Below are 230686 nucleotides of genomic sequence, written 5' to 3'. Positions count from 1 at the left end.
AAAGCTGATGCTGTCACCACACCATTATCATTAATGCCCGTTGCATTCACCAAAGTGTATGGTGAGTTACATTGAATTAAATCGTTCATGTTAACGAACTCTGATGTATTCGTATCATAACGAAATGCGTTGCTTCTACGTGCTGATACACCCGTTTCCACCTCACCTCGACCCACAACAATACCTGAGTTATTAATTGCGGTAGCAAAGCTTGAGGAGCCTAAGAAGAAGTCTTCTGGAAAAATGGTTTCATCGGTGTTGATATCATGCACAAAAAATTTACTGCGTGATATACCATTCACTTGCTTAACACCGGAGCCAACCACTAAACCATTATTGTTGATGTCTGTGGCCGTGCTTGAGGTAAAATCTTCATCATCAGTAATACCTTTAACGGTATCACCTTCAAAAACCGCGGCAAATGTTCGTATAAAACCGCTGTCCCGATACTCATCCTGGGATTCACCGACTGCTACTCCATTGTCGTTAATAGCCAAAGCCTTACTTTCATAACTATTAGTGTCATCTTCCTCTGGGGTATACAACAAACCAAGCTCTTTGGTGCTGATGATTTGACCTTGATTATCTAACTGCCAAATAGTAGCGCGGCGCTGAAAGCTGAACTCTAATGCTTTCTCACCATTTGTTGAGGTAGCTAGGTTGATACGCCTTAGGCACACTTCAACCGGCTCATCAGCACGTATGTCATCATCGTTGCAGTTGTCCACAGACGTTTGCAAAGAGGTCGAATTTAACAACGAAGTGCTATAACCTGCGACTTGGTTATTGTTATTTACATCATAAGCAACACTCAACCCCCCAGCGGTATCGTCAATTGGCGGTAGTTCAACAGTGGTGTTGTTTACTGTGGCATATGCTCTGGTATAGAAATCATTAACAACATAAGTTAACTCGGTGCCATCTTCTAATGTGTAATCAAGGGGGTAAAAAACATCAAAACTACTGCCGACTGTTGTGCCTACATCATTTAAACCACGCACTGTTATATCATTACTGAAGGTATATTCGTTGCTATCTGTATCTAGGACATCAAAGCCAGGAATAAACATATCACTACCATCAGATTCTAGATAAGCATGTCGACTAGCAATTTGTTGCGTCGTCAACCCTTCACGGTTATCGGTAATCAAGGCATATAAAAGTATGTAATCTGCGTCGTTATAGTTACCCACTTTAGCCGCTTCGATATCGGTTAGGTTATCAATCAGCAATTGAGAATCAAAATCAATCAACGTTTCATCAATCGGCGGATTATAAGGTGTAGAAACATTGACAGCGATTTGCCCGCTGGCGTTTATATCCGTTGGGAAGACATTCACACCTTTATCATTCGCTTCTAGCTCAACCACTGTATATTGAGCAGCGTTTGCCATGGACATCGTCAATGCAGAAAGTGTGAATACTGCCAGTCTTGTTTTATTCATTTAAAATCCTGATTTCTTTTATATTTAGTTTTATTCAGTTAATGCTTCAAGTTCGTCCCATCTAGCGTATGCCTCACTGAGGCTACTTTCAGCATCAGCAAGTTGTGCCAATGTTTTAGATGTAGAATCGTTATCTTGCTTGAAAAAATCTCCATCGCTAATGAGCGACTGTAACTGCGTTATCTCTCGCTCTAGTTTATCGATAGAAACCGGTAATTTTTCGAGTTCTAATTGCTGCTTATACGATAGCTTTTTACTAGGAACGGTTTTGGGCTTGGTTTTAGGACTCTCACTTTGCTTAGAAGTTTCAGCCTTATTTCCTTTTTTAGCGACCGCATTGGCGGCATACCATTGATAAATATCGGCATAACCACCAACAAACTCTTTGATCTTGCCCTCACCTTCGAAAAACAAACTAGAGGTCACTACATTGTCAACGAACTCTCTATCGTGGCTCACCAAAATAAGCGTGCCTTTGTAGTTGCCTAAGATGTCTTCAAGTAACTCCAGTGTTTCCACGTCCAAGTCATTGGTGGGTTCATCGAGTATCAATAGGTTGTTCGGCTTTAACATGAGCTTAGCGAGTAACAAGCGGTTTTTTTCTCCCCCAGATAAAGAACTGACGGGTACATTAACTCTTTCAGGTGTAAACAAGTAATCTTGCAAATAGCTAATAACATGCTTGCTGTTACCGTTTATATCAACTTCACGCTTACCATCAGCAATGGCATCAATCACTTTTAGTGATACGTCTAGCTGTGAACGATGCTGATCGAAATAAGCCAAATCTATTTTAGTGCCACAGCGGACTGTGCCTGACGAAGGTTCTAGTTGCTCAAGCAGCAATTTTATAAGCGTACTTTTACCGCAACCATTGGGGCCAATAAGTGCAATTTTGTCACCACGAAACACGGTAAAATCTAGATGGTCGACAATATTCTTATCCTCAATTTTATAACTGAGGTTCTCTGCTTCGAATATAATTTTGCCTGAATTTTGCCCTTGTCCTAAGGTAACAACCGCTCTGCCTTGAACATCTCGCCTCTCGCTACGCTCATTGCGCAGAGCCTTCAGTGCACGAACGCGCCCTTCATTGCGAGTACGGCGTGCTTTCACACCTTGGCGGATCCATGCTTCTTCTTGGCTTAACTTCTTATCGAATAATGCATTCTGGGTTTCTTCGACTTCCAAATCGTGGGCTTTTTTATCTAAGTATTCTTGATAATTACCTGGATAACTGACCAACTGACCACGGTCTAAATCAACAATACGGGTGGCAACATTGCGAATAAACGCTCTGTCATGGCTGACAAACACAACCGCACCTTGGTAATCCAGTACGGTGTTCTCTAACCACTTGATCATACTAATATCAAGGTGGTTGGTTGGTTCATCCAATAATAAAATGTCGGGTTGATTCGCTAAGGCACGAGCAAGTGCAGCCTTACGACGCCAGCCACCAGATAATGAAGATAACTGCTGATCAGGGTCTAGCTTTAACTGGGTTAACACCTGCATGATTTTTTGTTCAAACTGCCAGGCGTTGTGATGGTCTAATTGCTGCTGAAGCTTTTCCAACTTGTCCATTTGCGCTTCACTGTAATCTGTTGCAATAACATGCGTCTGATGGAAGTAGGCTTTAAGTAGCTCCCCTACCTCAGCCATGCCTTCAGCGACATAATCAAATAAGCTGCACTCTACACTTTGCGGTGGATCTTGCGGTAAACGCGAAATTTTAACTTGATTGCCAACTAAGCGCTGGCCATCATCAAGTTTTAGCTCACCGGCAATAATTTTAAGCAAAGTAGACTTACCGCAACCATTACGGCCTACTAAACAGACTCTTTCACCAGGTTGAATGACAAGTTCGACACCACTTAATAAAGGTGGGTGACCGAAGATAATACTGGCATTTTTAAGTTGTAATAAACTCAAGACAAAAACTCTCTTAATTGTTGTTCGTCGAAAGGCCAACCGAGCTCTTGCTCTGAATCTTGGCGTTTCAGTACTGGGATCCGTGCGCCATATAAATGGTACAGCTCGGTAGATTCTCTGACGTCAAGTTTGACGCAATCCACATCTGGCGCAACTCGATTTAATATCAATTGTGCGTCATCACACAGGCAACAATTCTTGCCTGTGTAAAAATATATATCGGGCCTACGCATTAAGTGTTAATACCCAGCAGCCATGAATTTTAGGGTTACGTTTAAAATCTTCCGGCAGTGTTTTTTGGGTTATATCTTGAATCGTTAAGCCTAATTGACTTACGCCCTCTTCATCTAACTTGAACTGGCGCAGGTTATTTGAAAACATGATCTCTCCACCTGGGCGCAAGCATTTAACCGCGTTACGTAAAAGCGCGACGTGGTCACGTTGTACATCCCACGTCGTATCCATACGCTTTGAGTTAGAAAACGACGGTGGATCTATAAAGATAAAATCATATTGATTGTTGTGGCGCTCAAGCCAGGTTAAACAGTCAGCTTGAATAAATTCATAAGGGCCTTTTAGCTTATTTAAAGCAAAGTTTTCTTTCGCCCAATCCACATAGGTATTTGACATATCTACCGTGGTAACTGACTTTGCCTTACCCAACGCTGCATGCACGGAAACGCTGCCTGTGTAGGCAAACAAATTTAGAACGTCCTTGTCTTTAACCCGTTGCTGCACAAGTTGACGTGTTACTCGGTGATCTAAAAACAAACCGGTATCAAGGTAATCGGTCAGATTCAGCTTGAATTTGGCACCATTTTCAAACACTTCCAGCATTTTTTGTTTTTGCGATACCTTTTCGTACTGACTCTTACCTTTTTGCTGCGCTCTTACCTTCATGACAATTTGTTCAGCTGGTACATCAACGACTTGCGGCAATGCCACAATCACTTCATGCAACCGGCGTTTCGCCTTGGCTTCAGGTACGTTTTTTGGTGCAGCATACTCTTGTACGACCAACCAATCACCATAGCGGTCAATAGCGACGTTGTATTCTGGCAAATCAGCATCATAAATACGGTAACAATTTGTATTCTCACTTTTGAGCCATTTGCTCAAACGTTTGATGTTCTTATTCAAACGATTCGCGAAATCATTATTGCTCAGACTCGTTTCACGGGTAATACAGTTTTTTTCATCCAAAGCGAAATTGACTAACTGACATTCAAGTTTGCCATTCATTAACTTGTATTCTTTGTGAGCAAACATCTTCATGCTGCGTAACAAATCTCGATTAGACGTTAATAGAGATAAGTTCCAACCTTTAAAATGCTCTTTAAGACTTGTTCCCCACGCCTGAAATAATGGTAACAGTGCTGTTATTTCGCTCAAGCGCTCGCCATAAGGAGGGTTACTCACAATGTAACCCGTGGTGTGTCCTTTAGGTGGAATGACTTTGCAGGCATCTATGGTGTTAAATTTTATCCCAGAGAAAACCCCTGCTGCATCCGCATTTTCTTTCGCTATCGACACAACACCATGGTCAATGTCACTGGCGTTAATCACACAGTTAGGGGTAATAATTTGAGCGTTTGCGTCGTCTAATAATGACTGCCACAACGTCGCATCATGCTGTAACCAACGGGTAAAACCCCATCGTTCACGCTTAAGTGCAGGGGCAATATTGGCTGCCATTAACGCTGCTTCAATAGCAATAGTGCCCGCACCGCACATAGGGTCAACTAATGGCGCTTGCTGATCATTGGCCCATCCGCTGCGAACCAACATAGCGCACGCGATATGCTCTTTAACAGGGGCCAAACCAGTTTTGGTACGGTAATGGCGTTGGTGTAAACTTGAACCTGACAAGTCTAAATACACAGTCAACTTGTCGCTCCACATGCGCCCTTGAATACGAATATCGGGCTCTATTTTGCTCACTGAGGGCCGCGACTCAAATAATTCATTAAATTGGTCTACCACCGCATCTTTAATTTTCAACGCCCCGAACTGGCTATTGTTAATGCAATGACTCGCGCCGACGAAATCAACGACAAATGTACTATTCACGCTGAAGTGCGATGTCCAGTTTACGCTGCTAGTAATTTGATATACATCATCCGCGCTGTCTACATGGCCATCGGCTAATTTCAACATCACCCTGTTCGCAAGGCGTGACCACAAGCAAATTTTATATGCTTGTTCGATCTCACCGGTGAACAGCACTTGGCCAGGTTTGGTTTTTACAGACAGTTGTGGACACAACTTCGTTATTTCTTGGGCAAGCAGCTCATCGAGCCCTTTGGACGTGGTGACTAAAAATTCAAACATATACCAACTCAGTTAATTCTTCGGGCGCGATTATACGGCAAATAAATGCATGTCGCATGGCTAAATACGTAAAAATCAATTTGTTCTTGAAGAGATGAAACAGAAGCGTTGTGAGGGATTTACAGTGATATGAGGCTAAGCGCGTTTGTATACAGGAATATCCACTAAGCAAGGGATAAGACGGTCATTCATTACCTTAATCATTTCAAACTTAGAGAACTTTTTGCTGCTATTTACTGCAAATTCGTTTGATATCAACATACACGTGGCACAGGCACCATCTTGCTCAATCACAATGACTTGGCCTAACTCAGGGTATGCAGTATCAGTAGGCTCAAGCAAGGCCAATTGATAATGTACACCACTGGTGCTTTGTGTTTTATACAACCAGCTTTTCATCCCTATAGGTTTATGAAACTTAAGGGCTGCAGTCGCATTCAATAGTATTTGAACCAACTCACCGTCTGATAACTCGAGTCCACTATTGTCTAGGCTTTCAGCTAGTGCCACGTAATGCTCAGTGTCTTCTAAACTGAACAATTGTTTATCGCTGGGAAGATTGACTAAGTTTTTTAATGCAAAGGGCGCAACAAAGGTCAGTGTGTCACCTAAGTCAAGACGCAATTCATTTTCATGTGTATACCAAAACCAATTCGTGTTCGGAAGTAACATGATCCCCTAGCCTATTATTATTAAATCCTAATAAGAAACTAGCATAAATGACTTAGAAATCATGCACTTTCGTCATATCTATTTGTGATAAAGAAAGGCGATCACACCTTGATCATTATAACGAGTCCACGATCTCTTTTATTAATTTTGGCCCCTGGTAGATCAGCGCAGAATACACTTGAATTAAAGGTGATCCCGCTTCGATCCGCGCCTTGGCTGCATGTGGTGAATCAATTCCCCCAACGCCTATCACAGGCACGTTACCAGCGAGCTTGGTGCATAACGAGCTAACGATCTGCTGACTTTTGTCAGTAAGTACTGACCCACTTAGACCACCAGCTTCCTCGGCGTGTTCTTGACCCTTTACCCTATCTCGATCGAGCGTAGTGTTCGTTGCGATCACGCCATCGATCCCGACGGTTAAAAATGAATCAACCATAGAATCTAATTCAGAATCCTCTAGATCGGGAGCGATCTTAATAAGGATAGGCACACGCTTATTGTGTTTTACTTCTAGCTTGGCCTGCTCTTCTTTTAAACCTTCCAATAATTGGGTTAAAGCGTCCCCGTATTGCAAGTTTCGTAAGCCTGGTGTGTTCGGAGATGAGATGTTAACGGTGACGTAACTCGCATGGGCGTACACTTTGCGTAAGCAGATCAAATAATCATTTAGCGCTTCATCTTCAGGCGTGGTTTTGTTTTTGCCTATATTGATCCCAAGGACACCCTTGTATTTAGCTTGCTTCACTTGCTCAACTAAATAATCAACCCCTTTGTTGTTAAAACCCATACGATTAATGATCGCCTGCCCTGCTGGCAATCTAAACATTCTTGGCTTGTCATTACCTGCTTGCGCCTTTGGCGTGACCGTGCCTACTTCTATAAAACCAAATCCCATTGCGGCAAATGCATCAATGCACTCTGCGTTTTTATCTAGCCCTGCAGCTAAACCAACTGGGTTCTTGAACGTTATGCCAAGAAATTCCACAGGCTTGTCAGCAATATGTTGTTTGTAAGCCACGTTCAAAAAATTATGTTGAGTCCGCTTGAGCCAGTTGATCGTGAAATCATGGCTCCACTCAGCGTCTTGGGTGAAAAGAAATTTCTGTAAAATGGCATACATGGTGTGTGTTTTCCTTAGACAAAAAAAAGCCCCGGTTATCACCAGGGCATTATAGACCGTACGTTTAATATTAAGCGTTAGCGTTAATGCTAAGCAACATTAATTCACGTAATGCGACCGAAAATTTCGCAAATTCATGAGTACTACTGGTTTTGAATTCCGACATCATACTATACCAGCGCTCTAATAGAGCCTGATTATGTTCCATCCATGTACCTAAAATAATTTCTGCATCATCACATTCAAGTGCACCATTTAGCAAAACTGTTGCCAACGCACGTTGTTGCCAGTCAAGTTCTTCACGATAAGATGCTCTAGCCAATGCTTGCCAATGATTCGACACTGTTTGATGGTTTATCTGTTCCAAGAACCAATGCAATTCTAAACGCGAACCTAATTTGAAATATAAATTGGCCACCAATTTAATACTGCGACCTTCTGCTTTAGCAATTTGTGCCAAATCTAAACATGGGAACAAATTACTTAAGCTTGATACTTTGTAAGCGATATCTTTAGGTACACCTTCCTTGGTCAATCGTGTACAGTTCTCTTCAAGTTCACTGTATTCGTCTTCAACCAAATAGTCTTTTAGATTTTTAAACAAGTCAGCAAACGTCGACTTGTAACTGTCGATGGCATCTTGAATACTCATGGATTTCACGCCGTGGCGTAAATACCAACGAGATGCTCTGCGCAAAGTACGGCGCATACTTTCAAGCATCGACAGCTGAGTATTGGCACTAATTTTATTATCTAACGCTTCCACGTCTTCCCATAAAGATTCCATGCCAAAGATGCCTTTAACAACACAATAGGCATTGGCAATTTCATCTATCGTGGCGCCCGTTTCTTCTTGCATACGAAAAACGAAATTCATTCCCATGTCATTGATCAAGTTATTGGTCAACTTGGTGGCGATAATTTCTCTACGCAATGGATGTTGTTCCATTTGAGCCGCATAACGTTTTTGCAAGACTTCAGGAAAGGCGCCTATCAACAATTTTTGATGATAAGGGTTCTCAGTGATCTCAGGTATGTTGAATCGTTCTTTCAACATCATTTTTCCATAGGCAATCAATACTGAAAGCTCAGGACGGGTCAAACCTTGAGATGCGGCTAAGCGATCGGATATTTCATCATCAGTGGGAATGAATTCAATCTCACGATTTAGATTGCCTTCTTTTTCTAAGTTATGGATAAAGCGAAGTTGCTCTTTTAACTGACTACCGCCGCTTAGTTGAGTAATGGAAATAGACTCAGTTTGACGATAGCAATCTTGGATCACCAATTCGCCCACGTCGTCTGTCATTTCAAACAACAAGTTATTGCGTTGTTTCAGGGTTAGGTCCCCTGCACTAACCAGAGCATTGAGTAAGATCTTGATATTAACTTCGTTATCAGAACAATCTACACCGCCTACGTTATCAATGAAGTCAGTATTAACGCGACCACCGTTACGGGCAAATTCAATTCGCCCAAGTTGGGTCAAACCAAGATTACCGCCTTCCCCTATGATTTTCGCTCTCACCTGAGCGCCGTTAACGCGGGTATCATCATTGGCTCTATCGCCAACTTGTGAGTGACTCTCTTTGCTGCTTTTTACGTATGTACCAATGCCGCCGTTCCACAGCAAGTCGACTTCCATCTGCAATACGTTATGAATAAGCTCGTTAGGGGTCATGGTTTGTTGTTTGGTCCCTAACCATTTTTTCATTTCAGCTGTTAGCTTGATAGATTTAGATGCGCGGCTAAATACATCGCCACCTGTCGAGATCAGCGATTTATCATAATCATCCCATCCCAGGGATGGGTTTTCGAACAAACGCTTACGCTCTGCATAACTGGTTTTAATATCAGGGTCGGGGTCAAAGAAGATGTGTAAATGGTTGAATGCACATATTAATTTAGTGTGCTCTGACAACAACATGCCATTACCAAATACATCACCCGCCATATCACCAACGGCGACACAGGTGAAATCTGTGGTTTGACAATCAATATCCATTTCACGGAAATGACGTTTAACAGACTCCCACCCTCCGCGCGCGGTGATGCCCATTTTCTTATGGTCGTAGCCGATACTGCCACCGGATGCAAACGCATCACCCAACCAAAAATTAAATTCTTCTGAGATCCCGTTGGCAATATCTGAGAATGTCGCGGTCCCTTTATCTGCAGCAACAACCAAATAGGCATCGTCTTCATCTAAGCGCACAACTTCTTTAGGATGAACAATATTACCATCGACGATGTTATCGGTTATATCTAACAAGCTACGGATGAAAATTTTGTAACAGGCTTGGCCTTCTTTTTGAAACGCTTCGCGACCTTGATTTAGCGGCAGATTTTTACATACAAAACCCCCTTTAGCGCCCACAGGAACAATCACGGTATTTTTAACTTGCTGCGCTTTAACTAAACCTAATATTTCAGTACGGAAATCTTCTTGTCTATCAGACCAACGCAACCCACCACGCGCGACTTTTCCGCCACGAAGGTGTACACCTTCTATACGCGGTGAATATACAAATATCTCAAATTTCGGACGAGGGAGCGGCATATCAGGGATGAGCTCAGGCAACATTTTAAATGAGGCGTAAGATTTTTCATTGCCTTGGTCATCACTTTGATAAAAGTTGGTGCGTGTTGTGGCCAAGATCAAATCCAAGTAACGACGAATAATCCGATCATCATCCAGATTCGAAACATTATCTAAGTGCTTTTTCACCTCGTTCAGTAAAGTTTCTTCGCGTTTATTAGAACGACGCACTTTGGGATTATAACGTTGGTTAAACAAAGACACCAAAATTTTGGCAATATCTGGGTAATGGGCCAAGGTGTTAGCGATATAGTCTTTACTAAATGAACTGCCAATTTGACGCATGTATTTGGCATACGCACGCAGAATAGTCACGTTTCTACCAGGCAAGCCAGCCCCTAACACTAAGCGGTTAAACGCGTCATCTTCTAATTCATTCGACCAAACCTTAGCAAAGGCATTTTGGAAAAGTGTTTGAGCACGCTCTAAGTCCATGCGATTACTGGTGCTGTGCAACATGGAAAATTCCATGATCCAGTTTACTTCCCCGTCACTGGATTTTACCCGATAAGGACTTTCATCAATTACTCGCAGGCCAAAGTTTTCCAGCATGGGTAATACAGCGGATAAATGTATTGGTTCATTCTTGTGAAATAGCTTTAACTTGACGACTTCGCTGTCGTTTGTCTCTTCTTGTGGACGATAGAACAACATGTCCAAGGTGTGCTCAGCACTGAGTAACTCGATTTTTTCTAAATCAACTAACGCGGCACTAGGAACATTATGCTCTTTATAACTTGGGGGAAACGCATCGTCGTACTTTTGTTCAAGCACTTTGCCTGCGGCTTCACCGTAGGTAGAACGAATGGTGGCGGTTAACTTATCGTTCCAACTTTTTGTGAGCTCAATGATGTTCTTTTCAATTTCCTTCACATTATATTCCGAATTGTTGTCTTTCACTCTAACGATATATTGCGTTCTGGCATACACAGATTCTGAGAAGTAAGTGGTAAACTCCACTTCTTCTTGGCTGTTAAATGACTTTTGCAGCAAAACTTGGGTGTCTTTTCGCAATTGGGTGTTGTAACGCTCTCTTGGCACATAAACCATACAAGAAATAAAACGCCCGAACACATCTTTACGCACAAACAAACGCGAAATCCCCCTTTCCTGCATTTGGAAAATACCCAAGGCTATTTGTGCTAACTCATCTTCGCTGCCCTGCAATAGCTCATCTCGGGGATAGGTTTCAATAATGTTTAAGAATGCTTTATGACCATGAGAGTCTTTTTCAAAACCGGACTTTTGACAGATGTTATCAATTTTATTTTGTAGTACAGGTACTTGCGTAGCGCTACTGTTATAAAATGAAGCGGAATAAAGGCCAATGAAGCGGTCTTCTCCTACCACATTTCCTTGAGCATCGAAGCGTTTTATACCGATGTAATCCATATACGCTGGGCGATGCACACGGGAGCGACTGTTCGTTTTAGTCAACAGTAACGGGTGATTACTTAACGCTTCTTCTCGAGCTGAAGCTGGAATATTAGATAACACTCGCTCGCGCTCACTGGCTGAGTTTTTCATCAACCCTAAACTCGATTCGTTATCGGCTAACCAACGGTAGTCTCCTTTAACCGCTTTCGCACTGTATGAGCGATATCCCATGATGGTGAAATTATGATCATTTAACCATGTTAGAAATTTTATGGTTTGCTCTTTCTGTTCTTCTGATGCCGGCGACGGGCTAGTCGGAAACGCTTCAATAATCGCATTGAGCTTATCACTCATTGCATTCCAATCTTGCACCGCCAAGAAGACTTCATTCACCACAGACATTAACTCTGTAGCGAGGGCGTCTAGAGCTTTCTTGGTTGTCTGACGGTCTACCTCAATTAAGAAAATTGTTTCCTTTTTTGCATCTTTTACTGTCTTTTTGCCATCAACGAAACCACTAAACTTATGCTCCTCATCACGTTGTAATGTGATTGGGCTGTGCAACAACAAATGAGCGGTAACACCCATTCTGTTAAGCGCCATACGCACTGAGTCTACTAAAAACGGCATGTCCTGAACCAGAATTTCAACGATAGTATGGGTGGACTGCCATCCATGCTTACCAACTTCAGGGTTGAAGACACGAATAATTTGCTTACTGGCATCAAAGTTTAAAAACTTATTCCACAGACTCAATGTTGCACCGTAAAGATCGCTGTCATTGCGATTATCAAGATCTTCTGGGGAAATATTGTTGAACAAAATACGCGAGAAATTTTTTACAAGGTCAACTTGGGATTTATCGACTTTCTTCTCAATGAGTTTGACTACGTTTTCTAACAAAACTGAATGCTGGTGTGTTGCAACCGTCATGAATTTACCTATTCCTTACTTTTATGGAAGTAACAGTGGTATTTAATCGATGCATTAACAAATTGTTACAGTGTTAGTTCTATCGACGACAATTAATGAGACTAGACAATAGACTGAGATATATACAGTTTTTAGCCTTTATAACGCTATTCTCGCTAAAATTTTCGGCCTTGAAAAGCCCTAAATTTACGCCGTATTTACAACTAATATAGTTATTTGAATTTCGAACATAAAAAAAGGCCTTACGGCCTTTTTTATGCAAATTTTTAAATAATTATGCGGAATTATTTTTGTTTGCGCCAAAACACACTGGCTAATGCGGGTAATACAATAATTGCCCCCATCATATTCACGATAAACATGAACGTGAGTAAAATTCCCATATCCATTTGGAATTTAAGTGATGAGAATACCCAAGTACTTACGCCAACGGCCAAGGTTGCACCAGTAAACAATACGGCACTGCCCCGCTCTTTAAGTGCTTCAAAGTACGCTTGACGCACAGCCATACCCGCTTTTAATTTCGCATTCATAGTCGATAAGATATAAATACCATAATCAACACCGATACCCACGCCTAGCGCAATAACCGGCAATGTAGAAACCGTTAAACCAATCTGCAAATACGTCATTAACGCCTGGGCTAAAACCGATACCACATACAAAGGAATAACCACCGCAAGTGTTGCACGTAAAGACTTAAAGCTCAGCAAGCATAATAGAATAACGGCCCCGAACACGTATAACATCATAGGATCTTGAGATGCTTCAACCGCTTCATTTTGAGCGGCCATAACCCCAATTGGCCCAGAGGCTAATTTAAATTGCAATTCAGGTGTCTCAAAATCAACACGATAAGCTTTTACCGCATCAACCACACGATTAATGGTTTCTGCTTTGTGATCTTCCATAAACAGAATAATCGGCATCACAGAACAATCACCATTTAACAAACCAGATGAGGTATCAACCCGCGCGATATCCTGAACTAAAGTTTGTTGATTGCGCGGAATTACACGCCATTTCGCGTTTCCTTCGTTGTAGCCCGCATTAATAATTTTAGCCACCGAGGCTAAGCTAACTGCAGATTGCACACCCTCGATATTGCTCATGCGCCATTGTAGTTCGTCAATTGAATTCATCACGTCATATGAAGTACAAGCATCTTTGGTCGCTTCGACCAGAATCGACATGTAATCAGTGCTGATTTCATATTTGTCAGTAATCAAAAACGTGTCTTGATTGTAACGAGACGATGCATGAAGCGCAGGCGCACCAGCGTGCAAATCACCAATTTTCATTTTTTGGGCTTGCATCCAACCGAAACCAAATAAGACTGCGGTGACAACGAGTATAACAATCGCCACTTTCGGGCTAGAGCATGCTGCTATCCCATCCCAAAACTTATCTGCGCGATTTTCCTTACCTGCAAATTTTTGCTTATATTTTTCGCTAAATTTAACGAAAGACATCAGCACAGGCAGCAACAATAAGTTCGTTAAAATGATTACCGCCACCCCCATACTTGCCGTGATAGCAAGCTCGCGAATGATACCAATATCAATAACCAATAATGTCATAAAGCCAATCGTGTCGGACAGTAGCGCCACGCCACCAGGTATTAACAAGGTGGTAAAGGCCAGCTTAGCAGCGTCAAACGAGGAACTGCCTTTAGTGACCTCTTTGCCGACAGAATTGATCATTTGTACACCATGACTAATCCCAATCGCAAAAACGAGGAAAGGCACTAATATCGACATGGGGTCAAGACCAAAACCCAGTAACGTGAGCAACCCCATCTGCCAAATCACCGCAATGATTGAACACAGCAGTGGTAATACGGTCAACATCAGCGATTTACAGAAGAAATAAACGAGCACTGCGGTAATCGCAATAGCGATGGCAAAAAACACCAATACGTCTTTAGCACCATTGGCCACATCACCAATCATCTTTGCAAAGCCAATAATATGTATAGAGATATCGTCGGTTTCAAACTGACCACGAAGCTGAGTTTCGAGCTCATCCGCTAAGGCCAGAGTGTCAAGCTTCTCACCCGTTTCTGGATCCAAATCCAATAATTTTGCGTTGACCATGGCACACTGATAATCATCAGACACCAAACTGCCGACAATACCTGCTTTTTCAATGTTGGATGACACTTTATCTAAGCCACGTTGCTCAGAAGAATTGAAATCAGCAGGGATAACCGGACCACCTGCAAAACCACCCTCTACAATCTCAGTAAATCGTGTTGAGGATGAAAAGAGTGATTTCACCAAAGAGCGGTCAACACCATTAATGAAAAATAACTGATCGTGTACGTCTTTCAACGTATCAAAAAAGTTTTGATTAAAGATGTCACCGTCTTTGTCACAAACAGAGACCAAAATACTATTCGCACCACCAAAATCATTGACATGCTTCATGTAGTTTTGCATGTACTCATGATTAAGGGGGATATTCTTGGTAAAGCCTGCATCTAGACGGAGTTGTGACGATTGGTATCCGAGAAAAATAGTCGCTACCAAAAAGAGCAACAGAACGGCGATACGGTTTTTGAAAATCAAGGATTCTAAAAATTTTATAATATTACTCATGAACGACTACCGTGCTTGCTGCAAATGTTTAATGCCGTCGACCGACACTGCGATAATTTGATTGTTGAACAACACACCATTGATAAGCGCTTGGCCATCGCTTTGTTGCTTATAGTCAACATCGTCGCCCTGCATAGTCACCACGGCGCCATTATTGCCAAGCAATACCGTACGAGACTCGTCCACAGAAACAATACCGTTCATGGATGCCTTGCTACCTGAGTCAACAGCTTGCCACTTTTGCAATTCACTGTTGTAACTAAATACATTTCCGCGAAGACCTGTGGCAATCAGATCGCCAGACTCGGTTTTGGCGATGTTAAAAAAGGAGCCATGATAGTCAATATCCATTCTTTTCCACGTTTGGCCTTTGTCTGAACTCATCGCTAGCAGGCCTGCTTCCCCAGCTAAATAAACTTCATTGCCAGAAACAGAAACACTGTTTAAGTGAGGTAAAATGGCGGCGAGTTCTTCCTGGTAAAACGCTTCATCTTCAAGGCGTAATTCATTTAGATACTCTTGGTCAGCTTGATTCACAAATTCGGCGTGTAATTCATTACGCCATGATTTACCGCCATCTTCAGTGCGCAAAAACGCGCCATAGGCGCCAATCGCAATGCCCTCATTTTCATTGAAAAAGACAACGTCCAACAATGGGCGTTCTTGTTCTGGAGCGAAATGTTGTATTTCCCAATCGAGGCCATTGTTTTGAGTATGTAAAATGATGAAGTCATGACCGACTGCCCAGCCTTGTTGGCCAACAAAATAAACGCCAGTCAAAGTCGATGTTGACGGTACATCCATCTGTTGCCATGCCTGACCATCAGTTGAACGAATAATGTGTCCGCGTTCACCTACGGCAATAAGTTGGTCACCGCTGTGGGCGATATCAAGTAATAAAGACTGGTCAACGAGAGGGGCTTGAAAACTACTCTGAGCGGCTTGGATAGACGCTAAAGGCGCAAGTAAAACGGCAATCACTGCACTTGCAAGGGATAATTTCATAGTAATTGGGTTCCATAAAAATGAAAACGGTTGGCAATGGCCAACCGTTCTTTCTCGATTAGCGTCTACCGGCTCGGCGCATGGCCTCAGGGGTAAATTCGCGATCTTTTAAATCTACATTAAATTCATACATTTTCTCTTCATTATCTAATCCTAAAGCGAGATAACGACGAGAGTTCAAGTCATGATAAACATCTAATGTCGACCACTGAGTAGGAACTTCATAATAGTTAATACCATGAGATATGCCTACACGATACAACTCGTTACGATTATCGTACATGTCCGCAACTTGGATCTGCCAGCTGTCTTCATCAATAAAGAACACGCGTTTTTGATAAATATGACGAAACTCAGGTTTAAGAGTTGCTTCCACAACCCAGACGCGATGTTTCTCAAAGCGTGTTAAATCTGGATTGATATGACCTGGTTTAAGAATGTCTTCGTACTTCACTTTATCGCTGTGTAGGTGGTAATTATTATAAGCAACGTACAATTCTTGCTTACCTTTTAACTCCCAGTTGTAACGATCTGGGGCACCATTGAACATATCAAAGTCATCGGATGTTCTTAAGCCATCTGACGCCGTACCTGGGGCATCATATGCAACGTTAGGAGCACGACGAACACGGCGTTGACCTGTGTTGTATGTCCATGCTTGACGCGGTTCACGAATTTGGTCCATGGTTTCATGTACCAATAAAGCAGTACCGGCTAAACGCGCAGGAGACGTAACACTTTGCTTAAATTTCGAAATGACGTTTTCTTCGAGCAGTTTCTCACGTGTCGCGTCTTTTGCCGAGTATTTTTGAATCAACTCTTCGTCAAAACCGATCACGTTGTAATCGCCAGATGCAGTCGGCGCAGCCTGACCACCAAAGCGTTTTACCGTTTCACCGCGATAGCGCAAAATATGGTTCCATATTGCTTCTACCCCATTTTGCGGAATAGGAAATGGAATACCAATTGCTGCATTTTTGACGCCGTTGCCACCTTGGATTAATTCGGCCATGACCGCATTTTTAGCTGTTTCATCATACACAAACTGAGGCAATGACGCTGAACGACGGCTTTCATAAACCGGCATCTTATAAGTGTCAGGATATGCCTTAAAGAGTTCTTTTTGACCATCACTTAAAAACGCTGAGTATTCTTGGTAATTTTTAGCGGTAATAGTAAACAACACTTTATCATCAGCATATGGGTCAGGGTGAAAATCACCTTCTTTATAACCCGCTGGAACTTCGGTAATACCACCGGTCCACGCAGGAATACTGCCGTCAGCGTTGCCCGCTACAACAGCACCAACTGGCGACAATTCAGCGCCTAGTTTAGCGGCTTCAGTTTCAGATACCTTGGCTTGAATCAAGCCAGAATTAAATGTTAACGCCATTGCAGACGCTACGAGAGCAAATTTTCTAATCATAATATAGCTCCTAGATAGAATACTTGATGTTAAAAGAGACATAATCACGATCCGACAGCTGGTTGGTGGTGCCTTGACCGCCCCAGAACGTGTTATAAGAAGCCGTTGCTGACCATTTGCTTAAATAATCAAACGTTAATGACGCGCTAGCTGATTTTCTATCTTCGATAAATAAGAATAATGGATCAGGTGTAATACCATTTACATCATGTGCAAAGGTGCCACGTGCTTGCAGATTAATACCAGCGAAAACGTTGTTAAATGACGCATTAGCCAGTAAGCGGTAGCCCCAAGCACTCGACGTTGGGAATGGGTTTGTTTCTGGGCCATCAGACAGACCAATATGCAAACCTTCTCGCGTGTTACCATCCGCGGTTGGCTCAAGCGAAGGCGTACGCACAGAACCAGGACCATTTAGTCGAATAACATTTGGATCCGGGAAGTCTTGAATGCTGACATACCCAACTTCGCCCAACACCACTAAATTATCCGTGCCCAAAGCAGGGCCAAAAATATGCGTTGCTGTGACTTGCATTTGCAATGTGTCAGACTCAATGTAGCCCGTTGCCGTTTCCCCAGGCCCCGTTGTAAATCCTTGATATCCATCTAGCTGAGAAATACCCGCTAAATCAGGACGTAAACCTGCAATTGCTAATTGCTGTGGCATCGCAGCATACAGCAATTCAACGTCATCAAGTTGCAAAGGTTCATCTACACGATAAGCTATTTCCCCCGCAAGAGCTGTTGTACCTACATTGGTGTTAAAACTAAAGCCATACAGTTTCAAGTCTTCAGGATAAACAAACCCTGTTTTCGTGAAAGCTTTAAGGTCTGTTACATTGTCTTTAGTGATTTCAGTTGTGGCCAACATACCAAGATCAGCGGCAATACTTGCAGAAGTAAAATCAGACGTTAACCCAGAGATTAATGGGCGTTGGCTGTGGTAGTTAAGCATATAGAAATTGAACTCAGTTTCGTTCAAGTCTTCTGCATAGTAACCAATTTTTATCCCGTACTGACCTTGGTCGTCTGCATCTTCATGAGCAGAATCACTATAACCACGCACAGCCACTTTAGTTGGATAAGCTAAATAGGCCTGACCTATTTGAGCTGCATCAGCACCACTTCGTAGTAAATCTCCAAGCCCGTTCAAACTTGATAACAAGAAATCCAAATCAATATCAGGGTTACCACTAAAACCTAACTGGATATTCTGCGCTTGACCGCCTTCGCCAGCAAAATCATTGGTTGCGAAGTAACTACCTGCTTGTGGTAATCGGCTACGCTCCCACTGGTACTGGTAGTACATAGACAAGCTTAAATTTTCGGTCAAACCAAACTGAGCGAATACCATCCCCACTGGAATAAAGACTTCTTTCAGCTCAGCACCTGGTGCTTGAGCACGAGAGACATCCACAGGGTTGGTTGAGTTAATACCATGCTGAATGAACGTACTTTCACCCCAGCTCACCACTTGGTCACCCACTCGGAATGTGACCGGCATATCGCCGATATAGAAATCAGAGTAGAAGTAGGCGTCTAACAAACGTACATCTGAACATAGTTCATCATTAGCGGTAGACGAAGCACAAGGGTCTTGTGTTTTACCTGTAATCGGATTCTGCCAATCCCGCGAACTATCTTTCATTTCAAAGTCGTAGAAATACATTCCACGCATGAAAACGCCCATGTTTTTGTATTGGATATCAAGTTCATGCACGCCTTTGAACAGCGTCGAAAATGGGTTTCCTTTTTCGTAGTTCAGGGTGCTTAAGTCACCATTTGTCGAGTAACCACCTGTACCTAATGCCCACACGTCAGCTGAGCTGTAAATAGGATTGGTAGCAGGGTTATAACCTGTCCAATCAAACTGTACACCGTTACTATTACCCACGCGTGAGAAATCGCGCTCTTCAACACGAATGCTGGTACCCAAAGAAAAGTTCGAGTCAAAGGTAACTGACCAATCGCCATCACTCCAACTGGCGGCTTGCGCTGGCATCATTGCTGCGCCCATAAGCCCCATAACACCTAACGCTATAGGCGACTTTTTAAACCCGAAGAATTCACGACTCATCCATACCTCCCTATTAGTTAGCACTAGGTACTAACATGACATTCAATTAAACCACTCAAATTTAACAAAATGATTACACCAAATAGCCTCGATAGCAAGTACTAATCGTACCAGTATTTAGTCGTATATCCTGTTTATTTTCAATGTGTTGCAGTATTCATTGTATAAAAAACAAACCGATTAGACTATTTTTTCTAAGCTACTTATCTTATTAGTGTCAGTGATAATTAAGCGAAATCGGCCGTGAATGCCATTATGTTGTATGAAAGGACGTAAATTTTTAGCCGGTAATTGCACTCTTTTACCATTGTCGGCAAGCACAATTACGTTTTGTGTACTGGTTAAATACAGGGGTTCACAGCGCTCATAACTGAGCGCTAGTCGAAAGTATAGAGTTTGCATTAGTCTGTTGTGTAGTTAAGGCTCTTGCTGACTTTTTCGATTAAATCTTTACTCAGCTCTTTGCAATCTGCGATCCGAGCTAATTGATAACGCATTAACTCTTGTCGTTTAGGATCAAATTTTTGCCATTGAGTTAATGGCGTAATGATGCGCGCAGCAACTTGCGGATTTACGCTATTAAGCTTCAATAGATAATCCGCTAGAAACTTGTAACCGCTGCCGTCGATAGCATGGAAACCCAGCACATTATAAAAAGCAAAACTCCCCAATACCGAACGCACTCTGTTGGGGTTGTCTAAGCTGAACTTTTCGTGGCTGAGCAATAAGGGTAAACGCGCGAGTATATCGCTACGTTCCATATTGGCATGCAACGCAAACCATTTATCAAGCACAAGGGGATCATGACGCCAGCGCTCTTCAAACTTAACCATTAACTGATCAAACTGTTCAAGATTGCCATATTGAGCTGCTTTCAGTGCCCCTAGGCTATCCGTCATGTTGTCCGCCTGAGTAAATTGCGCGTGAAGCAATTCACTTGCATTAGGGGCATCACCCTGTACTAGATAACTCAAACTCACATTACGAAGACGCCGCTTATCGACATCGTCCGCTTTATACTGGTACGCGCCAACAGCCTGTTTATTATACAAGGCAAGCCATTTGTCAGATAACGCGGTCGCAATTAAATGGCGAACGCTGCGCTGGGCATGATATAGAGCTTCCACTTGAATTTCGTCCACTTGCTGGCTCAGAGTTTCAAAGCTCGGGATACTCATCATCGCTGCAGCCAAAGCTGGTTTAGCATCAGCTAATGCAAATACGCCGCCGATGGATTCAAGCATACTGTCGAATAACGCATTATCGGGGCTGTCGGGTGCAGTGGCTAAATTGTGGATGCAACGACTGTACAAGCTTTGACTCGCATCCCAACGGGCAAATTCATCACCCGAATACAAAATTATATTGCTTAGTTGCTGATGGGTGTACGCATAATCCACTTTCACTGGCGCACTAAAATTATGCAACAAAGACGGTGTCGGCTTGGCTTTCAAACCATTAACCGAGACTGAATGCACATCTTGTGTCAATTGAACCATCTTAGCTTTTAGTTCAGGTACGGAGTCATCGCTGATGACACCCCCCTGCTCGTCCAATAACTCGAACCGAAATGGAATGTGCAGCGCTTGCTTGGTTTTTTGATCTGCCGTAGGCGGCGTCGTTTGACTAAAGGTTATCGTATAACGACCTGTTTTATCGTCAAACTCATCGCTCACTATCACCTTAGGGGTGCCAGATTGACTGTACCAAAGCGTAAACTGACTTAAATTAACGCCCGTTGCATCTTGCATGGCCTGAACAAAATCATCGCAAGTGACCGCTTGACCATCAAAACGAGCAAAGTAAAGATCCATGCCTTTTCTGAAGCCATCCGCCCCGAGAAGGGTGTGCATCATGCGGATCACTTCAGCGCCCTTGTCGTACACCGTTACCGTATAGAAGTTGTTCATTTCGATAACTTCTTCTGGACGTATAGGATGGGCCATAGCACTGGCATCTTCTGCAAACTGATGTTCACGAATTATCTGTACATTCTTAATGCGGTTGAACACGGGTGACGACATATCAGCACTGAACTGCTGATCACGAAATACCGTTAAGCCTTCTTTTAGACTTAACTGGAACCAATCTCGACAAGTAACGCGGTTGCCTGTCCAGTTATGAAAATACTCATGCCCGATGACGGCTTCAATATTGAAAAAATCATCATCAGTAGCGGACTCTGCATCAGCCAGCACAAATTTGCTGTTGAACACGTTCAGGCCTTTGTTTTCCATAGCCCCCATGTTGAAGAAGTCCACGGCGACCACCATGTAGATATCCAGATCGTATTCTAAGCCAAACACCTGCTCATCCCACGCCATGGCTTTTTTTAGAGATGCTAATGCGTGGTGACCTTTATTCAGTGCGCCTTTATCGACGTACAACTCTAACGCAACATTACGCCCGCTTTGGGTTATAAAATTGTCGGTCAGCAAGTCGAAATCACCCGCGACCAAGGCAAATAAATAACTGGGTTTATTGAAAGGGTCTTGCCATTTTACCCAATGGCGACCGTCTTCAAGTTGGCCTTGATCAATTTGATTACCGTTTGAAAGCAAATGAGGGTAACGCGCCTTATCGGCATAAATGGTGACATCATATTTTGCCAACACATCTGGGCGGTCTAGAAAATAGGTTATTTTTCGAAAACCTTCAGCCTCACACTGAGTGCAATATGCTCCGGCAGAAAAATACAGCCCTTCCAGGGTTTTATTTTCCTCAGGGTTAATGGCGGTTTCCACACACAAGGTGAATTCATCTTCCGTAGTGGGGATTGTCAGCTGTTCACTATTCACGTCGTAGTCGCTAACTAGGCTGTCGTTAAGGACGACTTTAATCAGAGTGATGCTTTCACCGTCTAACACTAACGGGCGATTGTGCTTGCCATTTCGGCTGAATTGGCAGGTAGTAATTACCCGTGTTTTTTGAATGTCGAGGTGAAAAACCATATCGACGTGGCGAATCAAAAAATCGGGCTGTTGATAATCACTGCGTTTTTTAGCAATAGGAGATGAAACCGTCATAGTATCCTCTTAATATGAGCTAGGAGCCTAATATACCGTTTGATGCTTGAGCACAAAGCTTTTGCCCCACCCTACCAAACGGCATCACTTAGTCTGCTATTAGATTTTTGTCTGGGTAGCTTGATGCACGGGCACTTGTTCGTCGCCAACTTCAACCGCTACTTCAGGAATGGGAATACGCAATATTTTCACCCCAAGATAGGCGTAAACAACTGCCAATACTGGGTTAATCAAATTAAAGAACGTATACATGAAATAATCAAAAGGATGCACAAGCAACACGCCTTGCATATAGGCACCACAGGTATTCCAAGGTATGAGTGGCGAGGTAATTGTGCCGCCATCCTCCAGACTGCGAGATAAATTTAACTGATGTAAACCACGTTTAGCATATTCTTCTTTATACATACGACCTGGCATCACAATAGAAATATACTGATCAGCAGTGATTACATTGGTGCCGATACAGGTCAAAATAGTACGACTAATCATACTGCCAGCAGATTTGGCACCACGTAAAAACAGCGCAACAACCGCTTTTAATAATCCAGTACGCTCGAGCACCGCACCAAAACTCATAGCGCAGATAATTAGCCAAATGGTATTTAGCATGCTTGACATACCACCGCGACTAAGTAGCGCATTTAGATTTTCATCGGCCGTGGTAAATGCAACGCCATCGAATAACGAAGTCCACACCACAGACGCTACACCCAAAACGCCCTGTTGGCTTTCATCTAACATGCTCTGTATTACATCAGGTTGAAATATCACTGCCCACAAACCGCCCAACAGAGCACCAATGGCGACCGCTGGAAAAGCTGGCATTTTTTTAATGGCTAAGGTCAATAGAACGACTAAAGGCACTAGCATCACCCAGCTAATATTAAACTCTTGAGCAAGCAAGGTTTGCATTTGTTCGATGTTGCTCGATGTGTCTGACTCTGCGCCAGAAAATCCAATTATCGTAAACAGAATCAAGGCTATTACAAAACTCGGGACAGTCGTCCACAGCATGTAGCGAATATGCTCGAATAGTTCAGTTCCAGCGACAGCTGGCGCAAGGTTGGTGGTCTCCGACAACGGCGATATCTTATCCCCAAAATAGGCACCCGATATAACCGCACCTGCGGTTACCGCATCAGACATCCCCATTCCTGACGCTACGCCCATCAGAGCAACACCAACGGTTGCAGCTGTTGTCCAAGAACTGCCGATACTCATGGCGACAATGGCACATATCAAGCAAGTTGCGGCATAAAAGAATGAAGGATTTAACAGTTCTAAACCAAAATAAATAAGTGTAGGTACTGTGCCTGACAACATCCACGTCCCAATGAGTGCCCCCACGGCTAATAGGATCAGTATCGCCCCAAGGGACAATGAAATCCCTTTTACGATGCCTTGCTCAATTTCCGTCCAGGTGTAGCCGTTTTTTAAACCGATAACAGCTGCGACACCCATAGAAAAAAGTAAGGCAATCTGATTCGGGCCAAACGATGAGTTATCAGAAAACAAAAATACCGATGTACTCAATAATGTCACTAGAACCACTAATGGAATAAGGGCATCTAATAAACTAGGCTCTTTCTTTTGTTTTATTGTTGTATTTTCCATCATTAGAAATCCAAAATATTAAGTGAACGGATGAACATAAAAAGGATGATAACCGGACACACGAACTTCAGATACCAAGGCCAAATTTTCCAGAAAAAGCTATGCTCAGCTTGTTCATTACCATGCTTTATTTCGGCTAGGATCTGATCTCGCTTCCATACCCAGCCAACAAAAATACTCAGCGCTAATCCAAGCAGTGGCTGGCTATACTCAGTGGTAACAGATATCACCAGCCCAAATAGCGCACCAAAATTGAAAATAATTGTACTGCTCATAATGAAAATAATGGTGCCAAGTAGCCAAACCGCTTTTTTACGGGCGAGTCCTTTACTTTCAACGACATATGCAACGGGCACTTCGAGCATCGAAATAGACGACGTTAATGCAGCTATGACCATTAATGCAAAAAAAGCGAAAGCGACAAAGTAACCTACCACGCCCATTGTATTAAAGAGTGCTGGCAACACGGTGAAAATAAGACTATCTCCGGCGATAAGCTCGCCATTTTCAGCAAATATTTGTACGCCATTATTCAGGGCTACGTACATTGCAGGGATAATCAACATGCCAGCCAAAATCGCAACACCAATATCGACTAACGCGACGGATGCACCAAGCACAGGTAAGTTTTCATTTTTACTCACATAAGAGCCGTAAACTAGCATGGTGCCCACACCCAGAGACATAGAAAAGAATGCTTGCCCCATGGCACTAATAAGCAATTCAGCATTTAAAATGGCACTAAAATCTGGCACTAAATAGGCCTTCCAGCCATCCATCGCCCCGTCCAAGGTGGCTACATAGCCGATTAACAGTAAGATAATCAAAATCAAAGTGGGCATTAATCTTACTGACCAGCGCTCGATACCATCGCTCACACCGCCGACGACAATAGAAGCGGTTAACGCAATAAACAAACCACAAAAAATTAAACTGCGGGCAGTAGATGAGCCAGTAAGCCATTGAGACGCTTCGTCTAGGCCAATAATTTGCGTGAAGGACTCGAAGAAATAACTGATCATCCAACCAGCAACAATGGCATAAAAGGCGAGGATCATAGAAACCGTAACAAAGCCCCATACTCCCGTTGCACGGCCAATATTGCTGTTTGATATTTTGCCTAGAGCGTCCACCATATTGGCGCGCGTTGCACGACCAATAATAAGCTCGGCCATCAAGACCGGATAAGCCAACACAAACGCCAGTAAAATGTATACGAGTACAAACGCTGCACCGCCGTTACTGGCAACTTGAGTCGGAAACCCCCAAATATTACCTAAACCAACAGCTGACCCTGCCGCTGCTAGAACAAAACCTATACGAGACGAAAATTCTCCGCGTGCACTCATCAATCACCTTTATCATTATTGTAGTTTTTATGAGGTTTATTATTTCTATCAGAAGTGGCAAATCAGAACATCTACCTACCAAGCTGATATTGTTATTTTATTTGCCGTTAGTTTATCGGTTTGGTTGGTACCATGCTATTAGAAAAGCAACACAAACAAAAAAGGGGCTAGATATACTAGCCCCTCGATATCGTTTTACACTTATTGTGCGTGAATGGCGTACTTGCCTGTGCCCAGCAAATCATAAGTAATGTTTGCCGCTTCATCTAAGAAAGGGTCAATCTCAGGTTGGTCCTCAGGTAAATCATCTAAACTTTTTACCGGCTCTAAACCTTGACGAACAAGACGCTCATTGGCGCGTTTTAGACGTTTTGCGTCACGCTCTTCACGCTCTTTGATACGCTCTGACTCTACCAAAGAAAGGGTTTTATCATCTTCTTTGCTTTTATACTGAGCGATATCTTCGAAAATATAAGCAAACTCAGGATCCGCTTTCACGCGTTTTTCATGCAATTCACTCAGTTGTTTAGCCGCTTGCGATGTATCGCCAAACGTAGAGTATGTTGCGCGTTTAATGCTGTCCCATGGTAATGCGTTTTCTTCTTGGCTTTCACCCCAATCTTTAGGATCAATCGCCGAGGGAAATAATACGTCGGGCACCACACCTTGATGCTGCGTACTACCGCCATCAATGCGGTAAAACTTTGCAATGGTAAATTGCACACTGCCTAAGGGGTTTTCATATAAATCATAAATACGCCCTAAACCACGATGCTGTTGCACGGTGCCTTTACCGAACGTTTGTTCACCTAAAATCAAAGCGCGGCTGTAGTCTTGCATCGCCGCTGCGAAAATTTCAGAGGCAGACGCACTGTACCTATCAACCAATACGGTGAGCGGACCATCATAATAGGTTTTACCATCAACATCTTGTTCAACACGTATGCGCCCTGCACCGTCACGAATTTGCACCACAGGTCCTTTGTCGATAAACAAACCGGTCAACAACGTAGCCTCAGTTAAGGAGCCTCCGCCATTACCGCGCAAATCAACAATCACGCCTTCGACGTTCTGCTCTTTTAAGCTTTCAAGTTCTTTACGAACATCAACGCTCAGTTTGTTGTAGAAAGAGGGAATGGTGATAACACCGAGTTTTTCGCCTTTATGCGGGCCTGTTTCAGGCACATACACTTCAGACTTAGCGGCTCTGTCTTCTAGCTTAATTTTATCTCTGGTTAAACTCACCACTTCAGGAACCGTGCTTTCTGAATCGCCTTTCTCTATTTGAAGACGAACCACACTTCCCTTTGGCCCTTTGATCAGTTCAACTACTTCATCTAAGCGCCAACCGATAACATCAACAAAGTCTTCGTCATCTTGAGCGACGCCGACAATTTTATCTTCTGGCTTAATTTTTTTCGATAGATCTGCTGGACCACCAGGCACAACACTGCGGATAACGGTGAAATCGTCTTCACTTAGCAATACGGCACCAATGCCTTCAAATGACAAATTCATTTCCATTTGGAAACGCTCTGCATTACGCGGTGACAAATAACTGGTATGCGCTTCGATGCTGCGCGCAAACGAATTCATCAAGGTTTGAAACACATCTTCACTGGTCGTTTGCTTTAAGCGTTTAATAGCCCGCTCATAACGCTTAGTTAACAACTCTTGGATCTTTGGCCATTCTTTATCGGCTAACTTTAAGTTCAAGGCGTCATACTTCACGCGCTCGCGCCACAGCTCATCTAATTCAGCGGTGTTTTTTGGCCAAGCAGCTTCTTCTCTATCGAAAGTGAAGGTGTCACCCTTCTTTTCAAAATCGAATTCTTTATCAAGTAAGGTCAATGCATACTCATATCGTTCAATACGGCGCTGCATATTCAGTTGATAAATTTGATAGGCGATATCTAAGTCGCCCATCTCAATGGCTTCATCAAAATGATCTTGCTCTGCTTTGAATTTTTCAACATCAGCATTCAAAAACACGTTACGGTTGATATCAAGAGAACGCATGTAGCGATCGAATACTTTCTCTGACAGGGCATCATCTAATGTGATCGGCTTGTAGTGCGAACGCAAAAAATTAGATGAAATGCGTTTAACCGACACTGCATGTTGCGATTCCTGCTTAAGAACAGGAATTTCGTCGACACTTTCTGCGTGCGTGACCGCAAGGGCCACCGAGCTAAATGCAAAAAGTGCTGATACAGCGGTAACGCGAATTGAATTGATCATTAAACTACCTCTTAGAACGGGCCAACCTCAAGTTATCTACTTGAACCTTTACCACCATACCTGTATCAAGCTGTACTTGAACACCATCTTTACTGACATCAGTAATTGTAGCAGGCATAGGCGATTTACCTATTTTTACGGTAACGGAAGTTCCCGCGACTAATTGCTCAGCTGATAGCTTCTCTGGGGGTGGTAACTTAGCTTTTGGCTTCACATTATCCTGATTAGTTCCCTTGGGCGAGGATTTAAATGCAGGAACTGTCTTGGATTTGTAACTTTTCTTTGCACCAGGCTTGGCAGCATTCTGCGCTTTGCGCTTTTCTGCTACTTTCGCTTTGCTTTCTTCAAGCTGTGCTTGGGCGTGGTCTGCATGCTCTTTTTCAATAGGAGCAGCCTGCTGACCGTCAAGGTCAACGCGAAAAGCACCTTCTTTCACACTATGCAAATAACGCCAGCTATTTGTATAGTGTCTAAGAGAGGAGCGAAGCAATGTCTTACTTACACGCTCTTCTTCTTCAAGGCGCTGAGCTAAATCTTGGAAAATGCCAATTTTTAGCGGTTTCGCATCCCCTGTCACGCTAAAGCATGCAGGAAACGACTCACTTAAAAAATTGATGACTTCTTTACTGTTTGAAAACTTTTGAGGATTATCCATTAAATATTCTAGTTGTGTGTAGTTAGCGGGGTTCTTGATGCTCATCATCCCAAGTTGACAATAGTTGGTCAACCCAATCAAATAAATCATCATCGTCTATGTCAAGTAAATGACTGTCGTTACGCCAGTTTTCCCAAATATATTGGATCATATTTTCTAAACTGACGGTCTCTATATCTTCATCTGCATTGTCGTACAGCATGTGCAACAACGAATTGAAACGGTCCATCGCTTCTTCGGCATTATCCTCCCAAAACTCCATATCGTCTAGGGTGGCGAGTGCCACATGAATATCGATAGAATTTTTCATGCAATTGCATCCTGCAATATGTTGACCAAGTTTTGTAAACCGGTCATGTCATCTTGGTCGAATCGCCCCGTGTGAGGGCTATCAAGATCCATCACGCCAAGCAATTGTCCCTTTTGATATACAGGCAGCACCGCTTCTGCGTTAGAGTCAGCGTCACATGCTATATGCCCGTCAAAAGCATGCACATCATGAATGCACTGAGATAACCCCGTTTCAGCAGCTTTACCGCACACACCGCGTCCCATTGGTATGCGGATGCAGGCAGGCTTACCTTGAAACGGACCTAACACCAATTCATTGTCTTTGAGTAAATAAAAACCGGCCCAATTAAGCTCAGGTAAACGCATATACATCAGCGCGCTCAAATTAGCCAAATTCGCAATTAAATCTTTTTCACCAGCCATCAAAGCCTGCGCTTGCTGAGCGACCTCTTGGTAAAGGTCTGTTTTGCTTAATGTCACGTGTTATGCACCAATAAATAATGAAAATAATACCTAAGGGCTCGATATGGCGCTCAAGTTAACTGGATCAAGTTCAAATATAAAGAAAATTAGGGATATTTTTAGGATTAACGGTATATTTATCAAAATTGTTCAATTAACTGCCTATTGTAAAGGGGTAACTCAAGGCAAAAGACCCAAAACTGTTACTATATCGCTACCTTTTGCGCTCCTAAAAATTAACTCGTACACAACAGAAAAGGCGCCGCAGCGCCTTCTAGTCAGAATACATCTTTATTTTATTCAGCTTTGTAGCTGTCGTGACATCCTTTACAACTCTTTAACACACTGCCGATAGCCGCTTTATATGCACTCTCATCGCCCTTCATGGCAGCCGTTTTTAGGCCTTGAGAAGCGTCAGTTAATGCGTCTACCTTAGTAGCAAAATCTGCGCGGTCTTGCCAAATTTTCGGTAACGCTTCTGTTTCAATATCAAAACTAGACGTATCTAAGGCAAAATAGTCGTCCATCATCAAAGACAATTGCTCTAAGCGGGTGGCGTTCGTCTCTATAGTTTGCGTATCCATAGGGATAGCGCCCTTCGCCATAGCGCCTAAAGCACCTACATTACTGCGCACGAGCTGCAACAATGCTTGGCGAAATTGGGCCGCACTTTTGGCTTGTTTTTCAGAGCTGGCTTCTTGCGCTGACGCTCCAGCGGTTAGTAACATGGTACTGGCTATTGCACTTACTAATAATTTTTTCATAGTCCCTCGCCTGTTTGGTGTTTTGGTTTATTCATTCCCTATAGATATATTGATTATCTATAAAACTAAAGCTACGTCTTTCAATTCAGTAGAAGCAATAAACCTGCCTGATACAACAATATGTGAATAACTGTTTTTACTCTGCATCATTTTCGTATCCTAGGTCATTGAAATACTGAAAATTAATGCAAAGTGCCAACTCACTTAGGCTACCAAAAACCAAAGCTGAATACATGCAAATTTACAGTCATTAGTGTTTATCGCGTTCACACATTGGGCAAGCAGGTATAAAAAAGCCGCTTTACAGCGGCTTTCAACAATGACTAGCGGTTTAAACTGCAGTATGGCTACTGTGGCTAGTTAGTTAAGTCATCAAAGAATTTTTTAACACCGTCAAAGAAGCCACTCTCTTTCGGGCGGTTCTTAGCGGTTTCTTTACCTTTACCCATAGATTCTTCGAGCTCTTCAAGCAATTCTTTCTGACGGCTATTTAAGTTTACCGGGGTTTCGATAACCACTTTACAGATCAAATCACCGACGCTGCCACTGCGTACAGATTTCACACCCTTGTTACGCAAACGGAACATTTTACCGGTTTGTGTTTCTGGCGTGACCTTCAATTTAACTTTGCCTTCAAGGGTTGGGACTTCAATTTCCCCACCGATAGCAGCGCGAGTGAAACTAAGCGGTACTTCACAGTACAGGTTGTTACCGTCACGCTCGAAGATCTTATGCTGCTTAACATGGACTTGAACGTATAAGTCGCCTGCTGGAGCACCGTTTTCACCCGCTTCACCTTCATTAGAAAGACGTATACGGTCGCCGGTATCTACCCCTGCTGGCACTTTTACAGACAAGGTTTTGGTTTTCTCAACTCGTCCTTGGCCGTGACATACATCACACGGATCAGTGATGATTTTACCTTTACCACCACAGGTTGGGCACGCTTGCTGTACAGCAAAAAAGCCTTGGCGCATTTGCACTTGGCCTTGTCCATGACACGTGGTACACGTCTTCGCACTTGAACCTTTTTTGGCACCAGAACCATCACAAGTATCGCATTCAGCCAAAGTAGGTACGCGAATTTCAACACTTTTCCCGCGAACAGCTTCTTCTAGGCTCAGCTCAAGGTTGTATCGTAAATCGGAACCACGAGCAGCGCGCGACTGACGACCGCCACCGCGACCACCACCGAATATATCGCCAAATACATCGCCGAAAATGTCGCCAAAATCACCTGCACCATGACCGCCACCATGTCCACGATTCGGATCAACGCCCGCATGACCATATTGGTCGTACGCCGCACGTTTCTGCGAGTCGGTGAGAATTTCATAAGCCTCTTGCACTTCTTTGAATTTCTCTTCCATGGCTTTGTCACCCTGAGTTCTATCCGGGTGGTATTTCATCGCAAGGCGCTTGTAAGCCTTTTTTATATCGCGCTCGGAAGCCGACTTCTCGACACCCAGCACTTCATAATAATCTCGCTTCGACATATAGCTTGTTTATCCTGATATTTGTAGCCCACAACGCTGACTACCTATTCTTCTATTGCAATTTCATACCTTGTCGCGAGTTTGGTGATAGCCAAAACACATGAGGTTATGAAACAAACGCGGGCGCTATGAATTAACTCCATGCGCCCGAGCTTGCCCTAACGTCGTTAAGACGCTCGGACTGATGTAGTCAACAAAATTACTTTTTGTCGTCTTTTACTTCTTCGAACTCGGCATCAACAACGTCGTCGTCTTGCTTAGCAGAAGCGTCTTCAGGTTGGCCTTCAGCACCGGCAGCTGCCTGCTGTGCTTGCGCCACTTCCATCAACTTCGCAGAAGCTTGAATCAACTCTTGAGTTTTAGACTCAATAGCTTCTTTCTCACCTGCTTTTACTGCTTCTTCAAGAGCAACAACTGCAGCTTCGATTTCTGCTTTATCTTCATCAGACAAAGCATCACCAGCTTCTTCCACTTGCTTACGCGTACCGTGAATTAGGCCGTCAGCTTGATTACGTGCTTGAACCATTTCTTCGAACTGCTTGTCCGCTTCTTTGTTCGCTTCCGCGTCCTGTACCATTTTTTCGACTTCGTCATCACTCAAGCCAGAAGAAGCCTTGATAGTGATTTTCTGCTCTTTGTTGGTGTCTTTATCTTTGGCAGATACGTGCAAGATACCATCAGCATCGATGTCGAAGGTAACTTCAATTTGTGGCGCGCCGCGCTGTGCTGGGCGAATGCCTTCAAGGTTGAATTGACCAAGAGATTTGTTGCCAGCAGCTTGCTTACGCTCACCTTGAAGTACATGTACTGTAACCGCTGACTGGTTGTCTTCAGCTGTAGAGAAGGTTTGAGACTTCTTAGTCGGTACAGTTGTGTTCTTCTCGATCAAGGCTGTCATTACACCGCCCATTGTTTCGATACCCAGTGATAAAGGTGTTACGTCAAGTAACAATACGTCTTTAACATCACCAGACAATACGCCGCCTTGAATGGCTGCACCTACCGCAACTGCTTCGTCAGGGTTAACGTCTTTTCTTGGTTCTTTACCAAAGAATTCAGTTACGTATTTCTGTACTAAAGGCATACGCGTTTGACCACCGACCAAAATGATATCGTTGATATCACCTACTGATAAGTCAGCATCCGCAAGCGCTTGTTTTAGTGGCTCAAGGGTTGCTTTAACCATTTTTTCAACAAGTGACTCAAGTTTTGCACGAGTAAGCTTGATGGTTAAATGCTTAGGACCAGACGCATCAGCAGTAATGTACGGCAAGTTCACTTCAGTTTGTTGTGCAGAAGACAATTCAATCTTCGCTTTCTCGCCGGCTTCTTTAAGACGTTGCATCGCTAATGGATCTTTACGTAAATCCATACCTGAATCTTTCTTGAACTCTTCTACCAAGTAGTTGATAACTTGGTTATCGAAATCTTCACCACCTAAGTGTGTATCACCATTGGTGGCAAGTACTTCAAAAGTATGCTCGCCGTCAGCTTCATCGATTTCAATGATAGAGATATCGAATGTACCACCACCTAAATCGTATACCGCAACAACGCTGTCGCCTTTTTTCTTGTCCATGCCGTATGCAAGTGCAGCGGCTGTTGGCTCGTTAATAATACGTTTTACTTCAAGACCAGCGATACGGCCTGCATCTTTAGTTGCCTGACGCTGTGAATCGTTGAAGTATGCAGGAACGGTGATAACCGCTGCTGTTACTTCTTCACCTAGGTAATCTTCAGCTGTCTTTTTCATTTTTTTCAAAACTTCAGCAGAGATTTGCGGTGGTGCTAATTTCTCGTCTTTTGCTTGAACCCAAGCATCACCATTATCTGCTTTGATGATATCGAAAGGCATGATGTCAATATCACGCTGTACTTCTTTATCTTCAAAACGGCGACCGATAAGACGCTTAATCGCGAATAAGGTATTTTTAGGGTTGGTGATAGCCTGACGTTTTGCAGGTTGACCCACCAATGTTTCACCGTCTTGGCTGTAAGCGATGATTGAGGGAGTTGTGCGATCGCCTTCAGCGTTTTCGATTACTTTTGCTTTTTCACCATCAAGTACAGCAACACAAGAGTTAGTTGTACCTAAGTCGATTCCAATGATTCTACCCATTAGTTTTTCTCCAAATTTGTTTAATAATGCCTGTACACTTTGTGGGGTTATTTCGTCAGTTTTCAATTAGCTAATTGAAAAAATTCCCCATTTTTGTGAATATTTTTCGTATTTTTTCGTCAAAGCCCACGAATTAAACTTGGGTATCAACGCCGCCTTCAGGGGCACGGGATACCATCACCATTGCTGGACGTAAAAGACGACCATTTAATTCGTAACCTTTTTGCATCACTGCCATCACTGTATTAGCAGGCAATTCTGCGTTTTCTTGCATCGACATAGCCTGATGCTGTTCTGGATTAAAAGTTTCTCCCTGTGGATCGATAACTTTCATTCCGAATTTTTCGATGCTGCTCACAAATGATTTAAGGGTAATGTCCACACCTTCAATCACAGGTTTAATCGCTTCGTTTTCTTTATCTGCCACTTGCAGTGCACGCTCTAAGTTGTCTGCAACGGGTAAAAGCTCTGATGCGAACTTTTCAAGGGCAAATTTACGTGCTTTATCGACTTCGCCTTCAGCACGTTTACGTACGTTGTCGGCATCGGCAATGGCACGCATAACTGAGTCCTTTTGTGCAGCTAACGTGGCTTCCGATGCAGCTAATGCTGCTTCAAGCTCAAGAATACGTGCTTGCTCAGCGCTTAACTCTTCAACCTCTGCATCTGCTTGTTCCGCAGTGGCGTCGATAGCGGCTTCATTGACCGGCTGGGCGTCATCTTTTTGAGCTTGCTCTTCGTTACTCATTTTTCACTCCGTTCTTAAATATCACATTAAAGCTAAATTCGATTGCAGCTATTAATGGGGTTGCTTTAAGGCTCTTCAAGGGTCTTTTTTCGATGTTTTAAAAAAATTGTGTCTAAAGATTGCGCCTGATCAATAAAAATACGCTCTTTTACATCAACGATGTTCGAGATAGAGTATTGATATAATAATAAATGCGAATCCCTATGTTTAGTGTCTTGTCCTTGATGGCCATCGTGGTTGGCTACTTACTGATATTGTTTCTATTGGCCTTCTGGGGCGATAAACGTGCAAAAGCCCATCAGCAACATCCGTATATCTATAGCCTGGCGCTTGGGGTTCATTGTACGTCTTGGGCATTTTTCGGTACCACCACACAAGCCGCGCATTATGGCTGGGCTTTTATTCCTACTTATATGGGGGTGATTTGTGTTTTCCTATTTGCTCACCCTATCCTTCGACGTGTGGCCAATGTATGTCACCAGCATAATATAAGCTCCCTCGCTGATTTTCTTAGTTTGCGTTACGACAAGTCTCACTTCTTGGCGGCTCTTGTCACGCTTCTGTGTTTTATTGGGGTTGTACCTTATATCGCGTTGCAATTAGACGCCGTAACCGGTGGTATTCGCGTGGTAACAGGAGCGGATAATCTCTGGCCTGACGGCGTAGGTTTCTATGTAGCAGTATTAATGGCAATTTTCGCAGTATTGTTCGGAACACGCTCCCTCAATCTCACCGATAAACATCCAGGTTTGATGTTTACAGTGGCGTTCGAATCTGTTGTGAAACTGGCAGGTTTAGTGATTGTAGGTCTGTTCGTTTGTTACAGTTTATATGACGGTGTATTTGACTTGTTAGGAAAAGCACAGTTACACCAACGCGCGAGCGAAACCATCAACGCAGATTCAGGAGTTTGGGTCTACGCCAGTCAAATGCTGCTTGGGGTTTGTTCGATGTTCTGCTTGCCCCGGCAATTTCATATCAATTTTATCGAAAACAACGGTGACAAAGAAATCACCACTGCCCGTTGGCTGTTCCCTTTGTATTTATTAGGGATGACATTATTCGTGCTACCCATTGCCCTAGCTGGGCACATGCTCTTTCCTGAAGGCAGTGTCAGCACAGACACTTACGCTCTTGCCTTACCGGTGGCGTCAGGAAATTCATGGGTCACCATTATTGCCTTCATTGGTGGGCTCGCAGCAGCGACCAGCATGATCATAGTGGCCACCCTTGCGATGGGTGTCATGATATCCAATAACATCGCCACCCCATTGTGGTTAACCTTGCAGTTACGCACCCAACAGCGACACCGCTTAAAACCCAGTAGTATCTTACTCATTCGACGCGCCACTGTGCTAGTCGTATTAGGAGTGGCTTATTTTTATCACGTCAATATCAGTCAATCGGCATCGTTGGTGCAAAGTGGAGTTATCGCGATAGCGCTGTTGTCGCAAACATTTCCTATCCTATTACTCGGTTTATACTGGAAACGGGGCACCAGATTAGCCGCGCAGTTGGCTCTAGCCAGTGGCTTCCTTTGCTGGGCGTATTGGTTACTGTGGCCCAGTATTACCGCAAGCTATTATTTCAACGATGCTCCCTCAGACATTCAACTTGCACAAGGATTTGTATTCAGTTTAGGGGTCAATATTGTGTGTTTTTTCTTGGTGTCTTTTATCCAAGGTATGCGCAGCCAGAACATGGTACACGATGCCATTACTCACAATACCCAACCTTTTGGTCACGCGGTAAAAGTATCAAACTTATTAACCATTACAGAGAGAGTATGGGGGGCTGAGCGTCACCAAGCATTACTGGATAAACTTACTCCAGTTCAACTTGCGGGCTACGCTAGCCCCAAGCTGTTATCTGCGATTGAAAGCGAACTTGCGGGGCAAGTAGGCAGTGCCAGTGCGCGTATTTTGCTTTCTGCCATCGGTGAGAAGCGGGATGTCGAGCTGTCAGAGCTCGTAGAGTTGGTTGAAGAGGCTAGCCAAACCTTTCAGTTTAACCATGAATTACTCCAATCGTCAGTGGAAAATATTCAACAAGGCATAGTCGTACTTGACCGGGAACTGAATTTGCTCGCATGGAATCAGCGCTATGTTGAACTGTTTAACTACCCCAGAGGTTTTGTACAAGTGGGTATGTCCATTTATCAATTGCTAGAATTTAATGCCAAAAGAGGACTATTTGGTCATAACGCCGACACGGGGCAAAGCAATATAGAAATGGAGATTAAAAAGCGCGTTGCCTTTATGCAATCAGGCAGCGCCTATAAATATGTTCGTCATCAAGAGAATGGTCAGGTCATTGAATTAAATGGTCGCCCGTTACCCGGCGGAGGCTTTGTTACCACCTACAGTGACATTACAGAATACATCAATATTCAGCAGCAACTTGAGCAGGCTAAAACGAGCTTAGAATCCAGGGTCCAAGAACGCACCGAGCAGCTACAAATTGCCAATATTGATCTTGAGAAAGCACGCCGTGATGCGGAAGGTGCTAACGAGAGCAAAACCAAGTTCTTAGCCGCTGCGGGTCATGATCTCATGCAGCCCTTCAATGCGGCTTCCTTGTTTGCCGCCATGCTTAAACAAAAATCGCCCCCAGGAGAAATGGCGGAGATGAGCTCTAATCTCGTCGATTCACTGAGTAATGCTGAGTCTTTACTGTCAATGCTACTCGACATGACGCGTCTAGAATCAGGGGCGTTGACGCCACATGTACAAACCTTTCCGTTAGACAGTATTTTACGCCCCATGCTCAATGAATTTTCAGTGCTTGCGGAACAAAAGAAGTTACGCGTAACTTATGTACGCACTAATTTATGGGTAATGTCTGACCCTAAATTGCTAAGAAGAATAATACAAAACCTATTATCAAATGCTATCCGATATACCGATTCTGGGCGTATATTACTGGGCGTAAAAAGGCAAAATGGTCAGGCTAGAATATGTGTTATGGACACCGGTGCCGGGATTGCCGAAGACAAACAGCAAGAAATATTTCTGGAGTTTCATCAGTTAGACAGCAACCCTAGTGCTCAAGGTTTAGGCTTAGGTTTAACCATAGTCGAGCGTATCAGTGCCCTACTTGATCACCCTGTAACGTTACACTCAACGCTGGGCAAAGGTACGTCATTTGATATCGCCGTACCAATAGGGAATAAACAAAATAACTCTCCAAAAACAGCAGCCCGTGGAAGCAATGATGTTAACCTGCCGCTACATAACAAACGTGTACTGATTGTTGATAACGAGCCTCAGATCCTAGACGCGCTACAACGGTTATTAGTTGATTGGGGCGCAACCGTGATTGCAGCCAAAGATACTAAAACTGCGCTGCAATTACTCAATCAGCCGATAGACTTAATGATACTCGACTACCAACTCGACCATGGTGAAACCGGTATAGATGTGGCCCACGCTATCAGGCAATTGTTTATTGGCGAAAATGGCTTGCACATTCCCAGCATTCTTAACTCTGCGCGCCAAGATGAGCAAATTAGACAACAAGCGATAGATGAGCAAATGCATTATTTACCAAAACCGCTTAAACCTCTCGCTTTGAAAAGACTGATTAAACAACTGCTGGCTAAAAAATAGTGGTTTATGCTTTAGCGATTTAGGAGCACAGTAGCTAACGTTAACCACCGAGTTCGAAAAACACTTCTGCTACGCAGCAGGTGCGGAGCAAATGATGAATGCATTTAAGCGCCACACTCATCATCAACGATTGCCGGGAATGACCAAAGCGAAAGCATTGTTAAAGCGTGCTTAAATCAATTTCGAGCATTACATATCATGCATATCTTGTAGCCTACTCCTTTGCCCGAAAATTGACCTTGCGCGCAGTTTCCTTCCTATAGACGCAATATTCCAGAAAAATTCTTAATCACTAAACCCAAAAGTACTTTGATGCTCATTGAGGGGGAATTCCCCACTCTGAGCAGGTGTGCTTTTTAATACGATTCTAAAGATGGGTGTCTATGTAATTGCCTTAGTCGGTGTGGCTCCCATGAATCGCGAAAGTGGGCGCTATAAAGGGTTACGGAAAATCCAAGGTGGCAGACATCAAGTCAGAACCGTTTTGTACATGCGATGATGTCAGCGATACAAAGTAACCCCGTATTTAAGGTAACATATCAACGATTAGTCGCAGCAGGAAAACCTAAGGAAGTGGCTATTATTGTGTGCATTAGAAAGATGGTTGTTATCTTAAATTCAATGCTCAGAAAGGAGTCATGTGGGAAGAGCCAAAGGCTACAAATTAGCTATTGACGCCATAGTCTCTTGTTATACGTTGCCTACTCCGCGAGCTATTAGAGTTGCTAATAAAGGTAAAACCACTAATAAACAAAGCTCTACGCGAATAATTTTAACTATATACCTTGGTATTGTTATTGACTCGAATGTTGCCTTTCTGTTACGAAGAAAGAAAACCGTTGGTAATATTGATAACAGCCCGATTAATAAGAATAAAATTAGTTTAATATGAAAAATGACGTTTGAAGAATAAAATGCAGCTGGCTTACCAACTACAAACCATAATAAACCACCTCCAACTAATGTTGCGATTGCACCTAAACCATAAATAGCATCGACAATAATTAATTTTTTAAAGGACTTTAGATCCATTTCTTTAGAAATTAATAAATGCTCACCAAGTAACGCAGAGGCTAAAGTAATAATTCCTAAAAAGTGTAGATACCTAACGAATACTTCTTCCATAATTGATCACAATCTCCGTGATATGACTAAACGTATAACAATATTAATATCTTGCAAAATGAGGTGATTGCATCCGCGTATTAAACACGGCATTTTGTCGCATATATACATCATCATTTTTAACATTTTTCCTATGTCATTGTATAGGTTAGCTATCTTTCCGGTTTCTTAAAACACTTTTGTTGATATGCGACATTTTGCTAAGAACTTGCTGTTATAGGAGATAGCGGCTATAACTGTATAAATACACATGTAAATTACAGTGCTGTTTATGCCAAACTTACAGACCATTAAATGAGCAATGTAAGGACTTAATCATTAGGATGGTAGTGCTGCAAAACCGAACATGTCACATCGGCACATGACTAATTTAACGCTAGCACTGATTCAAACAATCAAAGGTATTATTGCTTTTAGCGAGTGACCTGTGGTCTGATCTAAGTAATTATGTTTATTCGTTCTACAAGGATCTCACGTGAGCGACCCAATCATTCCTCTAGTGGCGGTAGGCCTTATTTCTATCGCTTGTCAGTATTTTGCTTATCGGATTAAATTACCTGCCATTTTGCCCTTGTTAGTCGTGGGGATTTTAGTCGGTCCTGTGTATGGCGTAATCAACGCCGATGCGCTATTCGGTGATTTACTCTTTCCTATTGTGTCCTTGTCTGTGGCCATCATTCTATTTGAGGGCTCGTTAACACTGCGCTTTGGTGATTTGGCGGGTCATGGCTCTATGGTGCGTAACCTTTGTACCGTAGGCACGTTAGTCACCTGGCTTGTTACTGCCCCTGTTGCGCATTATGCGTTAGGCGTTTCATGGCAGTTAGCCTTTTTGTTTGGCGCGATTGTAACCGTAACCGGTCCAACGGTGATTGTCCCTATGCTGCGTACCGTGCGCCCAAGCAGTAAGGTCGCCAACATCTTACGCTGGGAAGGCATTGTCATCGACCCTATCGGTGCGTTATTGGCCGTGCTTGTGTTCGAATATATTATCTCTACCCAAGACGCGCTGAGTCACACCTTGTACGCATTTGGGTTAACGTTAGGCGTCGGCTTAGGTATTGGCGCTGCAACTGGATATTTACTCGGCTTGGCCCTGCGTAATAGCTGGATCCCCCACTACTTGCAAAACACCGCTGTACTGACGTTGATGTTAGGCGCGTTTGCCGGCTCGAATGTTATCGCGCACGAATCAGGTTTGTTGACCGTAACCATTATCGGTATGTGGCTGGCTAATATGAAAAATGTCGATGTGGAAGACATTTTAGAATTTAAAGAAACCTTGAGCGTACTGCTCATTTCGGGCCTGTTTATTTTGCTCGCTTCGCGTATTGATTTGCACTCTGTGTTAAGTGTTGGTTGGGGCTCCATTTTAGTGCTTGTTGCTATCATGTTTGTCGCACGTCCCGTGGGTGTCATTCTGTCTTCGTTAGGGACTGGTTTAAACTGGCGAGAAATCGCGCTACTTAGCTGGATAGCACCGCGAGGCATCGTTGCAGCAGCGGTATCTGCTTTGTTTTCATTAAAGCTAGAAGTCTTAGAGTACGAACAGGCTGAATTACTGGTACCTATGGTGTTTTTGGTGATCATCACCACGGTTGTGCTACAGAGTCTTACCTCAGTCACAGTGGCGAAAAAGCTCAATATGCGCGCCCCTGCCCCGCACGGGTTTTTAATCTTCGGGGGTGGTTTGTTTAGCCGTTTATTCGCTAAAGAATTGATGAGCCATGATGTACAAGTACGCATCACGGATACCAACTGGAATAATATGCGTTTAGCTCGTATGGAGAACATCCCCACCTACTTTGGTAACCCAATGTCAGAACATGCCGCGCGTACCCTAGATTTGTCGATGTTTGGCAAAGTATTGGTGATGTCACCCTATCGCCAATTAAACCCTATGGTGACCTACCATTTTGAGCACGAAATGGGCAAAGGCACAGTACTTGGTTTGAACAATAACGAACAGCAGCAGCGCCCGAGTCATCAGGTGTCGGAGTCCTACGTCAAGAAGCTTGGTTTATTCAGTGATGATGCGACGTATGGCAAGCTGGCTGGCTTGGTAGCAAAAGGGTCGTTAATTAAAACGACCCGCTTAACGGATTCTTTTACCTATGAAGACTACAAAGAGCAGTACAACGAGCGAGCCATTAAATTGTGTGCCTTAGATACACATAATCATGTGCATATGTTCACCACATCAAACAACGTTAAGCCTAAATCAGATTGGAAGATTGTCAGTTTAGTGAACCCAGAAAAGCCGATAGAAAAAGCGATTGCTAAAGCAGAAATCACTGCTGAGAACAGCAATGATGAGTCTAAGCTACCAGGTTAAAGCCAAACAATGGCATGCCACATTATGTGCAGAAAGCCGGTAACATTACCGGCTTTTTTACGCTACCGCTTTAGCTTATTCGACCTGTAGCATTTGTTTGAATAGCACGCCTGCTTGGGTACGGTTATTAAAGCCAAGCTTATGCAACACCGCAGACACATGCTGCTTAATAGTCGATTCACTGACACCCAATTCATAGGCGATTTGCTTATTCAAAAGGCCATCAGCCATAAGCTGTAAGACTTTTAGTTGATGAGGAGTCAATTGAGCAAGTTTGCCCGCGAAAGCCTGTTCTTGGCTGTCTTCTATTTTTTGAACCTGCTCTACTAATTCATTAGGTAACCATTGCTCGCCTTCTAACAACTCACGCACAGCATCTGCTATTACCGGTAACGGTGTTGATTTAGGGATATACCCACAGGCGCCAAAATCCATGGCTTTTCGGATCATACTCGGGCTTTCATCACCGGATACAATCGCCACCAACACATCTGGGAAATGACTTCGGATCATAGTCAAGCCTGTTAGACCGTCATTGCCCGGCATGTTCAAATCCAAAAAAATCAGCTCTACGTCACTGTGTAGCTTTAATAAGTCGATAGTTTGTTGATAGGAAGCAGACTCAAGAATATCGTTCCCCAATACACCTTGAATGGCCTGTTTCATGGCGCTACGAAACAAGGGATGGTCGTCAGCAACGATGGCTTTAGCGTGCATTATAGGTACTCGGTTATCAATAAGGTGGCTTATTTGTCACTGGGTAGGATAACGTCTGGACGCTAGCTACCTGATTTTTAATAAATTTATCACTTGTCCTTATTAATTACATCAAATTTACAGTTAAAAAGTGGGTTTGTAGTGGTTTGCTAAGCAGTACTGTAAATTGCCTAAACGAAAAAAGGCAGTTTTCACTGCCAAACGTCATTACCATTTCACGCCTTATGCTTATTTTTATCGTGCGCGTGTCTATTTGAAATCAGGCGCGGTGAAAATGAACGTTCACCCGCGCCCTTTTTGGTTTTGCGACTAAAAGCGATAGCCAACCGTTAAGCTGACCGTGCGTGGGTCGCCGTAATAACCAATTAACGTATTATCACCACCTGTGCCGGCTGTATAACCTGTAGGATCATCAGGGTTTTCTACCACAAACTGATAGCCACCCACTACGTATTCCTCATCGGTCAGGTTTTTAGCATGAATGCCGCCATACCAGTTGCCGTCCTCGCTTTGCCACGACACGCTTAAGTTGACTAAACCGTATCCGTCTTGGGTGATCAAACTGTTTGACGTTTCCGTAATCGTATAGTCATCACGGTAGTAGTAGTTAGCATTAAAAACAAAATCGCCCATGTTTGTGCTAAGTAGGTAGTTAGCAGCGAAATTGGCTGTGTACTCAGGAGTGTTCGAGATAGCAAAGGTATCGGCTACATCAACTCGCCCTTCCAGTGTCTCTTGGAATACCTCTTCAAATTCAGCATCGATATACCCTAGTGAGACATCAAAGGTTAGCTCATCGGTAGCGGCATAAGTGATTTCAGCTTCAACCCCTTTGGCTTTAGATTTACCCACATTACCCAAGATTTGTTGTAAGTCTTCAGGTGACGTAACGGGCAACACTGAGATGTACTGACGGTCGTTATGCTCTAAGGCGAATAAGGTAACATTTGCCCGTAAATTATCGTTCCAGTCGCTTTTCATGCCAAGCTCAAACGAATCTACTACTTCTGGGTCGACCGCTGGCTCATTGATGGTCGCTCTGGGATTGTAAGTACCAGATTTAAAGCCTTGTGAATAACTGGCAAAAAACATCAAATCATTATCCACTTGATATTCAACGCCTACGCGGGGTGTAAAGCGTGACCAGCTTTCTTTTGCTGGAGCATCCAAAATACCGTCACCGTCAGAATCGCTGCCCAAAACTTGTGGCACTATTTCACCTTCTGGGCGCACGTAACCTGGGATCCAGTTCGACTCTGGGTATACGTTGTCGAAAATTAGACCATTGCGAACGGTGGCTTGCTTTTCTTCATCGGTATAACGTGCGCCAAGGGTCAATGACAGTTGCTCGGTCACATCAATAGATGACTGCACGTACGCGGCAATACTTTCGCTGTTGTTACAGCCAGACACTTCGCGGGTTAAACCAGGCACGCCGAATGCGGCGCGACCAAGAAAGCCCAGTATGGCTTCAAATTGACCACACGATTCACCGTCATAATAATAAATACCGCCCACGGCGTTAAACCCATCACCGGCGTATGCTAATTGCAGTTCGTGAGTGTCGTTTTCATCTTCATAAATGGCGGGTACATCAAAAATATCTATGGCTGTGTTATCAAAATCAATATTGGTTGGCGAGTAACTTTCACGATGTGCGCCTATGTATTTTAAGCTTATATCGTCGTTTACATCCCAATTGGCCGTCAAGCTATACCCTTCGAGCTCAACATTGTTTTCAGTGGGTAAACTGGTGTAAGAATCAAATACGCTATTGGGTACGGGGGCATCAGTCAAACGACTTGGCAATAAGCGATAACCGCCTTTAGCATTAGAGTCATCTTCGGTTTTATCCCAAGCGAAGCGAAAAAATAAATCATCTGATGGAGTAAATTCCACCGTCACCCGAGCCGCGGTTAAGTCTTTGTTATAGTTTTCTAAGTCTTGCCCTTCAAGAGCCGATTCAAGGTATTCACCATACCCGTCGCGAGTTAAATCTGCGATCCCAAAACCTACATAAAGCTTGTCTTCGATGACGGGAAACTGCCCAGTAAGCTTGATATCCCGCTGTGAATAGCTGCCTACGGTGCCTTGAATGTTCAAGGTGGGGTCGCCGCTCATGGGCTTCGTCACGTATTTTATCGCGCCGCCTATGGTATTTTTACCATATAGCGTGCCTTGTGGGCCGCGGAGTACTTCAATACGTTCAACATCGAGTAAATCTAATACAGCGCCTTGAGGCCTCGCCACGTAAACATCATCAATGTAGATACCCACGCCTGGTTCGTAACCCCAAAGTGGATCTTGTTGGCCCACACCACGAATAAACGCAGTCAGCGTCGAATTGGTGCCGCGGCTATTTTGCAAAGTGGTATTGGGTGAGAATTGCTGGATTTCAGTGATAACCGAAATTCCCTTTTCATCTAACTCAACGGCACCAAGAGATGTAACAGAAATAGGCACTTCTTGCAGGCTTTCTACGGTTTTACGCGCTGTGACTTCAATACGCTCTAGCCCTTTTTTCTCAGCCTGAGTGGCGTTATCTGCTTCTTGAGCCATTAACGCTGGTTGGTAACACAACACTGATGCAACAGCGCCAGCGATAAGGGATTGGGTGAATCGTTGTTTATTCATAGTGTGTCCTTGATTGCAGTATTTCGTTTTTTTCATTGTCTGCTTGCTGCGGTCGTAAATACCTTAATCGAGTTTTGCCAGGCCGTCCTTAGTACCATAGTACTATGGGCAATTTCATTGGGCTAAGACACACTTGCACCATCACTTTACGTGTTTGCTTGCGGTCACAAGTATTCATTTAAAGGAAGATAATATGCTCAGTTTAATTGGTTTGATAGGCGGGTTGTTGCTGCTAATAGTGCTCACTATTCGTGGCATGAACTTGTTTATCGCCGCCCCCTTGTGCGCACTTATTGTCGCGCTTACCAGTGGTATCCCGATTTTTATCGGCGATGTTAATTTTGTCAGTAGCTATATGCAGGGTTTCTCTGGATTTATTGCTTCTTGGTTTTTCATGTTTTTGCTTGGCTCCTTGTTTGGTAAATTCATGGAAGACACGGGCGCTGCCGACGCAGTAGCACGCTTCATCATAGCAAGATTGGGCCGCAGCCAAGCGGTTGCGGCGGTAGTACTCGCCTGCGCTATTTTGACCTACGGCGGGGTTAGCCTCTTTGTTGTGGCGTTTTCGGTTTATCCTATGGCGTTGAGCTTATTCAAAGATGCCAACTTGCCCAGACGCTTTATTCCCGCTGCATTGGCATTTGGTTCAGTCACCTTTACCATGACATCCGCTGGCTCCCCAGAAATTCAAAATTGGATCCCCATTAAATACTTGGGTACCTCACCTTTTGCCGCGTGGGAAGTAAGCTTAGTAGTGGCGGTTTTCATGGCGGTGTTTGGTTTCTGGTGGATGCGCCGGATGATCAACAAAGCGTTAGCGAACGGCGAAAAATTCGAACACTGGGAACAAGATCCTCATATCACAGACCGGGCGCTTCCTAGCCCCATAACTGGGTTAATTCCACTGTTAGTGGTGCTCGTACTTTCCTTTTTGCTCCACGATAGCCTAGGTCATTTAGCCTTGATCATTGCGCTGGGTGGCGGTGTGCTCACCCTGATGATCATCAACTACCGTTATTTTATGAATATGCAAAATGCCATCACCGCTGGCACTACAGGTGCTTTGGTCGCCATTGGTAACACCGCAGCGGTGGTGGGGTTTGGCAGTATCGCTAAAGCTACCGAGGCGTTTCAGGTCGCCGTAGAAGTCATGACCCATATACCGGGAAATGAGCTGATTGGCGCAGCAATTGCCATCAGTGTTATAGCCGGTTTAACAGGCTCGGCCTCAGGCGGGCAAGTTATCGCCCTGCCCTTACTCGCGCCGCATTACATCGACCAAGGTGTGAACCCTGAAGAGCTACATCGGGTTGTATCAATTTCATCGGGTGCGCTAGATTCTCTGCCACACAATGGTTATGTGGTGACATTAATCCGGGCAATTTGTAATGAGACTCACCAGCGGTCATATTGGTCAGTCGGCGCACTAACGGTTGTGGTGCCATTATGTGGTCTTGTGTTGGCTATCGCCTTGTTTAACCTATTTTAGTGTGCAAATTATTTACGAGAGAGTGCATTTTATGTTCTTAACCCAGGTGTTTAAAAAAGGGCTTTTGGCCACTTTAAGCCTAATCATGTGCGCCCAGGCGTGTGCAGCATCGGTCGAATTAGTCGAGAAAAAGCGCTTTGAAATAGAAAGGTTCGAAACCTTCGGCGGTAAAACCATCAAGCAGGTACACGTCGGTTGGGAAAGCTACGGTACATTAAATCAAGCAAAAGACAATGTGGTGCTGATCACCCATTACTTTAGTGCGACTTCACATGCCGCAGGTAAATATCATCCGGATGACGCAACGCCGGGATATTGGAACGCCATAATAGGCCCAGGCAAAGCAATTGATACCGACAAATACTTTGTTTTAAGTGTTGATACACTCGCAAACTTAAATGCTTACGACCCCAATGTGATTACCACTGGGCCTGCGTCTATTAACCCAGATAGTGGAAAACGCTATGGGCTAACGTTTCCTGTGGTGACTATTCGTGACTTCGTAAACGTGCAAAAATCATTGCTTGAATCGTTAGGCGTAACCAAGCTACATGCGGTGGTTGGTGGTTCAATGGGGTCTATGCAAGCGTTAGATTGGGCGACGGCTTATCCTGAATGGGTGCCTAGAATGATCTCAGTGATAGGCTCAGGTCAAAGTGATGCATGGACCACCGCCTTGCTAGAAAAATGGGCAATCCCCATTCAACTGGACGCCAACTGGAAAAACGGTGATTACTACGATAGTACACCGCCAACCCAAGGGTTAATTGCTGCGTTAATGTTCATTACCCAAGACGCACTTACACCGACTTTTTTTAATCAAACAGGTAAAGGCATAGGTTACTTTGCCCTTGAAGAAGCGCCGTTAAACGACATTCGCCAGCAGCATAGTATTGTTAAGTGGTTAAAAGAACGAGCTCAAAGCCGAGCTAAATTGATGGATGCTAACCATCTATTGTATTTAGTGCGGGCCTCACAGCTTTATATGGCAGGCCATTCAGGTGACATGAAACAAGCGCTATCCTCAGTCAAAGCAAAAACGTTCTTTCTGCCATCATTCAATGACTTGTTGTTGATGCCCTATTTAGCCAAAGACGCGGCAAATTCCTTAGAGCAACTCCATAAAAATACCACTTACCGTGAGTTAACTGGCGACCTAGGCCATCTCAATGGTGTAGTAGGTATCGAACAAGCGGCGTCAGACATCAGCGCATTCTTAGCTGACAAACAATAGATTTGTAAGAACAAAAAAGGATTATTATGACTTTCTCATTATCGGAATTTACCCAGTTAAGTAAACGCAGTTCTCGCTGTTGTTCCCTTACAAAGGCCGTTAGCGCCACTTTAACCCTGTCACTTAGTGGAATATTAAGTGCCTCAGCCATCGCGCTACCTGAACAAAACGCGCAACCAGAAGCTGCTACAAAAGACGAGAAACGCTTCAATTTAGATCTAAATAAAATCACTTTATCTGGATTATCAAGTGGAGGCTTTATGGCTACCCAGTTCGAACTCGCTCATTCAGACTGGGTCTCTGGTGTGGGTATCATCGCCGCTGGGCCATACTATTGTGCTCAAAACAGCATACAAACTGCCCTTAGTCAGTGCGTTAATCAAATCAAAACTCCGCTGGACTTAGCTGCCCTCAATGCCCAAACGCAAAAATGGCATGAGCAAGGCAAACTGCCCGACTTAAGCCATTTACAGCAACACAAGGTTTGGTTATTAAGCGGTACGCTTGATACCAAGGTACTTGGGCAAGTAAACGATGCGCTTTTTGAACAGTATCAGCAGTGGGTGACGCCTGAAAACATTCACTATGTCAATGACAAACCCTTTGCGCATTTATTCCCTACGCTTAATTCAGGCACAACATGCGATGTATCAAGCGCCCCCTTCATCGGCAACTGCGATTTCGATGCAGCGGGCGAAATGCTTAATTTTATGTCCCCTGAACTGAGCCCTCGCAGTGCGCATCCTCAAGGTAAGTTGATGCAAATAGACCAACATTTACTTGGCGGTGAAACCGCTTCAACGCTTGCTGATACGGGGTATGTGTACGTTCCACAAGCGTGCGAACAAGGCGAAGCCTGCACCGTACATGTGAGCTTTCATGGTTGTAACCAAAATACAACTGCCGTAGGTGACGACTACGCGACGCAAACTGGCCTCAATAACTGGGCAGATACCAATCATATGTTGGTGCTTTACCCGCAAACTAAAAGCTCCATGATGATGCCGTTAAATCCCCAAGGTTGCTGGGATTGGTGGGGATACACGGGAGACGATTATGCCAATAACCAAGGTCAACAAATAAAAGCCGTTAAAAACATGATTCATGCATTAGCCAAACAAGAGACAACAAAATGAACAACTCACACCCTATAAAACACAGGACTATTTTGATCACTGGCGGCGCTAGCGGGATTGGTTTAGGGATAGCCCAACAATTGGGCAGCAACGGCCATAAAATCGTTATCGCAGACATGAATATGGATGCGGCTGAAAATGCCGTCGCAGAACTAGGGGCACAGGGGATCAGCGCACGCGCTCTTTTACTTGACGTCACAAATCAAGAGCATATCAATAACCTTAGCGCTAACCTTGCTCCTGACACGGTAGATGTTTTGATTAACAACGCAGGTATTCAACATGTTGCCAAACTGGAAGAATTCCCTGGGGACAAATGGCAGCAATTAATCAATATCATGCTGGTGGCGCCCGCCATGTTGACGCAAGCGTTACTGCCCACCATGCGCAGTAAAAACTACGGCCGAATTATTAATATTGGCTCTGTACATTCCCTTATTGCCTCCCCTTATAAATCGGCGTATGTAGCGGCAAAGCATGGGTTGCTTGGCTTTTCGAAAACACTGGCACTGGAAACGGGTGATTGTGATGTCACAATCAACACACTTTGCCCCGCTTATGTCAAAACACCTTTAGTGGAGAAACAAATAGCAGCCCAAGCCAAAGAACATGGTATGAGCGAAGAAGATGTTATCAATAAAGTCATGCTCGAACCCATGCCGAAAAAGTCCTTCATTGATATTGATGAGCTCGCCAGCAGCGCCGCTTTTTTAATGAACGACAGCGCGCGTAATATTACTGGGCAGACCATCGTTATAGACGGCGGCTGGACGGCGCGTTAAGCCTTTATTTATATTTCTCAGGACGGGACAGGTCAAATAAAAAAGGCCAGATAATATACATCTGGCCTTCTTACTTGTAATGACTTCTAAAGATTATCCAATCGAGCGAATACTTACCTAGTTACTGTAAATCAAAGCGATCTAAGGTCATGACTTTAGTCCACGCGTTAACAAAATCATCCACAAATTGCTGGTGAGCATCATCGGATGCATACACCTCTGCGACCGCTCTTAGCTCTGAATTAGAGCCAAATATCAAGTCCACTGAGGAGGCGGACCAACGTTGTTTGTTGCTTTTGCGATCTATTCCGAGATAGAGATCCTGTTGGTCTTTCGCCTTTTCCCAGCGCGTTGACATATCGAGTAAATTAACAAAAAAGTCGTTGTTTAAGGTTCCAGGATTATCTGTCAGTACGCCCCTATCACTGCCATCGGCATTGGTATTCATCACTCTCAAACCTGCCACTAACACACTCATTTCGGGAACGGATAAATCTAGAGTATTCGCTTTGTCCACTAACATCTCAACCGGTGATAAGGTATTTCCCTGAGCGTAGTAGTTTCTAAACCCATCCGCTTTTGGCTCTAGTACCGCGAAAGATTCCACTTCTGTTTGAGCCTGGGTTGCATCGCTGCGCCCCGGGATAAAGGGTACTTCAACGTCGAAGTCATTTTTACTCGCGGCGTGTTCAATGGCCGCTGCGCCGCCAAGCACAATTAAATCCGCTAACGATACTTGTTTATTACCGCTTTGCCCGTCATTGAAGTCTTTTTTCACCTTATTAAGGAACGTTAAAACCGTGTTCAATTCGTCCGGATTGTTCACTTCCCAGTTTTTTTGTGGCGCGAGTTGAATACGAGCGCCGTTCACACCACCGCGCATATCTGTCGCTCTGAAACTGGCTGCTGCCGCCCATGCCGTTTTGACTAATTGAGCAGGCGTAACATCGCCATCAAGTAATTTCGTCTTTAGGTGTTGGATGTCACGTTTATTAATTAGCGAATAGTCCACGCTAGGAATAGGGTCTTGCCATAAGAAGTCGTCCGTTGGCGACTCATCACCTACGTAACGCGCGCGAGGGCCCATATCTCGATGGGTTAATTTAAACCATGCTTTTGAAAACGCTAACTCAAATTCCTTCGGATCGGCATGAAAGCGTTCAGCGATTTTTCTGTACTGAGGATCCTCTTTCAGCGCTAAATCGGTCGTAAACATAATGGGCGCATGGCGCTTGGATTTGACATGTGCATCAGGCACCAAATTCGCACCCGCATTATCTTTAGGGATCCACTGAGTCGCTCCCGCGGGGCTTTGGGTTTTAACCCATTCAAATCCAAATAAATTGTCTAAATATTGCATGGTCCATTGAGTTGGGCTGACAGACCAAGCCCCTTCCAAGCCGCTAGTAATGGTGTCTTCTGCATTGCCTTTTCCGCAATTGTTTTTCCAGCCTAAACCTTGCTCTTCAATCGTTGCTCCGGCTGGAGCAGGATCTAAGCATTCATCTGGTTTGTGCGCACCGTGAGCTTTCCCAAACGTGTGGCCCCCAGCGATGAGTGCCACCGTTTCTTCGTCATTCATGGCCATACGTGCAAACACATCACGAATATCGGCAGCCGCTGAAATAGGGTCGTGATTACCATTTGGCCCCTCAGGATTAACGTAAATTAGACCCATTTGCACCGCTGCCAGAGGCTCCTCTAATTTTCGCTCACCAGAATAACGCTCATTCCCCCCTAACCATTCTTTTTCCGGCCCCCAGTAAACCAAATCTGGTTCGAAGTCGTCTTCTCGACCGCCGGCGAATCCATAAATAGTAAAGCCCATAGACTCCATCGCTACATTTCCGGTAAGCACCATCAAATCAGCCCAGGACAAACTGCGACCGTATTTTTGCTTAATTGGCCACAGCAAACGCCTTGCTTTATCAAGACTCACATTGTCCGGCCAGCTGTTGAGCGGCTCGAACCGCTGCTGGCCACCTGCCCCGCCCCCGCGTCCATCTGACATGCGATAGGTACCAGTACTGTGCCACGCCATTCGCACAAAGAACGGTCCGTAATGGCCATAGTCTGCTGGCCACCAATCTTGGGATGAGGTTAACAGTGCTTTAATATCGCTTTTCACATTCGCTAAATTTAACGTTTTAAATGCGTCTGCATAATTAAAGTCTCCGCCCAAGGGGTTCGATTTCGCATCATTCTGCCTAAGCGGCTGCAAGTTCAGTTGCTCTGGCCACCAAAATGTATTGGTCTTAGGCATACCATCGGCTAAGGCACTCTGGCTGATGCACAATGAGGCTATTGCCAAAGATACGGCGCTAATAAGGCGATTTGAGGTTTTTTTAGCAATGCAGTTTGAACGTTTGTTTACTCTAGGTAACATGCTGATGTCCTTTAGATTAGTCACTTTGCTTAATGACTATAGGAGTCAACGTAAATTTATTGCAGACGGAAAAACAGATTGTATTAATCGATAATGTTAATCAATTGTGAATTTAATGTATGTTGCACGACACAAAGTTAGCGGCCAAAGACAGTCTCAAAATCTCAGATTGCGTTACTCTTGCAGATACGCAATCATATCGACCATTCATATAAAAAGAGTTAAAAAATGTCTGCCGTTACCCTTAACTTCACCCTAGAAAAAGAAACTAAAAACAGCGTTCGTTATAAAGAAGTGCCAGAAGAAGGCAAAGCCCCAGTGTTAGGCTCAGTCTATGTACAAAAATGGTACGCAGGCTCATCGAAGAACATTACCATCACGGTAGAGAAAAAAGACTAATCCACCTATCAGGGGAGCGACAAACGCTAGCCCACTTTCAAACTTTGGATGTCTTCTATAAAGTGCTCTAATGCTCGAGCTTCAATTTGCTTGATTTTCTTTTGTTGTGGCTCGCTTAACATGTGGTACATGCTCGCGGCGCCGAAATCACCGAATATGATATTTCCCTCATCATCAAATAAGGTGTTATGGGCGTATAAATCGCCGTGGCAAACTTGGTTTATATGCAAATGCTCATACACATCTTGCATCTGAGAAATGATTTTCTCAATGTGCTGAGACGACAATGTAAACCCTTCAGGGAAGGTATCTCGAGTGCAACTGTCTAACGATGGGGGCAAGCCTAAATTACGGAAATGCTCTGGGATTAACGCCATCACCAACGCCAAGTAGTCAGGCTCTGTCACCTGTGCCAGCGGTTTGACTATATTGCGATGTTGACCCACTTTCAGGCAGACCTGTAGCTCATCTTTCGGGTAGCCATCACTGGTGACTTGGCCTTTGAACACTTTAACCGCCACCTCTGCGGGCAAGTCAGGTTGTGCTTTACGCCAAGTCGCTTTTGAGATTACGCCAGATGCTCCTTGCCCTAGCACATCATGCAATTGGTAGTTCGTAGAGGGTACATGAGGCACTGTTTCAATATGCAAATCTGCTGCGGAAAATGGATTACCCGCAAAAGCAAACCAAGCCAATCTGGGCAAATCTAATAGCTGGTCTGGGCATTGCGTTAAATCATTCGCCGAAATTCGCAACAACTCAAGATTGTGCAATTGGCTCATATTCTCAGGCAATGATGTGAGTTTATTGCCCGCAAGGGCTAGTTTTTGCATTCTAGGTCGCTCACCTAACGAGTTTGGCAGTCTCTGTATCTGATTATCGGTTAAAATCAGCCAGCGTAACTTTATGGGTAAAGCATTCTCAGGCACACGCTTAATTTTGTTGGCTTTAAAACCGACCATTTCAAGGTTTTCACACTGTCCCAGTACGTCTGGTAGTACTTCAAACTGGTTGTTAGAGGCAAATAGAATTTTAAGGTTTTTTAATTGGGCAAACTCATAGGGTAGATGGCGCAATTTATTATTCGATAAATCAAGTACTTCTAAGGTATCAGCGAGTGTTAAAATCTCTAAAGGAAATTCCGTGAGGTTGTCAGATAGAGTGAGTTTTGATGTGCCAATAAGTTGGCCGGTTTTAAGCTGATTCAGTGTGTGCAAAATGAGAAACCTGATAAAGAGATGATAAAGAGATAAAGTAATGGGAAGCGGTACTGCAAAAAAGCGACGTTAGCCTACTGAAAATCATCTAAAAAAGATAGTTTAGTGACAATAGTCCCTCTGAGGACAATAGTTGCAAGGGTGAAATAGCTATTACTTATTATCACGTACATGCCCATCATCTCAAAGGAGTCTTTTTCTACGATAAGGGTCTGGCATGAGTGGCATCTTAAGCCGAATTAACAACCTGAAGTCGTGTATTCTATGCTAGGGGTTTCCCCCAAGTTTTCTGCACGGTAATAGATCAAATAACAGTTGGTGGCAACTATCGGTACTTGGTTTACATAGGCACCTGACGTGTGGGTGAGCGACGCAAAAGTAAGGTATAATTTAGTCCGTCGATAATCTGTTGACCATATCCAATCTTTCTCAAAATTGCTGCTCATTGCCGCAGAAATTCCGCTATTTCGAGAGCCACTTGGGTATCCGTATCGTGTTTCGATGTCCGAAGAACCGTCACCGTCAATATCAATATTGCTAAGCTGCAAACTATTCTGCCCTCGAATCGCTGATTTAGCATATACCAACTTGCTAGCAGACAACATTGCACCCCCTACAGATTCAAGCACAGCAATTTTCGCATCACCGTTTAAATCGAGAAACTTTGGTGCAGCTGTGACGGCTAATGTCCCCAAGATAACGATGACGATGATTAGCTCAATCAAAGTAAATCCACTTTGCGCACTTGGCTTAGTCGAGTTGGGCAAATTCATTTGATTAACGGATGTTCCTTGAGTAGTTACGCGGCGATTAGCCTCATGATTGAAGCCCTCACACAGTAAACTTGTATTATATCTACATTTTGGCGATATTTTTATCTAGGAAAATATACATAGGTATACTATTAACCGGTGCTAAGAATCGAAATGATGCTCTGATTTCAACCAGGGACGGCAGAAACAGTGCGCAGTAGTTGCAGTAGTTGCAGTAGTTGCAATAACGACAGCTACCAACACCTAAACTGTGACGTTAAAATGATTAGAGAGGGTGAAACCCAAAAATATGATTATAAACGATACTTGCCTTAAAGCGCGCGCAGCCAAGGAGCCGCGCGCTCTTTAAAGGGTTATTGGTTAGATGTAAAACGACGTTCGTACATGCCTTTGTGTAGGTCTTTGGCAGCATTGACCATAGGCGCGTAAGGGGTGTCTGTCACGTTAACAAAGCCTACGTTGTAGTTTTCGCCGTCAAAGGCTCTACCAGTAATTGGCGAGTCCATGTATTGGAACCAATGCGCACCAATAAAGTACGGATTATCAATAATCGTTCTCATATAATCTTGGTACATATCAGCTCTGTCTTGCTGATTAGCAGCATGTACTAAGCCTGGGTGAAACAAACCGCTGTCAGTAGCTCCGATGTGGAACTCGCCCACAATTGATGGCATGTCAAACTCTTCTAGAAATCCCCAGCCCTTTGGATGTAAGCCTTCTTTGTATACGTTGTAACTCATCACATCCACGTACTGAGTGGCCGCTTTTGCCACCTCCATAGGCATGCCCCAATCCGCGAAACGAGACCCTAAATAGAGATGATTAGGCAAATAGGTTTGCATAGCAGCATCAACTGTTGAAAAGTATTTTTCGGCATAGGCATACAGCATATCGCTGTAATCAGCTAATTGCTGTTCGGCGTGCGTTTCATCAGTCGCTAGCACTGAATCAATGCCTTTATTAAACTCAGACCAAGAGGAAATGTTTTTACCCCAAGCGGCATTTAATGCCTCGATGCTGGCATATTTATCTTTAAGCATTGTCGTAAACGCCGCCTTAGTCGGCACTTCACTACCATCACGTTTTAGGGTATTGAACACGATGCCGTAGCGCGACTGAGGCGTTTCACTACGGCCAAAACTTTTCTCGTTATCGATAAATACACCCACGCACCAAGGGGTGTTTTTCACTTCTTGTGCGATGACGCTGACTGTATGCAACGCACGCTCTTTGAATGTAGGGTCGAACACATCCGGCATGTTGCCCCAGAAGTCATCGCCACTAGAGACGGTTTTATAGTCACCGATGATCCAGCCGTTAGCAAAAAACGGTACTTGCTGGTTGTCGTAAAATGCAGGATCTGTCCAATTACCTAAGGATGTGAACCCCCAATTACGCATTCTATCAAGGGTCACATCGTGCCACTTTTGCATGTAATCAGGTGTCATTACACTGTATTTACGATCTAAATTGGCTGCATAAAAACTATAGGTTTCGCCTTGTTTTAGTGGCCCTGAATGAACCCCAGTACGATAACCATAGTGCTGCCCCATAGGTTCCTCGTAACTTGGCAACCAAGTGAACAGATCTTTTCTGAGTTCAGATGCTACAAAACGTGATGGCACTGCACTTTCAGCAACGCGATTAAGGCCCTGAGAATCAGATGGCGTCACATCAGCGTTATCTGCTTTAACTAACACCTCCGGCGGAAAATCATAACCGGTCATTGTAGACGAGTTAGCCAAGCGAATGATATCGACACCAGTGGCAAAATACAGGTAACCGTCGGGGTCAACTAAGCTCCATTTGCCTTGATATTTAGCTGTTCGAAAGTTGCCCGTGCCTTCCAGCTTAGGTCCGTTCAACCAACCGCCCCACTTTGAGCGCGGCGCATTCCATTTTCCGTCTAAGGTTTTCAACTCTTTATCTCTTGCGCTGTATAACTCTTCTAACGAGTGCACTTTCCCGTCGAATTCGCGCTTTGCATTTTGCCCGAATTGATCAACCACACCCGTAAGGTAGAGCCTATCCATAGGCGGATTTTGGCGTAATCGAATATCGTTTATAGTGATTTGTTTATCGAATAAATTGTTTTGTACGCTTAACGAAATCTTGCTTATGCCACTGAGTTTAAGATTTTTTTTACCCCACAAAGAGATAAACTGCTTGTCATCTGAATACCACGTGTCTGGGTTAGAGCGTAAGCCCGAGGTAAAATTAAATTCGTTCTTATCGTCACTGATTGATTTGGCGAGGTCGTGCCCCGCCATTTTTGCATAATAAGTACTTTGTGGCCCAACAGGCACACTGACTGAACGGGTATACGTATCGCCATTGGTATCAGATATATTTAGGAATAACTGAACTGAGTGCTCACCTTCATTACCGATGTCAAAAGCGATATTAAAATCGTCTAAGTCGCTCCAATCCCAAGCAACATCAGGGATAAACTCAACAGCACTGTTGATATTTTCTTTCCCATGAAAGACTACTTTGAGAGAATTGCCTGCTGTACCAACCACGGTGCCGCTGGCATTTGTGTATTTAACCTGCTTGAGGGAGTCACTATCTTTGGCAGTAAACAATGTTTTAAGTGTTTTTACCTGTTGCTCAATGTGATCAGCTGGTTGCACCTCTGCGACTGAGGAGTGACTGACCTCGTCACTCGTTTCACTCGCACTGCATCCAGTTAGCGCTGTTACAATCGCAACAAACAAAAGCTTTTTACTGGCGTTCATAATTATCCCTCTTGAGAAGTATTAACAAAATTTACATTTTGGGATTATACACAGCACGCTCGACATGTAAATTGTTAACAATTAATTAAATAGTGCGAGTAAATGACATTAATGCGAGTCGTGCGAAACACCATATTTGACTATTGTGTTGAGGTTAAAATCTAAAGTAACGTATGATGTCTCTGTCAATTTTATCAATATGCACTCTCGTCTTTGAAAAATTTAATAGCCTTAAATCAAAGGCTAAGCCTACTAATATTATTATTATTAGAATCAAACGCTTTTACGTATTGTGTTATTAAATAACTAAATTGTAAAAGTATGTTGACTTACCTGAGACATTACAGCGATAATTAATTGTTAACAATTATCAATATATGCGTTAGCATAATTCATCGACGATTTACGTAACTTTGTTAACAAAGGTCCCCCTAAGTTAATAGACGTCATCCAAGCTAAATAGGAACACCAATGAATAATCAAGTTAGGCATGTATTCTTTTGCGCAATCGTAGTGGCATTCGGAGGATTCATTTTTGGTTTAGATGCCGCGCTTATCTCAGGCACTGTGCGCTTTATTTCCGCCGAGTTTGCCCTCTCTGACTTGCAAATTGGGGCTGTGGTCAGTGCACCTGGTTTCGGTGTTTTATTTGCGTTACTCATTACAGGCTATATTTGTGACAAATATGGTCGCCGCCAAGCCCTGCTCATTATTTCTGTTTTATACATATTGTCTGCGGTAGCGTCTGTTGGAGCTATTTCCTTTGAGATGTTGGTTACGGCTCGATTTGTTGGCGGGCTTGCGTTTACATCGCTGTCAGTAGCGGCTATGTATATTGGCGAAATTGCACCGCCAAAACTACGCGGTAAATTGGTGGCCATGATCCAGATAAATATCGTTATCGGTCTCTCAGCCGCTTATTTTGCCAATTACATGATATTAAAGGTGTCGCAATTAGAGGCCGACTGGGTCATGTCTCTTGGTATCAATACCCATACTTGGCGGTGGATGCTCGGCATTGAGATTATCCCAGCCATCGTATGGCTATTCCTACTTATTACGATCCCAAGAAGCCCTCGTTGGTTGGTCATGAACAATCGTTTGGATGAAGCAAAGCGTGTACTACATCAGTTTTTGAATAACGAAGAGGTCGAAAAAGAACTGGTTCAAATTCAGCACAGCGTCGATTTAGGCGATAAACACGCTTTATCCACCGCTGAAGCCATAAAAGCCATGTTTGGCAGCAAAATGCGTAAAGCCGCATTAATCGGTTTAACCATGGGGGTGGTGCAACAAATTACCGGAATTAACGCGATCATGTTTTATGCCCCAACGGTCTTTGAGCAAGTCGGTTTGGGCACCAATGCTGCCTTTTTCCAAGCACTTATCGTCGGTTTGGTCAGTGTGTTGTTCACCATAGCAGCAGTGTTGTTAGTCGATAGATTAGGCCGCCGTCCACTAGTGATCTATGGCCTTGCAGCGGGCACTATTAGCCTATTTATGTGTCACTACGCTTTCAGTCAGGCCACTTATATCCTTACCCCTGAGCAGATTAACGCTTTTGCCACTGAGCATGGCTTAGCCAGCATGCAGAATATGGTGTCCACTGCGTTTTCATCTGATATTGAATTTAAGAATATGCTGCAGTCGGTTATTGGTATCGAAGAATTTAGACGCCATGAAGGCCAGCTGATGCAAATGGCGACTAATGTAAACGCAAACATGATCTTACTTGGCGTCATGGGTTATATAGCGGCTTTTCATTTCTCAATTGGGCCGGTGATGTGGGTGCTTTTTTCAGAGATATTCCCAATCGCTATTCGTGGAACCGCCATTCCCATGTTTGCATTGCTTGCTAGTATTGTGAGTTATTTAGTACAGCAGTTTTTCCCATGGCAGTTAAGCCATATGGGGGCTAGTGATATCTTCTTATTTTACGCTATCAGTGGTGCTATAGGTTTCATGATCTTGTTTAAGATCATGCCTGAAACCAAGAATAAGACGATTGAAGAAATTGAACTCGATTTAGACAGCACAAAAGATAAAGTGAGCGTGGCCTAAGATGCGCAACCCTACATTTATTGCGATCGGCGAATGCATGGTCGAGCTGAGTTTTACCGCTCAAAATAAACTACAACATTCTTTTGCCGGTGATACCTATAACTCTTTGGTTTATGCCAAGCGTTGGCACAACGAGTTAGACTGTTACTTTCTATCAGGCATCGGCCAAGACAGCTTTAGCACCTTGATGACAGCGCACTGGCAACAGCACGGTATCAGTGATGAGTTTGCTCTTACCTCTGATGATCATAACGTGGGTATATACGCGATTAAGAACGACGACAGTGGAGAGCGCCACTTCGATTATTGGCGCAAGGAGTCAGCGGCCACCCAACTCATGTCCCTCATTGAACAAAGCGACTGTGAGTCCCACTGGCCACATTTTGATTTGGTTTATTTCAGTGGAATATCCCTAGGCATTTTATCCGATGAAGATAAAGACAAGTTAATCAACTTAATCACCCGTCTTAAAGCTAAAGGCAGTAAAGTGGCCTTTGACCCCAACTACCGTCCAAAGATGTGGGCGAACAAAGCACATGCTATCCGATGGCTTGAAGCGGCATACACAGTCAGTGACATAGTACTACCAGGCACCGAGGATCATCATGACCTATTAGGACATGCATCTGTCTCTGAGATTGTGGATTACTGTAAGAAGTACGATGTTCAGGAACTGGTCGTCAAAGCAGGCAAAGAGGGTGTTTTCGCTTTCGATTGTGGCCAAGCCGTTTGCCATGTGCCTTTTACCCCTGCGGATAGGCAGCTGGATACCACCGCAGCCGGAGACTCTTTTGCAGGTGTATATTTGGCTTGCCGCATGGCCTACAAACCTATGAAATTATCTATTGAACACGCATCCGCAGCAGCGGGGCTAGTGGTGCAACACCAGGGCGCCATAGTTGAGCACACTATTTTCGATGCATTTCGTCAACGTTTAGCCAATCACACCGTTGCGTGAATTGGTATCGCATCTAACAGATATAAAGAGGAAATAACATGACTCAGGCTAAGCAAAAACAAAGCCTTGCCACCAAGCGCGCTATCGAGCGAGGCTATGACAGTAAAAATGCTGACTGGATGATCGAATTTGAAACCAGCCCATTAAAGGGTGACTTTGCATTTGAAGAAGGGGTAATTCGCCGCGACCCCACATCGGTCATTTCAGTCGATGATGTTTATCATTGTTGGTACACCAAAGGCACTGGCGAAACCGTGGGCTTTGGTAGTACTAACCCAGAAGATAAAGTGTTTCCATGGGATTTAACCGAAGTTTGGCACGCCACCTCAAGTGACGGCGAAACGTGGCAAGAGCAAGGCCCTGCTATCACCCGTGGTGCACCTGGTGCGTTTGATGATCGTGCCGTATTTACCCCCGAAGTACTCGCCCATAATGGTAAATACTATTTGGTCTATCAAACCGTGCAATATCCTTATACTAATCGACAAATAGAGCAAATCGCCATTGCCCATGCCGACTCCCCTTTTGGCCCTTGGACAAAATCCACCGCACCGATTTTGAGTCCTTCCTTGGACGGCGAATGGCGCGGTGATGAAGACAACCGTTTCCACGTGCATTCAAAAGGCAGCTTTGATAGCCATAAAGTGCATGACCCATGTTTACTGGTGTTTAATGGCAAGTTCCATCTGTATTACAAAGGCGAGACCATGGGCGAAGAAATGAACTTTGGTGGGCGCGAAATCAAGCATGGGGTCGCCATCGCGGACGACATTTTAGGGCCTTATCACAAATCAGAATACAACCCGATCAGCAACAGCGGCCATGAAGTGGTGGTGTGGAATTACCAAGGTGGCGTTGCAAGCTTATTGACCACTGACGGTCCCGAGAAAAACACCATTCAGTTTGCCCCTGACGGTATTAATTTTGATATCAAAGCCCATATCAAAGGGGCGCCAGAAGCGATTGGTTTATACCGGCCAAGCAACATAGAAGACACTCCTCCCCCGGGCTTGTATTGGGGTTTATGCCATAAATACGATAGCAGTTGGAATTGGAATTACATTTGTCGTTATCGTCTAAAGAAACAAGTATTGGACGCTGGCACGTTTCAAAACAGTAACTAATAAACTGAGATATAGCAGTAAACCCGAGCACCCATTAGGTATTAAATTGAAAATGGGTACTCGCAGATAGATACCCACATAAGGGTTTAATAACGACAGTAGAAGGAAGACACCATGTATAAAAGCATGCAGCTAATCGATATGTTACGGCACAAATATAGGCTTCGCTCTGATAACACTGTGGCTAAAAAACTCGGTGTGTCTCGGTCTGCGGTAAGTCGTTATCGTAATCAAACGGGCTCAATCGATGACAAACTTGCTGTAGAGATAGCCGAGATGCTTTCCCTTGACCCGTTTGAAGTCATTGCATCTATGCGTTGTGAGCGTGCAGCCCGCAACAATTGCCCAAAGGACATCAGTTTTTGGCGTAAGTACGCCGCTTAAAAGACGCGTTTGAACGATAGAATAAAGACTGGAAGCTAGTTTCCCTGTACTGCTCGTTATTAAGTGTTTTACAAAGTAAGCTTGAAGGGCTTTTTTTAAATTACCCATTTCGACGTGGGTATTGAGCCCTTGAATTGGGTGCATGGCATCGCGCTATCACCACGCCCTTTTTATTAACCAAGGTTCTTAGGTTTGCCGCGCTCCTAAAGGCTCATTCACTGTCTGAATATCGCTCGCCATAGCAGCTCCTCACAACCGCAAATCACACAAATGATTCGTCGGGCTAAACGGGACGTTTAAAATCTAGTCTGTACTGCTTGCATATGCTGTTTTTTTGGCGGGAAAATACTTAAGTAGCCTGATGATACAGCGATGATGATACAACGAGTACCAGGCTAGCGCTTTTGTGCTGTGCGTTTGACCTGATATATCTATTCTTTTAACTAGTATGGTGTGAACGCCTCGTGTTTAATTCAAACATGAATGTTGACTGATTTTTAACAAAAATTTATTTCTACTCTTCCGACATCTGCGTGTAACATTTTGCACTGGCAGGCGTTAATTTTTTGGCATAAATGACTATTTAAAGTAACTAGTCAGTTATAAAAGAACCATTAAAATTTCAATGCATCTCGTTTTGTTAAACTCCCCCCTCTAAAAATATACGCTTTTAATAACGCGTAAGCCATTGATTATCTTGATTTAAATGCACTCATACAATCATTATGAATAACCACCTCCCCACAGTTAATTGTTAACAAAAAACCTTTGACAACAACCAAACCAAATGTTTACATATGCTTTACATTTTAAGTGTAATAAAATGTTCATATGAAATTAGACATAAGCACTTGAAGTAAGTCTGGTTGGTTTAGTGATGCACGCTAACCAAGCCATGGCGATTAACGACATTTATAATTACCGGGAACAATTAACTATGTCTAAAGCATTCACCACCCCCTTTAAATTAAGCGCTATCTCAATTGCGCTTTTTATGGCATCTAACGCATTTGGCCAAACGCAGGAAGAACAAAACGCGCAGAATTCACCTGAAGCGAAATCTAGCGAAACAAGCGACATTGAAGTGATTGAAATTACAGGTTTGAAGAGTAGCCTCAAAAAATCAATCAATGATAAGCGCTTCTCTCAGAACTTAGTCGACACAATTAATGCCGAAGACATTGGTAAGTCGACCGACCAAAACGTAGCAGATGCATTAAGCCGCGTAACGGGCGTTTCATTGGTTACGCGTGATGGCGAAGGTACTCAAGTCACCGTGCGTGGTGCCACTGCTAACCAAAATAATATTACTATTAATGGTCAGCAACTCACCTCAACAGACTTCAGTCAAGCGGTTGATTTAAGCTCCTTCTCTGCAGACATATTGTCAAAGCTTGAAGTGGTGAAAACATCAAGTGCCGACCAAGACGAAGGATCTCTGGGGGCCAATATTAACCTCATAACACTCAAGCCTCTTGATCAAAAGAAAGGCGTGCGTTCCTTCACTGCACAGGGCAGATACAATGATTTCTCTGAAGAGAACGATCATAAAGTACAGTTTACCCTCACTGAAAAATTTTTCGATGATACCTTTGGTGTTGCCTTTTCAGCCTATGATCAAACTTCAAGTATTCGGCGCGACCAATACCGAATAGACAGATTCGCAGCTTCTACCATTATCGCATCAGCAAGCGACATGGACGGAAATGCCATCTCTGGCGTCAAGGCGATACGCCCTACGGCCACGCGTTACGAACTGCATCAAAATAGCACCGAACGTCAGGGCATAACCTTAGGGCTGCAATTTCTACCAGACGATGTTTCTGAATTGAATCTTGATATTACTTACTCACAGCAAGAATATGCAACACGTCAAGATGCCGTAATCAGTCGAGCTACGGGCAATCAAAATTTTGTCGAAGGCATTGAGCCGCTAGGCAGTCAACGTCCTGCTGCGCCCTTCACCGATCCACAAACAGATTGGTATGTAGTCGATACACAGAACAATACCATGCTACGAGAATTGAATCGTTTCGGTGCAGGTGACTTACAATCCTCACAAGGCGGTAATGATCAAAAAAATGGCAGCATCTCATTAACGTACAAACGTGAATTAACCGACTCTCTTCGTGTCTCAAGCCAATTTGGTTATTCTAAAAGTGAATCAGAAAGTTTACCCAGTGCATTTGCAGCGATGCAAAATTTCCCCCAGGTGCCCGCGATTAAACTCTATGATGCAGGCCGAGATATCGAACCTGTTGGTTATGACTGCACTAGCGGAACGTGTCGCATGGTATTTGGCAGTTCATTTGCTGATCTTGGCGAGCAAATTGTCAGTCAAACAGATCCGGAAACTGGCTTATTTGTCCCCGGATATGAAGATAATACTGTATTCACGGGCTACAACCCCGCAGATATTAACGCACAGCATTTGAGCTTCTTAAGTGAAAATGACGTAACAGTGAGCGATGAGTTGGCAAATGGCCAAGTCGATTTTGAATATGACTTTGATGATTATGGCATTACCTCGTTCGAGTTTGGCGCTAAAGTTACCAAACGTACGAAAGACGTGGATAATCAAAAATACCAATTTAACTCAGTCACAGCCACAGAGGTCGTCGAGGACGAATTTGGTAACCCCGTTGCTATTCCAGGCGGCGCGTTATTAGACATTCGCGCTAATTTGATAGCACGTGACGGTGTCGTACCCAGCGACTTCATGCAGTCATTGGGTTACGACCGCAATGAAGCCACAACCGGTTGGACGCCAGTAGACCCAGCCTACGCCGTTAGCTTGCTGTTAGACGATGAAAACACCGTAAGAACGCCCAATGACTCCGAATCACGGATCACAGATATCGATACGCAAGCCTATTACTTTAAAACCAATTTTGAATTATTTGATGGTCGGTTGACCGGTAATATCGGTATGCGTTACGTGAAAACTGACATCGCAGCAGAGGGCTATTCAGGCGCTGACTTCTGGCAGTTTACTGAGACACTTGAGCGAGAATACGACCGCGTTATGTTGCGTGACTTGCGAGACACAAGTCTGCCTGAGTGCCGTTCACCTGTTTTCGCAGATCCGAATCAACCGCTAGGTTATGAGCAAAAATACCAACGGGTGGATGGTCAAGGTTGGGATACCAGCAGTGGTCCTGATCCCTCTGGTTGGACTCGCATTGCGGATCAGGGCCCTTGTCATGACCCTCTATTTGCCCAGTGGTCTGCATTTCAGCAGGACCCAAGCTTACCCGAGCCAGCAGACCCGATCACTTGGTTAAATATGTGGCGCTACGCTGACGTATCGACCACCCGCAATAATGGCTGGGATGGCACCATTGCGTACGATGGGACGACCCCAATTCCAACCGTAAATGCCAATCAATTTTCGTCGTCATCGATTCGAAACAGAGAGCTTCAATCATTTCGCTCTAGCGACAGCCACACCTATACAAATTGGTTGCCAAGTCTAAATTTAAACTACGCTATTTCTGATGAAATGGTCGGCCGTTTCTCGGTTTCTAAAACGATGACCCGTCCTGAAATAGACCAGCTACGCCCAGGTTTTCAATTAAACGAAAACGGTTATTGGGGCTCAGGTAATCCGAACACCGGTAGTAAAGTTTCATTGTTCAACACCCAGCTTGAACCGTTAGAGTCCAACAATTTAGACGTATCATTTGAGTGGTACTTTAACGAAAGCTCTATGCTCAGTGTGGCAGTATTCCATAAGGATATGTCAAATTTTACCACGGTTGAAAATGCAGTTACTTATCTAAAAGATGTACGTAACGTTGACACCCCAGTTAGCGGCAGCGAAATCATTTTGCTCGCCGAAGACGATGGAACAGATGATAATGGATTAACCGGTTGTATGCCGCTTCGCGCAACAGCTGATTACGGTTGGTGGCCTTCGGACCCTACCCGCTTCAGTAACGATTTGCGTGATCTGTGTGCTCAATACAGCGTCAGCAAAATCATCAACGGTAAAGGTGCTCAAATTACCGGTGTGGAATTAGGCTATGTGCAAACCTACGACTTTTTACCTGGCTTTTTATCTGGCTTAGGGGTGTCTGCTAACTATACCTATCAAGACAGTCAGTATGATCCAGACCGTTCCAGCATTGACCCAAGCAAAACCTTACCGTCATTCCCTGTGGCCGATACACCTGAGCACAGCTACAACGCGACCCTATTCTGGGAGCAAGACGGCCACCAGATCCGCTTAGCGTACCGAGGTACCAGTGACTCACTTGTGGGTACTGATTACAACACGGGTTTACAAGGGCGTACATGGAACCAAGGCTCTATTTGGAACGAAGGTCGCGGTAACCTCGACTTGTCAGCATCTTACAAACTAAACGATAACGTTACCTTTTCATTGCAAGCCATCAACTTGCTCGATGATGAATTTAGAACCTACTACACCAGCCGAGAATTAGAAGTAGACCGCATTTTCGCTGACAACGATGTGGGCTATCAATTCGTTGCCTTTGAAGAAGGTAACCCGTTAGACGGAGACGCGACACGTTCGCGCACATACACACGTTATAAAGTCGGCACGACTTATCGCTTAGGTGTGAACGTTACGTTTTAAAATGACTTATTAAGATTGGCATAAGTGAGGTGTGTGACGAAGCGCACCTTACTCACAGCAACGGTATAAAATTATGAAATCAACTCAAGCATCTAAATTTTTGTTAGCTAGCGTCGCCTGCTCGGTCATTACGGCCTGCGGTGGTAGCAGTGGCGGTAGTTCAGCGCCCACAGTTTCAAGTAACTCACCTTCCCATGGCGGCGATATTTCACTGACCTACTCAGAGAAAGATCCGTTCAAACGTCTTTTTCTGCTAGGTACACCTGCCGGTGAAAATAGTGGTACGGGTGTGGCCACCGACATGGACGGCGATATCCTGCGCATCACAAACATCAGCTCAAACCTAACGGACATGACAGGCTTTGAGATAGACGGCTTGTATTTAGGCATACGCCCAGAAGCTGTCGCACCCACATTAGACACGGGTGAGTCTTTAACAATGACACTCACCTACGACATTACTGATGGCAGTAATACCACCGCTCGTTCAGCCACTATTACTATTACCGGCGAAGATGTAGCGCCAGTGGCAGAAGGTGATCTTGCAGGTAACTTTACGCGTGATACAGATACGGCGGTCGTAGATTTGCTCAAAGATGTTGTGGATGGCGATGAAGAACCATTAACCGCATTTGATGTCATCGCAGATCCCAATAATCCATACAGCATCCCGTTTACTATCAATGAAGATAGCCAGTTAGAGCTTGATGTAAGTGCGGTTGAATCACAAATACCAGATGGTGAAAAAGTTACGTTCAGTTATACCTATAAAGTCAAAGATCACCGCTTTGAGATTGATCGCAATTTAATGATTAATATATTGGGTGTACAAGACATTCCTGGCGCTCCACTTATCTTAAATTACTTTTTAGAAGCGAGTGCCAATGAAACGGATGCCGTTCAAATATATGATTTAACTCAAGAAACATTAGAACGCGAGGGCGATGAAATTGTCATAACTGACCTAACCCTGGATGGCGAAGCAGAGTTACCCTACGGCGTTGAGCTTGACGGAAATATGCTTCACGTTGATCCTCACGCCCACTTTAATGATGTCGCTAACGGCCAAAGCATCGCCCTCTCATTCCTATTTAAGGTAGCAGATGATGCCGGTAATACCGCTGATGGAGAGAGAAGTTTAGTCGTTACTATAAATGGAGAAGAAACAAACCTAGTAGCGGCATCTGGGTTTAACGCCGATTTTGAAGATCCTACATTTGTAGGACCACTCGATAAATCGGTCAACCCAGCAGGCTTCGTATGGGGATTCGCCAACTGGGGCTGTCCTGTTAAAGAGATCCGCAGTGATGCGGCGAAAACCGGTGACTATGGGCTGTTCATGCAAGGTAGTTTTTGCCATTTTGAAGTACATAACATCGTCACTTCTTTAGAAGACAATCAAAAATACGCTATGTCGTATTGGCTAAACAATGAAGCCTCTAACGGAGCGAATGGCAACCCATATGTACCACTATTTACGACACCAAACGAAGGGTCTGATCTGAATAATAGATTCTGGATGGGTAGCCGATATTTCGATCAATCTCTAAATGTTTGGATGGAACATGTGCAGTTAATTAATACTGGCGAACATGGTAACTGGGACGGTTATGAAACGCTTCCCGTGCACTTTGGTTTGCTCAAGTACGATGACTCTTACGCCGGTGGTAAACACAATATTGACGATCTTAATATGGTCAAATATGGACATTTTGATACTGCTGTGCATGACATGTTGACCGATGATGTCGGTCTGTTTGAAAACGCTGAAACCATTATCAGCGACGGCGGGACCGTTGAAATACGCGACGTCGAGGGCATGCAAAAATTATTCGTTGATACCACTGGTACCACAGATGGCGTGACGATTAGCCTACCCATCAAAGCTGGAGCAATTAACGCTGGTGGCCGTTACGCCGTGGTATTGGATGCGCAGCTAATAAACCACGACACCCTATATACTGCGGGCGAGAGTACGGTTGTTCTGTACCAAATCAACCTGTCTAATGGCACAGAAACTATCGCCGCCAATGGTAGCGGTACAACTGAGGGAGCCGACAGTAAAACCTCAGACATCATCATTACTGAAGAATTTGGCCGCAGCGCAGCGATTGATTGGTCACAAGAAACCATGACATTGAACGTGATGCTCACGGAAACAAACGCCCAGTACTATATTGATAACGTACGTTTAATCGCTATTCCTTAACGCCGAATAAATGACTTTAGTACGCTCTATTAAAGCCCTATGAATATTTTTCATGGGGCTTTTTATTTACTGCCAGTGATTGGAAATAATGAGCCGATATTCGGCGATTTAATGCTAAGCAAACAAACGTTCAAAAGGCGAAAATGAGTGCAACAGAGTAACCTGATAAAACATGTTGTGATTGTTGGCGGTGGCACTGCAGGTTGGCTTACTGCGGGTTTACTCGCTGCCCGTTTGTCTTCGCGAATTAACAACGATGAACTGACTATCACCTTATGTGAATCCCCCGACATGCCAACCATAGGTGTAGGTGAAGGCAGTTGGCCCACGCTTCGCAGCACGTTACACACAATAGGCATATCGGAAACGGATTTTATTCGCCAGTGCAATGTGTCATTTAAACAGGGCTCGCGTTTTATGCATTGGGAGAATGAAATCGCTAGCCAGTACGATCACCCTTTTGATGTGCCAGAGCAGGCAAACCAAGGGGCGCAAGCCCAGCATTGGTTGTACACCACCAAGCACGTTCCCTTTAGTCACGCTTATTGCCTGCAAAGTGCACTGGCAAATCAGCATTTAGCGCCAAAGTTGATCACAACCGCTGAATACAGCGGATTTGCCAATTACGGTTACCATTTAGACGCAGGTCTATTCGCCACATTATTACGTGAGCATTGCGTTAATCATTTGCAGGTTAAGCACATATTCGCCAAGGTCAAACATGTCATTCAAGAAAGCAATGGCGACATTTCGGGCCTGCAGGTGGTTGAGGTAGAAGCAGAGCCAGAAACAATACCGACAAATAATGGCGCCTTGTCACATCTCACTGGTGATTTATTTATCGACTGCACAGGGTTCAGTGCCCTGCTGTTAGGGCAAACTTTAGGCGTACAAAATACGTCTGTTGAAGATGTACTATTTGCCAACAATGCCATCGCAACGCACGTGCCTTACGCGACTGACCAAGACCCAATTGAATCATTTACCTTATCAACCGCCCAAGACAACGGCTGGATATGGGATATAGGTTTACCTAATCGTCGTGGTGTTGGTTATGTCTACAGTGACCGTTACACCAACGATGAAAGCGCCAAAGACACGTTATTGCAGTACATACGGCGGCGACATAAGGATACCGACTCACTTACCTTCAAACATATCCGCTTCACCCCAGGTTATAAACAGCAGTTTTGGAAGAATAACTGCGTGGCCATTGGTTTATCTGCAGGTTTTATTGAGCCTCTGGAGGCGTCAGCTATTGTACTGGTTGAGATGTCAGCCAATATGTTAGCCGAACAATTACCTGTGACGCGCCAGAGTATGGATATAGTAGCCGAGCGGTTTAATCAAACGTTCACCTATCGCTGGCAACGTATCATCGATTTTTTAAAACTACATTATGTGCTGAGCAAGCGTACCTCCGCTTTTTGGCAAGATAACAGAGCCGAGCGCTCAATTCCGGCCTCACTCAAAAAGCTATTGCTCATGTGGCGTCACAAAGTGCCGGATTTTGCCGATTTTCCGGCCAGGGATGAAGTGTTTCAAGCAGCCAGTTATCAGTTTGTTCTGTACGGAGCGGGTTTCAAAACGAAGCTTATTTGTACACCAGACCCACGAATACTTGAGGCCAGCGAACAACTCTTGTCATCGATTAAAGGTTTTACCGCTCAGCTATCAAACAAAGCGATAAGCAATCGCCTGTTGATCAACAAGATACACCAGTTCGGCTTGCAAAAATTCTAATTTATATAATGCATCAGTCAGTTTAATCGATAACCAAAGAGACGAAAACGATGGCACAACTACAACTTCTTACCTCTGAAGCACACGGCAAACTTAACGTTATTCGTGGTGAATACCTCGACCCAAGCTTCGCGGTTAACCTAAGCACGGTGATGGTGTCTGAGTTAGCATTTCTCGTACACGAATATCCACTGTTTTTTTATAAATCTGCACGCAGTGGCGAGTTTCAATTAGCGGCATTACTCGGGTTTGAATCTGGCCAAAACCTGTTTTTAGACGGTGGCAAGTGGGTGTCTCGCTATGTGCCATTAGACGTTCAGCGCCGCCCTTTTCAGTTACATGTACCAGCTCCCCAAAGCAGCGCAGCTCACAATGTCGGGGGACAGGGCAATAAGCCTACCTCTGGGCACTTAGCCATAGACCCAAGCAGTGCGCAGTTCTCTGCGACTAAGGGCGAGCCACTCTATAACGGCGATGGCTCGCCAACAGCGACGTTATTGCATTATCAAACGCTATTTTCTCATTTGCTCAGTGCCAGCGAACAGACCCGAAGTGTCATAGCCACGCTAGTGACTCACGAGTTACTCGAAGCAGTTGAACTAAACGTAACGCTCAAAAATGGTGACATTACGCTTAACGACTTGTACGCGGTAAATGTAAAAAAACTCAATGGATTAACCGGCGAAGCTTTGCAAGCCTGCCACAACACAGGCGTGTTGCAAGTATGCCATTTAGTCATGAGTTCAGGGGCTCACTTAGAAACGATGATAGAGCGCGCCAACACGTAACGTAATCCCTGTTGATGTAACAATATCGCGGAAACAGGAGTAGAGCTTAAGGCAGGACAAACAACCTAAGATCACAAGGTGGCAATCTGTGTTAATACCTGAGCATCTTGAGCTATTACCCTGCCCCAAGCAGCACTCGATGGCATTAGCCCACTGAGGTTGATAGCCCAAAAGCTACATTTTCGCTTAAAACATCAAACCCGCAAGAGCGGGTCTTTCATGGTAAATCGATTAGCTTGGTTTAAGCACCAGCCACATGTTTACAGACGCTCTAGCTTCATGGGGTAACTCTGATTCGCATTCCATTGGCCCACGTAAAGGTTGCTGTCATCATCCACGCATAAGCCGTGACAATGGTTAAACACATCCCAGGTGGTTTGCATCGGCTGTAACACATCGTTGATATACTCAGGTGCAGTGCCGCCAATATTCGCTACCACACGATTGTCTTTATCAAACACGCTGATAAAGCCCGAATCGTCTTGGTTTTTACCATCAATATGTGACCAACATACCGGCGCATAGAAATGCTCGCCCTTAAATATGGGGCCGCCAATATAGGCACCATTCGCATCAATAGTGCCTAAATACTCACCACTTAGGGTAAAGCGTTTTAAGCATTGTGCCCCTCTGGAGCTAACAATCAACTCAGGTGTGTTTGTACGCTTGTCTATGCCTATACCATGGGTATTCGATAGATTGTAGTTTGCATCGATATTATCGTGGCCGCCCCAACGGCGAATAAAACGCCCTTGGTTATCGTACTGAAGTAAGTAATCAGAGCCATAGCCATCAGTAACGTATAAATCGCCATTATCACTAATAGCAATATCCGTCGGCCTAAAAGGTTGGTCGGGTCGATAAACGCCGTAGGTTTGAGGATGACCAATACTGAATATGAGTCGCCCAGCCATATCCAATTTCGCGATAAAACCAGATTGGGCAACAACGCGATTATACGGCGAATCCCATGCTTCAGTAGAATGGCCATCCCATAAGCGATTTTTCACCCAGCCGCTATCAATGAGATACATAAAGTCCTCACCATTCTCATTGACTATTTTGATGCTGTGGCCGCCTGGCATGTGTGTGCTGAAGGTATCGAGCAGTTTGCCATCGCGATTGTAAATCACGATATTATTGCGCGGGTCGTCAGTTATCATCACCACTCGCCCTTTAGCATCGATATCAAGAGCGTGGCAGTTCTCAACCGGTGTTTGGCTATTATCAAGTCGCCCCCAATAGGCATTAACTCGATACTTAAACTGCCCTTGCCCCACTATCATTCCATGTGGGTCACGCTTAGATTTAGGCAACACCCAACCTGATTGCAACTTATCCCCTTGGGGGCTTTTGTGATTAAATTTCTGAGAATCTATAACCGGCATTTAAGAGGCCTTAGCTTCTTCAGTTTCTTGCCAATTGATAATAGCGTCATCAGCGACAGGGCTAAACGGATAGAATTTAGCTTCATTTTCTGCAAAAGATTGGTTACTGATGGCGTTATAAGCGCAGATCATCGACCAACGAGGCTCCGCTGCACGGTTCTGATTTGACTTGTGCAACAAATTACAATGGAAAAACAATACATCACCAGGTTCAAGCTCTACATTCACTAACTCGTGAAATTTCATTGCTTCCTCAACAAAGTCGAGGGCAGCCCCTTTTTGGTCGCCGGTTTTATTGTGATCTAAACGGCCTAAATGGTGTGAGCCTTTTAATACTTGTAAGCAGCCGTTTTCAACCGTTGCGCGGTTAATCGCCACCATGCAGCTGATCGCTTTTGGGTAAAGCATATAGTTGTCACGGTGCCAATAACCAAAATCTTGATGCCATTCCCACGCTCCACCTACAAAGGGCTCTTTCATCATGATCTTAGTGCTGGTGTGATAAATCGGCTCACCGATAAGGGTTTCACACACATCAGATAAACGGCGACTACGTGAAAACATACTGTATAAGTCGTTACCGGTTTCTTGCCACAAGCACACTTTGCTTACCGCGCCGCCCGCGTCTTTCTTGTGCCATGCTCGATCATTTAACGAATCATCGTTAAATGCTTTTTCTTGTAAACGACCTATTTCCTCAGGGCTGTAGTAGCCGCGAGCAATAACGTAACCATCGCGATGAAAGTCAGCAATTTGTTGCTCAGTTAAAGTGATGTTACTCATAATGTTGTCCTCTTGTTATTCAGCTCAACCGTAAATTGTTAACAATATTGAAATAGATACAGCATAAACGCAAGTTAAAATTCATATAAAAATATAATATTTAAATATGAATGTTAATTTATTGTTGTGTATCAATATCATGCTAGGCTTTGCGCCTATCGATAGGTAAAATCAGACCTGAAAAATCACGGAGCAATATTCATTGAGTGACAAGCCCACGACCAAATACGCGGTACCTGCCCTAGATAAGGGCTTAGACATACTGGAATATTTAGCCAGCCAAGAATTACCCCGCTCCCAAAGCGAAATAGCCCATGGCTTAGGGCGCAGCCCAAATGAAATATTTCGTGTGTTGGTGGGCTTAGAGGCCAGAGGTTATTTATTGCGAGATGATATATCAGGGCGATATCGAATCTCATTCAAACTGTATAATTTATCTCGCAGTATTTCGCCGATTGACCAAATGCGTCAATGCGCCCTGCCTTACATGGAAGATCTTGCGGTTAAAATTGGCCAGTCATGTTATCTATGTATGCTGTATCAAAGCCAAACCATGGTGATTATCCAAGCGCGCAGCCACAGCCCTGTGTTTCTGAATATTACCGAAGGATCATTATTCTCAACTCTTACTTCTACAGCGGGTAAGGTACTGCTGGCTAACAGTAACCCCTCAGTAAGAAAAATGTTACTCGAACACGACCCTGATTTTGCTAGCTTAAGCAAAAAACAACAGCAGGACTTACAAGTAGAACTAGCACGCATCGAAGCAGATGGTGTTTATGTGCAATCAAACATCTTGATTGACGGGGTAACCGATGTCGCAACCTTAATAGGCCAGCCCCAAGGAAAAGTTATCGCATCATTAGCCGTCTCTTCACTACACAGCAAACTAGGTAAACAACTTGAACAAGACCGTTTAATCAACCACCTAACCGACACCGCAAACATCATTACCGAACAGTTGGGTTGTTAACAGACAGACTAAGGGTCAGCGGCCAGTCTTAATCACAGTCAACTCATAAAACCGGCTTAGGTAATTACCGCAATACGCTACGTACAATGCCGAATAGCGTATGACGGTGTGCTATCCCATGATTAAAGTAGGTTAAAACTTTTGATTAAAAGGGAGCTGACTATGAGCGCGAACAAACGGTTAAGCGAGTTACAAGAGAGCTATCACGCGATGGTGGATAGTGTAGAGGAATTTGTGGTCAAAGAAGGTAAAACGTTGCAGCAGGCTTTTCACGCAGCAGAGGAAAAGCTAGGCGAGACAGCACAAATCAGCAAAGAAAAAATTCAACTGGCCAGTAAAGAATTAAAAGATCATTTGCGATTATGGGGTGACGTTGTTGAGGGCGTAAGTGAGGCTTACAAGGACCAAATCAAGTTCGATCTCGCTTATGTAAATAGCTCAGCTTGGAGCAAATTACAGAGTATTGCTAATGCGAGTACCACAGAGTTATTGGAATTCACCACGACCCTAAAAAATACAGCACAAGATGCCGTAACAGAAAACCATAAAGCGGCTCATCAAGAACACAATTTATGGGCTTCCGAGCATGCTTTATGGTTAGATGAAGTCGCATTCTGGAAAAAAGAACATGAGCAAGCAATAACCAAACTTAAAGATATTGAGAGAGTTCTTGAACAACAGTCAAGCACACTGTCTCAACATGTGAATGCGATTCAAGAACATGCAAAAAGTGATGATAAACACGAAAAAATCATGAAAGCAGCGGAGCAAGACTCAAGCAGTAACGTATTTGAAGAGGCTGATCGTAAAGAAATATCAGTGCATCAACATGAACGGCAATTACATGCAAAAACCGCCGAAGCGCATCATGCGCTAAAAACTCATCATTTTAAGACCATGGCAATGATCAATATGCTTTATAAAGAAACTCATAAGGTAGAGTAACCAATGTGCCTGAGGTAGCGTTATATTTCATGGTAATTCGATTCATCTGAACGCAAAATATAGGCTTAGCCGCAGTCGCTCATTCTATTCGCGCTATATCACGGTAGATGACGGCAGTGACCAACACCATGTGTTCACTGCCTATTTGATATTCACAGTGCGTTTTACGCTAAGTTGCAACACAAAAAATGGCTTCCCCTAGTGCAAGTCAATCCTCATTCAAAACTTGCCAAGTTCATTTCCCATGACTATTGCGCAGATACAGCAAAAATTATTTCGCCTTGCTCCTTATTAATCACCGCAACCTCTTGCAGTACCCATTTATCTGCCACGTCGGTGGCATAAACATAGACCTCGGCTGCGGATTTATCACCGCTAATGGTGTAATTCAAATTTGCTTTACCACCTTCACCTGAATAGGTGATTTCACCCAACACAAAAAAACCAGGCTCAGGGTTTTCACCCACCAAGGCGATAACCCCAGGGTGCGTTTTGACGGCTTGTACCGACAAATAGTACGCCTCCCCTTTCATCATGCTCATCACCGCGACAAACATTAGCGGGAAGACAACAAACACCAGCGTAAGACCCGCATTACGCCACTTTTTTTGGACGGATTTGAAATGTGCTACATCACGCCAAGTGCGGTTCTGCCAAGCCCACTCATTTCCTTTAGCCCCTAAAACAAACATCATCACAACATTCACCAGTGGCACAAACATCAGCAAAGCAATGAAGGTACTATTCCCAATACCCCATATCCAATTCAGTAAAAAGGCGCCCCAATTCCACCCTTTGATACCTTCTGGTACCACTGACGCTTTGCCCATACCGGAAATGTACTTTTGTTCCGTGTGCTTTTGCTCCATATGTCATCGTGCTCCCTTTTTTACTTAGTGTTAACAGCTGCTTACGTATGCTTGCTCATAGGCCCTTTTATCAAGACACCCATGGTAGTGGCCATGGTAGTGATAATAGACTTCTTATAAGTACATAAAATGACTTGATTTAAAACTTCTGGTCCCAGTTTATTTACTACAAGTACCTTTGTTATTTATTGGGGCTAAACAAAATAACGGGTTTCTAGCTAGAAACCATTTCTATAGATAAAACCGAATACGTGCTTCAGTATTTTTTTATGTATTGCCTTGCGATCAACCCCGTCTCGGTCTTCACACAATGGAACCCCTTTTACTTTCCTGTCATAGTCACATTGATCAAGGTACACAAAATGACCTGCCCCCTGTTCAAGGCCGATTAAATTTGCATCTTCAATATGCTCTGCATAATATTTTGAATGTATTGCATAAGGCAAAAAGTCATTTTCAACAGAACCTATTATCAAGGTAGGCACCTTTATGTTATGTAGGCTTTGCTCACTAACCGCGTGCCCCATGGCCGGATCTAACGCAATAACACCTGCAACACGCTTATCTAACATCTGCTTTTGTAGCAAGCCAATTTCATTTAACATTTCTCTACTAACCGGTTTATGCTCAGTCTGCTGAGCATAATTACAGCCTTTATCTTCTCTAGCGATTTCTGATCCACAATAGGCCTCCGACTTGCCTGCTTTGAGATGAGCACCAGCCAATGCTAATGACGTAAACCCGCCAGAAGAATGGCCAAACATAATGACTTTATCTGTTTTTATAAAAGCATCAAATAGTCCCTTATGAGATAAACTATCGATTGCAAAGCTCACGTCTTGCGGGCGTTGCCAGAATCGCATGGCTGAACTCGGGTCTATGTTCTCAGGCCCGTAAACCCAAGACTCGCCGAAATGCGCTACCCCAGCAACAAGCCACCCTCGGGAGGCTAATGCATAGCCAAGCCAGTTCATTTCACGAGGAGAGCCAAAGGCACCATGGGAGATAACTGCAACCCGCTGAGGGTTTTGCTTTGGTGATAAGCAAATTGTTGCCTCACACAGTTTTGCACCACCTTGATACCAAAACTTGATTTTAGTGGGTCTATTGACTTTCTCGTTTATAAAGTCGACTTCTGCGGTCTTTAGTTCAATTGAAGTCTCCGATAAAACGTGACCACTATTAAAAAGAGCAAGCAAGGTAATTGCGGTAAAGCAAAGCTTCGTTATTCTAAGTTTCATCATTCTTGGTGTATTTCCCTTTAGTATTCTATTGCGCCAAGATACATCCGCTGTTGAGACCGAGCTGTGCAGAAAGTGCGTTTTGTACAAGATACGCCATTTTAGGTAGAACGTTGGCTTTATTCTTTCATCGCCATGTCCTCGATTGCTAAATCTTCTACCGCAAAATATAACGCTGTTTTGAGTGCTTCAGGCTTGGTTTTCAAAGGGTTGTTAAGATAGCACTGGACAATTTGCTGGTCTTTTAGCTTGATACTATTAGGTAGCACCCACTGTGCGTAAATTTGAGAAATAGTTTGCCACATACAATCATGTGGGCCGATATGCGTGAAACAGGCCCATAGACCAGCCTGCCATTTAAAAACGTCCAGTTTTTCTTGGCAATGGGAAAGACCTTCTACAAAGCCAGCAAAAAAACGGCTTTGCGTTTGTTCACCCGCCCACGGGTTATCAACCGACACTCCAATAGGCTGCAACTCGGCATAATTTAATGGCTCGGCAATAGCGGCTAATCGACCGTATAATGTTGTAGCGATCGTCGAGAAAGACTGCCCAGTAAAACCTTTGCCGTAGAAACCGTAAACCGTCTTCTCAGGTAACGTTTTCCAAACAGGTTCTATTTTGTTCCCAGTGAGTCGCTTTTTAGGTATTAAGCTGCCAGCGCGAGCATTGATCGGAAGATTTCCCTGAACGACATCACTCGGCGTAACAGAAAAATTTTTCTTAAATGCCCTAGAGAAAGATGAAGGAGATTCATAACCAACGCTAAGAGCGACATCAATAATATTGTGGTTTCCCTGTTTGATTATGTGCAACGCTTTTTCCAGTTTGTGTCGCTGAATAAACTCACCTAACTGGTAACCCGTTGCCGCAAAAAATATTCGGTTGAAATGGTACTTTGAAAAGCCTGTATACTGGGCCAAATCTGCCAAGCTGATAGTTTGGTCGCTATGGTCATAAATATATTGCCCAACCTGACTAATGATTTTTGTATTATTATTCTTTGGGTTATTTACCATGAGTTTCTATCCAACGTCCACGATGTACTATTTTATCATCTTTCGTATTGCTTGCCTGAACTCAAAACACTTTGTATATGGCAGCCCCATGAGCGCTTTGCCTGCTAGCAAACTCATGAATTCAAGTATTTTTACACGTATCTTTCATAAACACCGATGTAAATGATCTAAGTTGAAACTTGTCGTCTCATTGTATTCATCATGCGTGAAACTCTATATGGTCGCATTTTGAGTATGGGTTCATTTAGAACGTTTAGCATCCTCATTGATTCATTGTAAAAGTTTAAATTTCTCTGCTGTGATAATTCACGTTGGTAAGAATTCCGCTTCATTCCAGCATCTAAATCCTTACAAAAAGCGTCAGCTCAACAGGCTATTAAAATAGCAAAAACACCATCACTATATCGCTAATAAAAGTGTGCTTTGTATCAAGTGGAACTTTACAAAATCAAAAACTATCTACCGATAGATACACCATGCAAAGACTGCTATAGTAACGATATTCAAGTATCAGAGGTTTGCGTGTGGAACAGACAAAAGTCATTATTATTGGCGGCGGTTTAGCGGGCTTATATTCAGCGGCAAGGCTTGAGGCTCTGCACATTCCCTATGTTTTACTTGAAGCTAAAAGCCTACTCGGTGGGCGCATTACCTCTGTACCGGCACCATATACTACGCGCAAACTCGCTGAGTTTACTGCTCACGTTGCCGATAAACTTGAAAATAGTCACGATATGGGCCCGACGTGGATTTTCCCTCATCAGCAAAAAATGCAGTCCCTAGCCGCAAAGTTGGATGTTAAGTTGTTTGAGCAGTACACCGCGGGTGACGTGCTTTATCAAGCACCTAATACAACGAAGGCCAGACAAATTAGCGGTGCGGGAGCGATGCAGTTGTTTCGAGTTGAAGGCGGTATGTCTCAGTTGATCCAAAAACTACATGCGAGCATTGACCCGAAGAGCTCGAAAGATAAAACAGCTCGGGCGAATTCTCAGGACAAAATCAAACTAGAGCACTGTGTTAGCAATATAATGCGGGACGAAGAAAACGGACTTTGGACCATTTCAGGCCACGTTGCTGGCACCAACCACGCCCCCAAAGATAGCACTCTAGCGCATGCATCTCTCAAAATCCAAGCTAGCGAACATTCATCCCAAGCACTTCAACGTTTTGATTACAGTGCAGAGCATCTGGTGCTCGCGTTACCTCCGCGTATTATACAGCGTGATTTGGCATCAAACGTGTGGGGCTCGCCTCTACTAAACCAACGTTTAAGCACGGTGCAAACATGGATGGGTGCACAGGCTAAATTTGTGGCCACCTACCCTAAGCCGTTTTGGCGTGACAAAGGCCTTTCTGGCCAAGCATTTAGCCAAGTTGGCCCTATGGTTGAAATGCACGATGCCAGCGCCAGTGAAAATAATAGTTTCGGAATATTCGGATTTATTGGTATTCCCGTATCGCAGCGAAATCAGCTGACTGAAAATCAGTTAAAACAAGCCTGCCTCGATCAACTCGCGTTTTTTTATGGCGATGACGCGTATAGCGCTACTGATTGCTACGTGAAAGATTGGGCGGTTGATCCGTTTTGCGCCACAGAGCGAGACCTTAATGAGCCATCGAAACACCCAGATTTCAATCATCGAGGATTAGAAGACGAACTAAAAACGCTTAAATTGCATCTCGCTGGTAGCGAGTTTGCCCAGCAGGATGCGGGCTATTTAGAAGGCGCGTTATACGCAGCCGACAAAGCAGTTTCAGGGATTAACCAAGCACTAGGTAATTCCCTTGATTAGCTCTGCTAGCGCAATGGATTTTTCGTTTTGTACCTTTGCTATATAAAGCAGTTTTCGAGTCTGGGTGTCTAAGCGGTATTGTAAAGCTATCTATCGGAGCCTTGCTTTGATGCCCTTTTTAGAAGCAAGGGCCAAGCAAATCGTTCATTGGTAAACTCTGCCTTTGTGCTTTAACCAACCCGGTACGTGACGATTCTGAGGGTCGTGGTGAGTCCAGTGCACTACGCCGCCCTTACTGCTCCATTCATATTCACCATAAAACTGTACTGTATCGCCTTTGGCGATACCAACAATTCGCGGCGCTAGGTCGATGTTATGGGCTATCAAGATGGTTTGCCCTGAGACCAGCTTTAAAATGAATTTTTGATGACGTGAACCCTTATTATCGTCTCTCAAAACTCTGGTCACAGTCCCCATGCTCTTGACTTGCACATCACTTTTTTGACTGGCGAACGCTTGTTCTGCGGTAACTGCTTGCACAGCATTGGCTGTAAACAAGAGTAAGATTGAAAGGCATAAGGCCAGGATAGTGCTGTGCATAGAAACGTTCCTTGTTTTGGTAGAACCCCATTAACTGGCACAAAGCGAGCAGTTGAATGAACTAAATATTGGATGGTGTAACATACAAGCTTGTAAAAGCCGTTATTCGGTTTGCTCCTGCTCTTCGGCTTGTGCAGCGGCTTCGAGTTTTGCGCGCTCGGCCTTAGACACATAGCCTGATTTCTTTTTACCACTATTTTTGGCAGCAACGGCCTTCACACGTTTTTTGTGGATTTGAGTGAGCTTTTTCTTTCTATTCATGTTTCATTTTTCTATATGTCTAAGTGTTATGTCTATTGATTACGATTTTCTGTTTAACGGCCAAATGACGTCGTCAAACATCAAACTAAAGGGGGCAATTGACACGTGAAAAGCGCCAAGTGAATGTATTATACCCGATCAGGTATGGGCTGTTACGATTCTTTCGTGACTGTCGTTTTTCTTTATGTGATTGATTGCCTAGTTTTCTTTCTATATTTTTTCTTTGTTTCAATAAAGCGGCGCAAAAGCTGTTAGTATGCGCGCGTTAACGGCGTAACCAACGTTTAGCCTTCACGTTTTACATGCGTGAGCAAATGTTAGCGCCATTTATTTCGCACATATTTTACAGGTATACCATGACAGAGAAAACAACGAGAAACAGACGTATTCGTAAGAAACTTCATTTAGACGAATGGGCCATTCTTGGCTTTGAATTTAGCTGTAATTTGGCTGAAGTATCAGAAGACGAATACGAAGCGTTCTTCAACACATTTGCTGATGTTGTTATTGCGCAAAACCTTTACATTACGCTGAATGATGAAAGCGAAACATTGGAAGGGTTCGTTACCTCTGCTGATCGTTACGGGAATGCTACCGAAGAAGATAAAACCGCCATCGAAGCGTTTTTAAACGGCCAAAACATCGCTAGTGATGTAAAAGTTGGCCCGTTGGTTGACGCAATTTACGGTATCTAACAACGATATTGAACAACGGCATCTCATAAAGATGACCGTGCGTTGCTCGTGTGTTTTCTATGCACAGCAACGCAATGTTCTTCTATTTCCTGCGACACATATTATCATATCCCAAATGATCGCTTAGTCTCACTTTGATTGCTTTGTGCAAAGCCTGACAATAACGCCTGTTGTGCTTCATGCTCGGCGATTCGTTCACTTGCTTGCTCCAGTAAGTCTTGCATGAGCTGTGTTAACGCATCAATACGCTCATTTATCACTTCAAGCCTTTGTTGTTGCGCTTCGTTCAGTGATTCTTTTTCTATCAGGTTGTCGCGCTCTGACGCTAAAGCTTCAAGCTCTGCCTTAAGCTCATCAAGGGTACGTTTATCTACTCCCAGCCTGTTCGCTAACAGATACTCAAAAGCTTCATCGCCAAACGTTGGTTCGCCCTGCTGTGGTTCATTTACGTGATTAGATTCTGTGATGCTATCTCGCTGCTTTGATTGCTGATGTGATTGTTGATGTGATTGTTGATGTGATTGTTGAACTGTCAATTCAGCGGCAAATGCTTGCCCACTGCCGGAAGCCGTTTGCTGATTGGCATTATCACCGCGAGTTGCTTTATCCACATCATTTGCTCTTGCAGCATATTCGTTTTGCCATTTTTCGTACTCGAAACTCGTCACTATCATGGTTCTGTACTCCTTCGGCCAATGTATTCACGCCTAACGTGTTTACACATAAACTACGTTCGCTTGAAGCAGTAGCACATTCAGCGCCAACATGAGAGCTAATATCAGCGCTAAAACCACTACCCTGAAAAGTAGCTGAACACGCGCCTACATTGAGACGTTCTTTAAAGCTTACGCCCCATCAATAATGGGTTACATCGCGATAAAGACAGAGAATGAGCAAGAGCGAAGCTTTCGACATAAAATACAGATAACACGAGGAATGACCTTTGAAGAAATGCCCAAAGGTATCGCTTACTCACTCAAAGACTATTGTGAATTGGTAGACACGACAGGCCGATGCATTCGAGATGATAAGGCCGGTCATATTGATAACACTCACAGCCCTATTCTACAAAGATTGGGATTAGACTCTGCTCAGTGGTTAACATTAACCACGGAGTTCGAAAAACACTTCTGCTACGCAGCAGGTACGGAGCAAATGATGAATGCGTTCAACCGCCACACCCATCATCAACGGCTGCGTGGCATGACCAAAGCGAAAGCGTTGTTAAGGCGCGCTTAAATCAATTTCGAACACTACATATCATGCATATCTTGTAGCCTACTCCCTTGCCCGAAAATTGACCTTGCGCGCAGTTTCCTTCCTCTACGCTCACTTTTCCAGTAATAATCCCCAACCATTTAGATCAAAAGTACCTTGACGCCTGTTGCGGGGCATTTCCCCACTCTGAGCAGGTGTGCTTTTTAATACGATTCTAAAGATGGGTGTCTATGTAAGTATCTTTCTATGTAAGTATCTTTTGTCCGTTTAATTGCCTTGTTATGTTTCGAGGGTTATACTAAGACCTAAATAAAGACCATTTTAAAGTACTGAGAAGCGTATGACTACTAGAATATTAACTGAAGCCGCAGCAAGCATTAGTGAATTAAAAGCTAACCCAATGAAAGTTGCTATGAGCGCAGACGGTGAAGCAATTGCTGTTTTAAATAGAAATGAGCCTGCTTTTTATTGCATACCAGCAGATACTTATGAATTTATGATGGATCACATGGAAGATCTTGAGCTATTGAGTATTGCTGAATCTAGAAAAAGTGAAGAGAGCATAAAGGTTAGTATAAATGACCTATGAGTTAGAATTTAAAAAAACAGCCCTGAAGGAATGGAAGAAGCTTGGTTCAACCGTACAGCAGCAGTTTAAAAAGAAACTAGGTGAAGTTTTAGAAAAACCACATATCCAAAGTGCTAAATTATCAGGTGCCAATGAACTTTATAAAATTAAATTGAGACAAGCTGGTTATCGCCTAGTTTACGAAGTAAATGACTCTATCATTACCGTCACTGTGATTTCAGTAGGAAAGCGCGACAAAGGAAAAGTCTACAAAGTTGCAATGAAACGCACAAGCTAGAGAACGCCCTGTTAATTGGCAAAATTATGTTGGCTAAAATGTGAAGCGGAGCGAAACCAAGCCAACGTAATTTTGTCCACTTTAAACAGTTTGTTAGGGTTACACTTAGTTAATTGCTTACAAAGAATATTGATGTCACAAAGACAATAAAAAGTGAGATACGTAACCGACGACACCATTTAAACTTTGACCGCTCATTTTCAAGAATGTGCTTAGTGTAACTATTTCCTTTTGTGAATGCCTCGTGTGCTTCAGTTAAACGAAAATTTGCAATACCGATTTCCTTTTTATCTCTAGCTAATCGTGCAGCGAAGCCCATGTAAAAATAAGACTCAATAAATCCTACAACTAAAGCACAAATGATAATCCCTATCTGGAGCAGCATACCCGAGTAACCCTAACGCCTAAAGCAGCGGCGAGCGCAGCGAGTCCAGCCTCGAAGGAGCGAGGCTGGCTTTACTTGTTAGCTTTAATTTCTTCGCGAACATCGGGAAGACCTAATGCTCCAAGTCTATATTTGGCCGACTCTTCAAGGTAATCATCCAACTCATCATCAACTTGTATTGAATTAATGCGCCAATCTTTGTCTTGCTTGTATAGGACGAGCTTCACAATAGCGGGCTCAACGTCGAATTTGACCACATAGTATTTCAACACCAATACATCTGGAATATCAGAGTGGAGATACTCAAAGTACCCACTAGATTTCCCCAAGGCTTTGAAACTATTTTCAAATTGATTGTCGTACTGGGCTATATCTGAGTCGGAGAAGTATCTTCTGCTTGGACTTCCTTCAGGAAATGCCATTGAAAATATATTACTTACCTCTCCCTCGTGGATCGAATCCATAATAGGTAACGTAAGCTTGTCTATCTCTTTGTCTGCGTACGCATTGATTGATGCCATACACAAGAAAATACCTAGTATTCTTGAAAATTTCATTCTTACCTCATTTTTAAAGCTAACGCCTCGTTCTAATGAATCCCCTCATAATTATGAGCAGAAACAATAATATAGACACGCATAGCGCCATTTGATCTAATAAATTTCGCCAAAAACCAACCAGATAACAACACCATGCGTGATATTCATATCTTACACGATTTGCTTAAAAAGCAATGCCCTAATCTACATGCAAAACGCCTTTCCTCTTTGATGGTTGCCACCCAATCTTTGCTAGATGGCCAGCAACTGTCGTTGACCGAATTAGGACGCAATATCTCAGGCTCCGTGGCCCCGAAACACAACATTAAACGCATCGACAGACTGCTTGGTAATAGCAACCTACATATTGAACGGCTCGACATCTATCGTTGGCACGCAAAGCTACTTTGCGGTGCTAACCCCATGCCGGTTGTTCTTGTGGATTGGTCTGATGTGCGTGAGCAGCTCAGGCATTTAACCTTACGTGCATCGGTCAGTGTTCAGGGGCGCTCTGTCACGCTTTATGAGCGCGTATTTTCATTCGGTGAATACAATTCACCTGTTAGTCATAATCCGTTTTTACGGGAGTTGGCGAGTATCCTGCCGTCGGGTTGTTGCCCGTTGATTGTGACCGATGCAGGCTATCGTAACCCTTGGTTTCGTGAAGTCGAAAAGCATGGATGGTTCTGGCTAGGCCGAGTGCGCGGTGATGTGGGATTTAAGCGTGATGGGCAAGCATCATGGCAAAGTAATAAGTCGTTTTATCCCAGTGCAAATTCTCGGGCCAAATACCTTGGGTGTGGGCAATTAGGGCGTAACAGCCCGCTTCATGCACACCTGCATTTGTACAAAGCAAAGGCCAAACATCGAAAGGATAAACGCTCGTCAAAGGCAGGGCGAAATCACACCGCCCAGCAAAGCTATCGTGCGGGTAGCAAAGAGCCTTGGCTACTCGCCACTAATCTTCCCGAGAACGATAAACTTAACTCAAAACAGCTGGTTTCCCTGTACGCAAGACGGATGCAAATAGAAGAAACCTTCCGTGATATTAAAAGCCCTCAATACGGCATGGGACTGCGTCACAGCAACAGTCGCTGTACCAAACGATTCGACATATTACTGCTGATAGCGATGCTCGCAGAATGGCTATTACGGCTACTCGGTATCATCGCCGTGAAGCAAAACTGGGAAAGAGCATTTCAAGCTAACACCATCCGTCATCGGCGCGTGTTATCTATCATTAGACTAGGCAGAGAAGTCAGGAAAAGGGCAAAAGATTACAGGATGAACTCAGCTCAAATGACATGGGCTATCGCCCAATATATTACCTGGGTTCACAAAGAAGGAAGACCAATTCTATGAGGGGATCCCCCAGCGCCGCACTAAGCGGACTAAAATAGTGGGTTAAAATGTGTAGCGAAGCGAAACCTAACCCACTGTTTTAGTTCCGTTTAAGTGCTTTGTTAGCTTTCTTGTGCGCCATCATCTACAAAACCGTACTTTTCCATCTCTTGATGAACATCTAGTAATTCCCCATTTAATTGCTCAAGGTATTCTCTTGCCACATGATAAAAAAGGTCTTTATCTGCATCTTTTAAACTGATTGAAAACACTCCCTTTTTCAAGCGCTCAATTAAACAGTTAAATGCAGACTTTACAGCATTAGGATCATCATTTGATATAGGGATTGATATTTGGGATTCTTCTAGGATATTAATAAAGTAATCACCATCAATCGTAACCAACTCTGCTTCAATTGTTTCCATATATTTTTCCTCTCTCACCAAAAGCATTCTGTCCACCTTCAAGGGTTTTCATGCTGATTTGTTTCCAATCTAAAGTTTTTTCTGTATTTTCTAAACATATCAAGCTATTTGAAAATGGATTTCCTGTATATGTGCCGTATCCATCTTTATCATGACATCTATAAATAGAGTTATAAGGCAATGTTCTGACAGCAACATTCGCATCATGAGTGGATATAAAGACCATTTTACCTTGTATTGCTTTGTCATTTATTAGTGGAATAATTACATCATTAATATATTCATTACCAAGACTTCTTTCTGGTTCATCTAGTAGGTAAATTTCTTTATCTTCAGCTAACTCACTATGTAAGTTGAGCATTGAACATTCACCATTCGAAGGAGAGTAATTCTCACCAGATAAGGTGAATCGTCTCCAGAAAAGTAACAAATCAGAAAGACTTAATATTTTATCAATATCAACAATTGCATTTAATTCAGTAACTGAATCAAATAAGTCATCAGATGTTGCTTTATCATTTATTGAGCCCATAATTCGAACAAATTCCTTTTGGTCTTGTTTTCGCATACTTTTCATTGATAAGTATTTAGCCTCATGAATACCGCCATTCTGGAACTGAAAGCTAGTTGCACATTTTAGGAAGCCCTTATCTGGGCCAAGAACACCAACGTTTTCTATTTTGTCTTGAATACTTTTATTGATATTTTCAATGACTTTTTTTGAATCCCGACCGATATTTAACCTATTTGTAGCGAATGTTTTAAAGCCTGTATCACTTGGCTTACTTCTTTCTCCAGTTTTACGGGTAACTTCGTCTCTAAAACATTGAGATGCACTGTCAGTTAATTTTGCACTCTTCCATTCAGCAAAAAGTTCCCAAGAGCCATTTTTAAGTTTCGATGAAAGCACATTTAAATCAGATATTAGGCTAGCTCGCTCTTCATCTGTCGTCACTTCATCCACAGATGAATTAGTTTTAAGAAAATTCACCATATCCTGTACTTTACTATGTGCTTCTTTGTATTCATTAAACTTACTGTCAGAGTTTTCTGATAGAAGCGTAGGAAGATCTTTTATCTTCATTTTTTTAGCATTTTTGTTTTCTGAATTGAAGAATTCACGATATTTATAAAGGCTTGTAATGTCTGATTCTTTAGCTTTTCTAATCCGACTAATTTCTTCGTGACAGCAATCTACACCTTGTAAATCTATAGATTCTTCAATGTTTTTTCCTTTAATATCAAATCTATCTGCTAACTTATCTGGTGCTGACTCAAATACAGAAGCCATTATTCCACGATTAGAATAATGCTTGGCGATCGCTTCAAGAATTTTAGTTTTACCAGTCCCCTTAGGGCCAAAGATAATATTAATATCATTAAACGCGCGGATTTTAACCTTTGTTTCATCTTCAAAAGGTTGAAGCGTTAAAATTTCAGAATGCTTACGTTCTATAGCCGTGTCTATGGCGGGTACATCTTTTTCAAGTAAAAGACAGAAATGCTCGAAGCTATCTACAGACAATCTCAACTCTGGTAGCTCTTCTACATTTTCTGTATATTTATCCCAATCTTGCACATCAGAGCCGTACATTGATTTGTGCCCATGGGCAATAAATATTCCCGCAGAGATGGAGTTTGTTGCCTCTTTAATCACACGATTAGAGTTTATTCCCATGGCCAATAACTTAAAAATACTAGCTTCGCTCATATCAGGCTTCTTACCCAAATAATGAGCTACATATAATGGGCCAAGCTTTTCAAAAGACTCGACTGTATCTTCAAGTGAAATGGTAAACTCGTCTGCGGATTTTCCCTCGGTAAGTTGGTTAATTACCTGATTAAATTCATCCCGTTTGTCAGGAGAAACAATAACTATCAAGTGAGACCTTTTTCCGTCATCGATTACATCTAACTCTATACCAGGCCAAATTTGAACCGCACCATCTAAACCAACTTCCATTTGATTGAATTGTTGTAAATCGAAAACATTATGGTTTGTAATAGCTAAGATTTTCACGTCAGTTGATAATACTATTTTAGAGAACTTTTCAGGTGTGACTTCTCTAGTAGGAGCGTCTCCTTGCTTAGTTTTTCTAGTATGAACATGTATATCTATCTTCACGACATCCCTTATCTATGATTGAAAGCTAACGCCCCACTCAGAGGCTAAAAATTGATGGCTAAAATAGCGAGGCACGAGCAATAGCCAGCTGTTTTTAGTCCTTTGCAGTGACTTGTTATGTTGCTTTACACTTGAGTAACCTACCATACAAAAATAGGAATAACACACCTTGGGTTAAACTATTTAAGAGTATAATTAACCACTGAAAAACAACATTTAACTCGTTAAAGTAATGAAATAATATCCAGTTAAAACCTGATAAGATTTTCATACCATTTAATGAGACAAATTTATAAATCTCATCAAACAAAGTAAGTTCATCTTTGAAGCCAAGTCCTATAGTTGCGCCTAAACTCAAGAGCCAGAAAATAGCTAGAGTTATAAAATGCAGAACTGTGGCAATAGCAATATGCTTAATTTTCATTGTGCAACATAACGCTTAACATATGGGGATTTTAGGAGCGCTTTTTCAGCGAGTAAAATTCCCACCATGATGTTTTTGTTATATGCCATTTGCAAGCACGTAATTATTAATAAAATGAAATGCACCATATGGATACAAGATAATTTGAACCCAAAACATACCCCAAGTAACTTTACCTAAATGTGCTGCTAAAAATTGGTTACAAGCATTTGGCGACCTTATTTTTAAAGCTGTATACCTAAAATCTAAGAGCCTGGTAACAGTAGCAATACAACCAGCACTAGCACTAATCGCCCAAATTATTAATACACATTCAAGTACCGTATTACCCTTTGCGGTAGTAAGTATTAGATTAATTACGTAAGCGAGAGATGCAACAGCAAATCCCAAAAACAAGTTGATGGAAAAAGATAGCTGACTTACTCGATGATTTTGCCAGCGGGCATATCGTTCTCTTTGTTCAGATGTCACGTTGATTCCATTATCATTGGCATATAACGCCTTGCTCTAACGAATCCCCTCATAATTATGAGCAGAAACAATAATATAGACACGCATAGCGCCATTTGATCTAATAAATTTCGCCAAAAACCAACTAGATAACAACACCATGCGTGATATTCATATCTTACACGATTTGCTTAAAAAACAATGCCCTAATCTACATGCCAAACGTCTTTCCTCTTTGATGGTTGCCACCCAATCTTTGCTAGATGGTCAGCAACTGTCGTTGACCGAATTAGGACGCAATATCTCAGGCTCCGTGGCCCCGAAACACAACATTAAACGCATCGACAGGCTGCTTGGTAATAACAACCTACATAATGAACGGCTCGACATCTATCGTTGGCACGCAAAGCTACTTTGCGGCGCTAACCCCATGCCGGTTGTTCTTGTGGATTGGTCTGATGTGCGTGAGCAGCTCAGGCATTTAACCTTACGTGCATCGGTCAGTGTTCAGGGGCGCTCTGTCACGCTTTATGAGCGCGTATTTTCATTCGGTGAATACAATTCACCTGTTAGTCATAATCCGTTTTTACGGGAGTTGGCGAGTATCCTGCCGTCGGGTTGTTGCCCGTTGATTGTGACCGATGCAGGCTATCGTAACCCTTGGTTTCGAGAAGTCGAAAAGCATGGATGGTTCTGGCTAGGCCGAGTGCGCGGAGATGTGGGATTTAAGCGTGATGGGCAAGCATCATGGCAAAGTAATAAGTCGTTTTACCCCAGTGCAAATTCTCGCGCCAAATACCTTGGCTGCGGTGAGTTGGGGCGTAAAAGCCCGCTTCATGCACACCTGCATTTGTACAAAGCAAAGGCCAAACATCGAAAGGATAAACGCTCTTCAAAGGCAGGTCGAAACCACACCGCCCAGCAAAGCTATCGTGCGGGTAGCAAAGAGCCTTGGCTACTCGCCACTAATCTTCCCGAGAACGATAAACTTAACTCAAAACAGCTGGTTTCCCTTTATGCAAGACGGATGCAAATAGAAGAAACCTTCCGTGATATTAAAAGCCCTCAATACGGAATGGGTCTTCGTCACAGCAACAGTCGCTGTACCAAACGATTCGACATATTACTGCTGATTGCGATGCTCGCAGAATGGCTATTACGGTTACTCGGTATCATCGCCGTGAAGCAAAACTGGGAAAGAGAGTTTCAAGCTAACACGACTCGACATCGGCGCGTGTTATCTATCATTAGACTAGGCAGAGAAGTCAGGAAAAGGGCAAAAGATTACAGGATGAACTCAGCCCAAATGACATGGGCTATCGCCCAATACATTACCTGGGTTCACAAAGAAGGAAGACCAATTCTATGAGGGGATCCCCCAGCGCCTTGCTAACAGGCGTAAAAAGCTTGGCTAAAATTTGCGACGAAGGAGCGTAGCCAAGCGTGATACGTCCTGTTAAGCAATTTGTTATGACAAACGTGAATTAACACCAACATTAACCAAAACAACCAATTAAAACTAATAACTCCGCGCCACTAAAACCACGACATTCAAACTTGAGCCAAACCAACAAAAGTTAAACAAGAAAATGGCGACGACATTATCTAACCGTAAAAACTCGAAATGCGAAATGCCTATTTTTGATGAGTAATCTCAACCTGGCGAAAGCCCATTCTTTTGATTTACCACTAATCCATCATTGAAATGCAAGTTTGAACAACAATTACATCTTGTTTAGTGGCGAAATCATAACGCCCAATTAACAGGCAAAAAATGGTTGGCTAAAATAAGTGAACGTAGTGAACAAAAAGCCAACTGTTTTTTGTCCTTGTTGAATTTCTTGTTATATTTCAATCCCACCGGACTCTAACTTTGATATATTTTCCTGTGATTGTTCGGTATAAAAATCGTCTAAACATTTAGACCATTTTTTAAAATGCTCTAAATCACCTAAAGCGGCATCTATCATGAAAAGCATATGATAAAAAGGCCCTTTAGGAGAAAAGCACCAAGAGTGATCATTAGCTAGAGCTTCTTGTGCTGCCTCTAATGTTGTGAACTTTTCAAAAAATGGAAAAGCGATTTCTTCTATAGCCTTTTTAATTATTACAGCCAAATTTTGAGGTGGTTCTTCAATATTTACTTCCCATATACCATCACCCGAATACTCAAGCCCATTCATAGCATTAACGTTGGGAGAATATTGTTGTATTTGATAAGGCATTGGATATGAATCAAGCACCTTCTCAACTTTACGAGCAAGATCATAATTTCGACCAAAATAAAATGAAACGTCTATTAATGGAGACCATTTATTTGAACCGGATAAAACTATAACATCAAAGCCTTTTTCTCTTTTTCTTCGCAATTCAAGTTTTGATTTATAAAACTTAAACTCTCCCAAAAAAAGAGCTTTAAGCTCCATGCCTAATTCCTTTTTAAATTTATCTGCGGCTGACACCGACTCTCCTTGAAATATAACGCTTCAATAATACGTGTAGCTAGTTTGGCGGTTTTATTGTGTTGTTTGCAATAGAAAATGACAAACAAGTGGAATCGTATTTATTGACTTGTTCTCTGGCAGACAGACCTTAGTCGTTTTGGCTGCGAAGATTGGGAAATTCGCAAAAATGGTACTTGAGAGGGAGTTCATTACCTTAAGCTTAGTTAGAGGTCTGTATGGAAATTAACGCGTATTTCAACAGCCTCATAACTAAGCTTAAGGGTTGAAGAACAGTATAGTCCCGTCAAGTCTCCTTGCTAGATTTTATTGTCCTTAAAACAGCGTTAAATATACTGTTTATTTATACAGTAAAATGTTCTATATGGACTATAATATCTAGGTTTACCTCTTCCCAATTCCAAGAGAACAATTTAATATAGCGCGATTTGCGCGTTTTTCTGCCGACGCATCGCTCACTTTTATACTTCAGCTATTAATACCAAACTAACTATCATATTGCTACATAAAGGAAAACTGGCGATCTAGATAAAATGATAAGAACAAAAACGAGCGACTGGGTCGTTTTCCTGAATATATGGGAAAGCTCTTTAACTTGTATATCCAAACAGGGGTTTTCGCCTAAATAATCAAAAATATTTTAGTCAGCTATTTTACTGAATGCAGAAGGTTAGAATCAGTCGAGTGACTCCTGATTGCTCATTGACGTCAGTCAATTTTTCTAGTGCCAACTTCCGCTTTACGTACTTTGCTGCCGTTGCTCTAATAAATACTGTTAATACCAACGCCATGGAACAATTATCACTCTGCCTAAAAACAAAAAACGCGATAATAAATATCGCGTTTTGAGTTTGCTAGTGCTTTATTGCATGGCTTGCATGCAACAGTCAGCCTACAACTGCGTCACCGTGACCTTAGGCGCAGATGGGTCAGGCCCGACAACGCTAAAACGATAAGTAGCCGTAGTGGGTATATCAATCATCAAATTAGCACCGGCGTAAGTCAATTGCTTAGCCTGGCCAACAATGACTTGGGTGTCATCCCCTACCCCGCCCAAATCTATCGTTGACCAATCGCCCGTGGCAATTTTGAATTCGTAACTGCCGGCGTCAATTACAATATCAACGATGTAGCTACCGTCAGCTTTAAATACCAGTGCATCAACTTCCCCCCAGCCATTCATCCCACCGCGAATAAAGACCGTATTTTCACCAAACATCTCGGCGTCAAATATGCTTAGCGTCGGTGCGGCTTTGTCACTGGCATCGAATACAAAGGTGTATTGACCATCATAGTCGAAGGTTACTGTCATGTTTGAGCCGCCTGGCGCGAGCGCCTTGCTTTGGCCTACCGCCAGATTCACATCAGCATCTGCTGAGCCGAAGTCCACCGTTGACCAGTCTGCAGAAGCCACTTTAAACTCGTACGAACCTGCTGTTACTTCAATGGTTCTGCTGTACTGCCCGCCAATCGCATAGTCCATCGGGTCATCTTCACCCCAGCCATTGAGTGAGCCGCGCACAAACACGGTCGTGCCAAAAAACGGCTCTTCGTTATCCACCGTTAATACCGGTGCTGATTTATCACTGGCATCTAAGGTAAATTTAAGCACGCGTGCTTGGCTTAGCGATAACTGTAAATTTGTGCCGCCAGCGGTTAAGGTATTATCAGCACTAAGCGCCACAGATTCATCGCCGTTATTGGCGCCAAAATCCACGGTAGACCAATCAGCTGAAGCCACTTTGAACTCATAATCACCAGGCTCAATGGATATTGCTGCGCCGTAAACACCATCGCCTTGATAAACCATTTCATCTACTTCACCCCAGCCATTCATCGCACCGCGCACAAACACAGATGTGCTGCCATACGGGACAACATCTGGTGCACCTGATGTCGCATAAGCCGATAAGCCCACACCTTGCGCGCCCATTTGTGGTTTAACGAATACGGCTGTGGTCAATGCAGGAACAGTGAACATGCCTTTGCCTTCGTTATCCCCTTCACCTTGAGCAAAGCTTGCACCTCGTACTTGGCTATCAACTGAGTTCATTAACACTGAATGTAACTCGAAACCCTGTGCGGTTGGCACGCCATGGGTTTGCTGTTCGCTGCTACTGTTGACGATCACCACTAACGCATCAGCCATTGGGTCAATGTCAGCTCGTTGTATTTGGTTTTCACCTGCCTCGGCGTTGTCAGCCGCTATGCCATCATCAATGCTCATCACAATCAAACCTTGGGTTTGACGGGCGCCGATGTTATGAAAGCCAATACGGTCGATAATATCTCCAGCTGTGGTTAAGCGGAATAACGCTGATGAGCTACGTATTTTAAGCAACTCATTAAACACATTAGATGCAAACTCGATTTCGGTCATGCTGGCGGCGCGCTCAGGGCTGTAGATGAAATTAGCCATTTCTGCCCAGCGACCTTCGTTATCTTGAGCTAACGCTAGCCCCACCAGCCAGTTATTACTGTTCATAGTGAAATCTACATAGTTAAACCAATCGCCGGCATCATAGGTGTTGCGATCCATCGATTTAGAGCGCAAGAAATCACCGCCTAATTGAAAGAACGGAATACCTTGAGACATCAAAGGAAGGGTCGCCGCAATATTCTGCGCCCGTACCCGCTCGGCCAAGGTCATATCGTTGGGTAAGGTGTACTGCAATTGATCCCACAAGGTTTCATTATCATGCTTTGACACGTAGTTGATGATGTCAGCTGGGTCAGTTGCGTAGCCACCTATATTACTGGTGGCTGACGCTGCGCCTTTGTAATCTTCCAAAATATAGTCAGTTAACGTACCTGCTAGGCTCATTTTAACTTTATCTTGGGCGGCTAATGCGCTATCGCTTGGCTCGGTACTGAATATTTGGCCTTGGCGCACAGCTTCGCGAATGCGGTCGTTGTAGGTGCCAATTTGTGTGCCTGCCATATTAATCTGCGTAGCTTGCTCGTAGCCTCGGTCTTCTTTTATCCAACCTTCACCATAGAAATAGTTGTCTTCATCCACCGCTTTAACAGCGGATTCTAAGCGCAGCATGGTGTCTTTGGTGGCTTGACTCATAATGTCAAAACGGAATGAGTCGAACTTGTACTGCGTGGCCCACATCACCAACGAGTCTTGCATGAACTTTTCCATCATGCGATTGCGTGGCTCGGTGTCGTCACAGCACGTTTCGCGGACGATGCCACCGGTAATGGTGTCATATCTGTGATAATAGCCCGGCACGACTTTATCCAATACCGACTTGCCATTTAAGCCAGACGCATTGGTATGGTTGTACACCACATCTAGCGCTACTCGCATGCCCATTTCATGTAATGATTGATTCATCGCACGCATCTCTTTTATGCGTGTTACACCATCCGCGTCAGTGGCATAGCTCCCTTCTGGCACGTTGAAGTGATAAGGATCGTAGCCCCAGTTAAACCTATCATCGCCGCGCATTTGCTCGGTGAGAGCTTGGGCTTTTTGTGGCTCAGCGATAGCATCATAACTATCAAACACAGATTGCAGAGTCGCGTCTGCGTTTTCTTCATCGCACACGGCCGCTTGGCGATTTAGGCGGCATAAATCCGCTACAGTACTGGTCAAGTCAACACTTTGGCTTTCATCTTCTTCAACCGTTGCCATATCGTTTGCTGGCAACACATGAAAATGAGTCAAACCGTTTTCAACTAATTTCGCTAAATGCTGATTGGGCACACTGCCCTGTTCGGTGAACGCCAAATATTTACCGCGATGTTGTGCACTGGTGCTTTCATCACGCACGCTGAAATCCCGAATATGCCCTTCGTAGATCACGGCATCTTCAGGGTTGGAAATGGTAGGGATCTCGTGGGTCTCCCACCCCTCAGGCTTGAGGTCTTCGTCATTTAAATTTACAAACTGCGAGAAGCGGCTATTGGTGGATAAGCTTAACGAATAAGGGTCCGTTGTGAGCATGGTTTCAAGCAACATAGTCACTGGATGATAGGCTGTTACTTCGAAACGATACAATTGACGGTCAAGCTCTACACCGCCCTCATAGCGCCATATACCGCTATTGCTATCAAGCGCCATGGGGTAGCTGGCCGTTTCTGCTTTTGCATCATTAAACAGTTTCAAACTCACTGACTGAGCAGTCGGTGCCCATAGGTTAACTTGAATCCCCCCGTCGCTATAAACCGCCCCCAAGCGGGCTTCATCAGCATCATTTTCGCCCTGGGTGTACAGCGCATCTATGGCGTTAGCTAACTGAATTTGGGTCGCGCCATTAAGCACGCTTTCGGCATCATACGAGGCCAACACCGCTTGGGTTTTAAGCACCTCTTTTGCCTCATCCGTGCTCCAGTCGCCTGCAAATGCCTGCATATTGGCCAAATGAGGTACACGGGCTTTTTGCGCGTCGGTGAGTTCGATTTCTTCAAGCTCGATTGCCGTGCCGCTTAAACCTGTGTCCACGTCAACGCTTAAGTCTGCATTGGCTGAATAATGTAATTTCACTTGGCTAACAGCGGTAGGGTCTATATCCCACAGTAACGTGTTGCCATCTATCCAATGGGCAGCCGCACCATCAATTTTCACCGGTTGAGGCCCTAACGACACAATCGGGAATTCGAAAATAGAAGCCACGTCAGTGAAGGTAAAGTTCATTCGGGCAAACTCGGGATCGTCTTGTGATAAAGGCATTGTAAAGTCACCGCCACCAAGCTCTTTGCCAGCGTCATCAGTGCCTACGTGAATAATGAAATTACCGCACGCACCCAGTGAGCCAGCGTAATCCGGTTTTAATTCAAGGACCCAGTACGCGCCATAATTGGGGTCGATGCCTGTGTGTTCGCGGCCATTCGCCCAATCGGTGTCAGCATCGGCGTAGGCGTCACACGTATCGTTATTCCAAGTATGTAAACGATAGCCAGTGTAGGTTTCATCATTTTGGCTGTTGTCAGCGCCTTTAGCGGCTAAGTTAAAATACAATACGGCTTGGTCCATCGCGGGGCTTGCCATAGGTGCAGGTGCTGTAGGGTCAGCCCCTACCACGCAAGACTCGTTTAAAGCGTCAGGCACGGTGGGTGGCGCACAGCTAATCGGCTCTGGCGCCACACAACTGGTGCCAGACGCGTCCGGTACATTAGGAATGCTACAGGTTAATAATGTGGTGCCGGGCTCGGAGCCTGAACCACCACAGCCATTGAGGCTAAGTAAACTAATTGAAATTGCCAATAAAGGCAGACTATCGGTGCGAGTAAACATACGTTTATACTCCATAAAATTTTTATCAAATAACAATCATCACGCAACGCTGGCGCAATGAATTTAGTCATGTATAAATGAAAATGCGTTAGCAATTAAAGCGAGTACGTTACGCCCAGAAATATCTGGCGACCAAAGTACTGAATGGTCCCCGTTTGCACTTCACTGCCGAAATAACTTTTGGTTGGCTCGTCGGTCAGGTTATTCACTTGAAACAACATGCCGAGATTCTCGTTGATGTTGTATGACGCCTGATAATCAATCACGGTTTCTGAATCGAAATTAACCACTTGTTCATTCACCGCCACCTGCTTTGACACAAACGCATCACGCCAACGCACACTTAATCGAGTTTCGAAATCTTCGTATTCCCAGAACACCGTGGCCGCGACGACGTTTTCAGATAAACCCGGCAAGGTTTGCTCTACCGATGCACCGCCTAATGTGGTTTGGGTTTGAATTTCACTTTCTGTGTAGGAATAGCTGGCACTCATGCCCAAGCCCGACCACATGTCAGGAAGAAACGAATAGATTTGCGTATATGACAACTCAGCGCCGCGAATATAGCCGCCTTTGTCGTTATTCACGGCGGTTTCATAGCCACCATTTTCAGTGGGTACTTGCACCGATAAGCGTGAACCATCGTCATTAAATAACGGCTCGCCCTCTTCATCTGTCACCAGTACGGTGATGTCTGCCGGGATGGTGAATCCGTTACCGGTGAAATCAAACGGGTCTTCTTTAAAGGTATTGATGAACGACTTAATGTCTTTGTAAAATAACGCCGCGATGAAGGCACCATCAGTATCTTCAAAGTACTTCTCGTAAGAGATATCGTATTGATCGGCATAGAACGGGCGAAGATACGGGCTGTTCGTGGCACTGCCAGAGATAACTGCCGTCGGTTTAGATAAAACAATCTCGCCTGTATCTTGATCGCGAAAGGCTTGTACGTCTTCCACCCGCACGGTGGCGTTGGCAAACAAACGATTAATCGGCGCTCGGCCAAGCACTTTCGCCGCAGCAAAGCGCAGCTGTTCACTGTCAGTCAGCTTGAAGTTCAGGTTGATTGAAGGTAGGTAATCTCGGTATTTATCAGTCAGCAGTGCTGGGCGATAAAAGTCATTCACCAAGCCCGCATCATCCGTAATAAATTGAGCACCGTTGGCTGGGTTACCTCGGTTATCAATGACTTCACCTGTATCTGGGTCAATGATGTCTTCAGACACATCTTGCAGTACTGTAGATGATTGCTCGGTTTCCACCATACGCACACCCACGTTTCCGGTAACGGGCAAGCCAAACAGCTCAGTATCTATGTTTGCCATGATGTATGCAGCGGTGACCTTTTCAAACACTTTACCGCTTTCAAGCATGGTCCAGCTGGTGTTAGGCCCCTCGCCCGGTCCGTTTATCACCCCTGGGCTACCTGCCCCCCACGTTTTAACTGGCTGCGGTATGCCAGAGGGGAACCACGCATTGAGCGCTGAGTTTAAGTCGATAGAAAGATAGCTAGGCAAATAACCAAAGTCACCTTCCCAATCGACCACATCCACCATGTCGTCCGTTAAGCGCAGCGGCGGTTGACTGGCTGAAAAGCTAGAGTCGCTGCCATATTCGAACACTGAACGATCGTTGCTGTATTCACGATCAGAGTAACGCGCACCAAATTCAACTGAAGAGAAAAAAGCGTTGTCGTCTATTTCGTAGGTCAAATCAAAGCGATAAGCGTTCAGCTCATCTTCGTTTTCGTAAGGGTAAATACCGTATTTTGTGACCATTACCCTATCTAAATCAGTGAAGGCCTCGGCTTGGCTAAAGCCGACATCGGGTAAATCTAAACCGTGCAACAGGTAACTAATGGAGATGTCGTTATCGAAAACGGGTAGCTCAGCATTGGCATCTTCCCCCACTAGGGCCCATAACAAACCATTTCTAAAGTCACTCTTAGCAACTGACTGTGACACATCAAATGCCAAAGTTAAGTTGTCTGTTGCTTGCCAATCGGCGTTAATGCCATAGCTGGACACTTGGTCATAGTCTTGGTTGTCATCGTTAACCAACTCCACACGGGTAAAGCTTTGTGATGTGCGATTAAACGTACCCCCTATTACAGCGTTACCATTTAGCACAGGGTTGGCTACGGCAGCAGATGCACCGCCTAGCTTGACCCGAAACCCACGGGCGAATTCTTCAGAGTCAAATTTTGAGAAAAACGCATCCGCCTTTAGGGTAAAGGTATCAACAGGCGTCCACTCAATCGCGCCCATATAACCGTCGCGGGTTTCTTCGCCGCCTTTATGTTGTAACTCAAAGCCCTCGCCTAGAAACTCTTCGTCACCATCATTATCCACGTCTTTAGTGGCGTTATAGGCAAGGCCAACGAATTGGGTTGACACACTTGGCTGAAATAAGCGTGCGTAGCCAAGGGCTACCCCTAAGGTATCGTCTAAATACTTACCTTGATAAGACAAACTTAAACGATGGCCAAACTCTTCTGCATCAGACACTTCGCCTGCTCTGTCGTTAAACATACCTCGAGCGTTAACATTAAACGTGTGTTGTTGATCGTTACTTAACGGGCTAGCTGTTTGCAGCTCCACGCTACCGGCCACACCGCCTTCAATCAGCGATGCTTTAGGGGATTTATACACAGCTGCCGATGAAATTAGCTCTGAAGGGTATTGATCAAATTCTATAGAGCGCGAGCCACTAGTAGACACTTGCTCCCGGCCGTTGAGGGTCGAGAATACAAAGTCCCCCGACATACCACGAATGTTGATCTCTGCTGCTTGGCCGCCAGTTCTTACGGCTGAAATACCGGGTAATCGAGTCAATGCATCTGCCATGGACACATCGGGCAAGCCGCCTAGGTCATCTGCTGAAATTTGCTCGGATACCGTATCACTAAAACGTTTTTGGTTAAGTGACTGGATCAAACTGGTGGCAAAGCCTCTGACCTCTATGCGCTCGAGTTCCTGGCCTTGTTTTTCTTCGTCATTTTCACTGACGGATCCTGCTGTGATTGGTTCATCTACCGATTGCTGTGCTACTGCTGAACTTGCGATAAACGCAGTGCCACTTGCCAGCAACGCCGCGGTAACCAAATTCGGTGTAAATCTTTTCATGCGTGTGTCCCATTACGTATGGCGAACGTCCGTTTCACACCTTCTTGGTCATTTATCAACGCAAGATAAGTGTTAACTTTTGAAACGAAGTACACCTTGTTGTTCCCAGCTAAAGATGTTAACGCTGAGTTAATAAGCAACACAACGCACTGCATACGTATTCAACAATTTATTAACATCAAAGATTTGGATGCACAACGGAAATGAAACGTCAGCGGTACATTTTCTGTAAGATAGGTATGATATCCCGAATTTTAGATGCTATTTACTCGCAAAAGGCGACAGAGGGGTATTTAACGTAGAGAGCAATGATAAGACCGAAAAACGGCTACAAGCACAATATTTTGTAAACAAAAATATGGTGACGATGTGAAGATGTGCCGATGTGTCGATGTGCCAAAGGGCAATTTAAACAGCCTTTGAAATACAATGGGTGTTATTGGCAGTCCATGTCAACCGCACATGAACAAAGACTGTTTTTGATTGAAAGACCGAAGCGGTGAGAGCAAAAACTAAAACAACTGATCAGCGTGACTGGTGAAGTTTAATGCGCACCCTTGTAGGAACGTTTCGATGTGTTGTTCTTTGTACAAATCGCCTGTGCCAGGCTGTTTTGCGGCCAGTGCCGGAAATGCGCCATAACCTGCTAACAAGCAATTCCATGATACGGCGTTAAAGTGCGTCGAGAGGTCTTGGCGCGTGATCTCTGCTTCTAAATCCCCACGTTTATACCAAACGTCCAATATCTGCAACAGTGATTCAGACAGGTGCATATTATTGCGGTTCGCTCGCCAGTACTCACTGTCGTTGCGGGTATTGAGCTTGTAGTGCGCCACAATATAATCCCGAGTGCGCTCCGTTCTAAATTGCATTTTGGCGTTGTACTGCCCTTGCAAACGATTAGAAAAGTCGCCCTCTTCGAATTCTAATATGAATTGCTCGATGGATATCTGCGTAAGGTGTAAAGCGGTTGCTTCAAGGGGCTCGATAAAGCCTGCTGACAGCCCAATACCTAGACAGTTGTTGTGCCATTGTTTCTCCAAGGCCCCCACCTTCATGGATAAATGGCGACATTCGGTATTTTCATTTAGTTGCAGATGGTTCTTCAACTCTCTTTCAGCGTCGTGTTTACTGACAAAATCCGAACTATAAACATAACCGTTACCGAATCGGTTCGTGAGGGGGATCTTCCAGCACCAGCCTGCTGATAAGGCCGTGGATGTCGTCTCAACCGGAATATCTTCGCTTATAGGCGTTGGCACCACAACCGCAGAGTCGTTAAATAGATTGTCTTTGTAACTGTTAAATTTGACGCCTAAAGTCTTTTGCATCAGTACGCTGGAAAAGCCGCTGCAATCTACAAATAAATCACCGCTTATCTCAATGCCTTCTTTACAGTGCAGCGCCGCAATATCACCATTAGGATGCTGCTTGATGCTTTCTACATTTGCTTGAACGTGATCCACGCCTAGACCGATAGCATGTTGCTGTAGAAAGGCACCTAACAAGTGGGAATCAAAGTGATAACCGTATTCTATGCTAAACGGAAAATTAGCCGGTGTGTGTGGGCCTTTGTTCTGCTTAGCGAGTACGCCATTTAATAAAAAATCGCCAGGGTTTGTGTGCGTATCAAGCCCGAGGCGACGAGTGCGGGCGTTCACCATAAATGCCCGTTGGGTGAAGGTGTCTATTTGCGATATAAACGGATGGCTGTATCGCGTGTTAGCCGATGCAGGGCTGAAATTCTCAAAGGCGATATTCATTTTGTACGTGGCGTTGCACTGAGGCATCCAGTCGCTATCCCCAATACCAAGCATGCTAAAAAAACGTTTCAGTGTGGGGGTTGAACCCTCACCAACCCCGACAATACCGATATCTGGTGATTCAACCAAGGTTATTGTTAAGGACTTATCTACCAACTTTTCAGCCCACTTGTGAGCAAATAAATTAGCCGCCATCCAACCTGCTGAGCCGCCGCCAAGGATAACAATATTAAATGGTTGAGACATATTACGCCTTACTAAATTAAACAGGGAACTTGTAACCTAAGACCTGACTCACACATAAGTCACTGATCATGAATTACATCATACCTACATTCTTTACCTTGTTGAACGTCGCAAAAAGTTGAACGTCGCAAAAACCAAAAAGGCCCTTTAGCGTTGTCGCTAAGGGGCCTTGCACTTATTAACTCATTAGAGGTTAGTAAAACGAATAATTAAAGTTCATCATATATGAAGGGCCAAATTGACGACGAGTTGTCACGATACCATCGCTGTCCAGCGTCTCCTCATCGACGTCGGTCAAATTCGTTCCTTGTAACGAAACGCGTAAACCTTGCAAATAATCAATGTCTGAATCTTCAAAGTCGTAACTGATTTGTGCATCTAACAAAGTAACGCCGTTACGTGTTGCCGTTTCAACCTTGTTCGAGCCACCACGTTGATATGTGCTGAATTCAGAACGGTCGGTGCCAGCAAGGCGAATCTCAAAGCCACCCATTGCGTAATAAGCGGTCAATGAATAAGTGCGATCCGATTGCCCTGGAATGGCAGTACCGTCCTCTAGCTGTGCATCAATTAACGTAGCTGAAGCAGCAATACCAAAGCCTTCAAGTGCGTCAGCAAGCATATTTAATGGCACGTTCGCTGTTAACTCTAGCCCTTTAACATCACCCGTTAAGCCATCTTCAAAGTAGGAAAAGGTGCCAAAGTCAGGGGGTGTAATGACATCTCCTGCTGAATAAGGCGTGTTTGCTGGCCCGTATAGACCATCTTCAACAGCGACGCGGTCGTGGAACCCTGGGATGAAGTAATCGGCACCGTCGTTAGTTACATCATTTCTGAAATTGATGTCTAGGTTGCCGTCTCTTGTCCAATTGACTAAATCTTTATAGAAGACCGCGGCTGAAACATAGCCTTCATCTTCAAAATAGTTTTCAAATGACAAGTCAAAATTATTCGCTTCCAACGGTTTCAGCAATGGATTACCGGCAAATTTAGACCAAGGTGAGCCATATTCGTCCACTGCAGCTTGCGTGTTCGGTATAGACAACAAATCGATGTTTTGGTCGAACTTCACAAAACCAGAGGCCTTCATCTGGTCAATTCGTGCACGGCTGATCGTCTTATTCGCAGCGAAACGCACAAACTTGTTGTCTGCCACTTCTACACTGACGTTCAGACTTGGCAAAACATGGCTATAGTCTGAGCTAACAGATGTTCGGCAGTCGTCATCTATTTGCTGATCGTTATTTGCATCACACACGGCAAAATTTGACCCAACCACACCTGTAAAACCAGAAGAGGATTGATCTGTTTGTACATATTGAACACCGATGTTACCCATAACAGGAAAATCACCCAGTTCAGTATTGAAATCGACTTTTGCATACAAAGTGGTGACTTCTTCTTCTACTACATAGGTATCGCCTAAACGATCCGGCTCTAATAGGCCCGCATCATTTAAGGTATATTCGCCATCGTTGTATGGTGCAAAACCGTCATATGCAACAACATATCCCATGCCCGCCCAGGTTAAATCGGCTAAACCATTATATAAATACGCTTGAGGAATAGCAGTAGAGGCTGGGTATGATGACGATGTAGCAAAGAAACCTTTATTTTCTTTGTCTTTATATCTGTCACTGTAATTAACACCCGCTGTTACTTGAGTGAAGATATCACCATCCAACAAACCCACCACTTCAAACTTATAGGTGGTCAACTCTTCGCTGAAATCAGCATAATTCAAAAACCCGTCCTGGGCATTCAAGTAACTATAAGGAGCTCCATTGGCGGTTAATTCAGTGCTAGTAAACTGATCCGCTAAATTAGCTAAACCACCACCCCACTCTTGAGGGCCTGTCAGTTGCAAAGCACTTGGATCAGAGAATGCATCTAAACCAGAAGAGTCAGTAAAGGTGATCCCATCTTGACTCATCACAAAATCACGCGTGCCTAACCCTGAAGAATCTAGTGCGCCAGAGCGAGCTAAGCCTGCGTATGACTCTCCGCGCAAATCACGCTTCGTAGACTCACTATTCGCTACGTCAACTTCTACTGACCAACTGTCATTCAAATGGTATTGAACATTTAAACCAAATACCTGTAAATCACCGTCCTTCTGAGATGGATCAGTTCGTAGGACCGGGTTAACACCAACTTGAGTACCTGTAGTCTCGGTACCTGTGCCTGAAATACTGCCAGCAGAGAAAGGTTCAATAAAGCCGCGGATAACACCAGAATCTGAGTAGCTTATATCAAGTGCATCAATCACTATGTCTAGGTTTTCTGTCGGCTGGAATTGCAACACAGCAGAGATAGTGTCTCGCTCAAGAACGGTGCTGATAGCTTGGCTATCTAGGCCAGATGGCGTTACTTGACCTTCATCATTGGTGTTATATCCCCACACACCATATTTACGCTGATTGTTTGGCGATTCTGTGCTGGCGAGTGCAACGGCCAAGCCAATGGTGTCATCGGCAAACTTTTCAACAAATGACAAAGATAAACGATGGCCAGTGTTGTCAAACTCGGGGTTGTCAGAGTCTCGACCCGATAATTCATAGTTACCATTAATGGTTAAGGTTTCTTGAGCCTGTAATGGGCGAACAGTTTGTAAATCAACCGTACCCCCAATGCCTTGCACCATAAGGCCGGCCTCTGCGGTCTTATAAATTGTGGCTCCGGTCATGATTTCTGAAGGGTATAAATCGTATTCTACACCTCGGTTATCACCAATGCCGATTAACTCGCGACCATTAAGTGAGGTACCAGTAAAGTCTTCTTTAAATCCACGAACAGAGATACCTGAAGTACGACCGCCTACCCTTTCACCTGACATACCAGGCAAACGCGCTAACGACTCAGCGATAGACGAGTCTGGTAATTTACCAATATCCTCAGCTGAAATGGCTTCAACAATCGAGGTGTTTTCCATTTTTACTGCTTGGGCACGGATAAGAGACCCACGAATACCCGTGACTTGAATAACTTCTGTGTCATCCCCTGGGGCATCTGCAGCTGCTTCTTGAGCAAATGCTGCGGGTGTTATACCAAACGCAAAACCGCTAGTGATTAGCGCGGCTTTGATTAAATTAGGCTTAAAATTTTTCATGTGTGTGTATCCCGGTTCGAGACTCAAATGGAAACCTAGGTATCGGTTAACAACTTGTAGTCAAATGTTACAGCTTTGTTCTAGTTGCCGCGATATTACAGTTACACATGGTGAATGCTCAATGTCTTGCATACGTATTCAGTAAAAATATACAACATAATTTTAACAGTACACTTTTGATACGATACGGCAAAAACTACGTAACCCAATGTTTTAATTGACGTTAAAACCAAGAAGCTATTAGGGCATGAAAAGTTTATGTTAACTATCCACACTGACTAGATTTGTTCTGCTACCTAATCTTGTACAATTTTTAATGTCAGCCTTATGCGTTCATAGGCCAACAAAAATTGGCTCTCGCCTTCAACGTTACGCAAAACAGCCATACCATTTTAAGAGCCCTACCCAATCTCGTGTAAACGAGCGTAGTGCCAGGGAAAGCAGTGCCAGGGAAAGCAGTGCCAACGAAAATTTATTGCAAATGTTTAAGGCACACAACAACAGGGCGTTGAGCACAAAAAGTATTGCGAGAATGCGAACAAAGAGGCTGCTATTGATAGAGAGTGTATGCGCAAAATTCAAGCATGGATGATGCGCTCGTTTAGCTGGCGTTGCTACTATCGCCCCTCTCTTGCCAAACACATACTAAGAACTGTCTGTATCGGAGGTAGCTTTGCTGAGTTGAGACCCAAGCGGAATGCAAAGTGTACGTCCAAGGGCGTGTATTAAACGTTAAGCACTAGAAAAGCGTACAAGAGCATTATAAGCCAATGAAAAAGCGCAGCCTTTAGCATGCGCCGGTAACAACGAGTTGCTGTTGAGCGTTACTGCTGAGAATGCAGGCCAAACATATTGCCTTCGGTGTCGGTTACTAAGGCGCAGAACCCATGCTCCCCTAACGACATTTTTGCCCGTTCAACCTTGCCACCTGCAGCCTCGACTCGGCTCTCTTGGATGGCGCAGTCTTCACACGCAAAATACACAAGCGTGCCGTTACCGCCAGCGCTAAAGCCGTCCATTTTCACCAACGCCCCAGAGGCACCGTAATTCTCCATGTCTGACGGGAACACTAACATCTGCGCATTGCCGTCTGCAGGATCGCTTAACGATTCCAGTTCAACCGCTAATACCGTTTGATAAAATGCTTGTGCTCGTGGCATGTCATCTACATATATCTCAAACCATCCTACTGGATTGCTCATTGTGTAACCTCTTTTTGCTGATGTGGGTGAGTCATGAGTTTTGTCGCTGTGTCCTTATTTAGCAAGGCGGTAAAGAGATTGAGTACCACGTTGCTAAGCCAAAAATGCTGACTGCAAGTGTCATGCAATACTGTCACTGCTTCAAACTGAACAACATTTAAAACCATTTCACGAATTGAGAGTGACTAAGTAACTCGCCTAAACCGCCCTTTAAGCTATACACCCGCCCATACCCCTTCGCTTGAAGACGTAAGGCCGCTTCGTAGCTGCGTTTGCCTGACTGGCAATAGAGTAAAATAGGCTGGGTTTTATGTGAGAGTTTTGCGCCAACCCGATCAGCAAAGTCAGCACTCAAGGGCAGGCATTGGCCACCGATATTAAAGCCTCGGTGCTCGTCTGTGCTTCGCACATCAATTAAACCGATGTTTATCACCTTACTTTTACGAGCACTGTTAAGGCAACTTTCAGGAGCGCCCTCTAGGCGCCCGAGCTGTTTAACAAATTGCTCGGGGCTCAGTTCAATTTGCGACCGAATTTGCGACTGAGTGTCATCAGTGATGTGTAGCCCAGGTTCTTGCTCAAGCTCTTTAGATTCAATCGGGTCAGCAGTTTTAAGAGGTTGGCGACGTTGTACCTGTGACGGACTCGCGCAAGTACACAGCTTATTCTGCTGCAATGCAATACTGCGAACCTGATTACTGTTACCTGAAAAGAAATGTAACTTGCCCTGGCTTTCATCCTGTAAATCTAAAAGATAGCCCAAGCAGGTATTGGCTTGCAGCAGCCCCACTGCACCGACCACGCTACCCAATACACCCGCTGAATTGCAATCTGCGACGTCAGCCGGGATATCGGGAAAGATACACCTGAAGCAAGCGCAGCTAGGTGTGAACAAGGCTACTTGCCCTTCTAGCCCAAGTACACTGGCATAAACCCAAGGTTTATCATGCGCTCGGCAGGTATCGTTGATCTGTAAGCGTGTCGCAAAGTTGTCGGTACAATCAAGCACAATATCTGCTTGCGCTACCAAGATATCAATATTCGACTCGCTAAGCTGCTCATCCAGCGCTGTCACAGTGATAAAAGGGTTATTCTCACGAATACGGATTGCAGCAACATGCACTTTAGGTTTACCCACGTCTGTGTAGGCAAACAAAACTTGGCGATGCAAATTCGTTTGAGAAATGCTGTCACCGTCAATGATGGTGATATTCCCGACCCCTGCAGCACCTAAGTACATCGCCACGGGGCACCCTAGTCCGCCAGCACCAACAACCAGCACTTTGGCATTTTTAAGGCGAAATTGCCCATCAACCCCCACCGCATCTAGTTGTATATGGCGTTGGTATTGCTGCCACTCACCCGCGCTAAACAAGCTCATAATGCCAGCGCTCTCAATAACGATTTTGTCACTTTAATAGGGTTCTCGGCTTGAGTAATATAGCTAATCATAGCAATACCCGATACACCAAGCCCGTGGATCGCGTTTGCTCGCTCAAGATCAATCCCCCCAATGGCAACCACAGGGTAATCTAATAATTTTTGCCAGTACGCTAACCCTGCTAACCCTTGCGGGACCCACGGCATGTCTTTGCTTTGTGTGGCGAAAACCGGTCCATATGCAATATAAGAAGGTTTCAGCGCATGGGCGCGTGCAACTTCATAATGACAATGGGTACTAATGCCTAAACGCAGTCCCGCTTCTGACAATTGCTTAATTGGGTTCGACTCATTTTGAGCGGCAGCGACTAAATCCTCTTGGCCTAAGTGCACGCCGAAGGCCCCGTGCTTAATAGCCAGCTGCCAATAATCATTGATAAACAAACGACACTGGAAGCGCTTTGCTATTTCAACCGCGCGTTTGATTTCCTCTTCAAGTGACTGCCCAGCTAAATCTTTTATTCTAAGTTGAATGGTAGTCACCCCAAGTGGCAACAAGGTATCCAGCCAGTGTGCGCGATCAACAACGGGATATAAGCCCAGTGATTCGTCGCCAATACTGGGAAATGAGTTCCCTTGTTTCTGTAATACCAGAGAGCTAAGTTCGCTCGTCGCCATCAACGACTCAATATACAGACCGGGTAAACTGCGCTGAGTGGCAGGAAAACAACGGATTTCGACGCCACCTTTGTTATGGGTATTTTGATAATTTTGATAATTCAGCTGGCTCTGTTGCTGTCGAAGACTCTGCTCACTTGTTAACTCAGGCGTGTCGAAAGAAGCGAGTTCCTTAATCTGCTTATCATGGGTGTCTTGATAACGTTGTTTATCATGGGTGTCTTGATAACGCACGCTTTTGGCGAGTAGGCCTTTTGCATCCTGTAGGCCCTGGGTAATGGCCATTTTCCCTATGACAATAGCGTCTTTTAAGCAGTAACCTAGGGCGATCGCGCTGGCTATTGCTGAGGCGAGCGCACAGCCGGTGCCCCGTGTATGAGGTGTGTCTACCGGTTCATTTTGCAGCCAAAACTGCTCTTCTGGGCTGTAAAAAAAATCTAGACCCTTATGATCAGCATACTGCCAGTGCCCGCCTTTGATTAGCACCGCCTTAGCCCCAATTTCAACCAAAGCTTTAGCAGCCCTTCTTAAATCCTTGGCAGTTTCGATATCAAACCCAACAAGCGATTGTGCCTCAGGAATATTAGGGGTGAGCAAACTACAGTGAGCAAGTAGCAGCCTGTTTATATTTCTATGGCTGTCGTTGTTTCGCTTACCGTGTAATTCAGCGCCACTTGTTGCGGCGCCAACGGGGTCACAAATTAACGGGATTTTTAGCCTCTGACGAACCGCAATGATTTGTTGCGCTTGTGCTTCGCTGGCAACGAATCCTGTTTTAATTGCCTTAGGACGAAATAGTGATACGGCCTCAATTTGTGCGCGAAACATAGCGCTATCGACAGCGTTAACCGCAAAAACCTGTTGGTTATTTTGTGCTGTCACGGCTGTTAACACGCTGGTGCAGTGTACAGCTAATGCATGCTGGACTTTTACATCCATTTGCATGCCGGCTAGCCCTGCGCTGTCGCTGCCAGAAAAGGTCAAAACCGACGGCTTTATACCGTTATTTAACGACTGGGGATCGCTGACTATCGCATCATGGCTTATCATGCTCAGCCACCTCGCTCATTTTTGTCTTGGTGCCAAAATGGGGTACCTAGCACGGGCGTACTGGGTTTCGCTAAGTCCCGTTGTTGAATAACACCTGCCTCAAAACCACTTCGCCCTGCGACAATACCATCTCGAAAAGCTTGGGCCATTAAAATAGGATTCTGCGCCTCAGCCACGGCCGTGTTGAGTAATACTCCGTCAAAACCTAACTCCATTGCTTGCACAGCATGAGAAGGTGCACCAAGTCCTGCATCAATAATCAAGGTGGTATCAGGTAAACGCGCTCTGAGGGTTTTGAGTGCATACGGGTTCATCAATCCTCGTCCCGTGCCAATTGGCGCTCCCCACGGCATCACTATATTGCAGCCAGCACCGACCAATCGTTCGGCTAAAACCAAATCATCAGTGGCATAGGGAAAAACTTCAAAGCCCTGCGCGATAAGCTCTTTAGTAGCTTCAAGCAATGCGAATGGGTCGGGTTGTAAGTTATATTCATCACCCAACACTTCAAGTTTTATCCAGTGAGTGTTAAACACCTCTCGCGCCATATTGGCAGTGTGAACAGCGTCTTTTGCGCTATAGCAACCAGCCGTGTTGGGCAGTATATGGCAATTCAAGCTTTTTATATGTTGCCAAAAGCTCTCGCCGCCTTTCTGACTAGGAGACTGGCGACGCAATGAAACGGTGATCACTTGAGCGCCCGACGCTTGAATAGCGCGCTGCATAATGTGTGGGGATGGGTATAAAGAAGAGCCAACTAAAAAGCGACTGCTGAGTACTTCACCCGCAAGTTGCCAACTCATGCTAGCCGCCCTGCATAGGTGTGAACGCATCAAGAGCATCCTGCTCTTGCAGTATCACAGTCTCATGCTCATTTTTAGGCACAAACTGTCCATTAACCGCGACCGCACACATAGCAGGTGCATTGAGTTCTCGAAGGACGTCAGGCAATGACTGTTGCGTTACCTTGAACGGCTCGCCGTTAAAATAAATAGTTAACATGCTACTTCCTGAATTAAGTTCTCAAATGTTGATTTAAAATCGCTATTGAACAACCTGTCGCACGCTTGCTCAGCGAGTATGGGCGCTAACAAGTAACCGTGACGAAATAGACCATTGATGCGTATAACCCGCTGATTAAAATGTATTTTAGGTAGGTTATCTGGGTATGCTGGGCGACAATTCGTCGCAGTTTGTACAATCTTTGCTTCACCAAAACCCACGTCAATGGAATACGCTGCAGACAGCAGTTCAAGCGTCGAGCGCACTGTGATTGGGCCAGTATCTTCGCTTTCGATTTGACTCGCACCAATCACAAAATGATGGTTGTGCCGCGGTGCAATATACAACTTGTATCTTGGATGCATCAGTCGCACTGCGTGCTTAAGCTCTACCTCTGGCGCATATAAGGTAATGACTTCACCGCGCACCCCGCGTAACTCAGGTATTTGCTGCCCGAACGTTTTCTGTTCAGTGGCGTTGTAGTTGAACTTAGTCCGCCTTTGGGTATCAGCAAGTGGGACTTGCTTTGCGCCAAGTCCGCGGCAGTCAATCACATAATCAAATACCTGTTTTCCCTCAGGCAAGACTACCGCTGCGCTATTGCCATTATTGCTTCGCTGTTCGTTATCAACCCTGAGCACGTGCGAGTTTGACTTCCACGTCACAGCCGATTGCTCAAGATAGGATGCAAGACCTGTCATCACCTCAGCGGTATTAACCCATGCTTCGTTCGGAAGATAAAGTCCGCCCTCAAAGTGTTTTGCTAATTGCGGAGCATAATGATGAAGCGCTGTTTGGGTTAATAACCGCATGTGTGAAAACTCTTTATCTTGCGCGAAATCTGGCAACTTACCCATCAACTGGCGGGAAAACTGCTGAAAATCGGCTTTATCTTCGCGGTGCGCCACCACTAACGTGCCCTGAGCGAACAACGTGAGTGGTTTAGCCAAGTGCAAATTTAGGCTGTTAATAACATCCGGCCAGCGCGTTAAAGACGCCATCCCCATAGAAAACACAGCAAGCTCTGCACTTTCAAGCTCGCTATACGGTGCTAACATACCTGCTGCTGTATACGCAGCAGCACTGCCACTTTCGATGGGATCTTTATCAAATATGGTGAGCGAAATATCCGCTTGGCGTTGTAATAATTGCCACGCCATCATTCGCCCCATAATGCCTGCACCAACAATGGCAATGCGCATTTTGTGTTCACTTTGCACAGCCACAGCGTTACTCCGTCTGAGCGACGTATATCTGTGCACCTGCGGCGGTAAACTCAGCGGATTTTTGCGCCATACCGGCTTCAATGTCAGTGTTTTTCAAATCCGCTGAATATTCGCGCACCTCTTGAGAGATTTTCATAGAGCAGAATTTAGGCCCACACATGGAGCAAAAATGGGCGACCTTCGCTGCGTCTTTAGGCAAGGTTTCGTCATGAAATGCGCGAGCAGTATCAGGGTCTAGGCCTAAATTAAACTGATCGACCCAACGAAACTCAAAACGCGCCTTAGACAGTAAATCGTCGCGGTAGCGAGCGCCTGGGTGACCTTTAGCAATATCCGCTGCGTGAGCGGCAATTTTATACGCCATGATCCCTTGCTTAACATCATCTTTGTTCGGCAAGCCTAAATGCTCTTTGGGGGTTACGTAGCACAGCATTGCACAACCATACCAACCAATGATCGCAGCCCCTATTCCACTCGTAATATGATCGTAACCAGGGGCGATGTCGGTAGTCAGCGGGCCAAGCGTATAAAATGGTGCTTCATGACAATGTTCAAGTTGCATATCCATATTTTCTTTAATCATATGCATAGGCACATGACCTGGGCCTTCGATCATAGTTTGTACATCGTGTTTCCAGGCAATTTTAGTCAGCTCACCAAGCGTAATCAGCTCGGCAAATTGAGCTTCATCGTTAGCATCCGCTAATGAGCCTGGACGCAAGCCATCACCGAGGGAAAAGCTCACGTCATATGCTTTCATGATGTGGCAAATGTCTTCAAAATGGGTGTATAAAAAGTTTTCTTGATGGTGAGCAATGCACCATTTTGCCATGATAGAACCACCACGGGAGACGATGCCTGTAACGCGGTCCACCGTCATAGGAATATGATGCAACCGCACCCCAGCATGAATGGTGAAATAATCTACGCCCTGCTCGGCTTGCTCAATCAAGGTATCGCGAAACACTTCCCAGGTCAGGTCTTCAGCAACACCCTTGACCTTTTCTAACGCTTGGTAAATAGGCACTGTGCCCACGGGAACGGGAGAGTTTCTAACGATATAGTCGCGAGTAGAGTGAATATTCTTGCCCGTTGACAAGTCCATAATGGTGTCGCCGCCCCAACGAATTGACCACACCAGCTTTTCAACTTCTTCTTCAATGGAAGAACGCAGTGCTGAGTTACCAATGTTGCCATTGATTTTAACCAAAAAGTTGCGCCCAATTATCATGGGTTCGAGTTCTGTATGGTTAATATTGGCTGGGATTATCGCTCTGCCTTCAGCCACTTCTTTGCGCACAAACTCTGGTGTAATGGGCTGCAAATTGGCTCCCAAAGAATTTCCTTTTAGTCGCTTATTACGCTCATCCGTAGTGAACTCATTGCTTAGGGCTTCCCGAGCTTGGTTTTCGCGAACGGCAATGTACTCCATTTCTTTGGTGATAATACCTTTGCGGGCATAATGCATTTGGCTGACATTTTTACCAGGTAAGGCACGTCTTGGCGTGCGCTGCAAAGCATCATTGTAATATTGAAACGCGCGTTCTTGATCGAAGTGTCCGTTGTCTTGGGGTTGTACCTCACGACCTTGATATTGTTCAGTGTCGTTTCGAGACAATACCCACTCACTTCGCACATCAGCCATGCCTTTGTTGACGTCTATGTCTACGGTTTCATCGGTATAGGGACCTGAGGTATCGTACAAAGTGACGGCGGTTCCGTCGGTTAAACTGATTTCGCGCATGGGCACACGAACGCTAGGATCGTTAGGCGATGCAACATACACTTTTTTACTGGCTGGAAGGGGGGTGCGTGTAATTTTTTGACTTTCAGAGGAGGTACTAGCCGGTGCGTTAGCAACCGCTTCACTGGAAGAAAGGACAGTGTTCATTTTGTTTTCCTTAAAAAAATACAGGCGCGCGGAAAACGAAAACAAACATCCCTTGTGAGGATGTGCTGCTCATTCCTACGCCGATACTAGTCGGATCAGGTTCTACGGGTCTGTATTACTACATCTCAGCCAAAAAAGGCGCCCCGAGAGCGAGTGCGGATAATAGGACAACAAATTTAGAATTACTAGCCCCACGCCAAAGGAATTTATTTTACCCAAAAATACATTTATTGCTGACTTAAATAAAAGCACGATTGACACATTTAAGCTAAAAACGCCTTAATTATAAAAACCTGTAAATTCACCAAAAATACTGAATATTGTTAATATAATTCCATAAAAACCACTTTAACCACTTAACTTTGTTAAATTTATAAGTGCTTAAAATTTAACGTTAACCGCTTTTAGCGACACGTTAACGAGAGCGATAGGAAACAATTCGGACGAGCATTACCAAGGGTAGAGGTCCAAAAATATTTTATCCTAGAACAAAAAAAGTGAAGTCTTTTTCAATGACCTCACGCAAATTCGGAGTGAAGCTAGATAACAAGGATGTAAAAAACCACACCAAGGATCAACAGCCACTAGCATTAACCCGTATTGATACACAGCAAACGCTGTTATCATTAGCCCATTATTTTTTATAAGGGCGTTACCATGAAATTATTGATCCGCAATTTAGACCGAGCCACCACGCAAGACGAGCTTCGCACCCTCTTTGAAGGTTATGGTGTTGTTCAGTCATGCACTATTGTGATTGATCCCGCAACGCAAAGCTCAAAAGGCTTTGGCTTTGTTGAAATGCCAAAAGCAGGCGATGCGAAAGCCGCTACTATTAATCTGAACGGCCATACCTTAGGTGCAAATAAAATACGCGTGAAGAAAGCGGAAGAAAAGGCAACAGATAAACCAGAAGACACTGAGTAACGAATATTTACAGCAATTGCGAAAATATTATTAAAACCCGCTTCTAAGCGGGTTTTTCTTTGTGCGTTTATCTATCTTCTTACAATATTTATTTATCTTCTTACAGATTAGAGGCGCAACAGACTGAAAATAGTAAAGCTCGGTTAGCGTCTTACTACCCGCTCTATTATCAAGGATCCCTTAAGTTGATCAAACCAGGACGATAGCTGATACAGCTGAACTTGCCTTGACGACAATAATTACGACAACCGATTGCGACTCCGGCGATAGACCAATTGGTTGCATTGCTTAACGACTTTCTATGATGCACTTTGGTTAAGTGCTCTATTTAGCTGGAAAAGCTCTCGAGACCCAGCTAAGCACAATAGTTACGCCCAAACCCGCCGTCAATACTTATAATTATTCCACTGAATCTACTCGACTCAATATCGCTATCACTTTAAAAGTGAAACCAACTATTCAGATTCAAGTACGGATGCGCATCAAGGTTTAACTATATTCCCCAAATAATTAGCATTCCTTGAGTACTGCGCAATTATCACTGTCAAATTGAAGAGCAGTTAATAATAAAAAACCCATGGTAGTCCACTTATATCGAGACTGGCTTATGGGTGTTTTATTTTAAATTGACAGTGTCAATATAAAATATATTATGGGCGTCAAACACCCAAATAGTAAACCCAAGTGTATGCAAAAGATGTATGTGCCAGAAGCGCTAAAGAGCCTCAATGCCTAAAGTGTTAACGGATGAAGAGATACAGTGTTTTCGCAATAGAATGTGCGATCACGCCTTGGTTTCATTTGCCAAAAGTGGCGTAGAGGGTATTTCATTGCGCGGATTAGCCGCTGATTTACGTTGCAGTCGCACTACGCCCTATCGTTATTTTAAAAACAAGGCTGATATCCTTGCAGCGCTGCGCCAGCGTGAATTTGCACGGATTGCCGACACCCTCGAACATGCTTTAGCCCAAGAGCCAACCCAAGATAAGCAGCTGAGCGCACTTTGTCATGCCTATTTTGATTTTGCATTGCAATTTCCAGATTCCTATCGCGTCATGTATAGCGTAGCTCAGCCTGACTTAAGCAAATATGCAGCTCTTGAACGTGAGATTTTACGTAGTAGCGCGCCAATGCGCCAAGTGGTGAAGTCAGCGGTAAGCGCTGGGATCTTAAAAGGTGACCCAACAGATATATGTTATGTAGTTTGGGCCGGAGTCCACGGCTTGATATCGTTGCACTTATCGCACATGTTGGGTGAACAACGAGATATAGCGCAGCTTGCAACAGTCATGATTGAGTCCCTGGTGCGCTCAGTTAGCGTTGCACCCGCTTTATCAGTTTCAATTTAGGGATTCGAATGAAAGTTTCAAATTAGAGTTTCGAATTAGAGTTTCAAATTAGACAAAACTAACGAAAATAAACATTATCAAGGACAACACTATGAGTAACAAAGTAGACGCATTATTCGCCCCCTTTACCCACAAAGGCTTATCGCTAGATAACCGCGTAGTAATGGCCCCAATGACCCGTGAGTTTTCTCCTGGTGGAGTACCTACTTCAGACGTCGCCGATTATTATCGCCGCCGCGCACAAGGTGGAACAGGCTTAATTATCACCGAAGGCACGACCATAAACGATCCTGTGGCAACCATGAGTGATCGTATTCCTCAGTTTCATGGGGATGCTGCTCTTGCAGGATGGAAAAAGACCGTTGATGCAGTACACGGTGCCGGGGGTAAAATCATGCCTCAATTGTGGCACGTAGGCATGGCGCGCGTAGCGCAAAAAGCGCCGTTTCCTGAATTACCTAGCGTCGGCCCTTCTGGACTGTTCAAGCCAGGTAAACAAGGTGCTGAGCCAATGACCCAAGCACAAATTGAAACGGTTATTAACGGCTTTGCGACTGCAGCTGCGGATGCTCAGCGAATTGGTTTTGATGGCATTGAAATTCACGGTGCTCACGGATATTTGATTGATCAATTCTTCTGGGAAGGCACTAACCAACGTACTGACGAATGGGGTGGTAGCATGGCTAATCGCTCTCGTTTAGCGGTAGAAATTGTCAAAGCAATACGCGCAGCTACCTCACCTGACTTCCCCATCGTATTACGTTACTCACAATGGAAACAACAAGATTACAGCGCAAGGCTGGCTGAAACGCCGCAGTTACTTGAAGAGTTCTTAGCGCCCTTAAGTGATGCAGGTGTGGATATATTCCACTGCTCTCAGCGCCGTTACTGGGAAAATGAATTTGAAGGCAGTGATTTGAACCTTGCTGGCTGGACTAAAAAGCTCACCGGTAAACCCACTATATCCGTTGGCTCTGTGGGCTTGAATGAAGACTTTTTCAGTGCCTTTGCAGGTCAAGGTTCGAATACACGCTCTATCGATGATTTGATCGAGCGTATGGACAAGGGCGAGTTTGATTTAATTGCCGTGGGTCGTGCGTTACTGCAAGACGCAAACTGGACCAATAAAATTCGCAGCGGAAAACTTGAAGAACTAGAACAGTATTCAGGTGAAGCGCTAACGACCTTAATGTAAGTTAGCGACTTTGTCGTAATATTATCAGCGCTTTACATTTTCCAATTTGTAAAGCGCTTTAAATACAGTGTTCAAATTATCCTTTTATGACCCAAACAAACAATGATCAAGCCAGTGATGTAAACCATCCACGTGCAGCGAATGCGTTAGCCAAACGCACCTTATTGTTAGCTGCAGGCGCCATGGGATTTGCCCAAACCGTGCTGTTTGCCATACTCGCCCCCCTTGGGCGTGAAATCGGTTTAGTGGAAGTGCAAATCGGAGCCATTATATCTTGTTCTTCGTTAACCATATTTTTGGTCAGTCCTTTGTGGGGACGTGCCAGTGACATGTGGGGCAGAAGGAAAGTCCTGCTGATTGGTTTGTTTGGCTATTCAGCAGGTACCATTTTATTCGCGGGTGTATTTCAAGCCGCCCTGCTGGGTTACCTGATCCCCCTTATTGCCCTCGCGCTTTTGATCACAACACGAGTAGCCAATGCGGTGGTGATGGCAGCAGTTTCTCCCTCTGCTAACGCTTACATGGCAGACATAACGACAGTACAAGATCGTATCAAAGGCATGGGAGCCATAGGCGCCGCAACCAATATTGGATCAATATTAGGCCCCGCCATAGGTGGTTTGTTGGCAAGTATCAGCTTGATTACTCCTTTGTATTTCTCAGTATTATTAACGCTGGCAGCCGCCATATTGGCCGTTTACGCCCTACCCATTTTGCCTAGACCAGAGCATGTTAGAAAGCCACAGAAATTAAAATACACTGACCCGCGCATATTTCCCCTCGTGATAGCTGGGGTTATGTTGTTCATGGGCTTTGCCATAGTGCAACAAACTATCGCCTTTCGTTTTCAAGATGTACTTGGACTTGATGGCACACAAACCGCAAAAATCGTGGGGATAAGCCTCATGTTATCAGCCGCTGCTGCGCTAATTGTCCAATTACTGGTTATCCCTCGATTATCTGTACGCCCTTTCGTGCTGCTGCGCATATCCATGCCTATGATGATGATTGCATTTGCGATTATGGCGACAACAGACACCCAAAGCATGTATATGTTAGCCATGTGTATTCTTGGCTTAGGCATGGGCCTAGCTGGGCCTGGGTTTATGGCGGGAGCATCAGTTGCGGTATCATCTGACGAGCAAGGAGCCGTTGCTGGCGTAGCAGGTGCCTGTCCACCTTTAGGATTTACTGTAGGGCCGTTATTAGGCACGTACTTGTACTCAATTGATGGTGCTTTACCTTACTGGTTCGCGTTTGGTTGCTACTTTTTGTTGTTTTTCTTCACCATGAAATTTAAAGACCGAAAGTAGGTAGCCACCGTTAGAAATGAACCGGCGATGCCAGCGCTAGGACACGTTTCCTGACCACTTCGTCAATCAAATTGTCGCGCATGTCCTTGGGCTTTACATAGCTGTCCATTATGCCGTTAATTTCCTTCAAAAGAGGCATCAAACGTTCCTTGTCTTTGGCTTTTACATCGTATTGATTGAGTGCCCGTAACAAGCTGATTGACGCATTATTTAAGCTATTATTCTGCCTAGGCGTTGGGTTGTCATGTGCGGTTGCCAAGCCCAACAGCTGACTGACTTGCTGAACCACATCATCGTTATATTCAAAGGCCGACACACTGTTTTGTCCGAAAATCGTTTTGCACTCATTTACAAATCCTCGGTAATCAAGATGTTGCGAAAACCACTTAACGTCTAACATTTCAGCGAATGATAAATTTTTACCATAACAAGGGTTACTGGCCACCTGAGGATTACGAATACATTGCTTGTAATAACTTTCGATAAATGCGACAGGCTCGCGAAACCATACCCACACCTGCACATCAAATAGCGTGGCAAGCTCCCCTAATAACGTTTTTGAAGCATCTGGGAAATCCCACCAGTAGTTATAGATCCCCTCTGATGACAGAATAATGGTATGGGTATCATCTTTTATTTGTGAGATGACATTGCTCATGTTGGCCACAAAATTTTCCACATGCGTGGTCACTAGGTTCTTCTCAAACCATTGATGAGCAGGTGCACCGGGATTATTTGATGCCGCTAAGTTATGCGGGTACAAAATTCCATTACCTCTTAATTTACGCTGTTTCTTACTTAGGTAGGTTTGAATACTCGTAGTGCCTGTTTTTGGCGTGCCAGCATGAATGATGAGTTTGATTTTATCGACATCAGGCCCTTGTGCGTGATTTTTCGATGTTGCGGGACTGCGTAAGTCCAATTGGGCGACTAAGTCTCGGGTAAAACGCATTATGGGGTCGTCCATTCTATGGCTAAGCCTTATATTAATTCAACGGTGCACCAGCTAATGGCACCAGAGTCTTTTGCTGATTGCTTAAAAGTTAATGGATCTGCTGAATACCGCGATACTTCATAAATCTAGATGCCCAAAATGTACCAAAGAGCGCACCAAATGAGAGGGTAAACATGATGATAACGGGCAAAAATGGTATAAGCTCGTTCATCCATTGATTTACGCCCAGCCAATGAACACCTAATGCGCTAACAAAAGCAATGAGACTAAGCTTATTGGCAGTGAAAAAAAGTGGGATATCATACCATGCGAGTTCGTTGCACCTTTTGAATCGTGCGAATCCCCAATAGACGTAAGAAACAAAGCATAGAATAGCCATTAGGCACACTAAGGCAATATCTCTAAAACTAGTTAAATCATCTAAAAGCACATAACCGATATTCAATACAAACATAGTGATAGCTAACCAGAATATCACCAATGGCCCTAGAATCAGTCCCACTTCTCCCCCTTAAGTTTGCTCTGCATACTTGATATGTTTGAGCTTAGTTCTATTTGATTTTATCTGACCTAATCAAAACACGCTTCATTTAATCAAAATTTTGTAATGGTGGCGTTATCCCGTATTTTTCGAAATAACGGTTTATTTTACCGCTTTTTCGGTATTCCAACATGGTCCTTGCCACATCATCATAAATGGCATTGGCTTTGGCGTTTTTAGCAATGCTTATGTAATAAACATTCTCGAAGCTATCCACTAAGGTCGCCTTTTTAAAACGACCTTCAAATAGGCCTTCCCATTGAGTCTCGGAGGTAACCACTACATCTACTCTGCCACGTTCCAACATGGCTAATAATTGCTCACTCTGACCAACCAAGGTCATAGCAAGTGGGTCAAGGTTAGAAAAGTGTGGCGAATAGTATGCCCCTCTAACGGCTCCCACATTAAGCTTGGCTAAATCGGCATAAGAGGTGATGTCAGCAGATAAGTTAGGCGACATATAAAACGCTAAATTTCTAATATTATATCCATAGGGAATAGCACGTAGAAAAGGCTCTCTGGAGGGATTCATAGAATGCCGAATCAATATATCGACGGTGCCTTTTTTAGCCTCTCGGTATGAGCGCCCCCACGGTGCTTCTAACCACGTTATTTCATGACCGAGCTCGCCAAATATATCGTCTACTAGTTCAGGGATGACGCCGAGGCATTTACCATCATCAAAAAATAGTTCCGGGGGATGATTGCGACAGTGAGACGTATAGGACTCGGCCACCAAGTTTAGTGGTAAAAACATCAATAAAAAAAACAACCACACTTGCTTACTCTTTTTCATATCGACTATTTAGCGGCATCGGATCCTTTCATTTAACGCTAGTATAATATCAACTCCAGCAAATACTTAACCGCTTAGCAAAAATTAACAGGGCTTAATCAAGGTGCTTGAATGACAGACCTCCATAAAAACCACATAACAGTCTTTTGCATTTGGGCTACGCAGAGTGAATTTATTTACGCCCACTCTGCATAGGTGTTCAAAATAAGATAACCCCATTTTGTACTCAATAAAAGCGATTTACCCTTGGGCAAATACGCTGTTGATTTTCGCTAACAGCACAGGGCGATAAGCGTCGGTGGCGTCGGCAGCAAACGTTAATAACATGCCGCAAATCATCTGCTTGCGGTATTCTGCAAGGTCAATATAGCCATGCATCCAGTCGTAACGAGCGATACGTTGGTTGGCGAATAAACGATCGGCGAGTAAGTCAGTATCCACCTCACCGTTTAAAAAGCCGTGCTCTTTGGCGTCCACGCATACGTGATAAGCCAGTTTTAAGGATTTCTTGAAAATACCTGCCGCATGCCCATGTTCAAATAATGACTCTTGCTCACCGACCATAAAGGCAGCTTTATAAAAGGCTTCATCATCTCGATAAAGTGACATCAAGTTATCGGTAAACGACTCAACCGTAGAAATCGGATCTTTAAACGTATCTGAAAACAGCACAAGTTCGGTGCGCTCTACCATATCCACCACAAGGTGTTTCAGTACTTCAGCCTTGTTACCAATCAAATTATGAATGGTCGGCACAGTCACATTGGCAGAGCTGGCCAACTCTGCCAATGTAAAAGAAGAAAACCCACCACTGGCGATAATACTGCGTGCGGTATCCAGAATTGTCTGCTTGCGTTTCAGTTTATTGGCTGTGCGTGTTGCCACCCCACCCTGTGTCCTAGCTGCCTTCATATAATTTGCTCGTATTGCTTCAACCAGTAAACTTTAACACGCATTAAATTTTATGTTGAATAAAATTTACAAAAGATTAAGAATGATTGCGTTAACGAAATATTTACAAAAGAGGAACACGGTATGATGAAAGATATCAGCGCGTCTATCGACGCCTGCGCGACTCACTATGGCGACAATGCTGACGCAATGCGACAATACCTACTAGACGGACAAGCCAAAGCGGTTGCACTGCCGAATCGCGGACCTTTGCTATTTAATCAACAGGGCCAGTTAGACAAGAAGATTTTAGAGGCGTACGACACATATGGGTTTTATATCTTTGAAAATGTGTTAAATGCGCGTGAGCTTGCAGATATAGAGCAAGATTTGGCTCAGTTGAAGCAACGATTTGCTACTGAAAATGGTGCAACGGTGAATGCAAAAGGTGAGCCCGCACTAGGTGTAGATTGCAAAGCCCCTAATCTCCTTTGGGCTAAACCACTGGGGGATCCTTTAGGGGGAACTCCCATCGCAAACGGCCGTCATCAAGTGAAATTGTTCGAGCCGACTGCAGCCAGTGACGCCCCAAAAGAATCACCGTTTGTATTGCTAGGATCATTGCAGTTCTCCCCTGCTTGCTTGCGCGTGTATGCTCACCCTGAATTATTAAAAGTAGCGGAAGCGATTAACGGGCGAGACTTTGCGCCGTTTCATGAATGTTTATTTATCAAGGAGCCAGGCTTAGGGGCAGCGGTCTCTTGGCATCAAGATGGGGATACCCATTGGGACAACCCAGAGTTTGATTCACAAATTCATGGTTTTAATTTCATGGCACAAGCTTACGGCAGCACAGCGGTCAATGGTGTGTGGGTGGTCCCTGGCTCACACAAAGAAGGTAGAAAAGACATAAAGCAGTTGGTCAAAGAGGCCGGCAGCGAACGCATTCCAGATGCACTACCGATTATTTGTAACCCAGGCGATGTGGTTATCTGTAATCGTCAACTGGTTCACGGCTCATTTGCTAATACTGGGTTCGAACCACGTATTACTATCAACTTTGGCTTTCATAAGCGCTCGTCTGTGCTGGATGTAAAAGGCGCGGGTATTCACAGTGAAGCCGTGGTGTATGACGAAAAACTAATTGAGCAGCGCTCCCATGCTCTGGGCTACGCCATTGAGGCGCGAAAAGCACGATACCCAGATGAAACCGCTTACCAGTATCAGCCACTTGCCCACAGCAAAATAGATTTCAGTTGGCAAACCAATACCTTAGATAAGCTCAAAGATTACAACCTACTTGATTTAAGTATCTAATTCGCCTGATGTAACAGTGACATTGCTGTAATTCAGAAGACAAGCATAAACAACGTTATGCTTGTCGCTTGTCATCGTCGTTCATTTCTCATAAGCCCTTCTTTTCAACATTCGTCATACACGCTAATTGATGCGTTCGCATCTTAGCGATTCATTCTGCACGTATTAGCCAAAGGTATTAAACCTAATACCAAAGTATCAACTTGTAGATTTTTTAATCAGATTAGATCGGGTTAAATCACTCCATCGAAACGAGATACCAAATACATAAACACCGAGGAACTGACCATGTTGAAAATTGTTAAAGCTTCTATCGCTATTGCTACTACTTCTATTATCTTCGCTGCGCCTGCTCAAGCTGACGTTGCAGAAGCATTGCAAAATATCTGCACTATCGTTAAAGCAGATGATAAAGGCGAACTGCGTAAAAAAATGAAACGCGTTCAGTCTGACTACCGTCTTAAATTACAAGATTACTATTCAGGCATCAGCTGCGGCGGTAACAGCTTAATACGCACAGCTATGCTAAATGATGCCGTAGAGACTGGCACACTGATGGTAAAAAAGATGCCAAAGAGCGATTTAAGTTCACCAGAGCAAGACGGTAAAACAGTGGTGGCTTGGGCCACAGAAAACGGTTTAACAGGGTCGCCTATTGTTGCGGTATTGAACGACCGTATCTAATCACTACACTTATAAAAGTTTCAACATGGTAAGTCAGGTAGCGCTACCTGACTCCCTTAAAACCGGCCTCTTATGAGGCCGTTTTTTTATATCCCTGAAAAGTCCTCACATCAATACCAATAAACTAATTCTCCCTAACCGATAATTTACGCAAGTTGGTGATAATTAACTTTAATCAATTGATAACTTGCCCATTAGTGATAATGTTAAACACAATATCGAGTAGACTACCCGCGTCTCTTTAGGAACGTGTATTCGCCTATCGGTCGGAACACCAACATTTTTTACTTTCATTTACCCTAGCCTGTAGTGGAAGTGTTGTGCGAGATACAAAATGACGGATCAGTTAGTACAGAATTATAAGTACCGCAGAGATATCATGGTCGTGTTGCTTATAGTGACCTTTCTCGGTGGCGTTATCTTCTCGATAATCAATTTTTATCGAGGTTTATGGTCTCTTGCGTCTATTGAATTATCCTACGGGGTATTTTCACTTTGGCTTTGGTTTAGGATCCAGAACACCAAGCACTTTCAGCGCTGGGTTACCATTTATGTGGTGCCGTTTTTTATCATTATGATTTATGGGCTGTCACTGCCCCAATCATCTGAATCTATTTTCGTATGGATATTAACCATCCCCGTTATTTCATACCTTTTGATGGGTCGAGTCAGAGGGTTCTGGTTTTCAACGACTTTCATTATTTGTGGTATTTTTGCCTATCACTGGCGCTTTATTCGCGAAGACCACCTGTTGTCACTCAATGTCGCTATATCCACCAACGTGATATTGAGTTCTCTTTTAATGATGGCATTCGCCCATGTCTATGAACGGACAAGAGAAGAGAACGAAGGGCGTCTTTTATCGCTTGCCGGCACAGATCCACTCACCGGCCTCGCGAACCGCATGAAGCTCAATGAAGGGTTTCAACAACTTAGCGCCCTAGCCACTCGCCACAATACGCCTCTAACCGTTGTGTTGTTTGATTTGGATTTATTTAAAACCATTAATGATGTCCACGGACATTCAGTAGGTGATGATGCGCTTCGCCATGTGGCGTCATTTTTACGCAAAAATACCCGTAAAACTGACCTATTAGCCAGGTTCGGTGGCGAAGAGTTCGCCCTAATAATGGTAGCGACCCCCATAGAAAAAGGTTTTACACAAGTTGATGAATTGCGTAAAAAGCTAATGAGTACGCCTTTCTCAACCACTAAATGTGACATTAAAATTACCCTAAGTGCTGGATTGTCTACTTACGGTGCTGACGGGGAGGATTTAAACCAACTGCTAAATAAAGCAGATAGACGTTTATATTATGCCAAAGAAAATGGCCGTAACCAGGTCATCGCTTCTGATGATGGAGCCAAGTAATAATATGGCCCGCGCGAGCTATTTTTTACGATAGCTAACGCATTAAAAATACCGCGCCAAACTTTCCCCCTTAAGATAAGTTCGTGTCGGATATCATCAAGCTTTCTACGCTGTAAGAAAGCGCTTAATCGCAGAGTTTACCTCGTCAGGTTTCTCATGATGTAGCCAGTGAGTTGCATCGCTAAAACGCACAATTTCACAATCCGGTACGTAGGCCTCAATTCCTTGTAAAACGTCTGTGACAAACGCTTCATCTTGCTCCCCCCACAAAATCAATGTCGGCATCTCAATTCGAATATTGGGGATCTTGAACCCGTTGGGCTCGCTTTCAGACGTCTGTTTTACGTCATTAATAACTGTCTCTGCAGCTTCTACCGGAGGTAATTGAGGCATGGCGCGATAATACTGCAGCATTCCGTTAACGGCGCCAGGTTGCTTCCACGCACGTATGTACTCTGCTTTTTGACGCTCACTAAACTGAGTCTCATGCATTCCCTCAAACAACATACTTCTTAACATCGAAAAATCGTCACTCTTCACAAACTCGACACCATTGTCAGCGACAAGCTGATGAATATAAGCGCTTTTTTGTCTCTGTTGTGGGTTGCTCGCCATTTCTCGGGTAAACGTGCTTGGGTGCGCCGCATTTAAAATAATCAACTTATTGAAAAGTTGCGGGTGAAACGCGGCCAATGGCCATGCTATAGCCCCGCCCCAATCATGGGCGACCAAGTGCATTGGATTATCTTGGCTTACTTTTTCCACAAATTTGGCGTACAAAGCAATAAGGTTCGGCACCGTATAGGCAGCTAATTGACTTGGTTTATCGCTTAAGTTGTAGCCCATCAAGTCAGGCACAATGACGTGATATTGCTCACGAAAATACTCGATTTGTGCCTGCCACGTGCCCCAGTATTCAGGGAACCCATGCAGGAAAACAATGGTTTCGGGATTGGGGTTATCGCTGTGACACGCCGCTTCGACGTAATGCAATGACACGCCGTTTATATCCGCGTAATGATGACTAATAGGCATCGTCTGTCCCTTTAATAAAAAAGGCGAACGCTTTCACATGAAAAGGTTCGCCTTTGCTTATTCTAATGAATAAGTGAAGTGTTATGCACCTAGATCGAATTGATCAACTGGCATGCTCATTAAGCTGTCAGATCCGGTTTCGATTGCTGACACAAGCGAGCGCGTACGGGTTAACAAACGGTCGAAGTAAAACTTAGCCGTATGTAACTTCGCTTGGTAAAAATCAGCGTTATCTGCACCTGCATCAAGTTTTTCTTGGGCTAATACGGCCATTTTCAGCCAGAAATAACCTACCGTCACGTAACCAGAATACATTAGGTAATCAACTGAAGCAGCGCCTAGTTCATCAGGGTTTTGTGCTGCACGTTTAGTAATATCGACCGTGATTTGCTTCCACTCATCAAGGTGTACTTCAATTGCATTTGACCATGCATTGAATTGACCTTTGTCACGGATGCTGACACAGAAATCACGTACTTCTTGAGTGAACACTTCAAGCAATTTACCGTTTGAGCCAACCACTTTACGCGCCAGCAAATCGATCGCTTGAATACCCGTAGTGCCTTCATACATAGTACAAATACGCGTATCACGGGCCAACTGCTCCATGCCCCACTCTTTGATGAAACCGTGTCCACCGAAAACTTGCATACCGTAACTAGTTGATTCTTGTGCCGTTTCAGTTAAGAAGGCTTTCACAATCGGCGTTAAGAAAGCGAGTTTAGCTTCGCTTACTTGTTTAGCGGCTTCATCTTTACTGTATAGGGTAATATCAACCAACTTCATGGCATAAATCGCCAGTGCACGGTTGCCTTCAGCAAAGGCTTTTTGGGTTAATAACATACGGCGTACATCAGGGTGCACTATGATTGGATCTGCAGGCCCATCTGGGTTCTGCACACCTTTCATTGAACGAAACTGCAAACGGTCTTTCGCGTATGCTAAGGCACCTTGAAACGCCGTTTCGCTAGATGCCAAACCTTCAAGGCCGGTGCCGATGCGTGCCGAGTTCATGAAGGTAAACATGCAGTTCAAACCGCGGTTTTCTGTGCCCACTAAATAGCCTTTTGCGCCATCAAAGTTAATCACGCAGGTGGCAGAACCTTTGATACCCATTTTGTGCTCAATTGAACCACACGTAACGGCGTTACGATCTACGTTTTCACCGTCTGGGCTCACATTGAATTTAGGTACAACGAACAAAGAAATCCCTTTCGTGCCTTCTGGCGCATCAGGTAAGCGTGCGATAACAATATGCACAATATTTTCAGACATATCATGCTCACCGGCTGAGATAAAAATCTTAGTGCCGGTTAAGTTGTAGCTACCATCATCGTTTTTGACGGCCTTCGTTTTAAGCATGCCAAGGTCAGAGCCACAATGAGGTTCGGTCAAACACATAGTGCCCGTCCATGTACCTGCGACTAATTTGTGCAAAAACATCTTCTGTTGCTCTGGCGTACCGTGTGCTTCAAGTGTCGCCATACAACCTTGGCTTAAACCTGGGTACATGGCCCATGAATGGTTTGCACCAGAGAGCCACTCGCCTAACGCAGATGAAAGTGAATACGGCAATTCTTGACCACCAAATTCAGCAGGGTGTGTCATTGATGGCCAACCGCCCTCAACATATTGCTGGTAAGCTTCTTTAAAACCTGTAGGCGTGGTCACCACTGAGTTTTCCCAGGTACAGCCTTCGTCATCACCTACCGCATTGAGCGGAGCCAATACGTTTTCGCTGAACTTCGCAGCTTCAGAGAAAATCGCTTCAACCATATCGGGTGATGCATCTTCAAAGCCAAGATCTGCATAGTGCTTTTCAAAGCCAAGTAGTTCGTTCATCACGAACAACGCATCTTTCTGCGGCGCTTTATAACCTTCCATTTTTGTAACCTCTTTTGCATTTTGGCGCCCCTAAGGGCGCCTAAAATTTAATAAACTTCGAACAAACCTGCCGCACCCATGCCGCCGCCGATACACATGGTACATACCACGTATTTCGCTCCACGGCGCTTACCTTCGATAAGCGCGTGACCCACCATACGTGCACCACTCATACCGTAAGGGTGACCGATTGAAATGGCGCCACCGTTAACGTTAAGCAATTCATCAGGAATACCCAACTTGTCACGGCAGTACATTACTTGAACAGCGAACGCTTCGTTAAGCTCCCATAAACCAATATCGTTCATCGTTAGGCCATGTTGCTTAAGCAACTTTGGAATAGCGAATACTGGACCAATGCCCATTTCATCTGGTTCACAACCGGCTACTGCGATACCGCGATAAGCACCTAATGGCGTTAAGTTTTGTTGCTCGGCTAACTTAGAATCCATTAGTACACTGGCTGATGCACCGTCAGACAACTGACTTGCATTACCCGCCGTGATCACGCCGCCTTCAATAACCGGCTTAAGGCTTTTGAGACCTTCAAGCGTGGTCTCTGCGCGATTACCTTCATCTTTACTTAACGTTACTTCTTGAAAACTTTCTTCTTTTGTCTCGCGGTCAACAATCACTTTAGTGGCTGTCACTGGCACGATTTCATCGTCAAATTTACCAGCGGCTTGACCTGCTGCGGTGCGCATCTGGCTTTGTAGTGCATACTCATCCATTGCATCGCGGTCGATACCGTAACGTGCAGCAACCACTTCAGCGGTCTGTAGCATAGGCATGTAAATGTTTTTATGCATTTTAGCCAACGCTGGATCAACCATGCGATGAGTATTCATGTATTTGTTTTGAACCAAACTAATTTGGTCAAGACCACCAGCTACCATCACAGGTACGTTGTCCGTGATGATGTGCTTAGCGGCAGTCGCGATAGCGTACATGCCCGAGCTACATTGACGGTCCAGGGTCATACCTGATACCGATGTAGGTAATCCACCAGCAAGACCGGCTAAACGACCAATGTTCATGCCGCCGCTACCTTGAGTTAATGCACTACCCATGATCACATCATCTACTGAGGCAGGGTCGATACCGGATTTCTTCACTGCTTCGCGAATAGCGTGACCGCCCATGCTTGGCGCTTCAAGATTATTAAACGCACCTTTATAAGCACGGCCAATTGGAGTTCTTGCGGTTGATACTATGACTGCTTCTTTCATCATTTTTCTCTCTATTTAATCGGTTAAGTAGGTGTTACTGTTTGAAATCTGCAAAGCGTTTGCCTTGCTCAGCCAGTTGTTTCAACAACGGAGCTGGTTCAAACCAGTGGCCGCCGTACTCACCTAATTCATCGCGATATTTACACATCGCGTCATAAACTTTTTTCAAGCCAATTTCATCTGCGTATTGCATAGGACCGCCGCGGTAAACCGGGAAGCCGTAACCATAAACATAAATAACATCGATATCGCTTGATTTAGCGGCAATACCTTCTTCCAAAATCAATGCACCTTCGTTAATCAAAGGGAAGATAATGCGCTCTAGAATTTCTTGGTCTGAGATGTCACGTTGGGCAATGCCTAAACGTGCGGCCTCTTCTTTTGCCATTTCAACCACTTCAGGGTCAGGGATCGGCATTCTGTTACCCGGCTCATACATATAAGCACCGCGACCAGATTTAAGACCCACACGACCTTGTTTTACCAAGCGGTCAGATACAACACAGTAACTCGGATCATGGGCAATAAACTCACGTCGTGATTCGCGTACGTAAAAACCGATGTCTAAGCCTGCCATGTCTCCCATGGTGAATGGGCCCATAGGCAAACCAAAGTCGTAAATCACTTTGTCGATTTGCTGCGGTGTAGCCCCTTCAAGCATTAAGCGAGCGGCTTCACGGCCGTACGGTTCGATCATGCGGTTACCCACAAAGCCGAAACAAACACCAACCAGCACAGCGACTTTATTGATTTTCTTTGCCATCTGCATACAGGTTTTGATTACGTCTGCAGAGGTTTTTTCTGCTTTGACGACTTCAAGCAGTTTCATCACGTTAGCTGGGCTAAAGAAGTGCAAACCAATCACATCTTCAGGACGTGATGTAGACGCCGCAATTTCGTTGACATCTAAAGTAGAGGTGTTTGAAGCGAGTATGGCGCCTTTCTTACATACTTTATCCAGTGCACCGAATACTTCTTTTTTGACTGACATCTTTTCGAACACGGCTTCAATAACTAAATCTACGTCGCTTAGTGCTTCGTATTCAGTTGAGCCTTGCAATAACGCCATGCGCTCTTCAACAGCTTGTTGGGTAAGCTTGCCTTTCTTAGCGGAGTTTTCGTAGTTCTTACGAATAAGCGCAAGGCCCTTGTCCAATGCCTCTTGCTTAAGTTCAAGCATGATGACCGGTATACCAGCATTGGCGAAGTTCATAGCGATACCGCCGCCCATGGTGCCTGCGCCAATAATGCCGACCTTTTTGATATCACGGGTAGGTGTGGATTTGTCGTAATCGCTCACGTGAGCAGCCGCGCGCTCTGCAAAGAAAAAGTGCTGCTGTGCGCGAGCTTCTTTTGAGCCCATGCATTCCATGAACAATTCACTTTCACGCACCAAGCCTTGTTCAAATGGCAACGAAACAGATGCTTCAACAGCTTGGATACAACGCTCAGGGGCAAAAAATCCGCGAGCTTGCTTTTTAAGGCCTTGACGATATTGAGCAAATAGCTCATCAGGCGCGCTAGCTTTATCAATAGCCACATCAGAGGTTTTGCGCACCTTCGCACCCTCAGCAACCACCTTTTGGACAAATGCCATTGCTTCACTGAGTAAGTTTGTTGGGTCTTCAACTATTAAGTCAAATACACCTGCTAACTTGCTGGCTTTTTCTGGGCGTCCCGACACTATCATATCGAGTGCTTTTGCCACGCCTGCTAAACGAGGAAGGCGCTGAGTACCGCCCGCGCCAGGTAATATACCTAAATTCACTTCTGGCAAGCCAACCTTGTTACTGGCAAACGTAACGCGATAATGACATGAAAGCGCCACTTCTAGACCACCACCAAAAGCAGGGCCATTGAGTACGGCAATAACTGGCTTACTTGCATTTTCGATAACATCTAAAACGGTAGGTAGATGCGGCTCTAAATTACCGCCAGAAAATTCACTGATATCAGCACCGCCAGAAAACAATGCTAACTTAGATGAGATTACAATCGCTTCGACCTGATCGTTGTCCAGCGCTTGGTTAATGTTTTCAATTAAGCCAACACGAACTGACTTAGATAACGCATTAACCGGTGGGCTCTGCATATACAAAACCGCGACATTTCCTTGTACTTCAGCTATCACTGCTTGACTCATAAACACCTCTTACCAGATAAATTAGTAAACGAATACTAGGTCAGGGAGTTGAATCATCCAAATTTATTGGTTTTATATTGATTAATAATTAGAGGTAATAACGTAGAAAAATTCAACTGCCACATATTATTCATTAAATTCATACTTCTGCATTAATTTAGGCGAGTTGACTTTTGATGAGCCAAATGATTTTCTAATACTCCGTTTACAAAATTAACAAAGCACTTACACACCGTTATTTGCACAACGTTAGGAAGTCATTAATGCAATATTTACGCACCTCAGACGACTGTTTCGAAGGTTTGTCGGGTTACTCGTTCGCGCCTCATTATATAGAAGTAGACGATTTTGAAGGCGGCAACTTACGCATGCACTACCTAGATGAAGGTAGCAAAGAAGGTGAAGTGGTCTTAATGCTTCATGGTGAACCATCGTGGAGTTATTTATACAGAGATATGATCAAACCCATTGCCGATAAAGGCTATCGGGTCATTGCTCCTGACTTAATTGGTTTTGGACGTTCTGATAAACCCACCCAGCGCTGCGACTATACCTACCAGCGGCATCTCGATTGGATCCGTAACATTCTTACACAACTTAATTTAAAGCAAGTCACATTAGTCTGCCAAGATTGGGGCGGCTTGCTCGGGTTGCGTTTAGTGGCTGAGCACCCAGAGTTGTTTGCACGTGTATTAGCAGCAAACACTATGCTACCCACCGGCGATCATCCCCCAGGTGAAGCCTTTATGAAGTGGCGCGCTTTTTCTCAAGAAGTACCTGAATTTCCGGTTGCAGGGATTATAAAAGGCGCCACAGTGACAGCGTTAACCACTGACGTACTAAACGCTTACGATGCGCCCTTTCCTACTGAAGAGCACAAAGCAGGCGTGCGCCAATTCCCTTTATTGGTGCCTGCGACAACAGACGACCCACAAACGCAGAACAATCGCAAAGCGTGGCAAGTTCTACAGCAATTTAACAAGCCTTTTATCACGGCGTTCAGCGATAGCGACCCGGTTACCGCTGGCGGCGATAAAATAATGCAAAAACTGATCCCTGGCACTCAAGGTCAGTCTCACACCACGATCACGCAGGGCGGGCATTTTTTGCAAGAAGATCAACCACAGCAGTTAGCGAAAGTATTACTGCAATTTATTAACGACAACCCCATTTCAACAGATTAAAAGCGAGTATCAACATGGATTCATTATTAGATTTTAGCGGTCAAGTGGCATTAATTACGGGTGCAGGCAGTGGCTTCGGTCGTTTATTGTCAAAAGGGTTAGCTGAGCGTGGTTGTAAGTTGGTGATCAGCGATATCGACCCAAAAGGTTTAGCCGAAACAGTTGAAGGCCTGAGTGAATTTGCAGATAGCATTGTCGCGCAGCATTGCGATGTATCAAAAGAAGCTGATTGCAAAGCCATGGTTGACAGCGCGATGGACAAATTTGGTCGAGTGGACATTGGCGTCAACAACGCAGGCATCGCTCACAGCATGGCACCTATGCACACCCTTGATGAAGCGACCATGGACAAACAAATGGACGTGAACGTCAAAGGCGTTATGTTCGGCATGAAGTACCAAATTGAAGTCATGCTTAAACAAGGTAGCGGTCATATTCTAAACGTGAGTTCACTTGCTGGTCTGGGTGGTGCACCGAAAGGCGCTGCTTACTCAGCAGCAAAACACGCGGTTATCGGGTTAACCAAAACGGCGGCGATTGAATATGCACGCAAAGGTATCCGCGCAAACTCAATATGTCCTTTCTATACTCCAACCAATATATTGAATATTGACGGTGAAATATCGCAAGAAGGCATTAATCAATTAGCAGTAGGTTGCCCGATGAAGCGCCTTGCTACGCCCCAAGAAATTGTTAACGCCATGCTATTAGTGCTTTCACCCGGCAACACCTACATGACAGGTCAATCTATCGCCCTTGATGGTGGTGTGACTGCTTGGTAGTAACGAAAAACTAGCTATTAACTAATGTATTAAAAGGGGCAATCTAATTGCCCTTTGATGTGAATAAGGAACCGTAAATGCAAGCTCTAATGATGAACTCACAGTTGATGATTTCAAACATTTTAAAACACGCTGAGAGGAACTATCCAAAGCGTGAAATCGTCTCTGTTACCTCTGACAATCCGCGCCACCGTTATACCTACAAAGATTTAGCGACGCGTACCCGTAAGTTAGCCAACGCGCTTGCGTCATTGGGTGCTAAGTTTGGAGATCGCATCGGCACGCTAGCATGGAACGACTACCGCCACTTGGAGCTTTATTACGCCGTGTCAGGCAGTGGTATGGTGTGCCACACCATCAACCCTAAATTGTTTCCAGAGCAGGTTAACTACATCATTAATCACGCAGAAGACAGATTCATTTTTGTTGACGTATTGGTCATGCCATTAGTCGAGGCCCTTGCCCCTCATCTGCCCAAAGTAGAAGCGTTTATCGTGTTGACCAGTAAAGCCAATATGCCTGATACCACGCTTGAAAATGTGTTTTGCTATGAAGAACTCATTGCTGACCAGTCTAGTGATTTTACATGGCCTGAGTTTGATGAAAACACCGCCAGCGGGATGTGTTACACATCAGGCACCACAGGTAACCCTAAAGGCGTGGTGTACAGCCATCGTTCAACATTACTGCACGCTTATGCCGGGGCGCTACCTGATGTAACTAATGCATCAGGTCGAGAAACCGTGTTACCAGTGGTCCCCATGTTTCACGTCAATGCCTGGGGTTTACCCTACGCTACCATTATGACTGGTGCTAAATTGGTGATGCCTGGTCCTAAAATGGGTGATGGCGAGACACTCCACGACCTGATTGAAACTGAGAAAGTCACGTTTAGTTCTGGTGTACCCACTATATGGTTGGCTCTACTGACCTATTTAGATAAAAGTGGTAAAAAAATACCTTCTCTTAGCCGAGTAACGGTAGGCGGCGCGGCTTGTCCTCGCGCCATCATTGAGCGTTTCAAAGACAACCATGACACTATGGTGTATCAGGGTTGGGGTATGACAGAGACAAGCCCTCTGGGAACATTCTTTGGTTTACAACCCGGTATGGAAGACTACACAGATGAGCAAATCACTGACTTACAAACCCTGCAGGGCCGCGGTGTATTTGGTATCGAAATGCGTATCGTCGATGAAGACAACAACGAATTACCTTGGGATGGTGTCGCGTTTGGCGCCTTAAAAGTTCGAGGCCCATGGGTGATAAGTGGCTATTACGGCATGTCGCAAACACCGGGCGAAGAAGGCTGCCCGGTAGATGATAAAGGCTGGTTTGATACCGGTGACGTAGCAACAATTAATGCCGATGGGTATATGCAAATTACCGATCGCACCAAAGACGTGATTAAATCTGGCGGCGAATGGGTAAGCTCTATCGATATTGAAAATGCAGCCGTTGGCCATCCAGCTATCGCAGAAGCTGCGGCCATTGGTCGTTATCATCCTAAGTGGACAGAACGCCCGTTATTGATTGCAGTACGTAACCCAGATTCACAGGCCACAAGTGCTGAAATATTGAGTTTCCTAACCGACAAATTGCATAAATGGTCTTTGCCTGATGATGTGGTATTTGTAGATGAACTGCCCCACACTGCCACAGGTAAATTGAACAAGCTGGCACTGCGTAAATCCTTCGAAGATTATGAGTTTCCTGAAGCGGGTTAATTTTTGAATCTATTTTAGAAATTCAATGTCACCATCACGTAAAAAGGCTCAGCAATGAGCCTTTTTGCTTTCCTCATCTGTTCTCATCGTCTTATTCTTCGAAACAAGTATTAACTTTTTGTTAGTTGCATTTTTGCCGTTTTCACCTAATCTGCGCGTCAAACAAATGCAGTCAAAGCGCTTAACACACTAAGCCATTGCATTTAGTTAAAAACAATTAATAACAGGGATTTACTATGAGTTTGATGCAACGATGCCTAGCCGCCTTTAGCATGTTTTTAATGACACAGGCGTTTGCCAGCGAAGGGCACGACGATAAAGAGGCCTATCGCCTAGGCAATAACGTAACACCTAGCTTTCAACAAATTATGTTGAAGATCGATCCAAACCAAGCGACCTTTAGCGGTGAAACCACCATCACAGTGACAATAGAGAAGGCCACCGATGAAGTGCGCTTTTATCAACGTGATTTAGACGTGCATAAAGCCGAGATAATTGACGGCGCGCGGCATATCCCGTTGTCGATCGAAAGCCAAGCCTATGATATACAGCTCGGTAAGGCGCCAGACGTATTGCCCGCCAAAACCTATCAGTTGCATATGCAATTTACCGGCAAGGTAAATACCACCTCAGACGGTATGTATTTATCCGCGTTTGAGGGCAAAAACTACATTTTCACCCAGTTTGAAGACATGCACGCTCGCCGCGCATTTCCGGGGTTTGACGAGCCAAGTTATAAAATTCCGTACAAAATGACAATCACTTCGCCTGTGGTCAACACGGTGATTTCCAATACCCCAGTGGAATCAAGAACCCAAGCTGACGGGTGGCAAACCGTCGTATTTAAAAAGACCAAACCCATGCCGAGCTATTTGGTCGCCTTTGCCGTAGGCGAAATGGATTCAGCTGAAATCACGGGATTATCCGTGCCCGGCAGGATTTACACCCCCAAAGGCCAAGCCCACCGTACAAAATTCGCGGTGGCGCAAACCCCGAAAATTCTGAACGCCTTAGAAGATTACTTCGGCACGCCCTACCCCTACGAAAAACTCGACTTTATCGCCGTGCCTAACTTTACCCACGGTGCAATGGAAAACGCCGGCTTAGTCACCTATCGCAGTAGCTTGTTATTACTTGATGATGAGCCACGTTTAACGGAGCAAAGCGGGCCGACCCAAACGATCGCCCATGAGCTCGCGCACATGTGGTACGGCAATTTGGTCACCATGGCGTGGTGGGACGATTTATGGTTAAACGAAGCGTTTGCATCTTGGATGGAAAGCAAGATAACCATGGCGCTTTACCCTGAGCAAAACACCCAAGCGCAACTGGTGCAAGAAGGTGCATTTGCAGCTGATGCTAGCCAGACGACACGTGCAGTAAAAAAAGAGGTACGCAGCCAAACCGATGTCATGGACGGCCTAGGCCTAAATTACAGCAAGGGCGAGTCGGTTCTACAAATGATCGAAGCGTTAGTGGGCGAAGCCCCGTTTCAAAAAGGTGTGCAAAGTTACATGAAAAAACATGCCTGGGGTAACGCCCAAGCAGATGACTTGTGGGAAGTACTCTCGACTGTCGCAGATTTTGATGTGCCTGCGTTGATGAAAACGTATTTAGAACAACCAGCTTACCCTCTTGTTAGCTTTGCTAAAAACGGCGATATCAGCCAAAGCCGTTACCATTTAGCCGGTGCCGAGGTGACCCCACAGACCTGGATAGTGCCCCTTACGATCACGTACAAGAAAAACGACAAAATCATTCGCACACGCTTGTTTTTAGATAAAGCCAACACGAATCTACCTGAGTTGGCCGCAGCCCAGTGGATTTACCCTAACGATAATGCCATGGGTTATATGCGTTGGCAGATCCCTGCATCGCAATTGCATGCGCTACTTGAAGACACGCAAGCGCTAAATGCCAGAGAGAAAAAATCACTGCTGTATAATTCAGATGCTTTGCTCAACGCTGACAAAATCACTTTAGACCAACATATGGCAGTACTTGATGCCCTAGCAACAGACAAAGATCCTGTTGTTGCACGCTCTGTGGTAGCGTCATTGAACGACCTCACCTATTTAGTCGATAACAACAACAAAACCCTGTTTGCTAATTTCTTAAACAGTAAATTGGGCCATTGGTTTGCGCGTTTAGGCACCGTTGAGGGCAAAAATGATAGCAACGATCAGAGTCGACTGCGTAATGCTGTGTTTGGCCTTCTTAGCCGCTACACTCAAAATGACAACGTCATTGCACAGAGCAAACGCATCACCGAAAAATTTCTGCATGACAGCACCAGTACAGGCCGAGCGATTGCCGCAAATGCTATGCGCAGCCTCGCGATTAATGGCGACAAGCGCTGGTTTGACAAGTATCAAGCGGCGTATTTAGCGACTAATGATGCTAACACCCAGAGCGCAATCCGCTTCGGCATGTTATTCCCTGAGGCAATGACTGTGCGTAAAGTACTTGATATGGCACTAAATGATGCCGTTAGCCCTGCCAATGTACTCGGGTTTATTGCAACGGCCAGTCAAGCCAGAGAAGATCAGGATGTATTGTATCAATGGTTAGATGAAAACATGGAACAAGTGACTGCGAAAATGCCGGCCTATCATGTGGCGCGTATGCCTGAATATGTGTCATCTAGTTGTAGCGACCACAACATTGATTTAGCCCAGCGCTTTTATCAAAAGCACATGGATAAATACGATGGCATGGCCCGTAGCTATGACGTAGCGCAAGATGAGTCAAAGCAGTGTGCCAAGCTGAAACAAGCCAATCAGGGCGCGTTCAATCAGTATCTGCAAGGAGCGACTGCTTACTTTTAAGGCGGCTCGCGCTTGGGTACATACCCTATTGGCGAGCAGAGACTAAAAAGGCAGCCAGAATAATCTGGCTGCCTTTTTATATTGCGCTTCTTAAACCCTTTAAATTCCTTCTATCATCCCTTTAAATCCCTTTGTCATCAGTGAGTGCATATCAACATCGTTTTGATTGTCATACGCTCTCATCGAAAAAGCGGTTTATTGTGTCACCATGATGGCTTTAACATTGACAAATTCTTTGATGCCAAAACCACCGTGTTCACGACCGTACCCGCTGTCTTTTACCCCGCCAAATGGCAGATTTGGGTGCGCTAAGCCGTAACCATTGATATTGATCATGCCCGTATCGAACACATCACGGGCGAGCTGAATGGCTTTGTCTTCGTCTTGGCTAAAGATACCGCCCCCCAAACCATAGCGCGAGTCATTCGCGATACGCATAGCGTCTTCATCGTCTTTGGCTTTGATCAATGATGCGACCGGTCCGAACAACTCATCATCATAGGCGGGTGAGCCTGGCTCAACGTTTTCAAGCACAGTGGCTGGGTAGAAATAACCTTTACGATCTGGTACTTCACCGCCGGTTAAACACGTCGCGCCCGCTTTGATTGATTCTGTCACTTGATCATGTAACTTGTCACGCAAGTCTTTCCGTGCCATGGGGCCAATGTCAGTGCCTTCAAGGTTAGGGTCATCCATTTTGATGTTTTTCATAGCATCAACAAATGCTTCTTTAAACGCGTCGTAGTTTTTCTGTGTCACAATAAAACGTTTAGCCGATACACACGTTTCACCGTTATTGATAACACGGCCCATTGCACACGCTTCAACGGCTACTTTGATATCTGCATCATCTAACACCACATAGGCGTCATTACTGCCAAGTTCCAGTACCGAAATCTTCACGTTTTCAGCAGCAGACGCGCCAACCTTTTTACCGACGCCGTCACTGCCAGTGAAAGACACACCACGTACTTTCGGGTGTTTGATCAACTCGCTTGCTGCTTCGCCATCAATTAACAAGGATTGGTAAACATCTTTGGGGAAACCGGCTTCTTCGTACATCTCTTGTATTTTGACTGCCATGCCAAATACGTTAGCAGCATGCTTCAGTACAGTGACGTTACCTGCCATCAAATTAGATGCGCTGTAGCGGATGACTTGATATAACGGGAAATTCCATGGCTGAATGCCTAGCACCACCCCGATTGGGCGATAACTAACAATCGCCTTGCCTTGCTCGTACTCGCGCTCTTCATCGGCGAGTATTTCCGGCCCTTGTTCTGCGCTATAGCGGCAAATTGAGGCGCACAATTCGACCTCTTGATAGCCCTGCTCTTTTACTTTACCCATTTCATCTATCATCAGGGTAACAAGCTCGTCTTTATTGGCATCAATCACATCAGCCATTTTGTTTAGCAGTGTTGCACGTTCTTCGCTGCTGGTGAGCTTCCACTGTTGGAATGCCTCATCCGCATTATCGACAGCTTTAATCGCTTCGTCGGTAGATAACAGCGTGTATTCTTTTAGCTGCTCTTCGGTAGTTGGGTTAATCGTTTTAACTGTGTTTGACATAATCTCTCTCCTAAAATGAATGGATGTGGAGTCGAGGACCAAGGGAGCAAATGCAACGCCAAGAAGGATTTTGCACGAGTGTGTAACTTAATAGAAGGCCGCGAGGCTGCGCCATTAATGCGCTAGAGCAAACGTAATAAAATGTGTATTGATAAAATCTGAATAGCCAGTGCACAGCAATAACGGCGTAAAACGAATGATGGCAGTAAATGTTACAAGGCCTCACTGTAAAGTCTTTAGGCCCAGCCTTGCTGGCGTGCCCCTTCCCAGCTTTGTATTAAAAGTGTGGCAGTACTCTATTTCGCCCGCAACCTAAACCGACAAGCGCGCAGCATGCACTGGCTAATGCGCACATCCATAAACTGCCAGACCAATTGCCCAAAGACGAATAAAGATAGCCAGCCAACATCGGCCCAACAGCGGCTAAGCAGTAACCAAAAGCCTGAGCCATGCCAGATAATGATGCGGCCTGAAGCGCGTTCTGGCTGCGAAAGCTAATAAATGACAGCCCCAAAATGAAACATCCCCCCGAGCTAAAGCCCACAAGCACGGTCCACAAAAATGCAAACTGGGGAGCATACAACAAGCCTAGCAAGCTAATTGCCCCTAACAGGGATATGACTACAGCCGGTACACGCTGGTCTTTCAATCGCGCCAAAATAGGTATGAGTACAAAACCGGGAACAGCCGATGCAAACTGCAACCAACCGTGAAGCACGCCCGCGTAGACCTGAGAATACCCCGCTTCAACCAATATATTGGGTAGCCAACCAATCAATACGTAGGTCATAAAGGAATTAAGACCAAGGTAAATCGTCACCTGCCACGCCAGCGAAAAATGCCATACTCTACTTGGTTTTGCTGTATGAGGCGGCACTCTATTGGCCGCAGCGCTATTGGCCGTAGCGCCATTAGCCTGTTCGCTGTCAGCCGAGTCAATGCCAGCAGAGCCAGCGTTAGTTTGCTCAGTCGGGTTCGTTAAAGCAGCATCCGGCATAGTTTTCGTTTTCAACCTAGGCAGCCACAGCACAATGCTGACCAAAGTAACGAGGCCGAATACCCCTAACGCACCTTGCCACTGAAGCCATTTCATACTGGCAAGGGGGGTCACTAGGGCGGAAAAACCACCAGAGAAAATGCCCATTGCCAATACGTAGCAAGAGGTCATCATGGCGACCATTGCTGGGAAGTCACGCTTAATTAAACTTGGTAATAGCACATTGCCTATGGCGATCCCTACGCCTATCACCGCTGTGGCAATATAAAGCATCCATACCGAATCGATTAACCTCAAGGCTATACCTGCGGCTATAAAAATAAGTGCGATGAATACAGCGCTTTCAATGCCTATTTTTCGGGCGAGTGACGCAGCCATTGGCGAGGCGACCGCGAATGCAATGAGCGGCAAAGTGGTTAACATTCCGGCTTGTGTGCTACTCAATGTGAAAGTGTGAATGATCTGCTCAAGAATGGGAGCGATACCAGTAATGGGCGCGCGCAAGTTTGCCGCTACCAAAAGAATGCCTACGATCAACACAACAGAAGATGCCGCGATTTTATTGGGGATTAACCGCCCTAACCCGCTTATAGATCCCACTTTTGCTCTCTTTGATTTATTGCGCTCTTGCCAAGCGTTGAATGAGTGAAACAGGCGCGGCTTACACCAACGTCAATCTAATTTGCATCGATAGTCGTCACATTCCCAGCCGCTATCTTCATCGCCTATTTTCAACTAAGGCGCAAAGCTGGCATGGCGTTGTACTACTGTGGGTATTATAAAAGGTCGCCAGCGCTTATAATTTACAAATAGAGACAACATATAGCTAAATACTGACAAATGAGTTTATTGAATTTTTTACAATGGGATGATTTGCAGCAATTTGAGGTGATGCCTCAGCCTGTGGTCGCGCGTATTGAGAAGGTGAGTAGCAGTCATGAATTGCCGCTGCACACCCATTCGAAGGGGCAACTAATACTCGCGCTGCACGGGCATGTCACCTGTGAAGTACAGGGGAAAATGTGGATGGTACCAACCCAGAGCGCAATTTGGATACCCCCTCACACTCTTCACAGTAATCGCGCATCTGATCATGCTGAGCTGTGCCACGTATTTATTCAACCTAGCGAACTGCGCATGCCTGACAAAACCTGTACATTCGCGTTAAGCGTATTGGCAAAAGAACTGATTTGTCATTTTGCCAAACAAGATCAGCATTACCCACACTTTAGCCCGACAAACAGATTAGCTCAGGTTCTGATAGACGTCGTCAGTGAATCCCCCCAACAACCTATGAATTTACCTTTACCCAGTCACCCCACGGTGGCTAAGCTCGCCCAGCAGCTTTTGTCTTGTCCCGATGACAGAAAAACGCTTCCCCAATGGGCGAGCTACTTCGCTATGTCTGAACGCACGCTAGCACGACTAATAAAGCGCGAAACAGGCATGACCTTCGGCCACTGGCGAGCTCAAATGCACGTGATCATTGCCGTGCAAAAACTGATGACCAACATGACCGTACAAAGAGTATCTGAATACTTAGGTTACAGCTCAGTCAGTGCCTTTATTACTATGTTCAAAAATATTCTAGGGGAATCGCCAAAGCGATATATAAAGCAGCGAGTTGATTAGTCATGATAAATCGGTTAAATATTTCAGCAAACCGTTAGCATGTGCTTTATCTAGTCAAAGCGGTTTGCTCTAGTCGCCCAGTGTCATGCCGAAAAATGGAACTTGAACTCGAATTTTTGGGCACTAATGGTCATCGTTATCTGTTATCCAACTTATCATTGTGGGGTAAAAACCTATGATTTTACTGTTCTTATTACAACCCCTAACCTGCTAGTCGCTTTAACGGAGTGTCGATACCAGTTGGCGAATTTCATCTGCCTCTAACGGTCTAACAAGTCGAGCCACTTCGTTACCAGAGCGCAGCAGTATCAGAGTCGGCCACAGTTTAACCTTGAATTTACGGCCCAGAGGTTTCCCCTTTCCGTCATAAATTTTTATATGCCGCAGTCCAGCGTGTTCTGAAACGACTTCTTCTATGGCTGGCCTTGCGGCCTGACAATGGCCGCACCAAGGCGCACCAAAATCCAGTAAAGTATCACCGTTCAGCTCGTTTATTTCATCAAAGGTAAACGCCTCTTCTGCGTATTCAGAGTTGAATCCAATATCTTTAACATTCATATCGTTTACTCCCTACTATGAATTTATCCATCACTAAGTGAAGCACTGCTGATGTCTGTAAACAGCGGCTATTAGTGCGTTCGTTATGAGGAAGGTTAGCGTAAATCCGGTACTCACAGATACTAAAATGTGGATGGCCAGCATATGGCCCAACAAAAATGCGCATCAGGTACACAGCAAATGATGAATGTGTTCAAGCACCGGAGCAATCATCGGCATCTAGGCAGATGAATTAAAGCGGATGCGTTATTTATACTTTGTTGAGAGCGGTCAATCAGACGACTCTATTAAAATTGTGTATGAAGAGACAAATCCTAAAAAATTTGTGTTTGCTGAAACAGACACAATAACCCACCCCTCTTTTTCCATTTCACTAATCTGGGTATTTAACAACGCTAAATCAGGGCTTTCATGCCACCATTTTTTGGTCTTAGAAAACATAACGACTTTTCTCATTCAGTATTTTCTTATGCGCGAAATCCAGTGTGCGTTTAATTCAGCGCTAAACTGGGTGAATTAACTTAGAATAAGCTTAGGATAAGTGCATATAGCATGATGGGAGTAACGCTTTCACAATGCGACTTTGTAAGCTTGAGGAAAGACTAGCAATGATAGATTACTAGCGCTGTCGTTAAAACCATTATCGCCTAAGCGAAAGCTGAACCTGCAACAACTTCAATTCTATTTGCAGTTTGCTCCCCTTTCCTATCGAAACAATTGATCGTTTTCTCGTCATTTTGAGGGCATCGAAGTCACTTTAATACACGGCGCGAACATAACGTTGAGGTGCACCACTGACTCAATTAAGCAGCGCTGGCTAATTAATTAAAACATCGATTGGCTGTGCTCACTTCTCTTTCTAAAAGCAGGATCCTTGCACGAACCAAAGCAGCTAACTTGCGTGCTGAAGGCACAATAAACGACTGTTTTGTCTTATTAAGCTAGTTATCAAAATTCACTCAAATTCCGCTCGGTTACGATCACCAACGGCAAGGCCCATTGCGATTTCCTTAATCTCGAAGGTTAAATTCCTGATAGGAAAGTTACGGATATTCGCTAAGATAATAACAGTCAACTTGTCATCTGTATAACGGTGTAAATTTGTTAAAAAGCCATCCATCGACCCGCCATGTCTTGTTAAGGTACCATTATTTTTGCCAGCGGCTCTTTGATATTGCTGCACCCTAAACCCATAGCCATAATCTCCAAAATCATTGTTCTCACCGGCAAACAACAACCTTTGGCTCTTTTCTGATAAAAGTTGGTTGTTGTATAGTGATTGTTCCCAAGTGAGTAAATCATCCACTGTAGAATAAATATCCCCAGAGCCCAACGCATAAGACACAATGTTTTCCTCCCTGTTGGTACCCAAAAACCCTTTGCGGTATCCATTTGCTCTATTAACGGGGACATTATTCAAACGTTCAACGCCTGAGCTGCCCATTTTCAAGGGAGAAAAAATCTCATCTTGAAGAACTTGAGCATACGTCTTGCCCGTCACGTTCTCTATTGCAATGGCGGCTAGGTGATAATTTAAATTTGAATATTGATATTGTGTTCCAGGCACAAAGGCCAAACTCGCAGTATTGATAATGGCCAATATCTCGTCTGAAGAAACATCTTTATCTTCAAAACTCGCTAGTCTTTCTAAATGCTGAGGAAGACCTGACTGATGCTTTAGTAACAGGTGTAACGTTAAGTCTTGGCCAATATTTTTACGTAAATTCGGTATGTAGGTAGATATCGGGGCGGTTAAATTCAATTTACCTTTATCAACTAATTTCATCACGGTAACAGCGGTAAATGATTTTGTTAATGAACCTATCAAGAACTTGTGATCCACTGTGTTGGGTATACTATTATTTTCATCAGCATTTCCATATGCAGATTTAAAGATCACCTTCCCTTCTTTAGCAACTAATACGACCCCTTTAAAATCTTCTTCCTCAACATATTTCCCAATATGCTTATCAATTTTTTGTGATACAAAACTTGTTTGTTCTGCAAAACAAAAATGGCTAATACACACGAGAATAAGAAACTGACCTAGTAATTTTATGAGCATGAAAATCCTTTTTTAAATACAAGCTCGTTATAATGACACCCATGATAAAAATGGTCAATTTTCAGGGCTAAACTAGACTAGATTTGCGTCTCATTTTTGTCAGGTAGATGGATAATGCCTCAACCTCGAAAAAGCCAAATTAGTTTAATCGACACGCCCTATTTTATTCACAACATCCATGTCGTTCACTTCTTCGAAGCCAGCTAAAGCTGCTCAAATTTTTCCCGATAAATTTGTCATTGTGTTTCTCGCTGCGTTCGCCAGTCATATTTATCCGGCATTAATAAATATTCTGGTCAAAGTCACGAGCATCGCCGTGGTTGGGTAGAAGAGCGTATGTTGTTTTTATCAACGGTGTTTACCATCGATAGCGCGGCTACCGTATTTGTGCCTGTGCGGTTATGAATAATCAGTAAAAATGTCAGGAGCATTTTACAACAGCTTTAGCTGGCCCTAAGGGTGTATGGCAGGATGTTTGAAGCAGACTCTTGTGGCACTTTGTGTTGATAATGCGTTGGCAGTTAACTGAGCCGTTAACGAAGTGTTGAAGTGTTGAAGTGTTATGACAAATTACGCAAGGATACCTTGTTGACTCAAAAATTTATAAGAGGCAAAGCATTGAGCCATGAGGAACTCATTATTGTGCATGGGGTATATGTATATTTTCACACTCTCTTTCACAATTCATTACATGATAAAGCACATTTTATAATCCACTCGAAGCGGTCTAGACATAGGCATTAGCTCAATGAGCAACAAACTATAAATCTAGACCAAATGTGTTGTGTCAGGTTCGCGTCCTTTGATTTTTTAAAGTGATCGCGTAATCTCGTCACTACTGTTAACAACCTGCAAAGCTGCGCTTGTTACAAATCCGCCGGCATCATCAAAGTTGATACGTATCCAATTGCTGCCTTGTAGTAGATCATGTGACACAGGTATTTCAATGACGCCAAAGAAACTTGCGCGTCCGTTGCGAGTTTTACCTTGTTTCTGGTCATACCCTCTGAAGTCAGTAGGCACTTCAACTGGTACGTTATTCACGTTTACTGTCGGTGTGAGCGATTTACCGTGTTCTCGACCAATACCTAAACGTAAAACGGCTTCGCCTTGTGCTCCTACCTCCACATCTTTGATATTAAAATACATATCCACGTTCGCTTTTATAGGCTGCTTATAGGTAGTGGCATAATATTTGTTCTGTTGGTTCACCTTATCAATGTTAATTTTATTGTGGTAAGTAATTGTCATGATTTGGGTACTTTCTTTCGGCAAAGAAACGGTTTTAGGTACCGATGACATTGTTTTAGTAGCCAATTTTGCATGGTTGTTATTATCATAAGACAAGGTTTTTACTTGGACTGATTTGATCGTATTTCCATCGATCCCAAGTGCTTTTAATGCAACATCAGTATCTTGAAACTCTAAACTCGTCATTATGATATGTGCTTTATTATTTTGTACATATGCATCGACCATGATATCAAGATCAGATGCCCAACTGTCTACATGTATACCTTTAACTTCAGACCACAATTCGAAGAACTTTACTAAGTCAGTGTAGACCCAATCGGTTCCTGTTTGCCCTGTTTTTTCAAATTGTTGTCTCATTAATCTATTTTCATAAGGGTAGCCGGTGTCGCCATGACGACCCCATTCAGCTTTCACGGGAATAAAAGGAATTGCTTTAGCTATAACGTCAGGACGTTCTAGAAAATGCGTTAATAGTGCATTATAACCGCGTAACTTTTCAGCATCTCTTACCTGTGACCATCGTTTGTTTCGCAAAGCATGTACAGATGCACCATATTCTGAAATTAATAATGGTTTAGTACGACCGAATTTAATATTTGAATATTGCTCTAGCATATCGAGTGTTGCTTCGACATTACTGCCTCGTCGATATTCCTCTCCTCGAGGGTGAGTTGGAAAGTCATACAGATGAATAGAAAATACGTCCATATCGGCACCTGCCGTATCAATGAAAAATTTGTCATTGCTTTCCCAGCGTTCAAAATTATCCCAATCATAGTTAGGAAAGGCAACGGTATAGCCTGCAACCTTAATATTTTTGTTTAATGCTTGATTATTACTTTTACGAATTTCTTGCGCGACACTTTTATGGTATTTGAAGATATCAGCTATAGGTGCCTTATCTCGTCCGTCTTTAGGTGCAATATTTAGATCATACAAAGGTTCATTTACAACTTCTAAATAAGCAGGTTTAGGCGCACCTGCAGCTGTGTTCGTTTGCGCAAAATATTTTTGTAGAAACTGCCCCATGTAATGGCCTGTAGCGGTACCAATAGGCTCTTGGTCAGTGTTTTTTTGTGAGAATGCCCAATTACTATTACCAATATTAGTGCCGTCAGGATAATAAGGATGTACTTGCCCACCAACAACCATATCTTTAGATCTATTTTTAAAGCGTCTGGCGTTAACAAACCGAGTAGCGTTACTGTTTTCAAATGAGTTAATTGCGGCATTGCCCTTCGTAGTTAAAACAGATTCATCAATAAAGCCTAAACGATTACCATCTTGCTTTTGAGCAAATAATTGATTTTTCATGTATCCCGTATCACGGCCAAAATACACATCATAACCATTAATAAAGCTACCAATTAGATCTGATTTGGCGTTGTTACCTTTGTTATCATGATCCCATTCATTTTCTGTTGGGGCCGAATGCAATGAGATGAATTTTTCACGGTTAAAGCGCTCAATATTACCTATACGATGTTTAGTGTCTAAATTAACATCAACAGAAACTTTATTTTCCGCTGCATGAACAATGTTAAAACTGTTGGAAGTCGTTGTAAGCAAAAGCGTTACAGCGACTTTTTGTAGAGACCATTTATTATTGTATTTTTTTATCATTATAAATTTTACCTTACCATTTCTTATTTCAATAACTTACCAGATGTCGCGTTTATCATTTTGCGTTGTAGCAACGTAAATATAGCGTTTAGTACTCAACAAAAATCAACACTGAGTAAGAAGGCTTAAATGTTGTGTCGTAATAAAATATCCATGTTGCCATTATTTTTTCATAGTAATTCGAACAAGCTATTACCAATGGCCACAGACTAGCGATACATTACCCATTCATTAACCCGTTATTTTTGGGTTAATAAATGGGTTAATTTTTTTCACGTTAGCGATGATATATTTATTAACAATAAATTGTCAACAATGCACAAATTTCATATACATTTAACAATTAGTGATAATGCTCATCTTAAAACTGAGTGATTTACGGGGCTCAAATACACTTGATTTTTATGGGTCGATGAATATTCTGAAAAACTTACGCGCATCCCCGAGGCTCGGTAGAAGAGCGTTTATTGTTTTTATCTACGGTATTCGCCATAGATAGCGCGGCTACCGTATTTATGCCAATGCGGTCATGAATAATCAGTAAAAATGTCGGGAACATGTTACAACAGCTTTAGCTGGCCCGAAGGGCGTAAGACAGGATGCCTGAAGTAGACTCATGTGGTGCTATGTGTGGATAAAGCCTTGGCTGATAATTGGGATAACGATGAAGTGTTGAGGCGTTATCACAAGCTGCACAGAGGTACATTGCTGACTCAGAAATTTATGAATGGCGATGCGCTAAGCCAAGGAGAGCTAATCACTTTTGATGAGACCGTTGAAACCTACCGAAAACGCCTTTACGACATGAGTTGGTTTATGCGTGATTTGAATGAGTATGTTGCTCGTGAAGCTAACAAAGAGGATGGTTGCACCGGTCGTTTTTATTCGCCGCCATCCTTGGCGCTCTCCCTGCGGGCCAGCTAAAGCTGTTCTAATTTACTCCTGATAAATTAGTGGGAGGGGCGATTTAAATCACAAGCCCTGTTAGATGAAAGTGCTGTACTGGCGTGCATGGCCTATGTAGATTTAAACCCCATTCGCGCAAAAATAGCAAAAACACCCGAAACGTCAAAGCACACCAGTATCAAAAAACGTGCTCAGGCGGTTAAAAATAAATGAGAGCAACCGAGTGCTTTAATGCCGTTTGTAGGAAATCCTCGTGAAAATATGCCTCGAGGTATCGCTTACTCACTCAAAGGCTATTGTGAATTGGTAGACACGACAGGCCGATGCATTCGAGGTGATAAGGCCGATCATATTGATAATACTCACAGTCCTATTCTACAAAGATTAGGATTAGACGCTGCGCAATGGCTAACATTAACAACTGAGTTTGAAAAACACTTCTGCTACGCAGCAGGTTCGGAGCAAATGATGAATGCGTTTAAGCGCCATACCCATCATCAACGGCTGCGAGGAATGACCAAAGCGAAAGCGTTGTTAAAGCGTGCTTGAAACAACCCTAAAGGAGACATTCCCTACGTATATTGTAGCTTAGCCCCTTGCCTAAAAATTGACCTTAAGCACAATTTCCTTCCTCAACGCTCACTTTTCCAGTAAAAATCCCCAATCATTCAAATGAAAAGTACTTTAATGCTTGTTGAGGGGTATTCCCCCCTTCTAAGCAGAAGAGTTTTTGATACGATTCTAAAGATGGGTGTCTATGTAATTGCTCATAAATGTAGTCGAGAGTTTCTGGATTGAAGTACCAGCACACACGAAATTTATCGGGTCATTCTGCTCTTGTTGCTCTTTTAAATTGATGAATAAAAGTGATTTGCAGATCACGCTGACTTGTTTTGTTGCTCATAGTTAAGTCCTGTTTAGTAAAGCTCAGGAATAACTAGTTTCAAGCCGAGACAAATTTATCACTTTAAATTCGATAACAATCCAATTAAGACCCAGAGTAACGATGTCATTTTGGTCAACAAAATATGCAACTGAAATCCAAGATACAAGAACTGTATATTGTGACAATTATGGGGCGATTATAGGACGCTAATTTAGAGAGGCATTCAATGAATGGGGTAAATCATTGAAAAATAAGAGATAGATTGGTCGGTGTGATAGGATTTACTCCGCACATCCTGTGCTTCGCCCTGCGCACGTTCAAAATTGTTCCCGACAACTTTGTGAACACGACTGTGATCGCTTCGCGCTCATGTCATAAGTTCAGAGATATTTGATAGAGTAGGAATTCTTGGTATAGGAATTTGAGGGCAGTTGAATTGGTCGGTGTGATAGGATTTGAACCTACGACCCCTGACACCCCATGACAGTGCGCTACCAAGCTGCGCTACACACCGACCGAAGACGCGCATAATACGGAAATCTGGCGTTTTTGCAATGAGAAATATGCTTTACCTTGTTCGTTCGCTTATTTGTTGTTCAAACTGCAGCTTATTCGATCGGTTTGACCGTTTTTCTGTCACGTTCTTCACTCTTTTTATCCGTCACTTTCGCTTGCCATTGTGCATATTCTGGCGTTCTACCAGCTCGAACGTCTCTGGCGCCTGACGTTGCGCGCGGTGCGTCTCGATTAATCACTTGCCCAAGCCTTAGCACCCTATCCGTCTTCGTATCGCACATTATAAAACTGATTTCCAACGATACTTTATTCACTCAACAGTGTGCGGCTTTAAGGTCAATCAAAGTGAATGAATACCAATGTCGCTCCGGTCTGATGTGACACTACCCGACAAAGTAACGAACAAACCCCAACGTGTGGGGTTATGTTTTTGTGCTGCGCTTACTCATTCACTCATTGGCAGTAAAGACGCACTAGCCATGCTTTGCGAACCATGCTTTACGAACCATGGCATAGCGAATGAGTGCGCCGCTAGTAAGGGCATCCTTAGCGAGAGTCCATACTAGTCGATAAGATTAAAGCTCGTTACTCGGCGTGAACTCAATGCTTGGCCATTGTTCGTTGGCTTCACCCAAATGCTTAGGAATGTCTTCTTTCCACGCTTTGTACACGTCAGGGTTTTTGTTTACATACAAGGTGCCATCAACGATTTCAAAAGCTTTGCCGTCGATGTCGAATTTTTTACCGAAGGTAGCACCAAAGGCACAGAAACCGCCATATGCAGGAGCATATTTATCTGGGTTGCCATTAAATGCATCTCGGTTCGCAGCACTGCTAAAACGATAAATGGCATCATTATGCACAGCAGTATATTCCGCTTTACCTAGCACAGGTTTGTTTTGCGTAAAGTAAGCAACGGCGTCATGACCGGCTAAAATAACGTCGTTGCTATCGGTTTGGGTATCAACGCCGGCGAAACTGAAGCTTGATACCGTAATGGCAACAGCAGTAAAGAGTGATTTAAGGGTAAATAGTTTTTTCATTTTTATGTCCTCGGTTTAGATGTTCAAAAATTGAAGCAGTCAACGAGGAATAGTGTAAACAGTGGTGAGTATTGCCACTATGTCTATAAAACCAGAGGTTATGTCACAACGTCTATGGATGTATTAAATCAGTTATTCGCGACCTTTAAAGTCTCTGCAAACGTCTTCCACAACGGGCAATACTGTGGCAGTTGGGCCATCAATACCTCGGGCACACATTACATGAACTTTCATGTTGTCAGCCACGGCACGTGTTTTTTGACCTTGCCTAGCGTTAAACGTGAGAGTGAACATGTAGGTGATAAACACAGCGAATGCGACCAAAAGCAAAACACCGTTATCGAATTGGTACAGGGCGATGTCGTGTTGTTCCCCCGCGATAGCGAGCACGTCATCAGTGGCGATTTAGGATCGTCGGCAGTGGTCAATACCGCGGCTTCTCAGAACTATGCAAGTGGCATCCATCCCAGTGCTACCGGGTTAGTCTGTGGTTATTTCAGCCATCACCATCCGCTTGTCGCTAGTGTAACAAAGCATTTACCCAGCGTTATCATCATAAAACACCAAACAGTCAGCACCAGTGCGTCGGGGTTAAACTATTTACTTGATGCCCTGCTAGATGAATCAAAGCAGCCTAATAAAGGCTCTGCACTGATTATGGGCCGTATCGCCGAGGCGATTCTAGCCATCATTTTTCGGGAACATTTGCCAGCGGACAATGGCGTGCTTGCGGCCACGGCTCACCCAAAACTGGGAGCCGCTATGGCAGCTATTCACAGGGAGCCTGACAAAAAATGGACCGTGGAAATGCTCGCCCAGCAGTGCTTTATGTCGCGAGCGGGTTTTAACGAATTATTCAAGTCTGTGCTGCACCAATCCCCGATGGAATATGTTACGCAGTGGCGTTTAGGCCTAGCCTACAGGATGTTAGCCGATGAAAACGTGACGACCTTGCATGCGGCGCTTGCCAGTGGCTACGAAAATGAGTCGTCATTTTCAAAAGCGTTCAAGCGGGTACTTGGTGTTAGCCCCGGTGCGGTACGGGCTTTAAGTGAACAGCAGTAACATAAAATGGAAGCAAAACGGTTGGCGTGTCATTCCCAACCGTTTTAATAGGCGCGTGCAATTTAATAGGCACATGCAATGTTAAATAACAAAGCCTTTACTGAGTGCTTGTTTTGTCATCGCCACTAATGCGGCTGGCAATAGCGCCTTCTTGGTTTTTGTATTTGGCATCAACACGCGCGTTGTAGGGCTTTTCTGCAAAATCTGACATCACTTCAAAGCTCAGCGCACCTATTTTCATGCCTGGCTTTAACGCAAGTGGCAATTTACCGCTGTTGAAAAACTCTAGCACTATGTTGCCTGACCAACCGGGATCAATGCGATGCGCAGTAACATGCACCATCAGCCCCAACCGCGCCAGTGACGAGCGACCATCTAACCAACCAACAATATTGCCAGGCAAGGTCACTGACTCAAGGGTCACTGCGAGCGCTAACTCTCCTGGGTGTAAATAGAATGACTTGTCCTGCTCAACGCTGATTTCATCACTCATCACAGTGTTTAGTGCTTCTTGAACCTGCGCCTTAGGGCCGCTTAAATCAATGTATGGCGCTTGGTGTTCAGTGAACACACGAAATTTGTTGCCTAATCGAATGTCGACGGTTACGCCACTGATCTCAGCATAATCAGGCTCAGGGGTAATCGATATCTTGCCTTCTTGAAGATGGGTCAGAATGTCTTTGTCGCACAAACGCATAATGTTTAACTCAGTAAATAGGTTTTGGGTATTTGGCGAATCATAAAAGATGACAGCCGCTTAGCCGCGCAATTATGCGTAGCTAAGAGGCTATGTTCAACGTTTTTAAATATTTTGTATGCGCAAGTCCATCAAACCATTCATATAAAGCTGTTTTGAAACAGCTGCTGCACATTTTAGGTAGGTGTGGCTTAGGGGGTCGTTTGGCTCTGCCACCAACAAAGGCGTACCTTCATCGGTATGTTGACGAATTTTAATGTTTAATGGTAATTGACCGAGTAATGGCACCTTATTACGCTTGGCCAATTCCACTCCGCCGTCTTGAGCAAAGATATGCTCTTGATGACCGCACTTGGGGCAAATGTACAAGCTCATGTTTTCAATTAGGCCCAGCACCGGCACATCGACCTTATTAAACATCGCAATGCCTTTACTGGCATCTGCTACCGCTAAATCTTGTGGGGTGGTCACGATCACCGCAGCACTGACTGGCATTTGTTGAGCGAGCGTTAATTGAATGTCCCCCGTGCCCGGCGGCATATCAACAATTAAGTAATCTAGCTCTGGCCAGTCGGTTTCACGCAATAATTGTTCAAGGGCTTTACTGGCCATCGGCCCTCGCCACACTGTCGCGTTCTCAGCTGGCACAAAATAACCAATAGAACTTGCAACCAAGCCGTGGGCCGCAAAGGGTATTATGGTTTTATCATCTCGAGAGGCAGGCGTTGAATCGGTATTTCCCAACATGATTGGGATTGAAGGGCCATAAATGTCAGCATCTAATAACCCCACTTTTGCTCCTTGTGCCATCAATGCATAGGCGATGTTCACACTGGTGGTCGACTTACCCACCCCGCCTTTACCTGAAGCAACGGCAATGATGTTTTTAATGTTAGGGACTTTAGCGACTTTCGTGGGCGATGCTTGAATGTCTGTTTCGATGACTATGTTCTGTATAGGTAGCTTTTGCTCGTCCGCTACTTTTTTAATACGCGCTACTAGCACATCGTGAACGGCTGCGGCTGCAAAAGGTAAAGTGATGAGAACATCTTCACCGGAGACCGTCACCCATGTACCGACGTGCTTATCAGTGAGTTCGAATTGCGCCGCGAGTTGCTTTGAAACCAATGACTGACGTTTTTGCTCTGGTGTTGACCGGCTAAATAACATGACACTCCTACTTAATAACGATGATTTTGGCCCTAGGTAGCTATTAGCTAATGCAATGGCGGCTTATTTTCGATACCATTTGCGGCCTTTTTAATTAAACGAAGAAACCGAAATAAACATGTCGTCACAACCACGTAAAATTCTTGTTACCAGCGCCCTTCCCTATGCAAATGGCTCCATTCACTTGGGTCACCTTTTAGAGCATATCCAAACGGATATCTGGACGCGTTTTCAACGAATGTGTGGCCACGAAATATACAGTGTATGTGCCGACGATGCACATGGTACGCCCGTTATGCTCAAAGCCCAAGAGCTAGGTATTACGCCAGAGGAAATGGTGGCGCGTACCCGTGAAGAGCATCATCAAGATTTGCTCGACTTCTTCGTAGAATATGACAACTACCACGTTACCCACAGTGACGAAAACAAAGAGCTGTCTGAACTGATTTACAACCGCTTAAACGATGCGGGATATATTTCAAAGCGCACTATCAGCCAGTTGTTTGACCCTGAAAAGAACATGTTTTTGCCGGATCGCTTTGTAAAAGGCACTTGCCCTAGCTGTGGTGCTGAAGATCAAAACGGCGATAGCTGTGATAACTGCGGTGCGACTTACGACCCCACAGAGATGAAGAACCCACGATCAGTGGTTTCAGGCGCGACCCCGATTTTAAAAGACTCAGAGCATTTCTTCTTCGACTTACCGCAATTTTCAGACATGCTGCAAAACTGGCTGAAAAGCGATGCCTTGCAAAGCGAAATCAGCAACAAGCTTGAAGAATGGTTTGAAAAAGGCCTACAACAGTGGGATATCAGTCGCGACGCACCTTACTTCGGGTTTGAAATTCCCGGTGCACCCAACAAATTCTTTTATGTATGGGTTGATGCACCCGTCGGTTACATGGCGAGCTTTAAAAACTTGTGTGATCGCAGCGGCATTAACTTCGATGAATACTGGGGCGCTGACTCTGACGCTGAGCTGTACCATTTTATCGGTAAAGACATTACCTATTTTCACTGTCTATTCTGGCCAGCCATGCTTGAAGGCGCCGGTTTCAGAAAACCTACGGGCGTTAACGTGCACGGTTTTGTCACCGTTAACGGTGCCAAAATGTCTAAGTCAAAAGGTACTTTTATTAAGGGCCGGACTTATTTAGAACATTTAAACCCCGAGTATCTGCGTTATTACTTCGCCTCTAAACTGGGCGCGAACGTGACAGACATCGACCTTAACTTTGAAGATTTCGCACAGAAAGTCAATTCAGACTTAGTAGGCAAAGTCGTTAACATCGCCAGTCGTTGTGCCAGCTTTATCACCAAACGTTTCGACGGCAAGCTGTCAGACAACGTGCTTGAGCCTGCGTTAGTAGCTGAATTTCAGCATGCACAAGCGAGCATTGCCCAAGCATTTGAAGAGCGCCAGTATCACAAAGCCATTCGCGAAATTATGGCACTAGCGGACAAAGCTAATCAGTTCATTGATGCCAACGCCCCTTGGGTCACCATCAAAGATGAAAGCAAACAAGCCTTCACTCACGATGTATGTTCATTGGGTATAAACTTGTTCCGCCTGTTAATGGTGTATTTAAAACCCGTTGTGCCCAAATTAGCCGAGCAAGCCGAAGCCTTCTTGAACGATGATTTAAGCTGGAGCAGCGCTCAAAGTGTACTAACTGGCCATGAAATCAATAAATTTAAAGCACTAATGCAACGAGTAGATATGGACAAGGTGAACGCCATGGTAGATGACTCAAAAGAAAACCTAGCACCGACGGTAACGCTAGACCCAAACAGCCCGTTGGCGAAAGATCCTATCAGTGACACGATCGAGTTTGATGACTTCGCTAAAATAGACCTGCGTATTGCTAAAATAGTGGTCGCTGAGCACGTCGAAAAAGCGGACAAGTTATTGCGTTTAGAGCTTGATTTAGGTGGTGAGACCCGCCAAGTATTCGCAGGCATTAAATCTGCTTACCAACCAGAAGATTTGGTGGGTAAGTTAACGGTTATGGTGGCAAACCTAGCGCCGCGTAAAATGCGTTTTGGCATGTCTGAAGGCATGGTGCTAGCAGCAGGTCCTGGCGGCAAAGACTTATGGATCATGGAGCCACACGAAGGCGCACAACCTGGCATGAAAGTGAAGTAACACCTTCCTTCAGCCAATTAACTAAATAGCCAATAAGCCCGCTTAGGCCAACTCCTAAATGGGCTTTTTTATGTGTGCAACACCTGCTCGCTGATGTCAGCTTTGCGGCTTTTCACTGTTGACACTACCTGCACGGATACTCGCCCCTACCGCACTAAATTTTGGTTTAAGCTGCCATTTAGGCTTGATAGGCGACAAAGGCACCGTGCGCTTTTTCGCGACGATAACGTACATGCTAGCCAACTGAGGTAAAAAACGCTTGCACCAACGGGTGATGATATTATTCGGTTTAGTGATAAAAAATTTTGAGTACGGCCGGTAAGTAACTTGAGTCACTTCAAACCCCAATAAATGCAACCAGTCTTTAATACGCGGGACGCTAAAAAAACGCGCTTCTTGCAAAATACTCTGGCGGTTAAACCAGACTAACTTTCTCAAGCCAGTTAAGCTGAGCGGGTTAAAGCCCACAATCACTAAATCGCCATCAGGCATAATGGCTCTGTCTACTTCCCGTAAAATTTGATGAGGGTCTTGGGCAAAGTCCAATTCATGGGCTAATACAAACCCGTCTACACTGCTTTCTTTTAACGCCATGTCGCGAGACAACGAGCGCATGCCAGCCGACTCATGCTCTTTTGCAACCATGTTGACACAATGCTTAATTGAGCACTTACTTAAAGTTAACTCACTGCTTAAATTACCCACCTTAACCAAGTGGTAACCAAAAAACTGTTGAGTGATGATATCGAGTTCGCTTTCTACAATGGCTTTACGCTCTGCACCATTGGGTAGCGTCGACCATGAGCGGGGGTAACGTGGTTTTTTGTCAAGTAACGCTGGCTTCATCAATACAATACAAACCTATTTTTACCGAAAATGTAGCAACATATTACACATTTAGTAGTCAACATATTGCAGACTAGTACATGCACATGGATTTTGAATATGTATAATGTCGGATTACTTTACACCTGTTTCATTATTGTTGTCACTGGAGATTATTATGTCATCCCTGAAAATAAGACCAATTAAAGCATTCGAGGATAATTATATTTGGTGCCTAATCAACGGTGAAACCTGCACGGTGGTTGACCCAGGTGACGCTAAACCCGTCATTAAATTCTGCAGCCGCAACAATTTAACGTTAACAGACATACTGATCACCCATCATCATAGCGACCACACAGGTGGTGTAAATGACTTGCTACAAGCCTTCGAAAACGTCAACGTTTATGGCCCGCAAAACCCACAAATACAATCGATTACTCAGCGCTTACAGGCTGGCGACACCGTTCAACTACCATCACTAGATGTTGAATTTAAGGTACTAGAAGTGCCCGGCCATACGCTTGATCATATTGCGTATGTAGGTTCATGCGGATTATTCTGTGGTGATACGCTCTTTTCTGCTGGTTGTGGCAGACTGTTCGAAGGAACGCCAGAGCAGATGTATCAATCTTTAGGGCAACTAACGGCTTTGACTGACGACACGAAAGTGTACTGTACACACGAATATACCTTAGCCAATATTAAATTTGCTCAAGCTGCTGAACCAAATAATGAAGCACTATTGAACTATAAAGGTTGGGCAGAATCTCAGAGGGTTGATTTAAAACCTACCTTGCCCTCAACAATAGGCCAGCAAAAAGCGATTAATCCGTTTTTGCGCGCGAGTAGCAAGGAAGTCATACAACATGCTGAGCATTACGCCGGTAGAACACTCGCAACACCTGAATCAGTGTTTACTGCGCTTCGTGCATGGAAAGACAATTTTTAAAACAGAATAAACATAAAAGGAACGCCTAGTGCGCTTACATACCCTACTATGCCTATCGCTAGTGTCTATTTTACCGGCCTGTCAGATGATGGAGCCTCATTCAGACATAGCTGAACAGATAGACCAAGAGCACGAAATAGCGCAAGAAATTGCCACAACATGTGAACAATCCGGTGAGTTAGCTGATCAGGCATTCGACTGTGAAGCGGCGGATGAAGGTATTATACCTGTCACCCACCCAGAGGAAGAAGTCGAGGTCACAATTGAATCAGAACCCATCCCGCAAGACGTTGCCGCAGTCGACGTATGGCAATACGTGGGTCAACACCTCGCTTTGGACTTTGAAGACAACAAACGCATTGCTAGTCAGCGCAACTGGTACCTAAAACACCCCAGCTACATGCAACGTGTTGCAAAGCGTGCTAAGCCATTTTTGTACCTGATTGTAGAGCGCCTTGAAAGTGAAAATATGCCTATGGAACTAGCGCTTTTACCCATAGTAGAAAGCGCCTTTGACCCTTTCGCCTATTCACATGGCCGCGCTGCGGGTATGTGGCAATTCGTACCGGCAACGGGCAAACGTTTTGGCATGAAGCAAACATGGTGGTATGACGGACGCCGTGATGTCATGGCGTCAACTGATGGCGCAATCGCTTACTTGAAGTACTTAAACGAAATGTTCGACGGCAACTGGTTACACGCCCTTGCAGCTTACAACAGCGGTGAAGGTCGTGTTATGCGCGCCATTAAAAAGAATAAAAAAGCGGGTAAAAGCACAGAATACTGGGCCCTAGATTTACCCAGAGAGACCCGCGCTTACGTACCCAAATTATTGGCCTTGGCAGACATACTTAGAAACGCAGAAACCTATGCGTTCAAATGGCCTGTTATCGAAAATATCAAAGTGACTGAAGAAGTCGATGTCGGCTCGCAAATTGATTTGGCCCTTGCTGCTGATATGGCAGGTCTTACGGTTGAAGAGCTGCATGCGTTAAACCCAGGTTATAATCGCTGGGCTACCGACCCCGAAGGGCCGTTTAAGCTGCTTGTGCCAGTGGATAAAGCAGATACCTTTAGCGACGCTATTGCGGCAACCGAAACCAAAGAGCGTTTAAACTGGGTTCGCCACAAAATTAAGAGCGGCGACAGTCTGTTGAAACTAGCGCACAAATATCACACCACCACAGACATAATTAGCCAAGTAAATGAGTTAAAAGGCAATGTGATCCGCGCTGGGGAATACTTGGTTATACCTGTGGCATTAAAATCATTGGACTTTTATTCACTCTCTCAAGAGCAGCGCTTAGCGGATTCGCAGTCTAAGCACAAAAGCGGGACGTATCAGGTCAAGCACAGAGTCAAAAATGGCGACACCATGTGGGATATAAGTCGTAAATATAAAGTCAACATGCGCAGCTTAGCCAAGTGGAATGGTATGGCCCCTACGGACATGTTGCGCCCAGGTAAAGAGCTAGTGGTATGGCTAAAAGGCAAGGACAGCAAAAAACACAGCGATGCGGTAATACGCACCCTCACCTACACTGTGCGCGGCGGTGATTCATTGGCCAGAATCGCGCAAAAATTTAAGGTCAATGTGTCAGACTTGGTCGCATGGAATCAAATAAGTACCCAAAAATACCTACAACCCGGCCAGAAGCTTAAAATCAAAGTGGATGTCACTCGCACCTAAGTGCGAGTGCTTTACTTTAGCAAGAGAAGCTAACACTTTTGGTTTCTCTTGACCCGAGTTCTCTTGGGTCAAGGTATTTGCCCCTCTTTTTCATTAGCCAGCCTTTCTTGCTTATCCAATCTTTCCTTTTGCTAAATGCCCCTTTAGCCAAGCCCCTGCAACCCAAAGGACCGTTATCGGATGCCTAGCTAAGAAAGTGCATGGCTAATAAAGGGCTTGGCCAAGAGAGTGCCCGGGCAAAAAAGCGCCCTGCGAACTAGCGCGCTGCCGCTCGATACATAAACTCAATCCGATTGCCGCTAGGCTCATACACCATCATGTGCTTGTTCGGCCCGTTACCCGCTTGCTCAGGTGCAAACTCTATCTTTACCTGCTTGTCCTGCAAGAAGGTGTCATGCAGCGCATTCAAGGTCGCTTCGCTGCTGACTCTAAGTGCCAAGTGATGCAAGCCAACATTATTTTTGCGATCAAATGCCACAGCCGCACTAGGGTCAGTCACGCGCCACAACGTAATAACAACACTGTTATTTGATAGAAACACAGATGGGTACTTTTCATCACGGCTCAGTACATGAAACCCTGCATACTGGGTAAAAAATCGCTCTGATGCCTGCAAGTCACTCACCGCTAGCCCGACGTGATCAACGCCTTGAACGCTTTGTTCTTGCGCTTGTATCTGATTGGGTGCCTGTGCATGCACTAACGTGGTTGCTGAAAACATTACGCCCAGCCCAACCGATAATAAAAATCGCTTCATTAATACTCTTCTCTTCGGATAGTTAATATTCAAATGAACAGAACGGGATGCTCAATACTATCTTTCATCGATACATGACTTCCCCTGACTTAGTTACGCCTTTTATTTTACGCCTAATGCTCCCTAGAAGGGCTCATTACACCCAGCCAGTTCAAAAGTACCATAACGCTTATTTATGATAATTCCGTCATAAAACCAGAGAGAAACAGTGCGGCCTTTTTATTCAGCATGTCCAAGTAAGCTTCATTTTATGAGTGAATGTGTAAGTGTCTTTGCTAAAAAATGGCGAGCGTGCATTTCAAGCCAATCGGACTCAACACCGGCGCGTATTATCAATCATAAGATCAATCAGAAGATTAGGCAGAGAAGTCGGGAAACGAACAAAATGCAACAAGCAACCGATGACAGAATGTAACGCTGGCCCAAATTGCATGGGCCCTACTTTCCTTAACAGCATCACTATTACCTGGGTTCACAAAAAAGGGAGCTCTATTCTGTGAGGGGATCTCCCAGCGCCGCGTTAAGCGGCTAAAAAAACGTAGGCTAAAATGTGAAGCGAAACAGAGCAAACTCTTAGCAGCCCCATTTGAAGTACTTGTTCTATTGCCGTAACGCAAATAGGGAATAGATTATTAACTAGACTTAAAATCCGAGCTTAAAACATCAAGCTCTTTAAGTTTACTCTCAAGTTTGTCCACCTTTTTCATTGTTATGATGGCAAAAGTAAACGCTGACATACCCATTGACATGCCTATGATCCCAAATATAAATCCTAAATCTTCCATAATGTTATTCCTCTATGACATTGCGCATTAATGAAAATGAAACTCTAACCCTCTTTGGCAATATAACGCTTAGTTAAACAGAAAACACGAAGTGCTTTGGCCGAGGGCCAGCGAGTGATTTTCTGATTGAGCTTTTTGTATGAATTAAATTCAAAACTGCCACCACTTTGCATTAGCTTTTCGTTCTTTTTGTATCGCTAAATATCTCGCAAAAAAATATACAGAAAAAAAATATAAAGACACCCATGATAAAAATGGACTCATGTGGTGCTATGAGTGGATAAAACAATGGCTGATAATTGGGATAGCCATGAAGTGTTGAGGCGTTACCACAAGCTGCACAGAGGCACTTTGCTGACTCAGAAGTTTATGAATGGCGATACGCTGAGCCAAGGAGAGCTAATCACCTGTGATGAGACCGTTGATACCTATCGGCAACGTTTGTATGACGTAAGCTGGTTTATGCGTGACTTGAATGAATATATTGCTCGCGAAGCCAATAAAGAGGATGGCTGCACTGGCCGTTTTTATTCGCCGCCATCCTTGGCGCTCTCCCTGCGGGCCAGCTAAAGCTGTTCTAATTTACTCCTGACAAATTAGTGGGAGGGGCGATTTAAATCTCAGGCCTTATTAGATGAAAGTGCCGTACTGGCGTGTATGGCCTATGTAGATTTAAACCCCATTCGTGCAAAAATGGCAAAAACACCTGAAACGTCAGAACACACCAGTATCAAAAAGCGCATTCACGCCATTAAAAACCAACAACCACAACCGGCCGTGTTAATGCCGTTTGTAGGAAACCCTCGTGAAGAAATGCCTCGAGGTATTGCGTATTCACTCAAAGACTATTGTGAATTGGTAGACACGACAAGCCGATGCATTCGTGATGATAAGGCCGGTCATATTGATAATACTCACAGTCCTATTCTACAAAGATTAGGATTAGACGCTGCTCAGTGGTTAACCTTAACAACTGAGTTCGAAAAACACTTCTGCTACGCAGCAGGTGCGGAGCAAATGATGAATGCGTTCAAGCGCCATACCCACCATCAACGGCTGCGGGGAATGACCAAAGCGAGAGAGTTGTTAAGGCGCGCCTAAATCAATTTCGAACACTACATATCATGCATACCCTGTAGCCTACTCCCTTGCCCGAAAATTGACCTTGCGCCCCGCTTCCTTACTCAACGCTCAATATTCCAGTAAAAATCCCTAATCGTTCAGATGAAAAGTACCTAAACGCTTCTTTAGAGGCATTTCCCCCCCTGAACAAGAGTGTTTTTATAAAATTCTAAATATGGGTGTCTATGTAAGTACTAAGCAGGAGAGTTTTTTACACGATTCTTAAGATGGCTGTCTATTTAAGTATTGCCATGAGCGGCGAGTTGAGCCATCCGTTGACCAGCACCAAAAAAGAGATACCAGTCAGGACCGCCTAAAATACAACTAATATGAAGTAATGCAGCCAAGATGCTTAAGCTGCCAGCGATTATTAGTTGATAATTCTTGTGCATTCAAATTCCTTTTGGCACATAACGCCGTTTTCTAACGAATCCCCTCATAATTATGAGCAGAAACAATAATATAGACACGCATAGCGCCATTTGATCTAATAAATTTCGCCAAAAACCAACTAGATAACAACACCATGCGTGATATTCATATCTTACACGATTTGCTTAAAAAACAATGCCCTAATCTACATGCCAAACGTCTTTCCTCTTTGATGGTTGCCACCCAATCTTTGCTAGATGGTCAGCAACTGTCGTTGACCGAATTGGGACTAAATATCTCAGGCTCCGTGGCCCCGAAACACAACATTAAACGCATCGACAGGCTGCTTGGTAATAACAACCTACATAATGAACGGCTCGACATCTACCGTTGGCACGCAAAGCTACTTTGCGGTGCTAACCCCATGCCGGTTGTTCTTGTGGATTGGTCTGATGTGCGTGAGCAGCTCAGGCATTTAACCTTACGAGCATCGGTCAGTGTTCAAGGACGCTCTGTCACGCTTTATGAGCGCGTATTTTCATTCGGTGAATACAATTCACCTGTTAGTCATAATCCGTTTTTACGGGAGTTGGCGAGTATCCTGCCGTCGGGTTGTTGCCCGTTGATTGTGACCGATGCAGGCTATCGTAACCCTTGGTTTCGAGAAGTCGAAAAGCATGGCTGGTTCTGGCTAGGCCGAGTGCGCGGTGATGTGGGATTTAAGCGTGATGGGCAAGCATCATGGCAAAGTAACAAGTCGTTTTATCCCAGTGCAAATTCTCGCGCCAAATACCTTGGGTGTGTGCAATTGGGGCGTAAAAGCCCGCTTCATGCACACCTGCATTTGTACAAAGCAAAGGCCAAACATCGAAAGGATAAACGCTCTTCAAAGGCAGGTCGAAACCACACCGCCCAGCAAAGCTATCGTGCGGGTAGCAAAGAGCCTTGGCTACTCGCCACTAACCTTCCCGAGAACGATAAACTTAACTCAAAACAACTGGTTTCTCTTTACGCAAGACGGATGCAAATAGAAGAAACCTTCCGCGATATTAAAAGCCCTCAATACGGAATGGGACTGCGCCACAGCAACAGTCGCTGTACCAAACGATTCGACATATTACTGCTGATAGCGATGCTCGCAGAATGGCTATTACGGTTACTCGGTATCATTGCTCAAAAACAAAATTGGGAAAGAGCATTTCAAGCTAACACCATCCGTCATCGGCGCGTGTTATCTATCATTAGGCTAGGCAGAGAAGTCAGGAAAAGGGCAAAAGATTACAGGATGAACTCAGCCCAAATGACATGGGCTATCGCCCAATATATTACCTGGGTTCACAAAGAAGGAAGACCAATTCTATGAGGGGATCCCCCAGCGCCGCCATAAAAGGCGAGCAACTTGTTGCGAGTCCAGCCCACGACGTGGGCGATTTTTGATGGCTTTGTTAGGCATAGATTTCCCACCCCACCTCACAAGCCAAATAGTCGGCAATAACGATACGTATTACTACGCCACCAATATCATCAATCGCAAGATAGCGATAACGACCTCCTTGAACATCTACCCAGTCGTTTACTATCACTTGCATTGTTTTATGCTCTCCTGACTCGGATTCTAGACTTACTTCTGCAGCAAACATGCGTTGCATATTTCTAGAACCTATTTCTCCAAGTATCTGTTGAATATGAGCGGCATCAAAGCCTTCTTTAGAATTCTCGGCTAGAGAGCTCAAAGGGCCGCACCAATAGTGATTTGGCTCTTCTTTGCATGGTTGGCTCAGTTCAAAGGCCGCATGCCCCCTAGCAAGTTTTAGCATTACATTTTTAATCCGGCCTTCTTCTGGATTAAATACTATTTGACCATTAAATTCAGATTTTGCGGATTCGATTCTAGCTCTAAGAGCTGGAGCTCTTTTCAGAGCCCGAGCAACAGAGGGGCGCTGTATTTTTTCAGGCTCGGTAGAGCCAACAAGCACGGATTCCAAAAAGCAAACAAGATATTGCTCATCTTTAGAAAAACCCTGATTACAGATCTTACAGGCGCCAACTACTGGTAGGTTTTCGGGGTAAGGAGAATCTAGCAAAATCCTAGATGGCACATGATCCCTTGTGTCTGCCTTAGCTCCGCAAAAGATACAATCGTTGATCAATCTGTCATCTGCTAGTTCTAAGAGCTGATCCATGTGTGATGCCTAACAATATTAATAGCCGGAAAAGTTCCGCATTTAATCACGGAAGTTTTCCGCCTTTCTCAATCTGTCTTTTTTAGCATACACTTTAACTTGTTGTACAGGTTAAAATTTTTCCATCTTTATGTTTTTTAGTAGTGGAAACATGGAAAAATTCCGTGATCCTGCTGTTTACTGGAATAAGCAACCAACTTGTATATAAACACAGCAACTACCTCCTACCCACATTTGTATTTAATGGCATTTTTTATTGAGGCGAGAGGCGCGAGCTTTGGTCTGAACTTTATGATGACTCGTTGGGATATTCTTGTTTTGCATTCTTGTTTTACATTCTTGCGCAGCCACTCGCCAGGAAGAGGCTGACTAAAGCCGTCGCAATAAAAAGGCCAGCTAATCAGCTGGCCTTGAATGTCTCTTTTAAAACCCGAAAAAGACTAACCCTTGCGCCACGTTGTGCCGCTGGGGCCATCTTCAAGAATAATATTGAGGGCATTTAAACCATCTCGCGCGGCATCGGCTGCGGCCCAGTCTTTAGCGGCGCGGGCATCGTTACGCGCTTTGATTAACCCTTCGATTTCTGCCACTTCATCATCATCTTGCTGCTCGCCTTGCAAATATTCACTTGGGCTGCGTTGTAAAATGCCTAGCACCTTGCCTAAATTAATCAGCACGCCGGCCAAATCACTGGCTCGCTCATGCCCTTCTTGCCCTTCAGCTTTGGCTCGGTTGAGCTCTTTGGCTACGTCGAACAACACTGCCATGGCCTCAGGTGTGTTGAAGTCATCATCCATGGCTTTATCAAAGCGAGCGAGGTAATCAGCACTGTGCATATCGACTTGGGTATTTGCCTTTACGTCTCGAAGAGACGTATACAAGCGCTCAAGTGCACTGCGCGCCTGAGTAATATTGCTTTGTGAATAACTCAATTGACTTCGATAGTGAGCTGACATCAAGAAATAACGCAATGTTTCAGCATCATGTTGCTGTAACACATCCCTCAAGGTGAAGAAATTGCCTAACGATTTAGACATTTTCTCACTGTCGACTTGCACCATACCCGCATGCACCCAGTAATTTACATACGGGGTGTCATAAGCGCAGCATGATTGCGCCACTTCATTTTCATGATGAGGGAAAATCAAATCAGAGCCACCGCCGTGAATATCGAAATGCTCACCCAAATGTTTTTGATTCATGGCTGAACACTCAATATGCCAGCCAGGGCGCCCGTCTCCCCATGGGGATTGCCAGCTTGGCTCACCAGGTTTTACGGTTTTCCATAAAACGAAATCCATCGGGTCGTCTTTGTCGCTGTCAACATCAACCCGCGAGCCCATGTTCAGTTGGTCTAGGTCTTGTTTACTTAGTTTGCCGTAATCCACATAGCTGCTCACATCAAACAACACATCTCCTGATTTAGCCTGATAAGCGTGGCCGCGCTGAATGAGGCGCTCGATAATCTCGATAATTTCAGGCATGTGGGTCGTCACGCGGGGTTCAATGTCTGGCTCAAGTAAGCCTATCGCGGCGAAATCTTCATGCATCATGGCGATGGTGCGCTCAGTTAATTCACTGGTCGTTTCGCCATTTTCATTCGCACGTTGAATGATTTTGTCATCAATATCCGTGATGTTTCGCACATAATTCACGTCATAGCCTTTGTGGCGTAAGTAGCGCACCATTAAATCAAAACTCAAGTACGTGCGTGCGTGCCCCATGTGCGACAGGTCATACACTGTGATACCGCACACGTACAACCCCACCTTTGATTCATGTAAAGGTGTAAAGAGCTCTTTTTGTCGAGTCAGGGTATTGTATATGTGTAGCATTAACCGTTTTCCTATAAATAAAAGTTCAGTAACGTAAAAAGGTGAGCAAAGGTGCCCAGAGCGCCGATTCTATCACTGTGTCACTCCCCTCGCATTAATCAATATGAATCAACTGCTTAAAAAGCGCGTCGCTTTACGTTAGAATGGCGAACTTTTATTTTTTATGATTCACCTGAGGGCATTAAAATGGTCACAATTCATACTAACTACGGCGTCATTAACGTAGAGCTTTTCGCAGACAAAGCGCCTGAGACAGTTGCTAACTTTTTGAGTTATGCCAAAGAAGGGTTTTACGACAACACAATCTTTCACCGTGTTATCGATGGTTTCATGGTACAAGGCGGTGGTTTCGAGCCGGGCATGGAGCAAAAAGCAACTAAAGCGACCATTAAAAATGAAGCTAACAATGGCCTTGCCAACGAAGTAGGCACATTGGCTATGGCACGTACGAATGAGCCGCACTCTGCTAGCTCACAGTTTTTCATCAACGTGGCTAACAACAGCTTCTTGAACTTCCGTAGCGAATCTGGCGATGGCTGGGGTTACTGCGTGTTTGCTAAAGTGACTGACGGTATGGACGTGGTCAACAAGATCAAAGACGTTAAAACAGGCAACTCTGGTTACCACCAAGATGTGCCTGTAGAAGATGTGGTTATTCAGAAAGTTGAAGTTAGCGAATAATCTATTTTTCGAGGCCTGTTTATTCTGAACAGGCCTTTTATCGAGTCTCCCCCCATGTCTTTTACCTACTTTATTGCCGATTTACATCTATCTGCTGAGCGCGAAGATATTAGCCACTGTTTATTTCAGTTTCTTGCGCACGACGCACGACAAGCAGATGCACTTTATGTGTTAGGCGATTTGTTCGAAGCCTGGATTGGCGATGACAATCAAACCCCATTCAATCAGCAGGTCGCCAGCGCGTTCAAACAGGTGGCAGAGGCTGGAGTGGAGGTCTTTTTTATTCATGGCAATCGCGATTTCTTGATCCGCGAACGCTTCGCGAAACAAGCTGGCTTTACCTTATTGCCAGAACAAGTAGTGATTGATTTATACGGCACACCCACCTTGATCACCCATGGTGATGAACTGTGCACAAAAGACGTGGCCTATCAAAAATTCCGTAAAAAAGCCCGTGGTTGGTGGTGGCCAAGGTTAGTCTTGTGCTTACCCTTGAAAACACGACAAAAAATTGCTGATAACGGCCGAGCAGCCAGTAAAGAAAACCAAAAGCAGCTCACCAATGACATCATGGATGTGACGGAGCAAGAAGTGATCGACACTATGGCGCGCTATAATGTACAACGCTTAATACATGGGCATACTCATCGCCCAGCCATTCACGAACTGACTGTCAACGGTAAGCCAGCCAAGCGCATCGTCCTAGGCGATTGGTACGATCAAGGCAGTATTTTGAAAGTGACAAAAGACTCGCTCTCGTTAACGGCACATCCCTTCTTTACGCCTAAAGCGTAAGCAGCCCTTAGAGGCCTGATACCGCTTCCAGCTAATATTGCATGTATCCTTTTTAAACAAACAACATTATTCAACGCAAAAAAAACGGTTGCCATTTTGGCAACCGTTTATATGTTTTAGGATCAGTTGTATGAGTGATTAAACCCTACAATACGTACCCTACTCGAACACCATTGATTTGCCTCTACCATGGGACTCAGAGCCGGCTTGTAGCTCTCCACCACGATTGATGATCGTGTGTAAATCACCGAACCGACGAGCTTCCATGGTGTAGCCCATATCTTCTAATGATGTAATCACTTCTGGTGTAATCCCATCATGGTGCCGAATAACATCTTTAGGCAATAATTGGTGATGAAAACGCGGTGCATCCACTGTGTCTTGGGCGCTCATATTAAACTCTAACGCGTTCAAAATAGACGTATAAACCGAGCTAATAATCGTGGTGCCACCGGGTGAGCCCGTCACTACACTCACCTCACCGTCTTTGAGTACGATGGTAGGGGTCATTGAAGAGAGCATGCGCTTTTTAGGATGAATTTCGTTTGCTTCGCCGCCAACTGCACCAAACACATTTGCTACGCCTGGCTTAGCACTGAAGTCATCCATTTCATCGTTTAATAAAAAGCCTGCGCCTTCTACCACCACACCACTGCCAAACCCTAAGTTGATCGTGGTGGTGTTTGACACTGCATTGCCCCATTTATCCACAATCGAAAAATGCGTGGTTTCTTCGCTTTCTTTCAAACCGGGCTTGATTAACTCAGTGACTGAGATGCTGTCCATGCTGATATCAGCGCCGCGCTTAGCAATGTAATCTGGGTCAATTAGCTCAGATACCGGCACTTGAACAAAATCTGGGTCTCCTAAGTACTCAGCTCTATCGGCAAACACGCGTTTACCTGCCTCTGCTAATAAATGTATGTAGGGCGCAGAATTATGCTCGAGCTCGTCTTTGCCCTTGGTGAGCTGGTCATACATGGTTAACCACTGAATTATCGCGATACCACCTGAGCTCGGTGGTGGTGAGGTGAGCACATCGTATTCACGCCATTTTGCACTGATAGGTTGGCGAGCTTTGGCTTCATACTCTGCTAAATCTTGTTCTGTGATCAGGCCTTTATGGTTAGCCATAAAATCAGCGATGATTTTTGCTGTTTTACCCTTATAGAAACCATCACGTCCTTGATCGCGAATAAGCGCTAACGTTGCACCAAGCTCAGCTTGTTTAAACACTTCCCCTGTTTTGGCAGACGCGAAATAATCATCAAAATTGACCTCAAAGCCTTTGTCTTTTAACCGCTTGCTATAACGGCCAATGTAACCAGCGAGTTTTTCGGGCATGACGAAGCCATCCTTCGCTAATTTAACAGCAGGGTCGACTAGGTCTTTCCACGGCAATGTGCCGTACTTTTCATGGGCTAGCCACATGCCCGCCACTGTGCCGGGTACGCCTGATGATAAAATGCCAATCACAGATTGATATGGCACCACATTACCCTGTGCATCAAGGTACATATCACGATGGGCAGCAAGTGGCGCTTGCTCGCGATAGTCGATAAAGTCAGACTCCTTATCTTTGTACACCAGCATGAAACCACCACCGCCAATGTTGCCTGCTTCAGGTAATGTGACCGCAAGCACAAATTGTGCAGCTATTGCGGCATCAACCGCGTTTCCACCTTTTTGCATGATCTGCTTTGCCACGTCCGCACTAAAGGCATCGGGCATAGCAACTGCCGCTTTTTGCTGCTGCGCTGCTGAGGTGTCATGCTGGCTTTGTGTTTTTGCTGCGCGCTGCTCTTGCTGAGCACCACAAGCGCTAAGCATAAAAATTGAAAATAACACGAGTGAAAATTTCATCAGACTTCCTAATAGTGACTGTTTAAAACGTTCAGCACATCACTTTTGTCAGCGTAATTTGTGTGATTAGCAAAAGCACAAAAGTGATGCACGAGCGATAACGCTTATAGCATGATCAAGCTAGCAATAAAGTACGCAATAAATGCCAAGGCTCCGCCAAATAAGGCGTAGGGCATTTGTGTACGAACGTGCGTGAGCAAATCACACCCTGATGCAATCGACGATACGGCTGTGGTGTCAGATATCGGCGAACAGTGATCGCCGAATACCCCGCCGCCTAAAATTGCGGCAAGTACTAGCGAAGGGGGTAAACCTAAGGTTTGAATCAGTGGCACACCAATAGGAATAAGAATGGCGAAAGTACCCCAACTTGTTCCCGTGGTGAAAGACATGATCCCTCCCGCTAAAAACAACACAGGGACTATCAACGACAGTGGCAAATAATCACCCACTAAATTAGCGACAAAAACACCTGTTCCCAGTTCTTTGAGACTGCCGCCCAACGTCAGTGAAAACAGCACAATAGTGACTAGTGGTAAAATTTCACCCATCCCTTTGAACCCTTCGTCTACCAATTCTTTATGGGTGTATTTTTTTGCGCTTATTAATAATAAATACGCGACCATGCACGCCAGCACAGTTGCATACAGCACAGATTTGCTACCACTTCCTGCGGCAATATCTCCATCCCCCGTCCACAACATAAAGCCAATCATACCGAATATCATGGTACCCAGAGGAACAAGCATGAACCGCGCTTTACTAGGGAGGATGGGCAAACTGACATCGTTATTCTGCTGCATCTCGCGCTCGGCTTCGCGCAAGGGCCCGTGTACTTTATCTGTGACGATAGTGTAGGTGACGATAAGTAACGCGATAATAGCGTAGAAGTTAAACGGAATAGTGCCCCATAAAATGGAAACCGGAGACTCTTCTAATTCGTAATTACTTAATAAGCCAAGAACAAACGCCCCCCAGCCATTAAGTAAAATTAAGATACAAACAGGTGCGCTGGTACTGTCGATAACATACGCTAACCGTGCGCGACTCATTTTAAATTTATCGTATAATCCGCGAGATAAAATGCCCGACGCTAATACACTCAAGTTGGACTCAATAAACACTACTATGCCAGTAAACATGGTCAACAAACCCACTTGCCGCTTACTTTTAGCCACGCCTTTATTGATCAACATTTCAACTGTTGCGGTTACCCCACCCGAGTTACGTATATAGGCTAGCAAAGCACCAATTAACACACTGAATATGAGAATACGTGTATTACCAGCGGAACTCGCTATTTCAATGACTCGCTCAATGGAGCCAATAATGCCGTTGAATAAAAACTCACTACCGTTTCGATAGGCCAGCAATGCTTCAGCTGAGAAAATGGCGAGAATCAATGCCAAGATGACTTCTTTGCGCCAAAAAACCACCACGATTGCGATAATCGGCGGCAGGATAGAATACCATTCCATATAGAACCTTATATATGCGCCAGTGCGCTATTATTATTGTGTGTTGAACGGGGAGTGTTGCCTCAAATAAATATTTACTCTTAAGGAGTAAGTATTTGAATAAATTATCACGCTTTGGAGGTACTCGTCAGCAACATTACACTATTTTTCGTAAGGTTTTAAATACTATTGAATTGCTAGAGCCGTGGTGTACTTAATTTGTTCCATGGCAAAACTGGATGTGACATCCGACAACTCAACGCCCCCTACCAGTTTTTTATAAAAGACGTCGAAGGCCTTCATATCGGCGACCACCACTTTTAGCATATAGTCGTACTCGCCACTCATACGGTAAAATTCAACAATTTCTTCTATTCCGGCGGCGTAATCAGCAAATCGGCTCAACCAATTAATATCATGTTGCCCGGCTTTGACTTGCACAAAGACGGTCATTCCTAGGTTTAATTTGTCTGCATCTAATAAGGCCACACGTTTCTTAATCACCCCCTGTTTTTCTAGGTTTTGAATACGCCGCCAACAAGGCGTTGTACTCAAACCGATGCGCTCAGCAATATCGTTAACAGATAGCGTGGCATCATCTTGCAATAGCCTTAAAATTTCTTTATCTAGCCTATCCATAAAAATTATTTCCACAATTACCAAAATTATAGGAATTAATTTACAAAAATAGTCAAACAAACGCAATTGTTAGAAATTTATTCCTTCGCGCTCATGGCATAGTATTTAGTAGATTTTTCTTCAATCAATGGAATACCAAGCATGTCGACCGAAGCCCTATCAATTGCTGTAAACAATACGCATGATGACAACCACAATCTACCAGCTGACCCTAAAAGCCCTTCAGCGACCTTCACCAGAGGGCGTATTTATGAAGATATCACTCAAACCATTGGCAACACGCCTCTGGTACGCTTGAGTCGTTTGGGCAAGAAGTACAATACGCTTGGTGAAATACTCGCTAAAGTGGAATACTTTAATCCTGCAGGTTCAATCAAAGACCGCCCTGCACTGGCCATGATCAATGCACTCATGCTTTCAGATTCATTTGATGAAAATACTCAGATCATTGAAGCAACCTCAGGCAATAACGGCGTTGCCTGCGCATGGATATGTGCCATGAAAGGCATTCCTTTGACCATAGTGATCCCTGAGCATATGTCGATTGAACGTCAAAAACTGATTAAGCACTATGGCGCAAAAGTGATCACCACACCAAAAGACTTAGGCACTAAGGGGGCTATCGATAAGGCAAAAGCCTTGGTAGCAGAAACGCGAAGCGCTGTGATGCTTGATCAGTTTGGCAACCAAGCGAATCCAGATATGCATTTTAACAGTACCGCACAGGAGATTTGGCGCGACACCAATGGAGAAGTTGACGTGCTGATCGCTGGCGTCGGCACAGGCGGCACCATCACTGGAATAGCCAAAGCACTTAAAATTCGTAACCCTAAGATAAAAATCATTGCGGTAGAGCCGGCATCTTGCCCTGTGTTGAGTGAGGGTCGTGGCGGTGTGCACAAAATTCAAGGACTAAGTTCAGGGCACGTGCCTGACGTATTAGATGTCAGTTTGTTAGATGAAATCATGACCGTGAGTAACGAAGACGCTATTGCGTATGCTAGGGAACTTGCTCGCGTAGAGAGTTTGCCAGTGGGTATTTCATCCGGCGCAGCGGCATACGCGGCTGTTCAAGTCGCTCAGCGAGCAGAGCTTACGGGCAAAAATATAGTGACTATCTTAGCGGATACCGCAGAGCGTTATTTCAGTACTGACTTATTTGCTCAGGAGTAACGTGAATGCTCATAACGATACGCAGATATCGGTGAGCCGAAAACCTTCTATCACCATCCCGATTTTGGCGCTAATGTTTTAGCGCCTTTTTATCGCCGCCAATCTGCTAACGCGCTTTTACGAATGATCTATGGAGCAGCGCGTTATTTTGGCGAATGGCCGTTATAGGCATGATTAAACGGCTGTCGTTTTCCCTCATTTTGTTGATTGCCTTGGGCAAAGTTGATGTCGTCAATATGACGCAGCTTGCGCCACGGTCTATCACTGACAAAGAGCATCACCAAGATACCCGCTGAAATAGCACCAGCAACTTTAAACAATAAGATTGCGGCCATAAAAAATAAGGCACCAGAGGTCTGTTGTGGGATATTCGCCAAAGGCAAAAAAGCAGTTATAACGATGGCAAGAACAGCGACGGCAAATAGAAGTGATACAAGTGTTTTATTATTAGACATTATTAGTTCCTCTAAAAATTCCTTTTTGTGTGACTTGTCCCTAATGCACTTTCGTATGCAAGACCACTACAATATAGCCATCAAAGTGAGGGCTATCAAACTGATTTTGAGGGAATATTGAGCGTAAAATGAGGCGTATCAATTTTACGGTAAATAAAACTCGCCCAATACATAAATGGGCACTACGCATTAATTAAATTCGAAAAATAACGCCGCAAGGCTTAAAGACGCGACCAACAACAATACCAATCCATTGATACCGAAATTGTCGTTCTTTCTTCTAGTTCGCTTACGCTTCATTAGTAAAACCGTCAAACTCAACGCTACGCAGGCAAATAGCAAAGCGACTAAATAGGTACTTAAAGAAGACGACCATTGTTCGCGGCCAGTCACCCCCCAAAAATCTTGCACACCTGTCACGAATTCCGGGCGGGCATAATGAAACACGATTAAGGCAGCCAGGAAGACCACCCAGCCCACAACATTCACCCCAACCATGGTTTGAAATAATTTATCGTTCTCTACCCGTGTTTTACGACGGTTTTCGCCTTGCCAACTTTGCTTGTCTATTTCCATTGTCTGCTCGTATCCGATTTTTCTTGAGTCTAAGCGCCACCTGAGTAAGATTACACACCTTGTGAAATTAGCCAACAAACGGACGTAAAATAATAGCCATCAGCGCCTATATTTCACACAAATTGGATCGTTATGTACCGAAGATTAGCTATTTTAACCGAATATACAGCGTTATCATGGCACTTCCCCCTAAAAGAATGACATAATTTAGCATTGCTAAATTTTACTAAATACCCAAAGTGGTTTGGAGAGAAAACATGGCGCAAGCCCCAGTGGCAGATATTTTTGCCGGTAAATATTCAGTAGGTCAGCAGGTCACCGTAAAAGGTTGGGTGAGAACCCGCCGTGACTCGAAAGCTGGTTTATCCTTCGTTGCTTTGCATGACGGAAGTTGCTTTGACCCTATTCAGGTCATCGCCCTGAATACCCTGAATAATTATGCCGACATTCAACGGTTAACCACTAGCTGCTCCATCATCGCCACTGGCGTGCTTAAGGAATCGCAAGGCCAAGGCCAATCGCTTGAAATAGAAGCCGATGAGATTGAAATCGTTGGCTGGGTAGAAAACCCAGATACCTACCCTATGGCCCCGAAGCGCCATAGTTTAGAATACCTTCGCGAGCACGCTCATTTGCGCCCAAGAACAAACGTGATTGGCGCAGTGACCCGTGTAAGAAACTGTTTGTCTCAAGCAATTCATCGCTTTTTCCATGAAAACGGCTATTGCTGGGTGAGCACACCTATCTTAACCGCCAGCGATACCGAAGGCGCAGGCGAAATGTTTCGCGTGTCTACTCTAGACATGATGAATGTGCCAACAACCGAACAAGGTCAAGTTGATTTCAGCCAAGACTTTTTTGGGAAAGAAACCTTCCTAACGGTATCAGGGCAATTAAACGGTGAGACATACGCGACAGCGATGTCAAAAATCTATACGTTTGGTCCAACGTTTCGTGCAGAAAATTCAAACACCAGCCGTCACTTAGCTGAATTTTGGATGATTGAGCCTGAAGTGGCGTTTGCCGATCTGAGCGATATCGCTCAATTGTCTGAAGATTTGCTTAAATACGTGTTTAAAGCAGTACTGGCTGAACGCGCTGATGACATGGCCTTCTTCGCACAGCGGATCAACAAGGATGCGATAACGCGGTTAGAAAAAGTCATAGAGCAAGACTTCGTGCGCATGGACTACACCGACGCCATTGAGATTTTGCAAAATTGTGGCAAGAAGTTCGAGTTCCCAGTTTCCTGGGGCGTTGACTTGTCGTCAGAGCACGAGCGCTATTTGGCAGAAGAGCATGTAGGCGCGCCAATTATCATGCAGAACTATCCAAAAGACATAAAAGCGTTTTACATGCGTATTAACGACGACAATAAAACTGTTGCCGCCATGGATGTACTCGCCCCTGGGATCGGTGAGATCATTGGTGGTTCACAACGTGAAGAACGCCTTGACGTATTCGACCGTCGCTTAGCTGAAATGGGATTAGATCAAGAAGATTACAGTTGGTACCGTGACCTACGTCGCTATGGCACAGTGCCCCACTCAGGTTTTGGTCTCGGTTTCGAACGGTTAGTTGCTTATGTCACTGGCATGCAAAACGTTCGAGACGTAATTGCTTTCCCACGTACACCGGGTAATGCAAACTACTAAATTTGTCCCCTCCAATAAAAGCCACCTACTTGGGTGGCTTTTTTATACCAGTCAGTAACAAAAGCCCTCTATTTTCAGCTATATGCTTGAATTAAAGCACTTTATTACAATTTCTTACATCCAAGCGTCATTCTCATTCTATTAATTTAATGAATGTTCTGTATAATCCAACATTACCTCAAATGATGGATTATTTAGGCTACCCTAAGCCTAATTAGAGCGTAAAGTGAAAATACTATGAATTTAAATAGAATAGATCTTAATCTTTTTGCCGTATTCGATGCGATATATACCGCGGGTAGTTTGACCAAAGCGGCAGACGTATTGTGTATCACACAACCAGCGGTCAGTAACTCACTCGCACGCTTACGAGAAATGTTGAACGACCCGCTGTTCGTGCGCACAGGCCACAGCATGACGCCGACTCCAGCGGCGCAGAATATCATCGGTCCCGCTCGCGAAGCGCTGGGCTTATTGCGTAAAAGTGTGCAGGAAAGTCATACATTCGATCCCGCTACAGCAGAAATAAGCTACAACTTCGCTGCCAGGGACTTACTCGAAGCGAGTATTATGCCGAGGCTTACCGCTCAGCTGCAGAACGTAGCGCCAAACATAACGCTCACCAATTACGATATTTCGCGCAGCAATATTGTGTCTGCGATGGCAAGTGGTAGTTTAGATTTTTACGCGGATGCCTCCTCGGCATTTGTTGATCCACATTTGTGTAAACAGAAAATTGCAGAAGATAGGTTTGTTGTCATCGCGCGGCGCAATCACCCAGCACTAAGCCAAGGGTTAAATTTAGACACTTTCTTACAGCTTGGACACATCAATATTTCTCAGCGCCGCACGGGTGCGGGTCCAATTGATGTTGCGCTGGACAAACTCAATTTAAAACGGCGTGTGGTGATGCGTGGCCAACACTTTTTGACCGTGCCTGCGGTGATTGTAAAGACCGATTTAATCGCATGTGTGCCATATCATCTTGCTAAGCATTATGATTGCTCAATATACGAATTACCTTTCGAATTGGCTCCAGTAGAATACTTTTTGTATTGGCATGTAAGTGCGGATCATGATCACGCACATATGTGGCTTCGCGAACAAATCGCTGAAGTTGTCACGACGTTTCATCCCAGTGTGTCAGTCTCATAACGACTATTACACGTTTTCATTGAATAACGCCCATGTGCTTTATGCTTGGGCGTTTAATCTTTTCTTTTATGGCTTCTCGCTTCGCACACTCACTTTAAAGCCGCTTTTTAAACCTCTTCCCCGCCATACTGATTGGCCAAATCGTCAAGTTCAGAGCAGGTGTAATCAAACCCTTTACCGTCGAATTGGTATTTAACACTCACGGTATCAGAACCTTTGGACAGTTTGGCTTTAACAGCCACATTGCCCGATGATGACGTCCAATGCGTCAACTCATTAAGAAATCGGTTGGCCACTTGGGCGTCACTAAATTGAAATTGAAGTTCGCTGATCAACACTGTGTTCTCACATTATATAATTAGGCTATGGTGGCGTGCGGCGTATTCTGCAAAGAGCGACTTTGCAGCCGCGCATAGTAATAAAGGTTATGTTAGCTGTCTAGGGTGGTATTTTCTCTTCCCCCCTGCCCCCTTAGCGTTTTCCACAAAAAAGCCGCTTCAAAGAGCGGCTAGGTAATCTAAGAAGAAAGATGATGTATTTTAACGCAAATCCATCTCTTGAATAATTTCATGGGCGATATCAGGGGTGGTGCACTCAGGTTTTTTGTGTAAATCCCCTTTCAACTGACCTTTGCGGTGCTTAAGCGCAGCATCTAGCTTTTTGGCTGCCTTAGAAATAGCAGGATACATAACCGGATTCTCTGCTGAGGCCGAAATACGTGAGCCCTCATATTGGGTGCTGATTTCTACATCGAACTCGCCATGCTCTTTGGAAATAATGATATCAAGGGCGATTAAAGTTGGAAAATGGCTGGCTAGCTTAGAAAATTTTTCGTTTACATGTTCTTTTACGGTATCGCTTAATTCTACATGGTGACCTGAAAGATTTATTTTCATAGGTTTTCCTTTTGGATTAACGTTACTTCTTTGTTGTACTGTATTTCTTACTGTACGTCTTCTTGTTGCTAGTAATAGACCTTGGGGCTGCGTTTTAAAAAACAAGCACTCCACGCGTCATTTCACATTTAATTGCTTTTATTGGCTATCATTCGCTGAACTTACGTACAACATGTACATTTTGCGTGCGAATTGTTTTTCTTATTCCCTCCCTATGGTCTTTATCGCATAGATCGTCGTACGAATGCTAATAACCTCTTATTCATTGAAATCAATAAATAAGACCCCAGTGTTATTAGGCCATGAGCAAAGATATGCTCAGCCTTATTAAAACAACACCGCCATCATAAGCGGTTTATTTACGCGAGGAATACTAGACTTTAGGAGAAATAAAATGAGCAAGACGTTAATAATAGGTGCAAGCGGACAGATCGGCAAAATGACCACACAGAAGCTACTTGACGATGGCACAACGGTTGTTGGGCTAGTAAGAGACAAGTCTAAATTAAGCGATATCAAGAGCGAGAACTTAGAAGTAGTGGAAGGTGATTTAGAACAAGATTTTAGTCATGCATTTAAAGGTTGCGATAGAGTCATATTCGCAGCGGGTTCTGGCGGTAGTACCGGCGCAGATAAAACCATGCTTATCGATTTATGGTCTGCGTGCAAGGCGGTAGATTATGCAAAAGCAGCAAATGTGTCTCAATTCGTTATGATCAGCTCTATCGGCGCCGATGACCCAGCGCAAGGCTCAGATGAGATGAAGCCCTATTTAGTCGCTAAGCACATGGCCGACGAGCATTTAATAAATAGCGGTCTCAATTACACTGTTTTACGTCCGGGTAGTTTAAAAGATGAAGATGCCAAAGGCGGTTTCCAAACGGCTAAACCCGACAGTAAAGAAAAGATGATCATCACCCGAGAAGACGTCGCCGAAGCGTTGGTATTCGTGCTAGGCAACCAAAATGTAAACAACAGCACGTACGAGTTGTTTAATGGTAACCAATCCCTTGAGCAAGCTTTCGCTTAAAGCGCTATACCATCATTAGTTCATAGAAACCGGCCCTCTTCACACTGAGGGCTTTTTTATCCCTACTACTTAGCTATTAACAACCGAAGTCTTCCTTCTAAACCCGCTGTATCCCGCTATAGACCTATATCCTACTTCTAAAGTATGAGTTTTTTTGTGCAAAGGAAGCATGGTGCTGAGCAACGCTTGCCGCCTATTCTAGTACCCGAACTAGCACATTGGCTTCATCCCTTAAGGGTAAATCCTTTGAACCAAACATACGCTGAATTTTCCAGTCAATGATACGAGGTACATTATGATCTATGCAAACCCAGGCAGCGCTGATGCTGTAATCAATTTTAAAGCTAAGTATGAAAACTTTATCGGCGGTGAATGGGTAGCGCCAGTTAAAGGTGTTTACTTTAATAATCTAACCCCTGTTACTGGCGAAGAATTTTGTGAGATCCCTCGCTCTAGTGCAGAAGATATTGAATTGGCGATTGATGCAGCTCATGCCGCAAAAGACGCATGGGGTAAAACCTCTGTGCAAGAGCGCTCAAATATCCTATTAAAAATAGCGGACCGCTTGGAAGAAAACCTGACCAAACTCGCTGTTGCAGAGACCTGGGACAATGGTAAACCCATCAGAGAGACCATGGGCGCAGATATTCCATTAGCCGTCGACCATTTCCGGTATTACGCTGGCTGCATAAGAGCCCAAGAAGGTACACTCTCGCAAATTGATGACAACACAGTTGCCTATCACTTTCATGAGCCAATGGGCGTTGTAGGGCAAATTATCCCATGGAACTTCCCTATTTTAATGGCAGCATGGAAATTAGCGCCAGCACTCGCTGCAGGTAATTGCGTCGTGCTTAAACCTGCTGAGCAAACACCTGCAAGTATCCTTGTGTTGGCCGAATTGATTGCTGATATCCTACCTGCGGGCGTGCTTAATATCGTTAACGGTTTCGGCAAAGAAGCCGGTGAAGCTTTAGCAACAAGTACACGCATTGCAAAAATTGCTTTTACTGGTTCAACTGCGGTAGGCGGCCACATTTTAAAATGTGCAGCTGAAAATCTCATTCCCTCTACGGTAGAACTTGGTGGTAAATCCCCGAATATTTTCTTCAAAGACATTACCAACTTTGAAGATGATTACCTCGATAAATGCGCTGAAGGTTTTGCTTTGGGTTTCTTCAACCAAGGGGAAGTCTGTACATGCCCTTCACGTGCCTTAGTGCAAGAAGATATCTTCGATGAGTTTATGGAGCGTGTTCTAGAAAAAACGAAAAAAATCATTCGTGGCAATCCTCTTGATGACAGCACTATGGTAGGTGCTCAGGTATCGAAAATTCAGTTCGATAAAATTATGGGTTACATTGACATTGGCCGTGAAGAAGGCGCTTCAGTGTTAACTGGAGGGTTCTCTGAAGAATCTGCACCGGCAATTGATGATGGGTACTACATTCAGCCTACTATCCTCAAAGGCGACAATTCAATGCGTGTTTTCCAAGAAGAAATTTTTGGGCCTGTTATTTCAGTCACTACGTTCAAAACACCAGAAGAAGCGGTCGCTATCGCTAATGACACCGCTTACGGTTTGGGTGCAGGCGTTTGGACCCGAGACGCTAATTTAGCGCACAAGATGGGGCGGGCAATAGAATCAGGTCGCGTATGGACCAATTGTTATCACCTGTACCCTGCTCACGCAGCTTTTGGTGGATACAAAAAATCTGGCATAGGCCGCGAAACGCACAAAATGATGTTAGATCATTATCAACAAACCAAGAACTTGTTGGTGAGTTATGACACTGCTCCACTAGGTTTCTTCTAAGCTGAAGAAGTACATGCCGCCTGATTCTGTCCGCAGGCGGTATGTACATTTATTCGCTGATCCAACATGCGTTTATCTTACCAACTGAATTACCTAGCCTTGATTATTGGCACATTGTTGACCCTTTTTTCATTGGTCAGTCACGCCGATGCTGTTCCGGCGAACATCGCACAAATATTTCCAAGCGCAACCCGGATCGAGGCCCCCCTTGAGGATGTTGCTGTTACGCCTGTATACCAATTGAACGAGTTACTTGGCTATACCTTTGAATCTGACGATTTCACACAATTCATTGGTTTTTCGGGGCAAACAATCAACCTTCTCATCGGTTTGGATACCAAAGGTATCATCACTGGTATTAAGGTCCTAAATCATAATGAACCGATTTTTTTGCATGGCCTAGGGGAAGAAGCCATGTTCAGTTTTATAGCACAATACCCCGGGCACTCAATCAAAGAACGTTTCATCATCAATAGCCGTGAACAACACTCAGCTGATAATACCTACTTTGATGGCGTGACCCGAGCGACAATTTCCGTTCTTGTTATCAATGACACCATCATCGCATCGGCGCTTAAAGTCGCTAGGCAAAAACTTGACGGATTTCTAGCGGCGCATCCTCATCAAATTAAGCAAAATTTCTATCATCCATTGACCTTTAAACAACTGCTCGAAAAGAAGTATATCCATCATTGGGTGGTAAGCACCAAAGAGGCAATGAACATTTCGCCCAAGTTAGCGCAGAGAGTGAAACGCTTAGCGGATGGCCACGATGACTTTATTGATATCTATGTGGCGTTCGTCAACATCCCTATGATTGGCAGAAACCTGTTGGGCGACCAAGAATATAAGCGACTTATAGAAGAGCTGTCGCCCGGCGAGCACGCGTTAATGCTATTCAATAAAGGACAATACTCCTTTATCAGTGAAGAGTTTATTCCCCAAACAAGCTCGAGCCGGTTAAACGCTGAGCAAGGTGGGTTTCCGGTAGACGTTCGAGATATAGATTTTTACAGTTTCTACCCACCAAGCTTTGCTATGCAGTTACCAAAGTTTGATGATCAGCGTGTGTTCCGCATTAAATCTCAATCTGGGTTTGATATAAGCCAACCATTCAATTTGAACCTATCAGTAAGCTATAATTCGTCCTTCTTGAATCAACAAGAGCATGCATTTCCTTTTACGATCACCCCAAACCCAGACTTGTTTGAAGAAACACCTGATGCTTTAAGTCAAGTCAGTCAGCGTCCATTATGGCAGAAAATATGGCTAGATCGCCCGGTGCAAATTGGTCTCACCCTGCTCTATCTACTGTTCGTTTTATGGGTGTTCGTCACGCAACACTCCCTAGCGAAAAGCCAAACCAAAGTACATCGACTGCGTTTTGCCAGTTTAATATTTGTATTATTTTTTGTCGGTTTCTACGCCCAAGGCCAACTCTCCGTGGTGAATATATACACCCTACTCCTGGCCCCAGGAAGCGACTTTAATATTACGGTTTTCCTGCTCGACCCGGTTATTTTTATCTTATGGGTGTTTGTGTTTGTAACCCTATTTTTATGGGGTCGGGGGGTGTTTTGCGGCTGGCTATGCCCTTTTGGCGCACTGCAAGAATTTATGGGCATGCTGGCAATGAGGCTGCGTATTCGCCAACTAAAAATTTCACCGAGACATCACAAGTTTGCCCAAAAGATAAAATACTTAGTGCTTCTCGGGCTAGTGGCATGTTCATTCTATTCCCTGACATTGGCAGAAAAGCTAGCCGAAATTGAGCCATTTAAAACATCAATTACATTGAATTTCGTGCGCTACTGGCCTTTCGTTCTTTATGCTCTGATATTGCTGGCTCTGAGTTTAAAGATTCACAAAGTGTACTGTCGCTATTTATGCCCATTAGGTGCTGGCTTAGCAGTACTAGGACGTTACCCGTTGTTTAAGTGGCTAACGCGCCGCAAAGAATGTGGTAGCCCTTGTCAGCTTTGTCGCAATAAAAAATGTGCGATCGACGCCATAAAACCCACTGGTAACATTGATTATAATGAATGTATTCAATGCCTTGAGTGTCTTGTTACCATTGAGAGTCCGCAACTATGTGTGGTGGACAAATACAATAAAAAATCAATAAGAGTACGAGAAGTAAAATAACGCTGAGCAGAAAATCAGCCTAGTTGGTGCACAACATGTTCAATATCAGTGTGATTACAACACAAGCTAAAAGCTAGGCTTTTACCCTACTCGTCTGCTTTGGTAAACGCATTTTGCACTATATGATGAGTTAAAGAGCAGTATGAGCAGTCAAAAAGCAGTCGCAACGTGACGCTAGATTTCGGCTCACAACAAAAAAAAAGGCTTTAAATAATGTCCAATATAAAAACAATAACAGCCATCACCCGCTCCATTGACCCAGCGATTGCCGCCCAAGAATTACGTCAACAACTATCAGCCCCACATATTACGTTTGTACTTTTCTATTGCTCATCTGTGTATTCATTACAGCGCTTAGCATCCAATATGGCGTCCGCTTTTGACGGCGTTGATTTAGTCGGTTGCACCACCGCCGGTGAAATTACCCCTAATGGCTACGAACAGCACTCCATTATCGCCATTGGCTTTAGTGCTTCTCATTTTGCTATTAGCGCGCAAATCGTCGAATCAATGGAGAACTTCACGTTAATAGATGCTCAGGAAACCATTAACAAGCTAACCGAAAATTGCTATGTCAAAAAACTTACTACGATCAAAAATCATTCATTTTTATTGACGTTACTCGATGGTTTATCCGCCGACGAGGAGCAATTCTTGGTGACTCTTAATTCTGCGTCAGGCGGCATACCTCATTTTGGCGGCTCTGCGGGTGACGACATACATTTAGCCACAACGCATGTGTTCTACCAAGGGTCCTTCTACCAAAACGCGGCTATCGTATTGATGGTAAATACCACATGTGCTTTTGAAGTATTCAGTTGTAATCATATCAAACACCCCACAAGTAAAGTCGTCGTCACCGCAGCGGATGCTGACAGTCGTACTGTGTTTGAGTTAAATGCTGAACCTGCCGCGCTCGAGTATGCAAGATTATTAAATGTCACCGTAGGTGAGCTTAGCCCAGAGTTATTTGCTCTTTACCCCTTGGCAGTTAAAGTCGGAGGACAATACTATATTCGTTCTATTCAAAAAGTGAATGAAGCTGATTTGAGCCTAACCTTCTACTGCGCTGTAGATGTAGGTATTGTGCTGAGCACTGTGGTGATGGATGATATTTTCGCATCCCTTAGCAGCGAGTTGAGCCGTATGACCTCCCAATATGGAGAGCCTGAATTAGTATTGACTTGCGATTGTTTCTTACGCCGCCTCGAAATAGAGCAGCGCCAGCAACTCAAGCAAGCTAAGGAATTGCAACAGCGATACAACATACGTGGTTTCAACACCTATGGAGAACATATTGATGGCACGCATTTAAATCAAACGTTCACCGGCGTTTTCATTGCCGGGGGTAACGAATGAGTGAGCAAGACCTGCAGCAGGAGTTGGCCCAGTTAAGAGCTGAAAACACGAAGCTTAAAAAAATTAACGATGCACTCATATCTAGAGTTGAACAAGGCGGCGGTAATCAATATGCGCCCTACGCGGCGTTTGAACATTCTGTACATTTAGCCGAACAAGTCAGAGAAAAGACCCAAATTTTAAATGAAACCTTGGCCGAGGTTGAGCATAGTCATCGCGCACTAAAGCAAGCCAATGAAGATGCGAATATATTTAAACAGCGTTTTATCGATGCCATAGAGAGTATCTCTGAAGCCTTTGTACTGCTCGATAGTGACGGCTTGATACTGCTGCAAAATTCTAACTTTGCCACGTTCTGGGGTAAAACAGGGTTGGCCATTCAAGAAGGTGCTAACTTCAACGATTTGAAAGATAGAGCAAAATCCAGCGGTATGATCAGGCGTGCAAGCCCAGGTGGCGAACAAAGCAGTCCTGTGTATCAATTAGCCGATGGACGTTGGTTTCAACTCAACGAGCGGCGCACAAGCGAAGGTGGTTGGGTGATGTTGTACACTGACATCACAGAAGTCAAGGTAGCTGAAACCGCCCGCTACGAACAAGGCATGATCCAGAAGTCCATGTTGCTACAAGGCCTAATAGACAACTTATCCCAAGGGGTTGTCATGATCAGTAACGCCAACCAGATTGAGGTATGGAATAACCGGTTTGTGCAAATGAGTCAGCTCTCCCCTAACCAATTGCGCTCCATGCCTTACTTTCAGCATTTAACCAATTTAACCGAATTGGAACTTGGCGAACGACCTCGAAATAAAGACGGTTACTATGTACAAACTCTCTCAAACGGCACTGTATTAGAAATACGCGACCACAGATTACTCAACGGTAAATTAATCAAAACCTATACGGATATCACAGTGCGACATCGCTATGCGGAATCTCTGGAGAAAAGCGAACGTTGGCTACGACTGATCACAGATAACGTACCCGCTATGATCGCGTATATTGGCAGCGATTTAAAATTTCAATTTACCAACCAAGTCTATGTGGATTGGTACGGTTGGCCCCAAGGCAGTTTAGATGGTGAGTCAATCAAAGATAGTCGGGTAGATTCTGATTACCGCCAGCTTCGTCCCTATATTGAACGTGCCCTAAAAGGGGAGAGTGTCAGCTTTGAAATAGCGGAAAAAAATCACGCTGGTGAATCTCGGTATTTGTTAAAGTCCTACGTACCTAATCGCAGTAGTGACGGTAATGTACAAGGATTTTTTGTTTTAGTCAGAGACGTAACAGAACGTAGACGCAACGCTGTCGCTTTGCAAAAAGCCCACGACCAGCTTGAAATTCGTGTGGCTGAGCGCACGTCCCAGCTCAAAAGCCTTAATGATGAACTCATTATTGAGGCAGAAGAGCGCAGGCTTGCCCAGGTCAACCTCACCACGGCTAAACGTGAGGCTGAGTTTGCCAACATTTCAAAAACAAAGTTTCTTGCCGCAGTCAGTCATGACTTACTGCAGCCGCTTAACGCAGCCCAACTTTTCACCAGCTCATTAGGCGAAACGCTCGTTAATGCGGAGTCCCTACCGCTGGTCAACTCATTAACCAATTCCTTAGATGATTTAGAAAATTTGATCAGTACGCTAATAGACATCTCCAAGCTAGATGCCGGCGTAGTCAAAGCAGATAAAGGAATATTTAAACTCTCAGAGCTACTGGATAACTTAGCCAATGAATACCGGCAAGCCACCGGCCAATACAATATCGAATTGCGCTATGTGCCATCAAACATCATGGTGTATAGCGACAGCGTATTACTTGCACGCATTCTACGTAATTTTATGTCGAACGCGTTTCGATATGCCGCTCAAGGTAAGGTATTACTAGGGTGTAAACGCAGGGGAGATCACGTGGCAATAGAAATATGGGATACCGGCTCCGGCATTGCACAAGATCAACTCACCGAAATTTTTAAAGAATTTAAACGCTTAAAATCATCGCAAAGTGCCTTTGGCAATGGCTTAGGCTTAGGGCTGGCCATAGTCGATAAAATTGCTCATGTATTAGGCCATAAAATCACCGTCAATTCTGAATTGGGCAAAGGTTCTGTGTTTTCCGTTACCGTACCCATATCTGCGAAGCAGGAGCTGCCAAAACACTTGGCCAACGTACAGACGTTCGTTAGCCCAACAGACTTTTCACATTGCCGAATTTGGTTAGTCGATAACGACATCAGTGTTTGCGAAGGAATGTCGCATTTACTCTCCGGCTGGGGCTGTCATACGGTTACCGCGGTGAGCTTAGAGGCGTTAAAGGAAAAGGTAAATATTGCTCACGATGAGGTGGATATTCTAATGGTCGATTACCACTTAAACGATGGTGAACTGGGCGTAGATGTGGCACACCATATTAATCAAACTCGGCGCAGCGCCCTCCCGACTATTATGATCACAGCCAACTACAGCCAGTCACTCAAAAACGAAATCAAGAACAGCAAAATACTGTTGCTTAATAAACCGGTAAAACCCATGAAACTGAAAACATCAATGCTCTATTTGTTGCGTAAAGCTTAGCGTTTTAAATATTGATTAAAGTCGATATCGCCGCAACCCACCACCACTTTCACACGGTTTGTAGCGCCCAACTTTTTAAGGATAGATGACACATGAGACTTAATGGTTGTCTCTGAAATATGCAGATTATAAGCAATCTGTTTATTGGCCTCACCTTTGGTTAAATGTTTTAGCACAATGAGTTCACGGCGAGTCAAGAGTGATATTTTTTCGGGAGAAATTTCACATTCATTGGTCTGATTAGCAACAGCCTGACTGCGCATAATATTAGGCGGTAAATACACATTTCCAGCAAACACACTCTGAATAGCCTCGCCAATCACCTGCTTTGAGGAAGACTTAGCAATGAAGCCAACAGCACCATAGGAAAGGGTCTGCAATATCTTTTGCTTTTCAGTTTCAGCCGAAACAATAACCACTGGCGTGGTGGGGCATTCATTGCGAACATCCAGCAAACCGTTAAGCCCCGTCATGCCGGGCATGTTCAAATCGAGTAAGATCAGGTCTATTTCGTCATTGCTTTTGACTAACTCAAGCGTTGATTCAATGTCTTCTGTTTCGTAGGTAGTAGAGCCAGGAAACGCAGAACTGATCGTATTGATTATCGCTTCACGAAATAAAGGGTGATCATCAGCAACTAGAATTTTATACATGATGCTTAACACTATGTTTTAAATAAAATATTCTACCTTATTTAGCGCTCTTAACCCACCCGAAATTAACAGTTTTTTAACACAAAAATGCAGTAAAACGGGGGTTTTACTGCATCAGGTAATAAAACTTTCCGATTAATCATCAACTCCAATTAAAATACTCGGCGTTCCCCCAGATGATATACGAACAGCATCGTTTGCCACCCTTTGCATTTCTTCGCTTGCCAGTGTTTTTTGCAATGCATTTATCGAGTTAAACAGCATACTAAACATCTGATAGTACTTGGGTATTTCATCCCCGACAGCAGTAAACTTAGTCACTGTGTAAGGTAGCTCGTCCGTTTTAGGAATGTGTAATGCCTGATGAAGCATGGCTAAATGCAAAACATAGTCCCCCTCAAACTGTACTTTGTCTTTTGGTTGTGGATACAGCACCATTAATTTTACGCTTTGCATTATGCTAACTCCTGTGTTCGTTGCTTTTCATTCAGCTTAAAATGTCACCACGGCACCAACAGAAACCGTGTCATTGTCCTCCCCTGCCAAAGAATTCGTTACGTCTGCTTCAGTGTGGTTGTATTCAAAAACGGCGGTGAGTCCCGGGCGCAGCGTATTGAAATAAGCCAAACCCGTATTGGTATGTTCGGCATCCAATACACTGTCAGTGTTTTCCACTTCAGTTCTGCCGTGGGTGACAACAAATCTATGGTCGTGCATGGTATAAGACGCTTGAAATAACATACCGTCAGTCTCGATCACCTCAGGGCCAACCAACTGATCTAGCCCTGCAACATGCCCTAAGCCTTTAGTGCTATACCCCGACGCACTCAGTGCCAAGCCCGCAAACTTTACTTTCGCACCATAGCCCACGCCTGATTGATCTTGTTCTATTCCATCAACTTCACTGGATTGGCTAACACCACTTAACCACGCCATAAATGAGCCACTGTCAAACGTGGAGTTGTACATTAATTCGGCCTCAAAACGCGGTAAATCTTCAGAAGAATCAGATGACACTTTGTTAGGGTCCATCAGGCCCACCGCAATTTTGAAACCATTGAATTCAGGCGACCTATAAGTGATCTGCGCCTTAGGGAAAGGATACGTATAGCCAGTACTAATGTTACCGAATGTCACATTACCGCCATCGACTAGACCAAAAAAGTCAGAGGTTTGGCCAAAGCCCAAGAGCAATTCATCGTTTAAAATATTGGCGCGGTTAAACAGACCGAAGTCTTTACCGATAAGCACTTCCCCCCAATCGGCTTTGACTGTTGCATAAAATTGGCGAACGTCAATCAACGAGCCGGTCCCTAAATCAGCGGGAGAGGCGTCTCGATTATTATCAGAATCGTTTATGGACACCCAAAAAGAAGAGCGCATTTCAATCTTCATGTCTGATAACTGATTTGAAAAGTTAAAGCCTACATTATTCGGTAAAAACCCCATACGTACTCGAGATTGATCTCTGTCAGTACCGACCCCGCCTGCATCGGTGGTTTCAATTGAACTATTGGAATAGAAAGCATTGACCAAGCCGTCAGCGCTGAAGCTCAAACCGTCGTTTTCGTATATGTCTATTTTAGCCGCAGCACTGAAAGAAGAAGCGATCGCCACTGACAAGAGGCCAAATTTCGTTAATGTGTTCATGATTGTGTTTCCCGTTTTTTGTTATCGTTCAACGGGATCATATAAACACCAGACTGGGTAAAGAATTGAACGAGATAACGAAATCGCGCGTTATTTAGTATGACGAAAAAGAACTAGTACTTAAGGAGGGACGCATTTTTGCAAACACAACCGTCAGTAGTGGCCGAGCAAAATCGAATAAATAAGTCAGTGAGTGTGTTTTTTGATAGCCCTTAAGAGCAAGCGCATCGCTAGCCAAGTAGAAAGTAGAAGTACAGGAACAGAAATGCCCTTCACTAGGGTTTTATCCAGCGCTAAATCAACCGATGCGAGCGCATTTAGTACGTAATCCAGCAGACTCATGGAGTAATACACAATCGCCACAATTGACACACCTTCCACTATTTGTTGCAAGCGTAACTGCACTTCCCCCCTTCGGTTGATCGCAGCGAGCAATTTTTGGTTCTGTTGTTCAATCGATAAATCAACACGTGTTCGCAGTAAACCACTTGCCCGTTCGATGCGACAGGTTAACGCGTCTAATCGGCGCGTTAACGCCTGACACGTTTTAACACCAGGTCCAAGCCTTCGAGTAACAAACTCACTTAAGCGTTCTTTGTGGTTTAGCTCTTGCTCTTTGAGCTGAGTAATGCGTGAGCACACAAGTTCGTAGTAGGCATCCGTGGCACTAAATCGATAGCTAATATCAGCCAGTATTTGCTCTGTTTGATTGGCTAAATGCGATAAAGCGCTGAGCATTTCTCCATCATCAGCACCCTTAGTGCTCGCCATACTTTGATTTATTGCCACTAAGCGCTGCTCTATTTGTGCTACATCAGCAGACAACGCTTTAGCAATGGGTAAACTTAACAGCGCCATCATTTGATATGTTTCAATTTCCAGCAAACGCTGCACTAAGCGACCTGCTTGATAGGTATTCAATGCCGATGACTGAATATAAACCCGGGAAAAACCATCGCTGTGAACTCGAAAGGAAGTGAACACGTTGGCTCGCCCACTGGCTACCGTGCTACCGAAGACTTGATAGTTTTCAAACGCTTGAAAGAGTGATGTATCGCTGAAGAGCTCATCACTCAATACCAAGTTAACCGCACTAACAAGCTCACCCACTAGTGAGTCAAACCATTGCTGGGGCACAAACTCAATAGCAAAACTGTCAAATAAAGCCTCACTAACGCCCTTTCTGATAAAGGTGTAACTGGAGAATTCTAAGTGTCGTTCCCAGCGGATCTCGAAACCCGTGAAATGCTGATAATAGCAGCACGCATCCGACTCTGGAGGTGGCGCATTATAACGTGCACACAAGGTGCATAGTTGCTGAAACTCTTTCTCTCTCTGGTCTTGGTTAATTCGCACAGCAATGTGGCTAACAGTGGAACAAGTCGCCATTTGGACACTGGGCCGGTTATGCAATTCTTGACTCAAGCTTTGTCGTGTTTCTGATACCCAAAGACGAGGTCTATTTTTAATAACGTCGGTCACAGCTTCGCTATTAACTTCCCTATTAGCTTCTCTATTAAGTCGTATCGTCATTCTGATGACTTCATCATTTTGCTAGTCAGCGCACATCAAATAACACTGCCTGCAAGCAAGCTCGGGTATTTTGCTAATAAAGCGGCTTGCCAGCTAAGTTCAGCAGCGCCAGATTCTGTTCGCGGACGCGTTAGAGCAACGGATTCTTGATGTACGATACGACTCGGCGACTGACTCAAGAATAAAATTCGATCGGCTAAGTACACTGCCTCTTGCAAATCGTGCGTCACAAAAATCACACTGCACCCTTGCCGCTGACAAAATTTAATAAGCAACAAACGCAGACGAGCTGCCGTAGGGGCATCAAGTGAATTAAACGGCTCATCGAGTAGCAACAACTTGGGGTTAATAAGAAAAGCACGGGCGATACTGACTCTGCGCTGCATACCTCCAGACAACGTGCGAGGGTAGCAGTTTTGTTTGCCTTCTAGCCCAACACTCGACAGTAATTCATCGATAGTGTCCGGGTGGCTGTTTGGCTGTACTAACCTCAAGTTTTGCTCAACCGTTAACCAAGGCATCAATCTGGGTTGTTGAAAGATGTATCCAATTGGAGGACACATTTGTTCGTTCAAAGGCTCGCCATCAAATACAATATTGCCCGCCTCGCTTGGTTCGAGGCCACTTATTAAATTGAGCAAGGTTGTTTTACCGCAGCCCGAAGGGCCAATGATAGCAACGAACTCCCCTGCCCCTAAATCAAATTCGATATTATCGAGTACATTCGTGCCTTGTATGTACTGTTTATTTTCGATGCGAACGGTAAGTTCAGCCATGCACACTTCCCCGAGCGATTAACCTATCAAGTGGACGAAAAACAACGGCTTCAATACACAGTATGATGCTGATAAAGGCACATGTGTAAGCCAAAATACCAGTGATATCAAAGAACTGAAATTGGGTATTTAGCGCAAAGCCTACTCCGTCACTGCGTCCAAGTAACTCTACAACGAGGACAATTTTCCAGATCAATGACAGCCCAGAGCGAGCGGATGCCATGATAAAGGGATACAATTGCGGCAAAAACACCTTGAAAAAGGTACGCCTGGGTGACAATCGATAGATTTTAGCCACGGCCAGCAAATCGTGATCCACGACCCGCGCGCCTTCTCGGATCATCACCACAACCGTAGGGATTTTGTTTAGCACCACCGCGGCAATCGCAGCACTTTCCACCAAACCGAACCAAATATAACACAGCAAAATGGTTACCAAAGCAGGTACATTTAAAGCGATGATCAACGCCGTATCAGTCAATCGATTGAGCTTTGAATACGTTCCCATCAGCACGCCTATGACGACACCAATGAGCATTGAAATAACAAAACTGATGGCCACACGCTTGAGCGTGACCCATAGATTTAAAAGCATATCTCCTTGGGTGAGATGAAAATGAATGCTGCTGAGCACCCCAGTGCAGCTAGGGAAATCAGGGCTGGCCACAAACCACGCGGCCGCTTGCCAGATTGCCCCAACGAGCAAGACTGTCCCTATACGGATAAACAACCAGCGACGCGTAGCCTGGCTCAAAAATGACATTGAGGACAAGCAGGCAACAATAGCAGGCAGGTTTGCGCAACGAGAAGGAATGTCATTGAGCGCTTTCATCTTCAACCACAGGGTGCCAGGTCAATAAACGCTGGTCAAACGCATAGAACGTATGCTCATCTAGGGATGTGGCATTGCCTACCAAGTTGTGTCCACCATGCTCCGCCAACACAGTAAATATGTCTTTCGTTGCCATTAATTCCTCAGGACCAAATCGATGCAACAAGCCCCTTCGATATTCGGTTTGTAACCCCGTAAACACCTCATCATTTTCAGCTTTAGTTAAATGGCGAATTCGCGCCCATTCATCATCTGATGAGTAAAGAATTTGCTTTGCGGCCAGTGATGCTCGCAAGAAACCTTTGATGCTCTTCGCATGCTGATCAGCCCAAGGTTTTTTGAATGCCCAGCCCAGCAGAGGCACATCGTTTTCAATGTGAAGGGCGTGTAATATTTCTGGCACCGTGACCAATAGTCGATACCCTTTGGCTTTTAAGCGTGCACCGTAGTGCCAAAAGTTGATCCCCGCATCAAGCTCGCCTCTGAGCATAAGGACGTTAAGTAGAACAGGAGACATAAAACTCGGCGCGGTTTTGTTTTTTATATCAAAACCATATTGAGCTTTTGCATATGCCTGCAGTAACAACCAGTTTTTATCCACCTCGCCACCAGCAATACCGACTTTTTTATTCGCTAAATCGCGAACATCCTTAGCAGATGAATCTTTTGGAACATACAAGCCCCCGGTAGCAATAGAAGTGGGGAAAAGTGTAATGTCTTTATCGTTAGCGCGTTGGCGATTTACCCATAGCCAATCAGTTAGAATGATGTCCACTGCATTACTTTGCAAAGCCACTGCTGAAGCATTTTTACTGCCCAAAGATAATACCTCTAACGTGAATCCGTATTTTTTATCCAGCTTGTGGTGTTTAATTACATCCACTTCCCAATTAACCGTGCCGTATTTCAACACCCCCAGGCGCACGTTCGGCGTCGTCTGTGCTAAAGCTTTCATACTCATAGCCATCACGATCACAACCAAGCTAAATATCAGTAAACGTCGTATTTCTACGCCCTTGAACATTGACTACTCCTCTTACGCTTAATCGCCCCAATTGCTGACTAGACTTGTTTAAATCTGTACCCGCTTTTTAATAGCTGACATGTAATTTAAGCATTAAAATCTTGCTTCAATGCCCAAATGAATCGCTCTGGGTTGGCCTCCAAAGTAGCGGTAAGAGCCAAACGCATAATCTGCGCGACTGGCATATCGCTCGTCTAGTACATTCTCTAGTCGCGCCAAAAGACGCACTTTATCAGACAGTGAAAATTGACCACGAAGTTGCAACAAATTGTGCCCTTGGTATTCATGCTCATTCGATGGATCTAGGTAGTAACGACCCACGTGCGCCCATTCGAGCTCCAACGATGAGTCTTTAGTGGGCTGCCAAGCGAGACGCACATTGCCCAACTGACGTGGAGCCGTATCGACGTCGTTCCCTTTCAGTACACCGCTATTGGCATGTTCTGATTCGTATTGGTGAATCGCGTAGGTGTAATTAACCGCAATAGATACGTTACTAAGTATTGGATAATCAAGCCCCACTTCCACGCCTTTGTGAGACGTTTCAGCATCAGTTACATTCAGGCCATCATCATCTCTGAAGAAGAAGTGATCTTTAGTCATATAAAAAGCCACCAGCTCAAAGTTCATATCAAGTGCTAAGCCTCTCACCCCAACCTCTTGGCTCCGAATTTCTTCTGATTCAATTTGTCCTGCTACTTGCTGGTTTTGAATTCGGTACAAGTCGGTCGTCTGCGGCGCTCTGAATCCCTGAGACCAATCAGCAAAAAGCGCGACGCTCTCGTTCATCAAATAATTAAACCCTATCTTGCTGCTGATGTTATCGAAATCATCTTTGCTGTCAGCTGGGCGTTGATACAAACATGCCACAGGCTCATTGTTACCATTAACACATGGGCTGCCGTCAGCCTGTGTGGTTCCATCAGCAAGCCTGTTTTTGTAATCGTAATGGGTACTATCAAAACGCACACTGGCAGACATTCTCAACGCGTGACTGTATTGCCAGTCGGCTTGAACATAAGGAGCCAACGTCAACACATCAACCTCATAGTCGTAATGCACACCTTGCTGGCGCGCTTTACCAAAGCTAAAGGTACTGGCCTTTTGTTGGGTTTCAGTGAGCTCGCCTGAAGTCCACTCTGCATCAGCCCCCATAACAAGGGCGAGACGCGGGTCAAATTGCCAATGATAACTACTGGTCAATCCAAAACTGGAGTGGCTATTTTCTTCTATCGCTTCAGAGGGTAAGTAATGCTGGCGAAACTCCATATCATTCGTTCGAACGTAAGGCGTAAGCACAAAATATCTGTCATCAGACAAAGTACGTTGCCACTTACTCGCAACACGCATTGATGACCATTTTCGGTAGGCGTCGTCTTCGCAGTTTTTTTCCATTGCTTGGGTGTCTTTAAACAAGCGGTCATCTGCGTAAGTAGATTCAAAGCAACCTTCCCCATTGTCGCCAGAGGCAATAAAACCCGCGGTATTTTGGTCAAGTAAGAAGCCCGCAACACTGGTCGTTATCGCGTTGAGCTCATCACGGTATTCATGACGCAGCCCCACTTTGGCTGACGTGAAATCACTGTCGTCTTGGTAGCCGCCATTGTCTATTAATTGCGTATTAATGCTTAAACCGTGTGCACCAAAATCGTTGCCCAGAGTACCTTGCACTTGATAGTGCTCGTTTGGCCCAAGTAACAAAGATACGTCCCCGCCGTCACGTACCGCTTGATTAATCACATTCACCACACCGTGAACCGCATTTGACCCATAAATAGTGCTCGCTGGGCCACGTACGATATCCACTTCTTGTGCTTGTGCTAAGTTAAGCTCTGATAAGCCGTTGTTATTTGCAAAACCTGCTGCACGTGTTGCAATGCCATCTTCTAAAATTAAAAAAGCCCCCCCTGCACCCGGTCCGGTCAGTACGGGAGAGCGCAAAGAAGGCAAAGACTCCATGCCATTATTGGCTTGTACATACACTCCACTCGCGCGATTAAGTAGATCGCTTGGATAAACCGAGCTTACCGTTTGAATATCTTGGCGATTGATGCGCGCCAAATTACCAGTCAGTGTTAATAGGTTTTCCGCTTGACGCGTGCCTGTAACAACAATGACATCAGGTATATCAGTCGTTGTAACCTGTGACTCAGACAGGTCTTCTTTGAACATATTGGCTTTGGCAGTATTTGCCTCGGTAGCTTTGGCTTCGGCGATACTCGCTGCAACCAAGCTGGTAACAGCCAGCATGGAAAGCTGAAAAACGGGGATTCTTTTTTTAACTGACTCTCGAAACATCACAGTTCTCAAAGTATTCGATAATGTATGTTTTATGCTATTGCTCACCTGGTTTTTATTCTTTCCTCCTTTAGTATGACTACTCTCGTCAATTAAGGCAGAAAGACGGCATTTTCGATGAATACCAGCATGCTTAGTCATTAAAACTGTACCTGCACATTAGCCGTTACTCGTCTTGGACTGCCTGGGCCAACAAAAAAAGCCTCATCAATTTCAGGGTATACATCCTCTAACACCTCGTCTGGCTCACCATAGGTACCAAAGGTATGGTATTGGCGGTCAAAGGCGTTATCAATCCGCGCTGAAAGCTGCACAGACTCACTTACTTGATACTTGGCATACACATTGGCAATTGCGTAAGACGATATTTTTTTGTTCTCATTTGCTTCATCCCCGCGGTAGTACGATGACGATGAGAACAACCACTCGGCGCCTACACTCAGTGCTTCGTTCAGTGCCCAATCGGTGTGCATTTTCACTTGATGCTGAGGCTGGCCAGGGATCGTGTCTCCAGCTTCCACTTGACGACCTCCTCCTAAGGGATTATTCGGACTAAATGTGACAAATTCTGATTCGAAAGTAGCGTCTAAGTAGCTGTAATTGGCACCAAAGCTAAGGTTTTCTCGCTGATGCAAGAAAGACAGTTCTGCCCCTTGGCGATTGGTTTTATCAACATTGATAAAGTAGCCCTCTGACTGCGTCACACCCGCTTGTTGAAAAATAATGTCATCCACACTTTTGGTGCGATATAAAGTGGCCGTTAGCGTATTAGCATCAGTGTGATAATCAACTGACGCCTCAATGGTTTTCGCAACGACTTTATTCAATGGCGGATCGGCCACAAAACCATTGGGTAATTTACACGGGTCATCTTCATCGGCACAACTTAGCTCTGCTGGGCTTGGCATACGTGACGACTCGCTGTAACTCAGTGATATATCCCATTTTTGGGAAACAGAATACTGAACGCCTAACGCTGGGTTGAAACGATTGAAATGGTGCTCGCCGTTTAACGAGCCCTCACCAACATCTATCCTGTCGTGCATCGATATTTTACTGTCGTTATAGCGCCCAGAGACACTGAGTAACCAGCGCTCATCAAAGCGCACTGAGTAACCTGAGTAGAGGTAGTGCTCATAAGTTTTTACCCCTAGCCTCACTTGGGACTCACTATCAAAAAAACCTGTGGGTGATACTGAACGATCATCCTCTGGTGTGCTGTTATGCAAAATACCAAACTCGGTATCACTGATAAAATCGATATCAGCTTGATCAATTCCGCCACCAATGACCCATTCATGCTCTGCATGCTGAGTTTTTTTACTATGCATAAGCTGCAAAGCTACGCCATAACTTTTGTTTTCAGTAGCGCTTTGGTTCAACGTGCCGTCTATATCGTCAGCGTCCAAATCAGAAATGTCACTGAAGCTTACCTCTGGGGCATAACCCACAAATTCGACACGCTCTACGTCGTCATCTTCTTCCTCACACAAGGTAACAACATTATTAAACTCACATTCTTCGTAGTCGCTGTCATCACCGTTAGTAGTGTCAATATTGTTGCGTCGGTAATAGCTGTTTGCTTGCATTGTAAAACCATTACCTAACGCTGACTCGCTACTAAGCGCAAACATGCGGTGATCGTTTTCAGTTTTATCCGGGTAAGTGTAAATAGCGTCGTACCCCTGGGCGACTTGTAATCCCTCGGGCACAGCGCCATTGCCGGTCAGGGCGTTGTCATTAGCCGCGGCGAATAACTCAAGATGATGAATATCCCCTTGGTAGGTTAGTGTGCCTAGCACCTGCTTCAAATCACTGCTTGAAAAGTCTCGCCAGCCGTCTTCGCTCAAACGGTTAATTGCCACATAATAGCCCCAACGGCCATTGTTTCCGCCGCTTTGCACCGTCGCTTGGCGTTGACCGAAGCTGGCTATTTGTAGGTCCAGTTCATTGCGCGCGAAGGTGAAACCATTTTTGACCCGCATGTCTAATGCACCGCCTAAGGTATTTTGCCCAAAACTAGGGTTCGAGCCCGAGTACAACGCGACGCTATCAAGGGCAGCAAAAGGAATAAGATCCCAGTTGACGGTATCGCCAAATGGTTCGTTAAATCGAATACCGTTGAGGTATAAAGAAATACCTTGTGGTAACCCAAGCAAAGGCGACGCGGTAAATCCGCGGTATTGCACGTCAGGTTGAAAAGGATTGTTCTGTACATCGTTGATATGCACACTGTTTAAGCGATTTTTCATGTGTTGCGACAGCGAGAGCGCATTGCTTTGCGCTAGTTCCTCTGTGCTAATGGTTTGTATACTGCCAATGATACTGGTGGTGTTGTGTTCACTAAAAAGAGGATTTTGGCCAAACACACTGATTGTTTCAAGACTGGCGATTTCACTTGCCATGCCCTCAAAACTTAACATTACACCGACTGCGACTGCATATCTCATCATCAATTCCATTGCGTTAGTTATCACTTCAACAAGGAAATTAACGGATAGATGCCTTTGCTACAACTTACGCCAAGAAAAGAAAGAACTAAAATAATCTATATAATTCATAACGTTAACTAAAAGTCATTCTTAAGCCTCCTTCTAAAGTAGGAGGCCATTCCTGCCAAAGTCAGCGCGCATTACTGCTTGTAAAGCAGGGAGACATTATCCACGACCTCGAAACGTCACTAGGGCAATAACGCAAGTCACCATGGCGCTGCTAAAAACCACGGTAAAAGCAAGTTCGTTGACTTGCCCGTAAAGCGCAAATCGAAATAACTCTACACAGTGCGTAAAGGGGTTAAACTGACAGACCCAAAACAACACGGCGCTTGCTTCTTGCATTTTCCATAAGGGATACAGTGCACTGGACAAGAAAAACATCGGGAAAATGACAAAGTTCATCACGCCTGCAAAGTTCTCTAGCTGAGTAATAAGATTCGCGAGCATTAATCCCAGCGCGCTGAGGAAAAACGCTATCAAGAAAATAGCAGGTACAGCATATAAATATCCGGTAAATTCAATATCGACTCCCACTAATCGGGTGATGAACAAAAATATAAGCACTTGAAAGGTCGACAAAATAGCACCGGCCACGAGTTTACTAAAAAGCAAAAAGGGCCGAGGCATTGGGCTCATAAGTAAAACTTTCATGCTGCCCATCTCTCGGTCATACACCATAGACAACGAGCTTTGCATGCAATGAAACAAGATGATCATGCCGCCAAGCCCGGGCGTAATATATTGCTGATAGGTGATGTAGGTACTGTAGGGTTCCATTATTGAGATCCCCAGCGCAGATCGAAACCCAGCCGCAAACACAACCAGCCACAGCAATGGTCGCACCAATACGCTCAATAAGCGGGTCCTTTGTTGTAAGAAGCGCAATACCTCTCGCTTAATAATGCCATTCATGCAGTATAAGTACGTTGCTGGGTTCATAGTGCCTCCATGCTGGCGGTTAACGTACGGTAAAGCTGAGGCACCTCATCGACATGATATTGGGCACATAAATCTTGGGTAACCCCTTGCGCTTTAACTTGCCCACTATTAAGCACAACCAAGCTGTCTTGTGCACTGACTTCATCCATCAGGTGCGTCGCCCACAACACACAAAGGCCTTGTTGCTGGGTTAAGGTGCGCACGTATTTGATGATCAGCGCGCGGCTCTCTATATCAAGCCCTACGGTAGGTTCATCAAGTAATAGCACCTTAGGCTGATGTAACAGGGCTCGGGCTATTTCTACCCGCCGGCGATGGCCCCCATTCAAGGCTCTGACTTTCACAGCCAGCTTATCATTGAGGGATAATCCCAACAGTATGTCACCAATATTACTCAGAGCATTCGCCGATGAAATACCGTGCAGCGATGCGTGGTACAACAAGTTTTGTTGAACGGTTAAATCTAGGTCCAAGGTGCTTTGTTGAAACACCACTCCCATTGAGCGCATGATGTCCTTGCGGGCGCTTTGCAGGCTCAAACCACATACTTTGATGTCACTATTGGCCTCATCGTCTGCAAGGCGTTTGTTGGCGCTTGGGTTAGCTCCCGGGGCAGACTTTAAACCGGTAAGCAAAGAAAATAAGGTACTTTTACCCGCACCGTTTGGTCCAAGCAGAATATTGATACCCTGTGGTAGGGTTAAATTCACGCAATCAAGCACGCGCTTTTTGCCATAGCGGTATGACAAATTTCGCACCTCGATACTGGAGTGGGTTATTTTATGACTGGGTTGGTTGTTGTTCGAAATTTTTTGCCCAACCGGGTTAAGCTTCGCGTCTGATGGCTTGTTCATTGCGCACCACGCACAACTACGCCCCATGGGTAACGCCCTACTTTGATAGAATGCGTGACCTTACGCTTTGCAATATCGATTACCGACACATCCCCGCTAACACCATTGGTGGTTAACAGCTTGCTTTGGTCTTGATTAAACGCCAGTTGCCAAACCCGTCTGCCTACCAGTAAATATTCTTCGATATTCATGCTAGGCACATCAATGACCGCCACATGATTGGCTGGGCCCAGAGCAACGAATGCTGTTTTTCCGTCACCGCTCAACTCTACTCCTACTGGCTGTACTTTGTCCCTATGCACCCCTGAAATAGCGAAAATAAATTCATGAATAACCTGACGGGTATTAACGTCAAACACGCTCAAGGTGCCACCAATTTCAGAGCTAACCCAGAGCTGCTTGCCATCTTGTGAAAACTTTGCCGATCTGGGGCGTGCGCCGACTAATGAGTTATCGATGTTTTCGTAGGTTTCTGTGTCTATCCAGTGCACCATATTGGTTGTTTCCGAGGTAACCACAACCAGTTTACCGTCGGGGCTGACAGCTAGCCCCTCGGGCTCTACACCCACATCGATTTGTGTAATCACTTGTCTCGATGCTATATCAATTACCGTGAGCAGGGCATCATCTTCGTTCGAGGTATAAATGATTTTGCCATTGGGATGCAGCGCAATGGTTTCGGGGTCTTCTCCTGACGGTAAGTCTCCTATAACGGTTTCATTAACTAAATCAATGATCTGAATACTGTCAGAATCACTGGCACACAGATAAGCAATAGTGCCATCATGGCTCAGTACCAACCCTCTGGGTCGTTGACCAACGTCAAACTCTCGCAGCACTTTGTGCTGTGCAAGATTGATGACCGAAATCGTGTTGTCCTTTTCATTGGAAACGTAAGCGAGTTCTTGGGCGTGTACCAAAGTGATTACATTGCAGCCAAGCAACATCCCCAGCATTAGCGATATATTCAAAACGTTCTTTTTCATATGTGACCTCTGGTGATATTGGCGGCTCATTCGCAGCGCATTTCGCGTGCATCAAAACCCAAGGTATCAAGTTCGTTTGTGGGATGTAGCATGCCCGCTTGGGGCGATTCAGACACAAAAGCGTTGGGTTGCACCAACGCCAAAGGCATTCTTAACTGACCATTCCATGAACGAAAGCTGAGCTTACGCCCTTTATATGCAGCCAATTCAAAGTCATCAGAATGAATATAATCAATCAACTCTGCCGGTTTACCTGAACCTGTTTGCTGGGCCGCTTGAGCGACACTTCGCACTGCCAAATAAGCACTGAAATCTAATTCATTCATGTCTCTTGCCGCCATTTTGCGAAAACGACTTTGCAATTGCGCCGCCCCCCACTGCTCTATGACTCGATGCCATGCCAGTGCTTCTAGCCCTGCTGAACCGATAACTGGCCTTGGCAAATATGTGTTGTAAGGAATGAATTCGGCGAAGTCCTTGTGAGCATCAGCGACAAATACCACATCATAGGGGCGCGAGGTTTGAGTAAATAACGGAATTTCTTGCTGAGTACTGCGGCGCAAGTCAGTGTTAAAGTCCCACACTTTTTGTTCGATAATGTTTAATCCAAAACGTTTCGCTGCAAGAGAAAACGCATATGCTATATGCTCATCGGCCACTCCCTTGCCTTTGATCAACAATATTTTAGATAACCGTTTTGCCACAAGCCATTGTGCCAAAGCGTCTGACTTCATTCGGTAACTTGGGACTGTGTGTAACACAGATGACAAACACAAGGTGTGGCGCATATCATCCGCCGGCTCACTGACATTAAACACCAGCACAGGTTTGTTTTTTGCCCATTTGTCTATGGTTTCAAACACACCGCTGTCCGCACTGACAAGAAATACAAACACACCCTTTTTAAACTGCTGATCAATACGCTTAAGCACTTCTTGAGGAGCGTGCAACTCAAACTGAGATAATGTGAAAGATTGATTAATGAATTTACCTGTTGAGTTAGCATCAGCCACCGCTAACTGCGCGCCAGGCAAGCCACTGTTTTCAGGTAACACATTGATATTGCTGAACGTTGCCACGGGCGCGTTCAATAGCTTCAAATAACTCACCTCATAGTTAAGGGGGGCATTTTTAGCGACCGAATGGCCATTCCATAGCAAAATGCAAACCGTAGACAAAACCCAAGTGAGACGGTTAATAACGCTTATTTTCTGCTTCATTAAACGGCTTGTTTGCGTGTTCATAGTCCGCTCTTCTCCTTACGCTAAATTTCACACTACTTTGCATACTATCTTGCATACTATCTTGCACATTACTTTGCACACTACAGTTCATGCTAAAACGACTTTTAACATCAGCATATAGAAGAACACCCCTGTTGGAAATTCTAGGCCACATCCGCTAACCATTTGAATTTAAAGAGTTAAGTGCATTTTCACTGAGAAACTTTGTTAAAAATCATCCTAAAGGATGAGATTTAATCTAGCTAAAGTGCAATGTGTGAATGCCCCGTAGATGGGTAAGCTGACCCTCGTTGATTAAATGACTAACCAGTTACATACAAAGAGGATAAACGGTGATGATTAGACATACATTAAGCCGCAGCATTTTTATAGCAGCCATAACGACTTGTTCTTTTGGTTTGGCTGCACATGGCTCTGTGACGCCGCAGAGTGTTGATACCTCAACCATACCCGAGTTAGGCGAAGAATGGTCTGACACAAATCCGTACCGTGACGTAGAAGGTCACGACCGGGACGAAATTTTGCGAGTTGGCTCATCAGCTTACAATCAGAACTGTGCGCGATGTCATGGCTTAGGCGGTGTCTCTGGAGGTATAGCACCGGATTTACGCATGCTAGCCCCTGACTACGATGGCGACGAATGGTACGTATATCGCGTGCAAAATGGGGCTGTCCGAAACGGTGCTGTTTACATGCCTAAGATGACCGAACACCTCAATCAAGAAGCATTGTGGGCCATTCGCAGCTGGTTAGAGTCTGTCAGTGACACCCAGTAAAACCTTACATCGGGTTATATGGGCGGCTTACGCGCTGTTTATCTGCCAAACAAGTCTGGCCCGCCCTTTCGATGACATCATACAAACCGACTTTATCACGGTAGCGGTTTATCGCGATTTCGTGCCTTTTTCGTTTCAACAAAACGGCCAAGATCTGGGCATTGATGTGGAAATAGCCAAGCATATTGCCCAGCAACTAGGCGTAAAGCTCAAGTTAAAATGGGCCACTGCGGATGAGTCCGTAGAAGATGACCTACGTAATAATATCTGGAAGGGGCATTTCCTCGATCGCACCGTGGCAGACCTAATGCTGCGGGTCCCCTACGATAAAAAATACAGCTTGAAACGCGATGACATAGGTGAATTGGTGAACGGCCAAGTGCATATGTTTGCGCCTTACCACGTGGAATCTTGGCAGATAGTGTTTGACCAATCAGCGATTGAGTCTGTGCCAACAATTGCGGTTTTCCAATACCACGATATAGGCGTTGAAAACGATTCTATCCCTCAGTTTTATTTGATGTCAGCCTTTGCTGGCCGCATGCGCGACAGAAGCAAGCAATTTGTCACCATCCCTTTGGCGATACAAGCAATGCAAGCAAAAGAAGTGGATGCTGTGATGGGCATGCGCAGTCAAATCAGTTACTACCAAAGCCATTTAAACAACCAGCGCTATCCTTTGGCACAAAACGGTTTCCCGAATATTGGCAAACAAAAGTGGGACATCGGCATGGCCGTCAAGGCGGATTATCGCCAGTTGGGTTATGCCATAGGCGATATTGTTGAGCAAATGACGAAAGACGGCACCATGAGAAAGATATTTGAGGATTACCAGATTACATATGAAATCCCTGAATATTATTCTCCCTGAACGTACGCCTTAAGCTCTCCTACTAAGTGATGAATAAATATCCTACGCCTGAGTCATAGAGCCAATTAAACGCACAGAATACTATGCATCTACCCTAATTAAGGGGTCCGTTTTAACAATATGAAATAGACAGCAATGACCTTCATTAGGCCCTGAATTCAAACACGCAAAAAACTAAAATTTCATGAGGAAATAACGATGAACAATAAAGGTATGAAAGCAGTATTGTCATTATCAGTGCTCATATCCATTGCACTGTCCCCTGCGGTATCCGCAAACGTTACAGACAAAGATATTTTAAATGACCAAGCGACCACAGATGATGTGGTGTCGTATGGCATGGGCCTTAAAGGTCAACGCTACAGCCCCCTGTCAAAAATTAACGGCGACACGGTGCAAGAGATACGTCCCGTTTGGGCATTTTCATTAGGTGGCGAAAAGCAGCGAGGGCAAGAGTCACAACCTTTAATTAAAGATGGCGTTATGTACGTCACAGGTTCGTATTCTCGGGTTTATGCCATTGACGCCAACACGGGTGACGAACTTTGGCAATACGATGCCCGTTTGCCTGACGGTATTATGCCCTGTTGCGATGTGATCAATCGCGGTGTAGCCCTGTATGGTGAACTCGTTATTTTCGGTACGTTAGACGCCAAATTAGTCGCTTTGAATAAAGACACAGGTAAAGTGGTTTGGAAGAAAAAAGTCGAAGATTATAAAGCCGGTTACTCTATCACCGCAGCCCCTATTATCGTTAAAGGCAAGATCATTACTGGTGTAGCCGGCGGTGAATTTGGCGTAGTCGGTAAAGTGCGTGCTTACGATGCAGTCAATGGCCAACTCGTGTGGGAGCGCCCTACGGTTGAAGGCCATATGGGTTACATATGGAGAGATGGAAAGAAAACCGAGAACGGCATATCGGGTGGTAAGCCCGGCCAAACGTGGCCTGGCGATTTATGGAAATCCGGTGGCGCTGCGCCTTGGTTAGGCGGCACTTATGATCCTGATGTAGATTTACTCTTCTTCGGCACCGGTAACCCTGCCCCGTGGAACTCTCACCTTCGCCCAGGCGACAATTTATTTTCTTCGTCTCGTTTAGCCATTGACCCAGACACAGGTAAAATAGTGTGGCACTTTCAATCGACTCCGCACGATGGCTGGGATTTTGATGGCGTAAATGAACTGATTTCTTTTGATTACAAAGAAAATGGCAAAACCATCAAAGCGGCAGGCTCTGCGGATAGAAACGGCTTCTTCTATGTATTGAATCGTGAGAACGGTGACTACATTCGAGGCTTCCCGTTTGCTGATAAAATCACATGGGCTTCCGGATTAGACAAAAATGGGCGCCCTATCTTCGTGGATAGCAACCGCCCTGGCGATCCATCGGAGTCAAAAGACGGCACGCAAGGCACATCCGTGGTGTCTGCACCTGCTTTCTTAGGTGCCAAAAACTGGATGCCTATGGCCTACAGCAAGGACACCGAATTGTTTTATGTGCCATCCAACGAGTGGGAAATGGACATATGGAATGAACCGACCGCCTATAAAAAGGGCGCTGCTTACCTAGGTGCTGGTTTTACTATTAAACCCATCAACGAGGGATATATAGGCGTATTAAAAGCAATCGACCCTAAAACAGGCAAAGAAGTGTGGCGCTACCAAAACTACGCGCCATTATGGGGAGGCGTTTTAGCCACCGCAGGTAACTTAGTGTTTATGGGTAACCCTGAAGGTTATTTACTCGCGTTTGATGCTAAAACGGGAGAAATAAAATACAAGTTCAATACCGGCTCAGGCATAGTTGGCTCACCCGTTACGTGGGAAATGGACGGAGAACAGTACATTTCAGTGTTATCAGGCTGGGGGGGCGCCGTTCCACTTTGGGGTGGTGATGTAGCACAGCGCGTTAAACACTTTAACCAAGGTGGCAGCGTCTGGACTTTTAAACTTCCTAAATAGTCCACGACCGATCTGCTCGTTATTCCTATGCTGTTAAAGATAGCGCTAACGAAAGTGTTAAAGAAATCAAGACCAGCCTAGCTGGTCTTTTTTTGGCAACTCGATAGCATCATACGACGCTTTAATGCCAGTAAACAGCAGCTACGTTTTATCTGCACATTTTACTATTAACCTTATTTATATAATGACTGACACCTGCTTGCACACTCTGCTTTATTTCCTTGCTACTATTTCTCATATTTATGCTGTGTACGTTGAAATCTACTTTAAGATGTACACTGCGAATTTATAAAAAGGATAGGGAACGAGATGTATTATCTGCTGACGTACGATGTTGAGCCTGACTATCTAAAAAGGCGTGAAGCGTACCGAGATGAGCACTTAAAGCTGGCTCAAGCAGCCTGCGAACGGGGTGAGCTGCGTTTAGGCGGCGCACTCACCGAACCTACGTTAGGCGCGGCTTTGGTATTCGAAGGTGCCTCACCTAACGTCGCCGAAGAGTTTGCAAAAAATGATCCCTATGTGCGCCATGGACTAGTTAAAAACTGGCATGTGAATGAATGGGCGATTGTCATAGGTGCAGGCATTGAGCCTATCTAACCCAAGAATTTAAAACTCAAAACCTGATGTTACTGACAAACTTGACGTCGATTACTCACTAGGAGCCCTGATGCCGTTAGCCCAATTAAATATTGCCTCCACTTTATACCCAATAGACGCACCTGAAATGGCTGATTTTGTGAATAATTTAGCGCCTATTAATGCCATAGCAGAGGCAAGCGCAGGTTTTATTTGGCGCTTACAAGATGACAGCGGAGATGCCACGCACATCCATGCTTTTGATGATCCGAACATGATTGTGAATATGTCAGTGTGGGAATCAATTGATGCCTTAAAGGCTTTTATGTTTAAGACACATCACAGAGATTTTATGCGCCGTAAAAAAGAATGGTTTCAACACAGTGACGTAGACACCTATGTGTTGTGGTGGATCCCACAAGGACATACGCCCAGCCTTGATGAAGCTATCAGCAAGCTTACTCTTTTGCGCGATAACAGTGAATCGCCCAGTGCATTCACATTCAAACGTCAATTCAGTGAAGATGAATTTCTCTCACTTAATCAACATGCCATGTAAGTATCGGTTTAACGCTAGTCGCTTTATTATTAGAAGCAAATATCATAAATGAACGGCGCCTATTTCGCCGTAAAACAGCAATATCACACCAAGAAGTTTAACAGTGAGTCTATTTACGTCATAACGGAGCGGCAATGAGACACCTTATTCTTTTAGGACTTCTTTTTTATCTAGGCATGAATAGCAAGGTCAATGCATTGACAATATCGCCGTTATTCTCAGACCATATGGTATTGCAGCGAGAAAAACCTGTTCGAATTTGGGGTGAAGCACCTGCAGCCCAAAAAATCACAGTTAGTTTATTGGGGCAACACTACCTTACCCAATCGGATTACAATGGTGATTGGGAAATCGTGTTGCCAGCGCACGATAAAGCCGGGCCTTTTACGCTAACAGTTGAGGCGGATGAATCAAAAACCCTACATGATGTGTATTACGGCGAACTATGGATAGCCAGCGGACAATCCAACATGGAGTGGAAGTTAAAAGGAGATGTTGTTGGCAATCAACAAGAAATCATTACGGCCAACCGGCCTCTCATTCGCTTTTTCGATATACCCGATACAGTTGCTGCCACTAAACAGCGTCACTTACCTGATAGCCATTGGCAGGTCGCTTCGCCCCACACCGTTGGTTATTTTTCTGCGGTTGCCTGGTTTTTTGCTCGAAAACTACAACAGCAAGAAGATGTTGCTGTGGGCATTATTGAGAGCAATTGGGGCGGCACACCGGCTGAATCTTGGATTGATTTGAACGTTGTCGCTGCCACGCCAGGGTATGCGGAAAAGAGTGCAAAGGTTAAAGCACAGCACAACTGGCCCAAAATACTTGCTGATAACAAAGCGAAGAACGTAAAAAAATGGCAACGGATAAACGATCTCGAAGGGGCAAAGCGACAAGAAGCTAACGGATTAAATTATGACGATAGCCATTGGCAAAACATAGAATTGCCCAACAAAACGCCATTGCATCATTTCGTTTGGCTACGCAAAGAGTTCACGTTGACTAATCTACCCGACTCTCCCATCACGTTAAGTTTCGGCGATATCGTGCAGAACGCTTTTATCTTTATTAACGGCCAACACTTAGCGAGCGAAGACTGGAAGACCCATGAATCAGTTCACGCTATACCCACAGCATTGTTGCGACAAGGCACAAACATTATCACGCTGCGTGTCAATAGCGACTGGGATAATCGAGTGATTGTCGGTAAAAAAGGGCAAATATTTTTAGACATAGACGGCTCTAAAATCGACCTCTCTTCACATTGGCGGTTCAATAACAACATCGAAGCCCCGATGCCTAAAGTGACAAATTACAGCTTTACCCCAGGCTTTTTGTACAATGCGATGATCTACCCATTACTGCCTTTTACCACCCAAGGCGTGATTTGGTATCAAGGTGAAAGCAACATCAACAAGCACGAGTATTACCACACCCTTTTTAGCAACTTAATTGGTAACTGGCGTGAGCGAGCTCAAGCTCCTGAATTGCCATTCTTTTTCGTACAAATATCCGCCTATCTTCCACCAAGTGAATTGCAACCCGATAGCAAATGGGCTTACCTGCGAGATGCCCAGCGACAAACCCTATCAGTACCGAATACCGCAATGGCGGTGTCAATAGACGTTGGCAGTGCTGACGATTTACATCCCAAGCAAAAACGCCAAGTAGGAGAACGTTTATGGCGCCAAGCCGCATTTAAGATATACGGGCATAGCCTGGTGACAAATGGCCCTGACTTTGTGCGCTCAATTGCTAATCAAGGCGCAATTAAGCTTGAATTTAACAACGCCGAGGGGCTCAGAACGACTGACAATACCCCATTAAAAGGCTTTATTATTGCCGGCGCTAACAAAGTATTTCGTAAGGCGCTGGCGCACATTGAAGGCGCAACAGTCATCGTTTCTCACCCAGAGATTAACAAGCCCGTTGCAGTCCGTTACGCCTGGGCCAATAACCCTATTGCCAACCTTACAAATAATGAAAACTTACCTGCGGTGCCCTTTAGAACAGACGACTGGCTTGAAGGTGATGTCAGCGCAAAATAGCACTGCGTTTTGTTAAATATTTAGCGTTCAAGATTAATGTTGAGACTTAGCATTAGGATGATGATTAAGGCAAGAGGCACAGCGCTTGACACTGATGGCGCTGAGTTAAGACTGGATGCGCGCTTTTGAGCTAAACGCTGACACTGCATAACCGACAACTAGAGCATTCAATCGAAATAGCACAAAGCGATAAGCGCCAAATCGCTGAAACTTAGTTAACTTTAAGCTCAGCGACGATAAATAATGCTGCTTAGCTATCAACGTAGCGGTATTTATTGATAAGCTAAATTTGCGATTTTAACCGCAGCCGACCTTGCTTTGATGCAATAGCTTAAGGGTTTTGCTTTATGCGAATATCTCGATAAAAGACTTCTGCTCCCTCTGATTGAAATTCAATTCTTCCTTTTGTGAGCGGCACGTGTTCCCCATCAATCACTTGCCTTGACTGATAACCACGAAACACCTCGTGGCCGTTAATTTTATGAATGACCATAGTGTCATCTGCAATAACTTCCATGGAGTCCCACTGGCCGATCGGATTCTCAAACTCGCCTAACTTCAATACACGGTTAGCGATGTCTTTACACAGTGGCATATCCGGATCGTAGCGGTAGAAATGCCAGTCACCGTCGTTTGCATCGCCGCAATGAGCATCAATCAAAACACCATCAAGGCTATGATAATCGCCGCTATCGCCTACTTGAATTTGCATTTCGTGGCTACGCATCCAATGATTCATCGATGCGCCAGCTTCTCCTACCGCAAAATACAATACACCACTGTCACGGGGTAAGTTTTCTCTGGGGGGCCATTTCTTATCGCCCCATTTCACGTCAAATTTAAGATGAAAATTCTCGTATTCCTTGATAGTGCTGATACCGCCCCACTCTTCTCCTGAAATACGTAGCATCCCACCTTGCACGCTGAACACATTTTTAGGGTCATTGTTGATACCGCGAACAGGCAAGTTGTCAGGATCTTGATAATTGCTGTCTTCAGGTTGGTAACTCACAAAGGTCTGCCAGCCTTGCAAGTCTTTACCGTTAAAAAGCGACACCCACTCACGTTCATCCTCGTCTACTGGAGTGGCTTTTACGTCCAAAGTACGGTTATTCACCGCGTTATTCATCTCCCCTTTAGCTTCACTGGTAGAGTTTGATGATTCAGGTGTTTGTTCACGGTTACAACCTGATAAAGCTAAACACACGGCTATTGAAAAATGTAAGAGGGTTTTATTGTTCGCCATTTTAGTTTCAATTTTTATTATGATTTATTCATCCCTCCAGTGTAAGGAATTAGACGCCAAATTCGATAATTAAAACAGGTTACCGGTTTGTGTTATTCCACAACATAGTGGCTGACAACCTCACCGAAAAACAAGCCAGACAGTGTACCCCGCGTTTTCACCTTTTTTGCGGCATTCCCCCCTCTGAGCAAGAGACTTTTTATAAGATTCTAAAGATGGGTATCTATGTAATTCATCAAGCGAAGAATTGCATCTTACAGAGCATGAAAGGAATAGGAAAAATAGCCTCCGCTTCCATCATCAGTAACCTGCCAGAGTTAGGTTACATGACCAAGAACAAGCCTCTGCGTTAGTCGGTGTGGCTCCCATGAATCGAGAAAGTGGGCGCTATAAAGGGTTGCGGAAAATCCAAGGTGGCAGACATCAAGTCAGAACCGTTTTGTACATGGCGATGATGTCAGCGATACAAAGGAAACGAAAGAAAGACACCCATTATAAAAATGGTCAATTTTCAGGGCTGAACTAGACTTGAAGTGTGTCTCATTTTTGTCAGGTAGATGGATTATGCCTCAACCTCGAAAAAGCCAAATCAGTTTAATCGATACTCCTTATTACCATTGCGTTTCCCGGTGTGTACGCCAGTCATTCTTGTGCGGAGTCGATACGCATTCTGGTCAGAGTTACGAGCATCGCCGAGGCTGGGTTGAAGAGCGTTTGTTGTTTTTATCTACGGTATTTTCCATCGACATTTGTGCCTATGCGGTCATGAATAATCACACGCATGTGGTGCTATGTGTGGATAAAACAATGGCTGATAATTGGGATAGCCATGAAGTGTTGAGGCGTTACCACAAGCTGCACAGAGGCACTTTGCTTACTCAGAAGTTTATGAACGGCGATACGTTGAGCCAAGGTGAGCTAATCACTTTTGATGAGACAGTTGAAACCTACCGAAAACGCTTGTACGACATAAGTTGGTTTATGCGTGATTTGAATGAGTATATTGCTCGTGAAGCCAATAAAGAGGACGGCTGCACTGGCCATTTCTGGGAGGGGCGTTTTAAATCTCAGGCCTTATTAGATGAAAGTGCCGTACTGGCGTGCATGGCCTATGTAGATTTAAACCCCATCCGAGCCAAAATGGCAAACACACCTGAAACGTCAAAGCACACCAGTATCAAAAAGCGAATTCACGCCATTAAAAACCAACAACCACAACCGACCGTGTTAATGCCCTTTATAGGAAACCCTTGTGAAGAAATGCCCAAAGGTATCGCTTACTCACTCAAAGACTATTGTGAATTGGTAGACACGACAGGCCGATTCATTCGAGATGATAAGGCCGGTCATATCGATAATATCCACAGTCCTATTCTTCAAAGATTGGGATTAGACTCTGCTCAGTGGTTAACATTAACAACTGAATTCGAAAAACACTTCTGCTACGCAGCAGGTGCGGAGCAAATGATGAATGCATTCAAGCGCCACACTCATCATCAACGGCTGCGGGGAATGACCAAAGCGAAAGCGTTGTTAAACCGCGCATAAAACACTGCAACTGACACATCTAAAGCATCTCTTGTAGCGTTGACGCCTGGCTAAAAATTGACCTTGCGCGCCGTTCCCATCCTCAGCGCTCATTATTCTAAGAAAATTCTCAATCACTAAACTAAAACGTACTTTAATCCTTGTTGAGGGGTATCCCCCCTTCTTAGCAGGTGTGCTTTTTCATACGACTCTAAAGATGGGTGTCTATGTAATTGGTTTTTCATACGACTCTAAAGATGGGTGTCTATGTAATTGGTTCTAAAGATGGGTGTCTATGTAATTGGTTTCGGTGTCTATGTAATTGGTTTCAGATGAAAAGTACTTTAACGCTTTTTAGCGGCATTTCCCCCTCTGAGCAGGTGTGCTTTTTAATACGATTCTAAAGATGGGTGTCTATGTAATTTCTCCGATTCTAAAGATGGGTGTCTATGTAATTTCCGATTCTAAAGATGGGTGTCTATGTAATTTCTCTATGTAATTTCTCCTAAATTCAAAAAATCAGTACTATGAGCAAATTCATTTCTTACCGTACGCAATCCATTATAAAGTTCTTTACTTTGTTCGCTGATAATTCCTAAGTAGAACGCCATTTCGATCTTAGACGAAAAGTTACTTACGCCGCATTTTTTTAAATTACAATTTTCAACAAGCCGTAGCTTAATAAGTTTAACTAATTCAACTTCTATCATTGCACTAACTATAAGTACAGCACCTCTATCACTTTCCTCTGATAGATTAATATTAAATTCATTTGAATGGCTCATCAGGTTCCTGCAGGCTAACGCCCCAATAAGCCGACGAAAAGAGCGCAGCGAGTTGAGGTCGGATTAATTGGATTGTTATATGCGTTCCTCTCAGATACCATTTTTTTTATCAATGTTTGAAGCAATTGGCCAACCAAAAGCAATAAAAAAAACAAACCAACAAGCTACGAGCCATGTGTGTGTTGTTGGAAAAATATTTGCTATTAGACCAACAATCGCACCTGAAAGAAGAATAACAATTACAAAACGATTTGCCGAAGGAATAGACCTTCTCAAATTTTTAAATAAAGGATCTGCAAATATCAGCACGATAGCTACGACATATAGTGGAACAGCCCATGTAAATAAGCCTTTGAATAGTGCAGCTACTGGAAAAGCTAGTACAGCGGAACAGTACATCCATGATTTGCTGTTTAGATCCCTCATTACTTAACCTACCTCGAGCATATAACAATATTAATAGCCGGAAAGGTTCCGTGATTGCATCCGCGTATTAAACACGGAACCTTTCCGGCTTTCTACATAATTCATTTCTACCACAGCCACTAACTCATTGTACAGGTTAAATTTTTTCCAGATTTATGTTTTTTTACCTGTGGAAACACGGAAAAATTCTTAAATCTTGCTGTTATACGGATTATTCACTACAACTGTGCAAATATACAGTTATTTAAGGAGAGTTATCTTATGCCTAAATCAATATTCTTGAATATGATAAAGGATGAAATGTACCAATTACGTTATTCAAAACGCTCTATTGAAGCTTATCTTAAGTGGATCAGTAGCTATATTCACTTTCATCAGAAAAAACACCCTAATTTAATGCACGATAAAGAGGTAGAAGCCTTCCTTTCACATTTAGTTTTAGAGTTAGATGTGGCTGCATCAACCCAAAAATCAGCGTTAAATGCCTTGGTATTTCTATATCGCGACATAATTCGTCAACCGTTAAATTTTAAGCTTAATTTTATTAAAAGTACTCGCCAACAAAAACTGCCAATCGTTCTCACGACTGATGAAGTGCGGAATTTACTCGCAGTTGTAAATGCTCAACAGAAGTTAGCGGTATCAATTTTATATGCAAGTGGCTTGCGTTTAATGGAATGTGTGAGATTGAGAGTCCAAAATATAGATTTTAATTTCAAATCCATACGGGTTTGGAATGGTAAAGGTGGTAAACATCGGATTGTTACATTAGCCGATGAGCTTACACCTAGTTTGCAACAACAGATCACTGTCGTAAAACAATATCTGGATGCAGACTTGTTAAACCCAGAATACGATGGCGTTTATCTACCTCATCGTCTAAGGCTTAAGTTTAAGAACGCCAATCGCTCGTTACCATGGCAATATGTGTTTGCTTCGCGTCAACTATCAACTGATCCCGAAAATCAATCATTAAGGCGTCATCATATTGATGGGTCTACGGTGCAAAAAGCAATACGACATGCCGCTAAAAAAGCCAACATTCCTAAAACCGTTACCCCGCACACGCTTCGCCACTCATTTAAAAAATGCGTCCTTGCATTTTTCCCTACGGGCCATCCTTCGGATGTTCAAATTTAATTCCAGACAAATTTGTGCGTCCCATCTTTTAAAATCCGGCGCTGATATTCGCACTGTGCAAGACCAGCTAGGTCACAGTGATTTGCGCACTACGCAAATATACACTCACATTTTACAGCGTGGCGGTAACTCCGTGGTTAGCCCTTTATCAAGACTATGATGCACTTTTAAAAAGGCCCGTAAAAAGAACCGACAACCGATCCTTTTTGACGTGCCTGAAAACGTAACGAGTTATAGGAAGGCCTATGTAAAATCCTGTATAAAGGCATAAGCAAAAGATGACTTAGCACTTTATGCAATGTATTAAAAAGTGCCTGTAACGACCGTCCCCTAATTGTTAGTTGTTGTTTGCTATTTGTTATTTGCTATATCTGAAGCCTTTTTCGATAAGTTGTTGGATCTTTTGATCCATGGCGTTCACTAGCGCTGGATAATCCTCGGCACGGTTCGTTTGCTCACCAACATCATCCGTCAGGTCAAATAGCTGTGGCCTTAACGCAAAGCCCATTTCTATGTCTTTATTACCGAGCCAATTTGGTAACCCTTTTTCTTTACTGATTGCTTTGATGTATTTCCAATTATGCTTACGCAGACCTAACGTCCCAACGGCTTCTTCTAATAAGTAGGTGCGCGCATTGTTGGTTTTGCCTAAAAATGCATGCATTACATCAAGGCTGTCAATAGCTTCTGTTTTTGCCAAAGGCTGCTTTACTAAACCTGCCAGTGAAGCATAAATATCGACTTGAGAGATAAGCGCGCTGCTACGTGTATGAGCGGTGTTACCCGGCCAATATACAATCATAGGGACGCGCGTCCCTCCTTCAAAGACACTGTATTTACCGCCGCGAAAAGGGCCAGCAGGCAAATGTTCGCCTAGCATTTCGGCGGCCATATCATCGTAGCCATCGTCTAATACCGGTCCGTTATCACTGGTAAATATCACTAAGGTGTTATCGGCTACACCTTGAGTGGTTAGCGCTTGCATAACTCTGCCGACAACCCAATCCATTTGTGCAATCGCATCACCTCTTGGCCCCATGGTACTTTTACCTTTGAAACGTTCGTTAGGTAACCGGGGCACGTGTATATCCTGAAAGGAGAAGAACAAGAAGAACGGGTCTTTCTTGCTTCTTTCGATAAATTCGACCGCTTTTTGCGAAAACACGTCGGGAAACTCTTCATCTACCCACAAGGCCTTTTCTCCGCCACTCATGCTGCCGATGCGGCTTATCCCATTTACGATCGTTTGGCTGTGCTGTAGGTCTGCTTTCATGCGCAGCAACTCTGGGTTGTCAACGCCGGTAGGCCTATCTCCTACTTTGTGATCGTAACTGACTTCAATAGGGTCACTGCTTTCTAAGTTGACCACTTCATGACCTTCTAAATACACAGTGGGTACCCTGTCGCCGGTTGCTGGCAACAAAAAGCTGTAATCAAATCCAATCTCTAATGGCCCTGGTTTAACGTCTTGGTTCCAATCAACTGAGCCTTCGCCTAAACCTAGATGCCATTTTCCTATCACACCCGTGGTGTAACCGGCTTTTTGCAACATGCTTGGCAAAGTCGCTTTGCCCGGTCGAATTAGTGCGGGGGCATCGCCAGGTAAAATAGCGGCGTTTTGCCGAAATCCGTGTTCACCGGTGAGCAGGGAGTAGCGCGAAGGCGTGCACGTTGATGCAGTGCTGTGGGCGTCAGTAAAATTAACGCCTTTGCTCGCTAGCGCATCTAGATTAGGTGTGTCTACCCCTATCGCACCATTTGGAGAAATATCCCCATAACCTAGATCATCTACGTAAAAAATAACTACATTGGGCTTTTGAGATGCCTGCTGTTTCAGTAAAGGTTGTTCTACTGCGCACGCTGAGGCCACAGCTGATAAGGCAGTAACGCCCATGATCAAGGGTAAATAGCGTGACATCGTTGTTCTGTTAAACATCATTTTGAATTTGCTCCTAAATAGTGAATGAACTCTTGAACTCTTGATCTCTTAAACTTTTACAGCAATTAACCAACGACTTTACTGGTAGTGCCATTTAGCGATCCAAGGATCCTGAGTCTCTTGTTGAAATATTTTAAGCTGGTGTATGAGTTCATGTTTTACACGACTGAACTGGGGTAAGTCAGCGAGATTATGCTGCTCTTGAGGGTCGTTTTGCATATCAAACAACTCAAACTCAGGGCGATGTAAAAAGTCCTCGATCTGGCGACCCGCATATTGAGTGTTTCCGCGGCGACGCACATCTTGCCAGATTAAGGACTGCTGCAAGTCCGCAGCAAAGGGGTAACTTAGCTCATGGGCAATATTCCAAATCAACTTATATTGCTTGGTTCTAACCATGCGCATGGGGTAATACATCATCACTTCGTGCATGGTGTGAGAGGCATATACATGTTCCCAGCCTTTAGGCTGTTCGTTTTCTAAAATTGCTTTGAATGATTTGCCCTGAACAGTGGTCGGCATTGGTTTAACGTTTGCGTAATCTAAAATAGTCGGGGTTAAATCAAGCCAAGAGACCAACTGATGGTGACGGGTACAGTTTTGAATGTTTTTTGTACAGGAAACAGCGTTATTTTTCTGCGCTGGCGCTTTGACAATTAACGGCAGATGAATACCTGCATCGTACAAATTGGTTTTCGCACCAGGAAAGGCAATGCCATTATCTGACAAATACAAAATTAACGTGTTGTCGTATTTACCCTGTGCTTTGAGTATTTCAACCAGCTTGCCTACACCTTGGTCAAGACGAGAGATAGCCTGATAGTATTGAGCTATTTCTTTTCGTGCAGCGGGTGTGTCGGGTAAGTACGGTGGCACCAACACGTCATCAGGCTGATACACGACCTCTTCGATGCCCGGGTACCCCTGTTCACGGTTACCAAATCGGTTTGGCTCGGGATAGGTCTCAAACGGGTAACCTCGATGCGGGTCGTCACTGGCAAAATACAAAAAGAACGGCGCGCTGTCGCGACGGATAAATGCTTCGCTTTTTTGAGCCATTTCAACTGGGCTGCGTGCGATTGAGGTCATATCATTGGCTGCGCCTTCTGATAACACGTCATCAAATTTAAATACGCTGTTTGGCCCTAAGTGATATTTACCTATTCTGGCCGTTCGATAGCCGTTTTTACTGAGCATGACCGGCAATGATTGCACGTCATCAAAACTACTGAAATGGTGCTGCTTATGCTGCAAGCCATACATCCCATTGGTGTGATTATGTTGACCGGTTAAAATAACTGAGCGACTAGGGCTACAACTTGACACAGTGGCAAACGCATTCACAAACCGAGCGCCCTCTCTTGCCAGCGCATCGATATTTGGGGTTTGGATCACGTTATTGCCGTATGCCCCTATGGCATCTAACCCGTGATCATCTGCCACAATCATTACCACATTTGGCCTGTTAACTAGGTTATTCTTACTTTGCTCGCTTTGTGCAGCAACGTTTGCTGCACAAAGCACCAAGGTAATGATGCACAGAATATGCGCTTTAATGCATTTCACGATAAACAACCCTACTGATTTGCGTGACACATCCACTACCCGCCGTGTTAACGCCGAGCGAAGGAGAATAAAACAACAGAGCAAGCATACTGCTAATCCCCCTGTTCTTTTTCTTACGCGAAAGATACAACCAACACACTTAGCTATTGCTGACTCATGCGCTGCTGAGGCATCCATCGCTTAAAAACGACCTCTAAGGTCAGCCCAGCGGTTTGCCATACAGCTAGGTGGATCAGAAAGTATACGACACACCGACCAACACTTGTCTTTCAGTGGCGATCCAATGATATGGGTCATACTTATCCCCTGCGCGATATTCGAAATGGTCGCGTCTGAGCAGGTTTAAAGCATCCAAAGTGAATCGGAAGCTCTCAGAAACGTTGTAGGCCAGCGATAAATCGAGTTGGCCAAATCCTTCTTGGGCGACTTCTGTGGTCACTAAAAAGTCTGAACGGTAGTTATATGACAAACGGCCTGAAACTAAATCATCTTCGTAAATGGCGACCAAGTTGTAACTGTTGTCTGATAGGCCCTCTAGTGAAATATTAGGCAGTAATGGATTCGGCGAGGGCACATCTGAGTCCACGTAGGTGTAATTCGCCTGTACGCCTAAACCATCAAATGGTGCGGGTAAAAAATCAAAGAACTGTTGGTAAGCAAGCTCTAAACCACGCACTGTGCCAGAACCGCCATTGCTTTTACGCAGGATAACAAAGTCATTGCCACCAATGGTTTCTTGGCTTTCAGAGGTTTGTAAGAAGCCGTCAATGTCTTTGTAGAAAATAGCAGATGACGCCATACCACCACTGGCAAAGTAGTACTCAAGGCTTAAATCTAAATTGGTTGCGGTGAATGGGTCTAAATCTGGGTTACCACCGGTGCCGCGACCTTGCTCAAAGTTGAGGTTTAACGACGGGGCCAAATCTCCAAAATGAGGGCGCGAGAATGTTTTCGAACCCGCTAAGCGAAGCAGCAGCTCATCGTTCAATTCAACTTTCAAATTGAACGAGGGCAAGAATTCACTGTAATTCTTTTCACTTTTTGTGCCTTGGTAAATAGGCGCTCCACTTTCGTCTGCATTTCCGGTATCAAAAAAATAATCCGCTGTCGTGTCCGTTTGCACGTAGCGCCCGCCGATATCGCCACTTATGAAATACCCTCCCACTTCGGTTTCAAGGTTGGCTTTTATATATAGGGCGGTCACATCTTCTTCATATTCAAATGAATCTCTGGGGTTTTCAGTTTCTGATTGCCCTGTGAAGCCATAAAATTCACGAATTTCATCGTTGCGAGACAACAAGTAATTAGGATTAACGCCAACATAATCATTGGGGAAATTGCCACCGTCATACTCGTCCATAAAATCGTCCCACGCACTGGGCTCGACTAAATTAAGCGGGTCGTCACTGCCATAGGTCGCGCCCGAGGCATCAAATATATGGTTGTTTTGAATATTTTTAGTGGTGCCTAAACTGGCGAAGCGCAAACCCGCTTCGATGGAACGTACCATTCCTTCGTCAAATGCGTAATCAATATCCAGCTTGGCCGCAGATTCATCTGCTTGTAACTGGCGGCTTTCATGACGCCATTGAACGATATCGAAATTACCCTCATCTGTTACGTCAAAAGTACCAAAGTCCACCGAGGGTGGCTGATTTGGTATCCCGCTGTTATTTATTGTAACAGGCAAGGCGTCCCAGCTGTCACGAATACGGGTATTGTGGAAGTTGGTGTCGTTGTCGGTATCAACGTAACTCACCTCCCCTTCGATACTCCACGGCCCAGCAACTGTTTCAAAGCCCAGCGCTAAATCGTATGTCGTGGTGTACCTGTCATCAATCATGCTCAGAACATCAAAGTTCATGTCGCTCAAGGTAACCGACCTAGGGTAAACGTTGTTTTCATCTATATTAGAAAAATCAGCGTCAACGGTATTTGCACCATCAAAACCCCACACGAACTCTTGGCGCAACTGCGTTGTGGAATAATCGGTGTAACCAGAGTCAAAATAGAATTTGGTATCGCTGTTTAGAGAGACATCAATGCCTAAAGAGTAAACCGTACGCTCCCTATCCCCCCATGCCGGGGATGAGTTGAGAGAAGCACTGGTTTTGGCACCATCAGGTGCAGTGCCACCTGCAAAATCGCCCACGATGGACGTGGCACTAGAGTTACGCACTAGGTCTTCACGGTATTCTCGCTCTAAGTAAGAAACACCAAAGATAACCCCTATCTCACCGCCATTGTTGCCGTAATCCCAAATATTGCCAGCCACTAAAGAACCGCGTGGTGACCATTCTTTGGATAAATCACCATAGTGCTCTTTCACACTACCGGCTATTGTAGGGCCGCTTAAGCTTAAAGCATCGGTGCGCTCAATATCGACCACTCCCCCAATGCCGCCCTCTAATATGTCAGCTGAAACTGATTTATATACCACCACGGAGCCAACCAATTCTGCGGGAATATCTTCAAAGCTAGCAAAGCGGTTGATACTGACACCGGAGGCACCGCCAAAATAGTTTCGCCCGTTTAACAAGGTTGCGACTTCGTCTAAGCCACGAATAGACACACCAGATGCTTCACCCCGAGAGCGCGATATTTGAATCCCTGGAATACGTTGCAACGATTCAGCGACATTTAAATCCGGAAACTTACCAATATCCTCCGCTGAAATAACGTCTGCTACCTGTCCGGACTCTTGTTTGCGCGCCACTGAGCTGGCAATACTCGAACGTATGCCTACCACTGAAATTTGCTCGATATCTTCATCGGCACCTGTGTCAGTCGGACTTTCTTGGGCCCATAATTGACCAGTGCTGATAATCATAGCGATGGATGATGCTAGAAGGGTGTGTTTTGTTGTGGCTCTCATTTCGTTCTCCATGAATTCAATTCTTATGTATTCGTTATTCGATCTGTTCTATGAGCTTATCTTTGCCAGGTCTCTACATTCCCACCAACTTCAGCAATTACCCATTTCAAACTTGTAAATAAATTAGCATGTGATTAACAAGATAACAACACTCTAAATGAAAACAGTTTCCTTAATGTAAGAAAACAAATAATTCAAGCAACCCTGTAATTACATGGCTATAGCAGATTGAAATATAAGTAAAACCTCATAAACTCTGTATCACAGAGAATGAAATCGCCACTAATGATAACGGTTTACCCTAAAATGACACGACAGAGGGAAACGTTGCAGTGGATGAAAAAAGGACGGGTTATATGCAGAAAAAGCCCATAGTCGCAGCAGGGGCATGAGAAGCTTTTGTATATGGCGGATATAGAGGACAAGGACCCGGATAGGTGAACAAGAGGAAGAACAGGTGGAAGAACAAGGAGGTGAACAGGCAGGTAAACAAGCAGGTAAACATCCGTGTTTGGCACTGGCAAAAGAGGTACTGGTGCAACGCGTAGCCTGTTATGGCAACTTGTTTAACCAGTACTACAAACCCGAAACGTTAGACAAACATAAAGGGCGCGGTTCGACTTTGCTTATTGATTGCGACATGTTTCGGTTCGCCTTGGGCGACCACTGCCCCGCCCTTATCACCGGCTTCTGGGCCAATATCAATGACCCAATCACTGCTACTGGCGACACGCATATCGTGCTCAACCATGATCACCGTGTTGCCGGCATCCACCAGTCCGTTTAATTGCGACATCAACATAGCAACGTCTTTTGGATGTAAGCCTGTGGTGGGCTCATCTAACACGTACAGCGTGTCACCTTTTTGTACTCGCTGTAACTCAGTGGCTAGCTTGATACGCTGAGCTTCACCGCCTGATAGCTCCGTGGCAGGTTGGCCAAGGCGTAAGTACCCCAGCCCTACTTTGAGTAACGCATCTAATGCTCGAAGCACGGGCGGCTGACCCGCAAAAAATGTGTGGGCTGCCTCGACCGTCAAATCCAGCACATCAGCAATGTTTTTGTCGCGATACGTAATTTCTAAGGTTTTGTCGTTATAGCGTCGACCTTGGCAGACCGGGCAAGGTGAATAAACACTAGGTAAGAAGAGCAACTCAACACTCACAAACCCCACCCCGTCGCAATTACTGCAGCGGCCTTTGGTGACATTGAACGAAAAGCGACCTGCGTCGTAACGTCTTTTTTTCGACTCATCGGTGTTGGCAAACAAGGTACGGACGTGATCAAATAACCCAGTGTAAGTCGCTAAATTGGAGCGCGGTGTTCTGCCTATGGGCTTTTGATCCACCGTTATTAAGCGTTTCACATGCGCTAGGCCGTCAACAATGTGCCCACCTGTGCTTGTCTGGGTTTCTTGTTCTAGCAAATCAGCTTCATCAGTTGGCACATCAACGGCTTTCTTTACGCCTAAGGCCTCATTCACCAGCTCAACCAATGCTTGACTGACTAAACTTGATTTGCCCGAGCCAGACACCCCCGTCACTGTTGTCATCACGCCTAAAGGAAACGACACGTCGATGCCTTGCAAATTATTTCGCTCGATTGAAGCAAGCTTTAACCACGCCTTTGCCTCGCGTGGTGTACGCTCCTCACCCACTGACTGTTCGAACAAATGCGTAGCCGTATGCGAGCGTGAATTACCTTCGAGTCCTTCAACTGGGCCATTATAAATAATGTCGCCGCCATGCGTCCCTGCATCCGGCCCTACATCGACTATCCAATCAGCATGGCGAATAACACTCACATCATGCTCGACCATAAACACTGAATTACCCGCCGTAATCAATTCATCAAGAGCCGCCAATAGCGCCTTTTTATCGGCTGGATGCAGTCCAGCGGATGGCTCATCTAGTACATAAACCACACCAAATAGCTGGGAGCGGATTTGTGTTGCCAGGCGCAAACGCTGCAATTCCCCCGGCGAAAGTGTAGTAGTGCTTCGCTCCAGTGATAAATAGCCAAGACCAAGATGCGTTAGAGCCTCAACTCTCGCTAAAATGTCACTGGCTAAGCGCTGAGCCACGATGATTTTTTCTCTGTCCTGTAATTCATCACTGGGTTTGGTACTCGCTGTTGCCCGTAATCTTTCGGCTAAGTCCGTTAAGGTTAATTGCGATAACTGTCCAATATCCAAACCCGTAAAGGTGACCGATAATGACGCCCGCTTGAGCTTCTTACCTTCACACTCGGGGCACTGTGAAATCTGCATAAACTGCGATACGCGCTTTTTCGTACGCGTACTTTGCGTCGTGGCAAAAGAGTGCAAAACAAAGCGCTGGGCGCTGGTGAACGTGCCCATATAGCTGGGCGCTTCGCCATTTTCAATGGCGGCTTGAGTCTGGGCTAAATTGTACTCAGGATAGACTGGCACTGTGGGGGTCTCATCGGTAAATAAAATCCACTGCCTGGCTTTTTTAGGCAAGTCCCGCCATGGGGTATCGATGTCGTAGCCAAGAGAGACCAGAATTCGGCTTAAATTGGCCCCTTGCCATGCAGGAGGCCACGCGGCAATTGCTTTGTCTCGTATGGTTTTACTGTCGTCAGGTACCAATAGTGCTTCGGTCACATCGAAAACACGCCCGATGCCATGGCATTTGGGGCAAGCCCCTTGGGCGGTATTTGGCGAAAATGAGTCAGCGTATAAAATAGATTGACCAACGGGGTAATCACCAGCGCGAGAATAAAGCATTCGTAGGCCATTTGAGATGGTGGTAACACTGCCAACGGAAGAACGCACTGAAGGTGTGCCTCTTTGCTGCTGCAGGGCAACAGCGGGCGGCAAGCCATCAATAGCGTCAACATCAGGCTCTTCTACCTGATCAATTAGTCTTCGTGCATACGGTGAAACCGAGTCTAGGTAACGTCGTTGAGATTCAGCAAACAATGTACCAAATGCCAGCGAGGATTTACCTGAGCCTGAAATGCCGGTAAACACCACCAAGGCGTTACGTGGTATATCAAGACTCACATTCTTTAGGTTGTGTACGCGCGCACCACGCACCCCAATACAGTGCTCTGGTCGGCTGAGTATATGGCTGGCTTTGTCTTGAGGGATGATTAACTCTCCTTTGAATCAGAAAATACTTGTGGTTTTAGTACATGACTCGCTGAAAAAAGTTCACAACAATGCTTTATAAAAAACACTGTAAAACTCAGGATAAAGCCCTTAAGAAATGGAGAGAAATGGTTTTGTGTTTGCAGATAAGCCACATGCATATCAGGGGTTCATGGCGTGCTCAATGCACTGCATTGCTTGTTCTACCGTGGAACCCGCTGACATCAGCGCCCCCTAAGCAGATTAAACCCAGTAGAGCATTGCTTTAGGGATTTACACCAAAGGGAATGCCCCCTAGATAGGCATTTACTCAGTTAATTTTTTAACACCGGGCTTGGCAAGAATTTCCAAGTAAAAAGAGGCAAGTTCGTTTTTTTCGGCTTCATCAATATGTTGGTTAATCGAACCAAGATGGATGACTTGTGCATTGGCCTCATCCACGCCAAAACGACAGTCAAAATCCCAGTAATCAGCGCCCTCTGGAAGTGACTTTTTTCTCTCTCGTCTAAGGTATTTCTTTACTTCAAACTTAATTGCTTCAACTAATCTTGGCAGTTTGATTTTCGGATGAGACAGAACGAAGGTTTTTTTCATGGTAATTACTCGTATTAGCCAAATTCATATATGGCATTCAATAGAAAGGTATGGTGTTGCGTTTGGGCTTGTAGAGGCCAGTACGCTAGCAAAGGTAGGTTAATCTTTATCCAATTAAACAAGCTTGTTTAAATAAGAAAAGTGTCACCAATGGATGTTTTCATGATAAAGATTATACAAGAACTGATGTTCAATAGATGTACCTATTCAAAATTAATCCTGTTTCGTATTTGCTAACGTCATTGCGCAATGGCGCGAATAAAACCGTGATCCCCTTTTAAGTGCACGATTGCTAACAACCAGCTAAGAAAATGTCACTTCAGGGCCTTTACTTACCCAATTCAACACTGCTAACGATGTACATAAGACGGCTTTCATTCACCGCCATAATAGTCTTTGACATAAGGCTTAAAGCGCCATAACAATACCCGATAAAGGAATCACTCGTTTCAAAGGCCATCTATGCTGTTACTCATAAGTGCGTATTTACCCGTTGCTGTTCTTATCTACTTGATGACGAAAAAACACAGTGTAGCGGCCAGCAAAGCATTGCCTTTGAGTGCATTAATTGCCTACCTGTTAGTTGTGTTTGTATTTGATTTTGAGCTGCGGCTAGTGAATGCCTCGGTCATCAACGGTTTGTTGTTGGCGCTTACCCCTATCATGATTATCGCCGGGGCAATTTTTCTGTTTCGGTGCATGGAGGTTACCGGTGCGTTAGGCATCATCCGTAGTTGGCTAAATCACATCAGCAGTAATGCAATCGCCCAGCTTATGGTCGTAGGTTGGGCTTTCGCCTTTTTGATTGAAGGCGCAAGCGGGTTTGGCACTCCTGCGGCTATCGCCGCGCCAATACTCGTCGGATTGGGCTTCCCTGCCCTTAGGGTCGCCATTGCCTGTCTTATTTTCAATACCATACCAGTTACGTTTGGCGCCGTGGGGACACCTATTTGGTTTGGCTTAGCCTTAACCGAACTCCCCCCTGTGTTACTGCAAGATGTTGCTTGGAAGTCGGCGGCTATTAATACGGTTGCAGCCCCCTTTATCGTCATGGCGGCACTGGCGTTAGTGGTCGAGAAAAAAAGCCAGCTTAAGCAAAACTGGCTATTTATTGTGTTATCAACCTTCTCTTGTACCCTACCGTATTTAATATTGAGCCGCATATCGGTGGAGTTCCCCTCCCTAGTGGGCGGCTTTATCGGCCTAATACTTACCTTGTTATTGGCCAAGTATAATATTGGCCTACAACAGCGCCAAAATGATCGCCAATCTTCGGCGCAAGCATCGGTACAGGTATCAATGCCCACGCTGTTAAAAGCCAGCTTTGCGCTGTGGGGTACAATATTGCTATTGGTCGTGACACGTATCCCTGAGCTGGGCATCAAGAGCTTACTGCAACTCACATCACCCGCATGGGTGAGCAGCGCTGGGCCCTTGGGCGACATCAGTATCAGTGCATCACTGGTTATTAAACTCGAACGCATACTGCAAACGCCCATAAACTGGCAGCACAACACCTTGTATGTGCCCTCCTTTTTACCATTCGTATTAATGGGTTGTTTAACGCTGTGGTTGTTTAAGAGTGGCTCATTCGCAAACGTGGTGAGTCACACTAAAAACAGTATGAAAAAACCAGTGATTGCGCTTTTTGGCGCCTTAGTCTTTGTCAACATGATGATGCTCACTGAAGAATATTCTGCGGTGAGTTTAATTGGTCAACATTTAGCAGGCATTAGTGGCCAGTACTGGGGGTTCTTCGCCCCATTTCTTGGTGCATTGGGCTCTTTCTTTTCGGGTTCAGCCACCATATCAAACCTCACATTTGCCGGTATTCAGCAGACCATTGCCAGCGATTTACAGTTGAATGTCACAACGATTTTGGCTTTACAATCGGTAGGCGCCGCCATGGGGAACATGGTTTGTATCAACAACATAGTGGCAGTGACGTCTATTCTCGCGCTACAAAATAGTGAGGGCTACATTCTCAAACGCAGCATGCTGGTATTACTACTCTACGGTTTAATTGCTGGGAGCATGGGGATGGTTTTCGCTTAGTGGCGTTTGGTTTTGGTTTGTTTTTCATGCGCGCACGCGCCCCACGTAAAGGTGGCTCGCGTAAGCGAGCTTTGGGCTACTGTTCTGTTATTTCGTGTCATTGTTAGCCAGCGCACGCGCTAATCTAGTCTCTATTTTTAGGGCCTGCGTCGCGTGCACAATGTCGGCGTTAACGATGAGATTCAAATAGGCTAAATATTCTTTATATTCTGCGTTAAGCGATAGGATCCACTGTTAACAAATCGATCACATACCCTTACTACATGTTTCAGCCGACACACTGCCCTCTAGCGACCGTAAAATCACCAAAAGAAGCATAAAATCTAGGCGCTGAATACCTCTGAGAATTTGCTTAAAAAGTGTGCATACAATAGTCTACGTTTCACATAACCACTTGATACTTAAGATTTTATATATTCATGAATTGGGTCAAACGTGTTGTTTTCCTTACCTGTGGTTGCGTGTTTCTTATGCATGGCGTCCATGGTCAACAATATAGTGAGGTGGGTTTACCCATCAGCAAAGTGTTTGGCTTACAAGAGCACAATGGTAGTGATCAGAACTGGTGGTTAAGTCAAAGTGAAAATGGGTTTATTTACGTAGGTTCAGGTACCGGCATCACTCAATTTGATGGTGAACGGTGGCGTAAATATGTCACACCGAACAGTACACGTGTGCGCGCGTTAGCCCATTGGCAAAATAACCATATTTACGCGGGCACAATCGATGATTTGGGGGTTTATCAACCCGATGATTCTGGGCAATTGATTTTTCGGTCTTTGATAGCTGACTGGCCTACTGAAACCCGTCAATTTGGTGAAATCTGGTCCGTGGCGGCCAGTGAAGAAGGCGTTGCATATGTCAGTAACAAGCAAGTTTACTTTTGGGATGGAACACAGATGCATACCGTCCCTGGCGCAATAGGCGGTAAGCATCGCATATTTTCCGTCGGTAAGGGGTTTGTATATAAAACGAAAGACAGCAGCACAATACACAAGCTCAGCATTACCAACACAGATAGCACAACCACGTTTTTAGTCACCTCAACCCCTTTAGCTCTTCCTAAAGACGCTTATGTACGTAAAATATTCACCAACCGTCAAAATGAGATGACAATCATTACTGCACAGCACGGTATTTTCGTTGAGCGAAACAACGCTTTGCAGCGCGTATTGGCACCTCATGCGTTGCCCCCAAAGACCCATCTTTATAATGCTATTCAGGCCAGCGACGGTCTTTACTACCTCGTCTCTTTGTACAACGGCCTCTTAATCATGAATGAATCGTTTGAACTCGTCAGGCGCTATCAAAGCGAACACCACATCCACATGAGCACGCTGTATTCAGTGCTTGAAGATCACCAGGGTAATATTTGGTTATCCGGTATTCCTGGTCTGGTCAAAATGCTGCCGCCTCAGCGAGTCAGTGAGTTTCCTATTGGTGATAACTCCACCATCATAGATAAGCTCAGTCACATCAATGGGCATGTAGTTGCCGCAGGAGACGGTCTGTTTCAGCTAAACGCGTCACAATCTGTAACGAGTCCCCCTGCGTTTGAGGCAATCATTGCGTCGAAAAATATCAATTTTGATGTCATCGAATACCATGATTTCTTACTCTTTGCCGGTGAAGGCGGCGTTTATGCGCGAGCGCTGGGCGATCCTCAAGGCGAATTGACTAATATATTACGCTCCAGCTGGGCCCGTTCTATTAAGGTCGATCCTGTTACTCAAACCCTTTTTGTTTCCACGTATGACGGGTTGTTCCATATCGAGCACGCGCAAGGGAATTGGAATAGTACCTTTATCGAAGGCACAGCGGACGAACTTGAATTTGTCGCAATTGAAGATGAAGGCGTCGTTTGGGCAGGCACCGCCAGTCAAGAGCTTTACCGGATCGAGAACGCACAGTTCTCCTCGCACTCGTTGAATCCACAACACACTTTGAGTGTACAAAAATTTACCGCGGCCGATGGCTTAGGGCCGGGTAATGTTATGCCATTTACGTTATCTTCTGGGGTGGTTATGGGCACCAGTAACGGCATGATGGACTATCAAGCAAACCGCACTCCCGCCCTTCAATACGTTAAGGGCTACCCCGCAATATTCACCACAGAGCAACAGGACATATTTCGGCTCTATGAGGATGCAAATGACAGGATCTGGTTTCGTATAGGCCAACACACGGGCTACATTAAAAAAGACCAGAGCGGACAATGGCAAGTATTCGATGCCATGTTCAAGCCGTTTTCAAGCGTTGGGTTTAACGATTTTTTAACCACAGATGAAAACACCCTGTGGTTTGCGCAAAAATCTGGGCAGCTCTACAAAGCCAACATCAAACATTTTGAGACTGCACCCCAGCGTGCAAATCTTCATGTTCACCAAGTCAGTAATGTCGATAACAATACTGTTATTTACGGCAATATCACCAGCGAAAATGACATGCCTGAGTTAGATCAAACTAATAACTCTGTGCGCATGCACTTTGCGCTTAGTGATAGCCATATTTTACGCCCCACACGTTACCGGCACCGCCTGTTAGGCAGCAGCCACGATGCATGGAGCGATTGGAGCCATGAACACCGAAAAGACTTTACCCTGCTACCCGGCGGCGACTTTATATTTCAACTTGAAGCACAAGATGCCTGGGCCAGAGAGTACAAAACCGAGCTTCCCTTTGCCGTAAAACCTGTGTGGTATCTCAGCACCCTCGCCTGGTTTGCGTATCTGCTTATACTCCTCACATTACTGACCCTCAGTGGTTGGCTTACTCAGCGCTGGCGCACAGGGAAACTACGAGAGCACAATGCCCTGTTAGAAAAAACTGTTGCAGATAGAACGTTAGAAATCAGTCACAAAGTGCAAGAACTTGAACAACAACAAGTGCTTAAAGAGCGTTTTTTCAACAATGTTTCACATGAATTTCGCACACCGCTCACACTGACCATTGCGCCGTTACAAGATGTGCTCAATGACCACCCCGCCCTTGACAGCAGCTTGGCATTACCCGTTAAAACCGCGCTTAGAAACGCAAAAAACATGCTGCAATTGGTAGGCAACATTTTGGACATCAACCGCTTGAATATCGGCCAATTTCCCCTGCGCGTAGCCCAATACAATGTCGTTGACCTCGTGCATCGCGTTACGACAAGATTCGAGGGGTTAGCGAAACAACAGCAGCAAACTATCTCACTGCACAATATTGCCGATCCTATTAGTCTGTATTTCGACTTGGACCAACTCGATAAATGCATGACAAATTTGTTATCAAACGCACTGAAATACAGTGGTCGTGATAGTGAAATTGACATCACGCTGATTAATACCGAAACACACGTAGGTATTGAGGTGCGCGATAATGGCCCGGGCATCGATCCCGCCCAACAGAACAACGTGTTCGAACGTTATTTTCAAGGAGAGTCATCAGAGCATATAACTCAGCCCGGCACAGGAATAGGGTTAGCGCTAATTAAAGAGCTGATTGAGCTGCATCATGGCACCGTCGAGTTACAAAGCGAAAAGGGTCAAGGTTGTCGTTTTACCCTATGGCTGCAACGCGGTCAGCAACATTTTTCATCAGTCCAATTAGCCGAGTCGATTTCTTATCCGTCTGAACCTTGTCCACCTCAAGCCAATGTTACTCACGTTTTACCCGATAAACTCATCAAAGATGAAACCTGGAGCGATACAGAGCAGCACGATATCACCACAGTATTGGTGATAGATGATAATGCCGAACTGCGGCAATTCATCGCGCTTCGCCTATCCGGCTATTATCGTATTACGCAGGCAGAAAATGGTGAAGAAGGCTTAGCTAAAGCGATATCAGTCCTGCCTGATGTAATCATCTGTGATGTGATGATGCCTAAAATGGATGGCTTAACGCTTATGCATCACCTGAGGGGCAACCAACACACCCGTAGCATCCCCGTTATTCTTCTCAGTGCAAAATCTGCCAAGCGCGATACCGTTGAAGGATTGCAACGTGGGGCGGACGATTACTTGACTAAACCGTTTGACACCTCTGAGCTAGTAGCTCGCGTCGACGCCCAATTAAGAGGCAGAAAATTAATTCGTGAAAAGCTGGAAGCTGAATTTGCTAGTGCCGATTTACCGGCTAATGACAGTCCTAATTTTACCGATAAACTGCGTTCGAACATCATTCAACATTTAACCGATCCAGAATTTACCGTCGATCAACTCGCTGAGTCGTTAGCCATGAGTCGACGCTCTTTAAGCCGAAAATGCCAGTCTGAGTGTCAGCAAACGATTGTTCAATTTATGACAGAAGTACGCATGCAAAGCGCACTCAAACTATTGAATGAAAATAAACTCAGTGTCAGTGAAATTGCCTACGGCACGGGATACGAAAGTTTGTCTTACTTCTCTCGTACTTTTAAAAAGTTCTACGGAAAAGCTCCCTCTACCATCAGTCAGTCATAATCTGCGGGGTATCCCACAAGCCCATCAAGGGGACACAGAATCCTCAATTGTTATTTCGGCATTGCGCAATGCCTGATATCCGCTGCATTAAATCACTAGCCCCTCAGCGAAAATTCGATGGAATTGGGGTTAACCAAGCCCCCTGTCTATCAATTGGCCATTTTGTACAACTAATTGGCTCAATACTTCAAACCTATTTTGCTTTCTAACCCTATGATAATCCTTAGTAAATCGAACTAAAAAAAGATTGATTCATTGAGCCTAATCGAATGGGTTGTGCACATTATCTCAACTCGCGAAAAGCAGCAAAAGCGAATTTGCAACGCCATAACCAAATGCACATGACCCAGTAAAATTGATTAATTGACACTTTGAGTAAAACGCCATTTAGAGCGCCCATAGCAGCAAGGAACTACCACTATGAATACAC

168 protein-coding genes, 1 tRNA gene, 7 pseudogenes and 1 riboswitch (2 of these 177 only partly in view) are annotated in these 230686 nt (G+C 44.5%); of the genes and pseudogenes, 69 read left to right on the top strand and 107 right to left on the bottom strand.

The features are described 5' to 3' along the window. The 23 genes from AC0L6N_RS08135 to grpE form a co-directional block, all read right to left on the bottom strand. Positions 1-1445, bottom strand: the 5' portion of a protein-coding gene (locus AC0L6N_RS08135; RefSeq protein WP_473480389.1) for a DUF3466 family protein. 253 nt of this gene lie to the left of the window's left edge; only the first 1445 of its 1698 coding nucleotides appear in the window; the start codon lies at positions 1443-1445; its stop codon lies beyond the left edge, outside the window. A 30-nt stretch (positions 1446-1475) separates the two neighbouring features. Then, entirely contained in the window at positions 1476-3380 is a 1905-nt protein-coding gene (gene uup / locus AC0L6N_RS08130) for an ATP-binding cassette ATPase Uup (RefSeq protein WP_041713673.1), read from the bottom strand. Then, entirely contained in the window at positions 3377-3613 is a 237-nt protein-coding gene (locus AC0L6N_RS08125) for a glutaredoxin family protein (RefSeq protein ID WP_473480388.1), read from the bottom strand. Before AC0L6N_RS08125 ends, uup begins: the two co-directional genes overlap by 4 nt. Then, on the bottom strand, positions 3606-5711 hold the full coding sequence (rlmKL, locus tag AC0L6N_RS08120; RefSeq protein WP_473480386.1) for a bifunctional 23S rRNA (guanine(2069)-N(7))-methyltransferase RlmK/23S rRNA (guanine(2445)-N(2))-methyltransferase RlmL: 2106 nt from the start codon (positions 5709-5711) through the stop codon (positions 3606-3608). The genes AC0L6N_RS08125 and rlmKL overlap by 8 nt, the downstream gene beginning before the upstream one ends. Before the next feature lie 135 nt (positions 5712-5846). Next, the gene (locus AC0L6N_RS08115; RefSeq protein WP_011574815.1) at positions 5847-6383 is read right to left on the bottom strand and encodes a cell division protein ZapC domain-containing protein; all 537 of its coding nucleotides are present in this window, start codon (positions 6381-6383) and stop codon (positions 5847-5849) included. A gap of 115 nt (positions 6384-6498) precedes the next feature. After that, complete coding sequence (gene pyrD / locus AC0L6N_RS08110) at positions 6499-7506, bottom strand: quinone-dependent dihydroorotate dehydrogenase (RefSeq protein ID WP_473480384.1); 1008 nt, start codon at positions 7504-7506, stop codon at positions 6499-6501. Positions 7507-7576: 70 nt separating this feature from the next. After that, positions 7577-12415 (bottom strand): NAD-glutamate dehydrogenase, encoded by a 4839-nt coding sequence (locus tag AC0L6N_RS08105; protein WP_473480382.1) that lies wholly within the window; start codon positions 12413-12415, stop codon positions 7577-7579. A gap of 284 nt (positions 12416-12699) precedes the next feature. After that, on the bottom strand, positions 12700-15015 hold the full coding sequence (locus tag AC0L6N_RS08100) for an efflux RND transporter permease subunit (protein ID WP_473480380.1): 2316 nt from the start codon (positions 15013-15015) through the stop codon (positions 12700-12702). Positions 15016-15021: 6 nt separating this feature from the next. After that, positions 15022-16020 carry a YCF48-related protein gene (locus AC0L6N_RS08095; protein ID WP_473480378.1) on the bottom strand — a complete coding sequence of 333 codons (999 nt, stop codon included), beginning with the start codon at positions 16018-16020 and terminating at the stop codon, positions 15022-15024. Positions 16021-16078: 58 nt separating this feature from the next. After that, entirely contained in the window at positions 16079-17446 is a 1368-nt protein-coding gene (locus AC0L6N_RS08090) for a DUF1329 domain-containing protein (RefSeq protein WP_011574810.1), read from the bottom strand. A gap of 10 nt (positions 17447-17456) precedes the next feature. Next, positions 17457-19523 carry a DUF1302 domain-containing protein gene (locus tag AC0L6N_RS08085; RefSeq protein ID WP_473480376.1) on the bottom strand — a complete coding sequence of 689 codons (2067 nt, stop codon included), beginning with the start codon at positions 19521-19523 and terminating at the stop codon, positions 17457-17459. 180 nt (positions 19524-19703) lie between these two features. Then, entirely contained in the window at positions 19704-19925 is a 222-nt protein-coding gene (locus tag AC0L6N_RS08080; RefSeq protein WP_006993987.1) for a DUF2835 family protein, read from the bottom strand. Continuing rightward, positions 19925-22549, bottom strand: coding sequence for an aminopeptidase N (gene pepN, locus AC0L6N_RS08075; RefSeq protein ID WP_473480374.1), 2625 nt, complete (start codon positions 22547-22549; stop codon positions 19925-19927). The genes AC0L6N_RS08080 and pepN overlap by 1 nt, the downstream gene beginning before the upstream one ends. Positions 22550-22648: 99 nt before the next feature. Next, on the bottom strand, positions 22649-24166 hold the full coding sequence (nhaC, locus tag AC0L6N_RS08070; protein ID WP_473481283.1) for a Na+/H+ antiporter NhaC: 1518 nt from the start codon (positions 24164-24166) through the stop codon (positions 22649-22651). Between the two features lie 2 nt (positions 24167-24168). Beyond that, the gene (locus AC0L6N_RS08065; protein ID WP_473480373.1) at positions 24169-25515 is read right to left on the bottom strand and encodes a sodium-dependent transporter; all 1347 of its coding nucleotides are present in this window, start codon (positions 25513-25515) and stop codon (positions 24169-24171) included. 201 nt (positions 25516-25716) lie between these two features. After that, positions 25717-27756 carry a carboxy terminal-processing peptidase gene (prc, locus tag AC0L6N_RS08060; RefSeq protein ID WP_011574805.1) on the bottom strand — a complete coding sequence of 680 codons (2040 nt, stop codon included), beginning with the start codon at positions 27754-27756 and terminating at the stop codon, positions 25717-25719. Positions 27757-27760: 4 nt separating this feature from the next. Continuing rightward, on the bottom strand, positions 27761-28411 hold the full coding sequence (proQ, locus tag AC0L6N_RS08055; protein ID WP_011574804.1) for an RNA chaperone ProQ: 651 nt from the start codon (positions 28409-28411) through the stop codon (positions 27761-27763). 22 nt (positions 28412-28433) lie between these two features. Continuing rightward, the gene (locus AC0L6N_RS08050) at positions 28434-28721 is read right to left on the bottom strand and encodes a hypothetical protein (RefSeq protein WP_006993993.1); all 288 of its coding nucleotides are present in this window, start codon (positions 28719-28721) and stop codon (positions 28434-28436) included. Next, the gene (locus tag AC0L6N_RS08045) at positions 28718-29182 is read right to left on the bottom strand and encodes a GAF domain-containing protein (protein ID WP_011574803.1); all 465 of its coding nucleotides are present in this window, start codon (positions 29180-29182) and stop codon (positions 28718-28720) included. The genes AC0L6N_RS08050 and AC0L6N_RS08045 overlap by 4 nt, the downstream gene beginning before the upstream one ends. A gap of 278 nt (positions 29183-29460) precedes the next feature. Next, entirely contained in the window at positions 29461-29928 is a 468-nt protein-coding gene (locus AC0L6N_RS08040) for a c-type cytochrome (RefSeq protein WP_473480371.1), read from the bottom strand. 356 nt (positions 29929-30284) lie between these two features. Continuing rightward, positions 30285-31424 carry a molecular chaperone DnaJ gene (gene dnaJ / locus AC0L6N_RS08035; RefSeq protein WP_473480369.1) on the bottom strand — a complete coding sequence of 380 codons (1140 nt, stop codon included), beginning with the start codon at positions 31422-31424 and terminating at the stop codon, positions 30285-30287. Positions 31425-31623: 199 nt separating this feature from the next. Further along, complete coding sequence (gene dnaK / locus AC0L6N_RS08030; protein ID WP_011574800.1) at positions 31624-33543, bottom strand: molecular chaperone DnaK; 1920 nt, start codon at positions 33541-33543, stop codon at positions 31624-31626. A 133-nt stretch (positions 33544-33676) separates the two neighbouring features. Then, positions 33677-34291, bottom strand: a complete 615-nt coding sequence (gene grpE / locus AC0L6N_RS08025; protein ID WP_473480367.1) for a nucleotide exchange factor GrpE — start codon at positions 34289-34291, stop codon at positions 33677-33679. Positions 34292-34494: 203 nt separating this feature from the next. Here grpE and AC0L6N_RS08020 point away from each other — a divergent pair, with 203 nt between their 5' ends. After that, positions 34495-37899: a PAS domain-containing hybrid sensor histidine kinase/response regulator gene (locus AC0L6N_RS08020; protein WP_473480365.1), complete on the top strand. Its 3405-nt coding sequence runs from the start codon at positions 34495-34497 to the stop codon at positions 37897-37899. A 391-nt stretch (positions 37900-38290) separates the two neighbouring features. Further along, a pseudogene (locus tag AC0L6N_RS08015) lies at positions 38291-38567 on the top strand (transposase); the annotation flags it as partial. A 22-nt stretch (positions 38568-38589) separates the two neighbouring features. Here AC0L6N_RS08015 and AC0L6N_RS08010 read toward each other — a convergent pair. Next, positions 38590-39024, bottom strand: a complete 435-nt coding sequence (locus AC0L6N_RS08010) for a DUF2214 family protein (RefSeq protein ID WP_473480363.1) — start codon at positions 39022-39024, stop codon at positions 38590-38592. A gap of 475 nt (positions 39025-39499) precedes the next feature. Here AC0L6N_RS08010 and AC0L6N_RS08005 point away from each other — a divergent pair, with 475 nt between their 5' ends. Next, positions 39500-41359 carry a cation:proton antiporter gene (locus AC0L6N_RS08005; protein ID WP_473480361.1) on the top strand — a complete coding sequence of 620 codons (1860 nt, stop codon included), beginning with the start codon at positions 39500-39502 and terminating at the stop codon, positions 41357-41359. A gap of 75 nt (positions 41360-41434) precedes the next feature. On the opposite strand, the gene AC0L6N_RS08000 is transcribed toward AC0L6N_RS08005, so the two are convergent. Together AC0L6N_RS08000 and AC0L6N_RS07995 are read right to left on the bottom strand one after the other, a co-directional pair. Beyond that, a complete protein-coding gene (locus AC0L6N_RS08000; RefSeq protein WP_011574794.1) occupies positions 41435-42076 on the bottom strand; it encodes a response regulator in 642 nt (213 codons plus the stop codon). A gap of 309 nt (positions 42077-42385) precedes the next feature. Then, positions 42386-44710 (bottom strand): TonB-dependent receptor, encoded by a 2325-nt coding sequence (locus tag AC0L6N_RS07995; protein WP_473480360.1) that lies wholly within the window; start codon positions 44708-44710, stop codon positions 42386-42388. Between the two features lie 193 nt (positions 44711-44903). On the opposite strand from AC0L6N_RS07995, the gene AC0L6N_RS07990 reads away from it, so the two are divergent. The 4 genes from AC0L6N_RS07990 to AC0L6N_RS07975 are packed head-to-tail and all read left to right on the top strand — an operon-like array spanning position 44904 to position 49351. Next, entirely contained in the window at positions 44904-46199 is a 1296-nt protein-coding gene (locus AC0L6N_RS07990; protein ID WP_473480359.1) for a GntP family permease, read from the top strand. Between the two features lie 31 nt (positions 46200-46230). Further along, positions 46231-47433, top strand: a complete 1203-nt coding sequence (locus tag AC0L6N_RS07985; RefSeq protein ID WP_473480358.1) for an E22 family MetX-like putative esterase — start codon at positions 46231-46233, stop codon at positions 47431-47433. A gap of 26 nt (positions 47434-47459) precedes the next feature. Next, on the top strand, positions 47460-48569 hold the full coding sequence (locus AC0L6N_RS07980; RefSeq protein ID WP_473480356.1) for an extracellular catalytic domain type 2 short-chain-length polyhydroxyalkanoate depolymerase: 1110 nt from the start codon (positions 47460-47462) through the stop codon (positions 48567-48569). Beyond that, on the top strand, positions 48566-49351 hold the full coding sequence (locus AC0L6N_RS07975) for a 3-hydroxybutyrate dehydrogenase (protein ID WP_473480354.1): 786 nt from the start codon (positions 48566-48568) through the stop codon (positions 49349-49351). Before AC0L6N_RS07980 ends, AC0L6N_RS07975 begins: the two co-directional genes overlap by 4 nt. Positions 49352-49472: 121 nt before the next feature. Here the strand turns inward: AC0L6N_RS07975 and katG are convergent, their stop codons facing one another. Continuing rightward, a complete protein-coding gene (gene katG, locus AC0L6N_RS07970) occupies positions 49473-51704 on the bottom strand; it encodes a catalase/peroxidase HPI (protein ID WP_473481281.1) in 2232 nt (743 codons plus the stop codon). A 261-nt stretch (positions 51705-51965) separates the two neighbouring features. On the opposite strand from katG, the gene AC0L6N_RS07965 reads away from it, so the two are divergent. Beyond that, positions 51966-52136, top strand: a complete 171-nt coding sequence (locus tag AC0L6N_RS07965) for a hypothetical protein (protein ID WP_011574787.1) — start codon at positions 51966-51968, stop codon at positions 52134-52136. 26 nt (positions 52137-52162) lie between these two features. On the opposite strand, the gene AC0L6N_RS07960 is transcribed toward AC0L6N_RS07965, so the two are convergent. The 3 genes from AC0L6N_RS07960 to AC0L6N_RS07950 form a co-directional block, all read right to left on the bottom strand. After that, positions 52163-53353: a leucine-rich repeat-containing protein kinase family protein gene (locus AC0L6N_RS07960; protein WP_473480352.1), complete on the bottom strand. Its 1191-nt coding sequence runs from the start codon at positions 53351-53353 to the stop codon at positions 52163-52165. Between the two features lie 239 nt (positions 53354-53592). Continuing rightward, positions 53593-54126, bottom strand: coding sequence for a prepilin-type N-terminal cleavage/methylation domain-containing protein (locus AC0L6N_RS07955; RefSeq protein WP_473480350.1), 534 nt, complete (start codon positions 54124-54126; stop codon positions 53593-53595). A gap of 353 nt (positions 54127-54479) precedes the next feature. Next, positions 54480-56864, bottom strand: a complete 2385-nt coding sequence (locus tag AC0L6N_RS07950) for a beta-galactosidase (RefSeq protein WP_473480348.1) — start codon at positions 56862-56864, stop codon at positions 54480-54482. Between the two features lie 471 nt (positions 56865-57335). On the opposite strand from AC0L6N_RS07950, the gene AC0L6N_RS07945 reads away from it, so the two are divergent. The 8 genes from AC0L6N_RS07945 (at position 57336) to AC0L6N_RS07910 (ending at position 70731) form a co-directional block, all read left to right on the top strand. Next, entirely contained in the window at positions 57336-58925 is a 1590-nt protein-coding gene (locus AC0L6N_RS07945; protein WP_473480346.1) for a sugar porter family MFS transporter, read from the top strand. Position 58926: 1 nt separating this feature from the next. Beyond that, positions 58927-59883 (top strand): sugar kinase, encoded by a 957-nt coding sequence (locus AC0L6N_RS07940; RefSeq protein ID WP_473480344.1) that lies wholly within the window; start codon positions 58927-58929, stop codon positions 59881-59883. Positions 59884-59921: 38 nt separating this feature from the next. After that, the gene (locus AC0L6N_RS07935; RefSeq protein ID WP_473480342.1) at positions 59922-61007 is read left to right on the top strand and encodes a glycoside hydrolase family 117 protein; all 1086 of its coding nucleotides are present in this window, start codon (positions 59922-59924) and stop codon (positions 61005-61007) included. 114 nt (positions 61008-61121) lie between these two features. Continuing rightward, the gene (locus AC0L6N_RS07930; RefSeq protein WP_011574780.1) at positions 61122-61391 is read left to right on the top strand and encodes a helix-turn-helix domain-containing protein; all 270 of its coding nucleotides are present in this window, start codon (positions 61122-61124) and stop codon (positions 61389-61391) included. A gap of 877 nt (positions 61392-62268) precedes the next feature. Then, positions 62269-65991, top strand: a complete 3723-nt coding sequence (locus AC0L6N_RS07925; protein WP_473480340.1) for a TonB-dependent receptor — start codon at positions 62269-62271, stop codon at positions 65989-65991. A gap of 73 nt (positions 65992-66064) precedes the next feature. Continuing rightward, entirely contained in the window at positions 66065-68200 is a 2136-nt protein-coding gene (locus AC0L6N_RS07920) for a VCBS domain-containing protein (RefSeq protein ID WP_473480338.1), read from the top strand. Positions 68201-68347: 147 nt separating this feature from the next. Further along, on the top strand, positions 68348-69943 hold the full coding sequence (locus tag AC0L6N_RS07915) for a tryptophan halogenase family protein (RefSeq protein WP_473480336.1): 1596 nt from the start codon (positions 68348-68350) through the stop codon (positions 69941-69943). Positions 69944-69993: 50 nt separating this feature from the next. Further along, the gene (locus tag AC0L6N_RS07910) at positions 69994-70731 is read left to right on the top strand and encodes a SapC family protein (protein WP_473480335.1); all 738 of its coding nucleotides are present in this window, start codon (positions 69994-69996) and stop codon (positions 70729-70731) included. A 260-nt stretch (positions 70732-70991) separates the two neighbouring features. Here AC0L6N_RS07910 and AC0L6N_RS07905 read toward each other — a convergent pair whose 3' ends face one another. Beyond that, positions 70992-72119, bottom strand: a complete 1128-nt coding sequence (locus tag AC0L6N_RS07905) for an NHL repeat-containing protein (protein WP_473480333.1) — start codon at positions 72117-72119, stop codon at positions 70992-70994. Beyond that, on the bottom strand, positions 72120-72902 hold the full coding sequence (locus AC0L6N_RS07900) for a phytanoyl-CoA dioxygenase family protein (RefSeq protein ID WP_473480331.1): 783 nt from the start codon (positions 72900-72902) through the stop codon (positions 72120-72122). It abuts the gene before it with no gap. A gap of 202 nt (positions 72903-73104) precedes the next feature. Here AC0L6N_RS07900 and AC0L6N_RS07895 point away from each other — a divergent pair, with 202 nt between their 5' ends. Continuing rightward, positions 73105-73875, top strand: coding sequence for an IclR family transcriptional regulator (locus AC0L6N_RS07895; RefSeq protein ID WP_011574773.1), 771 nt, complete (start codon positions 73105-73107; stop codon positions 73873-73875). A gap of 162 nt (positions 73876-74037) precedes the next feature. Then, positions 74038-74820, top strand: a complete 783-nt coding sequence (locus AC0L6N_RS07890) for a zinc ribbon-containing protein (RefSeq protein WP_011574772.1) — start codon at positions 74038-74040, stop codon at positions 74818-74820. A gap of 248 nt (positions 74821-75068) precedes the next feature. On the opposite strand, the gene AC0L6N_RS07885 is transcribed toward AC0L6N_RS07890, so the two are convergent. The 3 genes from AC0L6N_RS07885 to AC0L6N_RS07875 all read right to left on the bottom strand — a co-directional run bounded on the left by AC0L6N_RS07885 (position 75069) and on the right by AC0L6N_RS07875 (position 77949). Further along, positions 75069-75689 carry a cytochrome c oxidase assembly factor Coa1 family protein gene (locus AC0L6N_RS07885; RefSeq protein WP_473480329.1) on the bottom strand — a complete coding sequence of 207 codons (621 nt, stop codon included), beginning with the start codon at positions 75687-75689 and terminating at the stop codon, positions 75069-75071. A 218-nt stretch (positions 75690-75907) separates the two neighbouring features. Continuing rightward, positions 75908-76933 carry an alpha/beta hydrolase family protein gene (locus AC0L6N_RS07880; RefSeq protein ID WP_473480327.1) on the bottom strand — a complete coding sequence of 342 codons (1026 nt, stop codon included), beginning with the start codon at positions 76931-76933 and terminating at the stop codon, positions 75908-75910. A 116-nt stretch (positions 76934-77049) separates the two neighbouring features. Beyond that, entirely contained in the window at positions 77050-77949 is a 900-nt protein-coding gene (locus tag AC0L6N_RS07875; RefSeq protein ID WP_473480325.1) for a helix-turn-helix domain-containing protein, read from the bottom strand. Between the two features lie 524 nt (positions 77950-78473). Between AC0L6N_RS07875 and AC0L6N_RS07870 the strand changes: the two genes are divergently transcribed. Continuing rightward, entirely contained in the window at positions 78474-79745 is a 1272-nt protein-coding gene (locus AC0L6N_RS07870) for a flavin monoamine oxidase family protein (protein WP_473480323.1), read from the top strand. A 144-nt stretch (positions 79746-79889) separates the two neighbouring features. On the opposite strand, the gene AC0L6N_RS07865 is transcribed toward AC0L6N_RS07870, so the two are convergent. Both AC0L6N_RS07865 and AC0L6N_RS07860 read right to left on the bottom strand, forming a co-directional pair. After that, positions 79890-80285, bottom strand: a complete 396-nt coding sequence (locus tag AC0L6N_RS07865; protein ID WP_011574769.1) for a DUF3465 domain-containing protein — start codon at positions 80283-80285, stop codon at positions 79890-79892. A 102-nt stretch (positions 80286-80387) separates the two neighbouring features. Then, positions 80388-80546: a DUF2986 domain-containing protein gene (locus AC0L6N_RS07860; protein ID WP_011574768.1), complete on the bottom strand. Its 159-nt coding sequence runs from the start codon at positions 80544-80546 to the stop codon at positions 80388-80390. 356 nt (positions 80547-80902) lie between these two features. Here AC0L6N_RS07860 and AC0L6N_RS07855 point away from each other — a divergent pair, with 356 nt between their 5' ends. Next, on the top strand, positions 80903-81241 hold the full coding sequence (locus AC0L6N_RS07855) for a YggL 50S ribosome-binding family protein (protein ID WP_011574767.1): 339 nt from the start codon (positions 80903-80905) through the stop codon (positions 81239-81241). Between the two features lie 104 nt (positions 81242-81345). On the opposite strand, the gene AC0L6N_RS07850 is transcribed toward AC0L6N_RS07855, so the two are convergent. After that, complete coding sequence (locus tag AC0L6N_RS07850; protein WP_473480321.1) at positions 81346-81915, bottom strand: hypothetical protein; 570 nt, start codon at positions 81913-81915, stop codon at positions 81346-81348. A 271-nt stretch (positions 81916-82186) separates the two neighbouring features. Between AC0L6N_RS07850 and AC0L6N_RS07845 the strand changes: the two are divergent. The 3 genes and pseudogenes from AC0L6N_RS07845 to AC0L6N_RS07835 form a co-directional block, all read left to right on the top strand. Then, positions 82187-82480, top strand: a pseudogene (locus tag AC0L6N_RS07845) (hypothetical protein); the annotation flags it as partial. Positions 82481-82799: 319 nt separating this feature from the next. Beyond that, a complete protein-coding gene (locus tag AC0L6N_RS07840; protein ID WP_473480320.1) occupies positions 82800-83048 on the top strand; it encodes a type II toxin-antitoxin system Phd/YefM family antitoxin in 249 nt (82 codons plus the stop codon). Beyond that, the gene (locus AC0L6N_RS07835; RefSeq protein ID WP_473480318.1) at positions 83038-83325 is read left to right on the top strand and encodes a type II toxin-antitoxin system RelE family toxin; all 288 of its coding nucleotides are present in this window, start codon (positions 83038-83040) and stop codon (positions 83323-83325) included. The genes AC0L6N_RS07840 and AC0L6N_RS07835 overlap by 11 nt, the downstream gene beginning before the upstream one ends. Positions 83326-83781: 456 nt before the next feature. Here the strand turns inward: AC0L6N_RS07835 and AC0L6N_RS07830 are convergent, their stop codons facing one another. Continuing rightward, positions 83782-84237, bottom strand: coding sequence for a hypothetical protein (locus AC0L6N_RS07830; RefSeq protein WP_473480316.1), 456 nt, complete (start codon positions 84235-84237; stop codon positions 83782-83784). 165 nt (positions 84238-84402) lie between these two features. Here AC0L6N_RS07830 and AC0L6N_RS07825 point away from each other — a divergent pair, with 165 nt between their 5' ends. Then, positions 84403-85611, top strand: a complete 1209-nt coding sequence (locus AC0L6N_RS07825; RefSeq protein WP_473480314.1) for an IS4-like element ISPat1 family transposase — start codon at positions 84403-84405, stop codon at positions 85609-85611. A 101-nt stretch (positions 85612-85712) separates the two neighbouring features. On the opposite strand, the gene AC0L6N_RS07820 is transcribed toward AC0L6N_RS07825, so the two are convergent. The 4 genes from AC0L6N_RS07820 to AC0L6N_RS07805 form a co-directional block, all read right to left on the bottom strand. Continuing rightward, the gene (locus AC0L6N_RS07820; protein ID WP_473480312.1) at positions 85713-86015 is read right to left on the bottom strand and encodes a hypothetical protein; all 303 of its coding nucleotides are present in this window, start codon (positions 86013-86015) and stop codon (positions 85713-85715) included. Continuing rightward, the gene (locus AC0L6N_RS07815; protein ID WP_473480310.1) at positions 86002-88140 is read right to left on the bottom strand and encodes a PHP domain-containing protein; all 2139 of its coding nucleotides are present in this window, start codon (positions 88138-88140) and stop codon (positions 86002-86004) included. Before AC0L6N_RS07815 ends, AC0L6N_RS07820 begins: the two co-directional genes overlap by 14 nt. A 115-nt stretch (positions 88141-88255) precedes the next feature. Next, positions 88256-88564, bottom strand: coding sequence for a hypothetical protein (locus AC0L6N_RS07810; RefSeq protein ID WP_473480308.1), 309 nt, complete (start codon positions 88562-88564; stop codon positions 88256-88258). A 78-nt stretch (positions 88565-88642) separates the two neighbouring features. After that, the gene (locus AC0L6N_RS07805; RefSeq protein WP_473480306.1) at positions 88643-89035 is read right to left on the bottom strand and encodes a hypothetical protein; all 393 of its coding nucleotides are present in this window, start codon (positions 89033-89035) and stop codon (positions 88643-88645) included. Positions 89036-89174: 139 nt separating this feature from the next. Between AC0L6N_RS07805 and AC0L6N_RS07800 the strand changes: the two genes are divergently transcribed. After that, positions 89175-90383, top strand: coding sequence for an IS4-like element ISPat1 family transposase (locus AC0L6N_RS07800; RefSeq protein ID WP_473476437.1), 1209 nt, complete (start codon positions 89175-89177; stop codon positions 90381-90383). Between the two features lie 475 nt (positions 90384-90858). Here the strand turns inward: AC0L6N_RS07800 and AC0L6N_RS07795 are convergent, their stop codons facing one another. The 12 genes from AC0L6N_RS07795 to thiC form a co-directional block, all read right to left on the bottom strand. Further along, entirely contained in the window at positions 90859-91476 is a 618-nt protein-coding gene (locus tag AC0L6N_RS07795) for a hypothetical protein (RefSeq protein ID WP_473480304.1), read from the bottom strand. An 892-nt stretch (positions 91477-92368) separates the two neighbouring features. Then, complete coding sequence (locus AC0L6N_RS07790; RefSeq protein WP_473480302.1) at positions 92369-96721, bottom strand: alpha-1,6-glucosidase domain-containing protein; 4353 nt, start codon at positions 96719-96721, stop codon at positions 92369-92371. A gap of 95 nt (positions 96722-96816) precedes the next feature. Continuing rightward, positions 96817-99849: a TonB-dependent receptor gene (locus tag AC0L6N_RS07785; protein ID WP_473480300.1), complete on the bottom strand. Its 3033-nt coding sequence runs from the start codon at positions 99847-99849 to the stop codon at positions 96817-96819. A 512-nt stretch (positions 99850-100361) separates the two neighbouring features. Then, entirely contained in the window at positions 100362-101858 is a 1497-nt protein-coding gene (locus tag AC0L6N_RS07780; RefSeq protein WP_473480298.1) for a tryptophan halogenase family protein, read from the bottom strand. Positions 101859-102051: 193 nt separating this feature from the next. Continuing rightward, the gene (locus AC0L6N_RS07775) at positions 102052-104967 is read right to left on the bottom strand and encodes a TonB-dependent receptor (RefSeq protein WP_473480296.1); all 2916 of its coding nucleotides are present in this window, start codon (positions 104965-104967) and stop codon (positions 102052-102054) included. A gap of 824 nt (positions 104968-105791) precedes the next feature. Continuing rightward, positions 105792-106169, bottom strand: a complete 378-nt coding sequence (locus AC0L6N_RS07770; protein ID WP_473480294.1) for a VOC family protein — start codon at positions 106167-106169, stop codon at positions 105792-105794. Between the two features lie 157 nt (positions 106170-106326). After that, positions 106327-107550: a ThiF family adenylyltransferase gene (locus tag AC0L6N_RS07765; RefSeq protein ID WP_473480292.1), complete on the bottom strand. Its 1224-nt coding sequence runs from the start codon at positions 107548-107550 to the stop codon at positions 106327-106329. Then, on the bottom strand, positions 107547-109277 hold the full coding sequence (gene thiE / locus AC0L6N_RS07760; protein ID WP_473480290.1) for a thiamine phosphate synthase: 1731 nt from the start codon (positions 109275-109277) through the stop codon (positions 107547-107549). Before thiE ends, AC0L6N_RS07765 begins: the two co-directional genes overlap by 4 nt. 2 nt (positions 109278-109279) lie before the next feature. Further along, complete coding sequence (locus tag AC0L6N_RS07755) at positions 109280-110080, bottom strand: thiazole synthase (RefSeq protein WP_473480288.1); 801 nt, start codon at positions 110078-110080, stop codon at positions 109280-109282. Position 110081: 1 nt separating this feature from the next. Beyond that, positions 110082-110279, bottom strand: a complete 198-nt coding sequence (gene thiS, locus AC0L6N_RS07750; RefSeq protein ID WP_473480286.1) for a sulfur carrier protein ThiS — start codon at positions 110277-110279, stop codon at positions 110082-110084. Continuing rightward, entirely contained in the window at positions 110273-111505 is a 1233-nt protein-coding gene (locus tag AC0L6N_RS07745) for an FAD-dependent oxidoreductase (protein ID WP_473480284.1), read from the bottom strand. The genes thiS and AC0L6N_RS07745 overlap by 7 nt, the downstream gene beginning before the upstream one ends. A 4-nt stretch (positions 111506-111509) precedes the next feature. Beyond that, complete coding sequence (gene thiC, locus AC0L6N_RS07740; RefSeq protein WP_473480282.1) at positions 111510-113396, bottom strand: phosphomethylpyrimidine synthase ThiC; 1887 nt, start codon at positions 113394-113396, stop codon at positions 111510-111512. 55 nt (positions 113397-113451) lie between these two features. Next, positions 113452-113552: riboswitch (TPP riboswitch) on the bottom strand. Between the two features lie 501 nt (positions 113553-114053). Between thiC and AC0L6N_RS07735 the strand changes: the two genes are divergently transcribed. From AC0L6N_RS07735 to AC0L6N_RS07720, 4 genes are all read left to right on the top strand, one after another. Continuing rightward, positions 114054-114323, top strand: coding sequence for an RNA recognition motif domain-containing protein (locus tag AC0L6N_RS07735; protein WP_011574744.1), 270 nt, complete (start codon positions 114054-114056; stop codon positions 114321-114323). 728 nt (positions 114324-115051) lie between these two features. After that, on the top strand, positions 115052-115672 hold the full coding sequence (locus AC0L6N_RS07730) for a TetR/AcrR family transcriptional regulator (protein ID WP_473480279.1): 621 nt from the start codon (positions 115052-115054) through the stop codon (positions 115670-115672). Between the two features lie 91 nt (positions 115673-115763). Beyond that, positions 115764-116867 (top strand): NADH:flavin oxidoreductase, encoded by a 1104-nt coding sequence (locus AC0L6N_RS07725; RefSeq protein WP_473480277.1) that lies wholly within the window; start codon positions 115764-115766, stop codon positions 116865-116867. A gap of 86 nt (positions 116868-116953) precedes the next feature. Next, positions 116954-118180 carry an MFS transporter gene (locus AC0L6N_RS07720; protein WP_473480275.1) on the top strand — a complete coding sequence of 409 codons (1227 nt, stop codon included), beginning with the start codon at positions 116954-116956 and terminating at the stop codon, positions 118178-118180. A 10-nt stretch (positions 118181-118190) separates the two neighbouring features. Here the strand turns inward: AC0L6N_RS07720 and AC0L6N_RS07715 are convergent, their stop codons facing one another. From AC0L6N_RS07715 to AC0L6N_RS07700, 4 genes are all read right to left on the bottom strand, one after another. Continuing rightward, positions 118191-119147 carry a sulfotransferase family protein gene (locus AC0L6N_RS07715; protein WP_473480273.1) on the bottom strand — a complete coding sequence of 319 codons (957 nt, stop codon included), beginning with the start codon at positions 119145-119147 and terminating at the stop codon, positions 118191-118193. A gap of 76 nt (positions 119148-119223) precedes the next feature. Further along, the gene (locus tag AC0L6N_RS07710) at positions 119224-119637 is read right to left on the bottom strand and encodes a hypothetical protein (protein ID WP_473480271.1); all 414 of its coding nucleotides are present in this window, start codon (positions 119635-119637) and stop codon (positions 119224-119226) included. 88 nt (positions 119638-119725) lie between these two features. Then, positions 119726-120472 (bottom strand): substrate-binding periplasmic protein, encoded by a 747-nt coding sequence (locus AC0L6N_RS07705; protein ID WP_473480269.1) that lies wholly within the window; start codon positions 120470-120472, stop codon positions 119726-119728. Positions 120473-120712: 240 nt separating this feature from the next. Continuing rightward, the gene (locus AC0L6N_RS07700) at positions 120713-121384 is read right to left on the bottom strand and encodes a TetR/AcrR family transcriptional regulator (protein WP_473480267.1); all 672 of its coding nucleotides are present in this window, start codon (positions 121382-121384) and stop codon (positions 120713-120715) included. Positions 121385-121507: 123 nt separating this feature from the next. Here AC0L6N_RS07700 and AC0L6N_RS07695 point away from each other — a divergent pair, with 123 nt between their 5' ends. From AC0L6N_RS07695 to AC0L6N_RS07685, 3 genes are all read left to right on the top strand, one after another. Further along, a complete protein-coding gene (locus AC0L6N_RS07695; RefSeq protein ID WP_473480265.1) occupies positions 121508-122680 on the top strand; it encodes a phytanoyl-CoA dioxygenase family protein in 1173 nt (390 codons plus the stop codon). Positions 122681-122968: 288 nt separating this feature from the next. Next, positions 122969-123364, top strand: a complete 396-nt coding sequence (locus AC0L6N_RS07690; protein ID WP_011574735.1) for a DUF3718 domain-containing protein — start codon at positions 122969-122971, stop codon at positions 123362-123364. Between the two features lie 334 nt (positions 123365-123698). Next, positions 123699-124736 carry a GGDEF domain-containing protein gene (locus AC0L6N_RS07685; protein ID WP_473480263.1) on the top strand — a complete coding sequence of 346 codons (1038 nt, stop codon included), beginning with the start codon at positions 123699-123701 and terminating at the stop codon, positions 124734-124736. Positions 124737-124841: 105 nt separating this feature from the next. Here AC0L6N_RS07685 and AC0L6N_RS07680 read toward each other — a convergent pair whose 3' ends face one another. From AC0L6N_RS07680 to AC0L6N_RS07665, 4 genes are all read right to left on the bottom strand, one after another. Then, positions 124842-125771 (bottom strand): alpha/beta fold hydrolase, encoded by a 930-nt coding sequence (locus AC0L6N_RS07680; protein ID WP_473480261.1) that lies wholly within the window; start codon positions 125769-125771, stop codon positions 124842-124844. 81 nt (positions 125772-125852) lie between these two features. Continuing rightward, complete coding sequence (locus AC0L6N_RS07675) at positions 125853-127655, bottom strand: acyl-CoA dehydrogenase C-terminal domain-containing protein (RefSeq protein WP_011574732.1); 1803 nt, start codon at positions 127653-127655, stop codon at positions 125853-125855. A gap of 47 nt (positions 127656-127702) precedes the next feature. Beyond that, complete coding sequence (locus tag AC0L6N_RS07670; RefSeq protein ID WP_041714374.1) at positions 127703-128884, bottom strand: acetyl-CoA C-acyltransferase; 1182 nt, start codon at positions 128882-128884, stop codon at positions 127703-127705. A gap of 34 nt (positions 128885-128918) precedes the next feature. After that, on the bottom strand, positions 128919-131027 hold the full coding sequence (locus AC0L6N_RS07665; protein WP_473480259.1) for a 3-hydroxyacyl-CoA dehydrogenase NAD-binding domain-containing protein: 2109 nt from the start codon (positions 131025-131027) through the stop codon (positions 128919-128921). 263 nt (positions 131028-131290) lie between these two features. Here AC0L6N_RS07665 and AC0L6N_RS07660 point away from each other — a divergent pair, with 263 nt between their 5' ends. The 4 genes from AC0L6N_RS07660 to AC0L6N_RS07645 all read left to right on the top strand — a co-directional run bounded on the left by AC0L6N_RS07660 (position 131291) and on the right by AC0L6N_RS07645 (position 137548). After that, positions 131291-132211: a haloalkane dehalogenase gene (locus tag AC0L6N_RS07660; protein WP_473480257.1), complete on the top strand. Its 921-nt coding sequence runs from the start codon at positions 131291-131293 to the stop codon at positions 132209-132211. Positions 132212-132225: 14 nt separating this feature from the next. Then, positions 132226-132993, top strand: coding sequence for an SDR family NAD(P)-dependent oxidoreductase (locus AC0L6N_RS07655; protein WP_473480255.1), 768 nt, complete (start codon positions 132226-132228; stop codon positions 132991-132993). A gap of 77 nt (positions 132994-133070) precedes the next feature. After that, positions 133071-134720: a long-chain-fatty-acid--CoA ligase gene (locus AC0L6N_RS07650; RefSeq protein ID WP_473480253.1), complete on the top strand. Its 1650-nt coding sequence runs from the start codon at positions 133071-133073 to the stop codon at positions 134718-134720. A 236-nt stretch (positions 134721-134956) separates the two neighbouring features. Beyond that, a complete protein-coding gene (locus tag AC0L6N_RS07645) occupies positions 134957-137548 on the top strand; it encodes a M1 family metallopeptidase (RefSeq protein ID WP_473480251.1) in 2592 nt (863 codons plus the stop codon). A gap of 195 nt (positions 137549-137743) precedes the next feature. Here AC0L6N_RS07645 and AC0L6N_RS07640 read toward each other — a convergent pair whose 3' ends face one another. Further along, complete coding sequence (locus AC0L6N_RS07640; RefSeq protein WP_473480250.1) at positions 137744-139120, bottom strand: NAD-dependent succinate-semialdehyde dehydrogenase; 1377 nt, start codon at positions 139118-139120, stop codon at positions 137744-137746. A 277-nt stretch (positions 139121-139397) separates the two neighbouring features. Beyond that, entirely contained in the window at positions 139398-140717 is a 1320-nt protein-coding gene (locus tag AC0L6N_RS07635) for an MFS transporter (protein WP_473480248.1), read from the bottom strand. A 41-nt stretch (positions 140718-140758) separates the two neighbouring features. On the opposite strand from AC0L6N_RS07635, the gene AC0L6N_RS07630 reads away from it, so the two are divergent. Next, a complete protein-coding gene (locus tag AC0L6N_RS07630; RefSeq protein WP_473480246.1) occupies positions 140759-140899 on the top strand; it encodes a hypothetical protein in 141 nt (46 codons plus the stop codon). Positions 140900-140957: 58 nt separating this feature from the next. Beyond that, on the top strand, positions 140958-141749 hold the full coding sequence (locus AC0L6N_RS07625) for an AraC family transcriptional regulator (RefSeq protein ID WP_473480244.1): 792 nt from the start codon (positions 140958-140960) through the stop codon (positions 141747-141749). Between the two features lie 219 nt (positions 141750-141968). On the opposite strand, the gene AC0L6N_RS07620 is transcribed toward AC0L6N_RS07625, so the two are convergent. Then, on the bottom strand, positions 141969-142307 hold the full coding sequence (locus tag AC0L6N_RS07620) for a thioredoxin family protein (protein ID WP_473480243.1): 339 nt from the start codon (positions 142305-142307) through the stop codon (positions 141969-141971). A gap of 955 nt (positions 142308-143262) precedes the next feature. Then, a complete protein-coding gene (locus tag AC0L6N_RS07615; RefSeq protein WP_473480241.1) occupies positions 143263-144372 on the bottom strand; it encodes a serine hydrolase domain-containing protein in 1110 nt (369 codons plus the stop codon). 114 nt (positions 144373-144486) lie between these two features. Between AC0L6N_RS07615 and AC0L6N_RS07610 the strand changes: the two are divergent. Further along, a pseudogene (locus AC0L6N_RS07610) lies at positions 144487-144750 on the top strand (hypothetical protein); the annotation flags it as partial. A 432-nt stretch (positions 144751-145182) separates the two neighbouring features. Here AC0L6N_RS07610 and AC0L6N_RS07605 read toward each other — a convergent pair. Then, on the bottom strand, positions 145183-147249 hold the full coding sequence (locus AC0L6N_RS07605; protein WP_473480239.1) for a hypothetical protein: 2067 nt from the start codon (positions 147247-147249) through the stop codon (positions 145183-145185). Between the two features lie 430 nt (positions 147250-147679). Then, the gene (locus AC0L6N_RS07600) at positions 147680-147808 is read right to left on the bottom strand and encodes a hypothetical protein (protein ID WP_473480237.1); all 129 of its coding nucleotides are present in this window, start codon (positions 147806-147808) and stop codon (positions 147680-147682) included. A 59-nt stretch (positions 147809-147867) separates the two neighbouring features. Between AC0L6N_RS07600 and AC0L6N_RS07595 the strand changes: the two are divergent. Further along, positions 147868-148704, top strand: a pseudogene (locus AC0L6N_RS07595) (transposase). A 774-nt stretch (positions 148705-149478) separates the two neighbouring features. Here the strand turns inward: AC0L6N_RS07595 and AC0L6N_RS07590 are convergent. The 3 genes from AC0L6N_RS07590 to AC0L6N_RS07580 form a co-directional block, all read right to left on the bottom strand. Then, positions 149479-149555 (bottom strand) — tRNA-Pro (locus tag AC0L6N_RS07590). A gap of 94 nt (positions 149556-149649) precedes the next feature. Further along, complete coding sequence (locus AC0L6N_RS07585) at positions 149650-149838, bottom strand: hypothetical protein (protein ID WP_473480235.1); 189 nt, start codon at positions 149836-149838, stop codon at positions 149650-149652. 294 nt (positions 149839-150132) lie between these two features. Next, positions 150133-150600 (bottom strand): YHS domain-containing (seleno)protein, encoded by a 468-nt coding sequence (locus AC0L6N_RS07580; RefSeq protein ID WP_473480233.1) that lies wholly within the window; start codon positions 150598-150600, stop codon positions 150133-150135. Between the two features lie 114 nt (positions 150601-150714). Between AC0L6N_RS07580 and AC0L6N_RS07575 the strand changes: the two genes are divergently transcribed. After that, positions 150715-151665 (top strand): AraC family transcriptional regulator, encoded by a 951-nt coding sequence (locus AC0L6N_RS07575; protein ID WP_473480231.1) that lies wholly within the window; start codon positions 150715-150717, stop codon positions 151663-151665. Positions 151666-151762: 97 nt separating this feature from the next. On the opposite strand, the gene dcd is transcribed toward AC0L6N_RS07575, so the two are convergent. After that, entirely contained in the window at positions 151763-152362 is a 600-nt protein-coding gene (gene dcd, locus AC0L6N_RS07570; protein WP_473480229.1) for a dCTP deaminase, read from the bottom strand. 105 nt (positions 152363-152467) lie between these two features. Next, positions 152468-153532, bottom strand: a complete 1065-nt coding sequence (apbC, locus tag AC0L6N_RS07565; protein WP_473480227.1) for an iron-sulfur cluster carrier protein ApbC — start codon at positions 153530-153532, stop codon at positions 152468-152470. Positions 153533-153650: 118 nt separating this feature from the next. Here apbC and metG point away from each other — a divergent pair, with 118 nt between their 5' ends. Continuing rightward, positions 153651-155678 (top strand): methionine--tRNA ligase, encoded by a 2028-nt coding sequence (gene metG / locus AC0L6N_RS07560; protein ID WP_011574713.1) that lies wholly within the window; start codon positions 153651-153653, stop codon positions 155676-155678. A gap of 96 nt (positions 155679-155774) precedes the next feature. Here metG and AC0L6N_RS07555 read toward each other — a convergent pair whose 3' ends face one another. Beyond that, on the bottom strand, positions 155775-156524 hold the full coding sequence (locus AC0L6N_RS07555) for a methyltransferase domain-containing protein (protein ID WP_473480225.1): 750 nt from the start codon (positions 156522-156524) through the stop codon (positions 155775-155777). A gap of 157 nt (positions 156525-156681) precedes the next feature. Here AC0L6N_RS07555 and gloB point away from each other — a divergent pair, with 157 nt between their 5' ends. Further along, entirely contained in the window at positions 156682-157455 is a 774-nt protein-coding gene (gene gloB / locus AC0L6N_RS07550) for a hydroxyacylglutathione hydrolase (RefSeq protein WP_473480223.1), read from the top strand. Positions 157456-157483: 28 nt separating this feature from the next. Then, a complete protein-coding gene (locus AC0L6N_RS07545) occupies positions 157484-159145 on the top strand; it encodes a LysM peptidoglycan-binding domain-containing protein (protein WP_473480221.1) in 1662 nt (553 codons plus the stop codon). Between the two features lie 256 nt (positions 159146-159401). Here the strand turns inward: AC0L6N_RS07545 and AC0L6N_RS07540 are convergent, their stop codons facing one another. Together AC0L6N_RS07540 and AC0L6N_RS07535 are read right to left on the bottom strand one after the other, a co-directional pair. Then, positions 159402-159902: a VOC family protein gene (locus tag AC0L6N_RS07540; protein ID WP_473480219.1), complete on the bottom strand. Its 501-nt coding sequence runs from the start codon at positions 159900-159902 to the stop codon at positions 159402-159404. A 632-nt stretch (positions 159903-160534) separates the two neighbouring features. After that, entirely contained in the window at positions 160535-160687 is a 153-nt protein-coding gene (locus AC0L6N_RS07535) for a hypothetical protein (protein WP_198136264.1), read from the bottom strand. Positions 160688-160945: 258 nt separating this feature from the next. Here AC0L6N_RS07535 and AC0L6N_RS07530 point away from each other — a divergent pair. Beyond that, positions 160946-161788, top strand: a pseudogene (locus AC0L6N_RS07530) (transposase); the annotation flags it as partial. A 260-nt stretch (positions 161789-162048) separates the two neighbouring features. Here AC0L6N_RS07530 and AC0L6N_RS07525 read toward each other — a convergent pair. After that, positions 162049-162201, bottom strand: coding sequence for a hypothetical protein (locus tag AC0L6N_RS07525; RefSeq protein WP_473481425.1), 153 nt, complete (start codon positions 162199-162201; stop codon positions 162049-162051). Between the two features lie 134 nt (positions 162202-162335). On the opposite strand from AC0L6N_RS07525, the gene AC0L6N_RS07520 reads away from it, so the two are divergent. Next, positions 162336-163544: an IS4-like element ISPat1 family transposase gene (locus AC0L6N_RS07520; protein WP_473480217.1), complete on the top strand. Its 1209-nt coding sequence runs from the start codon at positions 162336-162338 to the stop codon at positions 163542-163544. A gap of 82 nt (positions 163545-163626) precedes the next feature. Here AC0L6N_RS07520 and AC0L6N_RS07515 read toward each other — a convergent pair whose 3' ends face one another. Both AC0L6N_RS07515 and cysS read right to left on the bottom strand, forming a co-directional pair. After that, complete coding sequence (locus AC0L6N_RS07515) at positions 163627-164364, bottom strand: hypothetical protein (protein ID WP_473480215.1); 738 nt, start codon at positions 164362-164364, stop codon at positions 163627-163629. Between the two features lie 440 nt (positions 164365-164804). Beyond that, complete coding sequence (gene cysS / locus AC0L6N_RS07510; protein WP_473480213.1) at positions 164805-166199, bottom strand: cysteine--tRNA ligase; 1395 nt, start codon at positions 166197-166199, stop codon at positions 164805-164807. A gap of 186 nt (positions 166200-166385) precedes the next feature. Here cysS and AC0L6N_RS07505 point away from each other — a divergent pair, with 186 nt between their 5' ends. Beyond that, on the top strand, positions 166386-166880 hold the full coding sequence (locus AC0L6N_RS07505) for a peptidylprolyl isomerase (protein ID WP_006993772.1): 495 nt from the start codon (positions 166386-166388) through the stop codon (positions 166878-166880). Between the two features lie 54 nt (positions 166881-166934). Beyond that, positions 166935-167675, top strand: a complete 741-nt coding sequence (gene lpxH / locus AC0L6N_RS07500; protein ID WP_473480211.1) for a UDP-2,3-diacylglucosamine diphosphatase — start codon at positions 166935-166937, stop codon at positions 167673-167675. A gap of 159 nt (positions 167676-167834) precedes the next feature. Here lpxH and ggt read toward each other — a convergent pair whose 3' ends face one another. The 3 genes from ggt to AC0L6N_RS07485 form a co-directional block, all read right to left on the bottom strand. Continuing rightward, positions 167835-169538 carry a gamma-glutamyltransferase gene (gene ggt, locus AC0L6N_RS07495; protein WP_473480209.1) on the bottom strand — a complete coding sequence of 568 codons (1704 nt, stop codon included), beginning with the start codon at positions 169536-169538 and terminating at the stop codon, positions 167835-167837. Between the two features lie 104 nt (positions 169539-169642). Beyond that, a complete protein-coding gene (locus AC0L6N_RS07490) occupies positions 169643-171016 on the bottom strand; it encodes a Na+/H+ antiporter NhaC family protein (protein WP_473480208.1) in 1374 nt (457 codons plus the stop codon). 165 nt (positions 171017-171181) lie between these two features. Beyond that, on the bottom strand, positions 171182-171634 hold the full coding sequence (locus AC0L6N_RS07485) for an Lrp/AsnC family transcriptional regulator (protein ID WP_473480206.1): 453 nt from the start codon (positions 171632-171634) through the stop codon (positions 171182-171184). A gap of 141 nt (positions 171635-171775) precedes the next feature. Between AC0L6N_RS07485 and cysK the strand changes: the two genes are divergently transcribed. Beyond that, positions 171776-172807, top strand: coding sequence for a cysteine synthase A (cysK, locus tag AC0L6N_RS07480; RefSeq protein WP_473480204.1), 1032 nt, complete (start codon positions 171776-171778; stop codon positions 172805-172807). Between the two features lie 143 nt (positions 172808-172950). On the opposite strand, the gene AC0L6N_RS07475 is transcribed toward cysK, so the two are convergent. Continuing rightward, the gene (locus AC0L6N_RS07475) at positions 172951-173262 is read right to left on the bottom strand and encodes a hypothetical protein (protein WP_011574698.1); all 312 of its coding nucleotides are present in this window, start codon (positions 173260-173262) and stop codon (positions 172951-172953) included. A 189-nt stretch (positions 173263-173451) separates the two neighbouring features. Next, positions 173452-173838 carry a hypothetical protein gene (locus tag AC0L6N_RS07470; RefSeq protein WP_011574697.1) on the bottom strand — a complete coding sequence of 129 codons (387 nt, stop codon included), beginning with the start codon at positions 173836-173838 and terminating at the stop codon, positions 173452-173454. A 257-nt stretch (positions 173839-174095) separates the two neighbouring features. Here AC0L6N_RS07470 and asnS point away from each other — a divergent pair, with 257 nt between their 5' ends. Together asnS and AC0L6N_RS07460 are read left to right on the top strand one after the other, a co-directional pair. Further along, entirely contained in the window at positions 174096-175493 is a 1398-nt protein-coding gene (gene asnS, locus AC0L6N_RS07465; protein ID WP_011574696.1) for an asparagine--tRNA ligase, read from the top strand. Between the two features lie 237 nt (positions 175494-175730). Then, the gene (locus AC0L6N_RS07460) at positions 175731-176648 is read left to right on the top strand and encodes a LysR family transcriptional regulator (protein WP_011574695.1); all 918 of its coding nucleotides are present in this window, start codon (positions 175731-175733) and stop codon (positions 176646-176648) included. Between the two features lie 107 nt (positions 176649-176755). Here the strand turns inward: AC0L6N_RS07460 and AC0L6N_RS07455 are convergent, their stop codons facing one another. Continuing rightward, positions 176756-176986: a hypothetical protein gene (locus AC0L6N_RS07455; RefSeq protein ID WP_011574694.1), complete on the bottom strand. Its 231-nt coding sequence runs from the start codon at positions 176984-176986 to the stop codon at positions 176756-176758. Between the two features lie 201 nt (positions 176987-177187). Beyond that, positions 177188-177544 (bottom strand): ribosome hibernation-promoting factor, HPF/YfiA family, encoded by a 357-nt coding sequence (hpf, locus tag AC0L6N_RS07450; protein ID WP_006993757.1) that lies wholly within the window; start codon positions 177542-177544, stop codon positions 177188-177190. A gap of 394 nt (positions 177545-177938) precedes the next feature. Between hpf and AC0L6N_RS07445 the strand changes: the two genes are divergently transcribed. From AC0L6N_RS07445 to AC0L6N_RS07425, 5 genes are all read left to right on the top strand, one after another. Continuing rightward, positions 177939-178574: an SDR family oxidoreductase gene (locus tag AC0L6N_RS07445; RefSeq protein ID WP_473480201.1), complete on the top strand. Its 636-nt coding sequence runs from the start codon at positions 177939-177941 to the stop codon at positions 178572-178574. A 295-nt stretch (positions 178575-178869) separates the two neighbouring features. Next, complete coding sequence (exaC, locus tag AC0L6N_RS07440; protein ID WP_473480199.1) at positions 178870-180390, top strand: acetaldehyde dehydrogenase ExaC; 1521 nt, start codon at positions 178870-178872, stop codon at positions 180388-180390. 66 nt (positions 180391-180456) lie between these two features. Next, positions 180457-182535: a 4Fe-4S binding protein gene (locus tag AC0L6N_RS07435; protein WP_473480198.1), complete on the top strand. Its 2079-nt coding sequence runs from the start codon at positions 180457-180459 to the stop codon at positions 182533-182535. 213 nt (positions 182536-182748) lie between these two features. After that, positions 182749-183894: a nitric oxide-sensing protein NosP gene (gene nosP / locus AC0L6N_RS07430; protein WP_473480196.1), complete on the top strand. Its 1146-nt coding sequence runs from the start codon at positions 182749-182751 to the stop codon at positions 183892-183894. Beyond that, on the top strand, positions 183891-186461 hold the full coding sequence (locus tag AC0L6N_RS07425) for a hybrid sensor histidine kinase/response regulator (protein WP_473480195.1): 2571 nt from the start codon (positions 183891-183893) through the stop codon (positions 186459-186461). The genes nosP and AC0L6N_RS07425 overlap by 4 nt, the downstream gene beginning before the upstream one ends. Here AC0L6N_RS07425 and AC0L6N_RS07420 read toward each other — a convergent pair. The 13 genes from AC0L6N_RS07420 to AC0L6N_RS07360 all read right to left on the bottom strand — a co-directional run bounded on the left by AC0L6N_RS07420 (position 186458) and on the right by AC0L6N_RS07360 (position 201745). Next, positions 186458-187114 carry a response regulator gene (locus AC0L6N_RS07420; RefSeq protein WP_011574688.1) on the bottom strand — a complete coding sequence of 219 codons (657 nt, stop codon included), beginning with the start codon at positions 187112-187114 and terminating at the stop codon, positions 186458-186460. The two genes, AC0L6N_RS07425 and AC0L6N_RS07420, sit on opposite strands and share 4 nt — an antisense overlap. Positions 187115-187249: 135 nt before the next feature. Beyond that, complete coding sequence (locus tag AC0L6N_RS07415) at positions 187250-187570, bottom strand: EthD family reductase (protein ID WP_473480193.1); 321 nt, start codon at positions 187568-187570, stop codon at positions 187250-187252. A 36-nt stretch (positions 187571-187606) separates the two neighbouring features. Continuing rightward, on the bottom strand, positions 187607-188764 hold the full coding sequence (locus AC0L6N_RS07410; RefSeq protein WP_473480191.1) for a porin: 1158 nt from the start codon (positions 188762-188764) through the stop codon (positions 187607-187609). 186 nt (positions 188765-188950) lie between these two features. Beyond that, positions 188951-190297: a DUF3422 family protein gene (locus tag AC0L6N_RS07405; RefSeq protein ID WP_473480189.1), complete on the bottom strand. Its 1347-nt coding sequence runs from the start codon at positions 190295-190297 to the stop codon at positions 188951-188953. Between the two features lie 35 nt (positions 190298-190332). After that, positions 190333-191073 carry an ABC transporter ATP-binding protein gene (locus tag AC0L6N_RS07400; protein ID WP_473480188.1) on the bottom strand — a complete coding sequence of 247 codons (741 nt, stop codon included), beginning with the start codon at positions 191071-191073 and terminating at the stop codon, positions 190333-190335. Further along, positions 191066-191836 (bottom strand): ABC transporter permease, encoded by a 771-nt coding sequence (locus AC0L6N_RS07395; RefSeq protein ID WP_011574683.1) that lies wholly within the window; start codon positions 191834-191836, stop codon positions 191066-191068. The genes AC0L6N_RS07400 and AC0L6N_RS07395 overlap by 8 nt, the downstream gene beginning before the upstream one ends. A gap of 52 nt (positions 191837-191888) precedes the next feature. Further along, positions 191889-192929, bottom strand: coding sequence for an ABC transporter substrate-binding protein (locus tag AC0L6N_RS07390; RefSeq protein ID WP_473480187.1), 1041 nt, complete (start codon positions 192927-192929; stop codon positions 191889-191891). Between the two features lie 93 nt (positions 192930-193022). Beyond that, positions 193023-195368, bottom strand: a complete 2346-nt coding sequence (locus tag AC0L6N_RS07385; protein WP_473480185.1) for a TonB-dependent receptor — start codon at positions 195366-195368, stop codon at positions 193023-193025. Then, a complete protein-coding gene (locus AC0L6N_RS07380; protein ID WP_473481279.1) occupies positions 195368-197677 on the bottom strand; it encodes a TonB-dependent receptor in 2310 nt (769 codons plus the stop codon). The genes AC0L6N_RS07385 and AC0L6N_RS07380 overlap by 1 nt, the downstream gene beginning before the upstream one ends. 207 nt (positions 197678-197884) lie before the next feature. Next, positions 197885-198661, bottom strand: coding sequence for an ABC transporter permease (locus AC0L6N_RS07375; RefSeq protein WP_473480184.1), 777 nt, complete (start codon positions 198659-198661; stop codon positions 197885-197887). Further along, entirely contained in the window at positions 198658-199515 is an 858-nt protein-coding gene (locus tag AC0L6N_RS07370; RefSeq protein WP_473480182.1) for an ABC transporter ATP-binding protein, read from the bottom strand. The genes AC0L6N_RS07375 and AC0L6N_RS07370 overlap by 4 nt, the downstream gene beginning before the upstream one ends. Next, positions 199512-200501 (bottom strand): YVTN family beta-propeller repeat protein, encoded by a 990-nt coding sequence (locus AC0L6N_RS07365; protein WP_473480181.1) that lies wholly within the window; start codon positions 200499-200501, stop codon positions 199512-199514. The genes AC0L6N_RS07370 and AC0L6N_RS07365 overlap by 4 nt, the downstream gene beginning before the upstream one ends. 26 nt (positions 200502-200527) lie before the next feature. Then, on the bottom strand, positions 200528-201745 hold the full coding sequence (locus AC0L6N_RS07360; RefSeq protein ID WP_473480179.1) for an ABC transporter substrate-binding protein: 1218 nt from the start codon (positions 201743-201745) through the stop codon (positions 200528-200530). A 335-nt stretch (positions 201746-202080) separates the two neighbouring features. On the opposite strand from AC0L6N_RS07360, the gene pedF reads away from it, so the two are divergent. The 6 genes from pedF (at position 202081) to AC0L6N_RS07330 (ending at position 208543) form a co-directional block, all read left to right on the top strand. Beyond that, a complete protein-coding gene (gene pedF, locus AC0L6N_RS07355) occupies positions 202081-202521 on the top strand; it encodes a cytochrome c-550 PedF (RefSeq protein WP_011574675.1) in 441 nt (146 codons plus the stop codon). Next, positions 202508-203392: a substrate-binding periplasmic protein gene (locus tag AC0L6N_RS07350; RefSeq protein WP_473480178.1), complete on the top strand. Its 885-nt coding sequence runs from the start codon at positions 202508-202510 to the stop codon at positions 203390-203392. The genes pedF and AC0L6N_RS07350 overlap by 14 nt, the downstream gene beginning before the upstream one ends. Positions 203393-203590: 198 nt before the next feature. Continuing rightward, positions 203591-205354, top strand: coding sequence for a PQQ-dependent methanol/ethanol family dehydrogenase (locus AC0L6N_RS07345; RefSeq protein ID WP_473480176.1), 1764 nt, complete (start codon positions 203591-203593; stop codon positions 205352-205354). Positions 205355-205663: 309 nt separating this feature from the next. Then, positions 205664-205954 carry a YciI-like protein gene (locus AC0L6N_RS07340; protein ID WP_473480174.1) on the top strand — a complete coding sequence of 97 codons (291 nt, stop codon included), beginning with the start codon at positions 205664-205666 and terminating at the stop codon, positions 205952-205954. A gap of 70 nt (positions 205955-206024) precedes the next feature. Beyond that, entirely contained in the window at positions 206025-206492 is a 468-nt protein-coding gene (locus AC0L6N_RS07335) for a DUF3291 domain-containing protein (RefSeq protein WP_473480173.1), read from the top strand. Positions 206493-206626: 134 nt separating this feature from the next. Continuing rightward, complete coding sequence (locus tag AC0L6N_RS07330; protein WP_473480172.1) at positions 206627-208543, top strand: sialate O-acetylesterase; 1917 nt, start codon at positions 206627-206629, stop codon at positions 208541-208543. A 331-nt stretch (positions 208544-208874) separates the two neighbouring features. On the opposite strand, the gene AC0L6N_RS07325 is transcribed toward AC0L6N_RS07330, so the two are convergent. Continuing rightward, positions 208875-209789: a 3-keto-disaccharide hydrolase gene (locus AC0L6N_RS07325; RefSeq protein ID WP_473480171.1), complete on the bottom strand. Its 915-nt coding sequence runs from the start codon at positions 209787-209789 to the stop codon at positions 208875-208877. Between the two features lie 233 nt (positions 209790-210022). Between AC0L6N_RS07325 and AC0L6N_RS07320 the strand changes: the two are divergent. Together AC0L6N_RS07320 and AC0L6N_RS07315 are read left to right on the top strand one after the other, a co-directional pair. Further along, positions 210023-210258 (top strand): annotated as a pseudogene (locus AC0L6N_RS07320) (IS110 family transposase); the annotation flags it as partial. A gap of 95 nt (positions 210259-210353) precedes the next feature. After that, positions 210354-211337, top strand: coding sequence for a transposase (locus AC0L6N_RS07315; RefSeq protein WP_473480170.1), 984 nt, complete (start codon positions 210354-210356; stop codon positions 211335-211337). 470 nt (positions 211338-211807) lie between these two features. Here AC0L6N_RS07315 and AC0L6N_RS07310 read toward each other — a convergent pair whose 3' ends face one another. Continuing rightward, on the bottom strand, positions 211808-212101 hold the full coding sequence (locus tag AC0L6N_RS07310; RefSeq protein ID WP_473480168.1) for a hypothetical protein: 294 nt from the start codon (positions 212099-212101) through the stop codon (positions 211808-211810). Between the two features lie 79 nt (positions 212102-212180). Here AC0L6N_RS07310 and AC0L6N_RS07305 point away from each other — a divergent pair, with 79 nt between their 5' ends. Beyond that, positions 212181-212534, top strand: a complete 354-nt coding sequence (locus AC0L6N_RS07305) for a hypothetical protein (protein ID WP_473480167.1) — start codon at positions 212181-212183, stop codon at positions 212532-212534. A gap of 254 nt (positions 212535-212788) precedes the next feature. Beyond that, a pseudogene (locus tag AC0L6N_RS07300) lies at positions 212789-213827 on the top strand (integron integrase). A gap of 198 nt (positions 213828-214025) precedes the next feature. Here the strand turns inward: AC0L6N_RS07300 and AC0L6N_RS07295 are convergent. The 5 genes from AC0L6N_RS07295 to AC0L6N_RS07275 all read right to left on the bottom strand — a co-directional run bounded on the left by AC0L6N_RS07295 (position 214026) and on the right by AC0L6N_RS07275 (position 223756). Continuing rightward, positions 214026-215606, bottom strand: a complete 1581-nt coding sequence (locus AC0L6N_RS07295) for a sulfatase family protein (RefSeq protein WP_473480165.1) — start codon at positions 215604-215606, stop codon at positions 214026-214028. Positions 215607-215684: 78 nt separating this feature from the next. Continuing rightward, on the bottom strand, positions 215685-217202 hold the full coding sequence (locus AC0L6N_RS07290) for a sulfatase family protein (protein WP_473480163.1): 1518 nt from the start codon (positions 217200-217202) through the stop codon (positions 215685-215687). A 202-nt stretch (positions 217203-217404) separates the two neighbouring features. Beyond that, positions 217405-220047, bottom strand: coding sequence for a TonB-dependent receptor (locus AC0L6N_RS07285; protein ID WP_473480162.1), 2643 nt, complete (start codon positions 220045-220047; stop codon positions 217405-217407). 592 nt (positions 220048-220639) lie between these two features. Then, positions 220640-223075: an excinuclease ABC subunit UvrA gene (locus AC0L6N_RS07280; protein ID WP_473480160.1), complete on the bottom strand. Its 2436-nt coding sequence runs from the start codon at positions 223073-223075 to the stop codon at positions 220640-220642. Between the two features lie 393 nt (positions 223076-223468). Further along, positions 223469-223756, bottom strand: coding sequence for a DUF6172 family protein (locus AC0L6N_RS07275; RefSeq protein ID WP_011574657.1), 288 nt, complete (start codon positions 223754-223756; stop codon positions 223469-223471). Positions 223757-224218: 462 nt separating this feature from the next. On the opposite strand from AC0L6N_RS07275, the gene AC0L6N_RS07270 reads away from it, so the two are divergent. The 3 genes from AC0L6N_RS07270 to AC0L6N_RS07260 all read left to right on the top strand — a co-directional run. Next, positions 224219-225811: an L-lactate permease gene (locus AC0L6N_RS07270; RefSeq protein WP_473480158.1), complete on the top strand. Its 1593-nt coding sequence runs from the start codon at positions 224219-224221 to the stop codon at positions 225809-225811. Positions 225812-226281: 470 nt separating this feature from the next. Then, a complete protein-coding gene (locus AC0L6N_RS07265) occupies positions 226282-230256 on the top strand; it encodes a hybrid sensor histidine kinase/response regulator transcription factor (protein ID WP_473480156.1) in 3975 nt (1324 codons plus the stop codon). 420 nt (positions 230257-230676) lie between these two features. Then, positions 230677-230686 carry the 5' end (the start) of an autotransporter outer membrane beta-barrel domain-containing protein gene (locus tag AC0L6N_RS07260; RefSeq protein WP_473480155.1) on the top strand. The gene runs 5528 nt beyond the window's last position, so only the first 10 of its 5538 coding nucleotides appear in the window; its start codon is at positions 230677-230679; the stop codon falls past the right edge of the window.

Source organism: Paraglaciecola sp. G1-13, assembly GCF_055809255.1.
Note: the sequence above shows the minus strand (reverse complement) of the source record. Positions and strands in the feature narration are given on the sequence as shown.

What these genes read in the sequence shown, in the direction of transcription:
- AC0L6N_RS07310 (WP_473480168.1), bottom strand. Translation starts at nt 212,101, where the DNA reads ATGAGCCATTCAAATGAATTTAATATTAATCTATCAGAGGAAAGTGAT.
- AC0L6N_RS07445 (WP_473480201.1), top strand. Translation starts at nt 177,939, where the DNA reads ATGAGCAAGACGTTAATAATAGGTGCAAGCGGACAGATCGGCAAAATG.
- metG (WP_011574713.1), top strand. Translation starts at nt 153,651, where the DNA reads ATGTCGTCACAACCACGTAAAATTCTTGTTACCAGCGCCCTTCCCTAT.
- AC0L6N_RS07775 (WP_473480296.1), bottom strand. Translation starts at nt 104,967, where the DNA reads ATGAAAAATTTTAAGCCTAATTTAATCAAAGCCGCGCTAATCACTAGC.
- ggt (WP_473480209.1), bottom strand. Translation starts at nt 169,538, where the DNA reads ATGAAATTTTCACTCGTGTTATTTTCAATTTTTATGCTTAGCGCTTGT.
- AC0L6N_RS07520 (WP_473480217.1), top strand. Translation starts at nt 162,336, where the DNA reads ATGCGTGATATTCATATCTTACACGATTTGCTTAAAAAACAATGCCCT.
- rlmKL (WP_473480386.1), bottom strand. Translation starts at nt 5,711, where the DNA reads ATGTTTGAATTTTTAGTCACCACGTCCAAAGGGCTCGATGAGCTGCTT.
- AC0L6N_RS07910 (WP_473480335.1), top strand. Translation starts at nt 69,994, where the DNA reads ATGGCACAACTACAACTTCTTACCTCTGAAGCACACGGCAAACTTAAC.
- AC0L6N_RS07405 (WP_473480189.1), bottom strand. Translation starts at nt 190,297, where the DNA reads ATGACGATACGACTTAATAGAGAAGCTAATAGGGAAGTTAATAGCGAA.
- AC0L6N_RS07525 (WP_473481425.1), bottom strand. Translation starts at nt 162,201, where the DNA reads ATGCACAAGAATTATCAACTAATAATCGCTGGCAGCTTAAGCATCTTG.
- nhaC (WP_473481283.1), bottom strand. Translation starts at nt 24,166, where the DNA reads ATGGAAAATACAACAATAAAACAAAAGAAAGAGCCTAGTTTATTAGAT.
- AC0L6N_RS07920 (WP_473480338.1), top strand. Translation starts at nt 66,065, where the DNA reads ATGAAATCAACTCAAGCATCTAAATTTTTGTTAGCTAGCGTCGCCTGC.
- AC0L6N_RS07930 (WP_011574780.1), top strand. Translation starts at nt 61,122, where the DNA reads ATGTATAAAAGCATGCAGCTAATCGATATGTTACGGCACAAATATAGG.
- AC0L6N_RS07800 (WP_473476437.1), top strand. Translation starts at nt 89,175, where the DNA reads ATGCGTGATATTCATATCTTACACGATTTGCTTAAAAAACAATGCCCT.
- AC0L6N_RS07580 (WP_473480233.1), bottom strand. Translation starts at nt 150,600, where the DNA reads ATGAAAAAACTATTTACCCTTAAATCACTCTTTACTGCTGTTGCCATT.
- AC0L6N_RS07675 (WP_011574732.1), bottom strand. Translation starts at nt 127,655, where the DNA reads ATGGAAGGTTATAAAGCGCCGCAGAAAGATGCGTTGTTCGTGATGAAC.
- AC0L6N_RS07835 (WP_473480318.1), top strand. Translation starts at nt 83,038, where the DNA reads ATGACCTATGAGTTAGAATTTAAAAAAACAGCCCTGAAGGAATGGAAG.
- AC0L6N_RS07665 (WP_473480259.1), bottom strand. Translation starts at nt 131,027, where the DNA reads ATGAGTCAAGCAGTGATAGCTGAAGTACAAGGAAATGTCGCGGTTTTG.
- AC0L6N_RS07880 (WP_473480327.1), bottom strand. Translation starts at nt 76,933, where the DNA reads ATGATGAAACTTAGAATAACGAAGCTTTGCTTTACCGCAATTACCTTG.
- apbC (WP_473480227.1), bottom strand. Translation starts at nt 153,532, where the DNA reads ATGTTATTTAGCCGGTCAACACCAGAGCAAAAACGTCAGTCATTGGTT.
- AC0L6N_RS07885 (WP_473480329.1), bottom strand. Translation starts at nt 75,689, where the DNA reads ATGGAGCAAAAGCACACGGAACAAAAGTACATTTCCGGTATGGGCAAA.
- AC0L6N_RS07365 (WP_473480181.1), bottom strand. Translation starts at nt 200,501, where the DNA reads ATGAAAAAGAACGTTTTGAATATATCGCTAATGCTGGGGATGTTGCTT.
- AC0L6N_RS07770 (WP_473480294.1), bottom strand. Translation starts at nt 106,169, where the DNA reads ATGAGCAATCCAGTAGGATGGTTTGAGATATATGTAGATGACATGCCA.
- asnS (WP_011574696.1), top strand. Translation starts at nt 174,096, where the DNA reads ATGGCGCAAGCCCCAGTGGCAGATATTTTTGCCGGTAAATATTCAGTA.
- AC0L6N_RS07490 (WP_473480208.1), bottom strand. Translation starts at nt 171,016, where the DNA reads ATGGAATGGTATTCTATCCTGCCGCCGATTATCGCAATCGTGGTGGTT.
- AC0L6N_RS07670 (WP_041714374.1), bottom strand. Translation starts at nt 128,884, where the DNA reads ATGAAAGAAGCAGTCATAGTATCAACCGCAAGAACTCCAATTGGCCGT.
- AC0L6N_RS08050 (WP_006993993.1), bottom strand. Translation starts at nt 28,721, where the DNA reads ATGAAAAATTCTATCGATATTCATGTGGCACTCGCCACCCTAGACGAT.
- AC0L6N_RS07945 (WP_473480346.1), top strand. Translation starts at nt 57,336, where the DNA reads ATGAATAATCAAGTTAGGCATGTATTCTTTTGCGCAATCGTAGTGGCA.
- lpxH (WP_473480211.1), top strand. Translation starts at nt 166,935, where the DNA reads ATGTCTTTTACCTACTTTATTGCCGATTTACATCTATCTGCTGAGCGC.
- AC0L6N_RS07390 (WP_473480187.1), bottom strand. Translation starts at nt 192,929, where the DNA reads ATGTTCAAGGGCGTAGAAATACGACGTTTACTGATATTTAGCTTGGTT.
- cysK (WP_473480204.1), top strand. Translation starts at nt 171,776, where the DNA reads ATGTCGACCGAAGCCCTATCAATTGCTGTAAACAATACGCATGATGAC.
- AC0L6N_RS07680 (WP_473480261.1), bottom strand. Translation starts at nt 125,771, where the DNA reads ATGCCTATTAGTCATCATTACGCGGATATAAACGGCGTGTCATTGCAT.
- AC0L6N_RS07540 (WP_473480219.1), bottom strand. Translation starts at nt 159,902, where the DNA reads ATGAAGCGATTTTTATTATCGGTTGGGCTGGGCGTAATGTTTTCAGCA.
- AC0L6N_RS07995 (WP_473480360.1), bottom strand. Translation starts at nt 44,710, where the DNA reads ATGAATAAACAACGATTCACCCAATCCCTTATCGCTGGCGCTGTTGCA.
- AC0L6N_RS07765 (WP_473480292.1), bottom strand. Translation starts at nt 107,550, where the DNA reads ATGAGCTTGTTTAGCGCGGGTGAGTGGCAGCAATACCAACGCCATATA.
- AC0L6N_RS07715 (WP_473480273.1), bottom strand. Translation starts at nt 119,147, where the DNA reads ATGGACGACCCCATAATGCGTTTTACCCGAGACTTAGTCGCCCAATTG.
- gloB (WP_473480223.1), top strand. Translation starts at nt 156,682, where the DNA reads ATGTCATCCCTGAAAATAAGACCAATTAAAGCATTCGAGGATAATTAT.
- pedF (WP_011574675.1), top strand. Translation starts at nt 202,081, where the DNA reads ATGATTAGACATACATTAAGCCGCAGCATTTTTATAGCAGCCATAACG.
- dcd (WP_473480229.1), bottom strand. Translation starts at nt 152,362, where the DNA reads ATGCGTTTGTGCGACAAAGACATTCTGACCCATCTTCAAGAAGGCAAG.
- AC0L6N_RS07890 (WP_011574772.1), top strand. Translation starts at nt 74,038, where the DNA reads ATGAGCGCGAACAAACGGTTAAGCGAGTTACAAGAGAGCTATCACGCG.
- AC0L6N_RS07925 (WP_473480340.1), top strand. Translation starts at nt 62,269, where the DNA reads ATGCACGCTAACCAAGCCATGGCGATTAACGACATTTATAATTACCGG.
- AC0L6N_RS08090 (WP_011574810.1), bottom strand. Translation starts at nt 17,446, where the DNA reads ATGATTAGAAAATTTGCTCTCGTAGCGTCTGCAATGGCGTTAACATTT.
- grpE (WP_473480367.1), bottom strand. Translation starts at nt 34,291, where the DNA reads ATGAGTAACGAAGAGCAAGCTCAAAAAGATGACGCCCAGCCGGTCAAT.
- AC0L6N_RS07385 (WP_473480185.1), bottom strand. Translation starts at nt 195,368, where the DNA reads ATGACTAAGCATGCTGGTATTCATCGAAAATGCCGTCTTTCTGCCTTA.
- AC0L6N_RS08000 (WP_011574794.1), bottom strand. Translation starts at nt 42,076, where the DNA reads ATGCACGCTAAAGCCATCGTTGCTGACGACCATCCCTTGTTTCGTAGC.
- AC0L6N_RS07850 (WP_473480321.1), bottom strand. Translation starts at nt 81,915, where the DNA reads ATGATAGTGACGAGTTTCGAGTACGAAAAATGGCAAAACGAATATGCT.
- AC0L6N_RS07685 (WP_473480263.1), top strand. Translation starts at nt 123,699, where the DNA reads ATGACGGATCAGTTAGTACAGAATTATAAGTACCGCAGAGATATCATG.
- AC0L6N_RS07470 (WP_011574697.1), bottom strand. Translation starts at nt 173,838, where the DNA reads ATGGAAATAGACAAGCAAAGTTGGCAAGGCGAAAACCGTCGTAAAACA.
- AC0L6N_RS07755 (WP_473480288.1), bottom strand. Translation starts at nt 110,080, where the DNA reads ATGAGTTGGCAACTTGCGGGTGAAGTACTCAGCAGTCGCTTTTTAGTT.
- AC0L6N_RS07435 (WP_473480198.1), top strand. Translation starts at nt 180,457, where the DNA reads ATGCGTTTATCTTACCAACTGAATTACCTAGCCTTGATTATTGGCACA.
- AC0L6N_RS07810 (WP_473480308.1), bottom strand. Translation starts at nt 88,564, where the DNA reads ATGAAAATTAAGCATATTGCTATTGCCACAGTTCTGCATTTTATAACT.
- thiS (WP_473480286.1), bottom strand. Translation starts at nt 110,279, where the DNA reads ATGTTAACTATTTATTTTAACGGCGAGCCGTTCAAGGTAACGCAACAG.
- AC0L6N_RS07865 (WP_011574769.1), bottom strand. Translation starts at nt 80,285, where the DNA reads ATGCACAGCACTATCCTGGCCTTATGCCTTTCAATCTTACTCTTGTTT.
- AC0L6N_RS07905 (WP_473480333.1), bottom strand. Translation starts at nt 72,119, where the DNA reads ATGCCGGTTATAGATTCTCAGAAATTTAATCACAAAAGCCCCCAAGGG.
- nosP (WP_473480196.1), top strand. Translation starts at nt 182,749, where the DNA reads ATGTCCAATATAAAAACAATAACAGCCATCACCCGCTCCATTGACCCA.
- AC0L6N_RS07505 (WP_006993772.1), top strand. Translation starts at nt 166,386, where the DNA reads ATGGTCACAATTCATACTAACTACGGCGTCATTAACGTAGAGCTTTTC.
- AC0L6N_RS07420 (WP_011574688.1), bottom strand. Translation starts at nt 187,114, where the DNA reads ATGTATAAAATTCTAGTTGCTGATGATCACCCTTTATTTCGTGAAGCG.
- AC0L6N_RS08095 (WP_473480378.1), bottom strand. Translation starts at nt 16,020, where the DNA reads ATGAAATTATCCCTTGCAAGTGCAGTGATTGCCGTTTTACTTGCGCCT.
- AC0L6N_RS07425 (WP_473480195.1), top strand. Translation starts at nt 183,891, where the DNA reads ATGAGTGAGCAAGACCTGCAGCAGGAGTTGGCCCAGTTAAGAGCTGAA.
- AC0L6N_RS07725 (WP_473480277.1), top strand. Translation starts at nt 115,764, where the DNA reads ATGAGTAACAAAGTAGACGCATTATTCGCCCCCTTTACCCACAAAGGC.
- AC0L6N_RS07650 (WP_473480253.1), top strand. Translation starts at nt 133,071, where the DNA reads ATGCAAGCTCTAATGATGAACTCACAGTTGATGATTTCAAACATTTTA.
- AC0L6N_RS07900 (WP_473480331.1), bottom strand. Translation starts at nt 72,902, where the DNA reads ATGAGTAACATCACTTTAACTGAGCAACAAATTGCTGACTTTCATCGC.
- AC0L6N_RS07935 (WP_473480342.1), top strand. Translation starts at nt 59,922, where the DNA reads ATGACTCAGGCTAAGCAAAAACAAAGCCTTGCCACCAAGCGCGCTATC.
- AC0L6N_RS07840 (WP_473480320.1), top strand. Translation starts at nt 82,800, where the DNA reads ATGACTACTAGAATATTAACTGAAGCCGCAGCAAGCATTAGTGAATTA.
- AC0L6N_RS07620 (WP_473480243.1), bottom strand. Translation starts at nt 142,307, where the DNA reads ATGAATGTTAAAGATATTGGATTCAACTCTGAATACGCAGAAGAGGCG.
- AC0L6N_RS07370 (WP_473480182.1), bottom strand. Translation starts at nt 199,515, where the DNA reads ATGAACAAGCCATCAGACGCGAAGCTTAACCCGGTTGGGCAAAAAATT.
- AC0L6N_RS07660 (WP_473480257.1), top strand. Translation starts at nt 131,291, where the DNA reads ATGCAATATTTACGCACCTCAGACGACTGTTTCGAAGGTTTGTCGGGT.
- AC0L6N_RS07640 (WP_473480250.1), bottom strand. Translation starts at nt 139,120, where the DNA reads ATGTCAAACACAGTTAAAACGATTAACCCAACTACCGAAGAGCAGCTA.
- AC0L6N_RS08065 (WP_473480373.1), bottom strand. Translation starts at nt 25,515, where the DNA reads ATGAGTGCACGCGGAGAATTTTCGTCTCGTATAGGTTTTGTTCTAGCA.
- AC0L6N_RS07950 (WP_473480348.1), bottom strand. Translation starts at nt 56,864, where the DNA reads ATGAACGCCAGTAAAAAGCTTTTGTTTGTTGCGATTGTAACAGCGCTA.
- AC0L6N_RS08080 (WP_006993987.1), bottom strand. Translation starts at nt 19,925, where the DNA reads ATGCAAACTCTATACTTTCGACTAGCGCTCAGTTATGAGCGCTGTGAA.
- AC0L6N_RS07485 (WP_473480206.1), bottom strand. Translation starts at nt 171,634, where the DNA reads ATGGATAGGCTAGATAAAGAAATTTTAAGGCTATTGCAAGATGATGCC.
- AC0L6N_RS07275 (WP_011574657.1), bottom strand. Translation starts at nt 223,756, where the DNA reads ATGAAAAAAACCTTCGTTCTGTCTCATCCGAAAATCAAACTGCCAAGA.
- AC0L6N_RS07645 (WP_473480251.1), top strand. Translation starts at nt 134,957, where the DNA reads ATGAGTTTGATGCAACGATGCCTAGCCGCCTTTAGCATGTTTTTAATG.
- AC0L6N_RS07360 (WP_473480179.1), bottom strand. Translation starts at nt 201,745, where the DNA reads ATGAACACGCAAACAAGCCGTTTAATGAAGCAGAAAATAAGCGTTATT.
- AC0L6N_RS07600 (WP_473480237.1), bottom strand. Translation starts at nt 147,808, where the DNA reads ATGTTCCCGACATTTTTACTGATTATTCATGACCGCATTGGCATAAAT.
- AC0L6N_RS07605 (WP_473480239.1), bottom strand. Translation starts at nt 147,249, where the DNA reads ATGATAAAAAAATACAATAATAAATGGTCTCTACAAAAAGTCGCTGTA.
- AC0L6N_RS07585 (WP_473480235.1), bottom strand. Translation starts at nt 149,838, where the DNA reads ATGTGCGATACGAAGACGGATAGGGTGCTAAGGCTTGGGCAAGTGATT.
- AC0L6N_RS07380 (WP_473481279.1), bottom strand. Translation starts at nt 197,677, where the DNA reads ATGAGATATGCAGTCGCAGTCGGTGTAATGTTAAGTTTTGAGGGCATG.
- hpf (WP_006993757.1), bottom strand. Translation starts at nt 177,544, where the DNA reads ATGAAAATAAATCTTTCAGGTCACCATGTAGAATTAAGCGATACCGTA.
- dnaJ (WP_473480369.1), bottom strand. Translation starts at nt 31,424, where the DNA reads ATGTCGAAGCGAGATTATTATGAAGTGCTGGGTGTCGAGAAGTCGGCT.
- AC0L6N_RS07555 (WP_473480225.1), bottom strand. Translation starts at nt 156,524, where the DNA reads ATGAAGCCAGCGTTACTTGACAAAAAACCACGTTACCCCCGCTCATGG.
- AC0L6N_RS07615 (WP_473480241.1), bottom strand. Translation starts at nt 144,372, where the DNA reads ATGCTCATAAAATTACTAGGTCAGTTTCTTATTCTCGTGTGTATTAGC.
- AC0L6N_RS07855 (WP_011574767.1), top strand. Translation starts at nt 80,903, where the DNA reads ATGACAGAGAAAACAACGAGAAACAGACGTATTCGTAAGAAACTTCAT.
- AC0L6N_RS07515 (WP_473480215.1), bottom strand. Translation starts at nt 164,364, where the DNA reads ATGGATCAGCTCTTAGAACTAGCAGATGACAGATTGATCAACGATTGT.
- thiC (WP_473480282.1), bottom strand. Translation starts at nt 113,396, where the DNA reads ATGAACACTGTCCTTTCTTCCAGTGAAGCGGTTGCTAACGCACCGGCT.
- AC0L6N_RS07860 (WP_011574768.1), bottom strand. Translation starts at nt 80,546, where the DNA reads ATGAATAGAAAGAAAAAGCTCACTCAAATCCACAAAAAACGTGTGAAG.
- AC0L6N_RS07820 (WP_473480312.1), bottom strand. Translation starts at nt 86,015, where the DNA reads ATGGAAACAATTGAAGCAGAGTTGGTTACGATTGATGGTGATTACTTT.
- AC0L6N_RS07330 (WP_473480172.1), top strand. Translation starts at nt 206,627, where the DNA reads ATGAGACACCTTATTCTTTTAGGACTTCTTTTTTATCTAGGCATGAAT.
- cysS (WP_473480213.1), bottom strand. Translation starts at nt 166,199, where the DNA reads ATGCTACACATATACAATACCCTGACTCGACAAAAAGAGCTCTTTACA.
- AC0L6N_RS07295 (WP_473480165.1), bottom strand. Translation starts at nt 215,606, where the DNA reads ATGATGTTTAACAGAACAACGATGTCACGCTATTTACCCTTGATCATG.
- prc (WP_011574805.1), bottom strand. Translation starts at nt 27,756, where the DNA reads ATGATCAATTCAATTCGCGTTACCGCTGTATCAGCACTTTTTGCATTT.
- AC0L6N_RS07270 (WP_473480158.1), top strand. Translation starts at nt 224,219, where the DNA reads ATGCTGTTACTCATAAGTGCGTATTTACCCGTTGCTGTTCTTATCTAC.
- pyrD (WP_473480384.1), bottom strand. Translation starts at nt 7,506, where the DNA reads ATGTATGCCATTTTACAGAAATTTCTTTTCACCCAAGACGCTGAGTGG.
- AC0L6N_RS08105 (WP_473480382.1), bottom strand. Translation starts at nt 12,415, where the DNA reads ATGACGGTTGCAACACACCAGCATTCAGTTTTGTTAGAAAACGTAGTC.
- proQ (WP_011574804.1), bottom strand. Translation starts at nt 28,411, where the DNA reads ATGGATAATCCTCAAAAGTTTTCAAACAGTAAAGAAGTCATCAATTTT.
- AC0L6N_RS07625 (WP_473480244.1), top strand. Translation starts at nt 140,958, where the DNA reads ATGAGTTTATTGAATTTTTTACAATGGGATGATTTGCAGCAATTTGAG.
- AC0L6N_RS07720 (WP_473480275.1), top strand. Translation starts at nt 116,954, where the DNA reads ATGACCCAAACAAACAATGATCAAGCCAGTGATGTAAACCATCCACGT.
- AC0L6N_RS08040 (WP_473480371.1), bottom strand. Translation starts at nt 29,928, where the DNA reads ATGAAAAAATTATTAGTAAGTGCAATAGCCAGTACCATGTTACTAACC.
- AC0L6N_RS08085 (WP_473480376.1), bottom strand. Translation starts at nt 19,523, where the DNA reads ATGAGTCGTGAATTCTTCGGGTTTAAAAAGTCGCCTATAGCGTTAGGT.
- AC0L6N_RS07535 (WP_198136264.1), bottom strand. Translation starts at nt 160,687, where the DNA reads ATGGAAGATTTAGGATTTATATTTGGGATCATAGGCATGTCAATGGGT.
- AC0L6N_RS07305 (WP_473480167.1), top strand. Translation starts at nt 212,181, where the DNA reads ATGCGTTCCTCTCAGATACCATTTTTTTTATCAATGTTTGAAGCAATT.
- AC0L6N_RS08020 (WP_473480365.1), top strand. Translation starts at nt 34,495, where the DNA reads ATGTTTAGTGTCTTGTCCTTGATGGCCATCGTGGTTGGCTACTTACTG.
- AC0L6N_RS07980 (WP_473480356.1), top strand. Translation starts at nt 47,460, where the DNA reads ATGACTTTCTCATTATCGGAATTTACCCAGTTAAGTAAACGCAGTTCT.
- AC0L6N_RS07825 (WP_473480314.1), top strand. Translation starts at nt 84,403, where the DNA reads ATGCGTGATATTCATATCTTACACGATTTGCTTAAAAAGCAATGCCCT.
- AC0L6N_RS07965 (WP_011574787.1), top strand. Translation starts at nt 51,966, where the DNA reads ATGTCTGCCGTTACCCTTAACTTCACCCTAGAAAAAGAAACTAAAAAC.
- AC0L6N_RS07325 (WP_473480171.1), bottom strand. Translation starts at nt 209,789, where the DNA reads ATGGCGAACAATAAAACCCTCTTACATTTTTCAATAGCCGTGTGTTTA.
- AC0L6N_RS07630 (WP_473480246.1), top strand. Translation starts at nt 140,759, where the DNA reads ATGAGTGAAACAGGCGCGGCTTACACCAACGTCAATCTAATTTGCATC.
- AC0L6N_RS07790 (WP_473480302.1), bottom strand. Translation starts at nt 96,721, where the DNA reads ATGTTTACTCGCACCGATAGTCTGCCTTTATTGGCAATTTCAATTAGT.
- AC0L6N_RS07875 (WP_473480325.1), bottom strand. Translation starts at nt 77,949, where the DNA reads ATGGTAAATAACCCAAAGAATAATAATACAAAAATCATTAGTCAGGTT.
- AC0L6N_RS07695 (WP_473480265.1), top strand. Translation starts at nt 121,508, where the DNA reads ATGATGAAAGATATCAGCGCGTCTATCGACGCCTGCGCGACTCACTAT.
- AC0L6N_RS07655 (WP_473480255.1), top strand. Translation starts at nt 132,226, where the DNA reads ATGGATTCATTATTAGATTTTAGCGGTCAAGTGGCATTAATTACGGGT.
- AC0L6N_RS08010 (WP_473480363.1), bottom strand. Translation starts at nt 39,024, where the DNA reads ATGGAAGAAGTATTCGTTAGGTATCTACACTTTTTAGGAATTATTACT.
- AC0L6N_RS07780 (WP_473480298.1), bottom strand. Translation starts at nt 101,858, where the DNA reads ATGTCTCAACCATTTAATATTGTTATCCTTGGCGGCGGCTCAGCAGGT.
- AC0L6N_RS07785 (WP_473480300.1), bottom strand. Translation starts at nt 99,849, where the DNA reads ATGAAAAGATTTACACCGAATTTGGTTACCGCGGCGTTGCTGGCAAGT.
- AC0L6N_RS07340 (WP_473480174.1), top strand. Translation starts at nt 205,664, where the DNA reads ATGTATTATCTGCTGACGTACGATGTTGAGCCTGACTATCTAAAAAGG.
- AC0L6N_RS07975 (WP_473480354.1), top strand. Translation starts at nt 48,566, where the DNA reads ATGAACAACTCACACCCTATAAAACACAGGACTATTTTGATCACTGGC.
- AC0L6N_RS07990 (WP_473480359.1), top strand. Translation starts at nt 44,904, where the DNA reads ATGCTCAGTTTAATTGGTTTGATAGGCGGGTTGTTGCTGCTAATAGTG.
- AC0L6N_RS07955 (WP_473480350.1), bottom strand. Translation starts at nt 54,126, where the DNA reads ATGAATTTGCCCAACTCGACTAAGCCAAGTGCGCAAAGTGGATTTACT.
- pepN (WP_473480374.1), bottom strand. Translation starts at nt 22,549, where the DNA reads ATGACGGTTTCATCTCCTATTGCTAAAAAACGCAGTGATTATCAACAG.
- AC0L6N_RS07375 (WP_473480184.1), bottom strand. Translation starts at nt 198,661, where the DNA reads ATGAACCCAGCAACGTACTTATACTGCATGAATGGCATTATTAAGCGA.
- AC0L6N_RS08125 (WP_473480388.1), bottom strand. Translation starts at nt 3,613, where the DNA reads ATGCGTAGGCCCGATATATATTTTTACACAGGCAAGAATTGTTGCCTG.
- exaC (WP_473480199.1), top strand. Translation starts at nt 178,870, where the DNA reads ATGATCTATGCAAACCCAGGCAGCGCTGATGCTGTAATCAATTTTAAA.
- AC0L6N_RS07705 (WP_473480269.1), bottom strand. Translation starts at nt 120,472, where the DNA reads ATGAAAAAGAGTAAGCAAGTGTGGTTGTTTTTTTTATTGATGTTTTTA.
- thiE (WP_473480290.1), bottom strand. Translation starts at nt 109,277, where the DNA reads ATGATAAGCCATGATGCGATAGTCAGCGATCCCCAGTCGTTAAATAAC.
- AC0L6N_RS07575 (WP_473480231.1), top strand. Translation starts at nt 150,715, where the DNA reads ATGGATGTATTAAATCAGTTATTCGCGACCTTTAAAGTCTCTGCAAAC.
- AC0L6N_RS07285 (WP_473480162.1), bottom strand. Translation starts at nt 220,047, where the DNA reads ATGAGAGCCACAACAAAACACACCCTTCTAGCATCATCCATCGCTATG.
- AC0L6N_RS07265 (WP_473480156.1), top strand. Translation starts at nt 226,282, where the DNA reads ATGCATGGCGTCCATGGTCAACAATATAGTGAGGTGGGTTTACCCATC.
- AC0L6N_RS07395 (WP_011574683.1), bottom strand. Translation starts at nt 191,836, where the DNA reads ATGTCATTTTTGAGCCAGGCTACGCGTCGCTGGTTGTTTATCCGTATA.
- AC0L6N_RS07690 (WP_011574735.1), top strand. Translation starts at nt 122,969, where the DNA reads ATGTTGAAAATTGTTAAAGCTTCTATCGCTATTGCTACTACTTCTATT.
- dnaK (WP_011574800.1), bottom strand. Translation starts at nt 33,543, where the DNA reads ATGGGTAGAATCATTGGAATCGACTTAGGTACAACTAACTCTTGTGTT.
- AC0L6N_RS07315 (WP_473480170.1), top strand. Translation starts at nt 210,354, where the DNA reads ATGCCTCAACCTCGAAAAAGCCAAATCAGTTTAATCGATACTCCTTAT.
- AC0L6N_RS07735 (WP_011574744.1), top strand. Translation starts at nt 114,054, where the DNA reads ATGAAATTATTGATCCGCAATTTAGACCGAGCCACCACGCAAGACGAG.
- AC0L6N_RS08100 (WP_473480380.1), bottom strand. Translation starts at nt 15,015, where the DNA reads ATGAGTAATATTATAAAATTTTTAGAATCCTTGATTTTCAAAAACCGT.
- AC0L6N_RS07985 (WP_473480358.1), top strand. Translation starts at nt 46,231, where the DNA reads ATGTTCTTAACCCAGGTGTTTAAAAAAGGGCTTTTGGCCACTTTAAGC.
- AC0L6N_RS07460 (WP_011574695.1), top strand. Translation starts at nt 175,731, where the DNA reads ATGAATTTAAATAGAATAGATCTTAATCTTTTTGCCGTATTCGATGCG.
- AC0L6N_RS07335 (WP_473480173.1), top strand. Translation starts at nt 206,025, where the DNA reads ATGCCGTTAGCCCAATTAAATATTGCCTCCACTTTATACCCAATAGAC.
- AC0L6N_RS07475 (WP_011574698.1), bottom strand. Translation starts at nt 173,262, where the DNA reads ATGTCTAATAATAAAACACTTGTATCACTTCTATTTGCCGTCGCTGTT.
- AC0L6N_RS07345 (WP_473480176.1), top strand. Translation starts at nt 203,591, where the DNA reads ATGAACAATAAAGGTATGAAAGCAGTATTGTCATTATCAGTGCTCATA.
- AC0L6N_RS07400 (WP_473480188.1), bottom strand. Translation starts at nt 191,073, where the DNA reads ATGGCTGAACTTACCGTTCGCATCGAAAATAAACAGTACATACAAGGC.
- AC0L6N_RS07700 (WP_473480267.1), bottom strand. Translation starts at nt 121,384, where the DNA reads ATGAAGGCAGCTAGGACACAGGGTGGGGTGGCAACACGCACAGCCAAT.
- AC0L6N_RS07410 (WP_473480191.1), bottom strand. Translation starts at nt 188,764, where the DNA reads ATGAACACATTAACGAAATTTGGCCTCTTGTCAGTGGCGATCGCTTCT.
- AC0L6N_RS08115 (WP_011574815.1), bottom strand. Translation starts at nt 6,383, where the DNA reads ATGTTACTTCCGAACACGAATTGGTTTTGGTATACACATGAAAATGAA.
- AC0L6N_RS07415 (WP_473480193.1), bottom strand. Translation starts at nt 187,570, where the DNA reads ATGCAAAGCGTAAAATTAATGGTGCTGTATCCACAACCAAAAGACAAA.
- AC0L6N_RS07730 (WP_473480279.1), top strand. Translation starts at nt 115,052, where the DNA reads ATGCCTAAAGTGTTAACGGATGAAGAGATACAGTGTTTTCGCAATAGA.
- AC0L6N_RS07940 (WP_473480344.1), top strand. Translation starts at nt 58,927, where the DNA reads ATGCGCAACCCTACATTTATTGCGATCGGCGAATGCATGGTCGAGCTG.